Below are 230,686 nucleotides of genomic sequence, written 5' to 3'. Positions count from 1 at the left end.
TCTTAACGTTGACCCAAAGCGACCGAGACCATGACAGCGGACAACGCTATTTTCATTCCGCCTTACAAGGCTGACGACCAGGATGTGGTCGTCGAACTGAACAACCGTTTTGGCGCCGAAGCATTTGTCGCCCAGGAAACCCGCACCGGCATGCCCGTGCTGTGGGTCAAGCGCGCCCAGCTCAAAGAGGTGCTCAGCTTCCTGCGTGGCGTGGCCAAGCCGTATAGCATGCTGTACGACCTGCACGGCGTCGACGAACGCCTGCGCACCCAGCGCCGTGGCCTGCCAGCCGCCGACTTCAGCGTGTTCTACCACCTGCTGTCGGTCGAGCGTAACAGCGACGTGATGATCAAGGTGTCGCTCAGCGAAGGCGACCTGAACCTGCCGACCGTGACCGGTATCTGGCCAAACGCCAACTGGTACGAGCGTGAAGTCTGGGACATGTTCGGCATCGACTTTGCCGGCCACCCGCACCTGAGCCGCATCATGATGCCGCCCACCTGGGAAGGCCACCCGCTGCGCAAGGACTACCCGGCCCGTGCCACCGAGTTCGACCCCTACAGCCTGACCCTCGCCAAGCAGCAGCTTGAAGAGGAATCGGCGCGCTTCAACCCGGAAGCCTGGGGCATGAAGCGTCAGGGCGCCAACGAGGACTACATGTTCCTCAACCTCGGCCCCAACCACCCTTCGGCGCACGGTGCCTTCCGTATCGTCCTGCAGCTGGACGGTGAAGAGATCGTCGACTGCGTACCGGACATCGGCTACCACCACCGTGGTGCCGAAAAAATGGCCGAGCGCCAGTCCTGGCACAGCTTCATCCCCTACACCGACCGTATCGACTACCTCGGCGGGGTGATGAACAACCTGCCGTACGTGCTCGCCGTAGAGAAGCTGGCCGGTATCAAGGTGCCGCAGAAAGTCGACGTGATTCGCATCATGCTCGCCGAGTTCTTCCGCATCACCAGCCACCTGCTGTTCCTGGGTACCTACATCCAGGACGTGGGCGCCATGACCCCGGTGTTCTTCACCTTCACCGACCGCCAGCGCGCCTACACCGTGATCGAAGCGATCACCGGCTTCCGCCTGCACCCGGCCTGGTACCGCATCGGTGGCGTCGCCCACGACCTGCCGCGCGGCTGGGACAAGCTGGTCAAGGACTTCGTCGAATGGCTGCCCAAGCGCCTCGACGAATACACCAAGGCTGCCCTGCAGAACAGCATCCTCAAGGGCCGTACCATTGGCGTTGCCGCGTACAACACCAAGGAAGCCCTGGAGTGGGGTACCACCGGTGCCGGCCTGCGTTCCACCGGTTGCGACTTCGACCTGCGGAAAGCCCGCCCTTACTCCGGCTACGAGAACTTCGAGTTCGAAGTACCGCTGGCCCACAACGGCGATGCCTACGATCGCTGCATGGTCCGTGTCGAGGAGATGCGCCAGAGTATCCGCATCATCGACCAGTGCCTGCGCAACATGCCGGAAGGCCCGTACAAGGCGGATCACCCGCTGACCACGCCGCCGCCGAAAGAGCGCACCCTGCAGCACATCGAAACCCTCATCACGCACTTCCTGCAAGTCTCGTGGGGCCCGGTCATGCCGGCCAACGAGTCGTTCCAGATGATCGAGGCGACCAAGGGCATCAACAGTTACTACCTGACGAGCGATGGCGGCACCATGAGCTACCGCACCCGGATTCGTACGCCGAGCTACCCGCACCTGCAGCAGATCCCTTCGGTGATCAAAGGCAGCATGGTCGCCGACCTCATTGCGTACCTGGGCAGTATCGACTTCGTTATGGCTGACGTGGACCGCTAAGCATGAACAGCACGCTTATCCAGACAGACCGTTTCGCCCTGAGCGAAACCGAGCGCTCGGCCATCGAGCACGAAATGCATCACTACGAGGACCCGCGCGCGGCGTCCATCGAAGCCCTGAAGATCGTCCAGAAGGAACGTGGCTGGGTGCCGGACGGCGCCATCCACGCCATCGGCGAAGTGCTGGGCATCCCTGCCAGCGACGTCGAGGGTGTCGCCACCTTCTACAGCCAGATCTTCCGCCAGCCGGTCGGCCGCCACATCATCCGCGTGTGCGACAGCATGGTCTGCTACATCGGCGGCCATGAATCGGTCGTCAGCCAGATCCAGAGCGAGCTGGGCATCGGCCTTGGCCAGACCACCGCCGACGGCCGCTTCACCCTGCTGCCGGTGTGCTGCCTGGGCAACTGCGACAAGGCCCCGGCGCTGATGATCGACGACGACACCTTTGGCGACGTACAGCCTGCTGGCGTCTCCAAACTGCTGGAGGGTTACGTATGACCATTACTTCCTTCGGCCCGGCCAACCGCATTGCGCGTACCGCCGAAACCCACCCGCTGACCTGGCGCCTGCGTGACGACGGCGAGCCGGTATGGCTGGCCGAGTACGAGTCCAAGAACGGCTACGCTGCGGCGCGCAAGGCGCTGGCGCAGATGTCGGCTGACGACATCGTGCAAAGCGTCAAGGACTCCGGCCTCAAGGGCCGTGGTGGTGCAGGCTTCCCCACTGGCGTGAAGTGGGGCCTGATGCCCAAAGACGAATCCATGAACATCCGCTACCTGCTGTGCAACGCGGACGAAATGGAGCCGAACACCTGGAAGGACCGCATGCTGATGGAGCAACAGCCCCATCTGCTGGTCGAGGGCATGCTGATCAGCGCCCGCGCCCTGAAGGCCTACCGTGGCTACATCTTCCTGCGTGGCGAATACACCACCGCAGCGAAAAACCTCAACCGCGCCATCGATGAAGCCAAGGCCGCAGGCCTGCTGGGCAAGAACATCCTGGGCAGCGGCTTCGACTTCGAGCTGTTCGTGCACACCGGTGCCGGCCGCTACATCTGCGGCGAAGAAACCGCGCTGATCAACTCGCTGGAAGGCCGCCGCGCCAACCCGCGCTCCAAGCCGCCCTTCCCTGCCGCCGTGGGCGTGTGGGGCAAGCCGACTTGTGTGAACAACGTCGAAACCCTGTGCAACGTGCCGGCCATCGTCGCCAACGGCAACGACTGGTACAAGTCGCTGGCCCGTGAAGGCAGCGAAGACCACGGCACCAAGCTGATGGGCTTCTCCGGCAAGGTGAAAAACCCGGGCCTGTGGGAACTGCCGTTCGGCGTCACCGCCCGCGAGCTGTTCGAAGACTACGCCGGCGGCATGCGTGACGGCTTCAAGCTCAAGTGCTGGCAGCCAGGCGGCGCCGGTACTGGCTTCCTGCTGCCCGAGCACCTCGATGCGCAGATGTACGCCGGCGGCATCGCCAAGGTCGGCACCCGTATGGGTACCGGCCTGGCCATGGCGGTGGACGACAGCATCAACATGGTGTCGCTGCTGCGCAACATGGAAGAGTTCTTCGCCCGCGAATCGTGCGGCTGGTGCACCCCCTGCCGTGACGGCCTGCCGTGGAGCGTGAAGATGCTGCGCGCACTGGAGAAAGGCCAGGGCCGCGCCGAAGACATCGAGACGCTGCTGGGGCTGGTCAACTTCCTCGGCCCAGGCCGCACCTTCTGTGCTCACGCACCCGGTGCCGTCGAGCCGCTGGGCAGTGCCATCAAGTACTTCCGCTCGGAGTTCGAGGCCGGTGTGGCGCCTGAAAGCGCTGGCACCCTGCGCCCGAACCTGGCGAAGCCGATCGTGGTCGGCGCATAACAAGACGATTAAGGCGGGTGGTCCGTGCCACTCGCCAGCTTGCCGACAGGCCCGAGTCCATCGAGGCGTGCCGCAAGCTCACCGATTTCCATTAGCCACGCCCGCTCACGCGGGCCAACGAAGAACTTTGAACAATGGCCACTATCCACGTAGACGGCAAAGCGCTCGAAGTCAACGGTGCAGACAACCTGTTACAGGCGTGTCTGTCACTCGGCCTCGACATCCCTTATTTCTGCTGGCACCCGGCGCTTGGTAGCGTTGGCGCCTGCCGGCAGTGCGCGGTCAAGCAGTACACCGACGAGAACGACACCCGTGGTCGTATCGTAATGTCCTGCATGACCCCTGCCTCCGACGGCACCTGGATCTCCATCGACGATGACGAGTCCAAGGCGTTTCGCGCCAGCGTCGTCGAATGGCTGATGACCAACCACCCGCACGACTGCCCGGTGTGCGAGGAAGGCGGTCACTGCCACCTGCAGGACATGACGGTAATGACCGGCCACAACGAGCGCCGCTACCGTTTCACCAAGCGTACTCACCAGAACCAGGACCTCGGCCCGTTCATCGCCCATGAGATGAACCGCTGCATCGCCTGCTACCGCTGCGTGCGCTACTACAAAGACTACGCCGGTGGTACCGACCTGGGCGTATACGGCGCCCACGACAACGTGTACTTCGGCCGCGTCGAAGACGGCGTGCTGGAAAGCGAGTTCTCCGGCAACCTGACCGAGGTCTGCCCGACCGGCGTGTTCACCGACAAGACCCACTCCGAGCGCTACAACCGCAAGTGGGACATGCAGTTCGCCCCGAGCATCTGCCACGGCTGCTCCAGCGGCTGCAACATCAGCCCGGGTGAGCGCTACGGCGAACTGCGCCGTATCGAGAACCGCTTCAACGGTTCGGTCAACCAGTACTTCCTGTGCGACCGTGGCCGCTTCGGCTATGGCTACGTCAACCGCAAGGACCGCCCACGCCAGCCACATCTGGCCGATGGCACCAAGTTGGGCCTGGACGCCGCCCTGGACAAGGCCGCCGACCTGCTGCGCGGGCGCACCATCGTCGGTATCGGCTCGCCACGCGCCAGCCTGGAAAGCAACTACGGCCTGCGTGAACTGGTCGGCGCCGACTACTTCTACGCCGGTATGGAAGCAGGCGAACTGGCCCGTGTGCGCCTGGCCCTGAACGTGCTGAACAACAGCCCGCTGCCAGTGCCGACCCTGCGCGACATCGAAGACCACGACGCTGTGTTCGTGCTCGGCGAAGACCTGACCCAGACCGCTGCCCGCGTTGCCCTGGCCGTGCGCCAGGCCACCAAAGGCAAGGCAGAGGCCATGGCCGAAGCCATGAAGGTGCAGCCGTGGCTCGACGCCGCCGTGAAGAACATTGGCCAGCACGCGCTGTACCCGCTGTTCATCGCCTCCCTGGCTGAAACCAAGCTGGACGACGTTGCCGAAGAGTGCGTACACGCCGCCCCGGCCGACCTGGCCCGCATCGGTTTCGCCGTGGCCCACGCCATCGACCCTAGCGCACCTGCCGTTGCCGGCCTGGACGACGAAGCCAAGGCCCTGGCCCAGCGCATCGCCGACGCCCTGGTCGCTGCCAAGCGCCCACTGGTGGTCGCCGGTACGTCCCTGGCCGACCCGGCGCTGATCGAAGCGGCCGCCAACATCGCCAAGGCCCTGAAGCTGCGCGAGAAGAACGGCTCGCTGAGCCTGGTGGTGCCTGAAGCCAACAGCATCGGCCTGGCCATGCTCGGTGGCGAGTCCATCGATGCTGCGCTGGACGCCGTCATCAGCGGCAAGGCCGACGCCATTGTCGTGCTGGAAAACGACCTGTACGCCCGCGTACCGGCCGCCAAGGTCGATGCAGCCCTGGCTGCGGCCAAGGTGGTGATCGTTGCCGACCACTCGAAAACCCCGACGGTCGACCGCGCCCACCTGGTGCTGCCGGCTGCCTCGTTCGCCGAAGGCGACGGCACCCTGGTCAGCCAGGAAGGCCGTGCCCAGCGCTTCTTCCAGGTGTTCGACCCGCAATACCTGGACAGCAGCATCCAGATCCACGAAGGCTGGCGCTGGATGCACGCCCTGCGTGCCACCCTGCTGAACAAGCCGGTCGACTGGACCCAGCTGGACCACGTCACCAGCGCCTGCGCCGAAGCTGCCCCGCAACTGGCCGGCATCGTCAACGCCGCCCCAAGCGCCGCGTTCCGCATCAAGGGCATGAAGCTGGCCCGTGAGCCGCTGCGCTACTCTGGCCGCACCGCCATGCGCGCCAACATCAGCGTGCACGAACCGCGCACCCCGCAAGACAAGGACACCGCGTTCGCCTTCTCCATGGAAGGCTACTCGGGCTCCGCCGAACCGCGCCAGCAGGTGCCGTTCGCCTGGTCGCCGGGCTGGAACTCGCCACAAGCCTGGAACAAGTTTCAGGATGAGGTCGGTGGCCACCTGCGTGCCGGTGACCCGGGCGTGCGCCTGATCGAGTCGCAAGGCGACCGCCTGAACTGGTTCAACGCCATTCCGGGTGCCTTCAACCCGGCCCGTGGCACCTGGACCGCCGTGCCGTTCTTCCACCTGTTCGGCAGCGAAGAAAGCTCCTCGCGCGCCGCCCCGGTACAAGAACGCATCCCGGCTGCCTACGTGGCCCTGGCCAAGTCCGAAGCCGACCGCCTGGGCGTCAACGACGGTGCCCTGCTGAGCCTGAACGTGGCCGGTGTGGCCCTGCGCCTGCCGCTGCGCATCAATGAAGAGCTGGGCGCAGGCCTGGTCGCGTTGCCGAAAGGCCTGGCTGGCATTCCGCCTGCCATCTTCGGTGCATCCGTCGAAGGTCTGCAGGAGGCAGCACAATGAGCTGGTTCACCCCCGAAGTAATCGACGTGATCCTCACCGTGCTGCGGGCCATCGTGGTCCTGCTGGCGGTGGTGGTCTGCGGCGCGCTGCTCAGCTTCGTCGAGCGCCGCCTGCTGGGCTGGTGGCAGGACCGTTACGGCCCGAACCGCGTAGGCCCGTTCGGTATGTTCCAGATCGCAGCCGACATGCTGAAGATGTTCTTCAAGGAAGACTGGAACCCACCTTTCGTCGACCGCGTCATCTTCACCCTGGCACCGGTCGTGGCCATGAGCGCCCTGCTCATTGCCTTCGTGGTCATCCCGATCACCCCGACCTGGGGCGTTGCCGACCTGAACATCGGCCTGCTGTTCTTCTTCGCCATGGCCGGCCTGTCGGTCTACGCGGTGCTGTTCGCCGGCTGGTCGTCGAACAACAAGTACGCCCTGCTGGGCAGCTTGCGTGCTTCGGCACAGACCGTGTCGTACGAAGTGTTCCTGGGCCTGGCGCTGATGGGCGTGGTGGTGCAGGTGGGCTCGTTCAACATGCGCGACATCGTTGAATACCAGGCCCAGAACCTGTGGTTCATCATTCCGCAGTTCTTCGGCTTCTGCACCTTCTTCATCGCTGGCGTCGCCGTGACCCACCGTCACCCGTTCGACCAGCCAGAAGCGGAACAGGAACTGGCCGACGGCTACCACATCGAGTATGCCGGCATGAAATGGGGCATGTTCTTCGTCGGTGAGTACATCGGCATCATCCTCATCTCGGCGCTGCTGGTAACCCTGTTCTTCGGCGGCTGGCACGGCCCGTTCGGCATCCTGCCGCAACTGTCGTTCCTGTGGTTCGCGCTGAAGACCGCGTTCTTCATCATGCTGTTCATCCTGCTGCGCGCCTCGATCCCGCGCCCACGCTATGACCAGGTGATGGACTTCAGCTGGAAGTTCTGCCTGCCGCTGACCCTGATCAATTTGCTGGTGACCGCTGCGATCGTGCTCTACAACACGCCAGCCGTCGCGGCCCAGTGAGGATTTGACCCATGTTCAAGTATATCGGCGACATCGTTAAGGGCACCGGCACACAGCTGCGCAGCCTGGCCATGGTGTTCTCCCACGGGTTCCGCAAGCGCGACACCCTGCAATACCCCGAAGAACCCGTGTACCTGCCGCCGCGCTACCGCGGCCGCATCGTCCTCACCCGCGACCCCGATGGCGAGGAGCGCTGCGTAGCGTGCAACCTCTGCGCGGTGGCCTGCCCGGTTGGCTGCATCTCGCTGCAGAAAGCCGAGACCGAGGACGGCCGTTGGTACCCGGAATTCTTCCGCATCAACTTCTCGCGTTGCATTTTCTGCGGCCTGTGTGAAGAAGCGTGCCCGACCACCGCGATCCAGCTGACGCCGGATTTCGAAATGGCCGAGTTCAAGCGTCAGGACCTGGTGTACGAGAAAGAAGATCTGCTGATCTCCGGCCCCGGCAAGAACCCTGACTACAACTTCTACCGTGTTGCGGGTATGGCCATCGCTGGCAAGCCGAAAGGCTCTGCGCAGAACGAAGCCGAGCCGATCAACGTGAAGAGCTTGCTCCCATAAGGACAGAAAGATGGAATTCGCTTTCTACTTCGCATCCGGGATCGCCGTGGTCTCCACCCTTCGGGTGGTGACCGGTACCAACCCCGTGCACGCCTTGCTTTACCTGATCATTTCGCTGATTTCCGTGGCCATGATCTTCTTCTCCCTGGGTGCGCCGTTCGCCGGCGCCCTGGAAGTGATCGCCTACGCCGGCGCCATCATGGTGCTGTTCGTGTTCGTGGTGATGATGCTCAACCTGGGGCCGGCTTCGGTCGCCCAGGAACGGGGCTGGCTCAAGCCCGGCATCTGGGTCGGGCCAGTGATCCTCGGCGCCCTGCTGCTGGCAGAACTGCTGTACGTGCTGTTCGTCACCCCGAGCGGTGCTGGCATCAGCGGTACCACCGTGGGCCCGAAAGCAGTGGGTATCAGCCTGTTCGGCCCTTACCTGCTGGTGGTCGAACTGGCGTCGATGCTGCTGCTGGCTGCAGCCGTCACCGCCTTCCACCTGGGCCGCAACGAGGCGAAGGAGTAAATCATGGGTGCTATCCCTCTCGAGCACGGTCTGGCAGTCGCCGGCATCCTGTTCTGCTTAGGTCTGGTTGGCCTGATGGTCCGCCGCAACATCCTCTTCGTACTCATGAGCCTGGAAGTCATGATGAACGCCTCTGCCCTGGCGTTCGTCGTCGCCGGTGCCCGTTGGGTCCAGCCCGACGGCCAGGTGATGTTCATTCTGGTGATCAGCCTGGCAGCCGCCGAGGCCAGTATTGGCCTGGCCATCCTGCTGCAGCTGTATCGCCGCTTCCACACTCTCGACATCGATGCTGCCAGTGAGATGCGCGGATGAACCTTCTCTTCCTGACTTTCGTCTTCCCCCTCGTCGGCTTCCTGCTGCTGTCGTTCTCGCGCGGGCGGTTCTCGGAGAACCTGTCCGCCCTGATCGGCGTCGGCTCGGTGGGCCTTTCGGCCGCCACCGCCGCCTATGTCATCTGGCAATTCAACGTCGCCCCGCCTGAAGGCGGCGCGTACAGCCAGCTGCTGTGGCAGTGGATGTCGGTAGACGGCTTTGCGCCGAACTTCACCCTGTACCTGGACGGCCTGTCGGTCACCATGCTGGGCGTGGTCACTGGCGTGGGCTTCCTGATCCACCTGTTCGCGTCCTGGTACATGCGTGGCGAAGCCGGCTACTCGCGCTTCTTCTCGTACACCAACCTGTTCATCGCCAGCATGCTGTTCCTGATCCTGGGCGATAACCTGCTGTTCATCTACTTCGGCTGGGAAGGCGTGGGCCTGTGCTCGTACCTGTTGATCGGTTTCTACTACAGCAACCGCAACAACGGTAACGCGGCACTCAAGGCCTTCATCGTCACCCGTATCGGCGACGTGTTCATGGCCATCGGCCTGTTCATCCTGTTCGCCCAGCTGGGTACCCTGAACGTGCAGGAACTGCTGGTGCTGGCACCGCAGAAGTTCCAGGCGGGCGACACCTGGATGGTGCTGGCAACCCTGATGCTGCTGGGCGGTGCGGTCGGTAAATCGGCCCAGCTGCCACTGCAGACCTGGCTGGCCGACGCGATGGCAGGCCCGACCCCGGTTTCGGCACTGATCCACGCCGCGACCATGGTAACCGCGGGTGTGTACCTGATCGCCCGTACCAACGGCCTGTTCCTGCTGGCGCCGGACATCCTGCACCTGGTAGGCGTTGTCGGCGGTGTGACCCTGGTACTGGCCGGCTTCGCCGCGCTGGTACAAACCGACATCAAGCGTATCCTCGCCTACTCGACCATGAGCCAGATCGGTTACATGTTCCTGGCCCTGGGCGTCGGTGCCTGGGACGCGGCGATCTTCCACCTGATGACCCACGCCTTCTTCAAGGCCCTGCTGTTCCTTGCCTCCGGTGCGGTGATCGTTGCCTGCCACCACGAGCAGAACATCTTCAAGATGGGCGGTCTGTGGAAGAAACTGCCGCTGGCCTACGCCAGCTTCGTGGTCGGTGGCGCTGCCCTGGCTGCACTGCCAATCGTGACCGTGGGCTTCTACTCCAAGGACGAGATCCTCTGGGAAGCCTTCGCCAGCGGCAACACCGGCCTGCTGTACGCCGGCCTGGTGGGTGCGTTCATGACCTCGCTGTACACCTTCCGCCTGATCTTCATCGCCTTCCATGGCGAAGCCAAGACCGAAGCCCACGCCGGCCACGGCATCAGCCACTGGCTGCCACTGGGCGTGCTGATCGTGCTGTCGACCGCCGTCGGCGCCTGGATTCACCCGCCGCTGGCAGGCGTGCTGCCTCAAAGCGCCGGCCATGCCGGTGGCGAAGCCAAGCACGCGCTGGAGATCACCTCCGGTGCCATCGCCATCGCCGGTATCCTGCTGTCCGCCCTGCTGTTCCTGGGCAAGCGCACCTTCGTCAGCGCAGTTGCCAACAGCGGCATCGGCCGCGTCCTGTCGGCCTGGTGGTTCGCCGCCTGGGGCTTCGACTGGATCTACGACAAGCTCTTCGTCAAACCGTACCTGCTGATCAGCCACATCCTGCGCAAGGACCCGGTTGACCGCAGCATCGGCCTGATCCCTCGCATGGCGCGTGGCGGCCACGTCGCCATGAGCAAGACCGAGACAGGCCAACTGCGCTGGTACACCGCCTCTATCGCCGTGGGTGCCGTGCTGGTGCTCGGCGCTGTGGTAGTGGCTGCGGTATGACTATGAATCTTGCGACTTTGCCAAAGGAAACCAACCCGTCATGATTTTGCCTTGGCTGATCCTGATCCCCTTCATCGGCGGCTTCCTGTGCTGGCTGGGCGAGCGCTTCGGCGCCACCCTGCCGCGCTGGATCGCGCTGCTGACCATGTCCCTGCTGCTCGGCATCGGCCTGTGGCTGTGGGGCACCGGCGACTACACCCTGGCCCCCGCTCCGGGCGCCGAACCTGCGTGGGCCGTGGAATACAAAATCCAGTGGATCCAGCGCTTCGGCATCAGCATCCACCTGGCCCTCGACGGCCTGTCGCTGCTGATGATCCTGCTCACCGGCCTGCTCGGTGTGCTGTCGGTACTGTGTTCCTGGAAAGAAATCCAGCGCCACGTCGGCTTCTTCCACCTCAACCTGATGTGGATTCTCGGCGGCGTGGTCGGTGTGTTCCTGGCCCTGGACCTGTTCCTGTTCTTCTTCTTCTGGGAAATGATGCTGGTGCCGATGTACTTCCTCATCGCGCTCTGGGGTCACAGCTCGGCAGACGGCAAGAAAACCCGGATCTACGCGGCGACCAAGTTCTTCATCTTCACCCAGGCCAGCGGCCTGATCATGCTGGTGGCGATCCTGGGCCTGGTGCTGGTCAACTACAATACCACCGGCGTGCTCACCTTCAACTACAGCGACCTGCTCAAGGCCGAGCTGCCAGCCGGTGTCGAGTACGTATTGATGCTGGGCTTCTTCATCGCCTTCGCGGTGAAGCTGCCAGTGGTGCCGTTCCACTCCTGGCTGCCTGACGCTCACGCCCAGGCACCGACCGCAGGCTCCGTGGACCTGGCGGGTATCTTGCTGAAGACTGCGGCCTACGGCCTGCTGCGCTTTGCACTGCCGCTGTTCCCGAACGCCTCGGCAGAGTTCGCGCCCATCGCCATGACCCTGGGCCTGATCGGTATCTTCTACGGTGCCTTCCTGGCCTTCGCACAAACCGACATCAAGCGCCTGATCGCCTTCTCCAGCGTCTCGCACATGGGCTTCGTGCTGATCGGCATCTACTCCGGCAGCCAGCAGGCCCTGCAAGGCGCGGTGATCCAGATGCTGGCCCACGGCCTGTCGGCCGCCGCACTGTTCATCCTGTCCGGCCAGCTGTACGAGCGCCTGCACACCCGTGACATGCGCCAGATGGGCGGCCTGTGGCACCGCATCGCCTACCTGCCGGCCATCAGCCTGTTCTTCGCGGCGGCATCGCTGGGCCTGCCAGGTACCGGCAACTTCGTCGGCGAGTTCCTGATCCTGATCGGCAGCTTCGTGCATGTGCCGTGGATCACCGTGATCGCCACCACCGGCCTGGTCTTCGGTTCGGTGTACTCGCTGATCATGATCCACCGCGCTTACTTCGGCCCAGCCAAGTCCGACACCGTGCTGGCCGGCATGGACGGTCGCGAGCTGGTCATGGTGCTGGGCCTGGCGGTGTTGCTGATCCTGCTGGGCGTGTATCCGCAGCCGTTCCTCGACACCTCTGCCGCCACCATGAGTGGTGTGCAGCAGTGGCTCGGTTCCGCTTTCACTCAACTCGCTTCGGCCCGGTAAGAGCGCTATGGAATTCACCACTCAACACTTCATCGCATTGGCGCCGATGCTGATCACCACCATCACCACGGTGGTGGTGATGCTGGCGATCGCCTGGAAGCGCAACCACTCGCAGACCTTCCTGCTGTCCACCGTGGGCCTGAACCTGGCCCTGCTGTCGATCCTGCCGGCGCTGAAGGTCGCGCCGCTGGCGGTCACCCCGCTGATCACCATCGACAAGTTCGCCTGCCTCTACATGGCGATCATCCTGGTGGCGACGCTGGCTTGCGTCACCCTGGCCCACGCCTACCTGGGCGAAGGGTCCAAGGGCTTCCCGGGCAACCGTGAAGAACTGTACCTGCTGCTGCTGATGTCGGCCCTGGGTGGCCTGGTGCTGGTCAGCGCCAACCACCTGGCCGGCCTGTTCATCGGCCTGGAGCTGCTGTCGGTACCGGTCTACGGCCTGGTGGCGTATGCCTTCTTCAACAAGCGATCACTGGAAGCCGGCATCAAGTACATGGTGCTGTCGGCTGCCGGTTCCGCCTTCCTGCTGTTCGGCATGGCCCTGCTGTACGCCGATGCCGGTAGCCTGAGCTTCGACCAGATCGGCAAGGCACTGGCAACCACCAGCATGCCAAGCCTGGTGGCCCAGCTGGGCCTGGGCATGATGCTGGTCGGCCTGGCCTTCAAGCTGTCGCTGGTGCCGTTCCACCTGTGGACTCCGGACGTGTACGAAGGCGCCCCGGCACCGGTCGCCGCGTTCCTGGCCACCGCCAGCAAGGTAGCGGTATTCGCCGTGGTCGTGCGCCTGTTCATGCTCTCCCCTGCTGCCAGCAGCGGCGTGCTGAGCACCGTACTGGCAGTGATCGCCGTCGCTTCGATCCTGATCGGTAACCTGCTGGCGCTGACCCAGAGCAACCTCAAGCGCCTGCTCGGTTACTCGTCCATCGCCCACTTCGGTTACCTGGTCATTGCCTTGGTCGCCAGCAAGGGCCTGGCCCTGGAGGCCATGGGCGTGTACCTGGTCACCTACGTGATCACCAGCCTGGGCGCATTCGGTGTCATCACCCTGATGTCCTCGCCATACGGCGGCCGTGACGCCGATGCGCTGTACGAGTACCGCGGCCTGTTCTGGCGCCGTCCGTACCTGACCGCAGTACTGACCGTGATGATGCTGTCGCTGGCGGGTATCCCGCTGACCGCTGGCTTCATCGGCAAGTTCTACATCATCGCCACCGGCGTCGAGTCGCACCTGTGGTGGCTGGTCGGTGCGCTGGTGATCGGTAGCGCCATCGGCGTGTACTACTACCTGCGCGTCATGGTCACCCTGTACCTGGTCGAGCCGAACCTGCGTCGCCACGACGCCCCGCTGAAGTGGGAACAGCGCACCGGTGGCGTCATGCTGCTGGCCATTGCCATTCTCGCCTTCGTGCTGGGTGTGTACCCGCAGCCACTGCTGGAACTGGTTCAGCAAGCCGGCCTGCAACTGATCGGCTGATTACCCCGGCAGTTTCGGCAAAACAAAACACCCCGCCTAGGCGGGGTGTTTTTTTATCTGCACGTTTTATTGCCTGTACCCGACGGTGCCTCACCCAAGCGGGCTACCCTGGCCTGTACCCGGCAAGGCGGCCTTGCGCAAATCACCATTGGCTGAAGGCAGGTAGACTTCCGGGTTGGGCATACCGCTCGGGGAGAGTTCGTGGGTCATTTCGAATTCGGCCCGCACTGACCAGCCACACGCCTCGGTGGTGCATTGCAAATAAGCGATCCGCAGGAAAATATGGCGCCCTTCGCTAGTGCGTATGCGCATACGGCTGTGGCAATGCGGACAAACCAGCTTGTAAGTACTCACGGCAAGTACCTGCTAGCATTGACCAGGCAGGCCTGTGTGTAAGTATTGGCTGCAACTATGGGTGTATTCTTCAATTTGGTGGTTCTCATTGCAGAAATGCTCCTTAAAACGCAGGGCTGTATTCATAACGAGTAGTTTAAGCCCATGGAATATCATTAAACCAGTCATGGATATTTGTTATGAGTACTCACGTACTTGCCGAGGTGCTCACGCGCCTCAAGCTTCTTACCCGCTCCCAGTCCGACGCCGACCTGTCCCGTGCACTTTCCATCAGCCCGCAAACACTCAGTAGCTGGAAGGTGCGCGACAGCATCCCGTACGCACTTTGCGTGGAGATTTCCAGGCAGCATGCATGCTCCCTGGACTGGCTACTGCTGGGTGAAACGGCACAGCGGCCCGGGCACGAATGTGAAGCCGGCTGGGAGGGCGACGTGCTCGAACGCCTGCGCGCACTCTCACCGGACGATCGCCACACCATCCTGTTGCTCATCAAGGACAAGCAACGTATCCAGCAGCTGGAACAACAATTGAGCGAACTGCGCAGCCAGCTACCCCAGGCCACCGGCAGCTAACCCCGGCGGCGCCAACGCTGTATGAGCTCGCGTGGGTCGAGCGTATCCAGCCAGACCATGACCTTGAGGCTGATGGGGATGACCACCACGGCGGCCACGAATGCCGCCATGCCTCGGGTCAGCAAGGGTGCCAGCGATGAAACCAGCGGCTCGAACAGGTGCCCCACCCCCACGGTCACGAACACCAGCAGCAATTTCTTGCCCAGCGTCAGGCGTCTGGTTGCATTGGTGATCAACCGGTCACGCGCAGCACTCACCAACAAGGCCCCTAGCAAAGCAGCGAACAACACACTGCCATCAACGCCCAACAGTTCGAGCAGCGACGAGGCAAAGCGGTCGATAAAGGACTCCTCAGGCATGGGCAGCACTCCGGCGGGAAGTCGGCAGGTACGCGCTCGAGCCAAGGCTGTACATGACCGCAGCTTCGACAAAACGGATGTAGCACACCCGCAAAGCGCGCCCCTGGTCGTGCCCGGCCACATCCTCAAGGCGCTTGTAACCGCGCTCCCGCAGCACTGCGCGCCAACGCGCGAACTCCCGTGCAGCATCAATGGCGGCGCAACGTGCAGCCACCTCCAGCACGGCCTCACTGACGGGCCGCTGCAAGTTCAGGCGTTCGCGTAGCCTGCCCAGGTCTACCCGGGGCCAGAACGGGTCATGGCTATCGGCATAGCGTGGCAGTACAGGTTCGTTGCTCATGCCCTACCCCTCACTGTTCGGCCAGCATGCCGTAACGAATGGCCTTGATTACCGCAGCCACCCGGGTAGGCACGTCGAATTTGCGCAGGATGTTGGACACATGGAAGTTCACCGTCGACTCCTTGCAGTCAAGGATCCGGCCAATCTCCCACGAGCTTTTGCCGTAGGCGCACCACAACAGCACTTGCCGTTCACGAGGCGTCAGGCGAACCGGGGCGTCCGCCGGGGGTTGCTGCAGGTGTCGTGCGTTGTCAGTCATGCTTGTACTCCACGGGTGATTGAGCGAGGCATCGCTGCCGATCTGCAGTCACCTTACGAAGCGCATGCTGCCTCCCTCCACCGCTGTGGCTTGTAAAGAACTTTCGTACAAAACCGTCTGACGAAGGTTACGCAAGATTTGCTGACTTTCTTCGTGCTCCGGGCAGCATTTCGCTCGTCTCAACGCCGTTGTCCATTCGCCTTTCGCCTGGAGTCGTACAATGCGTTCCGATTTACCCCTCTCGTCCTGCCTCGGTCTGCTGGCTGCCTTGGCTGCCAGCCAGCCCGCCTTGGGGGCATCCTCGGTCGAACTGGGCCAGGTGCTGATCACCGATGAGGAGCAGAACGACTTGACGGCAGCCAGCGAACGCCTGCGCGAAGTACCAGGCGCCAGCAACCTGGTGGACATGCAGCGCGTGGGACAAGGCCGTGTCGCCAGCAACCAGGACGTGCTCGCCTACCAGCCAGGGGTGTTCGCCCAATCTGCGGGCAACGACGGCATCAAGCTGTCGATCCGCGGCTCGGGCATCAACCGCGCGCCAGGTGCGCACGGCTCCGGGGTGTATACGATGTTCGACGGCCTGCCCTTGACCGGCCCGGGCGGCACGCCCTATGAGCTGTTCGAGCCGCTATGGCTCAGCCGCGCCGAAGTGCTGCGCGGCGCCAATGGCTTCGACCAGGGCGCCCTGGCGCTCGGCGGCGCCATCAACTACGTCACCCACACCGGCTACGACGCCGCGCCGTTGCAAGTGCGCTATGAGGTCGGCAGCCGTGGCTACCAGCACCGGCATATCAGCTCCGGCCAGGTGCTGGGCAACCTCGACTACTACGTGGCCCTGACCAATTCCGAATATGACGGCTACCAGGCACACAGCAGCGGCAGCGCCAAAGGCATTGCCGCCAACATCGGCTATCGCTTCAACCCCAACCTGGAAACCCGCTTTTACCTGCGCTACCGGGAAACCGAAAACGAACTGGCCGGGCGCCTGACCAAGGACCAGATCAAGCACCACCCACGCGCGGCCAACCCGGCCTACCTGGCCCGTGACGACAGCCGCCCGCAACCGGGCAGCACCTGGGTCGGCAACAAGACCACCTTCTACCTCGACGACGATGCGCGCCTGGAAGCCGGGCTGGTCTACCACGACTACCCGATGGACCTGCGTGAAGGCCCGATGCGCCTGAAGGTGGCCTACACCGATGTCAGCGGTACGCTGAACTACTCGCGCCGCGACACCCTGTTCGGCCACGAGAGCAAGACCACCGTCGGCTGGCGTACTACCAAGCACCTGCCCAACAGTGGCGCGTCACAGTTCGCGCGCAGTGGTGACGTGTTCGGTCCACGCACCCGCGACTTCACCTATCAGGGCTCGGACACCGTGCTGCATGTCGGCAACGACCTGGAACTGGTCCCCAACCTGTGGCTGACCACTGGCCTGGCGATGATCTACACCCGTCGCGAGAGTGACGTGACCTACCCTGCCGAAGGCGGCAAGGTGAGCATGCATGACTGGGACTACGCGCCACGCCTGGGCCTGCGCTACGACATCCGCCCGGACCTGCAGGTGTACGGCAACCTCAGCCGCTCGGTCGAACCGCCGCATCCGTGGTCGCTGATCTGGAGCGCACCCAGCACGGGTGGCAAGCAGATCCAGCCGATCGAGATGCAGAACCAGACGGCAACCACTCTGGAGCTGGGCGCGCGTGGCGATTCGGCGCTAGGCCGCTGGGACCTCGCCTGGTACTACTCGCAGGTGCGTCACGAACTGCTGGCCGTGGAAGTGGTGCCAAACTTCACCTCGGAGTTCAATGCCAGCGCCACCGTGCACCAAGGCGTGGAAGCGGGCCTGGACAGCACCCTGTGGGAACGCAGCGGCACCGGCAGGCTCAGCCTGCGCCAGGCCTACACCTTCAGTGACTTCCACTACCGCGATGACGACACGTTCGGTGACAACCGCCTGCCGGGCATCCCCATGCACTACTACCAGGCCGAGTTGCGCTATGACTGGCCGAGCGGGTTCTATGCAGGGGTGAATACTCAGATGGCGTCCAAGGTGCAGGTGGACTACGCCAACAGCTACCACGCCGATGAATATGCCTTGCTGGGTGCACGGGTGGGCTGGGATTCACCGAAACAGGACTGGCAGACCTGGCTGGACCTGCGCAACCTCACCAACAAACGCTATGCCGCCACGGTGACGCCGACCTACAACGATGCCGGCAAGGACAATGCCCGTTCGACGCCGGGTGAAGGATTTGGCGTGTATGCGGGCGTTTCCTACAGCTTCCGCTAAACAGCTGGGGCCGCTGCGCGGCCCATCGCCGGCAAGCCAGCTCCCACACCGACCGCAACAACTTCAGGCCCTGTGCAGTACCTGTGGGAGCTGGCTTGCCGGCGATGGGCTGCGCAGCAGCCCCAATGAAATTAGCCCCGGATGAGCAGGTATCAAACCGCCCTGTTCAACTTCACCCACGAAGCAAACTTGTCGACAAACGCCTGCAAGAACGGCCGGGTCTTGTCGTTGAGCTTGCCCGAGTCCTCGAACAGGCTTGCTGCGCCGCCGATATAGGCCTCAGGCATCTGCATGCACGGCATGTCCAGAAACACCAACGACTGACGCACAGCATGGTTGGCACCAAAGCCGCCAATGGCCCCCGGCGACACACTCACCACCGCCGTCGGCTTTCCGCTCCAGGCACTTTGCCCGTAGGGCCGCGAGCCCACATCAATGGCATTTTTCAGACAGCCCGGCACCGAGCGGTTGTATTCCGGCGTGACGAACAGCACGGCATCACTGTCGCGGATCTCTTTGCGAAAACGCTCCCACGCCTTGGGCACCGCTTCGGCCTCGACGTCCTCGTTGTACAACGGCAAATCGCCAATCTCGACAATCTTCAGGGCTAGGCTGGACGGCGCCAGCTCCGAAAGTGCGCGGGCGACCTTGCGGTTGTAGGACTCCTTGCGCAAGCTGCCGACGACAACCGCTACCGAATACACCTGGCTCATGGCAATTTCCATCCTGTGCTGGGTAAAGGGAAGTTCTAGTTATAGATGACCGTTCCTCGGTACTTTGGTTTTTTTTCCTCATGGCGAAAACTTCCGAGGCTGTTGTACGGTCTATGCCTTCAGACATTTTCTACGTAATTCAGAGGTTTCCACCCAAATGGCAGCAGTAATGGTCGGCCAATTCCACGCCCGTGACGCCGAAGGCCGTATCTACCCCGTGCACGAGTTCCAGGAGTCCACCCTGCAAATCGACGGCAGCACGCTGGGCGCCCCCATCACCACTTACCGCCTTGCCATCGGCGACAAGGTCAACCACCTGGGTGAAAACCGTTTCGAACTGGCACGTTCCGGCGTCGAGATCATTCGCATTCCTTGATGCAATCCACGGTGTAGCCACCACTCTCGTTCTGCAGGCCATGCACGTCGGCGACAAAACCGGGAAACCCTTGGTTGAACGCCCGGGCAAAGGCCAGGTAGTCGAGTATCGAGCGGGTCGCCTCGGTGAACCGCTCCCCCGGCATGATCAACGGAATGCCGGGCGGGTACGGCACCAGCATCACTGCCGCCACACGCCCCAGCAGTGCCTCGATCGGCACCGCCTCCACCTCGCCACGCACCATCTGGTCATAGGCCTGGGCCGGGCTCACGGCCACCTCCGGCAAGCGCGTGAACAGGCGCTTGAGTTGCTTGGCCGTGGCGTTGCTGCGGTAGCAGCCATGCAACTGGTCGCACAGGTCGCGCAGGCCCATCCCCCGGTAGCGTGAGGCATCGGCGGCCACCACACTCGGCAAACAGCTGCTCAGGGCAGTATTGCCATCGTAGTGGCGCTTGAACTCCAGCAACTCGGTCAGCAACGTGCTCCACTTGCCCTTGGTGATGCCCATGGAGAACAGCACCAGAAAGCTGTACAGGCCGGTTTTTTCCACCACCAGCCCCCGCTCCCAGAGAAACTTGCTGACCACCGCCGCCGGGATACCGTGCTCGTCCAGTACACCACCCGCACTAAGGCCCGGCATCACCAGGGTTACCTTCAGCGGGTCGAGCAGCACGTAGTCGTCCACCACCTCGCCAAAGCCATGCCACTCTGCGCCCGGTTGCAACAACCAGTCCTGCGCTTGCAGATGGTGAATACCTTCAGCGCTCGGCGGCTGCCAGATACTGAACCACCAATCATCCGCGGCAATGTGTTCGCGCAGATTGGCCAGGGCACGGCGAAAGCTCAGTGCCTCGTCGAACATTTCTTGCAGCAGCGAGCGCCCGGACGGCCCCTCCATCATGGTCGAGGCCACGTCCAGCGAAGCGAGGATGCTGTACTGCGGCGAGGTCGATATGTGCATCATGAACGCTTCGTTGAAGCGATCGCGGTCCAGTTGGCGCCTGGCCCCGTCTTGCACATGAATCATGGAAGCCTGGCTGAACGCCGCCAGCAGCTTGTGGGTGGAATGGGTACTGAACACCAGCGGGCTATCGTCCGCGCAGGCAGTGCCCATGGCATAACGCCCGGTGAAGAAGTCATGAAACGCCGCATAGGCAAACCAGGCCTCGTCGAAGTGCAGCACCTCGACACTGCTGCCCAAGGTCTGCTTGATCAGCCCTGCGTGGTAACACAAGCCGTCATACGTGGAGTTGGTCACCACCGCCAGCTTGATGCGCGGCACCCGGCCACGGGCGAGCGGGTTGGCCTGGATCTTCGCCTGGATCGCCTCAGGGCTGAACTCGCTGAGCGGGATCGGGCCGATGATGCCCAGTTCGTTACGCTCCGGGCACAGGTACAACGGAATGGCGCCGGTCATGATGATCGCGTGGACCACCGACTTGTGGCAGTTGCGGTCCACCAGCACCAGATCGTCACGGCCGACCATGGCGTGCCAGACGATCTTGTTGGCCGTAGAGGTGCCATTGATGACGAAGAAGGTATGGTCGGCGCCAAAGTTGCGGGCAGCCCTGGCCTCGGCTTCAGCCAAGGGGCCGGTGTGGTCGAGCAGCGAACCCAGTTCCGGCACGGAAACGGACAGATCGGAGCGCAGGGTGTTTTCGCCGAAAAACTGGTGAAAGGCCTGGCCTACCGGGCTTTTATGGTAGGCCACGCCACCACCATGGCCCGGGGTGTGCCAGGAATAGTTGGATTGCGCGGTGTGCTGCACCAGCGCCTTGAAGAAAGGCGGCAACAGGCCATCGAGGTAGGTGTGTGCGGCACGCGCCACCTGGCGGGCAAGAAACGGTACGGTGTCTTCGAACAGATACAGGATGCCGCGTAGCTGGTTGAGCTCGCTCATGGCCTCGGCAGGGGCGTTTTCCAGGGTGACCTGCTCACCCAGGGCGAAGATCGGCAGGTTGGGTGCACGCAGGCGAGCCAGGCGGATCAGCTCGGCCATGTTCTGCAACAGGTGGGTATTTTCGCCGGCGCCTTCAGCGGCAATCAGCATGCAGGCCAGGCCGTGGTGGGTGGCGGCGACCAGCCGCGCTTCGGCGTGGTCGGCGGCGGCGAGGATGGCGAAGCCGTCCTGGCGCAGTTCCTCGGCAATGCCCCTCACGCGCTCGCCGGCGACACTGTCAGCCTTGATGGCGCGATGAACGATGAGGATCGGGAACTTGAGGTCCTTGTACATCAGGTGGCTACCTCCGAAGGACATGGCGTCCATTTCAGGGTAGTTGAACCTGTGTTTTCAGGGCCGACCTCTTCGCGGGCACGCCCGCTCCCACAGGAACCCCACTTGCTCAGGCTTTGTGAGATCCCTGTGGGAGCGGGCGTGCCCGCGAAGAGGCCGGTACAGGCTAAGAATCAGCCAGCAGGTGTCTCGGTCAAGGCTTGCCACATGGAAGGCCCACCCGCCGACTTGGCAACAGCCGCCAACCGCTCGGCATGCGCCTCCAGCTCCTCGGCACTGGCCATGATCACCCGCCCCGGTGCACGCCCGGTAATCCGCCGGATCTCGCTGCCCCCTGCCCCCTGCCCGTCACCTTCAGCATCCGCCCCATGCCCAGCCAGCGAAAGGCTGGTCTGGCCACCGGTCATCGCCAGGTAGACGTCTGCCAGCAGTTCCGAGTCGAGCAGTGCGCCGTGCAGTTCACGGCCCGAGTTGTCGATGTCGTAGCGTTTGCACAACGCATCGAGGCTGTTGCGCTGCCCCGGGTGACGCGAACGTGCCAACAACAGGGTATCGAGGATGGTGCAATACTGCGAAGCGTCCGCACGGTCGTGCTGACCGAGCAGGGCGAATTCGTTGTTGATGAAGCCAACGTCGAACGCCGCGTTGTGGATGACCAGGGTAGCGCCCTGGATGAACTCGAAGAACTCTTCGGCCACATCACCAAAGCGCGGTTTGCCGACCAGGAAGGCATCGGTGATGCCGTGGACGTTGATCGCGCCCTCGTCACTCTCGCGGTCCGGCTGCAGGTAAACGTGGAAGTGCCGCCCGGTCAGGCGCCGGCCGATGACTTCGACACAGCCGATCTCGATGATCCGGTGGCCTTCGCTGACCGGCATGCCCGTGGTTTCGGTATCGAGAATGACGAACCGCTTATCTTGCTGCTGCTCCACGCGGGGCGCTCCAACTTGCATCAGTTACAAAGGCGGCAATTGTACCCCAGCTCAACGCTGGGCGCGCACTTCGTCCACGCCACGGTTGGCCAGCTGGTCGGCGCGTTCGTTGCCGGGGTGGCCGATATGGCCGCGCACCCACTTCCAGGTCACTTTGTGACGGTTGACCTGCTCATCCAGTTGCTGCCACAGGTCGGCATTCTTCACCGGCTCCTTGGCCGCCGTCTTCCAGCCGCGCTTCTTCCAGTTGACCATCCACTCGTTGATGCCCTTCATCACGTACTGCGAGTCGGTGGTCAACACCACTTCGCATTCACGCTTCAGCGCCATCAACCCCTGGATCGCGGCCATCAGCTCCATGCGATTGTTGGTGGTTTCGCGTTCACCGCCCCACAGTTCCTTCTCGACGCCCTTGTAGATCATCAGGACGCCCCAACCACCCGGGCCGGGGTTGCCCTTGCAGGCACCATCGGTAAACATCTCGACGCTTTCGCTCATGTACCACTCATGTTCAGTGCTTTTCAGTATCAGGGTTCACCGCCGTGCGGTTGACCTTGGCCAGCGGCAGCGGCAGCAACTTGCCCATCGGTTCGCGGCGCTCCGGGCGCAGCGGCCGCAGGCCGACCACCATCTTGCGCGCCACCAACAGGTACACGCCGCCACCCGAGCTTTGCCAGCCACCTGCCAGCCGTTCCCAGCCCTCCAGGCGTTGCTGCCAGGCCGGTGAGGCAAGCGGCGGACGATAGCACCCGAAGCGGCGTTTCTCCAGCGCGAAGCCCAGCAGGTTGAGCCAGTCCCCCACCCGCGACGGCGAGATGCAGCGGGCCTTGCGCAACGCCCCGTGGCTGAAGAAATGGCGCATGCCCCAGCTGCTCCACGGGTTGATCCCGACAATCAGCAGATGCCCGCCCGGGCGCACGGCGCTGGCGGCCTCGCGCAGCAGGCCATGGGGCGACAGGCAGAAATCCAGGCCATGTTGCAGCACCACCACGTCGGCAGCATGCTCGCTCAGCGGCCAGGCCTGTTCCTCGCACACAATCTCCACCCCTGGCAGCGGCGCGCCGAGGCGCACGTTGCGCTGCACCTGGGGCGCGCTTGGTGGCGGCTCGGCACAAGGCCCGTAATGCACAAGGTACCCGCCGAAGAAGCGCCCCAACTCTTCTTCCAGCAGTTTTTCCTCCTCCTTGAGCATCAGCTGGCCGAGTGGGCCGTTGAACCACTCACGGGCCAGGCTGATCAGCTTGACCCAGTCCGGGTCGGCCTGGGCAAAGGCTTGGTCGGTCATTGCGCTCTCCCTCGAAGGTTCTCGCACCGCGCCATCGCGGCTAAGATGCCCTCATGTGCCACGCTAGGCGAATCGGATCCGCACCATGATACAGATCGATGCTCTCCCCGCTTTCTCCGACAACTACATCTGGTTGTTACAGGATACTGCCAAACGCCGCTGCGCGGTGGTCGACCCAGGTGACGCCGGCCCGGTGGAGCGCTGGCTGGCGGCCAATCCCGAGTGGGTGCTCAGCGATATCCTGATTACCCACCACCACAACGACCATGTCGGTGGCGTGGAACGGCTCAAGCAACTGACCAACGCACAGGTTTATGGCCCAACCCACGAGCGTATTCCCTGCCGCGACCACGCGCTGGACGAAGGCGACCAGGTGACCGTGCTGGGCGTAACCTTCCGGGTGCTGGCAGTGCCTGGCCACACCCTGGGGCATATCGCGTTCTTCAGCGACCAGCCGGCAACACCCGTACTGTTCAGCGGCGACACCCTGTTCGCCGCCGGATGCGGTCGCATGTTCGAGGGTACACCCGAACAGATGCAACCCGCCCTCGCCCGGCTGGCGGCGCTGCCGGCACAAACAGAAGTGTACTGCGCCCACGAATACACCCTCAGCAACCTGCGTTTTGCCAAGGCGGTGGAACCTACCAACCAACACGTTCTACAGCGGTTCGAGGACGTTACCCGTTTGCGCGCCGACAATCGCATCACCTTGCCATCAACCATTGGCCTGGAACGCCTGACCAACCCCTTCCTGCGTACCTCTGAAACATTAGTTAAACAAAAAGCAGACGAATGGAAGGGACATCCAAACGACTCGCAGGTCACTGTTTTTGCTGCCTTGAGGTCTTGGAAGGACACCTTCTGATAACCGCAAGATATATCGCAAGTGATGGTCAAAGGTTGACCAGGCCCGGAGCGGTTTCTAGAATCGCCGAAATTTTTCGCCCGGATACCTGTGTCAGCCGATGTCTTCCCGTAGCCGCAGAACCTCTCATTCCGTCGCCCTGACGCGCCTGGCCCAAATCAGTGCGCTGGCCCTGGCCGCCACCTTGGTGGGCTGCCAGAGCACCCGTCAGCTCGACGAATCCGAAAGCGTTCGCGCGCACAACTACCAGGCGCGGATCAAGCACAAACCTTCACCGCTGCTGGTCAAGCCAGCCGAGCAGGCACCGCAGGATGTCTGGGAGCGCATGCGCCAGGGCTTCGCCCTGCAGGATGGCATCGACGTCAACCCGCGTATCGAGCAGCAACGCCTGTGGTTCGCCAGCAACCCGAGCTTCATCGAAAGCGCCGGCGAGCGTGGCAGCCTCTACCTGCATTACATTGTCGAACGCCTTGAAGAGCGCGACATGCCGCTGGAACTGGCGCTGCTGCCAGCCATCGAAAGCGCCTACAACCCGATGGCCTACTCGCGCGCCCACGCGGCGGGCATGTGGCAGTTCATCCCGTCCACCGGCCGCCACTTCAACCTGCGCCAGACCAACTTCTACGACGGTCGTCGCGACGTCACCGCCTCGACCAACGCTGCACTGGACTACCTGTCCCGCCTGCACGACATGTTCAACGGCGACTGGCTGCTGGCCCTGGCCGCCTACAATGCCGGTGAAGGCACGGTCAGCCGCGCCATGGAGCGCAACGAAAAACTCGGCCTGCCAACCGACTACTGGAACCTGCCGCTGCCACAGGAAACCCGCGACTACGTGCCCAAGCTGCTGGCCCTGTCGCAGGTGGTGCTCACCCCTGAAGCCTACGGCGTGAACCTGAACCCGATCGCCAACGAACCCTACTTCGAGGCGGTAGCGATCAACGACCGCCTCGACCTGTCGCGGGTGGCAGCCTTTGCCAACATCGACGAAGACGAGCTGATCCAGCTCAACCCGGCCTTCAAGAAGCGCATGACCGTGGACGGCCCGCAGCAGCTGCTGGTACCGACCGCCAAGGCACAACTGCTGAGCGACAGCCTGTCCAACCTCAAGCCCGAGCAACTGGTGAGCCTGCAGCCGAACAAGGCGGTGTTTGCCCGCGCCGTGGCCGAGGCCAAGGCGCCGGTTGCAGCGCGTAGCTACCGGGTGAAGCGCGGCGACAACCTGGGCGCCATCGCCAAGGCCAACCGCGTGTCGGTCAAGGACATCAAACGCTGGAACCGCCTGTCCGGCAACAGCGTGCGCGCCGGCCAGGTACTGGCCCTGCGCGGTGGCAGTACACCAAGCGCCGCCGGCAACCGGGTGGCGGCATCCGGGAAGCGCTCCACGCAATACAAGGTACGCAAGGGCGACTCGCTGTACCTGGTGGCCAAGCGCTTCAACGTGGAAATGCAGCACCTCAAGCGCTGGAACCCGCGCAGCGGCCATGCCCTCAAGCCAGGCCAGACCCTGACCGTCTACCTCTCGCATTGATCTAATACCCTGGGGCCGCTTCGCGCCCCATCGCCGGCAAGCCAGCTCCCACAGGTACGGCGCATGGCTTGAGTTGATGCGATCGGTGTGGGAGCTGGCTTGCCGGCGATGGGGCGCGAAGCGGCCCCTTGCAATCCTCTGGGCTGTACTCTTTTTCCAACCCCACCAAGCTGTTACTGTACCCCGATCAAAGCCCAACGCCTCTGGATCGGATGCCGACTTGATACGTCCCCTCCTGCTGTCACTCAGCCTGGCCTTGAGCTTTCCCGCAGCCGCGATGGTGAGCGAAAGCCACGGATACGCGCAGTTCGGCACGCTCAAGTACCCAGCCACCTTCACCCATTTCGACTGGGTCAACCCGCAAGCGCCCAAGGGCGGCACCTTGCGGGCCATGGCTTTTGGTACGTTCGATACCCTCAACCCCTACACCTTCAAGGGGTCGAGCCCGATTACCACGCCCAATTTCCAGCAATACGGCATCAGCGAGCTGAACGAGCCACTGATGGTCGGCACCGGCCAGTACGACCCGTCCGGCGACGAACCGACCTCCAGCTACGGCCTGATCGCCCGCTCGGTGGAGTACAGCGAAGACCGCAGCTGGGTGGTGTTCAACCTGCGCCCGGAAGCCCGCTGGCATGACGGCCAGCCGATCACCTCGGCAGACGTGGCCTTTTCCTACCGCACCCTGCTCAAGGACGGCCACCCGATCTACCGCACCAACCTGCAGGAAGTGCAACGGGTGGACATCCTCGGCCCGCTGCGTATCCGCTTCGTGTTCAAGCGCGCCGGCAACCCGCTGCTGATCCTGCGCCTGGGCGAGATGCCGGTGCTGCCCAAGCACTACTGGCAAAAGCGCGATTTCAAGGCCACCACCTTCGAGCCACCGCTGGGCAGCGGCCCCTACCGCATCACCGAGGTTCAGCCCGGTCGCCGGCTGGTGTTCGAACGGGTGAAGAACTACTGGGGCAAGGACCTGGCGGTCAACCGGGGCAAGTACAACTTCAAGCGCGTGGAGTACGAGTTCTACCGCGACGCCACCGTGGCCTTCGAAGCCTTCAAGGCCGGCGAATTCGACATCTATATCGAGCACCAGGCCAAGAACTGGGCCAACGGCTACAACTTCCCGGCCGTGCGCCGTGGCGAGGTCATCAAGGCCCAGATCCCGCACCAGATCCCGACGCAAACCCAGGGCCTGTTCATGAACAGCCGCCGCGCCACCTTCAGCGACCCGCGGGTACGCCAGGCGCTGGGGCTGATGCTCGACTTCGAGTGGACCAACCGCGCCCTGTTCAGCAGCGCCTACCGCCGCTCGACCAGCTATTACCCCAACAGCGAGTTCGCCGCCAGCGGCCTGCCCACCGGCAAGGAATGGCTGCTGCTGGCGCCGTTCCGCGACCAGCTGCCGGCCAAGCTGTTCAGCGAACCCTACAAGGTCAGCCAGACCGATGGCCGCGGCATCAGCCGCCAGACCCTGCGCCAGGCCCTGGGCCTGCTTGCCGAGGCCGGCTGGAAGCTCAATGGCCAGCGCCTGGTCGACAGCAAGGGCCAGCAGCTGCGTATGGAACTGCTGCTGGTAAACCCCAACCTTGAACGCATCCTGCAACCTTATGTCGAAAATCTGTCCAGCATCGGCATCGATGCGCGCTTGCGCACCGTGGACCGCGCCCAGTACAAACAACGCCTGGACCAGTTCGATTTCGACATGATTCTGATGACCCTGAACCAGACCCTTAGCCCCGGCCTCGAACAGTGGCTGTACTTCCATTCCAGCCAGGCCGCCACCAAGGGCAGCAAGAACTATGCTGGGGTCAAGGACCCGGTGGTCGACCACCTGCTCGACACCCTGCTGGCTGCGCGTACCCGCGACGACCAGATCGCCGCCGCCCGCGCCCTGGACCGTGTGCTTTCATGGCAGTACTACATGATCCCCAACTGGTACCTCGACAATCATCGCCTGGCCTACCGCAACCGGTTCGCCTTCGTCACCACGCCGCCCTACACCCTGGGGCTGAACAGCTGGTGGATCAAGACTTCGGAGAAAGCCCAATGACGCCAACGCACCCACTGCGCCGGCTGGCAGGCAGCCTGTTGCTCGCCTGCCTGAGCCTTCCCGCCCTGGCCGCACCGCAACACGCACTCACCCTGTACGACGAGCCCCCCAAGTACCCCGCCACCTTCAAGCACTTCGACTACGTCAACCCGGATGCGCCCAAGGGCGGTACCTTCCGCCAGTCCAGCTTCGGCGGCTTCGACAGCCTCAACCCGTTCATCAACAAAGGCGTGTCGGCCGAGAACATCAGCATCATCTACGACACCCTGATGCGCCAGAGCCAGGACGAGCCGTTCACCGAGTACGGCCTGGTGGCCGCCAGGATCGAGAAGGCACCTGACAACAGCTGGGTGCGCTTCTACCTGCGCCCCGAGGCGCGCTTCCACGACGGCCACCCGATGCGTGCCGAAGACGTGGTATTCACCTTCAATGCCCTGATCAAGGACGGTGCGCCGCTGTACCGCCAGTACTACGCCGACGTCGCCGAGGTGGTCGCCGAAGACCCGCTCAAGGTGCTGTTCACGTTCAAGCACAAGGGTAACCGTGAGCTGCCGCTGATTCTCGGCCAGCTGCCAGTGCTGCCCAAGCACTGGTACGCAAACCGCGACTTCAACCGCGGCAACCTGGAAATCCCGCTGGGCAGCGGCCCGTACAAGGTCGCCGAGGTGAAGGCCGGGCGCTCGGTGCGTTACGAGCGGGTCAAGGATTACTGGGGCAAGGACCTGCCGATCAACCGCGGGTTCTATAACTTCGATGCCATGACGTTCGACTCCTACCGCGACACCACCGTCGCGCTGGAAGCACTCAAGGCCGGCGCGTTCGACTATGCGCTGGAGGTCAGCGCAAAGAACTGGGCCACCGCCTACAACGTGCCCGCCGTGCGCGACGGCCGCCTGATCAAGGAAGAGCTGCCCAACGGCAACCCCACCGGCATGCAGGGTTTCATTTTCAACATCCGCCGCCCGGTGTTCCAGGACATACGCGTGCGCCAGGCCCTGAGCCTGCTGCTGGACTACGAGTGGACCAACAAACAGCTGTTCAACGGCGCCTACACCCGCACCGGCAGCTACTTCGACAACTCGGAGATGGCCGCCCACGGCCTGCCCAGCGCCAGCGAGCTGAAAATCCTCGAACCGCTGCGTGGCAAAGTCCCCGAACAGGTCTTCACCGAGGCCTTCAAGAACCCGGTCAGCGATGGCAGCGGCATGATCCGCGAGCAACAGCGCCAGGCCTACAAGCTGCTTCAGGAAGCCGGTTGGAAAATCGTCGACGACAAGATGGTCGACGCGCAGGGTAAACCGGTCAGCATCGAGTTCCTGCTGGCACAAACCGAGTTCGAACGCATCCTGCTGCCGTTCAAGCGTAACCTTGCCGACCTCGGCATCGACCTGAACATCCGTCGGGTCGACGTTTCCCAGTACATCACCCGCCTGCGCTCGCGTGACTACGACATGATCGTTGGCGGCTACCCGCAGTCCAACTCGCCGGGCAACGAGCAGCGCGAGTTCTGGTCCAGCGCCGCCGCCGACAACCCCGGCAGCCGCAACTTCATCGGCCTGCGCGACCCGGCCATCGACCAACTGGTGGAAGAGCTGATCAACGCCGATTCGCGCCAGAGCCTGGTCGACCACTGCCGCGCCCTCGACCGGGTGCTGCTGTGGGGCTACTACGTGATCCCCAACTGGCACATCAAGACCTGGCGCGTGGCCTACTGGAACCACATCGGCCACCCGGATGTTTCGCCCAAGTACGACATCGGCATCGATACCTGGTGGATCAAGCCCGGGGTAACCCCGGCGGTCAGCGAAGCCCCTGCGGACGAGGCCAACTAAGATGCTGGCCTACATCCTGCGCCGCCTGCTGCTGATCATCCCGACCCTGTTCGGCATCCTGATCATCAACTTCATCATCGTCCAGGCCGCCCCCGGCGGCCCGGTCGAGCAGATGATCGCCAAGCTCGAAGGTTTCGAAGGCGCCACCAGCCGCATTGCCGGTGGCGGTGCCGAGGTCTCCGTGGCCGGCTCCAACTACCGCGGCGCCCAGGGCCTGGACCCGGCGCTGATCGCCGAAATCGAGCGCATGTACGGCTTCGACAAGTCGCCGCCCGAACGCTTGTGGATCATGATCAAGAACTACGCCCGGCTGGACTTCGGCGACAGCTTCTTCCGCGATGCCAAGGTCGTCGACCTGATTATCGAGAAAATGCCCGTGTCGATCTCGCTGGGGCTGTGGAGCACGCTGATCATGTACCTGATCTCGATCCCGCTGGGCATCGCCAAGGCGGTGCGCCACGGCAGCCACTTCGACGTGTGGACCAGTTCGGCGATCATCGTCGGCTACGCAATCCCCGCGTTCCTGTTCGCCATCCTGCTGATCGTGCTGTTCGCGGGCGGCAGCTATTTTGACTGGTTCCCGCTGCGCGGCCTCACCTCCAACAATTTCGACGAGCTGAGCACCACCGGCAAGGTGCTGGACTACTTCTGGCACCTGGTGCTGCCGATCACCGCACTGGTCATCGGCAACTTCGCCACCATGACCCTGCTGACCAAGAACAGCTTCCTCGACGAGATCAACAAACAATACGTGGTCACCGCCAAGGCCAAAGGCCTGAGCCGGCCACGGGTGCTGTATGGCCACGTGTTCCGCAATGCCATGCTGTTGGTGATCGCCGGCTTCCCTTCGGCGTTCATCGGCATCTTCTTTACCGGCTCCTTGCTGATCGAGGTGATCTTCAGCCTCGACGGCCTGGGGCTTATGAGTTTCGAGGCGGCCATCAACCGCGACTACCCGGTGGTCTTCGGCACCCTGTTCATCTTCACCCTGCTGGGGCTGGTGGTGAAACTGATCGGCGACCTGACCTACACCCTGGTCGATCCACGCATCGACTTCGCCAGCCGGGAGCACTGACATGGCCTTGTCCCCCCTCAACCGCCGGCGCTTCGAGCGCTTCAAGGCCAACCGCCGTGGCTGGTGGTCGCTGTGGCTGTTCCTGATCCTATTCGGCCTGAGCCTGGGCGCCGAGCTGATCGCCAACGACAAGCCAATTGCCGTGCGCTACGACGGCGAGTGGTACTTCCCGGCGTTCAAGCGCTACCCGGAGACCACCTTCGGCGGCGAGTTCCCGCTGGAAGCCAACTACAAGAGCCCCTACATCCGCGAACTGCTGGAAAAGAAAGACAGCTTCGTGCTGTGGGCGCCTATCCCGTTCAGCTACCAGAGCATCAACTACGACCTGCGCGTGCCCGCCCCGGCACCGCCCTCGGCGGACAACTGGCTGGGCACCGACGACCAGGGCCGCGACGTACTGGCGCGGGTGATCTACGGCTTCCGCATTTCGGTGCTGTTTGCCCTCACCCTGACCGTGGCCAGTTCTATCGTCGGCGTCATTGCCGGCGCCTTGCAGGGCTTTTATGGCGGCTGGGTCGACCTGGCCGGGCAACGTTTTCTGGAGATCTGGTCCGGCCTGCCGGTGCTGTACCTGCTAATCATCCTGGCGAGCTTCGTGCAGCCCAACTTCTGGTGGCTGCTGGGCATCATGCTGCTGTTCTCGTGGATGAGCCTGGTGGACGTGGTACGCGCCGAGTTCCTGCGCGGGCGCAACCTGGAATACGTGCGCGCCGCCCGCGCCTTGGGCATGCGCAACGGCGCGATCATGTACCGGCACATCCTGCCCAACGCCATGATCTCGACCATGACCTTCATGCCGTTCATCCTCACCGGGGCCATCGGCACCCTCACCGCCCTGGACTTCCTGGGCTTCGGCCTGCCCGCCGGTTCGCCATCACTGGGCGAACTGGTGGCCCAGGGCAAGTCCAACCTGCAGGCGCCGTGGCTGGGCATCAGCGCCTTTGCCGTGCTGGCGCTGATGCTGAGCCTGCTGGTGTTCATCGGCGAATCCGCCCGCGATGCCTTCGACCCGAGGAAGTGACATGAGTGAACAGAACCTGATCGAAGTGCGCGACCTGGCCGTTGAGTTTGTGACCGGGGACCAGGTCAACCGCGTGGTCGACGGCATCAGCTTCGACATCCGCAAGGGCGAGACCTTGGCCCTGGTGGGCGAAAGTGGCTCGGGCAAGTCCGTCACCGCGCACTCGATCCTGCGCCTGCTGCCCTACCCCCTGGCCCGCCACCCCAGCGGCAGCATCCGCTACGAAGGCAAAGACCTGCTGCAGCAGAACGAGAAGACCCTGCAACGCATTCGCGGCAACCGCATTGCGATGATCTTCCAGGAGCCGATGACCTCGCTCAACCCGCTGCACTGTATCGAAAAACAGATCAACGAAATCCTTCTGCTACACAAGGGCCTGACCGGCAAGGAAGCGACGGCGCGCACGTTGGAGTTGCTGGAACTGGTCGGCATACCCGAACCGCAAAAGCGCTTGAAGGCCCTGCCCCACGAGCTGTCGGGCGGGCAACGCCAGCGGGTGATGATTGCCATGGCGCTGGCCAACGAGCCGGAGTTGCTGATTGCCGACGAACCCACCACGGCGCTGGACGTGACCGTGCAGTTGAAGATCCTCGACCTGCTCAAGGAACTGCAGGCGCGCCTGGGCATGGCACTGCTGCTGATCAGCCACGACCTGAACCTGGTGCGCCGCATCGCCCACCGCGTCTGCGTGATGCAGCGCGGGCAGATTGTCGAGCAGGCCGAATGCGCCACGCTGTTCAGTGCCCCGCAGCACCACTACACGCAGATGCTGATCAACGCCGAGCCCAGCGGGTTGCCGGCGCATAACCCGGTGGGCGCGCCGTTGCTTGAGGTGGATGACCTGAAGGTGTGGTTCCCGATCAAGAAGGGGTTGCTGCGGCGCACGGTTGACCATGTGAAGGCCGTGGACGGCGTCAACTTCAGCCTGCCGCAAGGGCAGACGCTAGGCATTGTTGGCGAGTCCGGGTCGGGCAAGTCGACGCTCGGCTTGGCGATCCTGCGGTTGATTTCCAGCCAGGGCGGCATTCACTTCCATGGGCAGAATTTGCAAGGGCTGAACCAGAAGGCCGTGCGGCCGCTACGCCGGGAAATGCAGGTGGTGTTTCAGGACCCGTTCGGCAGCCTGAGCCCGCGCATGTGCGTGGCGGACATTGTGGGTGAAGGGTTGCGCATTCACGGCATTGGTACGGCGCAAGAGCAGGAGACGGCGATCATTGCAGCGCTGGAGGAAGTGGGGCTGGACCCGCGTACGCGGCATCGCTATCCGCACGAGTTTTCCGGTGGGCAGCGCCAGCGCATAGCCATTGCCCGTGCGTTGGTGTTGAAGCCCGCGCTGATACTGCTGGATGAGCCCACCTCCGCGCTGGACCGCACCGTGCAACGGCAGGTGGTGGAGTTGCTGCGCAATTTGCAGCAGAAGTACAACCTCACCTACCTGTTCATCAGCCATGACCTGGCGGTGGTGAAGGCGTTGAGTCACCAGTTGATGGTAATCAAGCATGGGCATGTGGTGGAGCAAGGGGACGCGCAGGCGATCTTCCATGCGCCGCAGCATCCGTATACGCGGCAGTTGCTGGAGGCGGCGTTTTTAGAGGTGGATACCGTTAGCTAGCTTTTGGGGCTGCTGCGCAGCCCATCGCCGGCAAGCCAGCTCCCACCTCGACCGCGCAGTCTTCAAGACGTGCGCTATCCCTGTGGGAGCCCAAGCACAGGAGCTAAGGATGGGGTACGAATAAAGCTCTCGCCCCTCACAATTATCTTGGACGCGCACGTTCTGACTGCGCAAAAGCCAGGTAGTAACCATTACAGTCACGCACTCCAAACTCCCGCATCCCGTACGGCATGTCCTGTAGCGGCCAGGCGATCTCAGCCAGCCCTTTCACCTGCTCGAAATACTGCGATACATCAGCAACGTGAAAGTAGAACGTGGCCGAAGACCCGGTTGATACCGCCCACAAGTCTTGTTCGGTAAAGACCAGATAGCTGTCTTCGTAGCTCACTCTGATACTCCCCGCGGCGGTCTCAGCCACGTGGAAACCCAGGATTTCCCGATAGTATTCCTGAGTAACATTCAAGTCATTGCAACGAAGCAAGGCTGTGAGCGACATGCGGCCTCCGGCATTGGGCTGTTTGGACCTATCATGGTCCGCTTACAGCTGCTCGTCGACATTGGCCCTTCAGGACCGCACAGCATTGGAGGCTTTCTTGTGACTATCTCACCGTCCCCCATCGGCCCGATGCTCAGGCATTGGCGCATGCTGAACCGGGTCAAGCAGCTGCACGCCGCGCAGATGTTCGGGGTGTGCCAGTCCACCATTTCCCGCTGGGAATCTGGCATTCAGGACGCCGAGCCCGAACAGCGCGCCCGTATCGAAGCCTTGCTCAAGGCCCGCCTCAGCAGCGCTGCCGACCATGCACTGGCGCGGCTTGTATCAGGAAGCTCGCAACCAGTGCACCTGGTATGCGATCTCACCCACCGCCTGTTGGCCTGCTCAGCTCCCCGAGAAGCCGAGTTCCACGTCCCGGTCAGCGAGCTGCTTGGCGTTTCGCTGTGGCCGTTCGCAACAGCGGAAATCGCCAATCAGGAACAGCGCCTAGCCGAGCTGGGCTGGCGAGATAACCTGGCCTCTCCGGCACTGGAGTTCGCCACTGGCACGAACGGTTCTGCGGTGGTGCCCATCCAGCACAGCCTGTGCCGTTGGACGCGGCTTACCCTGTCCGATGGCTCCACCGCCCGACTGGTCGAAACCCTCGCGCATATTTAATGCGTGGACGCAGGCAGGCAGCGAGCCGACTATCTACCTCTGCGATAGCAAGAGGTCACCTGCCGTGCACAATCACAACCTACATGGAAAACTCGAGTTCCTGCGCCAGGCCGAAAAGCTCAAGAGCGTGACCCGCAGTGCCCACACCTCCACGGGCCGGCGTGAAAGTACCGCAGAGCACAGTTGGCGGCTGGCATTGCTGGCACTGGTGTTTGAAGAGGACCTGGGTGATGTCGATATCTGCAAGGTGCTGAAGCTTTGCCTTGTCCATGACCTTGGGGAGGCCTTGAATGGCGATGTCCCCGCCCCCGAGGCTCAGGCCATGCCCGACAAGGGAATGGGTGAACGGCAGGACCTGCTAGCCATCACATCAACGCTGGAACCATCGCTGCAGGACAACATCGTTGCCTTGTTCGACGAGTACGAAGCGGCCACCTCACCCGAAGCCAAAGTGGTCAAGGCGCTCGACAAGATCGAAACCATCTTGCAGCACACCCAGGGCGATAACCCGCCTGGCTTCGACTACGCGTTCAACCTGGAATATGGCCGCCGTTACACGGATGCCATTCCATTCCTGGCCTCCCTAAGGCGTGCGCTCGACGAGGAAACACGCAATTGCATGGCCCGCTAGCACGGTCTTTGTGGGAGCGGGCATGCCCGCGAACACCGGCACAGCCGGTGCCATCCATTGCGTCGCCTGATTCGCGGGCTTGCCCGTTGCGCCCCGGACTGGAATGAAAGCTTGCAGCGGTTTATCCAGTTTTATGAATGGCCAATAATTATTGGCTGCCAATACTTTCCATAATTTGGCGCCATTATCAGAATTACTGACAACAATCGTCTTTCATCATCAGCCAGAAGCGGCATAAATTCTCCACCGTCAACTCCCCGCAGCAACGGTAGAGCCTCATGTCCAGCCCACAGCACCCGTCCGCCTCCCCTGCCCTGACCACGCTGATCAGCCGTTCCGGCCTGCCCAGCCCCTCACTCAGCGAAACGCAGGCACGCGCCGTATTGCAGAGGCACTATGGCCTCGACGGTGACCTGACGGCGCTGGGTAGCCAGCAGGACCTCAACTTCCGTGTGGAGGCACTACAAGGCCGCTATGTGCTGAAGGCCTGCCACGGCAGCTATGCCCAGCTTGAACTGGAAGCACAGCACGCCGCACTGGCCTACCTGCACGAACAGGGCTTGCCGGTACCGGCAGTGCGCCCAGCCCGCAATGGCGAAGGCTTGCTGGCGCTGGACATCGACGGGCAACCCCTGCGCCTGCGCCTGCTCGACTACATCGAAGGCCAACCGTTGACCCGCCTCAAGCACATGCCGCCACGCCTGGTGGCTGAACTGGGCGGGCTTTGTGCGAAGCTGAACAAGGCCCTGGCCAACTTCGACCACCCAGGCCTTGTACGCACCCTGCAATGGGACCCGCAACATGCCGAAGCGCTGATCGATCACCTGCTGCCAGTGCTGCAAGACAGTGCCCAGCGCGCCCGCATCGAGCAGGCCACCCGCCAGGCCAGCGAGCGCCTGCTGCCGCTGGTTGATCGACTGCCGAGCCAGGCCGTGCACCTGGACCTCACCGATGACAACACCGTGTGGGCGCGCGACAGTGAGCGCCAGTGGCAACTGCAAGGGGTGATCGACTTCGGTGACCTGATGCGCACCTGGCGTATCGCCGACTTGTCTGTGACGTGCGCGGCGCTGCTGCACCACGCCGAGGGCGACCCGCTGCGCATCCTGCCGGCGATCAGCGCCTATCAGGTGCTCAACCCGCTGACCGAGGCCGAACTGCGAGCCCTGTGGCCACTGGTGATCAACCGGGCAGCTGTACTGGTATTGAGCAGTGCGCAGCAACTGGCCGTGGACCCCGGCAACCAGTACACCCGCGACAACGTGGCCCATGAGTGGGAAATCTTCGACACCGCCACTGCCGTGCCTTTCGCGCTGATGGAGGCCGCCATCCTGCAAGCGGCAGGCGTGCAGGTCGACGTTCCGGACTTGAACCGTTGCGCCCCCCTGCTCCCCGAACTGGCCGGGCAGGAAGTCACGCGGGTCGACCTGGGTGTACTCAGCCCCCATTGTGAAGCGGGTAACTGGGAGCAACCCGGTTTCGACCAGCACCTGCTGAGCGCGCAAACGGCCCCGGCCTGCACCCTGCACGGGCAGTATCGCCTGTCGCAAACCCATATCGACCGGCCCGAAGAGCCCGCCACCTGCGCCCTCGGCGTTGAGCTGCATGTGCCCAACGGCAGCCAGGTGCAGGCACCCGAAGCCGGCACCTGGCAACGCCATGGCGACGGCCGCGGCTGCCTGCAAACCGCGCACTGGAGCCTGTGGTTGCAGGGCCTGGAAGATGCACCCGCCGATGGGCAGGCGCTGGAAAAAGGCCAGTCGCTGGGCCATAGCTGCGGTTTCCTCAGCGTACAGCTGTGCCTGCCCCCCAACATCCAGCCACCCTTCTTCGCCACCCCGTCCCAAGCCGACGCCTGGCTGGCCCTGTGCCCGTCGCCAGCCGCACTGCTGGACCTGGACTGCGATGCCGAGCCGCTGCCCGACCCACAGGCCCTGCTGGCCCGCCGCGACGCCAGCTTTGCCCGCTCGCAGAAGCACTACTACGCGCAACCGCCACACATCGAACGCGGCTGGCGCAACTACCTGATCGACATGCAGGGCCGCTCGTACCTGGACATGCTCAACAACGTCGCGGTACTGGGCCACGGCCACCCGCGCATGGTCGCCGAGTCGGCGCGGCAGTGGTCGCTGCTGAACACCAACTCACGCTTCCACTACGCGGCCATCACCGAGTTCTCCGAACGCCTGCTCGACCTGGCACCCGAGGGCTTCGACCGGGTGTTCATGGTCAACAGCGGCACCGAGGCCAATGACCTGGCCATTCGCCTGGCCTGGGCCTACAGCGGCGGGCGTGACTTGCTGAGCGTGCTGGAGGCCTACCACGGCTGGTCGGTGGCCACCGACGCCATCTCCACCTCCATCGCCGACAACCCGCAAGCCCTGGAAACCCGCCCGGACTGGGTACACCCGGTCGAAGCGCCGAACACCTTCCGCGGCCGTTTCCGCGGTGCCGACAGCGCCGCCGACTACCTGCAAGACGTCGACGCCAAGCTGGCCGACCTCGATGCCCGTGGCCGCCAACTGGCGGGCATCATCTGCGAGCCCGTGTACGGCAATGCTGGCGGCATTTCGTTGCCGGCCGGTTATCTGCGCGACGCTTACGCCAAAGTCCGCGCCCGTGGCGGCGTGTGCATCGCCGACGAGGTGCAGGTGGGTTATGGCCGCTTGGGCGAATACTTCTGGGGCTTCGAGGAGCAAGGCGTGGTACCCGACATCATCACCATGGCCAAAGGCATGGGCAACGGCCAGCCACTGGGCGTGGTCATCACCCGACGCGAGATTGCCGAAGCGCTGGAAGCCGAGGGCTACTTCTTCTCTTCGGCAGGCGGCAGCCCGGTCAGTTGCCGCATTGGCATGGCAGTGCTGGACGTGATGCAGGAAGAAGGCCTGTGGGACAACGCCCGCGACACCGGACGCTACTTCAAGGCACGCCTGCAGGCACTGGTCGACAAGCATCCGCTGGCGGGTGCGGCGCATGGCTCGGGCTTTTACCTGGGGCTGGAGCTGGTGCGTAACCGCGAAACGCTGGAGCCGGCCACCGAAGAAACCATGGCCCTGTGCGACCGCCTGCGTGAGCTCGGTATCTTCATGCAACCCACCGGCGACTACCTGAACATCCTCAAGATCAAGCCGCCAATGTGCACCACCCGGGCGAGCGTGGACTACTTTGTCGACAGCATTGACCGGGTGCTGGCCGAAGGCTTGTAAGTTTCAAGGCGTGGGCCCGATGGCTGCGGCCCACGCCTCCAGTGCCTCACACGCGGCCATCGCGATCTGTTCATCTGTGCGCCCGCTGAACTGACGCTCAATTGCATCGGCGGCAATCAGCCCGGCGACGGTGGGCTTGCCCACGGCATCGGTCAGGTCCAGCCACTCACCCCAACTGGCAGGCACGTCATACCAGCGCAGGTAGCCGGAGGATGAACTTGGCCACCAGCGCTCATCGAACTGCAAAATCACCTTTTCCAGCTTGCCCATGCCCAAATGCGCCAGCGCTCGTTGTTGGGTTTCAGGTAACTCAGGGGTGAAGTGCATCGTTTTCAACACACCTACGGGGACTGTGCAAATGCAGAAGTCGCAGGTTTCATCATTCACCCTGACGCCTGCGCGTGACCAGTCGATATGGGTTACCGGTGTGTTCAATCGAATGTCCAGGTTTTGCGCCAACACATCGACCAGCTCGCTGTAGCCGCCAGGCAGCATGCGATCGCCATGCCCGACGCCCTCTTCGTCCAACGCGCTGACCGACAGCTGCGTCACCGGCAAACACGCTTCCAGCACAAGGTTGGCATCAATGGCGAACTGCGTGGCCCGCACGCCAGCAGGGTCCAGTGTGGCCATATAGCCGCTGATCGCCTCAGACAAAGGCAACTGCCGGTCAACGCGCTCGATGAAGGCAGCCCAGGCGCCTTCGACATCTGGCAACACTCCGTCACTTGCAGCTGCTAGCGGGCGGCTGAAGTCGGTCTCTATGCAAGCCAAACCTTGGCGCTGCGCAATGGCCGCCAATGGGTTTTCAGCAAAATGTTGAAGCCACGCCGCACCTTCATCGGCCTTCACACTCCCCAGCTCGACTGTATGCGTGCGCCCGCCTGTACGCCCTCGTGCTTCCAGCACAATGCAATCGATACCCTGGCCCCGCAAACGCTGTGCCGCAGCCAGGCCCGCACAACCGGCACCGATCACGATCACCTTGCGCGCCCCGGCCGCCATTGCAGCCTTTGCGGCGCGCTGCCCATCATTCCATGCACCATGAGTCATTGCCGGGGCGCGGGTGTCACAAGCTTCTCCGGCGATGACCAAGCGTTCATGCAGCACTTGGCCCAGGTCATTTCGATGCTGCCGCGTCCCGCCCGGCAACAACGCACTGTAGGCTCCCAGGCTGAACGGGTCTGCACTCCAGCGAGTGACATGCCACGCGGTTGGTCTATGCACGCTCTTCTCCATTGAGGGAACTGTCCTGTACGTGCATTAATGTTCATAATTTCTATCAATAAAAGATGATCATCATCAGGTTTACTGACAATGGCCTTTTCCAGCGATTCCCTGGCAATATTCCTCGCCGTGGTCGATGCCGGCTCGTTCTCCGCCGCTGCGCGCAAGCTGGGCCGCGTACCTTCAGCCGTGAGCATGGCAGTCGCCCAGCTGGAAGCAGAACTGGACCTGGTGCTGTTCGACCGGGCCACACGCAAGGCCTTGCCCACCAGCGCCGCCCTGGCGCTGGAGCCGCAAGCCAGGCAGGTGATCTGCCAGCTCAACCTGCTCGACGCCCAGGCCCTGCAACTGCACAAAGGCCTGGAAAAGCGCCTGACCATCGCCATGGCCCCCGAACTGCAAACCGGCCGCTGGAGCCAACCACTGGAAATTTTGGCCCAGGAGTTCCCCAGCCTGGAAATCGAGGTGCGCTCGGCGACGCAGACCGAAGCCGTTCGCTTGCTGCATGAAGGCAGCGTGCAACTGGCGCTGGTGTTCGAGCGACCCGGTATCGACGAGCGTGAGTCATTCCTGGAAGCCGGCAGCCAATTGCTGGTGGCCGTTGCATCCCCCCGCCACCCCGCCGGGCAGAACAGCGGCACACCGTTGCCCGAAGAGGCCTTTGCCGAACAACGGCAGATCATCGTGGCCTCGGGCAAGGCCACCGGGTCAGACCCGCGCATGGTGCTGTCGCGGCGCATCTGGCTGACCGACAGCTACCTGGCCACGCTGGACCTGGTGCAGTCCGGCCTGGGCTGGGCCTACCTGCCGCAGCCGCTGGTTGAGCCGCTGATTGCTTCAGGTGCGCTGGCCGAGGTGCGCTTCGACAACATGGCCAGCCGCTTGCGCTTGTGGGTAGACATCATCTGGATCAAGTCACGGCCACTCGGGCTGGGCGCAAGGCGCTATCTGGACGCCATGCGCCAATGCTTTGAAACAGAATCCCCGAGGTCCTGACGCAGGCGCAGCTACGCTTCGAACACCACCATGGTTAACCAGTAAGGACACTGACATGACCATCACCCGACGCGACTTTCTCAATGGCGTAGCCCTCACTATCGGTGCAGGCCTCACCCCGCTGCAACTGCTCCAGGCCGCGCCCTCCGGCCGCTACTACCCCCCTGCCCTCAGCGGCCTGCGCGGCAGCCACCCGGGTGCCTTCGAAGTCGGGCACCAGATGGGCTGGGAGAAGAAGGTATTCGACACCGACAACCTGGCGGTGGAGGAGCAATACGATCTGGTCGTAGTAGGAGGCGGCATCAGCGGCCTGTCCGCTGCCTGGTTCTACCGCCAGCAGCACCCGAAGGCCCGCGTGCTGATCATCGAGAACCACGACGACTTCGGCGGCCATGCCAAGCGCAACGAGTTCCAGGCGGGCGGCCAGATGATCCTCGGTTACGGCGGCAGCGAAGCCTTCCAGTCACCCAAGCATCTCTACAGCGCCACAGTGAACGGCTTGCTCAAACAACTGAACGTCGATGTGGACCGTTTCCAGACCGCCTTCGACCGGGACTTCTACCCCAACCTCGGCCTGTCCCGTGGCGTGTTCTTCGACAAAGCCGGCTTCGGCGAAGCCAGGATGGTCAGCGGTGACCCCACGCCGATGGTCGCCGACGACATTGCCCCGGACAAACTCAATGCCCGCAGCTGGCGCGCCTTCATTGGCGACTTCCCATTGCCCGAGGCCGACCGCCAGGCATTGATCGACCTGCACGAAGCACCGAGGGACTACCTGAAGGGTAAGGGCATCGAAGAGAAAGAGGCCTACCTGGCCAAGACCAGCTATCAGGATTTCCTGCGCAAGGATGTGGGCCTGAGCGAAGCTGCCACTCGCTACTTCCTCAGCCGCACCAATGATTTTTCAGCCCTGAGCATCGACGCCGTGGCCGCCGCCGACGCATACGGCGTGGGCTTCCCCGGCTTTGCCGCCATGGGCCTGCCGCCCGTCAGCGAAGAACTGAAAGCGGAGATGGAAGAACCCTACATCTACCATTTCCCCGACGGCAATGCCTCGCTGGCGCGGCTGCTGGTGCGCAGCCTGATACCAGGTGTGGCACCCGGCACCGACATGAATGACATTGTCCTGGCTCCCTTCGACTATGCCAGGCTGGACCTTGCGCAAAACCCGGTCCGCCTGCGCCTGAACAGCACAGTGGTCAGCGTGAAGAACCGCGACGGCGGCGTCGATACAGGCTACAGCCGGGCCGGCCAGTTGCACCGCGTACGTAGCAAGCACTGCGTGCTGGCCTGCTACAACATGATGATCCCCTACCTGCTACGCGACCTCTCCAAGGAACAGGCCCACGCGCTGGCGCAGAACGTGAAGTTTCCGCTGGTGTACACCAAAGTGCTCATTCGCAACTGGCAGAGCTTCATGAAGCTGGGCGTGCATGAAATCTATGCGCCGAACCAACCGTACAGCCGCGTGAAACTGGACTACCCCGTGGACATCGGCGGCTACCGCCATCCGCGTGATCCAGCCCAACCCATTGGCCTGCACATGGTCCATGTACCCACTACCCCCAACGCGGGCCTGGATGCCCGCAGCCAGGCCCGCGTTGGCCGCAGCAAGCTCTACGCCATGAGTTTCGAAGACATGGAGGGCATGGTGCGTGATCAGCTGCAGGCCATGCTGGGCCCGGCCGGCTTCGACTACAACAAGGATGTGCAGGCCATCACCATCAACCGTTGGCCGCACGGTTACTCGTACTTTGCCAACAGCCTGTTCGATGACCAGGAAGCGAGTGAGAAACTGATGAACCTGGCCCGCCAGAAGGTCGGCAATGTTGCCATCGCCAACTCCGATGCTGCCTGGGAGGCCTATGCGCATGCGGCCATTGATGAGGCTTCGCGGGCGGTGAATGAGCTGCGCTGAAATACCGGCCAGTTAATCGACTGGCGCCACCAACCTGTACCCCACGCCCGCCTCGGTAATGATAAAGCGAGGTGCCGTGGGGTCGTCCCCCAGTTTCTGGCGCAGATGCCCGACCACGATCCGCAAGTAATGTGTGTCTTCCACATGGGTAGGCCCCCAGATGTCCTTGAGCAACTGCTGCTGGGTAATCACCCGCCCCGGATGCCCGGCCAACAGCGCCAGCAAGGCATACTCCTTGCGCGTCAGCGCCACCTCGACGCCCTCCAGCGTCACCCGGCGGAAGGCAAAATCCACGGTCAATGGCCCGAAGCTGGCTGCCACCTCCGAACCACCGGTCTGCGGTACCTGACGCAGCAGGGCACGCACCCGCGCCAAGAACTCCTGGATGCCGAACGGCTTGGTCACATAGTCGTTCGCCCCACCATCCAGCGCATCCACCTTCTGCACTTCACTGGCGCGCACCGACAACACCATCACCGGCACCGCACTCCACTCGCGCAGCTCACGCAGCACCTGCTGGCCGTCCATGTCCGGCAGGCCCAGGTCGAGCACCACCAGGTCCGGCTTGCCCAATGCGGCCTGAGTGAGCCCTTCCTCACCGGTTGCGGCTTCGATCACCTTGTAGCCCTGGGAGGCCAGGCTGATGCGCAGGAACTTGCGGATCTGCGGTTCATCGTCGATGACCAACAGGGTGGCGGACTGGCTCATGGGGTTTCGCTTTCGGCTTCAGGTTGAGGGGGCAGTGGCAAGCATAGAGTGATGCCGGTGCCCTGGCCATCGATGCCTTCGCCTACCAGAATCTGCCCGCCATGGGCACCGATCATGCCCTGGCAGATGGCCAGGCCCAGGCCGGTACCCTGCCCGCCACGGTCACCACGGGCGGCGGTGTAGAACATGTCGAAGATCTTCTCGCGGTCGGCCACCGGAATGCCGGGGCCTTGGTCAAGGACGGCAAAACGCAACTGCATGTCCTGCACCGATACGTGGAGTTCAAGCCGACCGTTGGCCGGCGAGAACCGTGCCGCGTTTTCCAGCACGTTGACCAGCGCCTGCTCGATCAGCGCTGCATGCACGAACAGCAGCGGCAGCTCGGCCGGCACGTCAGTGTGCACACGCAACGGGGCGAGCACTACGCGCAGGCGGTTGAGCGCACTGCCAGCGATGTCGCCCGGAGCCACCCAGTCGCGTGCCAGCTTGAGACCGCCGTGGCCCAGGCGGGTCATGTCCAACAGGTTCTGGATGTAGCGGTCGAGGCGCTCGGCCTCGTTGCGGGTGCCTTCCAACAGCTCACGGCGGTCTTCAGGCGGGATGGCCTCGCCCAACGCCAGCAGGCTGTCGATGCTGCCACGCATGGCAGTCAACGGCGTGCGCAAGTCGTGGGAAACGGACGCCAGCAAGGCACTGCGCAACTGCTCGGTTTCGCCATGCAGGCGTGCGGCCTCCAGTTGCTCGGCCAGGCGGGCGCGGGCCAATGCCTGTGCCAGCGGCTGGCCAAGGGCGGTGAGCAGGCGCCGGCGCGGGTCGCTGAGCGGCTGGCCGGAACGCGGGCGTACACCGAGCAGCGCCAGGGGTTGTTCGTCTACCGCCAGCGGCCACCACCACCAGCGGCCATTGGGCAGGGTGTCACTGCCATGGCCGGCGGCCTGGCCATGCTGCCAGGCCCATTGCGCGGCGGCGCGTTCGTTGTCGCTAAAGGCGTGGGCTTCACCACTGGCCACTTGCAGCTGGCCTTCGGCGTTGCGCTCCAGCAGACACACCTGCATATCCTGCCAGCCATCCAGATGCTGGCCGGCGGCATTGAAGACGGCCTGGCGGTCGGTGGCCACCGTCAGCCGGCGCGACAGGTCGAGCAACTGGCTGGTCTGTGCCTGGGTCTCGCGCAGCGCCTGCAGCTGTCGACGCTGGCGGGCGGCCAGGTTGCCGGTTAGTGCGGCCATCAGCAGGAAGAACACCAGGGTCAGCACATCTTCTTCACGCTGGATGCTGAACGAGAAATTGGGCGGAATGAACAGAAAATCGTAAGTCAGGAACGACAACGCAGCACAGGCCAGCGCAGGCCCCAGGCTGCTGCGTACCGCCACCAGCAACACCGCCGCCAGGAACACCAGCGAAATGTTTGGCAACGCCAGCACACTCGAGACCGCCCAGGACAGGCCTGCTGCCATGACGGTGGCCAGTAGCGCCAGCAGGTAATGCCGCCACACCCACACCCGCCGCACCGCCGAACGCGGCGCTTGCGGCTGCACATCGCGGTCCAGCACGTTGATTTCCAGGCCATGGCTCTCACGCAGCAGCCGCGCAGCCACCCCGGCACCGAACAGGCGCCGGCGCAGTCGGTCGCGGGACTGCCCGACCAGCACCAGGCTGGCCCGTCGTTCGGCAGCATGCTGGATCAACGTGCGCGCCACTTCGCCGGCACGCAGCAGCACCACCTCCCCGCCCAGGCGCTCGGCCAGTTGCTGCGCGGCCTGCAGGCGATGGCGGGCGGTTTCGTCACGCAGGCGGCCGTTGTCCACATGCACCATGCTCCAGGGCAGGTGGCGGCGCTGGGCCACACGGCTGGCATGACGCACCAGGCGCTCGGCCTGGTCGTCGCCATCCACGCCCACCAGCAGCCGGCCACGCAAGGCCGGGGCCTCCTGGCCGCGCTGGCGATAGCCATGGGCCAGGTCGGCATCGACCTGCGCGGCGGCAGTCTGCATGGCCAGTTCGCGCAGCGCGGTCAGGTTGGTTTGCGAGAAGTACGCGTCGATCGCGGCCCGCGCCTGCTCCGGTACGTACACCTTGCCTTCGCGCAAGCGTTCGAGCAGCTCACGCGGTGGCAGGTCGATCAGCACCAGTTCGAAGGCTTCCTGCAACACCCAGTCCGGCAGGGTTTCGCGTACGAGCACGCCGGTAATGTCGCGCACCTTGTCGTTGAGGCTTTCCAGGTGCTGGACGTTGACCGTGGTGTACACGTCGATGCCGGCGGCCAGCAATTCCTGCACATCCTGCCAGCGCTTGGCGTGCCGGCTGCCGGGGGCATTGGTATGGGCCAGTTCGTCGACCAGGGCCAGTGTTGGTGCGACCTTGAGCAGGCCGTCGAGGTCCATTTCTTCAAGCGTAACCCCACGGTACTGGCTGCGCAGCAGGGGTTGCTGCTGAAGGCCGGCGAGCAACGCCTCGGTTTCGGCGCGGCCGTGGGTTTCGACAACCCCCGCCAGCACCTGAACACCCTGGCGTTGCTGGGCGTGGGCGGCCTGGAGCATGGCAAAGGTTTTGCCGACGCCGGGGGCGGCGCCGAGGAAGACCTTGAGCCGGCCCCGGCCTGTACGAGGGAGGTTAGCCAGCAGCGCATCGGCGCGGGCGGAATCACTCATGTCTCATCCTTCAGAATCTGCGACGGTCGACCAAAGGGCCTGCTTCGCAGGCCATCGCCGGCAAGCCAGCTCCCACCTCGACCGCAGCAACCTAAAGTCATGTGCAGTACCTGTGGGAGCTGGCTTGCCGGCGATGGGCCGCAGAGCGGCCCCAACATCAGTGGCTCAATTGCTCCAGTGCCTGGTTCAGCGCCAGCACATTGACCACCGGCGGGCCGATCAATGGGTGGAGGGTGGCCTCTTCCACCAAGGCTTGCAAGCGCTCCACCGGCATTTGCCGCGCTGCTGCCACCCGCGGAACCTGATAAGCCACGGCCTCTGGCGGCAGGTGCGGGTCGAGGCCGCTGCCCGAGGTGGTCAGCAACGCCTGCGGCACCGGCCCCTGCTGCGCCAGGTACAGCGTTGCCGCGTCCCCCTTGACCCGCTCGGCCAGCGCCGGGTTACTCGGCGACAGGTTGCTGGCACCGCTGGCCACCGTGGCGTAAGCGCCCGCCGAAGGCCGCGCATGGAACCAGCCATCACCCTTGAATTCCTGGGCGATCAGCGCCGAACCACGCACCTGGCCCTGGTCGTCGCGCACCAGGCTGCCATTGGCCTGTTCCGGGAAGGCGACCTGGGCAATGCCCGTCACCGCCAGCGGATACAGCGCACCCGTCACCAGCGTCATCAACAAAGCCAGGCTCAACGCCGGGCGTACATAAGCATTCATGGCGGCCTCCTCAGACCAGGTTCAGGGCATTGAGCAGCAGGTCGATCAGCTTGATCCCGGCAAACGGCACCACAATGCCGCCCAGCCCGTAGATCAGCAGGTTGCGCCGCAACAGATGCGCCGCACTGGCCGCCTGCACCCGCACGCCACGCAGCGCCAGCGGGATCAGCGCGATGATGATCAGCGCGTTGAACACGATGGCCGACAGGATCGCGCTCTGCGGGCTGGCCAGGTGCATCAGGTTGAGCACGCCCAGCTGTGGGTAGATGGCGGCGAACAGCGCCGGCAGGATGGCGAAGTACTTGGCCACGTCGTTGGCGATGGAGAAGGTGGTCAGTGCGCCACGGGTGACCAGCAGCTCTTTGCCTACCTGCACCACGTCCAGCAGCTTGGTCGGGTCGCTGTCCAGATCGACCATGTTGGCCGCCTCACGCGCGGCCTGGGTGCCGTCGTTCATGGCCATGCCCACATCGGCCTGCGCCAGTGCCGGGGCGTCGTTGGCACCGTCGCCGCACATGGCCACCAGGCGGCCGTCGTTCTGCTCCTGGCGAATACGCGCCAGTTTCTTCTCAGGGGTGGCCTCGGCCAGTACGTCATCCACCCCCGCTTCGGCTGCGATGGCGGCGGCAGTAAGCGGGTTGTCGCCGGTCACCATCACCGTGCGAATGCCCAGTTTGCGCAACTCGGCGAAGCGCTCGCGGATACCCGGCTTGACCACGTCCTTGAGGTGGATCACGCCAAGCAGGCGCTTGTCGATACATACCAGCAGCGGTGTGCCGCCGCTCTGGGCGATGCGCTCCACTTCGCGGGCCAGCGCCGGGGGCATTTCCAGGCGCTGCATGCCGACGAACGCCAGTACCGCATCGACGGCGCCCTTGCGGTAGCGGTGCTGCTGGAAGTCGATACCCGACAGACGTGTTTCGGCACTGAAGGCCACTGCCTCGAACTGCCCCGCAGCCGGTTCGATAAAGTCGTGCAGTTGGCGCAGGTACTCGACAATCGACTTGCCTTCGGCGGTGTCATCGGCCAACGAGGCCAGCAGTGCGCCCTCGCCCAATTCCTTGGCGGTGATGCCTGGTGCAGCATGCAGCGCGCTGCAGCGGCGGTTGCCAAAGGTGATGGTGCCGGTCTTGTCGAGCATCAGCGTATGCACATCACCGGCCGCTTCCACCGCCCGGCCGGAGCGGGCGATGACGTTCAAGCGCACCAGGCGGTCCATGCCGGCGATGCCGATGGCCGACAGCAGGCCGCCGATGGTGGTAGGGATCAGCGTCACCAGCAGCGCGGCCAGGAAGATCAGCGGCAGGCTGCCACCCGCGAAGTGGGCGAACGGCTGCAAGGTCACCACCACGATCAGGAAGATCAGCGTCAGGCCGATCAACAGGATGTCGAGGGCAATCTCGTTCGGCGTTTTCTGGCGCTTGGCGCCTTCGACCAAGGCAATCATGCGGTCGAGGGTCGATTCGCCCGGGTTGCTGGTGATACGGATCAACAGCCAGTCGGAGACCAGCCGGGTATTGCCGGTCACGGCCGAGCGGTCGCCGCCGGACTCGCGGATCACGGGGGCAGACTCACCGGTAATGGCGGCCTCGTTGACCGCCGCGATACCTTCCAGCACCTCGCCGTCGCCGGGGATCATTTCGCCAGCGACTACGCGCACTACGTCATCTTTGCGCAACGCGCTGGCTGCAATGGTTTCGTAGCTGCCATCACGCTTGCGACGCTGGGCGGTCAAGCCTTGGCTACCCGCCTTGAGGCTGTCGGCGCGGGCCTTGCCACGGCCTTCGGCCAGCGCCTCGGCAAAGTTGGCGAACAGCACGGTAAACCACAGCCACAGGGCGATTTGCACGGCAACGCCGGTACTCACGCCACTGCCGGGGGCGAAGCACAGCACAGTGGTCAGCACCGCGGTCAGGGCCACCACCAGCATCACCGGCGAACGTTTGAGCTGGCGCGGGTCGAGCTTGACGAACGCCTGCACCAGCGCCGGACGCCACAGCGCGGCGAAGCGAGTCTGGTCCTTGGCGGTGTGCCGCGCTTTAACTTCAGGAATGGGCATGTTCATGGTCAGTCCTCAGAAACCCAGGCTCAGGTGTTCGGCGATTGGCCCCAGGGCCAGGGTCGGCAGGAAGGTAAGGCCACCCACCAGCAGGATGGTCACCAGCAGCAGGCCGGTGAACAGCGGGCCATGGGTGGGGAAGCTGTTCTGCCCCTGCGGTGCGCTTTTCTTCGCTGCCAGGCTGCCAGCCAAGGCCAGGATCGGCAGGATGTAGCCGAAGCGGCCGATGAGCATGGCCAGGCCGATCATCAGGTTGTGGTACACCGTGTTGGCACCGAAGCCGGCGAAGGCCGAGCCATTGTTGGCCGTGCCCGAGGTGTAGGCGTACAGCAGCTGGCTGAAACCATGCGCCCCCGGGTTGCTGACCGCACCCGCCGGGCCAGGCAGGCTGGCGGCGATAGCGCCCAGCACCAGCACGCCGACCGGCATCACCAGCAGGGTTGCCACCAGCAACTGCACCTCACGGGCTTGCAGCTTCTTGCCCAGGTATTCCGGGGTGCGGCCAATCATCAGCCCGGCCAGGAACACCGCGATCAGCACGAACAGCAGCATCCCGTACAGCCCGGCGCCGACGCCGCCGAAAATCACCTCGCCCACCATCATGTTGACCATCGCCACCATGCCGGTCAGCGGGTTGAGGCTATCGTGCATGGCATTGACCGAGCCGTTGGAGGCTGCAGTGGTGGTGACCGTCCACAACACCGAACCGGTGGTGCCAAACCGGCTTTCCTTGCCTTCCAAGGGGGCCGCCTGTTGCACCTGGGTGCTTTCCAGCGCCGGGTTGGGCTGGTACTCGGACCACAGCGCGGTGCTGCCGCCAATCAGGAACAGGGCAAGCATGCAGGCGAGGATCGCGCGGCTCTGACGCAGGTCCTTCACGTAGTGGCCGAACGTGAACACCAACGCCACCGGAATGAGGATGATCGACGCCACCTCGAACAGGTTGCTCCAGGCCGTGGGGTTTTCGAACGGGTGCGCCGAGTTGACGCCGAAGAAGCCACCGCCGTTGGTACCCAGTTGCTTGATGGCGATCTGGCTGGCGGCCGGCCCCAGCGGAATGGTCTGGTCAGTTCCTTGCAGGGTCAGCGCATGAGCGTAGTCGGCAAAGGTCTGCGGCACGCCCTGCCACACCAGCAGCAGCGCCAGCAGCAGGCACAGCGGCAGCAAGCCATAGAGGGTGGCGCGGGTCATGTCGACCCAGAAATTGCCCAGCGTCGTTGCACTGCGCCGGGCAATGCCGCGACACAACGCGACCAGCACGGCCAGGCCGGTGGCGGCACTGACAAAGTTCTGTACGGTCAGGCCAAGCATCTGGCTGAGGTAGCTGACCGATGCCTCACCACTGTAGGCCTGCCAGTTGGTGTTGGTGACGAAGCTGACGGCGGTGTTGAACGCCAGCGACCACTCTTGGCCGGGCAGATGCTGCGGATTGAGCGGCAGGTAGCCCTGCAACAGCAACACGGCGAACAGCAGCAGGAATCCGGCCAGGTTGAAGGCCAGTAGCGCCAGGGTGTATTGCCGCCAGTTCTGCTCCTGGCTGACGTTCACGCCCGCTAGCCGGTAGCACACCTGCTCGACCGGGCTCAGCAGCGGCGACAGCCAGGTGCGCTGGCCTTCCATGACCCTGTAGTAGAACCGCCCGAGCCAGGGTGCCGGTAGCAGCACGATGGCAAAGAACGCCAGCAGCAAGGCGAAATCGTAACTGTGCATGGCCGCTCCTTAGCTGCGATCGGCGCGCAGCAGCGCCACCAGCAGATAAAACGCCAAGGCCACTGCCAGCAGCAGTGACAGCCCGTCGAGCATGTTCATGAGTGGTTCTCCCCGTGGTGCGGCTTGTGCCGCTATGGGGAAATTGTCTGAGGGAGGGGCGTAAAGGGGCGAGATCGGGGGATGGGGGTGGGTATAAAGAAAGCGTAAAAATCAGGGTTAAGCGTTGCCTGTACCGGCCTCTTCGCGGGCACGCCCGCTCCCACAGGAACAACACAGGCCTGGAAGAATGTGCATTACCTGTGGGAGCGGGCGTGCCCGCGAAGAGGCCCTTACAGGCTTACTGTTGGGGCGGTTGCTGCGCAGCGTTACGGCTCCAGTCCAGCAGCAGGCTGTACCCGACCGCCAGCAAGGTCGGCCCGATGAACAGGCCAATGAAGCCAAAGGCAAGCAATCCACCGAACACACCCAACAGCACGATCACCAGTGGCAGGTTACCGCCACGGCTGATCAGGTACGGCTTGAGCACGTTGTCCACGCCGCTGATGACAAAGGTGCCCCAGATGCCCAGGAACACCGCCATGCCGTACTCGCCCTTCCACACCAGCCAGGCCGTGGCCGGGATCCAGGCCAGTGGTGGGCCCATGGGGATCAGGCTGAGCATGAAGGTCACCAGGCCCAGCACGATGGCACCCGGCACACCGGCAATCAGGAAGCCGATCAGTGCCAGCAAACCCTGCGCAGCCGCTGTGCCAATCACCCCGTTCACCACCCGCTGAACGGTGCCCGCCACCAACTCCAGGTAGTACTCGGCGCGGTCACCCATCAGGCGGTGCAGCAAGCGCAGTACGAACGCCGACAGGCGCGGGCCGTCGCGGTAGAAGAAGAACACGAACACCAGGCTAAGGGTCAGTTCCAGCACACCGCTGCCGATCTGCGCACTGCGCGCCAGCAACCAGTTGCCCACCTGCCCGAAGTAAGGCTTGGCCGATGCCAGCAAGGCCGCGCCCTGCTGGTCCAGCGATTGCCACCAGTTGACCAGGCGCTCGCCAACGAACGGTATGCCCCCCAACCAGGCCGGTGCATCGGGCAAACCGTCCACCTGCACGTCGCGCACGAACGCCGTGGCATCGCGAATATGATCGGCCAGGTTGAACCCCAGCCACACCAGCGGCAATGCCACAATCAGGATCCAGGCGGTGGTCAACAGGCTGGCCGCCAAGGTTTCGCGCCCGCCCAGCACACGCGTGAGCAAGCGCATCAACGGCCAGCTGGCAAACGCCAGGATGGCCCCCCACAGCAACGCCGAGATGAACGGTGCCATCACCCACAGGCCGGCCCCCAGCAACGCCAACAGCAGAATCTGGACCAGCAGGCGATCATTGTTAACCATGGCGGCGCTCGTTCAACGGATCAGTTCAAGGTGCAGGCCGTCGGTGGGCGCGCTACCGACTTCAAGGCGGCCATTGCGCACCCCTGCCTTGACCAGCGCCTCACGCCAGGCTTCGGCCTGAGCGCCACTGAGGCTGGCACGCAGGGTGCTGTCCAGGTTCAGGCTGCGGGCCAGCAAATTCACCCAGGTGTCTTGCGGCGCAGCCAGGTCAGGGTAGTCGAGCTTGCCGGTGTCGCGCATTTCGCGCAGCACCGTGGCAGCGGTCGGCAGCAGTTCGCCCAACGGGTTGCCGGCGACGAACTCTTCCACATGCAGGTAGGCGCGGCGGTTGCCCCGGGTAACGCTGTACAGCGCGACCAGGGTGTCGGCCTCTTCCGCCGAGCGACGCAGCAAGATGAAGGCCTGCTGCTCGTCACCACCGTTCAGGCGGGCATTGGCAAACACATCATTGGCCCACAGGCTGGCCTCGCCGCAATCGCGGCCCTGGCACCAGAACAACGGGTAACCACCGTCGCGCTGCAGTTCTTCACGGGCAGTGGTGAAGGCTTCGCGGGCGGTGCGTTCGACCGGCAGTTCGTAAGTGACCGAGCTGACCTGGCCACGGCTTTCGACCTTGTCTTCGACCCGCAGGCGGCCGCTGATCTTGCGCAGCGGGCCCATCGGGTAGACGCGTTCCTGCTCCACGGCCGGACGCTGGTCGACGACCTTGGCGTCCACCGGCACCGGTAAACTGCCGGCCCACATCACGGGGCTGGCGAGCATCAGGCAAGCGGCCAGGGCAGTACGAATGGAAACGGGCGCGCTCATTGGCGACCCAGGCGGCGCCGTGCGCCGAAATGAAGCTCCAGGATGTCTGGCAGTTGCATGGTTGTCTCCCTGTTCAACCCGCCAAGCCTCGACAGTTGTCCGGTGCAAGTCAAGCAAAGCCAAAGAAGCGATTGAAACAGTCTGCGACAAGGGCCGCGCCCTGCTCATCGTTCAGGTGCAGGTGATGGCCACCGGGCAGCGTCACCTGCTCAAAGGGTAGCTGCTCCAGCAACGCGGTGTGGCGCACCAGCATGCCATCGGCGGCGACCACTAGCTGCGCCGGGCAATTCACCCTGCGCACATAGGCCATGGCCTGCGCTTCGCTCAGGCGGACTGGCGATGGCAAGGTCAGGCGGCTGTCACTGCGCCAGCTGTAACCGCCCGGCACCGGCATGAGGCCACGCTGGGCCAGCAGTTCGGCAGCCTCGCGGCTGACCGCGACCATGCCTTTCATCCGGGCATGCACACCGTCTTCCAGCGTGGCGTACACCGACTTGCGCTTGCCGTCCAGCCGCAGCTGGGCCTGCAGTGCCATCCCCAAACGTTCGCCTGCATCCTGCTCGGCACCGGTCGGCGGGATGACGCCGTCGATCAACGCCAGACGGCTGACCCGGTCGGGCAAGGCGCCAGCCAGCTGCACCGAAATGATTGCCCCAAGCGAATGCCCCAACAGTGCAAAACGCTGCCAACCGAGCTGCTCGGCCACCCGCAGCACATCATGGGCATAGTCGGCCAAGGCATAACCGGCGCCAGGCGGGCGGTGTTCGGAGTAACCGTGCCCGGCCAGGTCCAGGGCGACGATGCGCAGGCCTTTGAGTTGCGGCGCCAGGAGGGCGAAGCTGTTGGCGTTGTCCAGCCAGCCATGCAAGGCAATCACCGGCAGCCCGTCCTCGGGGCCAAACAGGTGCGCGGCCAGCTCGATATGGCCCAGGCTCAGGCGGATTTCTTCGACGTGTGCGCTCATGCCTGACTCCAGCGGTCGAACAGGCCCTTGATCAGGCTGGCGGTGTCTGCAGGGCGCTCCAGCGGGAACATGTGCCCGCCCGGCACGCTGTGGTATTCACCCTGGGGCATACCCCGTACGGCCAGGGTGTGGTGGCGGCGAATGACATTGCTACGGTCGCCGCGCACCATGGCCAGCGGCACCTGCAACTGCCGCGCGGGCGCCGGGCTGGTATGCGGGATGCTGCGGTAGATGCTGATTTCGGTAGCCGGGTCGAAGCGTAGCTGCAGGCCCTGCTCTGCCGCCTGCAAGCCGTGTTCGACATAAGCGTCGAGGCAGTCGGGATCGAAATGGCGGAACAGTGACTTGCCGGCGAAATAGTCCCGGGCGCTGTCGCGGTCATTGAACGTTTCGCGGCGCCCCAACGTGCGCCCGGCCGGGGTGATACGGTCGATGAAGCCAAAGCGCTTGGCGGTGCGCAGCAGCCATTGATCGGCGCGGGTGAGTACCGGCGAGTCGAGCATCACCACGCCACGGTAGTACTCGGGGCAGCGCAAGGCAGCATGCAGGTGCAATACGCCACCCAGCGAGTGGCCGACACCCCAGACCGGCTGGTCCTGTTGCGCCAGGTGGTGCAACAGTTCATCGACCAGGCTCTGCCAGTTGTCATTCACCGGAAAGCGTGGATCGTGCCCATGCTGGGCCAGGTGCTGCACCTGGTAGTCCGGCGCCAGGGCAGCGAACAGCTTGCCATAGGTAGCCGAGGGGAAACCGTTGGCATGGGCGAAGAAGATCTGCTGCGGCATGGCGCCTGGTCCGGACGGAGGATGATGGCTCATTGTCGGCATCGGCGCGCCGTTCGGCAACGTCCGGAAAGGTCATCGGCGAGGGCTATCAGGTCACGCCGACCGGTCGAAACTGGCCAGTGAACGGCGCAGGCAGGCTTGCATGTAGGCCAGCTGGCTTTCCAGCGCTTCGCGGGCCAGGCGCTGGTCCTTATAGTCAAGCTGAAGGCGACGCAGAGCCAGGCAACTGGTTTGCAGCAAATGAGACACCCGCTGGCAGGTATCTTGAAGGATAAGAAAGTCCTGCAGACTGTTCTCTCTATCAGCAGCATTCAGCACGCTGCTGGCGTTGACCGTTTTCATCAGGCCATAGAGCTTGGCATCGGCCGAATCGCGTAGCAGGCTGTATCGGGCGAAGTCCAGAGCGACACCTTGCTCAACCATGTCCAGGGTAGGTTGCAAATCCACGGAGCTCAACAACGCCCCCCTCTCACCCTTCATTCGCTGCTCCCTGCCTGTTTGCTTTCAGGCAACGCTAGCAAGGGGCCACTCACCGCGGCAACTGACAAAAATGCCAGTTGCCTTACCGGTTTCAGGGTTTCAAGCCGGATAACTGATCCCTTTGAGGGTCATCAGCCCAGCCAGCGGCCAATCCCCTTCCAGTTCCGCCAGGCTGGCGGTGCTCATGGCTGCAGGATGTTGCTGATGGCCATGCTCCAGCGCCCCGACCAAGGTCCCCACCAGCGGCTGGTGGCTGACCAGCAGTACATGCTCCAGGCCCAGCCGCTCGATTTCACCGATCACCTGCTGCACGTCACTTTCCGGGGTCAGCCAGGGCACGGTACGCACCGGCTCGCCGAAGCCCAGCGTGTCATGCACCAGCGCCGCCGTTTGCTGGGCGCGCATGTAGGGGCTGGCAATAATTGCCTGCAACGGCTGCCCGAGCAGGCGAGCAGCGCTGTGCAGCACCTGCTCGCGGCCATGGGCAGTCAAACGGCGTTCGGCATCTGTGTTGGCCCGTGGCTCCGCCTCGCCGTGGCGCAGTACCCACAGCTTCACAGCTTGGGCTCCTCGTCACGTACCGGATGCGGGGCCGGCGCCACGGCATGCGCGGCTTCACCTTCCGGCGCGCGCGGCGCAGGCCAGTCAGAGAACGGCCATGGCTTCTGGTCGCTGTGGAAGCTGCCAAAGCGGCCGATCTGCGCCAGGAACTGGCTCAGGCTGTCGCCGAAGTTCATCAGGCTGGCGCTGGGTGCGCCGTACACCAGACGGTAGATCAGCTGCACCAGCACCAGCCCGCCCAACAACAGTTCGGCCAGTTGCCAGACCACCAGGAACACCAGCATCCACAGCACCCGCAGGATGATCGACTCGCGCTGGGCGCGTTCGGGCGTATCGTTCATGTGTCGCTCCTTGCTCGTGTCAGAGCCGCCAAAGGCTCAGTTGAAACCGCTGATGGAAATGAAATCGACATCGGTCTTGGGTTCGGCGCGCATCAGGTGCTCGATCACCTGGTTCAGCGTGCGGCCTTCGAACAGGATGGCATGCAGGCCCGCCACCAGCGGCATGTAGACCTGCACTTCCTGGGCTTTGGCCTTGAGCACCTTGATGGTATTGACGCCTTCGGCCACCTCGCCCAGGCGGTTGACCGCCTCTTCCAGGCTTTGGCCCTGCCCCAGCGCGTAGCCAACCTGATAGTTGCGGCTCTTGGGCGAGGAACAGGTGACGATCAGGTCACCGACACCGGCCAGGCCGAGGAAGGTCATGGGGTTGGCCCCCTGGCTGACGGCAAAGCGGGTCATTTCGGCCAAGGCACGGGTAATCAGCATGCTCTTGGTGTTCTCGCCCATGCCCAGCGCAACGGCCATGCCGGCGATGATGGCGTAGACGTTTTTCAACGCGCCACCCAGCTCGACACCAAAGCGGTCAGCGCTGGCATAGACACGGAACGTGCGCCCATGCAGCACAGCCTGCACCTGCTTGCAGAGTTTTTCGTCCTCGCTGGCAACCACCGTTGCAGTCAGCGCATGCTCGGCGATTTCGCGGGCAAGGTTAGGGCCCGATAACACGCCAATACGCGCTTCGGGGGCAATTTCTTCAAGGATCTGGCTCATCAGCTTGAAGCTTTGCGCTTCGATGCCCTTGGTCAGGCTGACCAGGCCCTTGCCGCGCAGCAGCTCGGCATGGGGCGCCAGCACGCTGCGCAGGGCGCTCGACGGCAGGGCAACGAAAATCAGCTCGCTGGCCTGCAGGGTCGCCAGCAGGTCATTGACCGGCTCGACGCCATCGTGCAGCCGGATGCCCTTGAGGTAGCGCGGATTCTCTCGATTGACGCGCATGGCCTCGGCTTGCGCCGGGTCGCGCATCCATTGACGCACCGGCACACCGTTTTCCGCCAGCAGGTTCGCCACGGCGGTGCCAAAGCTGCCGCCTCCCAGAACTGCAACAGGTTGCTGTTCAGTCATATCCAATCCGTTAAAGCCAAAAATTAAGTGGCGACCCCGCCATTATACGGCTCGCCTGCCATGCGCCAAGGCTTGCAACGCAGATGACACTGTCATGGCCACGTTGCAACAAATGTAGGAGCGAGCTTGCTCGCGATGCGCCGCGCGGGCGGCGCTCGATTTTCGCCCCCATGAAAGCGTCAAGTCAGACACATTGCAAAACCACTCCAGGTCACTGGCAAATGCGCCACGGTCAGTTACCATGCCTGTTTCAATCCTGATACAAGGCCGCCCCGTGTTCCCTGGCACGCCCCCGTACCCGCGCCTGCTCATACTGACCGCTCTGCTCGGCAGCCCGGCTGTGGCCGACGACCTGTTCATCGACAACACCGACCTGCCCCAGGTTCTGACTGCCACACGCCTGAAACAATCCCCGGCGGCAGTCCCGGGTAGCATGACCGTGCTCGACAGCGAGCTGATCCGTGCCAGTGGCGCCCGCGACATCCCCGAATTGCTGCGCCTGGTGCCGGGCATGATGATTGGCTACGGTGCCGGTAACCAACCCACGGTCAACTACCACGGCAGCAACGTCAACGACGCACGCCGCATGCAGGTACTGATCGATGGCCGCTCGGTGTACCGTGCGGGCCTGGCCACCGTGGACTGGAGCGACATCCCTCTGGCCATGGAGGATATCGAGCGCATCGAAGTGTTCCGCGGCCCGAACACCGTCAGCTACGGCGCCAACGCGCTGATGGCGGTGGTCAACATCCTCACCCGCAACCCTGCCGACAGCCATGGCACGCGGCTGAAGGTGACCCGCGGCCAGGATGGCATCAACGACTTCTACGCCAGCCACGGCTTTGGCTGGGACGGCGGCGACATGCGCCTGTCGCTGTCCGGCCAGCAGGACGATGGTTTCGACGAAAACCAGTTTGGCCAGGACTACCGCGACAGCCGCCGGCTTACCCGCTTCAACCTCAGCGCCAGCCACAACCTGGCAGTGGACCAGACCCTGGAGTGGCAACTGGCAGCGAAGGAAGGCAGCAACCAGCGGCCCTATACCTATCAGCCAGTATTCGCCAGGTACGAGGCCGGCGACAACGCAGACGTCAATGCCAAGGACTATGCCGGCTCATTGCGCTGGACCAAGGATTTCAGCGCCGAGCACAGCCTCTATATCCAGGGTTCGGCGCAACACTTTGACCGCCAGCAGGTGTGGCGCGCCTGTGATGCATTGCAGTCGTTCAGCCCCGAACTGACCCAGCTCTGGCAAATGAACCCTGACTTCGCCGAAAAAGTGGCACGCGGCATCGCCACTGGTGCCCCCCTTTCCACCGACGACCCCACCCTGAAAGGGCTTTTGCAGAAAGTGCAGCAGCAGTGGGAGAACGGTGGCATGCAGCAAGTGTGCGGCGACGTCGACCAGAGCACCCGCGAAACCCGCTACGACCTGGAAATCCAGGACACCCTGAGCCTGACCGACAGCCTGCGCCTGCTCAGCGGCATGAACTACCGTTATGACCGGGCCGACTCGCAGACTTACTTCAACGGCAGCCTCGACGACCAGACCTGGCGCCTGTTCGGCCAGCTGGAATGGCGCGCCGACGAACACTGGATCCTGCAGGGCGGGGCCATGTTCGAAGACTCCCGCCTGTCTGGCAGCTCGCTGACCCCGCGTGTGGCGGTCAACTACCTGATTGCCCCGCGCCATGGCCTGCGCGCCGTGTACTCCGAGGCCGTACGCTCGCCCGACATGTTCGAGAACAACGTCAACTGGAGCTACACGGTCAAGAACCTCACCCCCAATGCATTTGGCCTGCAAAACGGCGAGTATTTCGTCAAGACCCGTGGCCCCGGCGACCTCGAACAGGAGCGCATGCGCTCGCGCGAGCTGGGCTACAACGGCTCCTTCAGCGACATCGACCTGAGCATGGATGTAAAGCTGTTCTACGACGAGATCACGGGAATGATCAGCGAGCCCTTGAAGAACAACCAGTACATCGCCAGCAACGCCAACAAGGCCCGTTTCAGTGGCAGCGAAGCACAACTGGACTGGCGCCCCACCCTGCGCGATCGCCTGCGCCTGACCTACGCCTACGTCGATGCCTGGGCCAGCAACCCCGACGACCGCCGCCTCAGCGCCCACAACAGCGGCTCGGCCGGATGGATGCGCGAATGGGGGGCTGGCTGGTCGAGCGCGCTGTTCTACTACGGTGACGATGCACTCAACCAGTACCGCTACGAGCGCCTGGACCTACGCCTGGCCAAGCGTTTTCGGGTGCATGGCAGTAACCTGGAGTTGGCGGCGCTGTGGCAGCAGCGGCTGGACGATGAACCCACCACGGCAATCCAGAACCGCTACGACAGCCGCCACCGCCTGAGCGTCAGCGCGGAGCTGGAGTTCTGATGGCCGTGTTGCTGCGCCTGTTGCTGCTGTGCCTGTGGCCGCTCGGGCCATTGTCGGCCAGTGAGATCCTGCTGGTAGGGGCTGAGGACCAGCCCGGCATCCGCAGTTTTGTCGCGGCGCTGGAAAGCCGCCGACCGCATGACCATGTGCATTTTCTGACCACTGCCGAGCTGCCGCGCCCGAGCAAGCTCAAAGCGGACCAGCGCCTGATTCTGCTCGACAGCGCCGCGCTGGAGTGGCGCCTGGGTGAAAACGCCGGCCCACCGGCCCTGGCCATGCGGGTCAGCCGGGTACAGGCTGAACAGCGCCTGGGAAAGTCGCGCCCTGCGTTCCTTACCTTGTTGTGGAGCGACGCGCCGCTGGGCCGGCAATTGCGCCTGACGCGCTACTTGTTGCCGCAGGCCCAGCGCATTGGCGTGCTGTACGGTGAACACAGCAGTTTCTTGCTCGACGAGCTGCGCCATGCTGCCCGCCCGATGGGCCTGGAGATCATTGCCCAGGACTGGTCCGACCCACGGGACAGTCGGCCGTTGCAGCACCTGCTGGGCAACAGCGATGTGCTGCTGGGCCTGGACGACCCCAACCTGTACAACTCCAAGACGGCGAAAAACCTGCTGCTGAGCAGCTATGGCCGGCAAATGGCACTGATCGGCCCGAACGCCGGGTTTGTGCGGGCCGGCGCCCTGGCCAGCACCTACAGCGACCAGGACGACTGGCTGGCGGAGCTCGACCAGCTGCTCGACCAGCCGCCAGCGCGCTGGCCACGCAGCCTGTACCCGGCGCGCTACGGCGTCAGTGGCAACCAGCAGGTGGCCCGCGCCCTGGGCCTTGAACCGATCGATCCGAACGCCGCTGCCAAAACCCTGGCCGCAGGAGAGCCCACCCCATGAGCAAGCGCCTGAGCTGGGACATCCACACCCGCACCCAGATCATCAGCCTGGGCCCTGCCCTGCTGCTGACCTTGCTGTTGATCAGCTTCTTTACCTTCGTGCGCATCCAGGACTTGCGCCAGGAGCTCAACCACACCGGGCAACTGATCGCCAATCAGTTGGCACCGGCATCGGAGTACGGGGTGATTTCGGGCAACAACGAAGTGCTCGAAGGGCTGATGCGTGCCACCCTCAGTATCCCGCACGTACGCTTTCTGGAAGTGCAGGACAGCCGCAACCACATTCTGGTGTACGTCGAGCAGTCCGACGAAAGCGCCAACCGCGCGCAACAGGTTGAAGTGTTCCAGGCCCCCATCCGCCTGCAGCAAATCCGCCTGGACACCGACTTCCTGCAACAGGGCAAAGCCACCACCCCCGCCATCGGTGACGACTACCTGGGGCGGGTCATCGTTGGCATGTCCGATGACGCCTTCAGCCAGCGCCAGCAGGAAATCGTGATCAAAGCCGGCATCCTGGCGCTGTTCGCGCTGCTGTTCACCTTTTTGCTGGCACGCCGCCTGGCCCTGAGCCTGGCCAAGCCTATCAGCGACATGGGCCATGCGGTAAAGGCCATTCAGCAAGGTGAGTACAACACCCCCTTGCCGGTGGTCGATGACAGCGAACTGGGCCACCTGGCACGCCACATCAACAACCTGGCCAGCGCCCTGGAACAGGCCAGCGATGAACAGAAGCAGGCCATTGCCGAGCTGATTCAGGCCCGTGAGGAGGCCGAGCAGGCCAACCGCGCCAAATCCGACTTCCTGGCGATGATGAGCCACGAGCTGCGCACGCCGATGAATGGCGTGCTGGGCATGCTGCAGCTGCTGGAGACCACATCGCTAAGCACCGAACAGGCCGATTACACGGCGGTCGCCAGCGAGTCCACCGGGCATTTGTTGAAGGTCATCAACGACATCCTCGATTTCTCGCGCATCGAACGCGCCGCGCTGCAACTGGAACACATCGACTTCAACCTGGGTGAACTGATCACCAGCAGTGTCCAGTCGTTCCAGCACAGCGCCCAACAGCGCGGCCTGGGCCTGCACCTGCAACTGCCTGCCGGTATCAAGCAACTGCAGGTGAACGGTGACCCCACACGCATCCGCCAGATCCTGCTGAACCTGGTGGGCAACGCCCTGAAGTTCACCGAGCGGGGCCAGGTGCAGGTCGAAGCACGCTGGCAGGTGCTTGACCGGCAATTGATCTGGCTGACCTGTAGCGTGCGCGACACGGGCATCGGCATTGACAGTGCCCGGCTGGAAATGATGTTCGTCGCCTTCCAGCAGGCCGACAGCTCGATTTCCCGCCGTTATGGCGGCACCGGGTTGGGGCTGTCGATCGCCCGTACCCTGGCCGAGCGCATGGGCGGCAAGCTGCGCGGTGAAAGCCGCGAAGGCCTGGGTTCGACCTTTACCCTGGAGATGCCGCTGGCACTTGCCAGCCCTGCCCCCGTCCCGCTCGCGCCGCCAATGGCTGCACCAGCGCCGGTTACCGACAATGACCAGGTACTGCTGGTAGAGGACAATCCGGTCAACCAGAGTGTCATCGAGGCCATGTTGCGCAGCCTGGGGATGGCCGTATGCACCGCCGAGGATGGCCTGGAGGCGGTCGACCTGGTCGGCCGGCAACGCTTTGCCGCCGTGCTGATGGATTGCCGCCTGCCGCACCTGGACGGCTATGAAGCCACCCGGCGCATCCGGCAGTTGCCCAACGGCGCCGGGCTACCGATCATCGCCTTGACCGCCAACGCCTTGCAGGGCGACCGGGAGCGTTGCATGGCCGCCGGCATGGACGACTACCTGAGCAAACCCTTGCGCCGCACCGAACTGCAACGGGTGTTGCAGCGCTGGTTACCCGGTCGGACAACCGCGACTGGCGATAAATGCTAAAGTGCGGCAGTCTTAAACACTGGACAGGACCTTCATCGGACCTGAAAATAGACGTTTCAGTGCACACCTGTACTTCTTTCACCAGGTGCGCTGTGACTTTCACCACAACGCAATAGTCTACCTGTAGGCTGCCGCCCCGAACGCGTTGCGTATCGGGCCGGCCGGGAAGGTTCATCCCCTGCCACAGGGGGTTATTGAGGAGCTCGCATGACCAAACAACACGCCTTTACTCGGGAAGACCTGCTGCGCTGCAGTCGCGGTGAGCTGTTCGGCCCAGGTAATGCGCAACTGCCCGCGCCGAACATGCTGATGGTCGATCGCATCACCCATATCAGCGAAGAAGGCGGCAAGTACGGCAAAGGTGAATTGGTCGCCGAGCTGGATATCAACCCGGACCTGTGGTTCTTCGCCTGCCACTTCGAAGGCGACCCGGTCATGCCGGGCTGCCTGGGCCTCGACGCCATGTGGCAGCTGGTGGGCTTCTTCCTCGGCTGGCAGGGCCTGCCGGGCCGCGGCCGCGCCCTGGGTTCGGGCGAGGTGAAGTTCTTTGGCCAGGTACTGCCTGAAGCCAAGAAAGTCACGTACAACATTCACATCAAGCGCGTCCTGAAGGGCAAGCTGAACATGGCCATCGCCGATGGCTCGGTCAGCGTCGACGGCCGCGAGATCTACACTGCCGAAGGCCTGCGGGTCGGCGTGTTCACCTCCACTGACAATTTCTAAGGGTTATTCGCATGCGCCGCGTCGTTATCACTGGTCTGGGCATCGTGTCGTGCCTGGGCAATGACAAAGCTACCGTCACCGAAAACCTGCGCAACAGCCGTCCGGGTATCCGTTACAACCCGGAATACAAGGAAATGGGGCTGCGTAGCCAGGTTTCCGGGTCCATCGACCTCAACCTCGAAGAACTGATCGACCGCAAGGTCTACCGTTTCGTCGGCCACGCTGCTGCCTACGCCTACCTGGCCATGCAAGACGCGATCAAGGACGCCGGCCTGACCGAAGAGCAGGTTTCCAGCCCGCGTACCGGCCTGGTAGCCGGCTCTGGCGGCGCCTCGACCCTGAACCAGATGGAAGCGCTGGACACCCTGCGCGAGAAAGGCGTCAAGCGCGTCGGCCCATACCGCGTTACCCGCACCATGGGCAGCACCGTTTCGGCGTGCCTGGCCACCCCGTTCAAGATCAAGGGCATCAACTACTCGATCTCGTCGGCCTGCGCCACTTCGGCTCACTGCATCGGTACCGCGCTGGAGCAGATCCAGTGGGGCAAGCAAGACATCGTCTTCGCCGGTGGCGGTGAAGAAGAGCACTGGAGCCAGTCGTTCCTGTTCGATGCCATGGGCGCTCTGTCGACCAAGCGCAACGAAACCCCGGAACTGGCCTCGCGTGCCTACGACGCCGACCGTGATGGTTTCGTCATCGCTGGCGGTGGCGGCATGGTGGTGGTCGAGGAGCTGGAACACGCCCTGGCCCGTGGCGCCAAGATCTACGCCGAAATCGTTGGCTACGGCGCCACGTCCGACGGCTATGACATGGTTGCCCCGAGCGGCGAAGGTGCCATCCGCTGCATGCAGCAGGCACTGTCCACCGTCGACACCCCGATCGACTACCTGAACACCCACGGCACCTCGACCCCGGTCGGTGACGTTGCCGAAATCAAGGGCGTTCGCGCCGTGTTCGGCGACAAGGCACCGAAGATCAGCTCGACCAAGAGCCTGTCGGGCCACTCGCTGGGCGCTGCTGGCGTGCACGAGGCGATCTACTGCCTGCTGATGATGGAAAACAACTTCATCGCCGGCTCCGCCAACATCGACGAACTGGACCCGGAGGTCGCCGACCTGCCGATCCTGCGCAAAACCGAAGAAAACGCCAAGATCGACACGGTCATGAGCAACAGCTTCGGCTTCGGCGGCACCAACGCCACCCTGGTGCTCAAGCGCTGGGAAGGCAAGTAAGACGCTGCTGCGGTAATCGAAAACGCCCCGACTGGTTCGGGGCGTTTTTATTTGTGTTGCCTAGGTAAAACAGCCAGAAAATTATCCCGCGCCACCTTTTTGGCCACCTCTTCCGGCAAGGCATCCAGAAACGGCCTGAACCCGTGCATCTGCTCCCCCAGGCTGCCAAATCGCCCCACCACGTCCGACCCCAGCATGAAACGCTCCGGGTACTGTTCGACCAACGCCACCCACTCCTTGCGCGGCACGCCTTTGTCGTCCAGCAGATACGGCTCCAGCACACTCCACGACAGGTCCACATACAGGTTCGGGTAGTCCTCCAGCAGCCGCGTCAGCACCGGCAGCAGAAAGTCCATCTGCGTCTGGTGCCGGTGTATCTCCATGCTGCTGCCGGCGTGCGCCCAGATAAACCGCGTGTGCGGGTGATTACGCAGCGGCTCTTCGATTTCCGCCAGGTACAACGGGTTGCGCTCGCGCTTGGAGGTGATGTTGGAATGCAGCAACACCGGCAGGTCACGCTCGGCCGCCAGGTGGTAGATACGCGTCATGGCTTCGTTGTTAGCGCGCGGCGTGTCGCCACTGGTCAGCGCTGTCAGGTCGTCGTGCCGGGTGAACACCTCGCCAATGCCCTGCCACAACCCCGGATACAGGTCGAGCATCCGCTCGATGTGGCTGACTGCGTTCTTGTCTACCGGGTTGAAGCCCGTCAGAAACGGATGAAAGCGCTTACGCTGCTCTTCCGGCAATGGCTGCAGGGCTGCGGCCACATAGGTATCGGTCGCGCTGTACCAATAGGCATCGGCATCGTCACCGGCGTAATAGCGTGGGCGTTTGGGCTCGTCCTCATGCCACTTCTTGGCCACCGGTATGCCGGAAATCATCGACTGCTCGATACCGGCAGCATCCATGGCCTTGATCAATGCCGCCATGCCTTCGCTTTCCTGGAAGAAGTCGACGTAGTGCAAGTGGGCATCGCTGTAGCGGTAGTCGCGCGCCTGCGCCGACTGGCACAGCCAGCCAGTCAACAACACGCAGGCCAGCGCTTTGGCAATCATGGGCAGCTTCCTTCCAAGGGGGCGAAAACAGTAGACCGGCCGTTAAGCGAGACGGTTCAGCCGAAGCGGGCAAACCGCTATGCTGGAGGCATTTCCACTTCGCCTGGAGCCCACCCCATGAGCAGCCCCCTGATCATCCGCCCGCGCGCCGAATCGGTCGAGGGCCAGCCGATCCTGCGCCCGCTGCCAGCGGCCCAGTGCCGCAGCGTCGGACCGTTCGTGTTTTTTGACCACATGCTGGAAACCGACTATGCCCCAGGGCATGGCATGGACATCCGCCAGCACCCGCATATCGGCCTGTCGACCCTGACCTACCTGTTCGAGGGCGCGATCCTGCACAAGGACAGCCTCGGCTCAGCACAGCGGGTATTGCCCGGCGATGTCAGCTGGATGACGGCTGGCAGCGGCGTGGCCCATGTGGAGCGTACGCCCGACGACGCCTTGGCTCATGGCTCGCGCCTGCATGGCTTGCAGGTATGGCTGGCCTCGCCGCGTGAACATGAACAAGGCGCGGCAAGCTACAGCCATCACCCGGCGGCAAGCCTGCCAGTCAGTGAAAACCTGGGGGTGCGCATTTGCATGATTGCCGGTAGCGGGTTCTGCCTGGAATCACCGGTGCCGGTGCTGTCCCCTACCCTTTATGCGCATGTGCGGATGCAGCCGGCAACCACCTTGCAGGTACCGACCGAGCATGCGCAACGAGCGCTGTATCTGCTGGATGGTGAGCTGCTGTTGAACGATGAAGACGTGGAGCCGTGCAGCCTGGTGGTGCTGCCGGAAGGTGAAGAGGTGCTGCTCTATGCAGAGGAAGAGTGCCAGCTGGTGCTGATTGGCGGCGAGCCTTTGGATGGACCGCGGCGAATGAACTGGAATTTCGTGGCCAGTGACCCGGAGCTGATCGAGCGGGCCAGGGCAAGGTGGGCGGCGGGGGATTGGCCGACGGTGCCGGGGGAAACCTCCAGGATCGAGTTGCCGAGGTAATTGGGGCCGCTTTGCGGCCCCAAATCACAGTCAGCGCTGGAACACTTCAGTCAGCAGGTTATGCATCGAGCGGAACGCCCGCTCCGAGGTGCGCCGGTCATACTGCATCTTGCCCGGCACATTGGCACTCGGGTCGGTAAACGAGTGCACCGCCCCGCCATAGCTCAGCAACTGCCAATCCACCTTGGCCGCGTTCATCTCGTCTTCAAACGCCGGCAACTGCTCCTTCGGCACCAGCGGGTCGGAAGCCCCATGCAACACCAGCACCGAGCCCTTGATGCGCTTGGCATCCTCCGGGTTTGGCGTATCCAGCGTGCCATGGAACGACACCGCGGCACGCAGATCGGCACCGGTACGGGCCAGCTCCAGAGCACAGCAGCCACCAAAGCAGAAGCCAAACGTGCCGACCTTGCCTGGCTCCAGCAGCGCCTTGGACTGCCCCAACAGCTGCGCCAGGGCTTCCTGCATGCGCTTGCGCAGTTCGCCCCGGTCGTTCTTCAGCGGCATCATCGCCGCGCCAGCCTCGTCGGCGTTAGACGGGCGCACCGACTGCCCGTACAGGTCGGCAATCAGCACCACATAGCCCTTCTCGGCCACTTCCTTGGCAATGCGCTCAGCCCCTTCGCCAATGCCCATCCAGTTCGGCGCCATCACCAGGCCTGGACGGCCCAGCGCCCCTGGCTCATAGACCAGGCGGCTTTCGTAGGTTTTGCCGGACAGGTGATAAACCAGCGATTCGACGATTACCTTGCTCATCAAGCACTCCTTAGGCACTTATTCTAAAAAGCCCGCCATGAAAAAAGCCCGCCGAAGCGGGCTTTCCCAAGCATCAACTCAAGCAGACAGCTCGACCAGCAGCTTGTTCAGGCGACGAACGTAGGCCGCCGGGTCCTTCAGGCTATCGCCGGCCGCCAGGGCAGCCTGATCGAACAGGATGTGCGACAGCTCGGCGAAGCGGTCTTCGCTCTGCTCGTTGTCCAGCTTTTCGATCAGCGGGTGGGTCGGGTTGAACTCGAAGATCGGCTTGGATTCCGGCACCTTCTGCCCGCTGGCCTCCAGAATCTGACGCATCTGCAGGCCCAGGTCCTGCTCGCCAATGGCCAGAATCGCTGGGGAGTCGGTCAGGCGGTGCGATACGCGCACTTCAGCCACGCTGTCACCCAGCGCGCCTTTCAGGCGCTCGACCAGGCCTTCCTTGTCCTTGGCCACTTCTTCCTGGGCTTTCTTGTCTTCTTCCGAATCCAGCTTGCCCAGGTCCAGGTCGCCACGGGCGACGTCGACAAAGGCCTTGCCGTCGAACTCGTTGAGGTAGCTCATCAGCCACTCGTCAATGCGGTCGGTCAGCAGCAGCACTTCGATGCCTTTCTTGCGGAAGACTTCCAGGTGCGGGCTGTTCTTGACCTGCGCATACGACTCGCCGGTGAGGTAATAGATCTTGTCCTGACCTTCCTTGGCACGGGCCAGGTAATCGGCCAGGGCGACGCTCTGCTCGCCACTGTCGTCCTGGGTGGAGGCAAAGCGCAGCAGGCTGGCGATTTTCTCCTTGTTGGCGAAGTCTTCGGCCGGGCCTTCCTTCAGCACCTGGCCGAAGTTTTTCCAGAAGCCTTTGTACTGCTCGGGCTCGTTCTTCGCCAGTTTTTCCAGCATGTCGAGCACGCGCTTGGTCAGCGCGGTCTTCATCGAGTCGATGATCGGGTCTTTCTGCAGGATTTCACGCGACACGTTCAGCGACAGGTCGTTGGAGTCGACCACGCCCTTGATGAAGCGCAGGTACAGCGGCAGGAACGACTCGGCCTGGTCCATGATGAACACACGCTGCACGTACAGCTTCAGGCCACGCGGTGCTTCGCGCTGGTACAGGTCGAACGGCGCGCGGGCCGGCACATACAGCAGCGAATTGTATTCGAGCTTGCCTTCGACCTTGTTGTGGCTCCAGGCCAGCGGGTTTTCGAAGTCATGACCGATGTGCTTGTAGAACTCCTGGTACTCCTCGTCCTTCACCTCGGTGCGAGAACGGGTCCACAGGGCGCTGGCACGGTTGACGGTTTCCCACTCTTCGGCCGGCTGTTCTTCGCCTTCGGCGGCTGCTTGTTCTTTCGGCAGCTGGATAGGCAGGGCGATGTGGTCGGAGTACTTCTTGACCACGTTGCGCAGGCGCCAGCCATCGGCAAACTCTTTTTCTTCCTGCTTCAGGTGCAGGACGATACGGGTACCGCGCTGAGGCTTGTCGACAGTGGCGACTTCAAACTCACCCTCGCCTTTCGACGACCAGTGCACGCCTTCGGCGGCTGGCTGGCCGGCACGGCGGCTGTACACGTCGACCTTGTCGGCCACGATGAACGCGGAGTAGAAGCCCACGCCGAACTGACCGATCAGGTGCGAGTCCTTCTTCTGGTCACCGGTGAGGTTCTTCATGAAGTCGGCAGTGCCGGACTTGGCAATGGTACCCAGGTGGGCGATGACGTCTTCACGGCTCATGCCGATGCCGTTGTCTTCGAGGGTGACGGTACCGGCGTCCTTGTCGAAGCTCAGGCGAATCTTCAGGTCGGCGTCGCCCTCAAGCAGTTCTGGCTTGGCCAGGGCTTCGAAGCGCAGCTTGTCGGCCGCGTCGGAGGCGTTGGAAATCAGCTCCCGCAGGAAGATTTCCTTGTTCGAGTACAGCGAGTGAATCATGAGGTGCAGCAGTTGCTTTACCTCGGTCTGGAAGCCCAACGTTTCCTTTTGTGTTTCCACAGTCATGGTCTTCGAAACTCCGATCTGATGGCAGTGGGCGCCTGGCGGCCGGTTCGGCCTGCGTTAGCGGCGGATGTCATTCAGATGGGGGCTGCCCGGATGATTTCAAGGGCTTTTCCGGTTCGATCTTGAAATGCGCGCGGGCCGTGGCAATGGGCGATTGCCTGTCGCCCTGCCAGGCGGTAATGGCGACATTCGTCACCCGTCGCCCTTGGCGCCATAGCTGGCACTGGGCGTAGGTATCGCGAAAATGCCCGGCTCGCAGGTAGTCGATGGAGAAATCGATGATTTTCGGGATGCTCGCACTTTCGCTGTAGATCAACAGGTACAAGGCCGCAGACAGCTCCATGAACCCCGCAATCACACCACCGTGGATGGCGGGCAGCAACGGGTTGCCGATGTTGTCCGGGCTGGCCGGCAGGCGGAACAGCAGGTCGTCGCCCTGACGCTCGCATTCGATACCAATCAGCCCGGCGTAAGGGATCAGCGCCAGCAATGGGCCGTAGTCGCCCACCGCGTGGGCGGCGTTGAGCTGTTGACGAACCGCATGTGGAATCATGCCCCGCCCTCCTTCAGGCTATTGCCGAAACGGATACCGCCCTTGATCTCCTGCCCCAGGCGCATGAACGTGCCCACCACCTGGCAAATCGGCTGTTCGGGATCGTCCTGGTAGGCGGTACCCCGGGTGAAGATCACGTCGCGGGTCACCCGGTAGCACTGGGCATGGCCGTAGATGTCCTTGCCGGCTTCGGCCGGGTGCATGTAGTCGATGCGCAGGTCCAGTGTCGGGCACACCTCGAAGCGCGGCAGCACGCACAGCGTGGCCATGCCGCAGGTGGTGTCCATCAGCGTGGTCAGGGCACCGCCATGCACAGCCCCGGTCTGCGGGTTGCCGACAATAGCTGCCGACCAGGGCATGACCAGGGTCATGCCATCGGCATCGGCTTTCGCCACACGCATCTGCAGTAACTGACAATGTTTAAGCGCCGAGAGAAAACGCTCGGCCATGGCCATCAAGGTTGAATCGCTCATTCGCTGTTTCCACCCGTACTGCCTCAGCGGCATAAAATCGTTAAAAAGTCTATATAGAACGGGGCGTTATATATCTGTAACCTTCGCGGAACTTATTCCGCGTAGTTGCACTCGAAGGAACAAGTCACTTATTCCACCAAGGAGAAACACCCCCATGCGTAAACCTTTTGCTTTTGCTCTGATGCTGGCCGCTGCCATGGGCCTGGCCGCTTGCGATAAAGCGAGCGAAGACAAAGCCCAGGACGCACAGCAACACGCCGAGCAAGCCCAGGAAAAAATGGGTGAAGCTCAGGATAAAATGAACGAGGCCGCCAAGGAAAACGCCGAAGCCGCCAAAGATCAGGCTGAAGCCGAGCAGAAGGCTGCTGAAGAAGCCGCTCCGGCTACTCCGGCTCCAGAAGCCGCCCCAGCCGCTCCGGCGACTGAAGCTGCCCCTGCTGCTCCGGCAGAACCAGCCAAGCAGTAATTGGCTAAAACAAAAAAACCCGACGCTGTCGGGTTTTTTTGTGCCTGCAACTTAAAGATTAAACGTTTCAGTTGCCCGCCACGGTACTTTCCCTGCCCGGTTCATTAGGCACACTTTCCGTGGGTGTGAACACCATCACATCCAGCACATCCGAATGGAACTCGCGGCGATACAAAATAAAGACTACGCCGACACTCATGACCATGAACAACCACGGGCTGATGAACCAGCTCAACATGGCCATGCCGAAGTAGTACGAGCGCAACCCCAGGTTGAACTGGTTGGCCGCCAGCGACAGCACACGCGCCGCCCGCGAGGCGAAGGCCTTGCGCTCCAGTTCATTGACCAACCGTTCACCGATCATCGGTGCCGAACCCACCAGCACGGCGGCAAAGTTGTACTGGCGCATGCACCAGCTAAAGGTGAAGAAGGCGTAGACGAAAACCGTGGCCAGGCACAGCAACTTGATCTCCGACATGCCTTGGGAGGTCTGTTGCACCAACGGCAGGTCGGCCAGCAGCGACAGCGCCCGGTCAGAGGCACCGAGCACGGTAAGGATGCCGGCAAGAATGATCAGCGTGCTGGACGCAAAAAACGATGCGTTGCGCTCAAGGTTGCCGATTACGCTGGCATCGGCGATTCGGTTGTCGCGCAACAGCATGCGGCGCATCCAGTCTTCACGGTACAAGTGCAGCACGCTGGCCAGGCACGCGGTATCACGCCCCTTCCAGATGGCATAACGGGTATAACCGCCCCAGCACAGGGCAAACCAGGCGATAGCCAGCAGGTTGTTGAAGTTGCTTTGGATGAAGTTCATGCAGGGTTCCCGAATGGGCCAGATGCCTAGAGGATAGGGACCGGGTTTCGACGCTGGCAAGCGGCAAAAGGCACACATCCACCCTGAAAATCGCACTGATCATGCCGCTAATAAAAAACCCCGCATCCTTCCGGATACGGGGCTTTCGAGTCTGGGCCGTTGGCGGGCACCCTTCTGGCTTGTGGCCGGTGCCGCCCTCGGGCTTCGACTATCAGGCCAGCGCTTCGCGCGGCTTGCCGAGCATGCGGTCGCAGGCCACGGCACCCACCAGGGTCACCACCGAAGGCACCAGCCAGGCCAGGCCTTGGTCGCTCAGTGGCAGGTGCGCCATGAAGTCCGGCAGCACATGGGCAATGCTGCTGCCCTTGATCGCATCAACCATGCCGAACACCAGCGACACCAGCATCACCGGCGCCAGAATGCGGGTCGGCGAGTTCCACAGGTCCTTCACGAAGCTCAGGCCAACCACCACGATGCAAGGTGGGTAGATGGCGGTAAGCACCGGGATCGAGAACATGATCAGCTTGGTCAGGCCCAGGTTGGAGATCAACAGCGAGAAGCCCGCCAGGATCACCACCAGTGCCCGGTACGACAGCGGCAGAATCTGGCTGAAGTACTCGGCGCAGGCGCAGGTCAGGCCGACAGCGGTCACCAGGCAGGCCAGCGCAATCAGCACGGCCAGGAAGCCGCTACCCAACGAACCGAAGGTGTGCTGCACATAGGCATGCAGAACCGCCGCACCGTTGGTGGCGTCAGCCGCGATGTCGTGGCTTGTGGCACCCAGGCGGAACAGGCTGATGTACACCAACGCCAGGCCGACACCGGCGATCAGGCCTGCGATGATGGCGTAGCGGGTAATCAGCTTCGGCGACTCGACACCGCGCGAACGGATGGCGTTGACGATGACGATACCGAACACCAGGGCACCCAGGGTGTCCATGGTCAGGTAGCCATCGGAGAAGCCCTTGGAGAACGCAGCGGCGGCATAGGCAGGCTGTGCCTCGCCAATGGTACCGGCTGGCAGCGCGAAGGCAGCAATGCCCAGCACGGCCAAGGCAATGATCTTCAACGGTGCCAGGAAGCGACCCACGGTGTCGAGCAGTTTGCCCGGGTACATGGACACTGCCAGCACCACGATGAAGTAGACCAGGCTGTAGATAAACAGCGCCAACGGGCTTTCACCGGTCAGCGGCGCCACGCCCACTTCGAACGACACGGTCGCCGTGCGCGGAGTCGCGAACAGCGGGCCGACCGACAGGTAGCACACAGCCGCCAGGAGGCCGCCGAAGAACTTGCCGATCGGGCTGCTCAACGCATCCATACCGCCGCCGACCTTGGCCAGGGCGACCACGGTAATGACCGGCAGGCCCACGGCGGTCACCAGGAAGCCCAGTGCAGCCATCCATACGTGCGGGCCAGACTGCAGACCGACGATAGGCGGGAAGATGATATTGCCTGCACCTACGAAAAGCGCAAACGTCATAAAGCCAAGCGCCAGGATGTCCTGGCCTTTGAGAACTTTCATTTAAGGTAGTACCACACTGCTGAAATCGGGATTCGAGAGGGGATTTCCCTATGGGTGAGGGAAATGCTGCCCGGCTTTATAGGCCAGACCCGTTTAGCGTGTCGTTCCCTTTTGGGGAGCGGGCACAGAGTGAACGCGTAGACTAACTGTTTTACCCGACAAACGCACTGTTACAGTGCTGCTTGTCCGATGTGCGTACATGTTTGTCGTCTGGATATCTGTGTCGGGCGATAATTTATTGCCAATTAGTGCGAATGTCTGGTGGAAAAACCTGATGAGGGCTATCGAATTTTCCACCTTTACAAAAATGCCCAACGCTAAAACGACAAAGGCCACCCGAAGGTGGCCTCTGTGCGCGTGGGGGGTGTAGCAGTATTACTTCTTGGCTTCCCAGCCAGTCAGCTCGGCCAGGGCCTTGCCGATGTCAGCCAGGGAGCGCACGGTCTTCACACCCGCGTCCTGCAGGGCGGCGAACTTCTCGTCCGCAGTACCCTTGCCGCCGGAGATGATGGCGCCAGCGTGGCCCATGCGCTTGCCCGCAGGTGCAGTAACACCGGCGATGTAGGAAACGACTGGCTTGGTCACGTGGGCCTTGATGTAGGCCGCAGCTTCTTCTTCAGCCGAACCGCCGATCTCACCGATCATGACGATCGCTTCGGTCTTCGGGTCTTCCTGGAACAACTTCAGGATGTCGATGAAGTTGGAGCCCGGGATCGGGTCACCGCCGATGCCGACGCAGGTCGACTGGCCGAAGCCGGCGTCGGTGGTCTGCTTCACAGCTTCGTAGGTCAGGGTGCCGGAGCGCGAAACGATACCGACCTTGCCTGGCAGGTGGATGTGGCCTGGCATGATGCCGATCTTGCACTCGCCCGGGGTGATGACACCTGGGCAGTTAGGGCCGATCAGGGTAACGCCCAGCTCGTCGCACTTGACCTTGGCATCCAGCATGTCCAGGGTAGGAATGCCTTCGGTGATGCACACGATCAGCTTGATGCCGCCGAAGGCCGCTTCCAGGATCGAGTCTTTGCAGAACGGAGCCGGTACGTAGATGACCGAAGCGTCAGCGCCGGTAGCTTCCACGGCTTCCTTGACGGTGTTGAACACCGGCAGGCCCAGGTGGGTGGTGCCACCCTTGCCTGGGGTTACGCCGCCGACCATCTTGGTGCCGTAGGCGATGGCTTGTTCGGAGTGGAAAGTACCCTGCGAGCCGGTGAAGCCCTGGCAGATGACTTTGGTGTCTTTATTGATCAGGACGCTCATTACTTGCCCTCCGCAGCTTTGACAACTTGTTGAGCAGCGTCGGTCAGGCTGGTTGCCGCAATGATGTTCAAACCGCTTTCTGCCAGTACTTTAGCGCCCAGTTCGGCGTTGTTACCTTCAAGGCGAACAACAACCGGAACTTTAACGCCGACTTCTTTCACTGCACCGATGATGCCTTCGGCAATCATGTCGCAGCGAACGATGCCGCCGAAGATGTTGACCAGAACGGCCGCGACATTGCTGTCGGACAGAATGATCTTGAACGCTTCGGTAACGCGCTCTTTGGTAGCACCGCCGCCAACGTCGAGGAAGTTGGCCGGCTTGCCGCCGTGCAGGTTGACGATGTCCATGGTACCCATGGCCAGGCCGGCACCGTTGACCATGCAGCCGATGTTGCCTTCAAGGGCAACGTAGTTCAGTTCGAACTTGGCAGCGTGGGCTTCACGGGCGTCGTCCTGCGACGGGTCGTGGAAGGTTTTCAGCTTAGGCTGACGGTACATGGCGTTGGCGTCGATGTTGATCTTGGCATCGAGGCAGTGCAGGTCGCCGTCGGCCTTGATCACCAGCGGGTTCACTTCCAGCAGCGCCAGGTCGTGATCCTTGAACAGCTTGGCCAGGCCCACGAAGATCTTGGCGAACTGTTGAACTTGCTTGCCTTCCAGGCCCAGCTGGAATGCCAGCTCGCGACCCTGGAACGGCTGAGCGCCGACCAGTGGGTCGATGGTGGCCTTGAGGATTTTCTCAGGCGTTTCGTGAGCGACTTTCTCGATGTCCACGCCACCTTCGGTGGAAGCCATGAACACGATACGGCGGCTCGAACGATCGACTACAGCGCCCAGGTACAGCTCTTTGGCGATGTCAGTGCAGGATTCGACCAGAATCTTGGAGACGGGTTGACCGTTGGCATCAGTCTGGTAGGTAACCAGGTTCTTGCCCAACCACTGTGCAGCGAACGCCTTGGCGTCTTCCTTGCTGCGAACCAGCTTTACGCCGCCCGCTTTGCCGCGACCACCTGCGTGAACCTGGGCTTTTACCACCCACTCGTTCCCGCCGATCTTGTCGCAGGCTTCTGCAGCTTGCTCAGGGGTATCGACTGCGAAACCCTTGGAAACTGGCAGGCCGTATTCAGCGAACAGCTGCTTACCCTGATACTCGTGAAGATTCATGCTTTTTACCGTCTTCGTTAGGTACTGCGCTTCGGCGCTGCGCCATTACTGGCGCCGCACCACCTGTGACCGTTGACCCCGGGTTTTCCCGTGTGATCCGGTCCGGCGGACGTTCCGCGGTGAGTCATGCACGCAAGACTCACGACGGGCTGCCCGCCGTGGTTTCTTATAATTAACGCTTCTTACGGTTGGCCACGTGAATGGCGCCGCCATTCACTGCCAGCGCTGCTTCATGCAACGCTTCGGACAGGGTTGGATGGCTGAAGACCATCATGCCCAGATCCTCGGCACTGGTGCCGAATTCCATTGCGATTGCGCCCTGCTGCACCAGTTCGGCAGCCGATGGGCCAATCACGTGTACACCCAGGACGCGATCGGTCTTGGCATCGGCGATGACCTTGACGAAACCACCGGTGTCGTTGGCTGCCATCGCACGGCCGCTGGCCGCGAACGGGAAGGTGCCCACGTTAACCTCAACGCCTTCGGCCTTCAAGGCCTGTTCGGTCTTGCCGACCCACGCAATTTCCGGGTGGGTGTAGATAACCGAAGGGATCAGGTCGTAGTTCATCTGGGCCTTGTGGCCTTTGATGCGCTCGACAACCATGATGCCCTCTTCCGAGGCCTTGTGGGCCAGCATCATGCCGCGTACCACGTCACCGATGGCGTATACGCCCGGCACGCTGGTAGCGCAGTAGTCGTCGACGAAGATGTAGCCACGCTCGTCGATGGTCACGCCGCTGTCGGCCGCCAGCAGGTCGGTGGTTACAGGGCGACGGCCGACCGCAACGATCAGCTTGTCGAAGGTGATCTTCTGCTCGCCTTCGGCGTTGGTGTAGGTCACTTCAACTTCGTTGCCGTTGACTTTCGAGCCGGTGACGCGAGCGCCCAGCTTGATGTCCAGGCCTTGCTTGGTCAGGGTCTTCTGGGCTTCTTTCGACACGGCGGTGTCGGCAGCCATCAGGAAGGTGTCCAGGGCTTCCAGAACGGTGACTTCAGCACCCAGGCGAGCCCAGACCGAGCCCAGCTCCAGGCCGATCACGCCGGCACCGATAACGCCCAGGCGCTTCGGTACGGCCTGGAATTCCAGGGCGCCGGTGGAGTCGACGATGACGTTCTGGTCGACCGGAGCCGGCGGAATGTCGATCGGGCGCGAGCCGGAAGCCAGGATCACGTTCTCGGCTTCGATGACTTCGGTGGTGCCGTCAGCCTTGGTAACTTCGACTTTCTTGCCAGCCAGCAGCTTGCCGTGGCCCTGGATCGAAGTAACGCCGTTGGCCTTGAACAGGGTGGCAACGCCACCGGTCAGGTTCTTGACGATGCCAGCCTTGCGGCCAACCATCGCGGCGACGTCCATCTTCACTTCGCCAGTGGAGATACCGTGGACGTTGAAGCTCTCTTTGGCTTCCTTGTATTTCCAGGAGCTGTCCAGCAGCGCCTTGGAAGGAATGCAACCTACGTTCAGGCAGGTACCGCCCAGGGCCAGCTTGCCCTCGGCGTCGGTGTACTTCTCGATACAGGCAGTCTTCAGACCAAGTTGGGCAGCCTTGATGGCAGCCACATAGCCGCCAGGACCTGCACCAATCACCACTACGTCGAATTTCTGGGTCATAAAAGATTCCTTATCAGCTACAAGCTACAAGCCGCGAACCGCGCGGCATGGCTTCTTGCGAAGCCAGGGCCGGCACGGTACGCAGCCAGAGGGTTAGATGTCCAGCAGCAGGCGAGACGGATCTTCCAGCAGGTTCTTGATGGTGACCAGGAAGGTTACCGCTTCCTTGCCGTCGATCAGGCGGTGATCGTACGACAGCGCCAGGTACATCATCGGGCGAATCACGACCTGGCCATTGATGGCCATCGGGCGCTGGATGATGTTGTGCATGCCGAGGATGGCGGCCTGCGGCGGGTTGACGATCGGGGTCGACATCATCGAACCGAAGGTACCACCGTTGGTGATGGTGAAGGTGCCGCCGGTCATCTCTTCGATCGACAGTTTGCCATCACGGGCCTTCTTGCCGAAGGTGGCGATGCCGTTCTCGATTTCAGCCAGGCTCATCGACTCGGCGTTACGCAGTACCGGTACCACCAGGCCACGGTCGCTGGACACGGCAACACCGACGTCGGCGTAGCCGTGGTAGACGATGTCGTTGCCGTCGATCGAGGCGTTGACAGCCGGGAAGCGCTTCAGGGCTTCGGTGGCGGCCTTGACGAAGAACGACATGAAGCCCAGGCGTACGCCGTTGTGGGTCTTCTCGAACAGGTCCTTGTACTTCGAACGCAGGGCCATGACTTCGGTCATGTCCACTTCGTTGAAGGTGGTCAGCATGGCCATGCTCGACTGGGCTTCGACCAGACGCTCGGCGATCTTGGCACGCAGACGGGTCATCGGCACGCGCTTCTCGGTGCGGTCGCCAGCAGCGACGACAACCGGGGCAGCAGCGGCGGCAGCAGGCTTGGCAGCCGGGGCAGCGGCAGGCGCCGACTTCTTGTTGGCGACGGCAGCTACGACGTCTTCCTTGGTGATGCGGCCACCTTTGCCAGTGCCTGCAACGGCAGCCAGGTCGATGCCGTTTTCTTCAGCCAGCTTGCGCGCGGCCGGGGCAGCGATCGGGTCGTCTTCGCCAGCATCGGCAGCAGCGGCAGCCGGAGCAGCAGCGGCCGGGGCAGCAGCAGGTGCAGCGGCGGCAGCGCCGCCTTCAACGATCGAACCCAGCACTTCGTCGGACAGGACGGTGTCGCCCTCGCCCTTGACGATGGCGCCCAGCACGCCGTCGGCGGTGGCCAGTACTTCCAGGACGACCTTGTCGGTCTCGATGTCGACGATCAGCTCGTCACGCTTGACGGCTTCGCCCGGCTGCTTGTGCCAGGTGGCAACGGTGCCATCGGCAACCGATTCCGGGAAGGTTGGGGCTTTGATCTCGATAGCCATTATCAGTGTTTCCTTAAATTCGGTTTCAGGTGCGCGAAGGCGTTAGACAGTGAAGGCGTCTTGCAGCAGTTTTTCCTGCTGTTCGGCGTGCTTCGAAGCGTAACCACAGGCTGGCGCGGCAGAAGCGTCGCGGCCGGCGTATTCCAGGACCAACGCCTTGTTGTGGCGGCCCAGGATACGGCGCATGTGGTGCTGGCTGCTGTACCAGGCGCCCTGGTTCATCGGCTCTTCCTGACACCAGACCGCATGCTTGAGGTTGGTGTACGGTGCCAGGATTTCGACCAGGTCGTCCTCCGGGAACGGATACAGCTGCTCGATACGCACGATGGCGATGTCTTCGCGGCCTTCGGCACGGCGTTTTTCCAGCAGGTCGTAGTAAACCTTGCCACCGCACAGGACCAGGCGTTCGACCTTGGCCGGATCGAGGGTGTCGATTTCCGGGATCACGGTCTGGAACGAGCCTTCGGCCAGGTCTTCCAGGGTCGAGATGGCCAGCTTGTGGCGCAGCAGCGACTTTGGCGTCAGCACGATCAGCGGCTTGCGCAGCGGACGGATGACCTGACGACGCAGCAGGTGGTAGATCTGAGCCGGGGTGGTCGGTACGCACACCTGGATGTTGTGCTCGGCGCACAGCTGCAGGTAACGCTCCAGACGCGCGGAGGAGTGCTCCGGGCCCTGCCCTTCATAACCGTGTGGCAGCAGCATGGTCAGGCCACACAGACGGCCCCACTTGTGCTCGCCGCTGGTGATGAACTGGTCGATCACCACTTGCGCACCGTTGGCGAAGTCGCCGAACTGGGCTTCCCAGATCACCAGCGCGTTCGGCGTGGTGGTCGAGTAGCCGTATTCGAAGGCCAGTACGGCTTCTTCCGACAGGAAGGAGTCGTACAGATCGAAGCGCGGCTGCTCCGGGAACAGGTTCTTCAGCGGTACGTAGGTGCTGGCGTCCTTCTGGTTGTGCAGCACCGCGTGACGGTGCGAGAAGGTGCCACGGCCGATGTCCTGGCCGGTCATGCGGATTGGGTGACCTTCGAACTGCAGGGTGGCGTAAGCCATGGTCTCTGCATAACCCCAGTTGATCGGCAAGCCACCGGCCTGCATCTTCTGGCGGTCTTCGTAGATCTTCGCGACCTGGCGCTGAACGACGAAGCCTTCCGGAATTTCCAGCAGCTTGGCCGACAGGTCTTGCAGGGTCTTGAGGTCGAAACGGGTGTCGTGACGTGCGGTCCAGGCATGGCCCAGGTACGGGCGCCAGTCGACGAACAGCTCGCGGTTCGGCTCCTTGACCAGGCTCTTCACAACGTGCAGGCCGTTGTCCAGCGCGTTGCGGTACTCGTCGATCTTGGCCTGGGCGCGCTCGGCATCGATGCGGCCGGCCTGGATCAGTGCATCGGCGTACAGCTCACGGGTAGTGCGCTGCTTGCTGATTTGCTGATACATCAGCGGCTGGGTACCGTTTGGCTCGTCGGCCTCGTTGTGGCCGCGACGACGGTAGCAGACCAGGTCGATCACCACGTCACGCTTGAACTGCATGCGGTAGTCGATGGCCAACTGGGTGACGAACAGCACCGCTTCCGGGTCATCGCCGTTCACGTGCAGGATCGGCGCCTGGATCATCTTGGCAACGTCGGTGGCGTACTCGGTAGAGCGCGCGTCCAGCGGGTTGCTGATGGTGAAACCAACCTGGTTGTTGATCACGATGTGCACGGTGCCGCCGGTCTTGAAACCGCGGGTCTGCGACATCTGGAAGGTTTCCATGACCACGCCCTGGCCGGCGAACGCTGCGTCGCCGTGGATCGAGATCGGCAGTACCTTGTCGCCAACGGTGTCGTTGCGGCGGTCCTGACGGGCGCGCACCGAACCTTCGACCACTGGCGATACGATTTCCAGGTGGGACGGGTTGAACGCCATGGCCAGGTGCACTTCGCCACCGGCGGTCATCACGTTCGAGGAGAAGCCCTGGTGATACTTCACGTCACCGGAGCCCAGCTCGTTCATCTTCTTGCCTTCGAACTCGTCGAACAGCTCGCGCGGGTTCTTGCCGAAGGTGTTCACCAGGACGTTCAGACGGCCACGGTGGGCCATGCCGATCACGACTTCCTTGGTGCCGTAGGAGCCGGAACGCTGGATCATCTCGTCCAGCATCGGGATCAGGCTTTCGCCGCCCTCAAGGCCGAAACGTTTGGTGCCCGGGTACTTGGTGCCCAGGTATTTCTCAAGGCCTTCACCGGCAGTCACGCGCTCGAGCAGGTGAGCCTGCACGTCAGCGGAAAACTCCGGACGGCCGCGCACGCTTTCCAGGCGCTGCTGGAACCAGCTGCGCTGCTCGGAATCGACGATGTGGGTGAACTCGGCGCCAATGGTGCGACAATATGTCTTCTGGAGCGCCTCGAAGATCTCGCGTAGGCTCGCCTCCTCTTTGCCGATGAACAGGTCGCCGGCACGGAAGGTCGTATCAAGATCGGCATTGGTCAAGCCGTAGTGATTGATCGACAGGTCTACGGGCGCAGGACGCTGCCACAACCCCAACGGGTCGAGCTTGGCAGCCTGATGGCCGCGCATACGATAGGCCTGGATCAGTCGCAGAACTTCAACCTGCTTCTTCTCGTGTTCACTGCTCACGCTCCCGGCGGATACCGGTTGGGCGCGGCGCTGGTTCTTTGCCAGCAGTACGAAATGGTCGCGGATTGTCGAGTGCGATACATCGGTAGCGGTGCTGCCGTCGGCGGGCAACTTCTGGAAGTAGGTGCGCCACTCTTCTGGCACAGCGTTAGGGTCGTGCAGGTAGAGCTCGTAGAGTTCTTCCACATATGCAGCGTTACCACCTGAAAGGTGGGCGCTTTCCCACATGCGCTGCATCACGCTTTCTTGCATGCTTGGTCACCCTCGATTAGGGGACTGATCGGCGAGAGCCACAGCAAACCTGGAAAAGTCCGAATACAGCGACTGAACCACGCCACTTGGATCCTGCTGATTTTCCGGGTACCAGCCCGGAAAGCCCCTGCTGGTCTCATATCTTCATAGGTAATGAACGCAGGCTTTGTGGGCCCTTGTTCGGGTTTTACCTCAGTGCGGGCTCACCACCCGCACCTCGGCTTACTGCAGGTACAACACTTTGTATCAGGTGCCGCTTTGCAGCAGCATGTTACGTACGTGACCGATTGCCTTGGTCGGGTTCAGACCTTTCGGGCAAACGTTTACGCAGTTCATGATCCCGCGGCAGCGGAATACGCTGAACGGGTCATCCAGGGACGCCAGGCGCTCCTGAGTCTTGGTGTCGCGGCTGTCCGCCAGGAAGCGGTAGGCTTGCAGCAGTGCAGCCGGGCCCAGGAACTTGTCCGGGTTCCACCAGAACGACGGGCAGGACGTCGAGCAGCACGCGCACAGGATGCACTCGTACAGGCCGTCCAGCTTGTCACGGTCTTCCGGCGACTGCAGGCGCTCGATGGCCGGTGCCGGGGTATCGTTCTGCAGGAACGGCTTCACCTTCTCGTACTGCTTGTAGAAGATGCTCATGTCGACCACCAGGTCACGAATGACCGGCAGGCCTGGCAGCGGGCGCAGAACCAGCTTGTTGCCCTTGACCACACCCGACAGCGGGGTGATGCAGGCCAGGCCGTTCTTGCCGTTCATGTTCATGCCGTCAGAACCGCACACGCCTTCACGGCAGGAGCGACGGTACGAGAAACCTTCGTCCTTTTCCTTGATCAGCGCCAATACATCGAGAACCATCAGGTCCTTGCCGCCGGTATCGACGTCGAACGACTCCATCTTGGGCGCCGAGTCGGTGTCCGGGTTGTAACGATAAACTTCGACTTTCAACATAGCAGCCACCCTTAGTAAGTCCGGACTTTTGGTTCGAAGGCTGGAACAGTCTTCGGCGCAAAGTTGACGCCGCGCTTGGCAACGCGCTTCTCACCCGGGTAGTACAGGGTGTGGCACAGCCAGTTTTCGTCGTCACGGTCTTCGAAGTCTTCACGGGCGTGAGCGCCGCGGGACTCTTTACGGGCTTCGGCCGCGATGGCAGTAGCTTCGGCGACTTCCAGCAGGTTCTGCAGCTCCAGCGCTTCGATACGCGCGGTGTTGAAGGCCTGGGACTTGTCGTTGATCTTGACGTTGGCGATACGCTCGCGCAGGCCAGCCAGCTGCTCGATACCCTTCAGCATGTATTCGCCAGTACGGAATACACCGAAGTAGTTCTGCATGCAGCTCTGCAGCTCGCGCTTCAGGCTCGCAACGTCTTCACCGGTGGTACGCCCGTTGAGGTTGTTCAGGCGGCTCAGGGCAACATCGATGTCGGTGTCGCTGGCGTCGAGATGCTCGATGCCGTCGCTCAGTGCCTTCTCCAGGTGCAGGCCGGCAGCACGGCCGAATACCACCAGGTCGAGCAGCGAGTTGCCGCCCAGGCGGTTGGCACCGTGAACCGATACGCACGCCACTTCACCTACGGCGAACAGGCCCGGGATGATGTGATCCTGGCCTTCGGCGTCCATGGTGATGGCCTGGCCATGAATGTTGGTGGCAACGCCGCCCATCATGTAGTGGCAGGTCGGCACGACCGGAACCGGCGCGACCACAGGGTCGACGTGGGCAAAGGTCTTGGACAGTTCGCAGATACCTGGCAGGCGGCTGTGCAGCACTTCCTCGCCCAGGTGGTCCAGCTTCAGCAGTACGTGATCCTTGTTCGGGCCCACGCCGTTGCCGGCGATGATTTCCTTGACCATGGAACGGGCAACCACGTCGCGGCCGGCCAGGTCTTTCGCGTTCGGCGCGTAACGCTCCATGAAGCGCTCGCCGTGGGCGTTGATCAGGTAGCCACCTTCACCACGGCAACCTTCGGTTACCAGTACACCGGCGCCGGCGATACCGGTCGGGTGGAACTGCCACATCTCGATGTCCTGCACCGGTACGCCTGCACGCAGGGCCATACCGATACCGTCACCGGTGTTGATCAGGGCGTTGGTGGTGGAGGCGTAGATACGACCGGCACCGCCAGTGGCCAGAACAGTGGCCTTGGACTTGATGTACATGGTTTCGCCGGTTTCGATGCAGATTGCGATCACACCGACGAACGCACCTTCCTGGTTCTTCACCAGGTCAACCGCGTAGTACTCGTTGAGGAAGGTAGTGCCTGCCTTCAGGTTGCCCTGGTACAGGGTGTGCAGCAGCGCGTGACCGGTACGGTCGGAAGCGGCACAGGTACGGGCGGCCTGGCCACCTTTACCGAAGTCCTTGGACTGGCCACCGAACGGACGCTGGTAGATACGACCGGTTTCGGTACGCGAGAACGGCAGGCCCATGTGGTCCAGCTCGAAGACCGCAGCCGGGCCTTCCTGACACATGTACTCGATAGCGTCCTGGTCACCGATGTAGTCGGAACCCTTGACGGTATCGTACATGTGCCAGCGCCAGTCGTCGTTCGGGTCGGCCGAAGCGATGGCGCAGGTGATGCCGCCCTGGGCGGATACAGTGTGCGAACGGGTCGGGAAGACCTTGGTGACTACGGCAGTCTTGTGGCCGCCTTGAGCCAGTTGCAGCGCGGCGCGCATGCCGGCGCCGCCGCCACCGATGATGATGGCGTCGAAGGAAATGGTTGGAATGCTAGCCATGGATCAGATACCCCAGAGAATCTGCACACCCCAGACGAAGTAAGCGAACATCGCAACGCCGCATACCGCCTGGAACAGGAAACGAATCGCAGTTGCCGACTTGCCGAACGACATAGGCGTCAGGTAGTCGGTTGCAATGGTCCACATGCCGACCCAGGCGTGAGCGCCCAGGGCAACGAGGGCCAGCAGACTGAAGATCCGCATCGCGTTGTTGGAGAACAGACCATGCCACTGGGTGTAGTCGATGCCTGGGTGGGCGACCACGTAGCCGATCAGGAAGAGGAAGTAAGCCGCGAGAACGACCGCAGAAACGCGCTGCGCCATCCAGTCATAGAGGCCCGAACGCGACAGGTTCGTGACATTGGTTACCATACCCAAACTCCCACCAGAACGATCAGCACCACGGAGATGACGATCACGATTTTCGAGCCCAGCTTGCCGCCTTCCAGCGTCTCACCGATACCCATGTCCATGATCAGGTGACGAACACCTGCCACGAGGTGATAAAGCAGGGCAGACAGCAGGCCCCAGGTCACGAATTTGGCCAGAGGGCTGGTCAGACACGCCTTCACCTCACCGAAGCCTTCCTCGGAACCCAGCGACTTGCCCAGTGCATAAAGCATGATGGCAAGGCCGAGGAACAGGATGACGCCGGAGATACGGTGCAGGATGGACGTGTACGCAGTGACGGGGAGCTTGATGGTCCTTAGGTCTAGGTTTACAGGTCGTTGGCTTTTCACGGCTTTTTTCACACTGAAGAGCCCCTAGCGAATCAGGGCAAAGTTGTTGGTAAGTGTACTGGTCAGGTACCCACCACCCAGGGAACGGCGACCCCCAGCAGTTCGGGCTTGCAAGCCCCTGGCGGTCGGGTGCCGAGTATAGACAGTTAGGCTGCTTATGACAACGTGACGGGGTAGCCCAAATAGCGCATTGCCTTTAGCGAACAAAAGGCGTAAATGGGCGAGAATTTCGGGAAAAACCAGGCTTGAATGCTTGATTCAACAAGCCTTTAGGCAAATTGACATCTGAATTTATCCCTCTATAGTGGTGCGGGCCCTGCGTGGGGGGTCTGTCTGATGATTTCTAGCATTAATAGGAGGCCACATGGCTGACAAAAAAGCGCAGTTGGTCATCGAGGGCGCTGCCCCCGTCGAGCTGCCCATTTTAACCGGCACCGTTGGTCCTGATGTAATCGACGTCCGCGGGTTGGGGGCCACTGGTCACTTCACCTTCGACCCTGGTTTCATGGCGACTGCCTCGTGCGAGTCGAAGATCACCTACATTGACGGCGACAAAGGGATCCTGCTGCACCGCGGCTACCCGATCGAACAACTCGCCGAACAATCCGACTACCTCGAAACCTGCTACCTGCTGCTCAACGGCGAACTGCCGAATGCCGAGCAGAAGGCCCAGTTCGTCAGCACCGTCAAGAACCACACCATGGTTCACGAGCAGCTGAAGTCCTTCTTCAACGGTTTCCGCCGCGACGCTCACCCGATGGCGGTGATGTGCGGCGTGGTCGGCGCCCTGTCGGCGTTCTATCACGACTCCCTGGACATCAATAACCCGCAACATCGCGAAATTTCCGCGGTGCGCCTGGTCGCCAAGATGCCGACCCTGGCCGCGATGGTTTACAAGTACTCCATGGGCCAGCCGATGATGTACCCGCGCAACGACCTGTCGTACGCGGAAAACTTCCTGCACATGATGTTCAACACCCCGTGCGAGATCAAACCGATCAGCCCGGTACTGGCCAAGGCAATGGACCGGATTTTCATCCTCCATGCCGACCACGAGCAGAACGCCTCCACCTCCACCGTTCGTCTGGCCGGCTCGTCGGGTGCCAACCCGTTCGCCTGTATCGCCGCCGGTATCGCCGCACTGTGGGGCCCGGCCCACGGCGGTGCGAACGAAGCCGTACTGACCATGCTCGATGAAATCGGCGATGTTTCGAACATCGACAAGTTCATCGCCAAGGCCAAGGACAAGAACGACCCGTTCAAGCTGATGGGCTTCGGTCACCGCGTGTACAAGAACCGCGACCCGCGCGCCACCGTGATGAAGCAGACCTGCGACGAAGTCCTGCGCGAGCTGGGCATCAAGAACGACCCGCAGCTGGAACTGGCCATGCGCCTGGAAGAGATCGCCCTCACCGATCCTTACTTCATCGAGCGCTCGCTGTACCCGAACGTCGACTTCTACTCGGGGATCATCCTCAAGGCGATCGGCATTCCGACCAGCATGTTCACCGTGATCTTCGCCCTGGCACGTACCGTGGGCTGGATCTCGCACTGGAAAGAAATGCTCTCCAGCCCGTACAAGATCGGCCGCCCGCGCCAGCTGTACACCGGCGAGCAGAAGCGCGACATCGTTGCACTGCAGGACCGCAAGTAAGCTTTACTGGCCGAACGCAAAAAGGCTGCCCTTGGGCAGCCTTTTTTATTGGCTTTTCCTGTGCCCGCGAAGAGGCCGGCACAGGCAGCACAAAACCTCAGTTCTTCTCAGCCCGCTCCCGCAGCCCTTTCAGGGTATTGAACGGCGCATCCACCACGAACTTGTTGGCCACCATCGCCGGCACGCTACCACCCGGCTCGGTGTGCACCTGGTAGGTCACTTCGGTGCTGTCACCCTTGGGCACCAGCTTCCAGAAGCCTTCGACCTTGGCCACCCGCACAAAGCCCTTCTCTTCCGGAACATAGGTCGGCTCTTCGACCAGATTACGGGTCAAGCTGCCATCAGCCCCCTTGACCGTGGTGATGTGCAGCACCGAATCACGCGGCGTCACCGGCCACGGCGTGTTGAACTGGGTGTAGGTCCAGCTCTGATCGCCTTCATGCTTGAGCAGCTTTTGCGACTTGCACTCGTGAATCCATGCACAGGCGCCGACCACGTCTTCCTGCAACGCCTGCACCTTGGCCAGCGGCGCCTTGATCACGGTCACGCCTTGATAGGCCTTGTACTTGGAACCGGCTACTTCGCTGAGGGAAACCTTGATCCCCTCCTCGTCCTTGGCCACTTGCCAGTTTTCGGCCCAGGCCACCGGCGACAGCAAAACACCCATGCCACACAGCAGTGCAATACGCTTGAACGATCTCATCATGTTTATCCTTGTTGTCGAAGATCCAGCTTGTCACGCCGCCGTCATCTGCTCCCACCAACCCAGAATCCTGATTGCCTCGTCACGGTCACTGCCGCACACCTCGACATCCGCCTTGAAGCCACCACACACCGCCGGCCGCTCGGGCTTGCCAAACAGGTCGCAGAGGTTGGCAGCCGTCAGGTGCAGGCAGCGCTCGCCCGCCGGCTTGCCATTGGGCATGCGCGGCATCGCAGAAGTGATGGACGGGGCGATGCAGCAGGCACCGCAGCCCTCACGGCAATTCATGGCTATTCACCAAAATCAGGACTCCCTGGAACAAAACGGGACGAACGTCCCTGGATAGTAACCGCTCAAACAGGCGTTTGAAATTGCTGGCACGATGAAATGTGCAGTGACCCGGCAGTCAGTTTGCCTGCTACTGACGGTACTCGAAATCGATGGCCGCCCCTTCAACGTCATGACGGCTGTCGTTGCGCAATTGCAACTGCATTTCGTTGTTGATCAGCCGGCCATTGAGCTGGAACGGGCTGTCGTTGGTTTCTGGTTTCTCGGTGAACATGGGCGGCAGCAAGGGCTTGCGTCGCTGAATCGGCGACGGGGTGCCAACGTTCGGCTCAAGTGAGTTGACCATATCGACCGGCAGGCTGAGGTCAAGCTTTGCCTTGGGCAGTGGCTTGGCCACCGCCTTGCTGACCGGCTTGTGCGCCTTGGCCTTGCTGTTGGCGGCTTTTTTTACCGCCTGCTTCTGCGCAGGCTTGGCTGTCGCCTTCTTCTGCACTGGCTTGCCCTGGGTTACCGGAGCCTGGCCGGCCGGCTGCGCAGCCATGGCTGGCACACAACAGAACGGTGCAAGGCACAAGATCAGGGCAAAACGGCGTAGAGCATTCATGGCAAATGGACAGACTGGCAGGAAAGGTGCGTATGCTCCCTGTTCCACAGGCAGCTGGCAAGCCTTACAAAAGTGTGAGCGCAGGCTCCCGGCACAACTGCTGAGCCAGCAAGCCGAGGGTAATCACGGCACGCTCGGCCTCCTTGTTCCACGGAATACCGCAATTAAGGCGGATGCAGTGGTTGAACTGCTCTGTATTACTGAATATCAGCCCCGGCGCAATGCTGATGCCCTGCTCCAGCGCCCGCACATGCAGCTCCTGGGTGTTGACCCGCCCGGGCAGGCTCACCCACAGAATGAAACCGCCCGTGGGCCGGGTCATCTGGGTGCCTTCGGGGAAGTGCTGCTGCACTGCCAACTGGTAGGCGCTGAGGTTCTTGCGATACTCCTGGCGGATGTAGCGCAGGTGCCGGTCGTAGCCGCCATTCTCCAGGTAGGCCGCCACCCCCATCTGCGTCACGCTGCACGCCGAGTGGGTAGTGAAGGTTTGCAGACGCTGGATCTCGTCCTGGTAGCGCCCGGCAATCATCCAGCCAACACGTACGCCGGGGGACAGCGTCTTGGAGAAGCTTGAGCAATAGATTACCCGGTCCAGCCGGTCGAACGCCTTCAGCGCCTTGGTCTTGCCCTGCTCGAACATCAGCTCGCCATAGATATCGTCTTCGATGATCTGGATATCGAAGTCCGATGCCAGGCGCAGCAGTTGTTTCTGCCGCTCTTCCGGGACGGTGCCACCCAGCGGGTTGCTCAGCCGCGCGGTGAGTACCAGGGCCTTGATCGACCACTGGTTGGCCGCCAGCTGCAAAGCTTCAAGGCTGATGCCTGTGGACGGGTCGCTGGGGATCTCGATCACCTTCAGGCCCAGCAGGTCCGCCAGCTGCAGCAAGCCGTAATACGTCGGCGACTCGGCAGCGATCAAGTCCCCCGGACGCGTCAGCACACGCAATGACATTTGCAGCGCATCGACGCAACCGTGGGTCACGATCACTTCACGCGGGTCGACCAGTACACCGGCATCGCGCATGCGAATGGCAATCTGCCGGCGCAGCGGCTCGAAGCCTGGGCTGAACATGTAGCTGAAGGCGCGCGGGCTGTGAAAGCGGGTGACCTTGGCAATTTGCTGGTGCAGGGCACGCACCGGCAAGTAATCGACATGAGGCACCGCAGCACCGAACGGGAACACACCATCACGGCGCGCCTCGGTGAGCACTTGCTGGATGATGCTGGCACGGGTCACCAGACCAGGGCGCTCCACCCGGGCGATGTCGGGGGTTTGCGCAGTCAAGGCGGGCGTCTGGTGCACATAGTAGCCAGATTGCGGCCGCGCACGGATCAGCCCTTGATCTTCGAGGTTGGCGTAGGCCTGCAGCACCGTGGCATGGCTGACATTGAGCTGGGCGCTCATCTTGCGCACGGAGGGTACCCGCTCGCCTGGCTGGTAGACACCACGGCGGATGTCATCGGCCAGTTGCTGGGCGATACGCTGGTACAGCAGCAGGTTGGTCATGGCGGCAGGCTCGTTGTTCTTGTGCGGCTCGATGACGGTAAAGGATACCGTAACAGTTGCAAAGTGTACTGGGACAGAATGCAACATAGTCGACAATACAACAGCGTGATAACTATCGAAACGATCAGGCCGACAAAAAACGGGACTGCGTTGCAGCCCATCGCCGGCAAGCCAGCTCCCACAGGGACAGCACAATACTTAAGACCTGCGCAGTCCCTGTGGGAGCTGGCTTGCCGGCGATGGGCCGCAAAGCGGCCCCTTTTCACAAGATTCAGCGCGCTGGCGCGAGCCGCCCCTTGTCATCCGAAAACACGATCTCCACCCGACGGTTCTGCGCCCTGCCCCGCTCAGAGGCATTGGCCTCGATCGGGTACTGGTCGCCATAGCCCTCGACCTGCAAACGCTTTTCGTCGATGCCCAGGTCCACCAGCATGTCAGCCACGGCCTGCGCCCGGTCGCGAGACAGTTTCAGGTTGTCCTCGGCCGCGCCGGTGCTGTCGGTATAGCCTTCGATGCGTACCACCCGACGCGGGTTAAGCTGAAGGAACTGCACCAGCTTGAGTACGGTGCGGCTGGCCGAGTTCTTCAGGTCGGCACGGCCGGTATCGAACAGCACGTCGCCCAAGGTCATCACCAGGCCACGGTCGGTCTGCTCCGAGGCCAGTGCCGCGATTTGCGACTCGACCCATTTGCCCTGTTGCTGCACGCTGGCCAGCTTGGCCTCGCGCAAGGCCAGCTGCAGGCGCTGGCGCTCCAGGTCGAGCTTGGTCTGGCGCTCCTGGTTCAGCGCCAGCTTGGCATGCTCACGGGCAATTTCGCTGTAGCGCTGGCTGAGGTAAGCGTAATGGCGCACATCGGAACCGGTGCCGATGTAGCTGGACAAACGCTCGGCACGGGCCAGCGACTCGCCCGCGCGGATCACATCACGCGGCGCACTGCGCAGCACATCGGAATCATCCTTGACCTTCGCGAAGGCGGCACTGGCTTCATCCAGCGCTGCAGAACTGCGCTGGCTGGCACAGCCTTGCAAGCCTGCGGCCAGCGCCAGCACTACCAGCGCGGCCAACGGCGTACGGCGGATCATGGCTGCACCTCCAGTTGCTTGCGCAGGCGCTTGACCCGCGACTGCAGCAGCTGCAGCTGCTCTTCGCTCTTCTGGTTCAGCACCTGGGCCTCGGCCAGGCGTGCATCCAGCTCGGCCTGCTCGGCACGCATACGCGCATCGCGGTAGTCTTCGGTCAGCATGTTGGCCTTGGCCCGGGCCAGCTTGTCTTCAGCCAGCTTCAGCGTTTCGACCTGCTCGGTGGCACCTACGGCCTTGGCCTGCTCCAGGGCCTGTTCGGAAATGCGCATCTGCTCGTCAGGGGCCGGATCATTGGCGCAGCCAGCCAGGCCAAGCATGGCCAAGGCAAGGATTAGTGGTTGGGTTCTCACGCAATCTTCCTAGTGTTTGGGGGCGTCCGCCGGCACCTGCAACTGCGCTTTCCAGCGCTCGACATTTCGTTGCAGGACCGCCTCGGACGCACCGGAGATCGGCAATTCTGTCAGTTTTTTCGCCAATTGCCCACGCAACCAGCTGTCATTGCAGGCCGAGTTGTGCGAAAGGGCCAGGTACAGGCCTGGCCGGTCCACCGGCAGGCCACGGGCGATCAGGTCATTGCTCATACCCAGGCTCTGGACCATGGCCATGCCTGAATAGCGGCCAGCCAGCACGTAGTCCACTTGGCCGAGCACCAGTTTCTGGAAGGCCTGGGTAAGGTTCTGCGCCGGCACCAGCTTGAGCTGGGCCTTGGCGAAGGCGGTGAAGGCCGGGGTTAGCCGTGCGCGCTCGGACAAGCTGCCCTGATACCTGGCCAGGTCCGCCGGGCCATCGAAGGTCAGCTGGGCATCATGACGCGTCCACACCAGGTACTCGTTGAGCTGCAACGGCGGGTGGATGTAGTCCAGCGCGGTCAATTGCTCCACCTGCATGAGGGTGTCGAGCAACAGATCCATGCGCCCACTGCGCACTTCCTCCAGTGCCTGGTCGCGGCGACCTGCGCTCAGTACTTCGACTTTTACACCCAGCTCGCCAGCCACCTGACGCAACAGGTCGACGTTGGCGCCGATCAGGTGTTTAGGGTCTTGTGGGTCTTGCCACGAATAGGGCGGTGCATCAGGGCTGCCGGTTGCCACCAGGCGTTCGCATTTGCCAGCCGCCATGGCCAGCGGCGAAACCAACACCACCACGCATGCCAGTACCCTGCCTGCTTTACGCAGCACCATTGCTCACTCCTTGTATTGCTTGGCCCGGCCCTATCGCCGGCAAGCCAGCTCCCACAGGTAGCGCACAAGCCCTGAGAACAGTGCAGTGCCTGTGGGAGCTGGCTTGCCGGCGATAGGGCCGGAACAGACCACAAAAAAACCCGGCCCCCTGTACGAGGGCCGGGTTCTTTATAAGTGAAGCAGGCGGATCAGACCAGCTTTTCCAGCTCCGGTACCGCTTCGAACAGGTCAGCGACCAGGCCGTAGTCGGCCACCTGGAAGATCGGCGCTTCTTCGTCCTTGTTGATCGCAACGATCACTTTGGAGTCTTTCATGCCGGCCAGGTGCTGGATCGCGCCAGAGATACCGACGGCGATGTACAGCTGTGGCGCAACGATCTTGCCGGTCTGGCCGACCTGCATGTCGTTCGGCACGAAGCCGGCGTCAACCGCAGCGCGCGAAGCACCAACGGCAGCACCGAGCTTGTCGGCCAGGCTGTACAGGTGCTTGAAGTTGTCACCGTTGCCCATGCCACGGCCGCCGGACACGACGATCTTGGCAGCGGTCAGCTCTGGGCGGTCGGACTTGGCCAGCTCTTCGCCAACGAAGGCCGAAATGCCAGCGTCGTGCGCAGCACCAACAGCTTCAACAGCGGCCGAGCCACCTTCGGCGGCGACAGGGTCGAAGCCGGTGGTACGCACAGTGATGACCTTGACCGAAGCGCTCGACTGCACGGTGGCAATGGCGTTACCGGCGTAGATCGGGCGCTTGAAGGTGTCGGCAGACTCGACCGAGATGATCTCGGAAATCTGGTCCACGTCCAGCAGCGCGGCAACGCGCGGCAGGATGTTCTTGCCGTTGGTGGTGGCCGGGGCCAGCACGTGGCTGTAGCCGCTCGCCAGCTCTTTGATCAGCGGCGCGACGTTCTCTGGCAGCACGTGGGCGTAGGCAGCGTTATCGGCAACCAGCACCTTGGCCACACCAGCGATCTTGGCAGCAGATTCGGCAACGCCACCGACGTTCTGGCCAGCGACCAGCACGTGCACATCCCCACCGATCTTGGCGGCGGCAGCAACAGTGTTCAGGGTAGCCGGGGCTACGGCACCGTTTTCGTATTCAGCGACAACCAGGATAGTCATTTAGATTACCTTCGCTTCGTTCTTCAGCTTCTCGACCAGTTCGGCCACCGATTTGACCTTGATGCCAGCGCTGCGGGCAGCCGGGGCTTCAACCTTCAGGGTCTTGTTGGTGGAGGCGAGGGAAACGCCCAGCGCGTCCGGAGTAACGGTCTCCAGCGGCTTCTTCTTGGCCTTCATGATGTTCGGCAGCGACGCGTAGCGCGGCTCGTTCAGGCGCAGGTCGGTGGTGACGATGGCTGGCAGGTTCAGCGATACGGTCTGCAGACCGCCATCGATTTCACGGGTGACGTTCAGCTTGTCGCCAGCCACTTCCACCTTGGAGGCGAAGGTGCCTTGCGCGTAGCCGGTCAGCGCAGCCAGCATCTGGCCGGTCTGGTTGTTGTCGCTGTCGATGGCCTGCTTGCCGAGGATGACCAGCTGTGGCTGCTCCTTGTCGACAACGGCTTTCAGCGCCTTGGCCACAGCCAGGGAGTTCAGTTCGTCAGCGGCTTCTACCAGGATGGCGCGATCGGCACCCAGGGCCAGGGCGGTACGCAGTTGCTCCTGGGCAGTGGTCGGGCCGACGGAAACGACGACGATCTCGGTCGCAACGCCCTTTTCCTTCAAGCGGACAGCCTCTTCCACGGCGATTTCGCAGAAGGGGTTCATGGACATCTTGACGTTAGCAAGGTCGACGCCGGAGTTGTCCGCCTTTACGCGAACCTTGACGTTGTAGTCGACCACTCGTTTGACAGCTACAAGAACCTTCATGGATTCCTCGTTACTCTCCGGTGAATAGATAGTCGCCTGGGACTGAGCCCTGCGATGCGCGTGGGTACAAGGGCACCTCTAAAAACGTATCGGGAGGCAATAACTTCACAGTGACCGAACAGTCTTGTTCGGACCATTGCGACAAATACTCACGGGTCATTTTCTGTCGTGGCGTGTAAACTCCACTACAAACCGGCCAAAGGCCGCAAAACCCTGCTCCACACCTGGTCTTTAGAGGTGTACCTGCGCCCGGCTGCAAGCCTACGGCGAACGTAAAACCGCTCGTATCTTGACCGTAACACCCCATCCGGTCAATACGGCAAATCGGTCACCCTCCAGCCGCGCTCCTGTGATTTTACTGGCCTGCGGCAAATTCAAACAAACGTTTGTATTGGACCCGCCAAGTGGTGTAGATATAATGCGCGGCCAAGACAAAACGGTGTAGTCCGTCATTTGCGCAGCTACAGTTCCGCTCCCGTGATGAGCCACTGCGCGCAAGCACCCATAAGACAAAGCAACAGCACGAGCCTTGATGAGTAGGAGAGAACCAGTGGAACGCGAATACATGGAATTCGACGTGGTCATCGTCGGCGCCGGCCCGGCGGGCCTGTCCGCCGCCTGCCGCCTGAAGCAGAAGGCCGCCGAAGCCGGTAGCGAAATCAGCGTCTGCGTGGTGGAAAAAGGCTCTGAAGTGGGCGCCCACATCCTCTCCGGCGCAGTGTTCGAACCCCGCGCCCTGAACGAGCTGTTCCCCGACTGGAAGGAACTCGGCGCGCCGCTGAACACCGAAGTGAAGCGTGACGACATCTACGTGCTCAAGGATGCCGGCAGCGCCACCAAGGTGCCTGACCTGTTCGTGCCCAAGACCATGCACAACGAAGGCAACTACATCATCTCGCTGGGCAACCTGTGCCGCTGGCTGGCCCAGCAGGCCGAGAACCTGGGCGTGGAAGTCTACCCAGGCTTCGCCGCCCAGGAAGCGCTGTTCGATGAAAACGGCGTGGTGCGCGGCATTGTCACCGGTGACATGGGTGTGGACCGTGAAGGCAACCCGAAAGACGGCATGTACACCCCGGGCATGGAGCTGCGTGGCAAGTACACCCTGTTCGCCGAAGGTTGCCGTGGCCACATCGGCAAACAGCTGATCAAGCGCTTCAACCTGGACAGCGAGTCCGATGTGCAGCACTACGGCATCGGCCTGAAGGAAATCTGGGAAATCGACCCGGCCAAGCACGAGCAGGGCCTGGTGGTGCACACCGCTGGCTGGCCGCTGGACGTGATGGCCAAGGACAACACCGGTGGTTCGTTCCTTTATCACCTGGAAAACAACCAGGTGGTGGTCGGCCTGATTGTCGACCTGTCCTACGCCAACCCTTACCTGTCGCCATTCGATGAGTTCCAGCGCCTGAAGCACCATCCGGTGATCAGCCAGTACCTCGAAGGCGGCAAACGCATCAGCTACGGCGCCCGCGCCCTGGCCAAGGGCGGCATCAACTCGCTGCCGAAAATGGTCTTCAATGGTGGCGCACTGATCGGTTGTGACCTGGGCACCATGAACGTGGCCAAGATCAAAGGCAGCCACACGGCGATGAAGTCCGGCATGCTCGCCGCCGAGGCGGTGGCCGACGCACTGCTCGCCGGCAGCGAGGGCGGCGATCAGCTGAACAGCTACGTCAGCGCCTTCAAGGCGAGCTGGCTGTACGAAGAACTGTTCGCCAGCCGTAACTTCGGCCCGGCCATGCACAAGTTCGGCCCGCTGCTGGGCGCCGCGTTCAACTATGTGGACCAGAACTGGTTCGGCGGCAAGCTGCCGTTCACCCTGCACGACACCAAGCCGGACTACGCCTGCCTCAAGCTCGCGGCCGACTCGAAAAAGATCGACTACCCGAAACCGGACGGCAAGCTCAGCTTCGACAAGCTCAGCTCGGTATTCCTCTCCAGCACCAACCACGAAGAGGAACAACCCTGCCACCTGAAGCTGACCGACCCGAACGTGCCGATCGCCAGCAACCTGCCGCTGTACGACGAACCGGCACAACGCTACTGCCCGGCAGGCGTGTACGAAGTGGTCACCCAGGAAGACGGCAACAAGCGCTTCCAGATCAACGCGCAGAACTGCGTGCACTGCAAGACCTGCGACATCAAGGACCCGGCCCAGAACATCACCTGGGTTACCCCTGAGGGCGCGGGTGGGCCAAACTACCCGAACATGTAAGGCCCCTGCCCTTGCGGCAACAAAAAGCCCCCGGTTCTCACGAGCCGGGGGCTTTTTGCTTCAACTGATTGGGCAGCACCGCCCACGATATAAGCAGTCTCGAGCAAACTGCATTACACACCTACATCATCGACTTGGCGTTCGAATGCCGACATCAGAGCGCTAATGCGCGTAGCTTCGTCATGAGTCAAAATTACCTCACCACAAGCAGAACAGTAATCGCCAATCACATCGGGAATGACAGTCGACTCACCTTTATATTGATAAGGCATGCCTTGAGACTGCGCTTCTAGCTCCGCACCTCCACATAGGGGACATTTCATTTCAAGCTCCTTGAAAGATTCAATGCCCTTGAAGTCTGCCTCAATACACCAAGACCGTTACCGGCTCATTTGTCACCACACATGATCGGCATCGGCTCCGCCGCGAACGCCAATGGCTCCCGACGCCCGAAATACAAGGCTGTCAGCAGCCCCACCGTGCCCATGATCAGACAAAACCCGACACACACCCACGGGCTCCACGGCATCAGCGCAATCAGCGCCAGCGGCGTGGTACTGGCCCACAGCGCGTAGGCCACGTTGTAGGTGAAGGAAATGCCCGACACGCGAATCTCGGCCGGGAACAATCCAACCATCACCGACGGCACCACACCGACCACGCCGCAGGACAGCCCCGCCAGCGCATAAGCCAGCCAGGTCATCTCCCACTGCCCCACCAGGCTGGCGTACAGCGCACCGATCCCCAGCGGCAGCAACACGCTGTAGAGCATCAGCGCACGCCAAGCCCCTACACGGTCGACCAGCAACCCGGCCAGCACGCAGCCGATGTTGAGGAAAACAATACCCACGCTGCTCAGGGCGAAGGTGTGCCCGGCGCTCATGCCAAAGCGTTGCTGCATTACCGTGGGGGTGATCACCACCAGCACCACCACGGCCGAGGTCAGCACACAGGTCAGCAATGCCGCCGGAATCAACGCCCGGCGGTGCTCGCCCAGCACCCGCCGCAACGGGAATTTCACCGGCTGTTCCTGGCGCGCACGCAGGGCAAGGAACACCGGTGTTTCGCTAAGCCAGCGGCGCAGCCACACGCCAATCACACCAAACACGCCACCCAGCAGGAACGGGTAGCGCCAGGCGTAGTCGAGGATTTCCTGCGGCGTGAACACCTGCGCCAGCAACGTCGCGGTCAGTGCCCCCAGCAGGTAGCCGAAGGTCAGCCCGGCCTGCAAGAAGCCCAAGGCATACCCGCGTCGCCCGGCAGGCGCGTGCTCGGCGACGAAGGTCCAGGCACTCGGCACCTCGCCCCCCACTGCCGCGCCCTGGAGAATGCGCAGCGCCAGCAGGATCAACGGCGCGGCATAGCCGATGTCGGCATAGGTCGGCATCACCCCGATCAACAGGCACGGCAGGGCCATCATCAGGATGCTCAGGCTGAACACCCGCTTGCGCCCCAGGTGGTCGGCGAAGTGCGCCATCAGGATGCCGCCCAACGGCCGCGCCAGGTAGCCGGTGACAAAGATCCCGAAGCTTTGCAGCAGGCGCAGCCACTCTGGCATCTCGGGCGGGAAGAACAGCTGGCTGAGGGTCAGCGCAAAAAATACGAAAATGATGAAGTCGTAGATTTCCAGCGCGCCACCCAGTGCCGCCAGGCCCAGGGTCCGATGGTCGCCGCGGCTGAACCGGGGCGGGCGAGCGGTATCGATGGCAGTCATGGCAGGGTCCGCAAATCGGCAAAGGGCAAGAGGATAGCAAATAGCTGCCCCGTTGCCCCACCTGCTGCACCGCTAGCGGTTGAACACCGTGTGCGCGAAGTTGGCCCGCGGCCGTGGCCGCGCGGTAGCCGCCGGCATGGCGCCCGGCAGCGGCAACTTGCCGACCAGCATCGGCCCGTCGATGATCGCCATGAATGACTCCAGCGCCTCGTTATCGGGCACCTGCGGCAGGCTCAGGCTGACCGCCTGGCGCTCGGCCTGCGGCACCGCAGGCACTTTCAACTGGCTGGAATGGTAAAGCAGGGCGTGCTGGATCTGTGTACTGACGCGACAAAAACGCTCCAGGTCTACCCCGGCATGGCTGGCCAGTTCGATATTGCCCAGCAGCAAGTGAAAAGGCTGCAAGGCGCACTGCACCAAACGCTGCAGCTCCTCGAAGCTGTCAACGGGGGCGATCCGGTAGTAGCCCAGGCCATTGAGCAGCCGCTCCAGCTGCAACCGCTGGCAGGGGTGGGTATCGGCAATGAGAATGCGCAGGGTCTTGTTTGCCATGGTCGGGCCTGGGCAGCTGGGTAATGGGTACATTCCATGACCTTACTGCGCCCGTTAAGGCTACTGTCAGGGCCATGCCTGGCAGCGGTCTACTTTGATAGAAGTCGGGAACGCCGCATAAATCAAGTGATTGACTGACGGAATTTGCATTTGCCTTTAGCCCGGTACTCCGGTTTGCCACTTGCGCTCACCCCGTCAAGCCGTGCAGGTAACCGCGCGCCTAAACCCAGACGCTCGCACTTCGTTTAAAGGAGGCTCATGCCCCAAGGCATCGCCTCTTACATTCGCGGAGAACCCAGATGTTTCGCCCGGCCCTAGCCTTTTTCGCCCTGACCCTGTCCAGCGTCGCATGGTCCGCCGAGCCCTGTTCGGTAGACATTCACAGTACCGACCAGATGACCTACGACCTGAAAACGATCACCGTACCGCAGACCTGCCAACGCTTTACCGTTAACTTGCTGCACACCGGCACACTGCCCAGGAATATCATGGGCCACAACTGGGTGCTGGCCAAAAAGGACGACATCAAAGGCGTGACCACCGATGGCGCTGCGGCAGGTGAGGCCGATAACTACCTCCAGCCGGGCGACAAGCGCGTGCTCGCCCATACCCGACTGATCGGGGGCGGCGAAAAAGATTCGGTCACTTTCGACACCGGCATGCTGCAGGCAGGCCAGGCGTACGCGTTCTTCTGCTCCTACCCTTTCCACTCCACCATGATGAAGGGCACCCTCACATTCGGTACCTCGTCAGGCAGCTGACGCTATCGAAAAGTGGGCCGACAAGCCGAACGTACGCTCAGGCCTCGGCCCACTCACGCATACGCAGCCGGCAATGCTTCATGGCGTTGACGATGTGCTTCTCCACCATGGCCTTGGACAGGCCCAGACGCGTGGCAATCTCCCCATGTGACAGGCCTTCGAGCTTGCGCAGCAAGAAGCACGCCCGGCAGGTTTCGCTCAGCTCCGCCACTGCACGCTGCAGCAACTCCAGGCGCTCTTCCTGGCGACAGGCGCCGTGCACGGGGGCGACGAAGAATCGCTCATCGGTTTCCAGAACCTCCAGAGGCTCGGCGCGACGAAGCTGGTTGCGCCGATGTCCATCGGTGACCAGGTTGAGGGCGGTGCGGTAAAGGAAAGCGCGGGGATGGGAGATCTGCGTGTCGTCACACCGCTCGAGTACCCGCAGATACGCCTCCTGCGCGATATCTTCAGCAGCATGATGGCTACCCAGACGCGAACGAAGGAACCCGACCAGTTCACGGTAGTAATGCTCGAGCAGTACACCCGAAGACGGCATCGAAGCGCTTTCCCTGTTGTCCGATGATGATAGAAGACCGCTGCAGGCCAAGTAATGGCACCGCTGGCGCATAAAATATAATAATTCTCATCAAGCTTAAAGACGTTGTTACATTTCCACGCCCGCAACGCGCGTTCCCCGCTAAATCCGCCCTGATCGCTTTCGTTTAATCGGCAGCCTCCCTAGCTGATCCTTGGTGACAGCGGCCCTCTCATGGTCGGAAATCCTGCATGATCCCTCAACGCCTTACCCGTCGTGCCGTAACGCTCGCGCTGTGCCTTATTCCGGTGGCCGCATTCGCCACCTGGCAACTGTTGCCCGGCGAGGCCGAGCAGCGGCCGTTCGTCAGCGTCAGCCGTGGCAACATCGAATCCAGTGTCACCGCGCTGGGCACCCTACAGCCCCGTCAGTACGTCGACGTGGGCGCGCAGGCCTCCGGGCAGATCCGCACGTTGCACGTAGAAGTCGGTGACACCGTCAAGCAGGGGCAACTGCTGGTGGAAATCGACCCTGCCACGCAACAGGCCCAGCTGGATGCCGAGCGCTATGCCATCCAGACCCTGAAAGCGCAGGTCAAGGAGCAACGTGCCGAGCATCTCCTGGCCGAACAGCAGTTGCGTCGCCAGCAGCGGATGGCCAGCGACGGCGCCACGCGTGAAGAGGATGTGCAGACGGCCCAGGCCAAGGTGCTGACAACCCAGGCGCGCATCGACATGTATGAGGCGCAGATTCTCCAGGCGCAGGCCACGTTGCGCAGCGCGCAGGCTCAGCTCGGCTACACCCGCATCTACGCCCCGATCGGCGGTACCGTGGTGGCTGTCGATGCACGAGAAGGGCAAACCCTGAACGCGCAGCAACGCACCCCGCTGATCCTGCGGATCGCCAAGCTGTCGCCGATGACGGTATGGGCCGAGGTCTCTGAAGCCGACATCGGCCAGGTCAAGACCGGCATGCAAGCCTACTTCACCACCCTGGGCAGCGGCGGCAGGCGCTGGACCAGCACTGTCAGGCAGATTCTGCCGATCCCGCCCAAACCGCTGGATCAGCTCAGCCAGGGCGGCGGCAGCCCGGTTGCCGCCGGTACGGCAAGCGGCAGCGGGACCGGCCGCGTGGTGCTCTACACCGTGCTGCTGGATGTCGACAACGATGACAACGCGCTGATGGCCGACATGACTGCCCAAGTGTTCTTCGTCGCCGGATCTGCCAAGGATGTATTGACCGTGCCCATCGCGGCGCTTCAGGGACGCGGCCAGGGCGAGGGGCTGCAGACTGCCCATGTTCTGACCGGCAAAGGCGACGTGCAGACGCGCCAGGTACGTACCGGGCTCAGCGACCGCCTGCGCGTGCAGATACTCGACGGGCTTGCGGAAGGTGACAAACTGCTGATCGGCCCTGTCGGCGGTGAGGGTTGACATGAGCACTCCGCTGATAGAGCTGGTCGGCATCCGCAAATCCTACGGCGGCGGCGACAGCCCCCAGGTCGATGTGTTGCGCGGCATCGACCTGAAAGTCCATGCCGGAGAGTTCATCGCCATCGTCGGCACCTCGGGCTCTGGCAAGTCGACCCTGATGAACATCCTGGGTTGCCTCGACCGCCCAAGCGCCGGGCACTATCGCTTCGCCGGCCAGGATGTTGCCGGCCTGAACAATGACGAACTGGCCTGGTTGCGCCGCGAAGCGTTCGGGTTCGTGTTTCAGGGTTATCACCTGATCCCCTCCGCCTCGGCGCAGGAAAACGTGGAGATGCCGGCGATCTACGCCGGAACCACGGCGGCCCGGCGCGCCGAAAGGGCCAAGGCCCTGCTGCAACGCCTGGGCCTGGGCGAGCGCACCGGCAATCGCCCGCGCCAGCTTTCAGGCGGCCAGCAACAACGGGTGTCCATCGCCCGGGCATTGATGAACGGCGGCCACATCATCCTGGCGGACGAGCCCACCGGTGCGCTGGACAGCCACAGTGGCACCGAGGTCATGCGCCTGCTGGATGAACTGGCCGAGCAAGGCCATGTGGTGATCCTGATCACCCACGACCGCGATGTGGCCGCCCGGGCGCAGCGCATCATCGAGATCCGCGACGGCGAAGTGATCAGTGACAGCGGCGCCGACCAGGCGCCGCCACCGCGTCGCCCAGGTGCGCTGCAAGCCGTCGATCTGGCCGGGCGCCTGGTGCGTGCCGACAGCCAGGGCAGCCCCTGGCTGGGCGAGACCCGGGACGCCCTGCAAGCCGCCTGGCGGGTCATGTGGAGCAACCGCACACGCACCGCGCTGACCCTGCTGGGGATCATCATCGGCGTCGCGTCGGTGGTCGTGATGCTGGCGGTGGGTGAAGGCAGCAAGCGCCAGGTCATGGCCCAGATGGGCGCGTTCGGCTCGAACATCATCTTCATGAACGGTGCCCCTCCAACACCGCGCGCTCCGCCCGGCAACGTTCGCCTCAGCGACGTGCAGGCGCTGGCCGAGCTACCTCAAGTGAAGTCCATCATGCCGGCCATGACAGTGGAAGCGCAGGTGCGCTTTGGCAATCGTGACCTGGAGTCGACCATCGGTGGCTATTCGCCTGTGTTCCCGACGCTGATGAGCTGGCCCGTCAGCGAAGGCAGCTTCTTTACCGACAACGACCTGGCCACGGCTGCGACCGTGGCGGTGATCGGCTCGGAGGTGCGCAAGAAGCTGTTCGTTGACGGCCAGGACCCGATCGGCCAGTACATCCTCATCGAGAACGTGCCCTTCCAGGTGATCGGCGTGCTCGCCAGCAAAGGCTCCAGTGGCGCCAACCAGCGAAACGACCTGCGCATCGCCGTGCCGTACTCAGCGGTTTCCATACGTCTTTCCGGCACGCAACACCCGGAATACGTGATCATCGGTGCCGCCGACAGCACCCAGGTGCATGACACCGAACGCGCAATACGCCAACTGATGCTGAGCCTGCACGGTGGCATCGAAGACTTCGAGATCGACAACAGCGCGGCGATGATCCAGGCCGAGGCGGCGACACGCAACGGGTTGTCCCTGATGCTTGGCGCCATTGCCGCCATTTCGCTGCTGGTCGGCGGGATCGGCGTCATGAACGTGATGCTCATGACCGTCCGCGAACGCACCCGCGAAATCGGCATCCGCATTGCCACCGGCGCCCGACAGCGCGACATCCTGCGCCAGTTCCTGACTGAAGCCGTGGTGCTTTCGCTGACCGGCGGCCTGATTGGCGTCTGCCTGGCGTTGCTGATCGGCGTGGTTCTCAGCCTGGCCAAGGTGGCCGTGGCGTTTTCTGCCCTGGCGATAGTGGGTGCCTTCGCCTGCTCGGTAGCCACGGGCGTCATCTTCGGTTTCATGCCTGCGCGCAAAGCCGCCGCCCTCGACCCTGTCGCCGCCCTGACCAGTGAATGACCATGACCAGAACCCCGTTTTTACTGCTACCGCTGCTGACCATCCTGAGTGCTTGCAGCCACACCCCTGCGCCACTGGACAGCGGTATCGCTGCACCTGCCAGCTGGCAAAGTCCGGCTGGCGGCACGGCGGCCTCCGCGCAGTGGTGGACGACTTTCAATAGCGCTCAACTGAGCCAACTGATCGAGCAGGCGCGCCAGGGCAGCCATGACCTGCGCGCCGCCATGGCCAGGGTCAGGCAGGCACAGGCCGACCTGCGTATTGCCGGCGGCCCCCTGCTACCGCGCCTCGACGCCAGCGCCGACGCCTATCACCAGCGCTTGCTACGAGGCCAAGGGTACAGCGAGCAGGACACGTCGAACCGCGAGCGGACCTACCGCTACTTCAACACGGCCCTGACGACCAGCTACGAGCTGGACTTCTGGGGTAAAAATGCCGCTGCGCGTGACAGTGCCCGCCTTGGCCTGCAAGCCACTGCACGTGACCGTGACACGCTCGAACTGAGCCTGACGAGCAGCGTTGCCGATACTTACCTGAGTGCCCTCGCCGCTCGCGAGCAGGCACGCATCGCCGCGCTTAACCTGGAAAACGCCGACAAGGTCCTGAGCCTTGTGCGCACGCGATTCCAGGCCGGGTCGTCGACTGCCCTGGAACTGGCCCAGCAAGAGAGCCTTGTGGCCAACCAGCGACAACAGTTGCCGCTCTACCAACAAGAGGCCCGCGATGCGCAGATCACCCTGGCAACCCTGCTTGGCGTGCCGGTCCAGGCGCTAGAACTGGCCGATCAGCCTTTCGATCAACTGAGTGGCCCGAGCATTGCCGCCGGTATTCCCAGCCAACTGCTGACGCGTCGCCCGGATATCGCTGGCGCAGAGGCGCGCCTGGCTGCGGCTCAGGCGGATGTCAGCGTTGCGCGGGCAGCACTGTTCCCCACGGTGAGCTTGACGGCCAGCCTGGCCACTGGCGACAGAAAAGCCATCGACCTGCTGCGCAATCCGGCGCTCAACCTCGGTGCCGGTCTGACGGCGCCCATTTTCAATAATGGCGCCTTGCGCGCCGAGCGTGATCGCGCCATCGCTCGCCAGGACGAGCTGCTCGAGGCCTATCGCAACGTGCTGATCACCAGTTTCGGCGAAGTCGAGAAGGCCTTGAACAGCGTCGACGGTCTGGACCGCCAGACACACTGGCAGCATGAAGCGCTCAACCAGGCGCAACGCGCCTTCGATCTGGCCGAGAACCGCTACCGGGCCGGGGCCGAAGACCTGCTCAGCGTGCTGGAAGCGCAACGCAGCCTGTTTACAGCACAGGCCGAACGGGTACGGCTGCGCAAAGCGCGTTTGCAGGCCAGTGTTGCGCTTTACAAGGCATTGGGCGGCGGCTGGACGGCGTCGGACACACTGATGACAGCGAGGTAGGCAAGCCCCCTGACGGGAGCCCTACCCGCTGCAACACCGGCCAAAAATTGTCAACGCTACAAACCGTCACGTCGCGGGCCGGGTGCCAGATGGCGGGCATACCAAGGCCGCTGAGGCACCCTGCCGGCCAGGCGATCGCCGTCTTCTTCAGGGCTGAAAATGACTTGCAAGGCCAGCTTCATGGTCTCGATGTCCAGTTTCCCGGTGCCGCCGCCATTGCCCAGCCCCCAGGCACCGCAACCTTCACGCGTAGGCCCCAGCCAAGGCTCGGCCACACGCACCCAGCGCCCTGGCGCAAACCACGGAATACCATCGATCATCTGCGGCTTCACTTCCCCCGGGTGCGCCTGCTGGTGGGCCAGGTACCAATCGTTCAGGCGGTCGTCGATCCAGCCATGAAAGGCCCAGAACACCGGGTTGACGTGGGAGGAAAACGGATCGCCGAGGAAGTCGTTCTCGGCGCGGAACCAGCGTTCGGAAAAATCGTAGTTGCGACGCCCGTAAGGCATCGGGTAATCCGAGTTCGGGTCACGCCCCAGGGATGCCCAACGCATGTGCAGCCAATCATGGATTCCCAATTCGATGCGTGAACCCAACTCTCCCAGACACAGGGTGCTGAGGTATTGCGGATCATGCAGCTGGGCTTCCCACAGCTGGAAGTTGGCGTGCAGCCCCTGGCTGCTTTTGACGTAGTACAGCCACTGGCTGAAGGCTTCATCGTCGGCCGCCTGCCAGTTGGGCGGGACGCTGTAGCCGTCGCGGTTGTCGAGGTAATCGAAAAACGCCTGAACGCCCTGCCCGATCGATGGGCGTGCCGCAGGCAGGCTTGCCCAGGAACGCAGGTCCTGGACCTCGCGCACGCCATGCAGCATGTGCCGATGCATGAACAGAAAATCCTCGCCGGAGCCGTTGCGATGGCGATCATGCCCGCGTGCGTTGCGCTCCTTGCCCAACGGGCCGACCTGCCAACCCAGCGCACGCACCATCTGCCGCCGGGATTCATCGATGCGGTGCCAGCGATCGCGGCTGGCGTGCCAGAGCTGGTGATAGTAGCGACGCTGCGGTGAAATCAGGTCCTCGTGCAGCGCCGCCACGTACGGCAGCCGCTCACGCGCCAGCACGAACGGTCGGCGGACGGCGACAAAGCTCGCTTGCGCCCCGGAATGCCCCGCCTGTGTCCCTGCCAGGCGTACGTGCCCACTCAGGGTCGCGCTGCCTCCCCCCTCGCTCCAGTCGCCCCATATCTCATCCAGCACGGCATCGCAGTCATAGGCCTCGCCAGAACCCGCCATCATCTTCAGTTGCACCTTCGGCAGCCGGTCGGCAGCCAACGGGCCGTATACCTGCAAACCCTGACCGCCATAGGGCGCAGTACCCAGGTAGCCGCGCACGGCACGGGCACCCTGCCCTACGTCGAGCAGCAGCTGCTGCGGTCGGGCCAGCCCGGCCAGCGCCGGGTGATCGCTCGTCATGCGCCAGTCCCAGATCCCGACCAGGCGTTCACCCAACAGCGCATTGGGCAGGTCGTCGACCGGCACCGCAGGCTCGTCACTGCTCAGCTCCACTTCCTCGGCCCGCTGCCACGCCTGCCGTGCGTAATAGCCGGCAGGCAGTGCTACACCGGCGGCCACCAGGCCCGCCAGGATCTTACGACGTGACACTTTCATCCACTGTACTCATGACGTGACTCCTGCTGCGAAAACGAATGGTTGAGGGAGCGATTTAGAGGGTTGCTAAATTCTCTTGGGCTCGGCTCGTTTCACCCAGCAAGTTCGAACGGCATGGGGCCGTCGTGCAGGCGGTCGAGTACGCAATGAAGAAACAGGCTTTTTTTTCGCGCAGATGGCCATGGGCTTTGGCCCTTCTGCTCTTGCTCCTGGCGGCCGCAGGCGCCTGGTGGTATTGGGTCTACCTTGCCAAACACCCCTACGGCCGGGAAATCGAACAGCGGGCCAACGCCCTGCAGGCGCGCATCCCGGCCCTGGATGCGCACCTTGACGTGCCGCTGAGCTATGGCACCGATGGCGAGGAAGCAAACCGTGACGGCCCGACCCAGTTCGACCTGGTGAAAGCCGCCAAAGGCCGCCTGAGCGGCGCCTCGATCGCAATCTGGTCATGGCCGGAGTTCTGGAGTGGGCCCAATTGGCCGCACCGCCCCACACCCGGGTTCGAGGCGGCGATGGCCAACGAACTGGAAGTTCGCTATCGGATCATCACCAGCATCGCCAAGGACTACCCTGCGCAGGCCGGCATCGCTTACACCCCTGCCGACTTCCGCCGACTGGTCAGTGAAGGCAAGTTCGCCATCATTATCAGCCTGCTCAACGCCGCCCCCCTTGGCGACGACATCGACAAGCTGGACCACTGGGCCGCACGCGGCATGCGGGTGTTCGGGCCAGGCTACGTCGGTAACAACAGCTGGGTCGACTCGGCGCGCCCCCTGCCCTTCCTGGGCGATTCGGTCGACCCGCTGGGCGGTCTTTCCGACACCGGTCGTCGCGCCATCACCCGGCTCAACGACCTTGGCGTGGTCATCGACGTCTCGCAGATGTCCAGCCAGGCCCTGACCCAGGTCACCCAGCTGAGCCGCGCACCGGTCATGGCCTCGCACACTGGGGTGCAAGGCATGATGGACATTCGCCGCAACCTCAGCGACGCGGACCTGGCACACATCAAGGCCACCGACGGGCTGGTCAACATCGTGGCCTACTCCCACTACCTCAAGCCGTTCTCGCGCCCGACCATCGAAAAGATGAACGCGTTACGCGCCAAGTATGGCCTGCCAGACGTACAGAACCAGACCCAGATGGGCACCACCACCGACCCGGTGTTCTCGATCTGGTCGGAGAAAAAGTTCGGTGAATACCTCACGCCGTTCTACGACATCCTCGGCGCCGAGCCCGAAGCGACCCTGGCCGACTACGTCGACTCGATCGACTACGCGGTGAAGAAGATCGGTATCGACCATGTCGGCATCAGTTCCGACTTCAACGACGGCGGCGGTGTGGTTGGCTGGGAAAATGTCAGCCAGAGCCGCAACGTCACTGCCGAACTGATGCAGCGTGGCTATTCCGACGAAGACATCGCCAAGCTCTGGGGCGCCAACTTCCTGCGTGTGTGGGAAGCCGCCCAGAAGGCCGCCAGGCCGGCCCCTCCTCCCGTTGCCCACTACCCGTAAGGAAACCCATGAAACGGCTGACCTCACTGATTGCCCTCGGTTGTCTCTCGCTGTCGCTCGAAGCCCTCGCTGCCGACCCGGCTGCACCGGGCAAGGTTTTCAAAGACTGCAAGGATTGCCCGGAAATGGTCGTGCTGCCTGCCGGCAGCTACGTGATGGGTACCCCCGATGACGAACTGGGCAAACAGGACGATGAAGGTCCGTTGCACACCGTGACCTTCGCCAAGGCCTTCGCCATGAGTCGCTTCCATGTGACTGCCGGGCAATGGCAGGCCTATGCCAAGGAAACCCACACGGTGCTGCCCGACGGCGACGACCGCCCGGGGCGGCTGTGCAAGAACGGCAAGCCCAGCTACCCGCAAGGCCCGACGCAGCCTGCGGTCTGCATGACCTGGGATGAGGCGCGCGGCTACATCGCCTGGCTCGCCAAGAAGACCGGCAAGCCCTACCGCATGGTCAGCGAGGCCGAACGCGAGTACGCCGGCCGCGCCGGCTCCACCGGCCCCTTCCCGTTCCCCTTCGACCAGGAAGGGGACTATCAGATCAGCAAGCATGCCAACACCTACGGGCCGCGTGATGGCTTCACCTACACGGCACCGGTCGGTAGCTTCCCTGCCAATGCATTCGGCATGTACGACATGCATGGCAACGTCTACGAGTGGGTCGAGGACTGCTGGCATACCGATTATGTCGGCGCGCCCACCGACGGCAGCGCCTGGACCACCGGTGGTACCTGCACACACCGGCAGATTCGCGGCAACGACTACCTGGAACCGCCCATCTTCTCCCGCTCGGGCAACCGCAACGAGCGCGAACCCGACGTGCGCGGCGACTGGCTGGGCTTTCGGGTAGCCCGCGCCCTTCAGGACGGTGAACCCAACTGACAATCCACAGGGAGAGTGACCATGCCCACCTTGAGCAGACGCCGTTTCGTCGCCGCCGCTACCTTGACCGGCCTCGCCCCCGCCATGCCCGCCTGGGCGGCGGGCGCCGCGAGCGACCCACCGGCGGACGACGCCATTATCCGCCTGGATTACAACGAGAGCCCGTATGGCCCCTGCCCTTCGGCACTCGAAGCAATGCACCAGGGCGCTCGCCAGAGCGGGCACTATTTTCCGGAACACGAATACCGCCTGGCTGAGCTGTTCGCCCGGCAAAACCAGGTCCCCGAAGACCATGTGGCCGTCTTCTGCGGCTCCCGCTCGCCGTTGCAGTACGCCTTGGCTCGCCACGCAGACAACCGCACCGTGGTCACCGCCGCGCCGACCTATGACTCGGTGGCCAATGGCGCCAGGGCTGTCGGCGCAACCGTGCATGAGGTGCCGCTCGATGCCCGTCACGCCCATGACGTACGCGGCATGCTTGCCGCCACCCGGCAACCCGGGGTGCTGTACCTGTGCAACCCGAACAATCCCACGGGCACGCTGACCCCACGCGCCGACATCGAGCACCTGGTCACCCACAAGCCGGCAGGCAGCCTGGCGATCATCGATGAGGCCTATATCCACTTTACCGACGCGCCCTCCTGCCTGGACCTGGCGGTCAGCCATGACAACGTCATGGTCCTGAGAACGTTCTCCAAGCTCTATGGCATGGCTGGTGCCCGCCTGGGGCTGGTGGTCGGCAAACCAGCATTGCTCGCCGACCTGCAACGCCTGAACGGCTACAACTTCGTACCACTTGCCGCTGCCATGGGCGGCATTGCCAGCCTGCAACAAGAAGACCTGGTCAGTGAACGAAAACACATCAATCGAGGCATTCTGCGGAACACGATCGACGCCTTGCAAAAGGCCGGCTACCGCTGCACCGACGCCCAGGCCAACTGCTTCATGGTGGCCCTCGGCCGCCCCGCCAAACCTGTGATCGAGGCACTCGCGCAACGCAACATCCGGGTCGGGCGGGTATTCGAGGCGTGGCCGCAGTGGATGCGTGTCAGTGTCGGCACACCGGCGCAGATGCAGGCCTTCCTGAAGGCGTTTCTTGACGTCATGCACGGCTGAGGTCAGCCGCCTAAATCCACCCTCCGCGGCTTCGTTTAACACCTACCCAACAGCAGCGCCCGCAAGGCGCTGCTCCCCCCGCCAGCGTCGGCTGATCTACTCAGGAGCACATCATGTCCCAGCCCACCCGCGGCGCCGTGCAGGACCTCTTCGCCCTGCTCAAGCCGTTTAAATACACCGTCGCGCTTTCCGTCATCCTGGGCATGGTCGGCGGCCTCAGCATCACCTTTCTGCTGGCCACCATCAACCGGGCCCTGCACGACGATTCCGGCCTGACCCAAGGCGTGGTCTGGGGCTTCGCCGGGCTTTGCCTGGTGGCCCTGGCCAGCTCGGTGTTTTCCGACATCGGTAGCAACCGGGTGGGCCAGCACATCATTGCCGCCTTGCGCAAATCGCTGGGCGAGAAGGTGCTGTCGGCCCCCATCGAACAAATCGAGCGCTATCGCAGCCATCGGCTGATCCCGGTGTTGACGCATGACGTGGACACCATCAGCGATTTCGCCTTCGCCTTCGCGCCCCTGGCGATCGCCCTGACCGTCACCCTGGGCTGCCTGGGCTACCTGGCCATGCTGTCCTTGCCCATGTTCCTGCTGATCCTGACCGCTATCGCCCTCGGCACCGTCGTCCAGTACATCGCACGGGCCCGGGGCATGCAGGGGTTCGTCGCGGCGCGTGATGCCGAGGATGAGCTGCAACGACACTACAATGCGATCGCCGGTGGCGCCAAGGAGCTGCGCATCCACCGCGCTCGCCGCCAACGTATGTTCAGCCGCAACATCCAGGGCACGGCCGACCTGATTCGCGATACCCAGATCCGCTCCATCAATACCTTCGTCATCGCCAAGACCTTCGGCTCGATGCTGTTCTTCGTGGTCATCGGCCTGGCGCTCGCCTTGCAATCGTTATGGCCCAACAGCGACAAAGCGGTCATGAGCGGTTTCGTCCTGGTGCTGCTGTACATGAAAGGCCCACTGGAATACCTGATAGGCACGCTGCCAATCATCAGCCGCGCCCAGATCGCCTTCCGCCGGGTTGCCGAGCTCTCCGAACGGTTCTCCTCGCCAGAGCCGCACCTGCTGCTCGAAGACAAGGCCAGCCAGCTGCCCGCCTTGCGCACCCTCGAGCTGCGTGATGTGCGCTTCGCCTTCCCTCCGGTCGACGGCAACGCACCGTTTACCCTGGGGCCGGTAAACCTGCAGATCCGCCAGGGCGATATCGTCTTCATCGTCGGCGAGAACGGCTGTGGCAAGACCACCCTGATCAAGCTGCTGCTAGGCCTGTACCCGCCGCAACAAGGCGAGATTCGCATCAACGACCAGCCCATCACCGCGCGGGATCGCGACGATTATCGCCAGCTCTTCACCACCATCTTTTCCGATTACTACCTGTTCGACGACCCCTTCCTGGGCGCCAAGCAGGTGCCAGAGAGCGCCGAGGTCTATCTCAAGAGGCTGGAAATCGCACACAAGGTCAGCATCCGCGACGGCAGCTTCACCACCACCGACCTCTCGACCGGGCAACGCAAGCGACTGGCGCTGATCAATGCCTGGCTCGAAGAGCGCCCGGTGCTGGTGTTCGATGAGTGGGCTGCAGACCAGGACCCGACCTTCCGGCGCATCTTCTACACCGAGCTGCTGCCCGAGCTGAAGCGCCTGGGCAAGACAATCATCGTCATCAGCCACGATGACCGCTATTTCGATGTCGCCGACCAGCTGGTGCGCATGGCGGCCGGCAAGGTGGTCGTCGAGGCGTGCGTCGCCTGATGCAATAAAAGCGAAACATTTGCATTCCGGTTTGTCATCAGCCGTGCGTCATACCCCTAGTCACCCTAAAAAAAGATCTGCCCAGCCTATCCACTCAACATCTACAACGAGCACCGAAATGCCCACCCACCTTCGATTGAATCACCTGACCCGGGCGCTTGGCCTTCGACGCGCATTCAACGCCCAACTGCCAGCACTGGCCCTGAGCCTGGCCCTGCCCTTGGCCGTCCAGGCGCAAGATCAGCAACTGACCTTGAATATCCCGGCACAGCCCTTGAGCTCGGCGCTGAAGGCATTTGCGGAGCAGACCGACGTGCAGGTGTTGTATGAGCCCGATGCCGTACAGAACCTGCGCTCAGGTGCGTTGAGCGGCCGCTACAATCTGGATGAGTCGGTACGCGTGCTGCTCAGGGAAAGTGGCTTGCGCTATCAGTTGCGCGACAACACCTTGACCTTGCAGGCGGCCTACGAAGGTGGCAGCGCGATGCTGCTCGATGCCACGAGTATCCAGTCCAGAACCCTGGGTGCCACAACCGAGGGAACAGGGTCTTACATCACCGGTTCCACCAATACCGCAACGAAGCTGGCCCTGTCGCCTCGCGAAACCCCACAGTCGGTCAGTGTGGTGACGCGTCGCCAGATGGACGACCAGAACATGCAGTCACTCGACGATGTCGCGCGCGCTGCCACCGGTATCAATACCGTGAAGGACTTCGGTACCGAGCGTTCGCGTTACTTCTCTCGGGGTTTCCAGGTCAACGACCTGCAGTACGACGGTGTGCCAAGCAGCATCTCGGAAAGCTTCTCCATGGACGTCACTTCGGTGAACAACATGGCGATCTATGATCGGGTCGAGTTCGTTCGCGGCGCGAACGGCCTGATGCAAGGCGCCGGCTCGCCCTCGGCAGCGATCAACCTGGTGCGCAAGCGCCCGGGCGATACCTACCAGATGAAGGCGGAGATCGGCGCAGGGTCGTGGGACAACTACCGCGGCCAGATCGACGTTGGTGGCCCGCTCAATGCCGAAGGCACCCTTCGCGGGCGCACGGTCATGCTCTACAGTGCCGGCAACAGTTTCGTGGACAGGGCCAACAAGGACAACCAGCTGTTCTATGCGATCGGCGAAGCCGACCTGAGCGACTGGACAACGGTCAGCCTGGGTACCGTGTTGCAGAAGGACAACAATGGCGGATATGACTGGGGCGGCCTGCCAACTCAGAAAAGCGGCAGCTTTTACCCCTTCTCCCGATCGACTTCCTTCGCGCCGGGCTGGGCACACCTGAACAAGATCAACCGCACCGTGTTCGGCGACGTTCGGCACGAATTCAACGAGGACTGGAAGCTGACTGTGAACGGCAGCATGACCTGGTCCAATGCTGACTTCCTTGCCTTGTATGGCACCAACGTGGGCAACGACCAGCTCCAACTGCGTACCAACGATACCAAGTACGACGACGAGCAGATCAGCCTCGATGCGGCGCTCAATGGTGCGTTTGACCTGTTCGGTCGCAAGCATGAGCTGGTCTTCGGTGCTACGGCACGCAAGGATCGCTTCATCAACGAATCGCGTTACAACGACAACCCCACGACCGTCGACATTCTCGATTTCGACCCTCACCTGGTCGCCACCCCTACCTACAGTGGCGAGCGCTTGCAGTACCGGGCGGTGCGCAAGGACAAGGGGGTTTATGCCGCGACGCGCCTGAACGCTACCGACGATCTGCATGTGATTTTGGGCAGCCGCCTGAGCTCGGTGAAGTACGAGTCTCCGGACGAGATGGAACCGTTCGAGGAAAAGAACAAGATCATCCCGTATGGCGGCATCGTCTACGATGTCACCGACAACACCTCGGTCTATGCCAGCTACACCGAAATCTACCAACTGCAAGCCAACTATGGCGTGGATAACCACTTGCTCAGCCCGATCACCGGCACCAACTACGAAGTCGGGATCAAGAACGAGTTTCTGGGTGGCCGCGTCAACACCGCCATCGCGCTCTTCCAGGTAGACCAGAGCCACATGCCCGAGAGGATCAACGGAGCAGCGAAATGTGGCCCAGGCGGTGCCTACAACTGCTATGAGGAAGGCGGCAAGGTACGCAACCGTGGTTTCGACATCGAGGTCGGGGGTGAGGTCCTGCCGCAGTGGAACGTGATGGCGGGGTACACCTACAGCCATCCCGAGTATGTCGCCGGCGCCAAGAAAGGTACTGACTACTCGACCGAAACGGCCCCGCAACGACTGTTCAAGGTCTCGACCAACTATCAGTTGCCTGGCCGCTTCCAGGACTGGAGAGTCGGTGGCAACGTCTACCATCAGAGCAAGATCTACCTGGGCGATGTGAAGCAGAGCGCCTACAACCTTGTCGATCTCAACACGCAGTACAAGATCAACAACAACTTGAGCGTGCAACTCAACCTGAACAACGTGTTCGACAAGAAGTACTATTCGTCTGTCTTTAACAGCAACCTGGGCAACTACTTCGGCGCACCGCGTAACTTCGGCCTTACCCTGCGCTACGAAAACTGAAGCCGCTGGGCTGACCTTGGCCCTGAATGCAAAAAATCCGATGCCCGGAAACGCGCATCGGATTTTTTTGCGTCCCGGCCAGCGTTATCGGCTGCCGGTACCTTCGGCCTGCAACCAACGGCGCACGCCGACGGCCAGCTGGTCGTAGACCTCCGTGACTTCCGGCACGATGGACAGTGTTCGCAGCAGATCGTGAGTCAGGCCCTCTGCCACGATACATTCAACGTTCACCCCGGCCTGCTCAAGCCGCGCCGCGTAGGCCTTGCCTTCATCCAGCAGCGGGTCCAGGCCTGCCAACAGAATGATCGCAGGTGCAAGCCCCGCAAGCTCATCCGCCAGCAACGGTGAGAAACGCCAATCCCGGCGGTCTTCGTCGGACTGCGCGTACTGCGCGTAGAACCAGTCGAGTGTCTCGTCTTCCAACAAATACCCTTCACCGAACACGGTGTGCGACGAACGCTTGCAGCTTGCATCCGTTATCGGGTAGCACAGCAGCTGGCCAACAGGCGTTATCGCCGCCTGCGGGCCCTGCCTTGCCGCTTCGATCGCCAGCGCAGCGGCCAAAGTGGCACCTGCGCTGTCGCCGGCGAACACGACCCGGGCCGGGTCGAGCCCCAGGCGGCGCCCCTGGGTCGCCAGCCACTGCACGGCGTCTGCGCAGTCCTCGTGGGCCGTCGGGAACCGGTGTTCCGGGGCAAGCCGGTAACCGACCGAAAGCACCGCGCAACGGGTACGCCCGGCAAGCTCTCGGCATACGCCGTCGTGCGAGTCCAGGCTGCCTACCACGTAGCCCCCACCGTGGAAATACAGCACCACTGGCAAGTTCTCGCCCGCGTCAACCGAGGGTCGGTAAAGCCGTAACGCAAGCGAACTGCCATCGCGCACGACAGCCGACAGGTCTTCGACCCGCAGATCCCAAGGCACGGGCCAGCGCAGTCGTTGCGAAGACGACTCGAAGGTTGCCCGTGCCTGGGCCGGAGAAAGCGTGTGCAGCGGTTTGATATCAAGGTTCAAGCCAGCCAGGTCGAGGAAGGCTTCCAAAGCGTTATTCAACATGAAACTCCCTAAATGTTCGGCGTTGCTGTCCTCGGCCGTCAGGCCGGGACAGTCACGTCCACACAATGTTCGATCAGTGCCACCAGCTCGCGCTGGAACTGTTCCATCAGCCGCTCTATCGTCTCGGCTCTGTAGCGGCGTTTGCTGTAGATGCAGCGGAACGAGAGCACCCCGTCGTAGACCTGCCCTACCGTCTGCAGCTGGTTCACCAGGTTGGCATCGGCGTGGTAGCAATCGCCCGGATCATCAGCGGCTGGCTCCAGCAACGCATGCTCGTCGAAGTGCTGATCGAACTGCCCGAAGTAGTTGAAGGTGACCTCGGCCTGGGCACCTTCAAGCAGTTGCCGACGCATCTCACCCGAACCGAACTGGCGCAAGACCGCGTAGCCGATACCCTTTTCGGGGATGGCTGCCAGCTGTCGCTGCGTACTGCGAATGGCTTGCGCTGCCGTGTCGTCCAGGCGTGATGTGAGGCGGACCGGGAACAGGCTGTTGAACCAGCCGAGGGTACGCGAGACATCGACGCCCTCGAACAGGTCCTCGCGGCCATGGCCTTCCAGTTGCACCATCACCGCCTCTTGGCCAGTCCAGCGGCCCAGTGCACGCCCGAGCGCCGTCAACAAGATGTCATTGACCTGCGTGCCATAGGCAGCCGGGGCCTGCTTCAGGAGCTGCGTCGTTTGTTGCGGCGTCAGCCGGAAATGGCTCACCGCCTGTTGGCTGGAGTGATTGCGACCGCGCGGGTTGTCGCAGGGCAGCTTCCCGGCGCAAGGACGAACCTGATCAAGCCACCAGTCGCCCTGCTGCGCTTCGATGGATGTTGCCTCGGCCTGCAGGCGCTCGACCCATGACCGGTAGCTGCTGGTCCGTGCAGGCAGCACAGGGTCTGTTCCAAGGCAGCACGCCGCATAGGCAGTCTGAAGGTCCTCGAGGAGAATGCGCCATGACACACCGTCCATGACCAAGTGGTGAAGGATCAACAGCAACCGCGCCTGCCCATCCGGCAGCTGGATGTGCAGGGTGCGCCAGAGTGGGCCTTGCGCCAGATCGAGGCTGCGTTGCGCCTGGTTGGCCAGTGCCGTCATCGCCTCCATGCTCTCGACACGGTGCAGGTTCAGCCTGGGCATCGTGCTACCGGAAGGCTCGCCATAGCACTGCATCCACTGCCCGTGCGGCTGGGAAAAACGCAGCCGCAGCGCGTCGTGATGCAGTTCGACATGCTGCAGCGCCTGCTCAAGGGCGACGAGGTCCAGGGCCGTCCGGGGCCTGAGCATCAATGCCTGGTTGAAATGGGCGGGATCTGGCAGGTGCTGCTCGAACATCCACTGCTGGATAGGCAGCAGGTTGAACAGGCGCTGGTCGACCTCTGTCGACAGCTGCGCCTCAACCACCGCAGGCGCGGCCTCCCAATTGGCAACAATCGCCTCGATCGTCTGATAACGCATCAAGTCACGCAGCTTGAGGTCCAGGTCGAGCTGCGGATGGTTTCTGACACGAGAGACGACTTGCAGGCTGAGGATGGAGTCCCCTCCCCGCTCGAAGAAATTATCGGTGATGCTCAAATCGTCGACCTGTAGAACCTGCTCCCAGATATCCACCAGGATCGATTCCCGCTGGTTTCTCGCTGCCTGGAACTGCGTCGAAATGAATTCGGGTTCAGGCAATCGCACGCGGTCGATCTTTCCATTGGGTGTGACAGGGAATTGCGCCAACTCGATCAGGTAGGCAGGCACCATGTAATCAGGCAAGTGGTCGGCCAGGCGCGCCTTCAGTTCGCCAGCGATACCCGCCTGCTCACTGACAACGTAGCCTACAAGCTGTTTGCCTACCGGGCTTTCCCTGACCACCACCAGGGCATTGCGGATGGCAGGCTGCGCCCGCAGGCACGCTTCGATTTCACCAAGCTCGACCCGGAAGCCACGCAGCTTGACCTGATGGTCGGCACGCCCCACGTAGTCGACCAATCCATCCAGGCGCTGTCGGACTACGTCGCCACTGCGGTACATGCGCCCGCCCTCGCCAGCCGGATCAGGCACGAATCGTTCCGCCGTCAGGCCCGCACGGCCATGGTAACCACGGGCGATGCCATCACCGCCGATCATCAGTTCACCGGCAAAGCCAACACCTGACGGATTGAGGTCATTGTCGAGGATGTGCAGCGTACGGCAGCCGACCGCATGGCCGATGGGTGCATAGGCAGCCTCGCAACGTGCGCCGCCGCCCACCTTCCAGAGCAACGGCGTGACCACAGTCTCGGTCGGGCCATAGCCATTGGTGAACAGCCGTGGCCTGAGTGCAGCCTTGACCTGCTCGAAGGTCTGCTCGGGCACGGCATCGCCACCAAAGCAGTAGATATCCACTGGCGGTGGCTCGTGCCCCGCGTCATGCACCGCTTCTGCCAGCTGTTTCAGGTAGGCGGGAGGGAAGCAGGCGATCGTGATTTCATGCTGCCAAAGTGCCTGAAGCGTCTGTTCGGCAGTCCACAACTCGCCATCGCGAATGACCAGAGCGCCTCCGCTCGCAAGCACGCTGAGCCAGCGCTCCTGGGCCCCGTCGAAGGCGAAGGACATGAAGTGCAGTTCTCGCGTCGCAGGCCCCATTTCATAGAGCCGCATGATCGCCTGGCAATGCCGGCTCAGAGGGCCTTGAGACACCGCCACGGCCTTGGGCCTGCCGGTCGATCCCGATGTATAGATCAGATAGGCCAGGCAACGCTCGTCCACGGCAATGTCGGCGAACGCCGGGCCTGCATCGGCAGGCTGCGCATCAGGCGCGAGAACGAGCAGGTGGCCATGCGCCGGCAGAGCGTCGCGGCACTCTGGCCGGGTGATCATCAACGACATGCCTGAATCCTGGATCATCCAGGCCAGGCGCTCCATCGGATACTCCAGGTCCAATGGCACATAGGCGGCGCCTGTGCGCATTACGGCGAGCAGCGCGACGACCAGCTCCGCCGAGCGTTGCAATGCCACTCCAACCACCGTTTCAGGTCCGGCACCGCTTGCCTGCAAGGCAAGCGCCAGGCGCCCCGAACGGCGGTCCAGCTCCGCATAACTGATGCGCTCATCGCCGCAGACCAGGGCGATGGCATCGGGGCGATCGTGGGCGTGCTCGATGATCAGCTCTGCCATCCGCTCCGGGCGGTAGCTTGCCAGCGCTGGCGTGGCAGTGTCCGCGACAGGGGCGCGCTGCGCAGCGGGCACAATGTCCAGGTTGCCAAGGCGTACCTGCGCATCCTGCAGCAGGGTTTCAAGCACCGACTCCATGGTCTGGCGAATACCGTCGACCGCCTGTTCGCTGAACGCATTGCGCAGGTAAAGGTACTCGATCATCAGCGTATCGTTGAGGTGAACCGCAAGGTCCATGGGGAAGTTGGTGACCCCCACGTCATTGGAATCACCGAACTCCAGACCTGCCTCGGGCGCCTCACGCAAACCTTCGTCGATAGGGTAGTTCTCGAAGACGATGATGCTGTCGAAGAGTTTCTGCCCCGGCACGGCCGACCAGCGTTGAACCTCGTTCAACGGCGTATGCGACCAGTTGCGCAGCTCGACGTTGTAGGCCTGCAAGGCCTGCAGCCAGTCCGCCAGGCGCATCAGAGGGTCCAGCGTCTGCGACACAGGCAAGGTATTGATGAACAGGCCCAAGGTGGTGTCGGCATCCTGCAGCGACTCTGGGCGCCCGGCCACGGTCGCGCCGAAAGTGACGTTGCGCTTGCCCGTGTAGCGCTGCAGCAGCAGAAGCCAGGCGCCCTGGATCAGGGTGTTAGGGGTAATACGCAACGTTCGGCAGTACTGCTGAAGACGTTTGGTCCATGCGGCGTCACGCCGGGTATACAGCGCGTGGTGGCCCGGTTCATCCGAAGTATGCCGTGGGTACACGGCCTGACTGAGCGACGTCACCTCGCTGTGCGCCAGGCTGCCGCGCCAGAACGCTTCCTGACGAGATTTGTCCTGCGCCTGCAACCAGGCGATGAAATCGCCGTAGCGGCCGCTGGTGCCAGTGACCGGTTGGCCGGCGTAATGCTGCATCAGTTCGGCAAACAGCCTGGACTTGCTCCAGCCATCCATCAACAGGTGATGGCTCGTCCATATCATCTGGTAACTCGACGACGTCAGTCGAACCAGAACCATGCGGTGCAACGGAGCCTGCGTCAGGTCAAAACCTGCCACCAGCTCCTCACGCGCGACCTCACCAGCCAACCTGTCCGGCGCTGCATCCGCCCGGGCGTCGATTTCGCGCATCGGCATGTGCGCCTGGGCGTGCACGATCTGTACCGGCTCATCCAGCCCGACCCAGTGGAAACTGGTGCGCAATACCTCGTGCCGTGCGATGACCGCTGCCCATGCGCCGACGAACGCCTCAACATCGAGCCCGCTGATTGGCAGGCTGACCTGGTTGATGTAGAGATCATTGCCGCTGTCTTCGATCGAATGGAACAGCATGCCCTTCTGTGCAGGCGACAGCGGGTACATGTCGGCGATCTCGGCGATCGGAACCGGCAGCTCGTCCAGTTGCGTCTGGCTGAGCGAACACAGCGGGAAGTCGGACGGGGTGGCCCCTGCGACGCCTGGCAGGGTGCAGTGCTCGATCAGCGCCACAAGCTCCAGATGAAACGCTTCAGCCAGGCCTTGAATGGTGGACTCGCTGAAACGCCGTGAGCTGAAGCGCCAGTCGATGCGCAACCCCTCCGGCCATACCCGAGCATCGACCGACAGACCGTTGCCGCACGACGATTCACGCCCTTCCCCGTTCTTCAATGGCTCGAACAGCACATTGGCCAGCGCCTTCCGGTAGCTGAAGGAGCACTGCGGCACCGGCAATGCGGCCAAGGTTTCCCTGCTGGCTTCGTCTCCCAGATAGCGTAACGCGGCGAACGACAGGCGCTTGTCGGCAGCCGTACGCAACTGTTGCTTGAGCCCCTTGATCGCGCCATCCAGCGTGGTCTTGTCAATGTCGAGAACGACAGGGAACGGATAATCCAGGCAGCCAACCGTGCGGCTCAGGTCGACACCCGAGCATGTCTGGCGACGGGTATCTGCCTGCACGCCAAGGAAGACCCTGTCCTGGCCTGTCCAGCGGGCCAAGACACGCGTCAGCGCGACCAGCAGCAGGTCGCCGGGCTCGGCGCGGTAGGCTGCGGCGGCCTGCTCTGTCAGGCGTCGGGTCAGGTCGAGGTCCAGCCAGGTACCCAACGTTGCACTGTCGGCGGGCGCCCCTACTTCTCGTGGGCTGCCAACCAGCTCGTCACTGATCCCGGCCAGTGCCTTCTGCCAATGGCTCAATACGCTCGGAGCATCCTCGAGCGAGTCATGCACGGAGTACGCCCAGCTCTGAACCGAGGTGGACTTGGCGGGAAGCGCCACAGGCTGCCCTGCGTCGAGCTGCTCGCAGACCAGGCGCAGATCCTGCAGGACGATGTCCCGGGATGCCTCGTCCATCGCCAGCGCATGGTTTACCAGCAGCAGCTGTTGGCTGCCATCTGCCAGCGTCGCCAGGACTGCCCGGACCAGGGTGCCTCTATGCACATCGAGGCTGGCACTCGCCTGCCTGGCCAACGCGCCCAACTGTGCCGGGTCCTGCACGGCTGCAAGCCACAGCACGGGCTCCTTCTGCCAAAGCGCCTGGTGTTCGGAAAGCGGCACCCCGTGCGCCTCCTGCGCGGCATTGAACGCCAACCGCAACCCGTCGTGGTGCGCCAATACGGCCTGCAAGGCCTTTTCCGTCGTGTCGGGGTCAAGCGCACGGGTAGGCCTGAGCGTCATCACCATGCTGTCAGGTGCATCACCATTGCCCTGCAGTTCGAAAAAGCGTGCCTGGGCGGGCAGCAAGGGCACCCTGCCGATGATCGGCCCCTGGTCGAGCGTCGAGGTGCCGCCGTCATCCTGCTCTGCCACGGACGCCAGCCCCTGGATGGTCTGGTGCTGGAACAATTGCTTGGGCGTGAAACGTATACCTTCCCGACGGGCCCGACTGACGACCTGGATCGACACGATCGAGTCGCCTCCAAGCTCGAAGAAGTTGTCGGTGATGCCCACTCTTTCAAGCTTCAGCACATCGGCCCAGATGCTCACGAGCTTCGCTTGCAGCGCGCTCTGCGGCGGCACGTAGGCTTTCTGCTGCTGGCTCACATCCGGTTTGGGCAGCGCTTTGCGATCCAGCTTGCCATTGGGGGTAAGCGGCAAGGCCTGCAGCGACACCAGGTAGCTCGGCACCATGTAGTCGGGCAATGCGGCCTTGAGATGTTGCAGGATTTCCTCATGACTGGCCGCCCCTTCATCAAGCACCAGGTACGCAGCCAGCTGCTTGGCATGGAGCCCGTCGATGTCGATCACTACCGCCTCGCGAACACCCGCATGCTCAAGCAGACTGGATTCGATCTCGCCCAGCTCGATGCGCAAGCCGCGGATCTTCACCTGATGATCGATACGCCCCGCGTACTCGATCACGCCCCCTGTTCGATAACGCGCCAGGTCGCCGGTGCGGTACAGCCGCCCCCCACCCTGCTGGCTGGCATCATGAGGGTCCGGGACGAACCGTTCGGCGGTGAGGCTCGGCCTGCGATGGTAGCCTCGCGCCAAGCCGACGCCGCCCAGGTAGAGCTCGCCGTTTGCGCCATGAGGAAGCGCAAGCAGATCGCGGCTGAGAATGTGCGTCTTGAGGTTGTCGATGGGCGTGCCGATCGGGACGCTGCCCGGGCACGATGGCCGGCAGGTCCAGTGGGTTACGTCGATCGCAGCTTCGGTAGGGCCATAAAGGTTGTACAGGCTGGCGTGTGGCAATCGGGCCAAGGTCTGCTCCGACAGATCGGCAGGCAACGCCTCGCCACTGCAGACGACACGTCGCAAGGTATCGCAGCGCTCGACATGCTCGCAGGTCATGAACGCCTGCAACATCGATGGCACGAAATGCAACGTCGTCACGCCGTGTCTCTGAATGGTGCTCACCAAGCGCTCAGGGTCGCGGTGGTCACCCGGTTCCGCAAGCGCCAGCCTGGCGCCGGTCAACAGGGGCCAGAAGAACTCCCACACCGAGACGTCGAAGCTGAAGGGAGTCTTTTGCAGGACCGTATCAGTGGCGCCCAGACCATAGGCCTTCTGCATCCAGACAAGGCGGTTGACCAATGCCTGGTGCGCGTTGGCTGCACCTTTCGGTCGCCCTGTCGAGCCCGAAGTGTAAATCACGTAGGCAAGGTGTTCGGGGTGGGTGAGGTGCACGGGATCGTCGGCGCTGAAAGCCGTCAGCCAACTGTCGTCGTCATCCAGCACAATGCTGCGCACACTGGAAGGGATCGGCAGGTGTTCGAGCAACGCACGCTGCGTCAGCAGTAACCCGATACCGCTGTCGTCCATCATGTAAGCAAGCCGATCCCTCGGATACTCAGGGTCGAAGGGAACGTAGGCGCCGCCGGCCTTGAGGATAGCCAGCAGGCCCACGACCATTTCCAGCGAGCGTTCGACCGCGATGCCGACCAGCACGTCGGGCCCTACCCCCTGCTCGCGCAATGCGTAAGCGAGGCGGTTGGCGCGCTGATTGAGCTGTCGATAGGTGAGCTGCTGTTCGCCGAACAGAACGGCCAAGGCATCAGGTGTTTCGCCTGCCTGCGCCTCGATCAACTGATGCACGCTCCGATCACCGGGATAAGGTGCCTGGGTGTGGTTCCAGTGTTCGAGAATTTCCTGCTGTTCATCGGCCGCGAGCAGGGGCAGCTCGCCGATCCGTTGCCGAGGATGCTCGACGATCGATTGCAGCAGGTTGATCCAGTGCCGCGCCATGCGTTGCACGGTTGGCTCATCGAACAGCGCCGTGGCGTAATTGAGCTCTGCCGAGACACCTTCGTCGTGCTCGACGGTGTTCAGGGTCAGGTCGAACTGCGCCGTCTTGCGTTGCCAGGCAATGTTCTCGACCAGCAGGCCAGGCAGGCTACGCCGCGTACCTGCGGCGACTTTCTGGTGGTTGTACATGACCTGGAAAAGCGGGCTGTGGCTCAGGCTGCGCTCTGGGTGCAGCGCCTCGACCAGTTGTTCGAAAGGCAGGTCCTGGTGGGCTTGGGCATCCTGCGTCATCTGGCGCGTCTGGGCCAGCAGGTCGCTGAAGTGCACAAGCGAACCGAACTCGGCCTTGAGCACCTGGGTGTTGACGAAAAAGCCGATCAGCCGCTCGGTTTCGACACGGTTGCGGTTCGCGACCGGGATGCCGATGCGGATGTCATCCTGCCCACAGTACCGATGCAGCAAGGTCTGGAAGCTGGCCAGCAGCAGCGTGAAGAGTGTCGTACCCTGCTGCTGCGCCAGTTGCTTGAGGGCATCGGCCAGACGGCGTTCGATCTCAAGGTGCACGCTGGCGCCCTCGAAACACTGGTTCGCTGGGCGCGGGCGGTCGCTGGGCAGCTCGAGAACCGGGTGCTCGGTCCCCAGGTGCTGCTTCCAGAACGCCAACTGTCGTTCCTGCTCCCCCGCTTCCATCCAGTGCCTTTGCCAGATGGCATAGTCGGCATACTGGATCGGCATCTCGGGAAGCGCGAGGGGCTGCCCCATGCAGTGATGCGCGTAGTGCTGGATCAGCTCTTCGACCATCAGGTGCATCGACGAGCCGTCAGTGGCGATATGGTGCAGCGTAATGATCAGCACATGATCATCTTCTGCTACCCGTAGCAGCCTGACTCGGACAGGCCGTTCGTGCTCAAGATCGAAAGGCGCGCGGGCCTCGGCCTCTACAAGCGCCTGCAGGCGCTGTTCGAGATCGATTGCCGGTTCGCGGTCAACCTGCTCGACATCGAGCGTGAACACGCTGTGTGGATGAATGATCTGCACCACCTGATCGTCGTTCAGACCAAACGTGGTTCGCAGGGTCTGGTGGCGTGCCTGCAGTGCCTCGAAGCTCGCGCGCAACGCCTCGCTATCCAGTTCGCCCTTGAGCCTCAAGGCGACTGGCAGGTTGTAGGCAGATCCCTGGGGGTCCATCTGCCAAAGGAACCACTGGCGCTGCTGGGCGAACGAAACCGGAATGACGTCGAACAGTGTTTGAACGCAAGGCACTGGCAAGTTGGCCGGAGAAATGTTCTCGGCGTGCATCTTCTGCAGATACAGCTTGCGCTTGGCCAACGGCAGCGTGACAAAACGCTTGGCGATATTCAGCGCGGCATCATTACTCATTCATTCACCTCGAACTCTTCAAAAAGCATATCCAGACGCTGCAGTTTTTCGTCGAAAGCCGACACGTCGCCGATGGATTCGATGTATCTGGCGAAATCGCCCAGGACCGGGTGCTGGAACAGCACGGCCGGTTCCACGGTCAATCCCAGGGAAAGTTGCAAGCGCGAGAGCACCGACAGCGCCAGCAGCGAATGCCCTCCCAGGTCGAAGAAGTTGTCATTGAGACCGACCTTCTCGACATTCAGCAGCTGTGCCCAGACGGCAGCGACCTGCTGCTCGACCTCGCTCTGCGGCGCGACATGGCCTTGCTGCGATACGCCAAGGTCGGGCTGGGGCAAGGCTTTGCGGTCGAGCTTGCCGTTGGGCGTCAGCGGCAGCGCATCGAGCCAGGTCAGGTACGCGGGGACCATGTAATCCGGCAAGGACGCGCGCAGCTGTTCGCGCAGGTGCCGACGCAAGGCGCTGCGCTGTTCCTCCGTCGCGACCGCTTCGCCGTTCGAGACCAGGTAGCCGGCCAGTTGCTTGCCGCCAGGCCCATCGATGTCGATGACCACCGCCTCGCGCACCGCAGGATCATCAATCAGCCTTGCCTCGATCTCGCCCAGTTCGATGCGATAGCCACGCACCTTCACCTGGTGGTCGATGCGGCCCACGTACTCGAGCAGGCCATCGTTGCGATAGCTGGCCAGGTCACCCGTACGGTAGAGCCTGCCACCGCCCTGCCCGCTACGATCGTAGGGGTCCGGGACGAAGCGCTCGGCGGTCAACGCGGCACGGCGCTGATACCCCCGGGCCAGGCCATCGCCACCGATCATCAGTTCCCCGGCCATGCCGGCCGCGGCTGTCGAGAGATCGTGCGCCATGACCTGCAAGGTGGTGTTGGCGATCGGCTTGCCCAGCAACGGCAAAGGGTGTTCGTTGTCCAAGCAGTACGCCGCCGACCAGATCGTCGTTTCGGTTGGCCCGTAAAGGTTCCAGATGCGCCCGCACAACGGCAGGAGCTGCTCGGCCAGGTCGACAGGCAGTGCCTCACCGCCACTGATGACCTTACAGCCACGCAAGGTCTGCGCCGGCAGCGCCTGCAGCAGCATGCGCCAGGTCGACGGTGTGGCCTGGATGGTGGTGATGGCGTGGCGCTCGATCACTGCCTGCAGCGCCGACGGGTCCTTGTTCTGGCGCTCGCCGAGCAATACCACCGAAGCCCCGGCCAACAGCGGCAGGTAAAGCTCCAGGCCGGCGATGTCGAACGACAGCGAAGTCAGCGCCAGGACCCGGTCGCTGGCGTCGATCCCAGGCTCGACAGCCATGCTGGCGAGGAAGTTGACCAGTGCCTGGTGGCGTACCTCGACCCCCTTGGGCCGACCGGTGGAACCGGAGGTGTAGATGCAATAGGCGAGATGCTCGGGGTGCTGCACGATGCCGAGATTCTCGCCATCGAAGGCCTCGACCTGATGCCAGTCGCTGTCCAGGCACCAGGCCTGCGCGCCGTGCGTGGGCAGTTGCGGCAGCAGATGACTGAGGGTCAGCAACAAGTGCGCCCCACTCTGCTCCATCATGTACGCCAGGCGCTCGCGGGGGTATTCCGGGTCCAGTGGCACATAGGCGCCGCCGGCCTTGAGAATCGCCAGCAGGCCCACGACCATTTCCACCGACCGTTCGACGGCAATCGCGACCAGCACATCTGGCCCGACGCCCAACGTGCGCAACTTGCTCGCCAGCCGGTTGGCTCGCTGGTTGAGCTCGCGGTAGCTCAAGGTCTGTTCGGCAAACCGCAATGCCGGGGCCTCAGGGGTACGCGCGACCTGCATTTCGAACAACTCGGGCAGGCAGTGCGCCTGCGGGTACTGCATCTGGGTACGGTTCCAGTCGTGGACGATGCGCTGTTGTTCCTGGTCATCGAGCATCTGCAGTTCACCGACAGGAGTATCGGCGTGTTGCACCAGCGCGTGCAGCAGATTGGCAAAGTGCCGGGCGATCTGTTCGACGCCGGTGTCACCGAGGTGGCTACGGTCGTAGTGGTAATGGATCGTCAGCGCATTGCCCGACTCGATCATCAGCGTCAACGGATAGTTGGTCCGCTCGCGATTCTGCGTGCCCGAAAACACCAGGCCTGCGCTGGAACCCTGCTGCAGGACTTCGCCGACCGGGTAGTTCTCGAACACCAGCAGCGTGTCGAACAACTGCTCACCGGCCGAGCCCGCCCAACGCTGAATGTCATAGAGCGGCGTGTGCTCATGTTCGCGCATGCTCAGGTTCTGCGCCTGCAGACGTTCGACCCACTCCCCCACCCGCAGGTCAGGCTGCAGCCTGCCAGCCACCGGCAAGGTGTTGATGAACAGGCCCAGTTGCTGCTCGACACCGCGCAGGTCTGCCGGCCGTCCGGCAACCGTGGCACCAAATGCCACGCCTTCCTGGCCGGTATAGCGGTGCAACAGCAGTAGCCAGGCAGCCTGCAGCAAGGTATTGACCGTCACCCGCCGTTGCCTGGCAAACGCGCTCAACGCCTGGAAGCACGCCGGGTCGAGCGTCTGATGATGTTCGCCATGGCCAGTGTCCGCGCGGCTGCGATCCTGACGCAGCGCCTGAGCCAGGCGCGTGGGCTCGGTGAGGTGCAGCAATTGCTGGCGCCAGAACGTCTCGCTCTGCCCCGCGTCCTGGCGCTGCAGCCACTCGATATAGTCGCGGTAGCGGCCTGCCGGGTGCTCCAGGGCAACGCCTGCGTAGTGTTGCAACACCTCGCCCAGCAGCTGCGCATTGCTCCAGCCATCCATCAGGATATGGTGGCTGGTAAAAATCAGGTGATGCCGGCCGCTGCCTGTCCGGATGGCCGTCAGTCGCAGCAACGGTGCGGCCTGCAAGTCGAAGCCACGCCGACGATCCGCCTCGGCCCAGGCATCCAGACGCCCCACGAGGTCATCCTGGTCGGCCCAGTCCAGCACGTCGAACGGCAGCTCGACGTGCTTGCGAATCACCTGCACCGGGCGTTCCAGATGGGCGACGAATGCGGCGCGCAATACGTCGTGTCGATCCAGCATTGCCTGCCAGGCACGCTTGAAACGCTCGATATCCAGCCCCGAGACGTTGACTCGCATCTGATTGACGTACTCACCCTGGCCCTGCTCGAAGACCGTGTGAAACAGCATGCCCTGCTGCATGGGCGAGAGCGGATAGATGTCATCGATTGCGCCCGCCGGGATCGGCAACGCATCCAGCTGGGCCTGGTCCAGCGCTGCCAGCGGCACATCGGACGGTGTCAGGCCGACCGCGCCCTGGCTGACGCAATGGTCGATCAACGTCTGGAGTTCGGTCATGTAGTCGTCGGCCAGGGCCTGGACCGTGGCGCGCTCGAACATGGCCTGGCTGAACGTCCAGGCCAGGCTCAACTCACCGGCATAGACCTGCCCGTTGATCGACAGCAGGTTTTCCAGCAGGGCCTCGGCAGACTGGCTGGCGCCGCTGCTTTCGCTGGCTGGCTGCAGGAATCGCTGGGTGCCCGGGCCCGCGCCTTCGGCAAAGGTACTGTCAAGCTGCCCCAGGTAATTGAAGGTGATGGGGGGCACTGGCAGGCCAGCCAGCACATTGTGCGCGTGCGAATCCCCCAGGTAGCGCAGCGCGCCATAGCCGATGCCCTTATCGGGGATGGCGCGAAGTTGCTCCTTGATCTGCTTGATGGAGGCGCCGAGGTCCGCCGCAGCGGTCAGCTTCACGGGGAAGAGGCTGGTCAGCCAGCCGACCGTCCGCGTCAGGTCGACCGCATCGAACAGGTCCTCACGGCCGTGTCCTTCCAGTTGCACCAGCACGTCTTCGCGTTGGGTCCAACGGGCAACCACTCGGGCCAGTGCGGTCAGCAGCAAGTCGTTGACCTGGGTGCGGTATGCCGTCGGCGCCTGTTGCAACAGCCGTGAGGTCTGCTGCCGGTCCAGGCGTGCGTGCACCGTCGCGCCGTGGCGGCCATGCAACGATCCATCCGCCCTGTCCAGAGGCAGTTGCGGGTCAACCCCTTGCAACTGCGACTGCCAATAGCCGAGCTCTGCCTGCAGCGCTTCGCTTTGCGCGTAGGCCTGCAGCCGTTCGGCCCAGGCTTTGGTCGAGGTGGTCTTGGCAGGCAACACGGCAGGCTGACCTGCCACGTGACGGTCATAGGCGCTTTGCAGGTCTTCCAGGAGAATGCGCCAGGACACGCCATCCACCGCCAGGTGATGAATCACCAGAAGCAGGCGCTGGCTGCCATCGGGCAGGGTCGCCAATACACCGCGCAACAGCGGCCCCTGCTGCAGGTTCAGGCTGCGCTGCGCGCGCTCGCACAGGGCGTGTAGCGCGTCAGGATCGGTCAGGGTCTCGGCCCACAGCAACCCGGCCTCGACGTCGCCCGGCGCGCAATGAGCGGCGTGCCAAGCGCCCGCGTCCTGGGGTGGCGTGAAGCGCAGGCGCAACGCATCGTGATGCTCAAGCAGCGTGTGCAAGGCCTTCTCCAGCGCGGTGCTATCGATGACTTTGGTCGAGGTCAGCAGAACCGCCTGGTTCCAGTGATGTGGCTCGGCGATCGACTGTTCGAGGAACGCTTGCTGGATCGGCAGCAAGCGTGTCTCGCCGATCACCGGCGCCTGGTCGATCTGCGGGCCGCTGCCTTCCATGCGCGTGGCCACCGAGGCCAGGTCTTGTACGGTCTGATGCTGGAACAGCGCCTTGGGCGTGAAGCGGATACAGGCCTGCCTTGCCCGGCTGACGACCTGGATCGAGATGATCGAGTCCCCTCCCAGTTCGAAGAAGTTGTCCGTCACACCGACCTGATCGAGCTTCAGCACCTCGGCCCAGATCGCCGCGATCTGTTGCTCCAGCGCGTTGCGCGGGGCCACGTAGCTGTCCTGCAGCACGCTGGCGTCGGGCTTGGGCAGGGCTTTGCGGTCCAGCTTGCCGTTGGCCGTTACCGGCAGGCGCTCGAGGAACAGCAAGTGGGTCGGGACCATGTAGTCGGCCAGGCCGAGCCTGAGGTGCTCGCGCAGTTCGCCGCGCAGCGCGTTCTGTTGCTGTGGGTCGCTCGGCGGGTCGCCGGCCATGACCAGGTACGCGGCCAGTTGCTTGCCACCCGGCCCGTCGATGTCCAGCACCACCGCCTCGCGCACGTTCGGCTGCTCGAGCAGGCGCGTCTCGATTTCGCCCAGCTCAATGCGCAGCCCGCGGATTTTCACCTGGTGATCGAGACGGCCCTTGTAGTCGATCACCCCGTCGGCCCGGTAGCGCGCCAGGTCGCCGGTACGGTACAGGCGGCCGCCGCCTTGTGCCGTGTTGTCGAAGGGGTCCGGGACGAAGCGTTCGGCGGTCAACGCCGGGCGACGGTGATAGCCACGGGCCAGGCCGATGCCGCCCAGGTACAGCTCGCCAGCCGCGCGTGGGGCGACACTCTGCAGCCCGGCACCGAGGATGTGGGTTTTCAGGTTGTCGATCGGGCGGCCAATCGGCACGCCGCTGTCGCCGCCCGGGCGGCAGGTCCAGTGGGTGACATCGATGGCCGCTTCGGTCGGGCCGTAAAGGTTGTACAACTGTGCGCCGGGCAGGCGTGCCAGGGTCTGTTGCGCCAGCTCTGCAGGCAAGGCTTCGCCGCTGCACACCACGCGCTTGAGACTGCTGCAGCGCTCGACCTCGGCGCTGCCCATGAACGCCTGCAGCATCGACGGGACAAAGTGCAGCGTGGTCACCGCGTGCTGCCTGATCACCTCCACCAGGCGCTCCGGATCACGGTGCTCGCCCGGTTGCGCAACGGCCAGGCGTGCGCCGGCCAGCAGCGGCCAGAAAAACTCCCAGACCGAGACATCGAAACTGAACGGGGTTTTCTGCAGCACCGTATCACTGGCATCCAGGCCGTAGGCCTGTTGCATCCAGCACAGGCGGTTGACCAGCGCGCGATGGCTGTTGCCCGCGCCCTTGGGCCGGCCGGTGGAGCCGGAGGTGTAGATCACGTAGGCCAGGTTGCCCGGGCGGGTTTGGTGCACCGGGTCGGCATCGCTGTAGCCCGGCAGCGGTTCGAGCAACAGTGGCTGCACACCCTCAGGTACCGGCAACTGCGCCAGCAGGTGGGCTTGCGTCAGCAGCAGGCCGATGCCGCTGTCCTGCATCATGTAGGCCAGGCGCTCGGCGGGGTATTCCGGGTCCAGCGGCACATAGGCGCCACCGGCCTTGAGGATGCCCAGCAGGCCGATGACCATGTCCACGCTGCGCTCGGCGGCAATACCCACCAGCACGTCCGGCCCCACGCCTTGTTCACGCAGCTTGTGCGCCAGCTGGTTGGCGCGCCGGTTCAGCTCACGGTAGCTCAGGGCCTGTTCGGCAAACACCAGCGCCGGCGCGTCCGGGGTGGCGGCGACTTGCGCCTCGATCAGTTGCTGCAGGCACTGCTCCAGCGGGTAGTCGGCGTGAGTGCGGTTCCAGTCGTAGACCACCTGTTGCTGCTGCGCGGCATTCAGCAGCGGCAGCTCGGCGATGCGCTGCTGCGGCTGGGCGACGATGGCGGCCAACAGGCCCTGCCAGTGCCCGGCGAGCTGGGCAATGGTGGCTTCGTCGAACAGCGCGGTTGCGTAGGTCAGGAACGCACCAATGCCGTGTTCATGCTCGACAGTGTTCAATGCAAGGTCGAACTGAGTGGTATGGATTTCCCAGTCGAGCGCCTCCAGGGTCAGGCCTGGCAGGCGCCGCGTCTGGCCCCTGCCCTCGCTGCCGTGGTTGTGCATCACCTGGAACAACGGACTATGGCTGAGGCTGCGCTCTGGCTGCAGGGCTTCGACCAGTTGCTCGAACGGCAGGTCCTGATGCGCCTGTGCGCCGAGCCCGGCCTGGTGAACTTGCGCGACCAGCGCGTCGAAGGTGGTGCTCAGGTCGAATTCGGCCTTGAGGACCTGGGTGTTGACGAAAAAGCCGATGAGCCCCTCGACTTCGCTGCGAGTGCGGTTGGCGATCGGGACGCCGACGCGGATGTCGTTCTGCCCGCTGTAGCGGTGCAACAACGCCTGGAAGCTTGCCAGCAGCAAGGTGAACAGCGTCACGCCCTGACGCTTGGCCAACTGCTTCAGCGAATCTGCCAGCGCATCGGCAATGGCGATGTCGAGGCGTGCCCCTGCATGGCTCTGCACTGCACCGCGCGGGCGGTCCAGCGGCAACTCCAGTACCGGCTGTTCGTCCCCCAGATGGGCCGTCCAATAGCCCAGTTGCTTCTCGCGTTCACCCGCTTCCATGAACTGCCGTTGCCACAGCGCGTAGTCGGCATACTGCACAGGGAGCGGCGGCAATTGCAGCGCCTGCCCGGACTTGCCGGCCTCGTAGAAACGCACCAGCTCGTCGACCATGATCGGTGTCGACCAGCCATCGGAGACGATGTGGTGCAGGGTCAGCACCAGTACATGGTCATCCGCCGCCAGACGCAGCAGCTTGACCCGCAGCAAGGGCCCCTGCTCAAGGTCGAATGGCTGCTGAACTTCCTGCTCGACCCATGCCTTCAATGCCGCGCTGGCATCGGCATCGGCTGCCTTGAGTGTATCGATGACCAGCTTGACGGGCACTTCTGGGTGAATCACCTGCACCGGCTGGTCGTTGTCGAGGTGAAAGGTGGTACGCAGGGTTTCGTGTCGCGCGATCAGGGCATCGAAGCTGGCCTGCAGCGCCTGAAGGTCAAGATCGCCCTTCAGACGCAGGGCGACCGGAATGTTGTATGCGCTGCCCTGGGGGTCCATTTGCCAGAGAAACCATTGCCGCTGCTGGGCGTAGGACAACGCCAGCGCCTCCCCCGGCGCTCTCGCAGGGATCGGCGCGACTCCGTACAAGTTGATTCCCTGACGCTTCAGGAGCATGGCCAGAGCGTGACGCTCTTTGGTGGACAACGATTTGACGGAGTCGAGCAACGCTTGCACTGATGTATCCCCTATGAAATCAGTTCATCAATTTCCTCCGTGGTTAGACGTTTGAGCGCCTCCAGCGATTTAGCCAGTTCTGCCTGAATCGGATCGATTTGCTGATTTTTCTCTTCGAGGCGACGCGAGAAATCCGCCAGCAGGGGATGCTCGAACAGCTCCTTCAAGGTGGCGTCGATGCCAGTCGCCTCGCGAACACGCACGATCACCTGGGTGGCCGACAGCGAATGGCCACCCAGGGCGAAGAAGCCATCGTTCAGGCCAACCCTTTCGAGCTTCAGCACGTCTGCCCAGATCGCCGCGATCTGTTGCTCCAGCGCGTTGCGCGGGGCCACGTAGCTGTCCTGCAGCACGCTGGCGTCGGGCTTGGGCAGGGCTTTGCGGTCCAGCTTGCCGTTGGCCGTTACCGGCAGGCGCTCGAGGAACAGCAAGTGGGTCGGGACCATGTAGTCGGCCAGGCCGAGCCTGAGGTGCTCGCGCAGTTCGCCGCGCAGCGCGTTCTGTTGCTGTGGGTCGCTCGGCAGGTCGCCGACCATGACCAGGTACGCGGCCAGTTGCTTGCCACCCGGCCCGTCGATGTCCAGCACCACCGCCTCGCGCACGCTCGGCTGCTCGAGCAGGCGCGTCTCGATCTCGCCCAGCTCGATGCGCAACCCGCGGATTTTCACCTGGTGATCGAGGCGGCCCTTGTAGTCGATCACCCCGTCGGCCCGGTAGCGCGCCAGGTCGCCGGTGCGGTACAGGCGACCGCCGCCTTGTGCCGAGTTGTCGAAGGGGTCCGGGACGAAGCGTTCGGCGGTCAACGCCGGGCGACGGTGATAGCCACGGGCCAGGCCGATGCCGCCCAGGTACAGCTCGCCAGCCGCGCGTGGGGCGACACTCTGCAGCCCGGCACCGAGGATGTGGGTTTTCAGGTTGTCGATCGGGCGGCCAATCGGCACGCCGCTGTCGCCGCCCGGGCGGCAGGTCCAGTGGGTGACATCGATGGCCGCTTCGGTCGGGCCGTAGAGGTTGTACAACTGTGCGCCGGGCAGGCGTGCCAAGGTCTGTTGCGCCAGCTCTGCAGGCAAGGCTTCGCCGCTGCACACCACGCGCTTGAGACTGCTGCAGCGCTCGACCTCGGCGCTGCCCATGAACGCCTGCAGCATCGACGGGACAAAGTGCAGCGTGGTCACCGCGTGCTGCCTGATCACCTCCACCAGGCGCTCCGGATCACGGTGCTCGCCCGGTTGCGCCACGGCCAGGCGTGCGCCGGCCAGCAGCGGCCAGAAAAACTCCCAGACCGAGACATCGAAACTGAACGGGGTTTTCTGCAGCACCGTATCACTGGCATCCAGGCCGTAGGCCTGTTGCATCCAGCACAGGCGGTTGACCAGCGCGCGATGGCTGTTGCCCGCGCCCTTGGGCCGGCCGGTGGAACCTGAGGTGTAGATCACGTAGGCCAGGTTGCCCGGGCGGGTGTGGTGCACCGGGTCGGCGTCGCTGTAGCCCGGCAGCGGTTCGAGCAACAGTGGCTGCACACCCTCAGGTACCGGCAACTGCGCCAGCAGGTGGGCTTGCGTCAGCAGCAGGCCGATGCCGCTGTCCTGCATCATGTAGGCCAGGCGCTCGGCGGGGTATTCCGGGTCCAGCGGCACATAGGCGCCACCGGCCTTGAGGATGCCCAGCAGGCCGATGACCATGTCCACGCTGCGCTCGGCGGCAATGCCCACCAGCACGTCCGGCCCCACGCCTTGTTGGCGCAGCTTGTGCGCCAGCTGGTTGGCGCGCCGGTTCAGCTCACGGTAGCTCAGGGCCTGTTCGGCAAACACCAGCGCCGGCGCGTCCGGAGTGGCGGCGACTTGCGCCTCGATCAGTTGCTGCAGGCACTGCTCCAGCGGATAGTCGGCGTGGGTGCGGTTCCAGTCGTAGACCACCTGTTGCTGCTGCGCGGCATTCAGCAGCGGCAGCTCGGCGATGCGCTGCTGCGGCTGGGCAACGATGGCGGCCAACAGGCCCTGCCAGTGCCCGGCGAGCTGGGCGATGGTGGCTTCGTCGAACAGCGCGGTTGCGTAGGTCAGCGACACCGCGATCCCTGCCTCGTGCTCCACGGTCTCCAGCGTCAGGTCGAACTGCGCGGTCCCGCGTTCCCAGTTCAGGGTCTCGACAGCCAAGCCAGGCAGCTGCCGACCCTGCCCGCGCGCTTCGGTCTGGTGATTGAACATGACCTGGAACAACGGGCTATGGCTGAGGCTGCGCTCTGGCTGCAAGGCTTCGACCAGCTGCTCGAACGGCAGGTCCTGATGGGCCTGGGCACCCGAGACGCGTCGCTGAGTCTGCTCAAGCAGTTCAGTGAAGGTCATCCCCAGGTCGAAGTCCGCCTTGAGTACCTGGGTGTTGACGAAAAAGCCGATCAGGCCTTCGGTCTCCATTCGATTGCGGTTGGCCGTGGGTATGCCGACACGGATATCGTTCTGCCCGCTGTAGCGGTGCAGCAAGGTCTGGTAGCTGGCCAGCAGGAGCATGAACACTGTCACGCCCCGATCACGCGCCAGCTGCTTGAGGCCGGCACACAGTGTGTCGTCCAGGCTGATATCCAGGCTTGCACCTGCCCGGCTCTGCACGGCCGGGCGAGGACGGTCGATCGGCAGTTCCAGCACCGGCTGCTCCCCCCCCAGCTCGGCCTCCCAGTACGCCAGCTGACGCGCCAGCTCGCCCGCTTCCATGCACCGGCGTTGCCAGATGGCATAGTCGGCATACTGGATCGGCAGTTCCGGCAACGACGCCGGCTGGCCAAGGCGATGCCCCTCGTAACTGCGGATCCATTCGTCCAGCAGTATCGGCATCGACCAGCCATCGGAGACGATATGGTGCATGACCAGGATCAGCACATGGTCGGCCTCGTTCACCTGCAGCAGCCTTACTCGCCACAGGGGCGCCTGCCCCAGGTCGAAAGGCTGGCCGGCCTCTTCTTCGATGCGACGTTCAAGGCGCTCGGCAAAATCAGCGTCTGGTGCCGCTGCAAAGGGCTCTCGCACAATGTCCACCCGCACACTCGGTTCAATGACCTGGACAGGCTGGTCGCCGTCCTGGGCAAAAGCGGTGCGCAGGCTTTCGTGGCGGTGCACCAGGTCTTCCAGGCTACGCTGCAGAAGCGCGGGGTCCAATGCGCCCCTGAAACGCAGGGCCATGCTGATGTTGTAGGCCGCGCTTTCGGGCTCGAACTGCCAAAGGAACCACTGGCGCTGCTGGGCATACGACAACCCGATGGGCCCCCATTCGTCCCGTATCCGCGGGATCGGCAGCCGAGCGAAGCTCATGCCCTTGGACTGCATCTTTTCAAAGAATTGCTTGCGCTGCTCCAGTGGCAGATGCAGGAACCGTTTAACCAGCTCGATGTTCTGGGCCGTCATTTCAAACACTCTCCAGTTCTGCCAGGAAATCACTCAACTCATCGACATCCGCTGCGCTGGCAGGCGCCAGCTCAGCCATCGTCGCCACGTAGTCCGCAAGTCGCCCGGCACCGAACAAGGCCGAAAGCGGCACCTCCAGCCCCAGCAGCAACTGCACGCGCTGGGTCGCCTGGACTGCCAGCAGCGAATGCCCGCCCAGCTCGAAGAAGTTGTCGTTCATACCGACCCTTTCAAGCTTCAGCACATCGGCCCAGATCGCTGCCACCTGCACTTCAAGTTCGCTGCAAGGCGCCACGAAACCTTGCTGAAGCGTGTTTGCATCCGGTGCAGGCAGGGCTTTGCGGTCCAACTTGCCATTGGGGGTCAGTGGCAGAGCGTCCAGCGCGACGAAGTGCGCCGGGACCATGTATTCCGGGAGCATGGCCTTCAGGTACTCACGCAGGGTGTCGCGAAGCGACTGCATGCACGCATCAGCCACAAGGTACGCGACCAGTTGCCGCCCACCCGGGCCTTCGCTATCGATCACCACCGCTTCGCGAATGGCGGGATGCGCAAGCAGCTTGAGTTCGATCTCGCCCAGCTCGATGCGGAAGCCACGGATCTTCACCTGATGATCGATACGCCCGATGTACTCGATCATGCCGTCGTTGCGATAGGACGCCAGATCACCTGTCCGGTACAGACGGCCTCCGCCATGCTCGGAAGTGTCGAAAGGATCGGGCAGGAATTTCTCCGCGGTCAGTGCCGGACGCCCCAGGTAGCCCCGGGCAAGACCGGCACCGGTAAGGCAGAGCTCGCCCGCAACACCGGACGGCATGGATTTACCATTGATGTCCAGCGTGTACGCTGTCGTGTTCGCGATAGGCCGGCCAATATTGGCTCGCCCACCGGACTCACGGCGGGTCCAGGTGGAATAGGTGGTGTCTTCGGACGGCCCGTACAGGTCGTAGACATGCTCCACGTGGCCCAGTGCATAGAGCCTGTCCACCACTGGCTGCCGCAAGGGTTCGCCTGCCAGGTTGACAATGCGCACGCTCGCAGGCAGCGAACCGGCGTCGAGCAGCGCCTTGATGGCCGAGGGCACGGTATTGACCAGGCGTACGCGTTCTCGCGCCGCCAGGTAGGGCAGTTCCAGCGCATTCTGCGCGAGCACCGCGTAGCCACCCGCAGCCAGCGTGACAAACAGCTCCCATACCGACAGGTCGAAACAGATGGACGTCGATGCCAGCACGCCTTGCAGGTCCTGCGTGGTGTAGACCGTACGCGCCCAGCCGATCAGCGCCGTGACATTGCGGTGCTCGATCAGCACACCTTTGGGCAGCCCCGTGGATCCCGAGGTGTAGATGCTCAGTGCCAGGCTGCCCGGCGCGGTGACATTGTCCAGATTCCCATCAGCGTCATCTCGCAGCTGCAACCGGTCAAGCAGCAAGACTTCGGCCGTCCCGCCCTGCGGCAAGCGATCCGCCAGCGAAGCCTGGGACAGCAACAGACGAGCCTGACTGTCCTGCATCATGTAGGCCAGGCGATCACGGGGGTAGAGAGGGTCCAGCGGCACATACGCACCGCCTGCCTTCAAGATGGCAAGCAGACCGATCACCATCTCCAGGCTGCGCTCGAGTGCGACCCCTACCAGCACATCCGGGCCCACCCCGCGTTCGCGAAGGTGGTGCGCCAACTGGTTGGCACGCCGGTTGAGCTGCTGATAGGTCAGGTGTTGGTCGCCGAATATCAGCGCGGTGGCATTCGGCGTGCGAGCGGCCTGCGCTTCGATCAACAGGTGTACACAAGGCGCGTCCGAAAGCGACAAGGCATCACCGTGTCGATGAGCGAGGTCCTGCAGGTCCTCGTCCTGGGTCGTCATTGCCAGGTCACCCAGCCTCTGATCTGCACCACTGACCAGCGCCTGCAACAGCGTGCCGAAGTGGCGGGCGATCTGCGCGATGCTTTCTTGCGTGAAACACTGGCGGTCGTAGCTGTAGTGCACCGACAGGTGCGTACCTGCGCCAATCGCCAAGGTCAGCGGCACGCTCGACTGTTCATGCCCGTGCACGTTGCCGAACACGAGCCCGGCGGGTGCGCTCTGCTGCAGAGCATCGCCGACCGGGTAGTTCTCGAACACCAGCAAGGTATCGAACAGCCCTTCCCCACCCGATCCGGCCCAGCGCTGGATGTCGTACAAGGGGCTGTGTTCGTATTCGCGCAGCGCCAGGTTCTGCGCCTGCAGTTGCTGCACCCATTCCGCCACCCGCTGCTGCGGACGCGGGTTGGCGACCACCGGCAGCGTGTTGATGAACAGCCCCAGCTGTTGCTCGACACCGCGCAGCTCCGCTGGGCGACCGGATACCGTCGCACCGAAGCTCACGCACGATTGCCCGGTGTAACGCTGCAAAAGCAGCAGCCACGCCGCTTGCACCAAGGTATTGACGGTCACCCGCTGCTGCCGGGCAAAAGCAGCCAGCGCCTGCGTCTGCTGCTCGCTCAAGCGCTGCTGGTGTTCACCGTAGCCGGTACCCAGGCGGGCCTTGTCCTGACGCATGGCCAGTGCCAGGCGCGTAGGCTCGTTCAGGTCATGCAACTGCTGCTGCCAGAAGGCCTGAGCTTGCAGGGCATCCTGGCGCTGCAGCCATTCGATGTAATCGCGATAGCGGCCCGTCAGCCCACCGTTCGGCACCCCGGCATAAGCCTGGAGCACCTCAGCGAGCAACTGCGCATTGCTCCAGCCATCCATCAGAATGTGATGGCTGGTGAAGACCAGATGGCACGATGCTTCGCTGGTGCGGATAACCGCCAGGCGCAGCAGGGGGTCATGCTGCAGGTCGAAGCCCTTGCGCAGATCCGCTTCGGCCCAGCTGTCCAGGGCCGCACCCTGCTCGGCGATGCCGGCCCAGTCCAGGTACGTGAACGGCAATTCGAGCTGCCTGCGAATGACCTGCAGCGGGTGCTGGAAGCAGGTCACGAAGTTGGCCCTGAGCACCTCATGGCGATCGACAGCAGCCTGCCAGGCGAGCCTGAAGCGTGGCACGTCGAGCCCTTTGACGTCGACGCGCATCTGGTTGATGTAATGCCCCCCGCCTTGCTCGAACAGGCTGTGGAACAGCATGCCCTGCTGCATGGGCGCAAGGGGATAGAGGTCTTCGATCTGCGCCGCCGGAACAGGCAGGCTGTCCAGTTGGACCTGGGTCAGCCCGGCCAGCGGAACATCCGAAGGCGTCAAACCTGCGTGGGTATCCGCCAGGCAATGCTCGACAATCGCCTTGAGCTCGGCAGCGAACTGGTCGGCCAGGCGCTGCACCGTGTCAACGTTGAACAGGTCGCGGCTGAAGGTCCACTCAAGGTTCAGCTCACCGGCATAGACCTGGCCATTGATCGACAACCAATTGTCCAGCGGCGCTTCGCTGCTCTGGCTGGCGCCGGCGCTTTCGCCAGCAGGCACCAGGAACGCCGACGCATCGGCGTCCGAGCCCGGCGCGAAGCTGCCGTCGAACTGCCCCAGGTAGTTGAAGGTGATGCGGGGGTTCGGCAACTGCGCAAGCGCTGCGCGGGCCTGCTCATCGCCCAGGTAGCGCAGGGCACCGTAGCCGATGCCTTTGTCCGGGATCGACCGTAGCTGTTCCTTGATCCGCTTGATCGACGCATCAAGCGTCTGCTCCGGGCTCAGTCGCACCGGGAACACGCTGGTGAACCAGCCCACGGTCCGCGTCAGGTCAATGGTATCGAACAACTCTTCGCGGCCATGCCCCTCCAGTTGCACGAGCACGTCGCTGCGCTGGGTCCAGCGTGCGATGACGCGGGCCAGTGCGGTCAGCAGCAAGTCGTTGACCTGCGTACGGTAGGCAGCAGGTGCTTGTTGCAGCAGTTGCCGGGTACTGGCCGAATCAAGACGGGTGCGGGCGGTGCCGACATGCATGCCATGCAACGAGCCACCCGGGTTGTCGCAAGGCAGGTCTGCATCAGCCTGGCCGAGTTGCGCCTGCCAGTAAGCCAGCTGCGCCTGCAGCGTTTCGCTGCGTGCGTAGCGCTGCAAGTGCGCAGCCCACGCCTGGGTCGCGCTGGTCTTGGCTGGCAGGTCGACTGGCTGGCCGGCGTGCAACTGGCGGTAGGCGGTTTGCAGGTCTTCCAGCAGCACGCGCCAGGACACCCCGTCCACCACCAGGTGATGGATCGCCAGCAACACGCGCTGGCTGCCATCCGCGAGGGTTGCCAGCAATGCCCGCAGCAACGGGCCACGCTGCAGGTCAAGGCTACCCTGGACGTCATTGCACAACGCTTCAAGCGCCTCGGCATCCGCCACAGTAGCCTGCCACAGCAGACCTTGCTGTGGCTCTGGCGAACCGTAACGAGCCGTCCATTCACCCTCTGCACAATCGAAGCGCAGGCGCAGCGCGTCATGGTGGATCACCAGGGCCTGAAGCGCTTGCTCCAGTGCCTGGCTGTCGAGCGCCTGACCTGCCTTGAGCAACAGCGCCTGGTTCCAGTGGTGGCGCTGGGCAATGTCCTGCTCGAAGAACGATTGCTGGATCGGCAGCAGCAGGGTCTGGCCAGTGGCAGCCTTCTGCTCGATCAGCAATCCGCCTTCGTCCCCTTGCCTGGCGACCGAGGCCAGCCCTTGGACGGTCTGGTGCTGGAACAGCTCTTTGGGGGTGAAGCGGATACCCGCCTGGCGCGCGCGGCTGACCACCTGGATCGAAATGATGGAATCGCCACCCAGTTCGAAGAAGTTGTCGGACAGCCCCACCTTGTCGACTTTCAGAACATCCGCCCAGATCCCGGCGATGGTCTGCTCCAGCGCATTTCGAGGTGCCACGTACACTTGCTGCAGCTGAGTGACGTCAGGCGCTGGCAGGCCCTTGCGGTCCAGCTTGCCATTGGGCGTGAGCGGCAACGTGTCGAGGAATACCAGGTGCGTGGGCACCATGTAGTCCGGCAAGGTCGCCTTGAGGTGATCGCGCAGTTCGCTGCGCAGCAGGCTTTGCCCCGGCAGGTCGTCGAGTTGCACATCCGCACTGACCAGATACGCGGCGAGCTGCTTGCCGCCTGGGCCCTGGATGTCGATGACCACACTTTCGCGCACCGCCGGGTGATCCTGCAACCGCGCCTCGATCTCGCCAAGCTCGATACGGAAACCGCGGATCTTGACCTGATGGTCGATGCGCCCCAGATAGTCAACCAGACCGTCGGCGCGGGTGCGGGTCAGGTCACCGCTGCGGTAGACCCGCTCGCCGTTCGCGGCGAACGGGTCGGGGACGAAGCGCTCGGCGGTCAGGCTTGGGCGGTCGAGATAGCCACGCGCCAGGCAGAGCCCGCCGAGGAACAGTTCGCCACTGTGCCCCAACGGCACCAGGTTGAGGCTGGCGTCGAGGACATAACTGCGGCGACGCCCGACCAGGCGGCCGATAGGCGCGTAGGCCGCGCCGCAGGTATCGCCTGGCGACGCGCTCCAGAGCAACGGTGTGACCACGGTTTCGGTCGGCCCGTAGCCGTTGAAGATGTATTGCGGGCGCAGGGCCTGCCAGGCCAGCTCGTATCCGGCTTGCGGTACGGCATCACCACCGAAGCAATAAATGCGCACCGGTGGCGGGTTGCCCACGCGCAGGGCATGCTCGGCCAGCTGTTGCAGATAGACCGGCGGGAACACGGCAATGGTCACGCCATGCCGGTGCATCTCGGCGTAGGCCTGCTCGGGCAGCCACAGGCTGTCGTCACGCACCAGCACACTGGCGCCGTTGATCAGCAGGTGCATCCAGGCCTCATGGGCGCCATCGAACGCGAAGGACATGAAGTGCAACTCGCAATCCTGCGGGCCGGTTTCATAGCGTTCACCGTTGGCCAGAATGTGCGAGGCCAGAGGCCCGTGCGCCACTGCGACACCCTTGGGCATGCCGGTCGAACCCGAGGTGTAGATCACATAGGCAAGGTTGTGCTTTGACAGCGCCACCTCGGGCGCCGTGTCCGGGCCTTGTTGCCAGGCGGCCGGCAGGTCCACCGCCAGCGTCGGCAACCCTTGCGGGATTGGCAGCGTGCCCAGCACATCGCTCTGCGTCAGCACCAAGGCCGCAGCGCAGTCCTGCATCATGTAGCGCAGGCGGTCCTGCGGATAGGCGATGTCCAGCGGCACATACACGCCACCTGCCTTGAGCACCGCCATGAACGCCACCATGATGTCGGTGGAGCGGCGCATGGCGATGACCACCCTGACCTCCGGGCCGACGCCTTGCTCGATCAAGCGGTGCGCCAGGCGATTGGCCTGCGCATCGAGTTGGCGGTAGCTCAGGCATTGATCGTCGAAGCGGATCGCGATGGCTTCGGGGGTGCGGGCAACCTGGTCTGCGAACAGTTGATGGACGAAACGGTCGTCCGGATGGTCGTCGCCAGTCTGGTCCCACCTTGCCAACAGTTGCTCACGCTCCTGGCTGCCCAGCATCGCCAGTTCGGCGACACGCTGATGGGGTTGACGCACGATGTCGGCCAGCAGGTTGCACCAATGCTGCGCCAGCGCCTCGATGCGCGGGCGGTCGAACAGCGACGTGGCGTAGACCAGCGAGGCCCCCAGCCCGTCGGCATGCTCGAAGGTATCAAGGGTCAGGTCGAACTGTGCGGTATAGCGCTCCCAGGCCATGCCTTGAACTTCCAGCCCGGGCAGGCTGCGCGCCTGCCCCCGCTGTTCGGTCTGGTGATTGTAGAGCGCCTGGAACAGCGGGCTGTGGCTCAGGCTGCGCTCAGGGTGCAGCGCCTCGACCAACTGCTCGAACGGCAGATCCTGATGAGCCTGGGCCGCCAGGGCCGTCTGACGCGTTTGCTCAAGCAGCTGGCTGAAGGTGGTGTGCAGGTCGAACTCGGCCTTGAGCACCTGGGTATTGACGAAGAAGCCGATCAGGCGCTCGGTTTCCAGGCGGTTACGGTTAGCGATCGGCACCCCGACGCGAATATCGTCCTGCCCCGAATAGCGGTGCAACAGGGTCTGGAAGCTGGCCAACAGCAGCATGAACAGGCTGACGCCCTGCTGCTGGGCCAATGCCTTGAGCGCGTGCACGAGGTCGCGGTCCAGGTCGATGGCGAAACTGGCGCCGGCGAAGTCCTGGTTAGCCGGGCGCGGGCGATCGCCGGGCAGTTCGAGCACCGGCTGCCGGTCGCCCAGCTGGGCCTTCCAGTAGGCCAGCTGGCGCTCACGCTCACCGGCCTCCATCCACTGCCGCTGCCATACGGCGTAGTCGGCGTACTGGACAGGCAGCGCAGGCAACTGCGCCGCCTGCCCGTTGCGCAGCCCTTGGTACAACTGCACCAGTTCATCGACCATCACCGGCATCGACCAGCCATCGGAGACGATATGGTGCAAGGTCAGTACGAGGACATGGTCATCCTCGGTCACGCGCAACAGTTTCACGCGCAACAACGGCCCGTGCTCCAAATCGAAGGGGCGTTGCGTCTCTGCCTCGACCAGGCGCTTGAGCAGCGCGGCCTGTTCGTCTCCCTCGCACGGTTCGACTCCTTCGCAGGCCAGGCTGAACGGCTGCGCCGGGTGGATCACCTGCAGGGCTTGGTCACCGGCCTGGCGGAAGGTGGTACGCAGGGTCTCGTGCCGCGCGATCAGCGCTTCGAAACTCAGGCGCAGTGCCTCGACATCCAGCTCGCCGCGCAGTCGCAAGACCGTGGCCATGTTGTAGGCGGTACTTTCAGGGGCCATCTGCCAGAAGAACCACTGCCGCTGCTGGGCATAAGACAAGGCCAACGGCTGCGTGCGGTCGACCGGCTGCAACGCCAGGGCAGGCGCGTGCGTGCCCTGCCCTGCCAAGGCGACGAAATCAGCCAGCACCGGGGCTTCGAAAAGCGTGCGCAGGGGTATTTCCAGGCCCAGGGCCTGGCGAATGCGCGAGGTGACCTGGGTAGCCAGCAACGAATGCCCGCCCAGTTCGAAGAAATGGTCGGTCAGGCCGATGCGTTCAACCTTGAGGACCTGAGCCCAGATGGCTGCAATCTGTTTTTCGCGTTCGCTGCGAGCGGGCACGTAGGCAGGCTGGTCGAGGCTCAGGTCGGGCCTTGGCAGCGCCTTGCGGTCCAGCTTGCCGTTCGGCGTCAGCGGCAATTGGCCGAGGAACATCAGGTGCGCCGGAACCATGTAGTCCGGCAATGCAGCCTTGAGGTGGCTTGACAGGTTTTCACGCAGCGCATCCTGCGGCTCAACACCGCCCTCGATCACCAGATAGGCGACCAGTTGCTTGCCGGTGGGCCCGTCGATGTCGATGACCTGCGCTTCACGCACCCTGGCATGCTCTTGCAGTCGCGCTTCGATCTCGCCCAGTTCGATGCGCAGGCCGCGAATCTTGACTTGATGGTCGATGCGACCGACATAGTCGAGAACACCCTCGACACGCGCGCTTGCCAGATCACCGGTACGGTACAGACGGCCGCCGCCGACCGGGTCGAACGGGTCGGGAATGAAACGCTCGGCGGTCAGCGCCGGGCGGTTGAAATAGCCACGGGCGAGGCAGCCGCGACCACCGATCAGCAGTTCGTTCACCCAACCGGCCGGGGCCAGGACAAGGCCATCGTCACAGACATAGGTCACCCTGCCGCCCACCGCCCGCCCGATCGGCACGATGGCCTTGCCACCGGCACCCGGCTGCAAGCCTGCACAGTCCTGAACAGTGGTTACCACGGTCGCTTCGGTAGGCCCATAGGTATTGAGCAGACGTGCCTGCTGCAATCCGCTGGCGTACCAGTCGCCAAGGCTTTCCATCGGCATGGCTTCACCGCCCACGTGCACCTGACGCAGCGACGCGCAGGCGCCGGCGGGCAGCTTTTCCGCCGCCAGCATGCGCCAGTAGGCGGTGGTCAGGTCCGCCACGGTGATGCCGTGGGTGACGATGGCCTGCTTGAGGGTTTCGATGTCCCACAGCTGCGAGCCGCGCATGACGACCCGGGCACCGCAACACAAGGCCGGGTAGAGCTGCTCGACAAAACCGTCGAAGTTGACCGTGGCGAACTGCAGCACCCGATCACTGGCATCGAGCCGCGAATAGTCAGCCGCCACACTGCAGAACACCGACAGCTCCCGATGAGCGATGGCCACACCTTTGGGCTTGCCGGTGGACCCGGAGGTGTAGATCACATAAGCCAGGTTGTCGGGGACGGTCAGGCTCACCGGGTTGGCCGCACTGTAGTTGCCCAGCCACTGCTCATCCGCCTGCATTTCAAGGCAGGTCACCGTTGTGGAAACCGGCAGCATCGGTGCCAGGTGGGGCTGGGTCAGGAGCAGGTGAACACCGCTGTCCTGCATCATGAAACGCAGGCGCTCGTGCGGGTACTGCGGGTCGAGCGGCACATAGGCACCACCGGCCTTGAGAATGCCAAGCAGGCCTACCACCATGTCCAGGCTGCGTTCCACGGCGATGCCAACACGCACCTCAGGCCCCACGCCAAGCTCGCGCAGCTTGTGGGCCAACTGGTTGGCGCGGCGGTTGAGTGCCTGATACGTCAGTGCCTGATCATCGAGGACCAGCGCCGTAGCCTCCGGTGCGCGCAGAACCTGCGCCTCGAACAGCTGATGCACGCCGAGGCCTTCGGCGAAACGCAAGGGGGCCGGGTCGACGGTTTCGAGTGCCAGCTTGTGCTGGGCAGCCGACAGCAAAGGCAGCTCGGCCACCGGCAATGCCGCGTCCTTGGCCAGGGCGCCCAGCAGGTTGACCCAGACCGATGCCAGGCGTTCGATACGCTCGACGTCGAACAGGTCCGATGCATAGCCAAAGGAAGCGATCACACCATCGCTGCGTTCGAGGGTGTCCAGCGACAGGTCGAACTGCGTGGTGTGTTCGACCAGGTCGACCTCCTCGACACGCAGCCCTTGCACGCTGTCGCCGGAGACCCGCTCGCCAAGGTCGCTCAGGTGGTTGTACATGACCTGGAACAGTGGGTTGTGGCCCAACCCCCGCTCGGGTTTGAGCGCTTCCACCAGCACATCGAAGGGGATGTCCTTGTTCGCCTGAGCCTGCAGGGTGGTCTCCTTGACCGCCAGCAACAAGTACCTGAAGGACTGCAACGGATCGACCGCCACGCGAGCGACCAGTGTGTTGACGAAGAAACCGATCAGCCCTTCCAGCTCAAGGCGATTGCGGTTGGTCACCGGCATGCCGATGTTGAGCGTTTCGCGCCCGCTGTAGCGCGACAGCAGCAGTGCGAACGAGGCCAGGAACACATGGAACAGCGTGGCATTGGCAGCAACCGCCAGGCGCTGCAGATCGGCGGTGAGCGCGGCAGGCAGGAGCACATCCACGCGCCCGCCGCGATAGCTCTGGACCTGAGGGCGAATACGGTCTGCAGGCAGTTCGAGGACTGAAAAATCGTCTTCCAGCGTGGTTTTCCAGAATGCCAGCTGGGCCTGCAGCTCGCCCGAGGCCAGGCGTTCGCGCTGCCAGGCAGCGTAATCGGCGTACTGCACCGCCAGCGCCTGGCGTTCGAGCGACTGCCCGGTGGTGTGGGCGTTGTAGACGGCAGCCAGCTCGCGGACCATGACGCTCATGGACCAGCCGTCCGAGACGATGTGGTGCAACAGCACGGTCAGCACCTGCTCCTGCGAGCCACCCTGGAACAGCTTGACCCGAATCAGCGGCCCCTGTTCGAGGTCGAAGGGCGTAAGCGCCTCGTCCTGTAGGCGCTGCTGCAGCGCCCGGCCGTCGGCAGTGCTGAGGTCATGGTACTCGATGCACGGCGACGCTGCGGGCAGTATGCGCTGCCGGGGGATGCCGTCATGCTCTTCGAAGATCGTGCGCAGGGATTCATGGCGCATCACCAGCGCATCGAACGCGGCCTGCAACGCGGCCCGGTCCACCTGGCCTTGCAAGCGGATGGCCAGGGGGGTGTTGTAGGCGGTGCTTTGCGGGTGCAGCTTCCAGAACATCCACTGGCGATACTGAGCGTGCGAAACCTGCAGCGGCACCGTCCGGTCCAGCACCTGGATCTCGCCCCCGGCGACCTGCTCCAGCCCCTGCAGCGCCTCGACGAAACCGGACAGGTCGGCAGTGTCGAACAGCACCCGCAAGGCCACGTCCAGGCGCAGTTGCTGCCTGATCCGCGAGACCACCTGAGTGGCCAGCAGCGAATGGCCACCCAAGGCGAAGAAATTGTCGTCGAGGCCGACCTGGGCCTGTTGCAACACGTCGGCCCAAATGGCCGCGACCTGCATCTGCAGTGCGGTCTCGGGAGCCCGGTAAAGGGCCGTGACAGCGACCGGCTCAGGCAATGCCTTGACGTCGACCTTGCCGTTGAGGGTTACCGGCAGATGCTCCAGCAGCATCAGGTAATGCGGCACCAGATGCTCAGGCAGGGCGAGCTTCAACGCGGCCCGGATACCGTCGACGACTGCTTGACGGGCTTCGTCCTGCGCAGCCCAGTGCTGCGGGACCAGGTAGGCGGCCAGCTGCCGATCGGCGTCTTCGCCAACCACGCGCACAACGGCGCTTTCGATTCCCGGCAACTGCCGCAGACAGGCATCGATCTCGGCCAGTTCGACGCGGTAACCGCGAATCTTCACCTGGCCATCGATGCGCCCGGCAAAAATGCATTCGCCGTCAGCGTTCAGGCGTACCCAGTCGCCGGTACGGTACATCCTCGCACCCTCGGTGCCGCAGGGGTCGGGCACGAAGCGTTCGGCGGTCAGCGCCGCCTGGCCCAGGTAGCCACGCGCAAGCCCTGCACCGGCGATATAGAGCTCCCCCCTGGCCTTGCCGGGCACGGGCTGAAGGCAGCTGTCCAGTGCATGGGCGCGCAGGTTTTCCAGCGGCTGGCCGAGCACCGGGCGATCCTGCAGGGCATGGGTAAGGACGCCGACCGTTGTCTCGGTGGGGCCATAGTGGTTGATCACCTCGAGGTCGGGCGCCAAGGCCTTGATGCGGCCCAGAAGCGCCGCAGTGCACGCTTCGCCTCCGACCACCAGGCAGCGCCGTGGCAAGGCCTCGGCACCTGCGGCGAGCATGGCCTGCAAGTGCGAGGGGACGATCTTCAGTGCATCGATGGCATGCGCCTGCAGGTAGGCGGCGAAGACCTGGGCATCGAGCACGGTCTCCTTGGGCAGCATGTGCAGGGTCTTGCCGTAGCACAGTGCACCGAACAGCATGGTGTGGCCAAGGTCGGCCGCCGGCGTGGTGACCATCGCCAGGTTGGCGATCTGGTCCATGGGCAGGCGTTGGCTGACGCCGCGCACGTAGTTGACCAAGGCGCCATGGCTGACCGCGACGCCCTTGGGCTTGCCGGTGGTGCCAGAGGTGTAGATGACATAGGCAAGGTTGTCGGCATGGACCGCCACCTTGGGCGCCGACGCTGACGGGTAGTCGCCCGCCACGTCAATCGCTGCGACGCCTTCAGGCAGGCTGATCTGCCCCGCTCGGCCCACTACCCACTTGACCTCGCTGTCGGCAAGCATGAAGTCGATGCGCGACTGGGGCTGGTCAGGGTCCAGCGGCAGGTAGGCGGCACCGGCCTTGAGCACGGCCAGGATGCCGATGAGCATCTCGCAGGACCGGTCGGCCACCACGCCGACCCGCTGATCCGGCTGTACGCCACGCGCCAGCAGTGCGTGGGCCAGGGCATCCGAGCGTGCCTGCACGGTGGCATAGCTGATTCGACCCGCGTCGCCGCTCGCTGCAAGGCCTTGCAGGTTGAGGTTGGCGGCCGTTTCGATCAGGTGATGAACGCACAGGCCGGGCGTTTGCGCCCCGGCAGCTTGCGGCTCCAGCGGCTGTACCGCCTGGGTCGCCAAGGGCAGCTCGCCGACCGCAGTGGCGGGCGATTGGGTCAGCCCGTCGAGCAGTCGCAACCAGTCCTCGCCGAAACCGATGATCGTGGCTTCTTCGAAGACATCCAGCGCATAGGTGAACACCGCGTGCAGACGCCCGGCGCTTTCATAGGTGTCCAGGGAAAGGTCGAAGCGAGCGCTGTGCTTGTCCAGGGCGACTTTTTCCAGCGTCAGCCCACTGCCAAGGCGGACCTGACCGGCGTCGGCGATGGCCGCCTGATGGTTGAACAGCACCTGGAACAACGGGCTTTGCGCGCTGCTGCGATCCAGTTCGAGCGCCTCGACCAGGCGCTCGAACGGCAGGTCCTGGTGCGCCTGGGCGCCCAGGGCGGTGTCTTTGACCCGGCCGAGTAGCTGGCTCACATCCATGAGCGGGTCGATATCGGTATGCAGCACCTGGGTGTTGATGAAGCAACCGATCAAGCCTTCTACTTCGGTACGGTGGCGGTTGGCGACCGGAACACCGACGCGGATGGCGCGCTGGCCACTGTAGCGTTGCAGCAGCAGCTTGAACGATGCCAGCAGCACCATGAACAGGGTAACCCCTTGGGCACTGGCCAACGCCCTGAGACGCTCGGCAAGCGCTGGGTCGACCTGCAACTCGCGCCGCGCGCCGCGATGGCTCGGTGCGCCGACACGGGAATGGTCGAGCGGCAGCTCAAGCACGGCATGATCATCGCCCAGCTTCTCGCGCCAGTAGCTCAGCTGTCGCTCCTGCTCACCGGCTTCCAGCCAGCTGCGTTGCCACAGCGCATAGTCGCGGTACTGGATGGGCAGCGCCGGCAGGGTCGCTTCGCTGCCCTGACAGGCAGCATCGTACAAGCGCACGAACTCGTCGATCAGCACGTTCAGCGACCAGCCATCGGCCACGATGTGGTGCAGGGTGAGCAGCAGCACGTGCTCGTCGGTAGCCAATTGCAGCAGGTTCACGCGCAACAGCGGCCCTTGCAGCAGGTTGAAAGGTGCCTGCGCCTGGGCTTCTGCCAGTGACGCGACACGGGCCTCGCGTTGCGCCGCTGCCAGGGCGGTGAGGTCGTGCTCGACGATGGCAACGGCCTCGGCAGCGAGGACCTCCTGGTACAGATGCTCACCCTGGGTACGCAGGCGCGTACGCAGGCTCTCGTGGCGCGCAACCAGGTGATCGAACGCTTGCTGCAGGGCCTGGCGGTCGAGCTTGCCCTTCAGGCGCACGGCCATGGGCAGGTTGTAGGCAGCGCCCTGGGGGTCCAGCTGCCAGAGAAACGACATACGCCGCTGGGCGTAGGACAACCCATCGCGGTCATCGCAGGCAACATCGGCAGGGATCGGAAACAAGGAAAAATCAACGCCCTCTGCCTTTAGCCCGGCCAGGAACAAACGGCGTTTCTCCGGCGGCAGTTCGATAAAGCGGCGAGCGAGTTTCAACGAGTTTTCGGCATTCATGCAATGCGTCCTTAGCGATAGGAAGCGGGACCACAGGGCCCAGTCATCCCTCAAAGACGAAACAGCCGCGAGCTGATTTAGCCAAAGCCCCGACCACCGCCGGCAGCCCAGGCTGCGCGATTAAATCACCGGGTGGGCGACTCGTCTGAACGTCATACCCATCCTCCAGAAGGCGGCCCTCGCGATGCTCTCCACCCTGGCCAACAACCTGCGCAAGCGGGTCACTCAAGCGCTCCCCGGCAAACGCCCCAGCTATCGAATCTTCAATGTCCAGCTGAAGCGGCGGATCGCGCTCAGCCCTTCGCTCACCCGACTGGTATTCACCGGACCAGAAGTTGTTGAAATGACCACCCTGGCCCCAGACCAACGGGTCAAGCTGCTGTTTCCCGCCCCGGACGGCTCACCGCCCAGCCTGAACAACGACCTGCACTGGAAGGCCGCGCACAGTGCCCTGCCACCGGCCCAGCGCCCGCCGATGCGCACCTACACCATCCGTGCCTTGCGCCGTGAGGCGCTGGAGGTGGATATCGACTTCGTGCTGCATGGTGTCAACGGCCCCGCCTCGGCCTGGGCCACCCACGCGCAGGTGGGTGACCGTTTGCAGATAGTCGCGCCCAACCTGGCCTATGAAGGCGACCCCGGCGGTTATGAATGGAAGCCACCGCAAGGTGTGCGCAATGTGCTGCTGGTAGGTGACGAAACCGCACTGCCGGCGATTGCCGGCATCCTGGAGCAACTGGCTGACACCCAGCCCGAGCTGGCGGTGCAAGCGTTCATCGAGGTGCCGCTGGAGGCGGATTGCCTGAGCCTGCGCCATGGCGATGCCACTGCACTGCACTGGCTGCCGCGCGAACTGCTGAGCTGCGCACATGGCCAAGCCATGCAGCACGCCGTGCGCGAGCTGGCCAGCCTGCCGCCTGGGCACGCCGCACCACGGGCGAAGCTGGAAGACGTGGATATTGATACTCGCATCCTGTGGGAACAGGCCAGTAGCGACAGCAGTGAGTTTCACGCCTGGGTGGCGGGGGAATCGGCGACGGTGATGGAGATTCGTCGGTACCTGATCAAGGAACGTGGATTGCAGCGAGAATGCCTGACGTTGATGGGGTATTGGCGGGCAGGGCGGACATTCGATTAACAAGCGCTAAACACTTGGGGCTGCTACGCAGCCCATCGCCGGCAAGCCAGGCTCCCACAGGTACAGCGCAATGCTTGAGCGTTGCGCTGTACCTGTGGGAGCCTGGCTTGCCGGCGATGGGCCGCGAAGCGGCCCTAGGGATGGATCAGACTGCCGCGATGAATGCCTCGGCAAAACGCTGCGCCACTTCATCGACCTGCTCGCCGCTGATGATCAACGGCGGCAGGAAACGCACCACGGCGCCATGCCGCCCACCCAGCTCCAGAATCAGCCCACGCTTCAGGCACTCTCGCTGCACCTTGGCCGCCAGATCGCGGTTGGCCAGCGGCTGGCCAAGCGCATCCCGCTTGCCTTGCGGGTCCACCAACTCCACGCCGAGCATCAACCCACGCCCGCGAATGTCGCCCAGCTGCGGGTAATCGCGCTGCAACTGCTGCAGGTGCCCGCGCAAGCGCAGCCCCATGGCCTCGGCGTGCTCGGCCAGGCGGTGTTCCACCAGGTAGTTGATTACCGCCGAACCCGCCGCCATGGCCATCTGGTTGCCCCGGAAGGTGCCGGCATGCGCGCCCGGCTTCCAGGTGTCCAGCCAGTCGCGGTACACCACCACCGCCAGCGGCAGGCTGCCGCCAATGGCCTTGGACAAGGTGACCACGTCCGGCACGATGCCGGCATGTTCGAAGGCGAACATGCGCCCGGTGCGGGCAAAACCGCTCTGGATCTCGTCGACGATCAGCGCCACACCGGCCTGCTCGGTGATGCGGCGCACGCCCTTGAGCCACTCGATATCGGCCGGGATGACCCCACCCTCGCCCTGCACCACCTCCAGGATGACTGCAGCCGGCAGCGGCACACCGCTTTCCGGATCAAGCAGCAGGTTTTCAAGGTAATGCAGGTTGGCCTTCACCCCGGCTTCGCCACCCAGGCCGAACGGGCAACGGTAGTCGTAAGGGTACGGCATGAACTGCGCGCCATTGCCGAGCAAGGCCCCCAGTGGCTCCTTCGGCCCATGGCTGCCCATCAGGCTCAACGCCCCCAGGCTCATGCCATGGTAAGCGCCCTGGAACGCCAGCACGGTGCTACGACCGGTGGCCGTGCGGACCAGCTTCAGCGCTGCTTCTACCGCATCGGTGCCGGTCGGGCCACAGAACTGCACCTTGGCCTCGCGGCGTAGCGCCTCGGGCAGGATGCCGAACAGGTCCTGGACGAAACGGTCCTTGACCGGCGTGGTCAGGTCCAGGGTATGCAGGGGCAACTCATCGGCCAGTACCCGCTGGATCGCCTCGACCACCACCGGGTGGTTATGGCCCAACGCCAACGTGCCGGCGCCGGCCAGGCAATCGATGAACTGGCGGCCTTCGACATCCTCCACGTAGATGCCACGGGCGCGCTTTAGCGCCAGCGGAATGCGCCGTGGGTAGCTTCGGGCATTGGATTCCTGTTGTTGCTGGCGTTGCAGCAGGGGCGATTCGGTAAATTCGTACAAAGGTTGCGACGCGCTGACCGGTGCAACCTGGGCAAGGCTGGAAGCGGTGGACATGGGTAAATCCTCGCAAACAAGCGAATGGGCAGTTATCGCTTGGAAAACGCTTGAGTGCCGGGAGGATTTAGCGGTTGTTGTGGGATTTTGCTTTACCTGTGCCGGCCCTTTCGCGGGCTCGCCCGCTCCCACAGGGACCGCACGGGTTCTGAAACTTGTGTAGTACCTGTGGGAGCGGGCGAGCCCGCGAAAGGGCCAGCACAGGCAATAATGATCAACTGGCCGAGCGCGCCGGCACCTGCAGCAACACCCGCAACCCATCGCTACGGCTGTCGAAGCGCAAACTGCCGGCACACCGCTGCACGATCGCCTGCACGATCGCCAACCCCAACCCGCAGCCACCACTCTGTCCGTTACGCCAAAAGCGCTCGGTCAGGTGCTCAAGGTCGGCGTCGGCAATCCCCGGCCCATGGTCGCGCACCATGAACCCCACCTGCCCGTCGGCCATCTGCACCTCCAGTTCCACCGCCGCATCGCCCCCATGGCGCAGGGCGTTGTCCAGCAGGTTGCGCAGCGCGGCCACCGCCAAGGGGGCCGGCATGCCCAGGTAGATCTGCGTCGCTTCTTCAGGCAAACGCAGCACGATGCGCCGGTTATCACCGCCACCGGCGTCCTGCACCGCCTGCCGGGCCACCTGTTCGGCGCTGCACTGCACGCCATCTTCGAACGACAGGCTGCCTTCCACCCGCGCCAGCATCAGCAACTGTTCCAGCGTGCGGTGCATGCGGTCGGCCCCTTGTTCGGCATGCTCCAGCGCCTGCTCGCGCACGGCACCGTCGGTCATGCGCGCCACTTGCAGGTGGGTCTTGATCGCGGTCAGCGGGCTGCGCAGCTCATGGGCGGCATCATCGGTCAGGCGCCGCTCGCGCTCGATGGTCTGGGCAATGCGCAGGAACAGCTGGTTCTGGGTTTCCAGCAAGGGCTGCAATTCGCTGGGCATGCCTGCCACCTGCAGTGGCTCGACGCTATCAGCACGCCTTCGCCGTAGCGCATCGCGCATGCGGTTGAGCGGCTCCAGGCCTTTGCCCAGGCCGATCCACAACAACCCCAGGCTGCCGAGCAGGGCCATCAGCACCGGTGCAGATGCCGCCAGCAGAATCGACTGGTTCAGCGCTTCACGCTCCATGTGCCGGTCAGCCGTGGTGATGCGCACATCACCATGGTTGTAGGTGAAGGTACGCCACAGTGCACCGTCGATCGTCTGGTCACGGAAGCCACTGCGCTCGTCGTCCATGGCGCCATCGTGCTTGTGGTTGCTGGCAAGGATCTCGCCACGCAGCGAGCTGACCTGGCAGGCCATGCCGTCCGGCACGCTGAACTGGTCGGCAGAAATGTGCGCCTCCCCGCCCTTGGCGGTGAGCGGCTGCGGCAACTGGTCGATCAGCCCGGCGACCATACGCGCCGACGCCACCAGGCGCTGATCGAGGGAAAACATCATCTGCTGGCGCAGGTCGCGCAGCATCCACGCAGCGGCCAGCACCCAGATGATCACGAAGGCGCTGCCCAGGATCAGGCTAAGGCGTACCCGCAGGCTCATGATGCGGCCTCTTCCGGCGCCTGCGCCGGGCCCAGGCGGTAACCCAGGCCACGTACGGTCTCGACGATGCCGTTGCCCAGCTTGCGCCGCAGGTGGTGGATATGCACGTTCAGGGCGTTGCTTTCGACTTCGTCGCTAAAGCCGTACACGCAGTCTTTCAGTTGTTCGCTGGACAACACCCGCCCGGGGTTCTGCAGCAATGCCTGGAGCAGGGCCTGCTCCCGGCGGGACAAGTCGACCGGCCGCCCGGCCAGGGTCGCCTCGCAGCTGCTGGGGTCGTAACGCAACGGGCCGTGTTCGATCACATTCACCGCCCGCCCCGCCACCCGCCGCAGCAGCGTGTGCAGACGAGCGGCCAGCTCGCGCAGGTCGAAGGGCTTGAGCAGGTAGTCGTCGGCACCGGCCTGCAGGCCATCGACGCGGTCGGTGACGGCATCACGGGCAGTGAGCACCAGTACCGGCAGTGTTTCGCCCTGCTGACGCAGGCGGCGCAGCAGTTTCAGGCCGTCTTCGTCGGGCAGGCCGAGGTCGAGAATCATCACATCGAACTGCGCGGCCTGCAGCATCGCCCGCGCACCGGCGGCGTTACCCACCCGGTCAACGGTCAGGCCCTGGGCGGTAAGGCCGGCGCAGATGCCGGCGGCGATCAGGTCGTCGTCCTCGCAGAGCAGAACGTGCATGGTGGAGCTCCCGGAGTGGTATGGCTGGCATTGCACCTTGGGCGGATTAAGGTGGGATTATGAACCAAGCGAGGCCCTGCGGCGTGTCGACATCCAGCAATACCCCTGCATCTTCCACCTCGACCACCACACAGCTACCCCGGTGGGCATGCACCACCGAGCGCGCCCCTTCATCGCCATGCAGTTGCCCCAGCGCCGGCCAGAAATCCCGCCCGAAGATCACCGGGTGCCCTTGCTGCCCTGCATGGCGTGGCAGCACGATACGGGACGCATTGGCGGCCTCGGCCAGGCGGCGCAGGGTTGCCGGCTCGATACATGGCATGTCACCCAGCAGAATTGCTACCGCCTTTGCCTGGCTGTCGTGAAGCGACCGTGCCCCGACAGCCAGGCTATGCCCCATACCGGACGCGGCATCAGGGCTGCCGATTACCCGGCAACCGGCAGGCAACCCGAAATCCTCCCCGCGCTCCCCCTCACGCAAGACCACACGCACCTCGTCGAACACCGCCCTGGCCCTCTCCACGCTGTGCGCCAACAGGCTGCGGCCATCGGCCAGGGTCGCCCGGCGCTTGTCGGAGCCGAAGCGCGTGCTGCTGCCAGCCGCCAACACCAGCGCCATCACGCTCACGGCGCAACCTTCTGGCGCTTGCCAAACCACTGCAACGCCCGGCATACCCCCTGTCGTTCACAATGCTGCACGTTTGCTCCGCCTTCAGCGCGACGAATCGCAGGGATTCAAGACCGACATACAGGGGGCCACAATTCGTATCCGTTGAAAAGGGGTTAACCTTGGGTTAATCGACTCCAGCCAGCATGGCCCCATTCCTGGATCTGCCAAGGCGAAGACATGCGCGTTTTCCTGCTCTTCCTGACACTGTTGCTGGCCGGCCCCTTGCAGGCCAACCCGTTCGACGTCAAACCTGACTTTCTACCGGTCAACCAGGCCTTCGTGCTCACCCACGACCGCCAGGCCGACGGCCAGATGCGCCTGTACTTCCAGATCAAGCCGGGCTACTACCTGTACCAGAAGCGCCTGAAGTTCGACGGCCTGCCCGCCGATCAGCACCCGCAGCTGCCGCCGGCGCTCAACCACCATGACGAGTTCTTTGGTGACAGCGCGGTGTACCGCGACCAGCTTGAGCTGCTGCTGCCCGCCAATGCCCAGGGGCAATTGCGCCTGGGCTGGCAGGGCTGTGCCGACGCCGGCCTGTGCTACCCGCCGCAAACCACGCAAATCGACCTGGGTGGCAGTGTGGCGCCTGCCGCCGAGCAAGCCGGCGACCAGGCGCTGGCCAGCGGCCTGCAACAGGGCCACCTGGCCTGGAGCCTGCTGGCGTTCTTCGGCCTTGGCCTGCTGCTGGCCTTTACCCCCTGCTCGCTGCCCATGCTGCCGATTCTTGCCGGGCTGGTGCTGGGCAACGGCGCCAGCGCCCGGCGCGGCTGGCTGCTGGCCGGGGTGTATGTGCTAAGCATGGCGCTGGTGTACGCCGCCCTGGGCGTGGTCGCCGCGCTGCTGGGGGCCAGCCTGCAAGCTTGGCTGCAGCAACCCTGGCTGCTGGGCAGCCTGGCGGGGCTGTTCGTGCTGCTGGCCCTGCCGATGTTCGGCGCCTTCGAACTGCAACTGCCCGCCGCCCTGCGGGACCGCCTGGACCGCGCCGGGCAAGGCGCCCGTGGCGGCAACCTGTATGGTGCGGCACTGCTGGGGGCGTTGTCCGGCCTGCTGCTTGGCCCGTGCATGACCGCGCCACTGGCCGGGGCGCTGCTGTACATCGCCCAAAGCGGCGACGTGTTGCAAGGCGCGCTGGTGCTGTTCAGCCTTGGCCTGGGCATGGGCGTACCGCTGCTGTTGCTGGTGACCCTGGGCAACCGCTACCTGCCGCGTCCGGGCGCCTGGATGGAGCGGGTCAAGGGCGTGTTCGGCTTCGTGTTCCTGGCCATGGCGCTGTACACCCTGCGCAGCCTGCTGCCCGCCACCCTGCTGCTGGCGCTGAGTGGCGCCTGGCTGATCGCCCTGGCCTGGGCCAGCTGGCCGGCCTTGCAGCGCCAGCCAGCATTGCGCGCCGTGCCACTGCTGGGCGCCCTGTGGGGCGGCCTGTTGCTGGTCGGCGCAGCAGCCGGTGGCGACGACCTCTGGCAACCCCTGCGCCCGTTCGCTGGGGGCGCCACGCCGGCCGCCGCCCAGCAGGCCGAAGACCGTTTCGTGACGGTGAGCCGCCCTGAAGACCTGCAACGTGAACTGGATGCGGCCAAGGCCCGTGGCCAGTGGGTGATGCTCGACTACTACGCCGACTGGTGCGTGTCGTGCAAGGTCATGGAAAAGCAGGTGTTCGCCCGCAGCGACGTGCAGGCCGGCCTGGCCGGCGTGCACCTGTTGCGCCTGGACGTGACCGCCGACACCCCGGCCAGCAAAGCCTTGCTGCAGCGCTACCAGGTACCCGGCCCGCCCAGCATCATCTGGATCGGCCCGGAAGGCGACGAACGCCGCGCGCGGCGCATCACGGGTGAAGTGGACGCCACCACGTTCCAGCAGCACTGGGCCCAGACCAGGAGCCAAGGCTGATGCTGACCGTAACCCTCGGGCCACTGACCATGGCCCTCAACCACCTGCTGATGCTCGCCGCCCTGGGGGTCGCCAGCGTGGTCGGCTGGTTCGTCGCCCGGCGTGGCGGCGAAAGCCCGGAGTCGGCACTGTTCAACCTGTTCCTGATCGGTGTGTTGGCTGCCCGCGCAGGCTTCGTGCTGGCCTACTGGCCGATGTACCGCGATGAGCCGTTGCAGATCATCGACATTCGCGACGGCGGCTTCCTGTTCTGGTCGGGCCTGGCCGGTATCGTCCTCGCAGCCCTGTGGCAAGGCTGGCGCCAACCGGGCCTGCGTCGCCCGCTGGGTTGGGCGCTGTTCAGTGGTGCGTTGTTCTGGGGCCTGGCCAGCCTGGGCGGGCACCTGTACAGCAAAGGCACCGAGCTGCCGGAACTGAGCCTGCGCAACGCTGGCGGCCAATCCGTCGCCTTGCACAGCTACCGTGGCAAGCCGCTGGTGATCAACATCTGGGCCACCTGGTGCCCGCCCTGCCGCCGGGAAATGCCGGTGCTGCAACAGGCGCAAAGCGACTATCCGCACGTGACCTTCCTGTTCGTCAACCAGGGCGAGACCCCGGAAAACGTCAGCACCTTCCTTGCCACCACCGGCCTGAGCCTGACCCACGTGCTGTTCGACGGCACCGGCCTGCTGGCCCAGCGCGTCGGTTCCATGGCCCTGCCCACCACCCTGTTCTACGACGCCGACGGGCGGCTGGTTGGCAGCCACCTGGGCGAACTGTCCCGGGCCAGCCTGCGCCACGCCCTGGAGCCTTTCGACCGGGCCACCGCGCCCGCCCCTGCCGCACAAGGAAACTGACATGCGACTGACTGCCCTGCTGCCCCTGTCCCTGGCCCTGCTGGCCGCCCCCGCCTTGCAGGCCGAAGAGCTGCCCAAGGCCGTTCAGCAACTGCAAGCCAAGGGCGCCGTGATCAAAGGCAGCTTCGATGCGCCCAACGGCCTGCGTGGTTACGCCGCCGAGTACCAGAACAACGCCCTGGCCCTGTACCTCACCCCCGACGGCAAGCATGTGCTGGTCGGCAGCCTGTTCGACGAACAAGGCAAGGACCTGAGCGCCGAGCCGCTGGAAAGGCTGGTGTATGCGCCGATGAGCAAGGAAATCTGGGCGAAGATGGAGAAAACCGCGTGGATTGCCGATGGCAAGGCCGATGCGCCACGCAAGGTTTACCTGTTCAGCGACCCGAACTGCCCGTACTGCAATATGTTCTGGGAACAGGCACGGCCATGGGTGGAGTCGGGCAAGGTGCAGTTGCGCCATATCATGGTCGGCATCATCCGCGAGGACAGCCCGGGCAAGTCGGCAGCCCTGCTGGCGGCGAAAGACCCGGCCAAGGCACTGCAGGAACATGAGAAGGCCGGCAAGGCCAGCAAGCTGAAGGCACTGGAGCAGGTGCCGGAGGCCGTGCAGCAGAAGCTGGCGGCGAACATGGCGTTGATGGAAGAGATGGGGTTGCAGGCGACGCCGGCGATTTTCTATCAGGATGAACAGGGCAACCTGCAGAGCCAGCAAGGCGCGCCGCGACCGGAGTTGCTTGGGAAGATTCTTGGCAAGCGCTGAATGTTAGATCGCCGGGGCAATTGTCCCATCTGTTCGGGCCGCTTCGCGGGTAAACCCTCAACCACAGGCTCATCGATGCAGGTCTACCGAAGAAATTCGCGAATATTCCTACAACCGTGGGCCGTTCAGTGCTTTGCGTACTCCGTCGGTAATGCGACGAAGTTCATCATCGGAGTCCGACTCCGATGATGTGTCGAACGAAGCTGATCTGGTTCGCTGAGCCGCCCGGAATTTTCTGCTGGCCTCGATATCACGGATAAGTTGGTCCCTCGCACCATCAGGACGTGATTGGGGAGGGAGCTTTATATCGGGTCGTTTCACCAAAAGCTCATTGGAGTGGCCAAGGGCGGGGCCGACGGTACCCTTAAGTGCGGCATCGAGTAGTTGCTCAGGATGACTCAGCGAACGCTCGATCTTTTGGAAGGCTGGCCTGGTCATACGGTAAAGGTGTTTATTGGCTATTGATAATGCGCGAGCGCTTTCCAGGTCTAGATGTCTGATGATTGTGGAGAATATGTCGGGTTCATGTATGGAAGTGATGGAAGTGGCCGATTGCGGCATCTGAGCGGAAGGACGTAGCGTGCGTTTCATCCGGCCGCTGGGGTCGACGTGGTTGACGGGATCGCAACTGCAATAGCAGTATGCATTTCTCCCCCCCTTTCCAAACGGGCTCAACCTGTCAGGCGAGATGAATCGCATCATGGCGGGGTTGAATGATCGATAGCCGTTGCCTAGCGCATAGCCACCCGGAACGAGAGAGAAAGCTTCGCCATTGAAACCAAGTAATGTGAGTGATGACGGTAGCTTCGGGTCGTGACCGTAAGCTGAGTATGCGTGATGTTCCCCTGTGTCAGTTTCCTGCACCGACAGTACCGAGGCCTTTTCATCTGTCGCGAACAAACCGTATGCCTCACCGCCAGCGACTCGTTGCTCGGCCAAGGGCAGATCAGGCGTGCGAAAAAGGGTGCGATGCTGGTCACCCTGCTTCACCGTTATGAGCGTATCACCTTGGTAGAAGACCAACACCCTGTTCGATGAACTGATCATGATTGAAACCCCTGATGTCCGGAGTGGATAGAGAACGCTGCTACCCACTGTGAACCCCTTGCAGAGATTGAGGAACTGGTAGAAATAGGAGGTATACCGCGATGGCTTTTTGTCCATCAGCCCATTAATGGTATATCCCATACGTACCCCATCAACTCGGGGGTGTGGTCACGGGCGTCCTGACAAGGAGGGCCAACACTGCATCGCGACAGGAATTACTTGGGAAGATTCTTGGCAAGCGCTGAGTTTTTGGCTGCCTGCACCGGCCTCTTCGCGGGCATGCCCGCGAAGAGGCCGGTGCAGGCTAGCCAATCACTTTAAAGCCCCTCAAGCTCCGCCATCAGGTCACTGAGCCGGTCGACCTTGTCGTCATCCAGCGCACTGCCCTGAAGCCCCTGCACATACTCGGCCAGCGCCTCCACGGTGCTGCACTCGAACATCGCCCGCAGCGGCACGTTCAACTGCAATTCTTTCTGCACCCGCGAGGCGATCTGCGTGGCCAGCAGCGAATGCCCGCCCAACTCGAAGAAGTTGTCGTGCACCCCCACCCGCTCGGCCTTGAGCACATCGGCCCAGATACCGGCCAACACTTCCTCCAGCTCGTTACGCGGCGCCTGATAGGCCTGGCTGTGCTGGCCGCCGATGTCGATGGCCGGCAACGCCTTGCGATCAAGCTTGCCATTGGCGTTGTGCGGCAGGTGGTCGAACCAGCCCCAGTGCAGCGGCACCATGTATTCCGGCAACTCGGCACGCAGGCGTTGCTTCACCTGCTCCAGCAACCCGGCGTCAGCGGCGATACCCTGGTGTGCCACGAGATAACCGACCAGGTGCTTGCCATTGACGCCTTCCTGCACGCCCACCGCAGCGTCGAGGATTTCCGCCTGTTCGTGCAGGCGCGCTTCGATCTCGCCCAGCTCGATGCGGTAACCGCGGATCTTCACCTGGTGGTCAATGCGCCCGACGTATTCCAGCACACCGTCCGGGCGCTGCCGCGCCAGATCGCCGGTGCGGTACAGGCGCTCGCCCGGCGCTCCGTAAGGATGAGGAATGAACGCCAAGGCCGTGCGCACCGGGTCGCCGACATAGCCACGGCCCACGCCAGTCCCTGCAACACACAGCTCGCCCACCGCACCCAGCGGCACCAGCGCCTGATCTTCGCCGAACAGGTACAGGCGGTTGTTGTCGGTCGGCGTGCCGATGGGCAGGTAGCTGCCTTGGGTCGACGCAGCATCGACACGGAAGAACGCCACGTCATCGGAGCATTCTGCCGGCCCGTAGGCATTGACCAGGCCGATGTGCGGGTAGCGTTGCAGCCACTGCGCCGCCAGCTCCGGTGGCATGGCTTCGCCGGTCGGCAGCATCCAGCGCAGGCCGTCGAGGGCCTGGTGATCGTTGGCCAGCATGCCTTGAATGAGCGATGGCACGCTTTCCAGCACGGTGATGCCGGTCGTCTGCACATGTGCCAGCAGGCCCTGCGGGTCATGGGCGATGGCGTTCGGCACAATCTCCACCTTGGCCCCGAACAATGGTGCAGCCAGGAACTGCCACACCGAAATGTCGAAGCTCTGCGAGGCAGTCTGGGCGATCACGTCCTGTTCGCTCAGCGCCAGATACGGTACCTTGCTCAGCTGGTTGTTGAGCATCCCGCGCTGCTCCACCACCACCCCTTTTGGCAGGCCGGTGGAGCCTGAGGTGTAGATCACATAGGCCAGGTTGTCCGGGCCACTGTGGATGCCAGGGTTATGGCTGGCAACCGGGCTTGCCTGGATGTCTTCCCACACCAGCAACCGTGGCCGTACCGCAGCCTCCAGTTCGCCCAGCAGTTGCCGACCTTGCTCGGCACAGGCCGCGCTGCACACCAGCACCGGGGTACGGCTGAGCTGGATGATGCTTTGCAGACGCGCCGCCGGCAGGCCCGGGTCCAGTGGCAGGTAGCCGGCACCGGCCTTGAAGCTGCCGACGATCATGCCCAGCAACGGCAGACCGCGCTCGGCCAGCAGTGCCACCGGCTGATCCACCTGCACACCAGCCTCGATCAGGGCGTGGCCCAGGCGGTTGGCCGCCAGGTTCAGCCCGGCGTAGTCGTACGACGCCTCCAGGCAGCGGGCCACGGTACGTTCCGGGTGCGCGGCCACCTGCGCTTCGAACAGCGCAATGTAACTGTGCTCCAACGGGTAGTCGCGGTCGGTGCGGTTGCAGTCTTCCAGCAGGAAGCGCTGTTCTTCTGCACCCAGCAGCGGCAGTTCACTTACCTCACCCTCGAAGCCTTGCACCAGCGCCAGCAGCAGGCGCTTGAACTCGGCCAGCAAGCGCTCGACGGTCGGGAAGTCGAAGTAGCGCTGGTCGAACGACAGGTGCAGGCCAAGGTCGTCGCCCGGGTAGCACACTGCCGTCAGCGGGAAGTTGGTGTGGGTACGGCCCGAATCGGAACTGGCATTCAGGTGCTGGGCATGATCGAGCACGGCGGTTTCCACCGGGGCGTTCTCGAACACGAACAGGCTGTCGAACAGCGGCTGGCCTTTGGGCAGCTCGCTGCACTCCTGAATCGCCACCAGCGGCAGGTATTCGTACTCGCGCAGCTCCATGTTGCTTTGCAGCAGGCCTTGCAGCCACTGGCGCACACTGCGGCGCTCACCGGCTACCGGCAACTGCACGCGCAAGGCAACGCTGTTGATGAACAGGCCGACGGTGCGCTGCATCTGCGGCATGCTCACCGGGCGCCCGGCCACGGTCACGCCAAAGGCCACATCGCGGTCGCCGCTGTAACGCGCCAGCACCAAGGCCCAGGCCGCCTGGGCGAAGGTGTTGACGGTGAGCTGGTGGGCCTGGGCCAGTTCGCGCAGGCGCACGCCATCACTGACTTCAAGGCGGGTGTAGCAATCACCCACCACCATGCCGCTGCCGGCGTGGTCATGGCGCAGCGGGCGGTCACTCGGGATGGCAGTGGCGCGCTCGAAACCGGCGAGGTTGGCCTGCCACCAGGCGCGTGCATCGTCCAGGCCCTGGCGTTGCAGCCAGCCGATGTAGTCGCGGTAGCGCGGCGGCACCGGCAGTTTGGCCTGACGGCCTTCGCCAAGGGCCTGGTACACCTCGAAGAAGTCGTTCATCAACAGCGAGCGGCACCAGGCATCGATCAGGATGTGGTGGTTGCTCATCATGAACCAGTAGCGCTCGTCGGCCACGCGCACCAGGCGCAAGTGGAACGGCGCCTCGCTGAGCAGGGCGAACCCGGCCTCACGCTCCTGCTTGTGCAGGGCTTGCAGGCGCTGTTCCTGGGCATCGTCCGCGAGGCCGCGCCAGTCCTGATAGTCCACCGCCAGGTTGCCCGGCTTGTGAATGATCTGCAGCATCGCCTCGCCACTGTTCCAGCTGAACGATGCGCGCAACGCTTCATGGCGCGCCACCACGGCCTGCCAGGCCTGGGCGAAACGCTCGGGGTCCAGGGCGCTGTTGATGCGGTAGCGGTCCTGCATGTAGTACAGGCCCGTGCCCGGCTCCAGCAGGGTGTGCAGCAGCATGCCTTCCTGCATCGGCGTCAGCGGGTAGACGTCTTCGATCTGTGCAGCCGGTACAGGCAGCGCGTCGATCTGCTCCTGAGTCAGATGCGCCAGCGGGAAGTCCGACGGGGTGAAGCTGCCGTTGCCATCGGCCAGGCAGTGGGCGACCAGCGCCAGCAGTTCCTGGCGGTAGGCTTCGGCCAAGGCAGCGATGGTGTGCTCGTCGTAGCGTTCGGCACTGAACGTCCAGCGCAGTTGCAAGGCACCGCCATACACTTGGCCATCGACGCTCAGCCAGTTGGGCAGCGGTGCGTCGAGGTCATGCGCCAAGCCGGCCGGGGCTTCCAGCGGCTGGAACAGCGCCGCGCTGTCGAACTGCTGGTCGAACTGGCCCAGGTAGTTGAAGGTAATGCGCGCCTGCGGCAAGGCCGCCATCTGCTCGCGCCCTTGCGGGTCGGCCAGGTAGCGCAGCACGCCGTAGCCCAAGCCTTTGTGCGGCACTTGGCGCAGTTGTTCCTTGATGCGTTTGATCGAGCCGGCCCGCGCCGCGTCGTCCTCGCCTGGCTGTGGGCGCAGGCTGAGCGGATACGCGTTGGTAAACCAGCCGACGCTGCGGGTCAGGTCCATGTCTTCGAACAGCCCGTCACGGCCATGGCCTTCAAGCTGCACCAGCACTTCCTCATCGCCGCTCCAGCGGCACAAGGCTCGCGCCAGCGCCGTCAGCAGCAGGTCGTTGACCTGGGTGTGGTAGGCCGCCGGGGCCTGTTGCAGCAGTTGCCGGGTCTGCTCCACATCCAGCCCGATGGCCAGGGTGTGGGCGTGGCGGTGCAGGTTGCCACCTTGCGGGTGATCGCACGGCAACTCGCGGCGCACGCCACCCAGCTGGCCTTGCCACCAGCCCAGCTCGTCGCGCAGAGAATCGCTGCCCGCGTAGCTGGCCAGGCGCGCGGCCCAGTCGCCCATGGCGTGGGTCTTGGCCGGCAGCGGCTGGCCACGGTACAACGTCTGCAGGTCTTCCAGCAGTACCCGCCAGGACACGCCATCGACCACCAGGTGATGAATCGCCAGCAACAGACGCTGACTGCCCTGCCCGTCACACACCAGCAAGGCACGCAGCAGCGGCCCCTGTTGCAGGTCGAGGCTGCGCTGCAAGTCGGTGTACAGCGCCTGGCAATCGGCGAAGTCGGCGACGGTGGCTGTCCACAGCAGTTGCTCGGCGGCTGGCTGGGCGTACTCGGCCTGCCAACGGCCACGGGCCTCGCTGAAGCGCAGGCGCAAGCTGTCGTGGTGCTGGACCAGTGCGGCCAAGGCCTGCGCCAGCGCAGCCTCATCCAGCGGCTGACGCGCTTCCAGCAACACCGCCTGGTTCCAGTGCTGCGGCTGCGGCACCTCGCTGTCGAAGAACCAGTGCTGGATCGGCGTCAGGCCGGCCTGGCCCTGGCGCTCGCCCTGTTCGATGGTGCTGGCAGCTTCGCTGCGCTGAACCACCGCTGCCAAGGTCTGGATGGTCTGGTGCTGGAACAGGTCGCGCGGGGTGAATTGCAAGCCGGCCTGACGGGCCCGGCTGACCACCTGAATCGACAGGATCGAGTCGCCGCCCAGTTCGAAGAAGTTGTCTTGCACGCCAACCTGGGCAACATTGAGCACATCGCGCCAGATCTGCGCGAGTTGCGCCTCCACTTCGTTGCCGGGGGCTTGGTATTGCTGGCGGGCCTGCTCCAGATCGGGCAGCGGCAAGGCACGGCGGTCGAGCTTGCCGTTACCCATCAGCGGCAGGCTTTCGAGCAGCACCAGGTGCGCAGGCACCATGTAGTCCGGCAGGTGCTGGCGGGCATCAGCCTTTACTGCTTCGCGCAACAGGCTTTGCGCCTCGCTACCGGCAGCGGCCTGCTTGCACACCAGGTAACCCACCAGCTGCTTGCCACCGGGCAGGTCGAGGGCCAGCACCACAGCCTCTTCGACGTCGGCATGCGCCTGCAGGCGGCTTTCGATTTCGCCCAACTCGATGCGGAAGCCGCGAATCTTCACCTGCTGGTCGGCACGGCCGACGTATTCCACCAGGCCATCCGTGCCCAGGCGCACCAGGTCGCCGGTGCGGTACAGGCGCCCGCCTTCCGTGCTGAACGGGTCGGCAACGAAGCGCTCGGCGCTGAGGCCCGGGCGGTCGTGGTAGCCCTGGGCCAGGCCGGCACCGCCGACATACAGTTCGCCAATGCCGCCCTGTGGCAGCAAGGCCAGATCTTCGTCAAGGATGTAGGCGGTGCGGCTACCGATGACGCGTCCGATCGGCACGCTGCCCAGCTCTGCCGGCAGCGTTTCTGGCGCCAGGCAGGCCAACGGCATGACCACGGTTTCGGTCGGGCCATAAGCGTTGAAGAACTGCTGCGGCGCAAAGGCCTGGCGAATACGCTGCAGGTGCTCGCCAGTCAGTGCTTCGCCACCGGTAATCACCAGGCGCACCGGCAGTTGTTCGCCTTGCCCGCCCAGGTACTGGGCCAACTGGCTGCCATAGCTGGGGGTGAAGCCCAGAATGCTTACCTGCTGATCACGTACCAGCTGGCAGATCTCTTCGGCACCCCACTGCCCCTGGGCGCGCAGCACCACGCGGGCACCGCACAGCAGCGGCACCCACAGGCGCTCGCTGGCCGCGTCGAAGTTGATCGAATAGAAATGCAGCTCGCAGTCATCGCTGCGCATGCCGAATGCGGCGATCACCGCCTGGCAATGCATGGCGAATTCGCCGTGGCTGACCACCACGCCCTTGGGCTTGCCGGTGGAGCCGGAGGTGTAGATCAGGTAGGCCTGGTGCTGCGGCAGGCTGAGGTTGTCCAGCGGTGCATCGCTGTAGGCCGACAGGCTGCTGGCATCGTCTTCCAGGCTCCAGCGGGCCATGCCTTCGGGCAGCTCGCCCAGGGTTTGCAGCAGCTCGCGCTGGCTGATCAGCAAGCCAATGCGGCTGTCCTCGATCATGTAGCGCAGGCGGTCGAGCGGGTACTCTGGGTCCAGCGGCACATAGGCGCCCCCCGCCTTGAGGATGGCCAGCAGGCCGACGACCATTTCCAGCGAGCGTTCCAGCGCCAGGCCCACGCGTACCTGCGGACCAACACCTCGCTCACGCAAGGCGCGGGCCAGGCGGTTGGCCTGCTGGTCGAGTTCGGCGTAGGTCATGTGCTGGCCGGCGAAGGTCAGCGCACCTGCCTGCGGCGTGCGGGCCGCCTGGGCGGCGAACAGGCCATGCAGCGTGTGGTCAAGGTCGAAGTCCTGCTCACCCTGCAACTGGCCCACCAACACCTGCTGCTCGGCGCTGCTCAGCATCGGCAGCTCGCACAGGCGCTGTTGCGGGTTGTCCAGCAGACCGACCAGCAGTTGTTGCCAGTGCTCGGCCATCCGCGCGATGCGTGGCTCTTCGAACAGGTCGCGGCTGTAGGTCAGGCAGCAGCCCAGGCGGCCGTCGAGGTCGGTCACTTCCAGGTACAGGTCGAACTTGGTGGCGCTGGCGTCGTTGACCAGGTAATCCACCTGCATGCCGGCCAGCGTGCGGCTTTGCTGGAAGGCCCAGCGCTGCACGTTGCACATCACCTGGAACAGCGGGTTGTAGGCACTGCTGCGCGGCGGCTGCAAGGCTTCGACCAACTGGTCGAACGGCAGGTCCTGGTGCGACTGGCCTTCGATGGCGGCCTGGCGCATCTGCTCCAGCAGGTCGCTGGCGGTCATCTGGCCGTCCAGCTCGCAACGCAGCACCTGGGTGTTGAGGAAGGCGCCAATCAGGCCTTCGCTTTCCGGGCGAATACGGTTGGCCACCGGCGCGCCGATGCGCAGGTCTCGCTGGCCACTGTAGCGGTGCAGCAAGGCGGCCAGGGTGGCGGTCATGGTCATGAACAGGGTCAGGCCGCGTTGGCTGTTGAAGGCATGCACGCGAGCGACCAGTGCCGGGTCGAGCTCGAAGCGGTACAGCTCGCCACGGTGGCTCTGCACGGCCGGGCGCGGGCGGTCGGCGGGCAATGCCAGCACCGGGTGTTCGTCGCCCAGACGGGCCTTCCAGTAATCCAGCTGGCGGGCACCCTCGCCGCTTTCCAGCCACTGCCGTTGCCACACGCTGTAGTCCAGGTATTGCACCGGCAGCGGCGCCAGCGGCGATTCGCGGTCATCGACAAAGGCCTCGTACAGTTCGCCCAGTTCGCGGGCGAAGATGTCCATGGCCCAGCCTTCGGTGACGATGTGGTGCAGGGTCAGCACGAAGAAGTGCTCACGCTCCTCGGCCTTGACCAGGCAGGCGCGCAGCAGCGGGCCATGCTCCAGGTCGAACGGCTGATGCGCCTGGTCGTCGGCCAGTTGTTGCAGGCGTTGCTGGCGGGCATCGGCGGGCAAGGTGCTGAAGTCTTGCCAGTCCAGCTGCAGGCCGCTGTCTTCGGCCACGCACTGGTACGGCACACCGTCGATGCTGGGGAAGGTGGTGCGCAGGGTTTCGTGGCGCACGATCAGCGCCTGCAGTGCACGCTCGAAGGCGTCTACATGCAGGGTGCCGCGCAGGCGCGCCATGCCGCCGACGTTGTAGGCCGGGCTGTCCGGCTCCATTTGCCAGAGGAACCACATGCGCTGCTGCGAATACGACAACGGAACAGCCTGGCGGCGGTCGACACGGGCGATTTCGCCTTGCAGGTTGCGCTCGCCGGCAGCGCGGATGCGTGCGATCTCGGCACAGAACGCGCCCAGCTCGCTGGCTTCGAACAAGGCCTTGAGCGGCAGTTCGACGTCACAAGCCTGGCGGCTGCGCGAGACGATCTGGGTGGCCAGCAGCGAATGCCCGCCCAGGGCGAAGAAGTCGTCCTGCAGGCCGACACGCGGCAGGTTCAGCACCTCACGCCAAATGGCAGCGACCTGCTGTTGCAGCTCGGTTTTTGGCTCGACGTGTTCGCGTTGCTGCCACACCGGGGCCGGCAGCGCCTTGCGGTCGACTTTGCCGCTGGGGCCCAGTGGCATCTGTGCCAGCGGGATGAGTTGCGCCGGCACCATATAGGCGGGCAGTTGTTCAGCCAGCACCGCTAGCAACCCGGCGGGTTGGGCACTGCCGCTGTAATAGCCGACCAGTTGCGCGCCGACGGCATCCTTGTGAATCAGTACCAGTGCCTGATCGACACCGGCCTGGGCCAGCAGGCAGGCCTGTACTTCGTCCGGCTCGACACGGAAGCCGCGCACCTTCACCTGCTGGTCGAGGCGACCGAGGTACTCCAGGGCCTCAAGCTGAACCTGCCAGCGGGCGCGGTCGCCGCTGCGGTACAGGCGTTCGCCATTGCCGTCGGCCTGGGGCACGAAGCGTTCGGCGGTAAGGCCGGGGCGGCCCAGATAGCCACGGGCCAGGCCTGCGCCACCGAGGTACAGCTCGCCCGGTACGCCGGGGGCCGTCAGTTCCAGCTCATCGTCCAGCACGCGGCACAGCACATTGCCCAACGGGCGGCCGATGGGCGAGCGCTCGCCATCCGCCACCTGGCAGTGCCAGTGGGTGACGTTGATGGCGGTTTCGGTCGGGCCATAGCGGTTGTGCAGTTGCACCTGCGGCAGCACTTGCAATACGCGGTCGCGCAAGGCGGCAGACAGCGCTTCGCCGCCCGAGAACACGCGGCGCAGGCTGTTGCAGGCGGCCACCTGCGGCTCCTGGACGAACACTTGCAACAGCGGCGGTACGAAGTGCAGCGTGGTCACACCATGGGCCTGCACCAGCGCAGCGATGCGCTGCGGGTCGCGATGCTCGCCCGGGCCGGCCAGTACCAGCTTGCAACCGGTGACCAGCGGCCAGAAGCATTCCCATACCGATACATCGAAGCTGATCGGCGCCTTCTGCATCAGCACGTCGCTGTCATTCAGCGCATAGGTGGCCTGCATCCACTGCAAGCGTTCGGCCAGTGCCGCATGGGTGTTGCCCACGCCTTTGGGCTGACCGGTGGAGCCGGAGGTGTAGATCACGTAGGCCAGGTTGTCGCCGTGCAGGTGCAGGCCCGGCGCGTGGCTGGGCCAGCTGTCCAGGTGCAACTGGTCGAGGGCGATGGCGCTGACGCCGTCGACCTGCGGCAGCTTGCCCAGCAGGCTGCTGTGGCTCAGCAACAGGCCGGCGTTGCAGTCGGTGAGCATGTAGGCCAGGCGTTCGGCCGGGTAATCGACATCCAGCGGCACGTAGGCGCCGCCGGCCTTGAGGATGGCCAGCAGGCCAACCAGCAACTGTGGCGAACGCTCGATGGCAATCGCTACGCAGGTGTCAGGGCCTACGCCTTTGTCACGCAGGTAATGGGCCAGGCGGTTGGCCTGCTGGTGCAGTTCGGCGTAGTCGAGGCTGCCGCCGTCCCAGGCCAGCGCTGTGCGCTGCGGGGTCTGGCGGGCCTGTTCGTTAAGCTGCTCGACCAGCAGCCGTTGCGGCGCAGCAGCCGGCGCCTGGCCCCAGCCCAGCAGTTGCGCTCGGCCAGCCTCGTCCAGCAATTGCACCTCGCCCAAGGCCCGCTGTGGCGCGGCACTCACTTGCTCCAGCAGCGCCAGCAAGTGATGGGCCAGGCGTTTGACGGTGCTGGCTTCGAACAGCTCGGCGGCATAGTCGAAGGCCAGGCTCAGGCGGCCCTGGTGGTCTTCTTCACTGTGCAGCTGCAAATCGAACTTGGCTTCGCGGCTGTGCCACGGCAGCTCCTCGGCCAGCAGGCCCGGCAGGCGGCGCAAGGCCGACAGGTCGCGCTGCTGGTGGTTGAACATGACCTGGAACAGGCCCTGCTCGCGTGCGTCGGGCAGGGCTTCGACCAGCTGTTCGAACGGCAAGTCCTGGTTGGCCTGGGCATCCAGGGTGGATTGGCGCACCTGGGCCAGCAACTGCGTGAACGGCAGGCGGCCATCGAGCTGTGCGCGCAGCACCTGGGTGTTGATGAAGAAGCCGACCAGGCCTTGGGTTTCCAGGCGCGGGCGGTTGGCGTTGGGCACGCCGACGCGGATGTCGGCCTGGCCGCTGTAGCGGTGCAGCAGCGCCTGCCAGCCGGTCAGCAGGACCATGAACAGGCTGGCCTGCTGTTCGCGGGCCAGGCCTTTGAGTGCTTCGGTGAGCTTGGCCGGCACCTTCAGATTGAAACGTGAAGCACTGTGCTCGCGCTGGCTGGCGCGGGGGTGGTCGGTGCACAGGTCAAGCGCCGGCAGGTCATCGCCCAACTGTGCCTTCCAGTGCTGCAATTGGCGTTCGGCTTCACCGTCGGCCAGCCATTGCCGCTGCCAGGTGCCATAGTCGGCGTAACCCAGGGTCAGCGGCGCCAGGTTGGCCTCCAGGCCTTGGCAGCGGGCGGCGTACAGCTTGGCGAATTCATCCAGCAGGATGTTCAGCGACCAGCCGTCGGCGACGATGTGGTGCAAGGTCACCCACAGCTGGTGGTCTTCGTCGTCCAGGCGGGCCAGGGTCACACGCAGCAGCGGGCCCTGGGTCAGGTCGAACGGCTGGCGGGCTTCGGCTTCACGCTGGGCGCAGACCTGCTCGGCGGCCTGGCCTTCGAGGTCCAGGCGGCGCAGGCTGAACGGCTGTTGCGCCAGGATGCGCTGTAGGGCCTGGCCGTCTTCTTCACTGAAGACGGTGCGCAGGGATTCGTGGCGCGCCACCAGCGCCTGGAAGGCAGCCTCCAGCGCGCTTTCGTCCAGCTCGCCACGCAGCTGCAGGCCGGCCGGAATGTTGTAGGCCGCCGATTGTGGCTCCAACTGCCACATCAGCCACAAGCGGTTTTGCGCCAGCGACTGGGGCAAGGCCTGGCCGCGCTCCAGCGTTGCGATAGTGGCGGTTTCGGCAGCGCCCTGCGCGATGACCGACGCCACAGCGCTACTGTAATCGGCCAGCACCGGCGCTTCGAACAGGGTGCGCAGGCTCAGGTTGATACCCAGCTCATCGGCCAGCCGGGCGGTGGCCTGGGTGGCGGCGATGGAGTTGCCGCCCAGCAGCAGGAAGTGGTCGTCCGCTGCAATCGCCTCGACCTTGAGGATGTCGCGCCACACCGCAGCGATGCGTGCCTGCAGTTCATCGGCCGCTCCCGCGCCCGTAACGGCTTCGCTCACATCCGGGAAGCGGGCATAGCAGTCCAGGCTGCCATCGTTCATGCGCAGGCGGCAGGCCGAGCGCTGCAGCTTGCCACTGGAGGTCTTGGGCAGCGCGCCGGGGTTCAGCAGCAGGACCACGGCCGGGGCCTGGCGGCAGGCATCGGCGATTACCTGGCGCAGGGTCTTGATCAGGTCCTGGGGCTTGATTGCCTTTTGCACGTTGCGGCTGATCTCCACCGCCACGCCGATGCCCTCCTCGCCCTGATGCTCGACGGCGAACACGGCCACCCGCCCTTTGCGCAGTACTTCGACTTCACGCTCGAGGGTTTTCTCCAGGTCCTGCGGGTAGAGGTTCTGCCCACGCACGATCAGCATGTCTTTCAGGCGCCCGGTGACGAACACCTCGCCCTCGCGCATGAAGCCCAGGTCGCCGGTGCGCAGCCAGGTCTGGCCGTCCATTTCAACGAAGGTGCGGGCGCTGGCTTCGGGGTTGCGCCAGTAACCCAAGGCGATGCTTGGGCCACCCGCCCAGATTTCACCCACCTGGTTGTCGCCCAGTACCTGCAGCTGCTGCGGCTCGACAATGCGCACGGCATGCCCGGGTTGCGGGTAGCCGCAGCTCATCAGCACGCTGCCCTGGCCCGGCTGGGCACGGTTGGCGGCGAAGGCTTCGGCGTCCAGCTCCAGCGCGGCGATACCCTGGCCGCGGCGGCTGCCGCTGACGAACAGGGTGGCTTCGGCCAGGCCGTAGCTGGCGAAGAAACTGGACGATTCGAAACCGCAGGCCTGGAACTTCTCGGCGAAGGTGGCCAGGCTGTCCTGGCGGATCGGTTCGGAGCCGGAATAGGCCACGCGCCAACGGCTGAGGTCGAGCCCGGCCAACGAGGCCTCGCTGACCCGCTCGCTGCACAGGCGGTAGGCAAAGTCAGGGCCGCCGCTGATGGTGCCGCCGTACTCGCTGATGGCCTGCAACCAGCGCAGTGGACGGGCCAGGAAGTAGCCCGGCGACATCAGCACACAGGGCACTCCGCTGAAGATGGGCTGCAACAGGCCGCCGATCAGGCCCATGTCGTGGTACAGCGGCAACCAGCTGACGATCACGTCGTCGGGGTTGAGGTCGATGCCAAAGCCTTGGCGAATCAACTGCTCGTTGGCCACCAGGTTGCCATGGCTGACTTGCACGCCCTTGGGCAGTGCGGTGGAGCCGGAGGTGTACTGCAGGAAGGCGATGTCATCGCCTTTCAGCGCGGGCTCGCGCCAGTTCGCGGCCAACGCCGGGTCCAGACTGTCCACTGCCAGCAGCTCAGGGCCGTTGTCCGCTGCCAGGGCTTCCAGGCCCTGCAGGGTGCCGTGCAGTGCCGCCACGGTCAGCAACAGGCGCGGCTCGGCGTCATCGATGATCGACAGCAAACGCTCCTGGTGGTGCTGGCGCGCGGACTCCGGCGGATACGCCGGTACCGCGATCACGCCGGCATACAGGCAGCCGAAGAACGCTGCCACGTAATCCGGGCCGCTGGGGAACAACAGCACCGCACGGTCGCCGAAGCCGGCACGGGCCTGCAAGGCGGCGGCGATGGTGCGGGCGCGCTGGTCGAGGTCCCGATAGCTGAGCACGGCCTGCTCGCCGGGGGCGTCGGCCAGAAAGCGCAAGGCGACCTTGTCCGGGGTCTGGGCGGCGCGTTGCGCCAGGGCCTGGACCAGCGAGAGCGGGAGTTCGAAGGCGTCCGTCATGGGGTGTTCCTGCCAGTGTCTGGTTGGGGCGGGCCGGCTGCGGCGCGAACGTGGGCGGGCAGCGAATGGCGACCAAGGATGTACACAGGGGAACGGATGGGCAGGGGCAGAAATTAACGGGTCATGTCTTGAGAGGTGTGGCGCCTGGGAGATCGAGCGCCGCCCGCGCGGCGCATCGCCGGCAAGCCGGCTCCCACATTTGTTTCGGGCCAGTTATTCCTGGGACAGAGACGCGCGCCCTTAGAACTGAAAGATACAGATACTAATTACGTTTCGTATTTGACAATCATTATCATTCTGAATAGCTTGTCGCACGTCGTAGGAAGCTTCCCAGCCTTGGGTGCCTCCTTTCCCCTCTGTGACAAGGTGATTTCCATGGCGGAACAACTATCCACAAGTAAGTGCGATTCACCATTACTGCAGGCCTTCGTCGACAACCGCAGCATCCTGGTCAAGATCGCTGCGCGCATTACCGGCTGCCGCTCGCGCGCCGAAGATGTGGTGCAGGACGCCTTCTTCCGACTCAGCGCCGCCCCGCAGATCACATCGTCGTTCAAGGCGCAGCTCAGCTACCTGTTCCAGATCGTGCGCAACCTGGCGATCGACCATTACCGCAAGCAGGCGATGGAGCTGAAATACTCCGGCAGCGAGGAGGAAGGCCTGAATGTGGTCATCCAGAACGCCTCGCCCGAAGCCACGCACATCAACCTCGCTGCGCTGGACGACATTGCCGAGGCACTGAACGAACTGCCGCAGCGCACCCGCTATGCCTTCGAGATGTACCGCCTGCACGGCGTGCCGCAGAAAGACATCGCCAAGGAGCTGGGCGTGTCGCCGACACTGGTCAACTTCATGATCCGTGATGCACTGGTGCATTGCCGCAAGACGGCCAACCGGCAGGTCTGAGTCTTCAGGATCGCGCCCATTGGGGCTGCTACGCAGCCCATCGCCGGCAAGCCAGCTCCCACCTCGACCGCATCAACCTCAAGCAATGCGCTACCCCTGTGGGAGCTGGCTTGCCGGCGATGGGCCGCAAAGCGGCCCCATGGCCCTCAAGCCAACTTACATCTGTCGAAAAACCGCTCCCGCCCCAGAATCATCAACGCCGCCCGCTTGTGCGGGAAGTCGAACTCCTTGTCGCAATGGAAGCACTGGTCCTGCATGTAGCCGATCATCTTGCCGTTGTCGGCGCGGGGCTCGGCCACCACCCGCTGGGTACGCGGGTCATCCAGGAACAGGTAGTGCACCAGCGCCGACAGCCAGCTGGCGACCTTGTGTGGCCCGCGATGGCTCTCTTCCCCTACCAGCATGTGGATGCCACGGTCGTAGTCATCGGCCGGGTAGAACGGTGCAATGCGGTCTTCCTTGGCCCAGTACGCCTCGAAGTAGGCAAACGGCTCATCATCAAAGCAGCCGATCAGCGTCAGGGTGTGCGGGTCGGCTTCGAGTTTGTCCAGGTACTCGCGGTGCTGCGCCAGCGTACCGCCCTCCTGCCAGAACGCCTCTACCCGTGGGTTGTTCTGCCAGCGGTTGAAACGCTCCAGGTCGTGCTCGATCTCCAGGGTGCGCAACGACACCCAGCTTCCCAGGCGCGCATCGAAGCGCCGGTACACCTCACCACGCGGTTTGGGTGCGCGGCGCGGGTGGCGCTTGCCGTTGCTGATCTGCATCTGCTGCGGGTACACCGCCGCCACTGACTCCCCCAGCCAAGGCTGTGGCAACTGCCAGAACAACGCCCGCTCGCACAGGTATTGGCCAGGCTGCTCGCCCACCCGCAGCAAACCACAGGCCAGCGCCTGAGGCTGTGGCTCGGGCAAGTGCCAGACCAGGCGCTGGCAGGCCGTGTCGCGAGACAGCAACCAGTAGCAGGCAGCCCACAACGCCTGGTACGGGCGCTCGGGGCAAAGACGGTCCAGGTGAACATGCAAGGCGGCACCGGCCTCCAGGCGCACCTGGATCAGCGGTCGGCCTTCAAGGGTAAGGCTCAGCCTGCCGCCCCCCTCCTCGGCACTGAGGTGGCGCCAGCGTGGCGGTGACGGGGGCTGCGAAGCGGCATCGAACGGCATGGGCTTGACTCACGAAAATGAAGAAAAGGCTCACTGCTGAGAACGTTGCCGTGGCGCGTGAATTTAGTCTTTCGGGGCCGAGACGGTGATGCGGTAAGGCTCGAAGATCCGGGCCAGCTCACCGCTGTCACGCAGGTCTCGCAGCAGGCCGGCGAACGACTGCTCGCCGATAGGCGCCCCCGGGCGCAGCAAGGCGTAGTGGTGATACACCTGGTCAATGCGCTGCGAAGGCACCAGCTGCGCCTTGCTGGCCGGGTTGCGCGCCATGAAGTCACTGAGGTAGGAGCGTGTGACCAGGGCGATGTCGGCGCGGCCGGCCTGCACCATCAGCAGGTTGCTGTCATGGGAGTAGGTCAGGGTCGCGTTGTACGCCTTGCGCAGGTAGTCCGGGTCGGGGTTGAAGCGGGCGAACGCGTAATGGTAGCCGTTGAACAAGGCCAGGCGTTTGCCGCGCAGGTCGTCGAAGTAATGCGGGTCACGGCCATTGGCCTGGCGGGCGACGAACACTTCGGCATCTTCCAGGCCCATGTCCACGGTCTGGTGGGCAATCTGCTCCCAGCCCCATTGCGGGTTCTCGAAAATGGCCATGTCGGTGCGGCCCTGCTGGAAGTCTCCAAAACGCCGCTGGATGGACGTGGGCACCAGGACAAAGTGGTAGCCCTGTTGCAAGCGGTTGAGCGCATCGACCAATTGCGGCAGCAGGCCGGTGTCGGCCCCCTGTTCGGGGCGCACCGTGTAAGGCGGGAAGTGCGCAGCGCCGATCTTCACCTCGACGGCATCTGCGGCCCATGCCGGCACCGCCAGCCAGTACACGGCCAGCAGCATCAGGGAGGACAGGGCCTTGAGGCCGGGCGCTGGAGTCAAGACGGACACTCATCACGGTTCATGCCTGGGTCCGTCTAAGCTAGGCGTTTTCCCTTGACGGCACAACTGCCGGTTCCCAGTCTTTGTGCCAAAGCAGGCGGCAAAATGCCATAGGGTGCCGTATGCCCCGACATTGGCTACGCTCTAGCAGGATCTGCAAGGGAGCCTGGTATGGGCCATTGGTTGGTGATCGACCTGGAAGCCACCACCGACGATGGTGGGTGGCCGGTCACAGAGATGGAAATCATTGAAATCGGCGCAAGCCTGGTCACCCGCGAAGGCCGTGAGGTTGACCACTTCCAGCGTTTTGTGCGGCCACGGCGGCGTCCGCAGCTTACCCCGTTCTGCCGTGAGCTGACGCACATCAGCCAGGCCAGCGTGGACGGCGCCGCACCGTTTCACGAGGTGTGGGCAAGCTTCGAGCGCTGGCTCGGACACCACCGTGGGCAGCTTCAGGCCTGGGTCAGCTGGGGCGACTACGACCGCCAGCAACTGCACCAGGAATGGCAGCAGCACGGGCTCGACAGCCTGCTGCGCACCCTGCCGCACATCAACCTCAAACAGCGCTTTGCCAAAGCCCGCCACCTGCAACGCCCCACCGGTTTGAACGGGGCCTTGCAACTGGCTGGCATGCACTTTTGCGGGCAGCAGCACAGGGCGCTGGAAGACGCGCGCAATACGGCGCGGTTGCTGCCGCTGACGCTCCCCGCCAATGGCCCCTGAAAGCAGATGACGGAGGCAGTGGGCTTGGGCATACTGGCCAGCCCTTTTTCATCACCCTGTTCAGGAGTCGCCCATGTTCCAGGTCAACGAGTACTTCAACGGCACCGTCAAGTCGATCGCATTCGCGGGCGAAGAAGGCCCGGCCACTGTCGGCGTGATGGCCCCGGGCGAATACGAGTTCGGTACCGCCAAACGCGAGATCATGCATGTGGTGTCGGGTGCGCTGACCGTGAAGCTGCCAGGCAGCGACAACTGGGAAACCTTCAAGGCGGGCGACAAGTTCAATGTACCGGCTGACAGCAAGTTCCAGCTGCAGGTGAAAGTGGATACCGCTTACCTGTGCGAGTACCGCGACTAAGCGGTAGCCCGTTCCGGCCTCTTCGCGGGCTCGCCCGCGAAGAATCCAGCACTAACCCTTCAGGAATGCCGCAACCTTTTCAGCCGCCGCCTGCAAATGCTGCTCATGGCTGAACCCCGAAGCCTTCAACGGCTTCAGGTCATGGTCCCCCGCCACTAGCCAGCTCACCTCGATCGCCGGCGACAACGCATACCCTGCCACCGCTTCACGGTTACCTAGCGCATCGCGCTCGCCCTGCACGATCAACGTCGGTGTTTTCAACCCGGCCAGGTGCTCCACGCGTGGCTTCTCAGGTTTACCCACCGCGTAAAACGGATAGCCCAGGCACACCAGCGCATCCGCACCCAGTTCGTCGGCCAGCAGGCTGGCCATGCGCCCGCCCATGGACTTGCCACCCACCGCCAACCTGCCCGCGACCAAAGGTCGCACCTGCCGGTACACCTCGCGCCAGCATTCCAGTAGCACCTTCTGCGGGTTTGGCGGCCGCTTGCCGCCGGTAACCCTGCGCTCGGCCATGTACGGGAACTCGAAGCGCACGACCGCCACCCCAAGCACCGCAAGCCTTTGCGCCATTTCGTCCATGAACCCGCTGTCCATCGGCGCACCTGCGCCGTGGGCCAGGATCAGGCAGCCCTTGTAGCCATCCTTACCCTGAGCCTGTGGAGGATCGCAGCGCAAGCCTGGGACATTTCCGACCTTCGCCCATTGATCCCCGTCAATACCGGCACTTTGCCCATTAATCATGCTTGCCTCGCTGTAAAGCCTGCCAAATAACCGTGGATGGGAACCCATACATGAACACAACCAGCAGTACCGCCTATAACTACAAGGTGGTCCGCCAATTCGCCATCATGACGGTGGTGTGGGGAATCGTCGGGATGGGGCTCGGCGTCTTCATCGCCGCCCAGCTCGCCTGGCCTTCCCTCAACTTCGACCTCCCCTGGACCAGCTTCGGCCGCCTGCGCCCCCTGCATACCAATGCGGTGATCTTCGCTTTCGGCGGCTGCGCGCTGTTCGCCACCTCCTATTATTCGGTGCAACGCACCTGCCAGACCACCCTGTTCGCACCGGGCCTGGCCGCGTTCACCTTCTGGGGCTGGCAACTGGTGATCCTGCTGGCGGCCATCAGCCTGCCGCTGGGCTACACCAGCTCCAAGGAATACGCCGAACTGGAATGGCCGATCGACATCCTGATCACCATCGTCTGGGTGGCCTACGCCATCGTGTTCTTCGGCACGCTGATGAAGCGCAACACCAAGCACATCTACGTGGGTAACTGGTTCTTCGGGGCCTTCATCCTGACCGTGGCGCTGCTGCACATCGTCAACAACCTGGAACTGCCGGTCAGCCTGACCAAGTCGTATTCGGTGTACGCCGGCGCCACCGACGCCATGGTGCAGTGGTGGTACGGCCACAACGCGGTAGGCTTCTTCCTGACTGCGGGCTTCCTGGGGATGATGTACTACTACGTGCCCAAGCAGGCCGAACGCCCGGTGTATTCCTATCGCCTGTCGATCGTGCACTTCTGGGCACTGATCACCCTGTACATCTGGGCCGGTCCGCACCACCTGCACTACACCGCGCTGCCCGACTGGGCGCAATCGCTGGGCATGGTGATGTCGCTGATCCTGCTGGCACCGAGCTGGGGCGGCATGATCAACGGCATGATGACCCTGTCGGGCGCCTGGCACAAACTGCGCAGCGACCCGATCCTGCGCTTTTTGGTGGTGTCCCTGGCGTTCTACGGTATGTCCACCTTCGAAGGCCCGATGATGGCCATCAAGACGGTCAACGCCCTGTCCCACTACACCGACTGGACCATCGGCCACGTGCACGCCGGCGCCCTCGGCTGGGTAGCCATGATCTCGATCGGCGCGCTGTACCACACCATCCCGAAAGTGTTCGGCAAAGAGCGCATGTACAGCCTCGGCCTGATCAACGCGCACTTCTGGCTGGCCACCATCGGCACCGTGCTGTACATCGCCTCGATGTGGGTCAACGGCATCGCCCAGGGCCTGATGTGGCGCGCGGTCAACAGCGACGGCACGCTCACCTACTCGTTCGTGGAAACCCTGGTGGCCAGCCACCCAGGCTTTGTCGTGCGCTTCGTTGGCGGCGCGATCTTCCTCAGCGGCATGTTCCTGATGGCCTGGAACACCTGGCGCACCGTGCGTTCGCCAGCGCTTGACGTCGCCCCTGCGAACGCCCAGTTGGCTTGAGGAGAAACGCCTTATGAAACATGAAGTCATCGAGAAAAACGTCGGCCTGATGGCCCTGCTGATGGTGTTCGCCGTCAGCATCGGCGGCCTGACCCAGATCGTCCCGCTGTTCTTCCAGGACGTCACCAACAAGCCGGTGGAAGGCATGAAGCCCTACACCGCGCTGCAGCTGGAAGGCCGCGATATCTACATCCGCGAAGGCTGCGTGGGCTGCCACTCGCAGATGATCCGCCCGTTCCGCGCCGAAACCGAGCGCTACGGCCACTACTCGGTAGCCGGCGAAAGCGTATGGGACCACCCGTTCCTGTGGGGCTCCAAGCGCACCGGGCCAGACCTGGCCCGCGTGGGTGGCCGCTACTCCGATGACTGGCACCGCGCGCACCTGTACAACCCGCGCAACGTGGTACCGGAGTCGAAGATGCCGTCGTACCCGTGGCTGGTCGCCCAGCAGGTCGACAACAGCCACACCGACACCAAGATGCGCACCCTGCGCACCCTGGGCGTGCCGTACTCCGACGACGACATTGCCGGCGCCCGCGACGCGGTCAAGGGCAAGACCGAGATGGACGCGCTGGTCGCCTACCTGCAGGTGCTCGGCACCGCGATCAAGAACAAGAGGTGAGTGCGATGGAACTGGACATCGGCATGATCCGCGGCCTGGGCACCCTGGTGGTGATGATCGCCTTCATCGGCCTCTCGCTGTGGGTATTCAACCGCCGCCGCGACCGTGATTTCGCCGAAGCGCGCCTGCTGCCCTTCGTCGACGACCGCCTGCCCCCTGCCGGGCAGGAACCTGCTGCAAAAAGGAGTAACGGGCAATGACCACCTTCTGGAGTACGTACATCAGCGTACTGACCATCGGTAGCCTGATTGGCCTGACCTGGCTGCTGCTCGCCACCCGCAAGGGCGAGAGCAAGAACACCACCGACCAGACCATGGGCCATAGCTTCGACGGCATCGAGGAGTACGACAACCCGCTGCCCAAGTGGTGGTTCTGGCTGTTCGTCGGCACCTTGGTGTTCTCGGTCGGCTACCTGATCCTCTACCCGGGCCTGGGCAACTGGAAAGGCATCTTGCCGGGTTATGAAAATGGTTGGACCGGCGCCAACGAGTGGCAGAAGGAAATGGACAGGGCCGATGCCAAATTCGGCCCGATCTTCGCCAAGTACGCTGCCATGCCCGTGGAAGAAGTCGCCAAGGATCCGCAAGCGCTGAAAATGGGCGGCCGCCTGTTTGCCTCCAACTGCTCGGTGTGCCACGGCTCGGACGCCAAGGGTGCCTTCGGCTTCCCCAACCTCACCGACAAGGACTGGCGCTGGGGCGGTGAAGCGGAAACCATCAAGGCGTCGATCATGAACGGTCGCCATGGTGTGATGCCGGCCTGGGCCGAGGTGATCGGCGAGCAGGGTGTGGCCGATGTGGCCGCGTTCGTGCTGACCAGCATGGACGGCCGCACCCTGCCGGAAGGCGCCAAGGCCGACCCGGCCAAGGGCAAGGAGATCTTCGCCGGCAACTGCGTGGCCTGCCACGGACCGGAAGGCAAAGGCACTCCCGCCATGGGCGCGCCAGACCTGACCCACCCGCAGGCGTTCATCTATGGGTCGAGCTTTGCCCAGCTGCAACAGACCATTCGCTATGGTCGCCAAGGGCAGATGCCGGCGCAGGCCGAGATCCAGGGGAATGACAAAGTGCACCTGCTGGCGGCTTATGTGTATAGCCTGTCGCAAGATGGCGCTGCTGAAACTGTAACTGCCAAGTAATACCTCGGGGCCGCTTTGCGGCCCCAGCTCTCCCCCGCCGTACTCCCTCCCTTGCACCCCCTCCGAACAGAACTAAGCTTGTTGCCTCAGTGGGCTTCGCTCCGAAAGGACCGATGCAGACGCGGCGCATAGCCTGTCGCCGTCCCGATAAAAAGCCTGACCGATCGATCAGAAAAAGATGGAAAACGGTACACATTACAAATATTTATTTGTGTACAATCGTCCGGACCCGATCGCTGCGGGACATCAGCGAACGGGCTCGGACACGGGTCGGCGTACCAAAGTTGCGTTGCGGTAACCCTGATGGTTATCAATACTGGCGCCGATTTTTCGACCAACAAGAACATCAAAACCGTGGAACCTTAGCATGAGCACAGCAATCAGTCCGACTGCTTATAACTATAAGGTCGTCCGCCAGTTCGCCATCATGACGGTGGTCTGGGGGATCCTTGGCATGGGCCTCGGCGTCTTCATCGCCTCGCAGCTGGTATGGCCGCAACTGAACCTGGACCTGCCCTGGACCAGCTTCGGCCGCCTGCGCCCGCTGCACACCAACCTGGTGATCTTCGCCTTCGGGGGCTGTGCGCTGTTCGGCACCAGCTACTACGTGGTGCAGCGCACCTGCCAGACCCGGCTGATCTCCGACAGCATGGCGGCCTTCACCTTCTGGGGTTGGCAGGCGGTGATCGTCGGCGCGCTGATCACCCTGCCGATGGGCTATACCACCACCAAGGAGTACGCCGAGCTCGAATGGCCGCTGGCGATCCTGCTGGCCATCGTCTGGGTGACCTACGGGTTGGTGTTCTTCGGCACCATCGTCAAGCGCAAGACCAAGCACATCTATGTCGGCAACTGGTTCTACGGCGCCTTCATCGTGGTGACCGCGATGCTGCATATCGTCAACCACATCTCGCTGCCGGTGAGCCTGTTCAAGTCGTACTCGGCCTACTCCGGTGCCACCGACGCGATGATCCAGTGGTGGTACGGCCACAACGCCGTGGGCTTCTTCCTCACCACCGGTTTCCTGGGGATGATGTACTACTTCGTGCCCAAGCAGGCCGAGCGGCCGATCTACTCGTATCGCCTGTCGATCGTGCACTTCTGGGCGCTGATCACCCTGTACATCTGGGCCGGCCCGCACCACCTGCACTACACCGCCCTGCCTGACTGGGCACAGTCGCTGGGCATGGTGATGTCGATCATCCTGCTGGCGCCAAGCTGGGGCGGCATGATCAACGGCATGATGACCCTGTCGGGCGCCTGGCACAAACTGCGCACCGACCCGATCCTGCGCTTTTTGGTCGTTTCGCTGGCGTTCTACGGCATGTCCACCTTCGAAGGCCCGATGATGGCCATCAAGACCGTGAACTCGCTGTCGCACTACACCGACTGGACCATCGGCCACGTCCACGCCGGCGCCCTCGGCTGGGTGGCCATGATCTCGATCGGTGCCGTGTACCACATGATCCCGAAACTCTACGGCCGCGAGCAGATGCACAGCATCGGCCTGATCAACGCGCACTTCTGGCTCGCCACCATCGGTACCGTGCTGTACATCGCCTCGATGTGGGTCAACGGCATCACCCAAGGCCTGATGTGGCGCGCCATCAACGATGACGGCACCCTCACCTACTCCTTCGTCGAAGCCCTGCAGGCCAGCCACCCTGGCTATATCGTCCGCGCCCTGGGCGGTGCGTTCTTCGCCAGCGGCATGCTGCTGATGGCCTACAACGTGTTCCGTACCGTACGTGCCGCCAACCCGGCACAGGCTGAAGAAGCCGCCAAGATCGTCGTTGTGGGAGCGCACTGATGAAGCATGAAGCCGTCGAGAAGAACATAGGCCTGCTGGCCTTCTTCATGGTCATCGCCGTGAGCGTCGGTGGCCTGACCCAGATCGTCCCGCTGTTTTTCCAGGACGTCACCAACAAACCCGTTGAAGGCATGAAGCCGCGCACCGCGCTGGAAGTGGAAGGCCGCGACATCTACATCCGCGAAGGTTGCGTGGGCTGCCACTCGCAGATGATCCGCCCGTTCCGCGCCGAAACCGAGCGCTACGGCCACTACTCGGTAGCCGGCGAAAGCGTGTGGGACCACCCGTTCCTGTGGGGCTCCAAGCGTACCGGGCCGGACCTGGCCCGCGTGGGTGGCCGCTACTCCGATGACTGGCACCGCGCGCACCTGTACAACCCGCGCAACGTGGTACCGGAGTCGAAGATGCCGTCCTACCCGTGGCTGGTCGAGAACAAGCTCGACGGCAAGGACACCGCGAAAAAACTGGAAGTGCTGCGCACACTCGGCACCCCGTACACCGACGCCGACATTGCCGGCGCGCGTGACGCGGTCAAGGGCAAGACCGAAATGGACGCCATCGTCGCGTACCTGCAGGGTCTTGGCACCATCATCAAAAGCAAACGGTGACGCTGATGGATATCGGGATGATTCGCGGCCTGGGCACCGTCGTGGTGATGGTGGCCTTCGTGGGCCTGGCGCTGTGGGTGTTCAACCCACGGCGTAAAAAGGACTTCGACGAAGCGACCCAACTGCCCTTCGCGGATGACCCCGAGGCCACCCGGCACGTCGAGCAAGCAAAAGCTTCTGGGAGCAAACAACAATGACAACCTTCTGGAGTCTGTACGTTACCGTCCTGACCCTGGGCACCATCTTCTCGTTGACCTGGCTGCTGCTGTCCACCCGCAAGGGGCAGCGCGAAGAAGTGACCGACGAAACCGTCGGGCATGCCTTCGACGGCATCGAGGAATACGACAACCCGCTGCCGAAATGGTGGTTCTGGCTGTTCGTCGGCACCATCATCTTCGCCCTTGGCTACCTGGTGCTGTACCCGGGCCTGGGCAACTGGAAAGGCGTACTGCCGGGCTACTCGTACCTGGACAACGACAAGCAGACCGAGTTTTCCAACGGCCAGCCGGGCTGGACCGGTGTGCACGAGTGGGAAAAGGAAATGGCCAAGGCCGACGCCCGCTTCGGGCCGATCTTCGCCAAATTCGCCGCCATGCCCATCGAGGACGTGGCCAAGGACCCGCAGGCACTGAAAATGGGCGCGCGGCTGTTCGCCTCCAACTGCTCGGTGTGCCACGGTTCCGACGCCAAGGGTGCCTTCGGCTTCCCTAACCTCACCGACAACGACTGGCGCTGGGGCGGCGAGCCCGACACCATCAAGACCACCATCATGGGCGGCCGCCACGGCGTGATGCCGGCCTGGGCCGAGGTGATCGGTGACCAGGGCGTGGCCGACGTGGCGGCGTTCGTGGTCAGCAAGCTGGATGGCCGCACCCTGCCGGAAGGCGTCAAGGCCGATGCCGAGAACGGTCAGAAGATCTTCGCCGCCAACTGCGTGGCCTGCCACGGGCCGGAAGGCAAAGGCACACCGGCCATGGGTGCGCCGAACCTGACCCACCCGCAGGCGTTCATCTACGGGTCCAGCTTTGCCCAGCTGCAGCAGACCATCCGTTATGGTCGCCAGGGGCAGATGCCGGCGCAGGAACAGTTGCAGGGTAATGACAAGGTGCACTTGCTGGCGGCTTATGTGTACAGCCTGTCGCACCAGGCTGAACCGGCCAAGGCTGAGTAAGCAGGCCCGGCCCTATCGCCGGCAAGCCAGCTCCCACAAGTACAGCACAGGTCCAGAACCCTGTGGCGGACCTGTGGGAGCTGGCTTGCCGGCGATGAGGCCAGTAAATGCAACACCTGATGACCTGGATCAATTGACACCCGCCATAACACGATTCACACCGCAAACCCAACGCGACTAAAGGTCGCAGTGCGACCCCATACCGCCATCAGCGGCGTATCATGGGCCGTAGAGCGCTAGCAGATTGCGCGAGACTGCGGCCGGCACGCACTGGCCGCGGCGTTTCTCCACTGCCGTGGGACTTGATGATGAGCAAGCAAATTCCGGTACATGACGTCACCCCGCCTGCCAGCAAAGGGAAGGATTCCGTCGACCTCTACGCCTCCCGGGAAAAGATCTACACCCGCGCCTTCACCGGCCTGTTCCGCCGCCTGCGCATGGTCGGTGGTGCCGTGTTGTTCCTGCTGTACTTCGGCACCGTATGGCTGAACTGGGGTGGTCACCAGGCCGTGTGGTGGAACCTGCCCGAGCGCAAGTTCTACATTTTCGGCGCCACCATCTGGCCACAGGACTTCATCCTGCTGTCGGGCATCCTGATCGTCGCCGCCTTCGGCCTGTTCTTCATCACCGTGTTCGCCGGCCGGGTGTGGTGCGGCTACACCTGCCCGCAAAGCGTGTGGACATGGATTTTCATGTGGTGCGAGAAAGTCACCGAAGGCGACCGCAACCAACGCATGAAGCTCGACAAAGCCCCCATGAGCGGCAACAAGTTTCTGCGCAAATTCGCCAAGCACAGCCTGTGGCTGCTGATCGGCTTCGTCACCGGCATGACCTTTGTCGGCTATTTCTCGCCCATCCGCGAACTGGTCATCGAGTTCTTCACCGGCCAGGCCGATGGCTGGGCCTACTTCTGGGTCGGGTTCTTTACCCTCGCCACCTACGGCAACGCCGGCTGGCTGCGCGAACAGGTGTGCGTTTACATGTGCCCCTACGCCCGCTTCCAGAGCGTGATGTTCGACAAGGACACGCTGATTGTTTCCTACGACCCGCGCCGTGGTGAAACCCGCGGCCCGCGTAAAAAGGATGCCGACTACAAGGCACAGGGGCTGGGCGACTGCATCGACTGCACCATGTGCGTCCAGGTCTGCCCTACCGGCATCGACATCCGTGACGGCCTGCAGATCGAGTGCATTGGCTGCGCCGCGTGCATCGACGCCTGTGACAGCATCATGGACAAGATGAACTACCCCAAAGGGCTCATCAGCTACACCACCGAACACAACCTGTCCGGGCAAAAGACCCACATGCTGCGCCCGCGCCTGATCGGCTATGCCGTGGTGCTGCTGGTGATGATCATCGGCCTGGCCACCGCCTTCGCCACCCGCTCGCTGGTCGGCTTCGACGTCAGCAAGGACCGCGTGCTGTACCGCGAGAACGCCCAGGGCAGGATCGAGAACGTGTACAGCCTGAAGGTGATGAACAAGGACCAGCGCGACCACGTCTACGTACTGGACGCCGCCGGCCTGCCAGACCTCAAGCTTGAGGGCCAGCGCGAGATCCGCGTGGCTGCCGGTGATATCGTCAGCCTGCCGGTGCAGCTGTCGGTCGCCCCCGAGAAGCTGCCCTCGACCACCAACGAAATCACCTTCATCCTCAAAAGCGCCGACGACAGTGACGCCCAGGTTGAAGCCAAGAGCCGTTTCATCGGCCCACAGATCCGCTAAGAGAGATAACGCACAATGCCTGTCGCCACCGCCGCCAGCCCCTGGTACAAGCACCTCTGGCCCTGGATCATCATCGGCATCCTCACCACCTCGGTGTGCCTGAGCCTGACCATGGTCAGTATCGCCGTGAACAACCCGGACAACCTGGTGAACGACAACTACTACGAGGCCGGCAAGGGCATCAACCGCTCGCTGGACCGTGAACTGCTGGCGCAGCAGCTGGGGCTGAAGGCCAGCGTGCACCTGGACGAGCTCACAGGCGAAGTGGACCTGCGCCTGACCGGCAACAGCGGCCCGCAAAGCCTGGAGCTGAACCTGATTTCGCCTACCCAGCCGGAGAAAGACCGCAGGGTGCTGCTGAGCCGGGTTGAAGCAGGGCGTTATGTGGGGCAACTGGAGGACAAGGTGGACGGGCGGCGCTTTGTTGAGCTGCTGGGGAGCAAAGGTGGCCAGGTGTGGCGCTTGTTCGAAGAGGAAAAAGTGGAGCATGGGGTGACCTTGCAATTGGGTGACGAAGCCCTGCAAGGTGCCGAGCACCAACAGTAGCAACACCGCAAATCCCTGTGGGAGCGGGCATGCCCGCGAATGCAATAGCCCAGGCAACGGTGTTTTCAGGCCTGACGCTTTCGCGGGCACGCCCGCTCCCACAGGGTTTCATATATGCCTGACCAGTCGTGCTTGCTTTTATGACCCAACCCACCCCCTGCTACCACTGCGCCCTGCCCGTCCCCGCCGGCAGCCGCTTCACCGCCGTGGTCCTTGGCCAGCCTCGGCAGTTCTGCTGCCCCGGTTGCCAGGCGGTGGCCGAGTCGATCGTCGCCGGTGGCCTGGAGCACTACTATCAGCACCGCAGCGACAACAGCGCCAACCCCGAAGCCTTGCCCAAACAGCTGCAAGACGAGCTGGCCCTGTACGACCGTAGCGACGTGCAGCAAAGCTTCGTGCGTCACCAGGGCGAGCTGGCCGAAACCACCCTGCTGGTCGAAGGCATCAGCTGCGCCGCCTGCGGCTGGCTGATCGAAAAGCACCTGCGCAACCTGCCCGGCGTCGCCGAAGCCCGCCTGAACCTGTCCAACCACCGCCTGCTGCTGAACTGGGACGACAAGCAACAGCCGCTCTCGCGCCTGCTGGCCGAGCTGCGCCAGATCGGCTACGCCGCCCACCCCTACCAACCCGACCAGGCCGCCGAACAGCTGGCCCGCGAAAACCGCAGCGCCCTGCGCCGCCTGGGCGTGGCCGGGCTGCTGTGGTTCCAGGCGATGATGGCAACCATGGCCACCTGGCCGGAATTCAACATCGACCTGTCGCCTGAGCTGCACACCATCCTGCGCTGGGTGGCGTTGTTCCTCACCATCCCCATCGTGTTCTACAGCTGCGCGCCGTTCTTCAAAGGCGCAGCACGCGACCTGCGCACCCGCCACCTGACCATGGACGTTTCGGTGTCGCTGGCCATTGGCCTGGCCTTCGGCGCCGGCATCTGGACCGCCATCACCGGCAGTGGCGAGCTGTATTTCGACACCGTTGGCATGTTCGCCCTGTTCCTGCTCACGGGCCGCTACCTGGAGCGCCGCGCCCGGGAACGCACTGCCGCCGCCACCGCGCAACTGGTCAACCTGCTGCCGGCCTCGTGCCTGCGCCTGGACGCCATCGGCCGCAGCGAACGCATCCTGCTCAGCGAACTGCAGTGTGGTGACACGGTGCAAGTCCTGCCGGGCGCCGTGATCCCCGCCGACGGGCGGATTGTCGAAGGCCGCTCCAGTGTGGATGAGTCGCTGCTGACCGGCGAATACCTGCCACAACCGCGCCGGGTGGGCGAGCGGGTCACCGGCGGCACGCTGAACGTCGAAAGCACGCTGAACGTGGAGGTTGAAGCACTGGGCCACGATTCGCGGCTGTCGGCCATCGTGCGCCTGCTGGAACGCGCGCAAACCGAAAAACCACGCCTGGCGGAAATCGCCGACCGGGCCTCGCAGTGGTTCCTGCTGTTCTCGCTGCTGGCCGCAGTGGCCATCGGCCTGTGGTGGTGGTATCTGGACCCTGCGCGGGCGTTCTGGATCGTGCTGGCGATGCTGGTAGCCACCTGCCCCTGCGCGCTGTCCCTGGCCACGCCAACGGCGCTAACCGCAGCCACCGGCACCCTGCACAAGCTCGGCCTGCTGGTCACCCGTGGCCATGTGCTGGAAGGCCTGAACCAGATCGACACGGTGATTTTCGACAAAACCGGCACACTGACCGAAGGCCGCCTTACCCTGCGCAGCATCCGCCCACTCGGCAGCCTGCCCGCCGACCGCTGCCTGGCCTTGGCAGCCGCGCTGGAAAACCGCTCCGAACACCCCATCGCCCGCGCCTTTGGCCGCACCGCCACGCCCGCGGATGATGTGCAGACCGTACCCGGCCTGGGCCTGGAAGGCTTGGTGGACGGCCAGCGCCTGCGCATTGGCCAGGCCACCTTCGTCTGTGCCCTGAGCGGCGCGGAGATCCCCGGCGTGCCGGAACCGCGCGGCCAGTGGTTGCTGCTGGGTGACCGCCAGGGGCCGCTGGCCTGGTTCGGCCTGGACGACCGCCTGCGCGACGATGCCCCTGCCCTGCTCGCCGCCTGCAAGGCCCGTGGCTGGCGTACGCTGCTGCTGTCGGGCGACAGCTCGCCCATGGTCGCCGAAGTGGCCGCGCAGTTGGGTATCGACCAGGCCATTGGCGGCCTGCGCCCGGACGACAAGCTGGACCGGCTGAAAGCGTTGCAGGCCGCCGGAAACAAGGTGCTGATGCTGGGTGACGGGGTCAACGACGTGCCAGTGCTGGCCGCCGCCGATATCAGCATCGCCATGGGCAGCGCCACGGATCTTGCCAAGACCAGCGCAGATGCCGTGCTGCTGTCCAACCGCCTTCAGGCACTGGTGCAGGCCTTCGACCTGGCCCGCCGCACCCGCCGCAACATCCTCGAAAACCTGCTGTGGGCATCGCTGTATAATGGCCTGATGTTGCCGTTTGCCGCGCTCGGTTGGATTACCCCGGTGTGGGCCGCCATCGGCATGTCGGTCAGCTCGCTGATCGTGGTGCTCAATGCCCTGCGCCTGACCCGCATGCCCCCGGCAGCGGCCTTCCCGAAAACCGAAACATCCCTGCCCGGGAGGAAGTCGCCATGCCCGCCCTCTATGTCATGATCCCCGCCGCCTTGCTGCTGGTCGGCGTGGCCGTGTACATCTTCTTCTGGGCGGTGGACAGCGGCCAGTACGACGACCTTGAAGGCCCCGCCCATAGCATCCTCTTCGACGACCAGGACCCGCGCCACCAGGCGGCCGTCAAACCCGAAGAGCCCGCAGCGTCAGACGACAAGGAAGCACCACCCCGTGCCTGACCTGCTTCCCCTGCTCGGCTCGGCACTGGTCCTCGGCCTGCTCGGTGGCGGTCACTGCCTAGGCATGTGCGGCGGCCTGATGGGCGCGCTGACCCTGGCCATCCCCCCCGAACAACGCGGCCGGCGCCTGCGCCTGCTGGTGGCCTACAACCTGGGACGCATCCTCAGTTATGCCTGCGCCGGCCTGCTGTTGGGCCTGGCTGGCTGGGCAGTCGCCAGCAGCCCGGCAGCCATGGCCTTACGCGTGGTGGCTGCGCTGCTGCTGATTAGCATGGGCCTGTACCTGGCCGGCTGGTGGAGCGGACTGACCCGTATCGAAGCGCTGGGCCGAGGGCTGTGGCGGTATATCCAGCCGTTCGCCTCGCGCCTGATGCCAGTGTCCAGTATGCCCCGCGCACTGTTGTTGGGGGCGTTGTGGGGCTGGCTGCCATGCGGCCTGGTGTACAGCACTCTGCTGTGGGCGGCCAGCCAGGGCAACGCCGGCTACAGCGCGGCGTTGATGCTGGCATTCGGGCTGGGCACCTGGCCCGTCTTGCTGGCCACGGGGCTGGCGGCGGAGCGGGTAAACGCCTTGTTGAGACGGCGCAGTGTGCGGGTGGCTGGCGGAGTGTTGGTGATGCTGTTTGGGGTGTGGACTCTGCCCGGGCCGCACCAGCATTGGTTGATGGGGCATTGATAGGCGGCCGCTTTGACGCCCCAATGCCCTTGATACAAATCAACACAGTTTCCTACAGACGGCCATAGACTCCGGTGCACTGCTGCTCTTTCCGGGGACCGCCCTCATGCTCGACGACCTACGTTGGGATACCGACCTGATCCGCCGCTACGATCTGGCCGGGCCACGCTACACCTCTTACCCGACCGCCGTGCAACTGCACAGCGAGGTGGGCTCGTTCGACCTGCTCCATGCCCTGCGCGAGAGCCGTCGAGCCGTGCGCCCGCTGTCGCTGTACGTGCATGTGCCGTTCTGCGCGAACATCTGCTACTACTGCGCCTGCAACAAGGTCATCACCAAGGACCGCGCCCGCGCTGCACCCTATTTGCAGCGCCTGGAGCAGGAAATCCAGCTGATCGCCTGCCACCTGGCCCCTAAACAACGTGTTGAACAGCTGCATTTCGGCGGCGGCACGCCGACCTTTCTCAGCCATGTGGAACTGCGCCAGCTGATGGCCACCCTGCGCCAGCACTTCCACCTGCTGGACGACGATTCTGGCGACTACGGCATCGAAATCGACCCCCGCGAAGCCGACTGGTCGACCATGGGCCTGCTGCGCGAGCTGGGTTTCAACCGCGTCAGCCTGGGCGTGCAGGACCTTGACCCGGCCGTGCAGCGTGCGGTCAACCGCCTGCAAAGCCTTGAGCAAACCCGTACCTTGATCGAAGCCGCACGCACGTTGCAGTTCCGCTCGATCAACCTCGACCTGATCTACGGCCTGCCCAAGCAAACCCCGGAAGGCTTTGCCCGCACCGTCGAAGAGGTGATCCGCCTGCAACCCGACCGGCTGTCGGTGTTCAACTACGCCCACCTGCCCGAGCGCTTCATGCCGCAGCGGCGTATCGACAACAACGACCTGCCCAGCGCGGCGGCCAAGCTGGAGATGCTGCACGCCACCATCGACCAACTGACCGCCGCCGGTTACCGCTACATCGGCATGGACCACTTCGCCCTGCCCGACGACGAGCTGGCCATTGCCCAGGAAGAAGGCACCCTGCAGCGCAACTTCCAGGGCTACACCACCCACGGGCACTGCGACCTGATTGGCCTGGGCGTGTCGGCCATCAGCCAGATCGGCGACCTGTACTGCCAGAACAGCAGCGACCTCAACACCTACCAGGACAGCCTGTCCAACGCCCAGCTGGCCACCCAGCGCGGCCTGCTGTGCAACCACGACGACCGTATCCGCCGGGCCGTGATCCAGCAGCTGATCTGCCATTTCGAGCTAGACTTCGAGCCGATCGAACAGGCCTTCACACTCGATTTTCGCGGCTACTTCAACGACCTCTGGCCCGAGTTGCTGACCTTGCAGCGCGACGGCCTGATCAGCCTGGACGACAAAGGCATCCGCATCTTGCCGGCGGGCCGCTTGCTGGCACGTTCGGTATGCATGGTGTTCGACGCCTACCTGGCCATGCAAAACCGCCAGCGCTTCTCGCGGGTGATCTGAAAACCGAGGCGTTCAACCGCATGGACAAGTTTCCTTGCCGGGCACACTATGGGCACACAAGGACTCCCGGCAGGGCACCTGCCGGGGTTTCGCCAGTGCGCACCAAAAACGCGCACACTGGCCTACACCCTGTGTCGTAGGTTACCCTTACGACTTATGTGTGCTTTCCCACAAGGATCGATTCAAATGTCCGAGCCAGTCAAACTGCGCCCACACAACCAGGCCCACTGCAAGGACTGCAGCCTGGCCCCCCTGTGCCTGCCTCTTTCGCTGAACCTGGAAGACATGGATGCACTGGATGAAATCGTCAAACGCGGCCGCCCGCTGAAAAAAGGCGAGTTCCTGTTCCGCCAGGGTGACAATTTCGGCTCGGTCTACGCGGTACGTTCCGGCGCCCTGAAAACCTTCAGCCTCAGCGACAGCGGCGAAGAGCAGATTACCGGCTTCCACCTGCCCAGCGAGCTGGTCGGGCTGTCGGGCATGGACACCGAGGCCTACCCGGTATCGGCGCAGGCTCAGGAAACCACTTCCGTGTGCGAGATTCCCTTCGAGCGCCTCGACGAGCTGTCGGTACAGCTGCCGCAGCTACGCCGCCAGCTGATGCGGGTGATGAGCCGGGAAATCCGCGACGACCAGCAAATGATGCTGCTGCTGTCGAAAAAGACCGCCGACGAGCGCATTGCCACCTTCCTGGTCAACCTGTCGGCACGCTTCCGCGCCCGCGGCTATTCGGCCAACCAGTTCCGCCTGAGCATGTCGCGCAACGAAATCGGTAATTATCTGGGCCTGGCGGTGGAAACCGTTTCGCGGGTGTTCACCCGGTTCCAGCAGAATGGCCTGATCCGCGCCGAAGGCAAGGAAGTGCACATTCTCGACCCGATCCAGCTGTGTGCGCTGGCCGGTGGTGCAATCGAGGCCTGAGGCCAGCGTTTAGCGGGTATACTTGGGCATTCGTTTTCCCAGGATACCCGCAACAATGCACAGCGACACCTTCGACCTCAAAGCCCTCATCCGCCCGGTAGTGGACTTCCCCAAGCCAGGCGTGATCTTCCGCGACATTACCCCGCTGTTCCAGTCGCCGCGCGGGCTGCGCTATGTGGCCGACCAGTTCATCGAGCGCTATGTCGAGGCCGAGTTCAGCCACATTGGTGCCATGGATGCGCGGGGCTTTCTGATTGGTTCGATCATCGCCCACCAGTTGAACAAGCCGCTGATCCTGTTCCGCAAGCAAGGCAAACTGCCGGCTGACGTGCTGAGCGAGGGCTACCAGACCGAGTACGGCGAGGCCTTCCTGGAAGTGCACGCCGACAGCCTGTGCGAAGGTGATTCGGTGTTGATCTTCGATGACCTGATTGCCACGGGCGGTACGCTGCTGGCGGCGGCCAACCTGATACGTCGTACCGGGGCGCAGGTGTTCGAGGCGGCGGCGATCATTGACCTGCCAGAGCTGGACGGGTCGCGTCGGTTGCAGGCGGCAGGTGTGCCTACCTTCTGCCTGACCGAGTTTTCTCTCAGCGAATACTGAGTCGGTTCTTGGGGCTGCTTTGCAGCCCCGGCAATATTAAATCAGAACGAAATCGGCCGACGTCCCGCAAAAGCATGGGCCAAGGTACCACCATCTACCATCTCCAGCTCGCCACCCAGCGGCACGCCATGGGCAATCCGCGAAGCCACCAACCCCTTCTCAGCCAGCAACTGCGCAATGTAATGCGCTGTCGCCTCCCCTTCCACCGTCGGGTTGGTCGCCAGGATCACCTCGGTAAAGGTGCCCTGCTCCTCGATACGCGCCATCAGTTGCGGAATGCCAATCGCCTCCGGCCCCAGGCCGTCCAGCGGCGACAGGTGGCCCTTGAGCACGAAGTAACGGCCCCGATAGCCCGTCTGCTCCACTGCATACACATCCGTCGGCCCCTCGACCACGCACAGCTGGGTGTCATCACGGCGCGTGTCGGCGCATTGCGGGCACAGCTCCTGCTCGGTCAGGGTACGGCACTGACGGCAATGGCCTACACCTTCCATGGCCTGGGTCAACGCTTGGGCCAGGCGCAGCCCGCCACTGCGGTCGCGCTCGAGCAGTTGCAGGGCCATGCGCTGGGCGGTTTTCTGGCCGACACCGGGCAGAATACGCAGGCCGTCGATCAGTTGGCGGATGAGGGGGCTGAAGCTCATGAGAAAGGCCTGACAATTCAATAAGAGGCGGTTTATACCCAGCGGGGGCAGTGGCGTCAAATCAGTAGACCGCGCCCTGGCTGAAATCTTTGCAAAAAAAACCGCCGCTGGATTCAGCGGCGGTTTTCGGTATCGCAATGCCCTTAGAACGGCATCTTGAAGCCCGGCGGCAGCTGCATGCCAGCCGTCATGCCGCCCATCTTTTCCTGGCTGCTCTGCTCAACCTTGCGCACCGCATCGTTCAGCGCGGCGGCGATCAGGTCTTCCAGCACTTCTTTGTCGTCCTCGTCAGTCGACATCAGGCTCTGGTCGATGCTGACACGCTTGACGTCGTGACGACCGGTCATCACCACGCTCACCAGGCCACCACCGGACTGGCCGGTGACTTCAGCGTTGGCCAGCTCTTCCTGCATCTTCTGCATCTTTTCCTGCATCTGCTGGGCCTGCTTCATCAGGCCGGCCATGCCACCTTTCATCATGGGGGTATACCTCGATTGGGTCATGTGATGCGGCCCGGCGCAGGGCCGGCCGCATGGTTATCCGTTACTGGCCCTGATTGGCCAGGGCCTCTACAGGCTCAATAGTATCCTGCCGCACCTTGGCACCGAACAACTTGATCATCTGCTGGATCAACGGATCCTGCTCGATCGAGGTGACCGCGTCCTGCTGGCGTTCGGCGCGCTTGCGCGCGGCGGCCTGGGCCGGGGTTTCCTGCTCGGGCAGAATCAGCTCGATGCGCAGGTTCAGCGTGCGCCCCAGGTGCTGGTTGAGCGCTTCGTTCAGGCGTCGCTGCTGGGTAGTGTTGAACAACGCACCTTGGCCAGGGTCCAGGTGCAACAGCCAGTCGTCGCCATCGGCGGCAATCAGCGTACAGTTTGCCGCGATGTTGCCTGTCATCCCGGACACAGGCAACTGCGGGAATAATTCGAGCCATTGCAGGGCCAGGCCGGTGGCCGGCTTGGCCGCTGGCAGCGGCTGGGCTACCGGCTTGGGCGCTTCCTCCTGGATGTGCTCGGCCAGTTCGTCCAGATAACTGAAACCGACCGGGTCGCTTTCACCGCCGTAATAGTCTTCGTCCAGGGGTGGCTCATCGTCCCGATCCATGCCTACGGCGGAGTAGGCGGACGGGTCGAAAGGCGGTTCATCATCATGGGCCGGGGCGGCCTGCTGGACTGGAACTGCGGGCGCAGGTGCGGGCACTGGCTCAGGCTCAGGTTGCGCCACCACCGCTGCCGGCGGTGCTGCGGGCTCTTCCCATGGCAGGTCGATCACCTCTACCGCTGGCTCGGGTTCGGGCTCAACCGCAGGAACAGGCTCAGGCTCAACGGCCGCAGCAGGTTCGGCCGCCGGCTGAGGCGGCGGCTCGACTGGCGCGGGGGCCTGAACGGGTGGCGCAGCAGGTTCTACCACAACCGTTGGCGGCGCCACGGCAACCACCGGCGCTGCCACTGGTTTTGCAGAATCAGCTGTGGCCTGGCTGATCCCCGCTGGCTTTAGCACCGGTTTCGGCGCGTCATCGGTATCGGCCGGGCGGAACGCCAGCATGCGCAGCAGCACCATTTCGAAGCCGCCGCGCGGGTCCGGGGCCAACGGCAGGTCTCGGCGGCCGATCAGGCCCATCTGGTAGTAGAACTGCACATCCTCGGCCGGCAGCGCCTGAGCCAGCGCCAGCACCCGCTCGCGATCGCCCTGGCCGTTGTCCACGGCCTCGGGCAGCGCCTGGGCAATGGCCACGCGGTGCAGCACATTGAGCATTTCAGCCAGCACGCCGGCCCAGTCCGGGCCCTGTTCGGCGAGGTTGCGCACGGCCTCCAGCAAGGCCCGGGCATCGCCTTCCAGCAAGGCCTGCAGCACGCCATAGACCTGACCATGATCCAGGCTGCCAAGCATCGCCCGCACATCAGCGGCCAGCACTTTGCCTTCGCCAAAGGCGATGGCCTGGTCGGTCAGGCTCATGGCGTCACGCATCGAACCATCGGCCGCGCGGCCCAGCAGCCACAGGGCATCCGGTTCGAACGGCACGTTTTCAGCAGCCAGTACGTGGCTGAGGTGCTCCACCACACGCTCCGGGCTCATGTTCTTCAGCGAGAACTGCAGGCAGCGCGACAGGATGGTGGCCGGCAGTTTCTGCGGGTCGGTGGTGGCGAGAATGAACTTGACGTAGGGCGGCGGCTCTTCCAGCGTCTTGAGCAAGGCGTTGAAGGAGTGCGTCGAGAGCATGTGCACTTCGTCGATCAGGTAGACCTTGAAGCGCCCACGGCTCGGGGCGTACTGCACGTTGTCGAGCAGTTCGCGGGTGTCTTCGACCTTGGTACGGCTGGCGGCGTCGATTTCGATCAGGTCGACGAAACGGCCTTCGTCGATCTCCCGGCACACCGAACAGGTGCCGCACGGCGTGGAGGTGATGCCGGTTTCGCAGTTAAGGCACTTGGCGATGATACGGGCGATGGTCGTCTTGCCCACACCGCGGGTACCGGTGAACAGGTAGGCGTGGTGCAGGCGCTGGTTGTCCAAGGCATTGATCAAGGCCTTGAGCACATGGGCCTGGCCGACCATTTCGCGGAACGAGCGCGGACGCCATTTACGTGCAAGAACCTGATAACTCATCGAAAAACCATCGTAGCCTGATAGAGCGGAAGAGCGCTAATGCTAGCGGAGCGGGGGCAAAATTGCACCCTGCGCGAGTCGTCTAAGCTTTGAGGCAGGCGCGTTGTTCAGGGAGGATACGCCTTTGCGAAGTTTGCTGGCCCTGCTACTGCTCTGGCCCATGCACAGCCTGGCTGAACAGCCCGTGCTGCGCTTCTCCGTTGCAGAGAGCTGGAGCATGCCGCTGGTCCGCATCGAAGGCGACCAGCCGGTGGAAGGCCTGGTGTATGACCTGATACAAGCGCTGGCCAGGGAAGTGGGCGTACGCCCCCAGTATCACGTCATGGCCCGCCTTCGCCTGCAGGAGGCCATGAACAACGGCGATATCGATGTACGCTGCTATGTCAGCACCCAGTGGTTCAATGACCGCCCCGGGGATTTTGTCTGGAGTATCCCGCTGATACACCAGCGTGACCTGCTGGTAGGCCGCGTGGGCGACAGCAGCCCCATGCCCCCGGAACAACTGCCGCCCCAGGCCATTGGCACAGTGCTGGGCTACACCTACTCGACCCTGCAACCGCTGCTGGATCAGGGCCAGTTGCGCCGTGAAGACAGCCGCAGCCAGTTGCTGGTGCTGCAGAAGTTACAGGCTGGGCGCTATCGGCATGCGGTCAGTAACCAGCTGTCGTTGCAGTGGTTCAACCAAGGCTTGCCGGCGGAACAGCAACTGCAGGGCTTGGCAGTGCTGGAGGAACAGGACCTGGGGTGCATGGTGCGCAATGACCCGGCGATACCGACCCAGGGAGTGCTGCGGGCGCTGGTGCGACTGAAGCAATCGGGGGAGATCGAGCGGATTGTGCAGCGGTATGGGGGAGCAAACGACCCGGGCAATATGTCTGTGGCCCGCCCCTGAAATGCCCAGCAAAATGTCGGCACACAGACAGCGCAACTAACTGCCCGGCTCAATTTTTGAAGGCCTGCGCAAACTCTGTGGGAGCGGGCATGCCCGCGAACACCGGCATAGCCGGTGCCATCCACCGAGTAAAGTTCTTCGCGGGCACGCCCGTTCCCACAGAGTTGTGCGGCACACCCGAAATCTCTACTACAAGCCCAACATCACTGGCCTTTGCGTTCAAACGCCAAGCTGACAGCATCCAACAATCAGACGGGACTCGACGGAGGTCGTAGGATAATTCGCTGCACTTATCTGGCCCGTAAGAGTTTTCTCAGACTGATGTCAGATCCATCTAAAAACGCATCATGCATGCGATTACCAAGGTTGTTGCAGGCATCATGCCCCGACTCTTCGACCCACAAGGAATCGCAAATGCGCCGTACCACCCAAGTTCCCTCAGAGAATATGCAGAGCCACGCCGAAACACTCGACGAGGAATTGCGAAAGCTCAGTGCATATTCACCCTGGACGGATGTGCTCCTATTCTGCCTCGGCGCAGTTTCTACAGCGGGAATGCTGATTGCGGGGATATTCATTGCACGCTGGCTCTGACCGAATTGAACGCCCTCACACCAAAGCCAGCAAACCCGCACTCAAGTACAACCCCACGCCAAATACAAAATGCGTAGCCAAGCTCTTCAGGCAGTTACGCGCAGGCGTCGGTGTCCTCGACGCAAAGAACCCCGCCCCCAACGCCGGCTGCATGAAGCACAACGGCGCCACGACCGTGCACACACCAACAACCACCGCAAGCCACAAGGTGGGCGCCTGTAACCAGCCCTCCCCCGCAATCACAACCAACAGCATCGCGAACAGCACGCCAATCGCATAGTGAATCCCCCACCCCAACGCAAGCTCATGCCGCACCGGCTCCGCCTTGGCAATTGCCTGATGCCGTAAACGCCCGCCCAGCAAATGCCCCGCCCAACGCCCGACCATGGCGAAATTCAGCGTGGCAACACCCAAGCGCCGCAGCAGCAGCCCCCACAGGTCCATGACCACCGTGGCACCAATACCAATCGGCAAGGCAGCAGAAAACATCGCAGTAATCGTCATAGAACAAGCCCTCGAAGATTGACGGTCATCACCATGACGCGCAGCATAGAAGTTGAAGTCAACTTCAAGTCAAGGGCCTTAAATGGACATTGCCGACGTCGCCAAACGCACAGGCGTACCCGCCTCGACACTGCGTTACTACGAGAAGAAAGGTTTGCTCAAGTCACTCGCCGGACGCGGCCAGCGGCGGCAGTTTGCAGCCGATGTGGCAGACCGGTTGGCGCTGATCGCCCTGGGGCAGGCTGCGGGCTTTTCGCTGGATGAAGTGGGGGGGATGCTGGTGGACCTGCAAGTCGACCGGCAGATGCTTATCTCCAAGGCGGACGAGCTGGATGCGCGGATCAAGCGATTGCAGGCGATGAGCAAGGGATTACGGCATGCGGCGCAGTGCCCTGAAGAGGATCACCTGTGCTGCCCGAAATTTCAGCGCTTGATGAAGCTATCGGCAGCTGGCGTGCTGGGTGAAAAACCGGCTTTGGCACCTAGACCAGGGAAGGCTTGAAAAAACGCGAAGCCAGCCACCGCCCCGTACTCAGGCAAACGACCAGCACGGCAACACCCTCAACGCTTAGCAGCATTGCATCAATCCCTAGCTGCGAGATCAAACGGCTGACGACAAAAGGAAAGCCGAATACACCAATGAAATACGACAAGCTGAACAGCAGCAGCGCCTGCGCCGTAAGCCCGGCTGGTGCCTCGTTGGCGGCCAGCCCGTTTATCACCGAGTAATTCAAGCCGTAACCGACCCCCAGGAGCATGGCCGTGGCCAGGTAGCTTTCTGCGCTGTGCACCCATTGATGAAACCCCAGCACGGCCGTTGCCATGATCACGGTTAACACCCAAGAGCTCGCCAACGGTGGCTGCTTCACAACCCAGCCGGCCAGTAGCAGCCTGCAAACAATTGCAGCGCCCATGAACCCGATGAAGAAAATGGAGTAGTCGAGTCCGAGGCGGGCGGCATAGCTGGTCTGAAAACTGCCCATGGTGCCGAAAATAGCCCCACCCAGCCCTACCATCAGGATTGAGAGACCTGAGCGCGAGCTCAACACTTCAAGCGAGGAAGCCATACCTACTTGAACCCTTTCCGTAGGGCGCTGGCCTGCATGCGTCGAACCGAGCCAGGCGAAATAAACACCGGCCAACGCGGCAGCGCATGCGGCCACCCAAAAAGCGAGCGTGGAAGGCAGGGCAACGAAAGCAGCGAGCTTGCCCAATAATGGCCCGGTCCCGATGCCAGTCAGCATGCTGCCGGACAGCAGCGCAAAACTATGTGTGCGCCGTGATGGCTCGACCATCTGGGCAACCATGATGGGGCCTACTGTGTAGAACAGCCCCCAACCGATCCCGAGCATCAGGCCACACGCCAGCAACGCGACCCCCACGCTGGAGGCCAACGCGAAGCCGAGCGACGCAACGACCAGGCAGAGTGCCCCGACAGCAATCGCGCGAGCAGCACCGAGGCGCTGCAACAAATGCCCCGACCCCACGACGGACAGCAACGTGCTCACCATCGCGACCGCGAACACCTGCCCTGCATCACGCTCACCGCCTCCTAACGCCTCCACCCGCACCAGCAACAGGAATGTGGTGCCGTAGCTTATGGACAGCAGAAAGCAGGCAATGCAGAAAACAGTGAACCGCTGCAACCGAGGCAGGGCGTTGGACGATTTCATGGACGCAGTCCTTGCTGACAGGTCTTGCTTTCTATCACGGCAAGGCAAAAGCAAAGGCAAGCATTCGCTTGAGTTGAGATCGTCAAATAAGTAACTGAACGCCAGGCAGCACTGGCTGGAGGTGAAGGAAAACGCGACAGGCGAGGAGGCTTTGAGAATTCAAGGGCCTGAAATGGAGGCGGCCCCACCAGCCACACCCCGGCACTCGATGTTCCCGCTATGGCTGCTCCCTTCCGGGCCTGACCAGGTTAACGGGTAATCAATGCGGGGGGACCGATGGGGCCACCACTACATGCCTCGCTGAGCAGCGAGTGGCGCCATTGTACCGGTCTTGGGGGCAGATACAACCTCTAGCGGGAGAAAAAGTCATCATTTCTCAATGACTTGACGGGAGTGGGTGGCGGGCCCGGCCTCTTCACGGATAAACCCGCCCCCACAAGAAACGCGCGCCGGTCTTTAAACCGTGATCCCCTGCCCGGCCAGGAAGGTGACAAAGGCATCTTCGTCCAACACCTTCACACCCAGCTCGGCAGCCTTGGCCAGCTTGGACCCCGCCCCTGGCCCGGCCACCACGCAGTGGGTCTTGCCAGACACCGAACCCGCCACCTTGGCCCCCAGGCTTTCCAGCTTGTCCTTGGCGATGTCGCGGCTCATGCGCTGCAGGGTCCCGGTGAGCACCCAGGTCTGGCCTGCCAGCGGCAAACCTTCAGCCACTTTCTTCTCGCTGGTCCAGTGCATGCCGAACGCCAGCAACTGCGCTTCGATGTCCCGCGCCAGCTTCTGGTTCGCTTCATCCTTGAAGAACTCACGCACGGCATCCGCCTGCTTGGCCGCAAGGGCCTGGCGCAGGTCGATGCCGTCGGCGGCGATGATCTTGTCCAGGGTGTCGAGCTTGGCCACCAGCTTTTCGGCACCGGTGGGGCCGACCGAGGCGATGTCGAGCTTGGCAATCATGCCCGCCAGGGTGGTACTGGCGGCGAATTCGGCAGCCAGTTCGCCTTCGTCCTGAAGTTGCATGCCGCTGGCCAGAAGCTGCTCAATCACCTTCTGGTTGTGCTCGTCTTCAAAGAAGTTGTGGATCTCGTAGGCAACCTCCAGGCCGATGTCCGGCAGGTAGGTGAGCACCTGCGGCAATGCCTGCTGCACGCGCGCCAGGCTGCCCAGCGAGCGGGCCAGCACCTTGGCAGTCTCTTCGCCTACATCCGGAATGCCCAAGGCGTAGATGAAGCGCGCCAAGGCCGGGCGCTTGCTGGCCGCGATGGCATCCAGCAGCTTCTTGCTGGACACTTCGGCGAAACCTTCCAGGCCAACGATCTGGTCGAATTCCAGCTTGTACAGGTCTGCCGGCGAGCCGATCAGGCCTTCGTCCACCAGTTGCTCGACGCTCTTCTCGCCAAGCCCATCGATGTCCATGGCACGGCGCGACACATAGTGGATGATCGCCTGCTTGAGCTGGGCGCCACAGGCCAGGCGGCCAACGCAGCGATACACCGCGCCTTCGCTGGTGGTTTCCTTGCCCTTGCTGCGTTTGACCAGTTGAGTACGCTCGACCTGCGAGCCACACACCGGGCACGCGCTCGGCACTTCGACCGGGCGGGCATCTTCCGGGCGACGTTCCAGCACCACCTGCATCACCTGCGGGATCACGTCACCGGCACGGCGGATGATTACCGTGTCACCGATGCGCAGGCCCAGGCGGGCAATTTCGTCCATGTTGTGCAAGGTGGCGTTGGACACGGTCACACCCGCAACCTTGACCGGCTTCAGGCGCGCTACAGGCGTTACCGCCCCCGTGCGGCCAACCTGGAACTCGACGTCCAGCACCTCGGTCAGCTCTTCCATGGCCGGGAACTTGTGGGCAATCGCCCAGCGTGGCTCACGCGCACGGAAGCCCAACTCGCGCTGGGCGGCCAGGCTGTTGACCTTGAACACGACACCATCGATTTCATACGGCAGGCTGTTACGTCGCTCGCCGATGTCGCGGTAGTAGGCCAGGCATTCTTCGATGCCTGCCGCATGCTTGAGCTCGCGACTGATCGGCATCCCCCAGGCTTTGAGCTGCTCAAGGATGCCGATATGGCTGTCGCCGATGCTTTCAGACACCTGACCAACGCCATAGCAGCAGAACTCCAGCGGGCGGCTGGCGGTGATTTTCGAATCCAGCTGGCGCAGGCTACCGGCGGCGGCGTTGCGCGGGTTGGCGAACGTCTTGCCACCGGCTTCGGCCTGGGCTGCATTGAGCCGGTCGAAACCGGCCTTGCTCATGTACACCTCGCCGCGCACCTCCAGCACCGACGGCCAGCCCTCACCCTGCAGCTTGAGCGGGATGTTGCGCACTGTGCGCACGTTGGCGCTGATGTCTTCGCCGGTGGTGCCATCGCCACGGGTAGCGCCCTGCACCAGCTGGCCATCGCGGTACAGCAGGCTCACGGCCAGGCCGTCGAGCTTGGGTTCACAGCTGAAGTCGACCGCGCCGGGCTGATCGAGGCCTTCTACAACGCGGCGGCCGAACTCACGCAGGTCGGTTTCTTCGAAGGCGTTACCCAGGCTGAGCATAGGGACTTCATGGCGCACCTGGCTAAAGGCGGCCAAGGCAGCGCCGCCGACGCGCTGGGTGGGCGAGTCGGGGGTTACCAGGTGCGGGTGTTCAGCCTCAAGCGCCTTGAGCTCATTGAACAGGCGGTCGTATTCGGCATCCGGCACGCTGGGCTCATCGAGCACGTAGTAGCGGTAGTTGTGCTGGTCGAGCTCGGCACGAAGTTCGTGGATACGGGTTTCGGCGGTCATTTTCAGGTTCTCTTGCATAGCAAAAGAGCAGCCCTTGGCTGCTCTTGCGCTTGAAACAGGGTGGACAGAGGTCTGCCCACTTGGGCACATCAGCGCTTCTGGGTCAGCGCGCGGCGCTCGAACTCGACGATACGCTGACGGTAGTGCTCAATCGTCTGGGCGGTCAGCACGCTGCGCTGGTCGTCCTTGAGTTCACCGTTCAGTTCATGGGCCAGCTTGCGTGCAGCAGCCACCATCACGTCGAAGGCTTGCTTCGGATGACGCGGGCCCGGCAGGCCGAGGAAGAAGCTGACGGCACGGGTGCTGAAGTGGTCGATGTCGTCCAGGTCGAACACGCCAGGCTTGACCGCGTTGGCCATGGAGAACAGCACTTCACCGTGGCCGGCCATGCTCTCGTGGCGGTGGAAGATGTCCATTTCGCCGAAGCGCAGGCCGCTTTCCAGAATGTTCTGCAGCAGTGCCGGGCCCTTGAAGCCGCCCTCGTCGCGGGAGATCACGCTGATAACCAGCACTTCCTCGGCCGGCGGCAGGTCCTTCACGCTGCTGCTGGCAGGCGCGGCACCGCTATTGCGGGTGTTGTCGGCGGCAAAGTCGTCGTCGCTTTCGGCGAACAGATCCGGCTCACGCGGCTCGGCGCTGAGGTTCAGGTCGCCCTGCTGTACGTCGGCGGCCGCACGCTTGCCGCGCTTGCCGGCCTTGACCGGCTTGGGCTCGCGCTCGCGATCCCGCGCAGAAGCGCTGAGCGACGGCAGGTCGCTTTCGTCCAGCTCAGGCTCCTTGTGGGTATCCAGCACCCGCGACGGGCCGAGCACTTCGGCACTGCCGCCCTCTTCGTCCGGCAGGTTGGAGTAACTGCGATCCAGACGGAATTTCAACTTGCCTTTTCCGCCGCGCATGCGGCGCCAGCCGTCGAAAAGAATCCCGGCAATGACAATGATGCCGATGACGATCAGCCACTCGCGCAGACCGATTTCCATGTAATCCCGTGCCTCTATAAAAATATGCTTGAAAACAAAGGGTTCAAAGCCCTTTAACACGTGGCGCCAACTCTATGTTCTGACAGGCGTTTTACCCACGCAAAAAACGAGTGACATTAAGCTAGCACGACCAAAGACAACTTTACACCGTCTGTCGCACATGGCGGGGGCATTTCGCTACAGAATGTGCCCCCATCGTCGCGTATCACGCATCGACCATGGCCATGGCCGCCTCCACATCAACTGCAACAAGACGTGAACAACCGGGTTCATGCATGGTCACCCCCATCAATTGATCCGCCATCTCCATGGCAATCTTGTTATGGGTGATGTAGATGAACTGCACGCTTTCACTCATTTCCTTGACCAGACGGGCGTAGCGCCCGACGTTGGCATCGTCCAGCGGCGCGTCGACTTCGTCGAGCATGCAGAACGGTGCGGGGTTCAACTTGAAAATGGCAAACACCAGCGCCAAAGCGGTCAGTGCCTTCTCGCCGCCGGACAGCAGATGGATGGTGCTGTTCTTCTTGCCCGGTGGCCGTGCCATGATCGTCACCCCTGTATCGAGTAGATCTTCGCCCGTCAGTTCCAGATAAGCGCTGCCGCCCCCGAAAACTTTTGGGAAAAGTGCCTGTAATCCGGCATTTATCTGATCAAAGGTATCCTTGAAGCGGTTGCGGGTTTCCTTGTCGATCTTGCGGATGACGTTTTCCAGGGTCTCCAGGGCTTCGACCAGGTCGGCGTCTTGCGCGTCCAGGTAGCGCTTGCGCTCGGACTGCTGCTCGTATTCTTCGATGGCCGCCAGGTTGATCGCACCCAAGCGCTGGATGCGCGCTTCCAGCTGTTCCAGCTCCTGCTCGGTACCCTGCTCGCTGGCCTCGGCCTCAAGGGTGGCAAGCACGCCTTGCAGGTCATAGCCATCGGCCAGCAGCTGCTCCTGCAAGGTTTTGCGCCGCACATCCAAACCTTGGCATTCAAGGCGCAACTGTTCCAGTTGGCCACGCAACACCAGCGCTTGTTGCTCGGCCTGGGTGCGGCGTTTTTCGGCATCGCGCAGTTCGCGGTCGGCTTCGTCCATGTGCAGGCGGGCCTTGCGCATTTCCTCGTCGACGCTCATGCGCCGCTCCAGCAGCTCTTCCAGCTTCAGGCGCAGCTCTTCCTGCGGGGCCTCGCCCTCCTCCAGGTTCAGGCTCAGTTGCTCCTGGCGCTCGGTCAGGCGCGCGGCCTGCTGTTCCAGGCGTTCCAGAGCCTGACGTGTGGAGTCGTGCTGGGCACGCAGCGAGCCCAGGCGCACGGCCAGCTGGTGGGCGTGGTCCTTGTGCTGACGGGCTTCCTGGCGCACCCGATCGAGGCTTTCACGCAGCGTGTCGCGGCGCGCCATCAACTGCTCGCGCTGCTCGGTGTCCTGGGCCATCAGCTCCAAGGCTTCTTGCAGCAGCAGGCGTGATTCGCCCAGTTGCTCATGTTCCAGGGCACGCTGCTCTTCCAGCTCAGCCAACTCCTCCTGCAGCCGCCGACGCCGCAGCTCGACCTGTTCGGCACGAGCACGGCTGGCAGACAGGCTGGCATTCAGTTCGCCATGCAGGCGGTTTTCTTCCTGGCTGCGGCGGCGCAGTTGTTCGCGCTGCTCTTCCAGGTCCAGCTGCTGCTCGCGCAGGGTTTGCAGCTGCTGTTCCAGTTGCTCCAGCGCCGCCGCCTGCTCCAGCTGCTCCTGACCTAACCGTTCGATTTCCTGGCCGCGTGCCAAAACCCCGCCTTCGGCCTCACCACCACGACGAACCCGCAGGAAATGCCGGCCAACCCAATAACCATCACGACTGACCAGGCTTTGCCCTTCAGCAAGGGATGCGCGCCGGGCAAGCGCCTCGGCCAGGTTTTCTACCGGTTTGACCTGGCCAAGCCAAGGCGCCAGGTCGATAGGGCCTTCAACTTTTTCCAGCAGGCTGCCGGGCAAGGATGCGTTGTCAGCGCTGGCCAGAAGCAAGCGCAACTCGCCTTGCTCCAGGCCGGCAAAATCGAGCTTGCCGAAGTCGTCCACCAGTACGGCTTGCAGATCGGCGCCAAGCACCGTCTCCACAGCCAGCTCCCAACCCGGCTCCACTCGCAGGCCTTCTGCAAGGCGCGGCTGCTGCTCCAGGCCTTGGCCTTGCAGCCAGTCAGCAGCACCTGCACCCGGCTCCAGCGCGGCCTGCTGCAAAGCCTCCAGCGAAGCCAAACGGCCGCCCAGGCGCTGCAGGTCACCTTGCGCCTGTTGCTGCGCCTGGGTGGCCTGTTGCAGCTGCTCGCGCACACCTTCCAGTCGCTCGACCACCTGCTCTTCGGACAGTTGCAGTTCTTCCAGCAGCATTTCGCTGCTGGCCAACTGCTCAGCCAGTTCGAGCATGGCGGCATCCTGCGGGTCGCTACCCAGTTGCTCACGCTCCTCGCCCAGCTTGCGCTGGCGTTCGGCCAGACGTTCCAGGCTGGCTTCCAGCTGCTGCAGACGCGCCTGTTGCACCTCGGCCTGGCGGCGCGGCTCGGCGGAGCGGCTGTTGAAGCTGTCCCACTGCTCCTGCCAGCCGTGCATGCCCAACTCGGCTTCTTCCAGCGTGGCGGCGGCTTCTTCGGCAGCGGCCAAGGTCAACTCCTGCTCGGGTTCGAGCATGGCCAGCTCTTCGCCAAGGGTGGCCAGCAAGGTGCGGTCGTGGCCCAGGTGCGACTCGGTTTCCAGGCGCGTGCGCTCGGCCTCCTTGAAGTCGTCCTGCAACTGGCGCAGGCGCTGCTGGCCATGCTGGATGCTCTGCTCGACCCGGGCAATATCACCGGCCACCGAATAGAAGCGGCCCTGCACCTGATTGAAGCGCTCGGACAGTTCGTGATGGCCGTCGCGCAAGCGCTCGATGCTGGCATCGGCGTTGCGCTGCTCGGCCACCAGCGCCTCATGGGACACGTCCTGGTCGCCAATCACCGACTCGCGCTGGCGCACCCGCTCATCCAGATCACGCCAGCGCAAGGCCGACAGGCGTGCCTTCATCTGCCGTTCCTGGGCCTTGTACTCACGGTACTTCTCAGCTGCCTGGGCCTGGCGGTGCAGGCGCTCCAGCTGGCGTTCCAGCTCTTCGCGCAGGTCGGTCAGCCGGGCCAGGTTTTCCTGGGTGCGGCGGATGCGGTTTTCGGTTTCGCGGCGGCGTTCCTTGTACTTGGAAATGCCGGCAGCTTCCTCAATGAAGTTGCGCAGTTCCTCGGGCTTGGCCTCGATCAGCTTGGAGATCATGCCCTGCTCGATGATCGAGTAGCTGCGCGGCCCCAGGCCGGTACCCAGAAAGATATCGGTAATGTCGCGCCGGCGGCACTTGGTGCCGTTGAGGTAATAGCTGTTCTGCCCGTCGCGGGTGACCTTGCGGCGGATCGAAATCTCGGCGTAGGCGGCGTACTCGCCGACCAGGGTGGTTTCGCTGTTGTCGAACACCAGCTCGATGCTGGCCTGGCTGACCGGTTTGCGGCCACTGGAGCCGTTGAAGATGACGTCGGTCATCGACTCGCCGCGCAGGTTCTTCGCCGAACTCTCGCCCATCACCCAGCGCACTGCGTCGATGATGTTGGACTTGCCGCAGCCGTTGGGGCCGACCACCGCCGCCATGTTGCTGGGGAAGTTGACCGTGGTCGGGTCGACGAACGACTTGAACCCGGCCAGGCGAATGCACTTCAGGCGCATCGGTCAGCCTCGGGCCAGCGCCGCCAGCACCAGTTCGCAGCTGCGCTGGCCGTAGGCGGTGAGCACCTCGCGAATGCGCGGCAGGTCGCGGGCGACCACGGCTTCGAGCAGGCGGGCGAACAGGTCGAGGTAGTCGATCATGTTGGCCTGGCGCTGGTCCAGCGACAGGTAGTAGGCACGGCTCATGGCGGGCTGGAGGTTTTCCACGGTTTCCTGCAGGAACGGGTTGTCGGCGAACGGATAAGCCGCACGCATGACCGCAAAGCTGTCGGCGACGAAGGCCTTGATGTCGAGCTGGTCATGGGCACGCTGCAGGCGCTGCTGGATCTCCAGAAACGGGCGCAGGTCGGCTTCGGTGCGCCATTTTTGCGCAACCGCGTTGCCCAGCAGGATGTAGAACTCGCCCATCAACGAACACAGGCTGCGCACGCTGCGCTCGTCCAGCTCGGTTACGTGGGCCCCTCGGCGCGGCAAAATCGCCACCAGGTGGCGGCGTTCGAGGATCAGCAGCGCTTCGCGCACCGAGCCACGGCTGACATTGAGCGCCTGGGTAACCTTCTGCTCCTGGATACGCTCGCCTGGCGCCAGCTCGCCGCGGATGATGCGTTCGGCCAGGTAATCGGCAATCTGCTCGGAGAGGCTGTCCGGGGCCTTGAACGTCATGGTTTTCCTTCAAAATCATTGAACTGGGCACAAGGGGCGGATTGTAGCGTACTTGGGCGGTAATCGCGCAGAGGGGCCAGGCGGTTTATTTGACCTGCCAGACAGCCGCGCGCCCGGCGCGATCTATGCTTGTTCCATAGGCAATGTGTTCGGCCGGACGTAGACATGAGCAATTTCTTGACCTTTGAGTCAGAAAAATATTGACCTGCTAGACAGGTCTTGCTTAGAGTCCGCCCAACAACAATAAAACCATTGCGAGGCCATCCCCGTGATCCAGTTTCTCGTCAACCAGGAGTTGCGCAGCGAGCACGCCCTGGACCCGAACATGACGGTGCTGCAGTACCTGCGCGAGCACTTGGGCAAACCCGGCACCAAGGAGGGCTGCGCCAGTGGTGACTGCGGTGCCTGCACCGTGGTGGTCGGCGAACTGACCCAGGACGACCAGGGCAACGACAGCCTGCGTTATCGCAGCCTCAACTCGTGCCTGACGTTTGTCTCGTCGCTGCACGGCAAGCAACTGATCAGCGTTGAAGGCCTCAAGCATCAGGGCCAGCTGCACAGCGTGCAGCAAGCCATGGCCGATTGCCATGGTTCGCAATGCGGCTTCTGCACCCCCGGCTTCGTGATGTCGCTGTTCGCCCTGCAAAAGAACAGCAGCGGCCCCGACCTGCACCAGGCCCAGGAAGCCCTGGCCGGCAACCTGTGCCGCTGCACCGGCTATCGGCCGATTCTCGACGCTGCCGAGCAGAGCTGCCGCCAGCCCTGCCGCGACCAGTTCGATGCCCAGCAGGCGCAAACCATCAGCCGCCTCAAGGCCATTGCACCCACCCAGACCGGCGAACTGAACAGTGGCGACAAACGCTGCCTGGTGCCGCTGACCGTGGCCGATCTGGCCGACCTTTACAGCTCGCACCCCGAAGCCCGCCTGCTGGCCGGCGGTACCGACCTGGCGCTTGAAGTGACCCAGTTCCACAAGACACTGCCGGTGATGATCTACGTCGGCCACGTGGCCGAGCTCAAGCGCATCGAGAAAACCGCCAGCCACCTGGAAATCGGCGCTGCCACCCCGCTCACCGACTGCTACGGCGCGCTGAACGAGGAGTACCCGGACTTCGGTGCCTTGCTGCACCGTTTTGCCTCGCTGCAGATCCGCAACCAGGGCACCCTCGGAGGCAACATCGGCAACGCCTCGCCGATCGGCGACTCGCCACCCCTGTTGATCGCCCTGGATGCGCAGGTCGTGCTGCGCCAAGGCGAGCGTCAGCGGGTAATGCCACTGGAAGACTACTTCATCGATTACCGCATTACCGCCCGCCAGGACAGCGAGTTCATCGAGAAGATCATCGTGCCGCGTGCCACCCGCGACTGGGCGTTCCGCGCCTACAAGGTGTCCAAACGCCTGGACGATGACATCTCCGCCGTGTGCGGGGCGTTCAACCTGAGCATCGAAGACGGCGTGGTCAGCGGTGTGCGCATCGCCTTCGGCGGCATGGCGGCCATCCCCAAGCGCGCCCGTGCCTGCGAAGCGGCGCTGCGTGGCAAGCCGTGGGACCAGGCTGCCATCGAGCGCGCCTGCCAGGCCCTGGCCGAGGACTTCACCCCGCTCAGCGACTTCCGCGCCAGCAAGGAATACCGCCTGCTGACCGCACAGAACCTGCTGCGCAAGTACTTCATCGAACAGCAAACGCCGTACATCGAAACCCGGGTGACCGCTTATGTCTAACCATCACGTAGCCAAAAGCCAGACCGAGATGGCCGAGCTGTTCAGCCAGGACCTGACCACCGGGGTTGGCCGCAGCGTCAAGCACGACAGCGCCGACAAGCATGTGTCCGGCGAGGCGCTGTACATCGACGACCGCCTGGAGTTCCCCAACCAGTTGCACGTCTATGCACGCACCGCTGACCGTGCCCATGCGCGTATCCTGCGCATCGACACCACGCCGTGCTATGCCTTCGAAGGCGTGCGCATCGCCATCACCCACGAAGACATCCCCGGCCTGAAAGACATCGGGCCGGTGGTGGCCGGCGACCCGCTGCTGGCCATCGACAAGGTCGAGTTCTTCGGCCAGCCAGTGCTCGCCGTCGCAGCCCGCGACCTGGAAACCGCGCGCCGTGCAGCCATGGCCGCCATTGTCGAATATGAAGACCTGGAGCCGGTGCTGGACGTGGTCGATGCACTGCGCAAGAAGCATTTCGTGCTCGACAGCCACACCCACCAACGCGGCGATTCCGCTGCCGCGCTGGCCAGCGCCCCGCACCGCATTCAGGGCACCCTGCACATCGGTGGCCAGGAACACTTCTACCTGGAAACGCAGATTTCCTCGGTGATGCCCACCGAAGATGGCGGCATGATCGTCTACTGCTCCACGCAAAACCCCACCGAAGTGCAGAAGCTGGTGGCCGAAGTGCTCGACGTGCCGATGAACAAAGTGGTGCTGGACATGCGCCGCATGGGTGGCGGTTTTGGCGGCAAGGAAACCCAGGCTGCCAGCCCCGCGTGCCTGTGCGCGGTAGTGGCCCGCCTGACCGGCCAGCCCACCAAGATGCGCCTGCCGCGTGTCGAAGACATGACCATGACCGGCAAGCGCCACCCGTTCTATGTCGAATATGACGTGGGCTTTGACGACACGGGTCGCCTGCACGGCATCAACTTCGACCTGGCCGGCAACTGCGGTTACTCGCCCGACCTGTCCGGTTCGATCGTCGACCGCGCCATGTTCCACTCCGACAACGCCTACTACCTGGGCGATGCCACCGTGCATGGTCACCGCTGCAAGACCAACACTGCCTCCAACACCGCCTACCGCGGCTTCGGCGGCCCGCAGGGCATGGTTGCCATCGAACAGGTGATGGACCACATCGCCCGTCACCTGGGCCGCGACCCGCTGGCGGTGCGCAAGGCCAACTACTACGGCAAAACCGAGCGCAACGTCACCCACTACTACCAGACCGTCGAGCACAACATGCTCGATGAGATGACCGCCGACCTGGAAGCCAGCAGCGACTACGCCGAGCGCCGCGAGTCGATCCGCCGCTTCAACGCCAACAGCCCAGTGTTGAAGAAAGGTCTGGCACTGACGCCAGTCAAGTTCGGCATCTCGTTCACCGCAACCTTCCTCAACCAGGCCGGGGCGCTGATCCACATTTATACCGACGGCAGCATTCACCTGAACCACGGTGGCACCGAGATGGGCCAAGGCCTGAATACCAAGGTGGCGCAGGTAGTCGCCGAGATTTTCCAGGTCGATTTCAGCCGCATCCAGATCACCGCCACCAACACCGACAAGGTGCCCAACACCTCGCCGACCGCAGCCTCCAGTGGCGCCGACCTGAACGGCAAGGCGGCGCAGAACGCTGCCGAAATCCTCAAGAAGCGCCTGACCGAGTTCGCGGCGCGGCATTACAACGTGACCGAGGAAGACGTCGAGTTCCGCAATGGCCATGTGCGTGTACGCGACCAGATCGTCAGCTTCGAGCAGCTTGTGCAACAGGCTTACTTTGCCCAGGTGTCGCTGTCCAGCACCGGTTTCTACCGCACGCCGAAGATCTTCTACGACCGCAGCCAGGCGCGCGGCCGGCCGTTCTACTACTTCGCTTTCGGCGCCGCCTGCGTGGAAGTGATCGTCGATACCCTGACCGGCGAATACAAGATGCTGCGCGCCGACATCCTGCACGACGTGGGCGATTCGCTGAACCCGGCCATCGACATCGGCCAGGTGGAAGGCGGCTTCATCCAGGGCATGGGCTGGCTGACCACCGAAGAACTGGTGTGGAATGCCAAGGGCAAGCTGATGACCAATGGCCCGGCCAGCTACAAGATCCCGGCGGTGGCCGACATGCCGCTGGACCTGCGGGTGAAGCTGGTGGAAAACCGCAAGAACCCGGAAGACACCGTGTTCCATTCCAAGGCCGTGGGCGAGCCGCCGTTCATGCTCGGCATCGCCGCCTGGTGTGCGATCAAGGATGCCGTGGCGAGCCTTGCCGATTACCGGGTACAGCCGAACATTGACGCGCCGGCGACACCGGAGCGGGTGTTGTGGGGGTGTGAGCAGATGCGAAAGGCGGTGGCTCAGCAACAGACTGCCGAACAAGAACTGGAAACCGTCACCCACTGACAGCGAGGAACCTTGTGGGAGCGGGCGCGCCCGCGAAGAAGGCAACACCGTGAATGGCACCGGCTCTGCCGGTGTTCGCGGGCACGCCCACTCCCACAGAGTCTGCGGCGCAACATAGAGAGGTTGCATCATGCACCAATGGATCAACGCCCTCGCCGACCACCAATCCCGTGGCGAAGCCTGCGTACTGGTGACCATCATCGAAGAACGCGGCTCCACCCCGCGTAACGCCGGCTCGAAAATGGTCGTCAGCGCCAATGGCCTGTTCGACACCATCGGTGGCGGCCACCTGGAATACAAGGCCCTGCACATCGCCCGGCAGATGCTCGAAGAACAGCGCACCACCCCACACCTGGAGCGCTTCAGCCTCGGCGCCAGCCTGGGCCAGTGCTGCGGCGGCGCTACCGTGCTGTTGTTCGAGCCCATGGCCGCCGTGCAAGCGCACATCGCCGTGTTCGGCGCGGGCCATGTCGGCCGTGCTCTGGTACCCTTGCTCGCCGCGCTGCCCTGCCGGGTGCGCTGGATCGACTCGCGCGAGCAGGAATTCCCTGAACTCATCCCCAACGGGGTGACCAAGGTCGTCAGTGAAGAACCGGTAGACGAAGTCGCAGACCTGCCGCCAGGCTGCTACTGCATCGTCATGACCCACAACCACCAGCTCGACCTGGAACTGACCGCCGCCATTCTCAAGCGCAACGACTTCACCTGGTTCGGCCTGATCGGCTCGAAGACCAAGCGGGTCAAGTTCGAGCATCGCCTGCGCGAACGCGGCTACGACGATGCCGTGCTGGCACGCATGCGCTGCCCGATGGGCCTGCCCGACGTGAAGGGCAAGCTGCCCATCGAGATTGCCGTGTCCATCGCCGGTGAAATCATCGCCACCTACAACGCCTGCTTCGGCCAGCACGATGCTGCCGCCAATGCCGGCCCCATTGCCCAGTTGCTGCCGCCCTCCCGGCGCAGCCAAGCCATTTGACGAGTGTGTTATGACCGTTACCCGCAAAGCCTACCGTGCCGCCATCCTGCACAGCATCGCCGACCCGGCCGAGGTGGGTCTGGAGGCTTCCCATGAGTACTTCGAGGACGGCCTGCTGGTGGTCGACGATGGCCGCATCAGTGCCGTTGGCCACGCCAGCGACCTGCTGCCGACGCTGGATGCCGGCATCCCGGTCGAGCATTATCAGGATGCGCTGATTACCCCAGGCTTCATCGATACCCACATCCACTTCCCGCAAACCGGCATGATCGGCTCCTACGGCGAGCAGCTGCTGGACTGGCTGAACACCTACACCTTCCCGTGCGAAAAGCAGTTCGCCGACAAGGACCACGCCGACCAGGTGGCGAAGATTTTCCTCAAGGAACTGCTGCGAAACGGCACCACCAGCGCGCTGGTGTTCGGCAGCGTGCACCCGGAATCGGTCAATGCCTTGTTCGAAGAAGCCGAGCGCCTGGACCTGCGCCTGATCGCCGGCAAGGTGATGATGGACCGCAACGCCCCGGACTACCTGACCGACACCGCCGAGTCCGGCTACACCGAAAGCAAGGCACTGATCGAGCGTTGGCACGGCAAGGGCCGCCTGCACTACGCGGTCACCCCTCGCTTTGCTCCGACCAGTACGCCAGAGCAGCTGGCCCTCGCCGGTCAGTTACTCAAGGAGCACCCAGGCGTATACATGCACACGCACCTGTCGGAAAACCTCAAGGAAATCGATTGGGTGAAGTCGCTGTTCCCCGAGCAGAAGGGTTACCTGGACGTCTACGACCACTTCGAGCTGTTGGGCGAGCGCTCGGTGTTCGCCCACGGCGTGCACCTGTGCGATGAGGAATGCCAGCGCCTGGCCGAAACCGGCTCGGCCGTGGCCTTCTGCCCCACCTCCAACCTGTTCCTGGGCAGCGGCCTGTTCAACCTGCCGCAAGCAGAGCGCTTCAAGGTCAACGTAGGCCTGGGTACCGACGTGGGCGCTGGTACCAGCTTCTCGCTGCTCAACACCCTGAACGAAGCGTACAAGGTGATGCAGCTGCAAGGCGCGCGCCTGCACCCTTACAAGTCACTGTACCTGGCCACCCTTGGCGGCGCCCGTGCGCTGCGCCTGGACGACCGCGTCGGCAGCCTGCGCCCGGGCAACGATGCCGACTTCGTGGTGCTGGACTACAAGGCCACGCCGCTGCTGGACTACCGTATTCAGCAGTCCAACAGCATCGAAGAGACCCTGTTCGTGCTCACCACCCTGGGCGACGACCGCACCGTGCGTGAAACGTACGCTGCCGGGCGTTGCGTGCACCAGCGCTAAGGCTCTTTCGCCAGGCCCCGGTACAGCGCGCCGCCGATTGCAGCCCCGATCAGCGGCGCCACCCAGAACAGCCACAGCTGTTGCAGGGCCCAACCGCCGACGAACAAGGCCGGCCCCGTGCTACGCGCGGGGTTGACCGAGGTGTTCGTCACGGGAATGGAAATCAGGTGGATCAGGGTGAGGGCCAGGCCGATGGCAATCGGTGCGAACCCTGCCGGTGCCCGGGAGTCGGTCGCCCCCATGATCACCACCAGGAACATGGCGGTCATCACCACTTCACTGATAAAGCCCGCCCCCAGCGTGTAGCCGCCGGGCGAGTGGTCGGCGTAGCCGTTGGACGCCAGCCCCGAGGACAGCTCGAAACCGGCCTTGCCGCTGGCGATGAGATAGATCACACCTGCAGCCAGGATGGCGCCGATCACTTGTGCGATGACGTAGGGCAACAGCTCCTTGGCCGGGAAACGCCCACCCACAACCAACCCGAATGAGACGGCAGGGTTGAGGTGACAGCCGGAGATATGACCGATGGCGAAGGCCATGGTCAGCACAGTGAGGCCGAAGGCGAAAGCAACACCGAGAACGCCGATACCGACAGGGGAACTGGCTGCGAGTACCGCACTGCCACAGCCGCCGAGGACCAGCCAGAAGGTGCCGACCAGTTCGGCCCCCATCCGTTTACCGAGGGACATGCTCATGAATCCATTCCTCAAGAAGTTGAACGCAACGAATGCGCAAGCCCAACTGCTTGATGAAGGTTTGCTCACAAGAATTTAGCAGACCTTTGGCTGATGGCCAGTAACGACCGAGGGCCGCAAAGCGGCCCCCTCTCAATCACCCAGGCAAACGATCAACCCTTGGCGGAAGCCTTGGGTTTTTTCAGCAGGTGCGAGAACACTGCATGCAGATCGTCCGAGGCACTTTCCTCGTCCAGGTTCAGCTTGCTGTCGATGTGGTCCATGTGGTGCATCATCAGGCTCACGGCCTGTTCGGCATCGCGCGCCTCGATGGCATCGATCAGCTGCATGTGTTCGTCATACGAGCAATGCGAGCGGTTGCCGCTTTCGTACTGGGCGATGATCAGCGACGTCTGCGACACCAGGCTGCGCTGGAAGCTTACCAGCGGCGCATTGCCCGCCGCCTCGGCCAGCTTGAGGTGGAACTCGCCGGAAAGACGAATACCGGCACCACGATCACCACGCGAGAAACTGTCGCGCTCTTCACGCACCATCTGCCGCAGCTCGTTGAGCTGGTCCAGGGTGGCGTGCTGCACGGCCAGTTCGGTAATGGCCCGCTCCACCATGCGCCGCGAGAAGAACACCTGGCGCGCTTCTTCCACCGTCGGGCTGGCCACCACCGCACCGCGGTTTGGCCGCAACAGCACCACGCTTTCGTGGGCCAGGCGCGACAGCGCGCGGCGGATGATGGTACGGCTGACGCCAAAGATTTCGCCCAGCGCTTCCTCGCTCAACTTGGTGCCCGGCGCCAGGCGCTGTTCGAGGATGGCCTCGAAAATGTGCGCATAGACGATGTCGTCCTGGGTACCGCTGCGGCCGGCCTTGCCGACACGTGCAGGTTTTTTCAGAGGTTGCAGCTGTTCGTTCATGGGCTCTCGAGGCACGAAGAGAAAGTATGGCGCCATTGTACACAGGCTGAGGCGATTCCGCAGGGGGCGTTTTACCTATATAGCCGTTGTACGACGCATTGCGCACACAAAAGATAAAACATTATTTGCATTCTTTGTACACAAAAGCATAATCCACCAAGCGACTTCTTGACCCATTAGTCAACAAAACGGTCAGATGTCTGCCTTCCCTCGCGGAGCCGCCAAGTGCATTGCGCAGGACAATGGCTCCATAACAACAAGAAAGACTTGAGGAGTACTCGCTGTGGAAAGCCGCAAATCCGAAGCCCCTACGCTGGATCTCGCCCCACCGCTCGAAACGAGCTGGCTGGAGCGGATTTTCAAACTCAAGCAACACGGCAGCACCGTAAAAACCGAAATGATCGCCGGGGTGACCACCTTCATCACCATGGCCTACATCATCTTCGTCAACCCCAACATCATGGCTGACGCCGGCATCGACCATGGTGCCGCCTTCGTCGCCACCTGCATCGCCGCCGCGCTGGGCTGCCTGCTGATGGGCCTGTACGCCAACTGGCCGGTGGGCCTGGCGCCGGGCATGGGGCTTAACGCGTTCTTTACCTACACCGTGGTCGGCACCATGGGCTACAACTGGGAAACGGCGCTGGGGGCGGTATTCGTCTCGGGCGTGCTGTTCATGTTCCTGACCTTGTCGAAAGTGCGCGAATGGCTGCTGAACAGCATCCCGGTCAGCCTGCGCCATGCCATGGGGGCCGGCGTCGGATTGTTTCTCGGGCTGATCGGCCTGAAGACGGCAGGCATCATCGTCGACAGCCCCGCCACCCTGATCAAGCTGGGTTCGCTGCATGAGCCAGGGCCACTGCTGGCAGCCGTGTGCTTCCTGCTGATCGCCATCCTCAGCTACAAGCGGGTGTTTGGCGCGATCCTGATCAGCATCATCGGCGTCACCCTTGCCGGTTGGGGCCTGGGGCTGGTCAAGTTCGGCGGGGTGATGTCGATGCCGCCGAGCCTGGCTCCGACCTGGATGGCCATGGACGTGGCGGGCGTGTTCAACGTCAGCATGATCAGCGTGGTGCTGGCGTTTCTGTTCGTGCACATGTTCGACACTGCCGGTACGTTGATGGGCGTGGCGCAGCGGGCCAACCTGGTGGCGCCGGACGGGCGTATCGAGAACCTGTCCAAGGCGTTGAAAGCAGACAGTGCTTCGAGCGTGTTCGGCGCAGTGGTCGGTGTGCCGCCGGTGACCAGCTATGTGGAGAGTGCAGCGGGCGTCGCGGCGGGTGGCCGTACTGGCTTGACGGCTGTAGTGGTCGGCCTGCTGTTCATCGCCGCAATGTTCTTCGCCCCGCTGGCGGGGATGATCCCAGCCTATGCAACTGCCGGCGCGCTGATCTACGTAGCAATGCTGATGATGGGCAGTATGGCGCATATCCACTGGGACGAAGCCACCGACAGCATTCCGGCGATTGTCACGGTCATCATGATGCCGCTGACTTTCTCGGTAGCCGATGGTATTGCCCTGGGCTTCATCAGCTATGTGGCATTGAAGGCGGGTACTGGCAAATACAAGGAAATCTCGGCCAGCCTGTGGGTCCTATGCGCAATCTTCATTGCGAAGTTCGTCTTCCTCTGACGCCTAGCCTGCGCAATGGGTGCTTAGACGCCCATTGCCAAAACTCAGTTTGCACCGCTCATTACGCGGACAAGGCGCTCGAAGCGCAGCCGGCTGCCTAATGAAGTTTCAAGAGCCAAAGGCTCGGATGAAATTCGCATCAACATTGAGCTTTTCCAAGACATCATTCAATTCATACAGGTTCTCGAAGCGGGGCTGAAAGTGGCCAGAATGATTACTGAAAGAAATTTGACCACCGTCACCCACGACGATGTACCCTGCGCTTCTCACGCTCTCGCCAAGACCCTTCGTGCCAAAACCCCGCCCAGAAAATTCGGCGAGGCTGCCGTGACTTGGCATCGTGAGGTCATCCTTGCTGCTGAATACGACCAACCTATTCTCTTTGGTGAGTGCAAATTTGTGGTTCCACCCCGGCTCGAGCTGCTCGAAGCCGTTTTTGCTGGTTATCTCCCTGAATAAGGTCGTGCTCTGTTTTACTTGCTTATTCGCATAGTTCATCTCTTCGCCCATATTCCAGTATTGATTGTTCGTGAGCCCAGCCTCCACGGTAAGCGCTTTAAAGCGGCTGGCTGCCTGCTCAACAACACCCCAAAACTTTCTAGCGACTTGCCGGAACAAGGGATTTTTTCCACTGGGATCCTGCCCGTTGACAGGATCATTCAGGCAGTACGCATAGGCGTTGATTCCGCCTTTGTTAAAAGGGCTCAAGCCATCCGGGCTGATAAATCGCATGAGGCGAGGGCTGTATACCCGGTGACCATTTCCGAGCGCATAGCCTTCCAGTGCAGCCTGAAAAAACTGACCATTGAAGCCTAATGCGTCGGTCGACGCCGCTTTAGCGCTTCGGTAACCATAAGGCGAATACACGTTGCTTGTGTTCATCGGACGAACCCTCAGGCGCCACACGAAGTCCGATCTTTTCAACTGAGCCCATGAATGGCTACTGGCAAAAATGTCAGTCGAAGGGCCGATTTCAAATGAAAATACAAAAACAGCAGACGAAAAAAAGCCCGCCAGTGTGAGAGCGGGCCAAAGGACCTACGAAGATTCTTCTAGCGACCAACTAGCTTCCACGATAGGTCGAATAGCTGTACGGCGAGATCAGCAGCGGCACGTGGTAGTGCTCCTGTTGCTCATCGATACCAAAGCGCAGCACTACAACATCCAGAAACGCCTGTGCCGGCAGTTGCACGCCACGGGCGCGGTAGTAATCACCCGCGCTGAACTGCAACTGGTAAACGCCAGAACGGTAATCGTCACCCTGCAGCAACGGCGCGTCGACGCGGCCATCGCTGTTGGTCAGGGCAGTGTTCACCAGCTCCAGCTGCTGGCCTTCGACACGGTACAGCTCGACCTTGATCGAGCTGCCCGGGCAGCCATGCGCGGCATCCAGTACGTGTGTGGTCAAACGTCCCATTGCGTGTCGCCTCTTGTTCACTGTGGGCAAGAAATACTCAGCCTATGCACCCAAACAGGGCCTGCGGTAGGCGGGAATGACGCCATTAAGACATTCCATCGCAAAATTGTACACAATTTTTTGTACCCATCCGTCGCACCCGACGTTTCCTGCCTATAAACGACCCATCGGTCGCAAATACAGGCGCTGTAACGACCCCAATGTCATTAGCTGACCAATCAGGCAGGTTTCTTGCACTGTATTTCCAGGTCGCTGCGAAGCGACAAAAGGGAAGAAATGCGGAAAAACAGGCTTACAAAAGATTTCAGAAGTTGTATACAATCAGCCCATCCGGTGGTGCGACATCCCGACGCGGCCCGCCCACCCCCCGCACAAACGCACAAAAAGGAAGACTGCAGTGAGCGCTGACTACCCTCGCGACCTGATCGGTTACGGCAACAACCCTCCTCACCCGCAATGGCCGGGCAACGCTCGCATCGCGCTGTCTTTCGTCCTCAACTACGAAGAAGGCGGCGAACGCAACATCCTGCACGGTGACAAGGAGTCCGAAGCCTTCCTGTCCGAAATGGTAGCCGCCCAGCCACTGCAGGGCGCGCGCAACATGAGCATGGAGTCGCTGTACGAATACGGCAGCCGTGCCGGCGTGTGGCGCCTGCTGAAGCTGTTCAAGGACAGCGGCGTCCCGCTCACCATCTTCGCCGTGGCCATGGCCGCCCAGCGCCACCCCGACGTGATCCGCGCCATGGCCGAGGCTGGCCACGAGATCTGCAGCCACGGCTACCGCTGGATCGACTACCAGAACATGGACGAGGCCCAGGAGCGCGAGCACATGCTCGAAGCCATCCGCATCCTCACCGAACTCACCGGCGAACGCCCGCTGGGCTGGTACACCGGCCGCACCGGCCCGAACACCCGTCGCCTGGTGATGGAGGAAGGTGGCTTCCTGTACGACAGCGACACCTACGACGACGACCTGCCCTACTGGGAGCCGAACAACCCTACCGGCAAGCCGCACCTGGTGATCCCCTACACCCTGGACACCAACGACATGCGCTTCACCCAGGTACAGGGCTTCAACTGCGGCGAGCAGTTCTTCCAGTACCTGAAAGACGCCTTCGATGTGCTGTACGCCGAAGGCGCCGAAGCACCGAAGATGTTGTCCATCGGCCTGCACTGCCGCCTGGTCGGCCGCCCGGCGCGCCTGGCCGCCCTGAAGCGCTTCGTCGATTACGCCAAAAGCCATGACCAGGTCTGGTTCGCCCGTCGCGTGGACATCGCCCGCCACTGGCACACCACCCACCCGTACAAGAAAGAGAACGCCTGATGACCGCCTTCAACACCCTCAAGCCATCCGCCCTGGGCCGTGACGCCTTCGTCAGCGCCTTCGCCGACATCTACGAGCATTCGCCGTGGGTGGCCGAAAAGGCCTATGACCTGGGCCAACTGGGCGAGCTGGACGAAATCGAAGCCCTGCACCAACGCATGAGCGACATCCTGCTCAGCGCCAACCACGCCGACCAGCTGGCACTGATCAACGCTCACCCGGACCTGGCCGGCAAGGCCGCCATCCAGGGCGAACTGACCGAATCGAGCACCAACGAACAGGCCGGTGCCGGCATTCACCAGTGCACCGCCGAAGAGTTCGCCCGCTTCACCGAGCTGAACGACGCCTACAAGGCCAAGTTCCAGTTCCCGTTCATCATGGCGGTAAAGGGCAGCAACCGGCACCAGATCCTCGCCTCCTTCGAGAAGCGCATCCACAACGATGCCGATGCCGAGTTCAAGGAAGCCCTGGCGCAGATCAACCTGATCGCCCTGTTCCGCCTGCTGCAGCTGTAAGCAACAGCCGAACCTTTTTCAGTACAACGAATAGATAAGAGAGACCCGCATGCGCACCCTGATGATCGAGCCCCTGACCAAAGAAGCCTTCGCCCCCTTCGGTGACGTGATCGAAACCGACGGCAGCGACCACTTCATGATCAACAACGGCTCGACCATGCGCTTTCACAAGCTCGCCACGGTCGAAACCGCCGAGCCTGAAGACAAGGCGATCATCAGCATCTTCCGCGCCGACGCGCTGGACATGCCGCTGACCGTACGCATGCTGGAACGCCATCCGCTGGGCAGCCAGGCTTTCATTCCGCTGCTCGGCAACCCCTTTCTGATCGTGGTCGCGCCCGTTGGCGATGCACCTGTATCAGGCTTGGTCCGGGCCTTCCGCAGTAATGGCAGGCAGGGCGTTAATTACCATCGCGGCGTCTGGCACCACCCGGTGCTGACGATCGAAAAGCGGGATGACTTCCTGGTGGTTGATCGCAGCGGTTCTGGCAACAACTGCGATGAGCATTACTTCACCGAGGAACAGATGCTGATCCTCAATCCCCACCAATAAGAAAAGGTCGGTCATCGTTCACGGTGATCGGCAGAGGTACATACTGTGGAAGCACACCTTCACGAATGGCTGAACCTGAGCATTCGCTGGGTTCACATGATCACCGGTGTCGCCTGGATCGGTGCATCGTTCTACTTCGTCTGGCTGGAGAACCACCTGAACCGAAGCAACCCGCGCGATGGGTTGTCGGGTGATCTCTGGGCGATTCACGGCGGTGGTATCTACCACCTGGAGAAATACAAGCTCGCACCCCCGAAAATGCCCGAGAACCTGCACTGGTTCAAGTGGGAAGCCTACTTCACCTGGATGTCCGGTATCGCCCTGCTGTGCGTGGTGTTCTACTGGAACCCGACCCTGTACCTGCTGGCCCCTGGCAGCACCCTGAGCGGTGCCGAAGGCGTGGCCATCGGGATCGGTTCGCTGGTGGCCGGCTGGTTCATCTACGACTTCCTGTGCGATTCGCCACTGGGTAAAAAACCTGCCCTGCTCGGTGCCGTACTGTTCGTCCTGATCATTGCCGCCTGCTTCGGCTTCAGCCTGGTGTTCAGTGGCCGTGGCGCCTACCTGCACACCGGCGCGATCATCGGCACCATCATGGTGGGTAACGTGTTCCGCATCATCATGCCGGCCCAGCGCCAGCTGGTGGCGGCGATCGAGAACAACCAGACGCCCGACCCGGTACTGCCGGCCAAAGGCCTGCTGCGTTCGCGTCACAACAACTACTTCACCCTGCCGGTGCTGTTCATCATGATCAGCAACCACTTCCCGAGCACCTACGGTAGCCAGTACAACTGGCTGATCCTGGCCGGCATTGCAGTAGCCGCGGTTCTGATCCGCCACTACTTCAACACCCGCCACGACAGCAACAAGTACGCCTGGACCCTGCCGGTCGGTGCCCTGGCAATGATCTGCCTGGCCTACGTCACCGGCCCTAAGCCGATGGCTGTTTCGCCTGAGCAAGCCGCAGCGAAAGTGGAGTACCAGCCACTGCCGGCCACTGCCGTAGGTGGCAAGACCGCCGCCGAACTGCGTGCCGAAGAAGCAGCCAAGCCTGCCGAAGCACCGGCTGAAGCACCTGCCCAGGCGACGGCCCAGGCTGGCGGCGACAGCTTCGACAAGATCCACAACGTCATCCAGGAACGCTGCACCGTGTGCCACTCGTCCAAGCCGACCAGCCCACTGTTCAGCGCCGCCCCTGCCGGCGTGATGTTCGACACCCCGCAGCAGATCCAGGCCCAGGCCGCGCGCATTCAGGCGCAAGCGGTCGCCAGCCAGATCATGCCGCTGGGCAACATCACCCAGATGACCACCGAAGAGCGCAAGCTCGTCGGCGACTGGATCGCCAAAGGTGCCCCGGTCAACTGAAACACCGCAATCGGGTCAACACAGCTCCCCTGTAGGAGCGGGTTTACCCGCGAAGAGGCCGGCAACCCCGGCCTCTGTTTCAAGCCATACGCAACAAGCAAGCATCGAGCGTTCAGCCTAAAGCGGGAACCCCAGCCTCTCTTCACCGAGAGCCTGCCGCTTGAAGCCGACGCTTGGATCCGAGAATAAAAACAAAACTCGAGGTGCTGCATGTCCGAGTCACGCAAGGCGTATATCCCCATTGCGCCGCCGCGCGAGCCCTTGCCCCTGTTCCAACTGATCCTGGTTGGCCTGCAACACGTTCTGCTGATGTACGGTGGCGCCATCGCCGTGCCGCTGATCATCGGCCAGGCCGCCGGGTTGTCCCGTGAAGAAGTCGCTTTCCTGATCAACGCCGACCTGCTGGTCGCAGGCGTCGCCACCATCATCCAGTCGTTCGGTATCGGCCCGGTGGGCATCCGCATGCCGGTGATGATGGGGGCCAGCTTCGCTGCCGTCGGCAGCATGGTGGCCATGGCCGGCATGCCCGGTGTGGGCCTGCAGGGGATCTTCGGCGCGACCATCGCCGCCGGGTTCTTCGGCATGCTGATCGCGCCGTTCATGTCCAAGGTCGTGCGCTTCTTCCCGCCGCTGGTCACCGGCACGGTGATTACCTCGATTGGCCTGTCGCTGTTCCCGGTGGCGGTCAACTGGGCCGGTGGCGGCCATGAAGCAGAAACCTTCGGCTCGCCGATCTACCTGCTGGTAGCCGGCCTGGTGCTGGCGGTCATCCTGCTGATCAACCGCTTCATGCGCGGGTTCTGGGTCAACGTGTCGGTACTGGTGGGCATGGGCCTTGGCTACATCCTGGCCGGTTCCATCGGCATGGTCGACCTGTCGGGCCTGAAAGACGCACCGTGGTTGCAAGTGGTCACCCCACTGCACTTCGGCATGCCGACCTTCAGCCTGGCGCCGATCCTGTCCATGTGCCTGGTGGTGGTGATCATCTTCGTCGAGTCCACGGGCATGTTCCTGGCCCTGGGCAAGGTGACCGATCGCGAAGTCACCCCAGGGATGCTGCGGCGCGGCCTGCTGTGCGATGCCGGTGCATCGTTCATCGCCGGCTTCTTCAACACCTTCACCCACTCCTCGTTCGCCCAGAACATCGGCCTGGTGCAGATGACCGGGGTGCGCTGCCGCTTTGTCACCATCGTGGCCGGTGCACTGCTGATTGTGCTCAGCCTGCTGCCGAAGGCGGCCTTCCTGATTGCCTCGATCCCGCCTGCGGTACTGGGCGGCGCGTCCATTGCCATGTTCGGCATGGTGACCGCCACCGGGATCAAGATTCTTCAGGAAGCGGACATCGGCGACCGCCGCAACCAGCTGCTGGTGGCGGTGAGCGTCGGCTTCGGGCTGATCCCCGTGGTGCGCCCGGAGTTCTTCGCCCAGATGCCACAGTGGATGGAACCCATCACCCACAGTGGTATCGCCATGGCCACGGTCAGTGCCCTGGTGTTGAACGTACTGTTCAACATCCTCGGTGGCGCCGAACGCGCGGTGCACAACGACGCTTGTCACCAGCATTGAGCCAGACGGGGCGGCGCATGGCCGCCCCGCATTCACATAAGCAGTAAACGCAACACCGTCGGCCCGCCGGAATGGGCCGCCCGGGGCGCCTGCGCGCCAAAAAAACCGCCAACAAAAACAATAAGTCCGGGAATCACAACATGAAGCGCATCACCACGTCCCTGTTGCTGGGCAGCAGCCTGCTGGCCACCCTCCCCTCGCATGCAGGCGAATGGCTGCAATGGCATGGCGAAAGCCTGACCTACCTGTACGGCAAGGACTTCAAGGTCAACCCTGATATCCAGCAGACCATCACCTTCGAGCACGCCAACAAATGGAAGTACGGCGACACCTTCATGTTCGTCGACAAAATCTTCTACAACGGCAAGGCCGACCCCGGCAAAGGCGTCACCACCTACTACGGCGAGTTCAGCCCACGCCTGTCATTCGGCAAGATCTTTGACAAGAAGCTGGCCTTCGGCCCGATCAAGGACGTACTCCTGGCCATGACCTACGAGCGCGGCGAAGGCGACAACGAGGCCTACCTGATCGGCCCCGGTTTCGACCTGAACGTCCCCGGCTTCAACTATTTCACCCTGAATTTCTACGTGCGCAACACCGAGGGCAGCCGCCCCGGTGACAACGTCTGGCAGATTACCCCCGGCTGGTCCTACACCATCCCCGTAGGCAGGTCCGACATTCTGATCGACGGCTACATGGACTGGGTCACCGACAACGACCAGACCCGCCGTGGCACTTACCACGCCAACCTGCACTTCAACCCGCAGGTGAAGTACGACCTGGGCAAAGCGCTGAACCTGGGCGCCAAGCAGCTGTACGTGGGCTTTGAGTACAGCTACTGGAAGGACAAGTACGGCATCGACAGCCGCGGCAATCTGGACAGCAACCAGAGTGTCGCCAGTGCGCTGATCAAAGTGCACTTCTAGAAAACTGACCAAACGCACAAGTTTGTACCACCCCGCTCCAGGACGGAGCACTTGAGGCCCGGCGCGCAAGCCAGTAATCTGCGCGCCCCCTCGATCAGGGCAGAACGGATTCTGCCTGCGTTTACTGACCGCTCAGTCAATGAATACGGGCGGTTGGCCAACGTGTTGCCAGCCTGAAAGACCCTTTTCATCCGTTCAGAACGAAGTCGAGCAGGAAGGTTTTGCCAACCCGGAAAAGTTGGCCCAACCCTTGCCAAACAGCTGTGGCCTATCGAAAAAAGCTGACTCAAAAGACAAAAAAGCGCCAACAACGAGCGCTGACAACAGATCAATCAAGGGAGCGACACTTTCAATGCGTACCATCAACAGCCTGATCCTCGCCGGCGGCCTGCTGGCCTGTGGCACCACCTTCGGCGGCGACCTGCTGCAATGGCAGAACAACAGCCTGACCTACCTGTGGGGCAAGAACTTCAAGGTCAACCCCGAGACCCAGCAAACCTTCACCTTCGAGCATGCCGATGCGTGGAAGTACGGCGACAACTTCTTCTTCATCGACAAGATTTTCTACCAGGGCAAGAAGGACGCCAGCAACGGCCCCAACACCTACTACGGCGAGTTCAGCCCACGCCTGTCGTTCGGCAAGATCTTCGACCAGAAGCTGGAGTTCGGCCCGGTCAAGGACGTGCTGCTGGCCATGACCTACGAGTTTGGCGAGGGTGACACCGAGTCGTACCTGATCGGCCCGGGCTTCGACCTGGCCATCCCGGGCTTCGACTACTTCCAGCTGAACTTCTACAACCGCACCACCGACGGCAGCCGCGCCGGCGACAACGTATGGCAGATTACTCCGGTGTGGTCGTACACCATCCCGGTCGGCGATTCCGACGTGCTGATCGACGGCTTCATGGACTGGGTGGTGGACAACGACGAGAACCGTCGCGGCACCTACCAGGCCAACCTGCACTTCAACCCGCAGATCAAGTACGACCTGGGCAAGGCATTGCACCTGGGTGAGAAGCAGTTGTACGTGGGTGTGGAGTACGACTACTGGAAGAACAAGTACGGCATCAAGGACAGCGATGCGTTCACCACGGACCAGAACACCATGAGTTTCCTGGTGAAAGTGCACTTCTGATGCGCTGAAACGTGACAGCGCGTTGCATTAACAACGCGCTGTCATGTGCAATAGGCTGCGCAGCATGTAAGTAATTTCCTACAACTTATTCAGATCAATCCTATTCGCATTTAAAGTTGCCTTGAAAGTCAGGGCAAGCAGGCAAGGCAACAACCCACCAAACAGCAACAGCCCCGCTTCTACCTGCCAGTGTTCTATCACTCGAAAGATGTCCAGCACCAGCATGATGCTGCTGATTGTCAATGCCAGGCCGAACATGGCACAGCACTTGTACAACGCCTCGACGCCCGCCCCGCGCAGCAGCAGCCACAGGCCCAACGCCCCCCAGGCCATGACCGTACCCAGGTAGAGCGCCAGGTGGTACACATCGTAAGTTAATACTTTACCAAACATGGTTTTCCCCCCCTGAGCTGTAGGAAAAAGCAAAGTACTGACTATAGGCCCAGGCTTTCCACTTTAACACCGCAAATTTTTGACAAAATTTTTGCACTTTGCCCTTTAGCATGCTTGGATTCTCGCATTCAAAAAAGAAAACAGGCCTACTTAATGCGCACGTCCCTCGCCGCCCCGTGGCGGTATCTTCTGTTAGTTTGTTCACTGTGGTTCGGCATCTTCCTGCTGACCCGCCTGGTATTACTGGTCACCCATCTGGATGAAGTACATGGCGACTACGTCTCATTGTTCTTCAGTGGTGCCCTGTACGACCTGAGCTTCCTCACCTACGCCGCCCTGCCGCTGGGGCTGTACCTGGCCGTGTGCCCGGCAGGCTTATGGCGCACGCGCTTGCATCGCCGGCTGATGGGCGGCGTACTGGTCGTCAGCCTGTTCGTGATGCTGTTCGTCGCGGTGGCCGAGTGGCTGTTCTGGGACGAGTTCGGGGTACGCTTCAACTTTATCGCGGTCGATTACCTGGTGTATTCCAAGGAAGTGCTGGACAACATCCGCGAATCGTACCCACTGCCCACCCTGCTGGGCAGCATCGCTGTGGTCGCCGTGTTGCTTGCAGTGGTCTTGCGCAAGCCCCTCGGCCAGGCGCTCGCAGCCCCCGGTGCCAATCTGCGCCAACGCCTGGGCGGCATTGCGCTGTTGGCTGTACTGGGTGGGCTGAGCGGTTTGCTGGTCGACCAGCAATTCCCCCGCGGCCAGGGTGGTAACGCCTACCAACGCGAACTGGCCAGCAACGGCCCGTACCAGTTCTTTGCCGCATTCCGTAACAACGAACTGGACTACAGCCAGTTCTACGCCACCCTCGATGCCAGTGAAGCCGGCGCGCAGATGCACCAGGAGCTGGCTGAGCCCAATGCCCGGTTCCAGGCCAGCGAGCCCGAGGATATCCGCCGCCATATCAACGCCAGCGGCGAGCCACGCACGCCCAACATCATCCTGGTCACCATCGAGAGCTTCAGCGCCAAGTACATGGGCAGCAACGGCGACCCGCGCAACCTCACGCCCAACCTGGACGCCCTGCGCCGCGAAAGCCTGTACTTCAACAATTTTTACGCCACCGGCACCCGCACCGACCGTGGCCTGGAGGCCATCACCCTGTCGATCCCGCCAACACCGGGCCGCTCCATCGTCAAACGCATCGGCCGCGAAAGCGGCTACGGCAGCCTCGGCCAGCAACTGGCTGCTGTCGGCTATGACCCCGTGTTTGTCTATGGCGGGCGTGGCTACTTCGACAACATGAACGCCTTCTTCAGCGGCAACGGCTACCGTATCGTCGACCAGAGCAGCGTGGACGAAAGCGAAATCGGCTTCAAGAACGCCTGGGGCATGGCCGATGAAGACCTGTACAAGCAGGCCCTGAAACTGGCCGATGCCGACCATGCCAAGCAGCAGCCATTCCTGCTGCAACTGATGACCACCTCCAACCACCGCCCATACACCTATCCGGACGGCCGCATCGACATCCCCTCGGGTGAAGGCCGTGAAGGTGCGGTGAAGTACACCGACCATGCCATCGCCCAGTTCCTGCGCGAAGCGAAGCGCAAACCGTGGTTCGACAATACCTTGTTTGTCTTCGTGGCCGACCACACTGCGGGCAGTGCCGGTGTGGAAGACCTGCCGGTGAACAACTACCAGATCCCGCTGTGGATCTACGCCCCCAAGCTGATCGCCCCGCGCGAAGACGCGCAACTGGCCAGCCAGATCGACCTTGCACCGACCTTGCTCGGCCTGCTGAATCTCAGCTACACCTCGACCTTCTTCGGCCGCGACCTGCTGCGTGAAGCCACCCTGCCGCCGCGGGTACTGATCGGCAACTACCAGCACCTGGGCCTGTTCGACGGTAAGGACCTGGCGATCCTCAGCCCGCGCGGCGGCATGCGTGTGCATCAGGATGCACTGGGTAACAGCCGGGAATTGAGCGTGGGTAGCGATAACCCGCTGGTACGTCGGGCGATTGCCTACTACCAGAGTGCGGCCAACGATTTCAGCAAAGGCCTACTCGCCTGGAAACCGGCAGCCAGCGATGAGGAAAAAGGCGTGGCGGTCAGCCCCTGACGGCACGCCAAACCTTAGAGACCGCGCTGACCACCGCGAGCACCACGGCACCGGCCACCACCCCGGCCACGCCGTTGAGCAGCGCACCGGTCAGCGCCCCACCGCGCCCTTCGCTGAACGCCTCGATGGCATGATGCAAGGGCGCGATGCCATGTACCAGAATGCCGCCACCCACCAGAAACATCGCCGCCGTGCCAATCACCGACAGGCTCTTCATCATGTACGGCGCTGTCTGCAGGATGCCGTTACCCAACACCTGAGCCAGACGCGAAGCCTTCTGGGTCATCCACAACCCCAGGTCATCCAGCTTGACGATACCCGCCACCAACCCGTAAACGCCGATGGTCATGACAATGGCAATGCCCGACAGCACGATGATCTGCTGGGTCAGCGGCGCATCGGCCACGGTGCCCAGGGTGATGGCGATGATCTCCGCCGAGAGAATGAAGTCGGTGCGCACCGCGCCCTTGATCTTGGTTTTCTCGAACGCCACCAGGTCGACATTGGCATCGGCCACCGCCTCCTTACGGGCTTCGTGCTCAGCCTCATCCTCTTCTTTGCTGTGCAAGAACTTGTGTGCCAGCTTCTCGAAACCCTCGAAGCACAGGTAGGCACCGCCCACCATCAGCAGCGGCGTCACCGCCCAAGGGATGAACGCGCTGATCAACAGCGCCGCCGGCACCAGGATGGCCTTGTTCACCATCGACCCTTTGGCCACCGCCCACACCACCGGGATTTCGCGTTCGGCACGCACACCGGTGACCTGCTGGGCATTCAGCGCCAGGTCGTCGCCCAGCACGCCTGCGGTCTTTTTCGCTGCCACTTTGGTCATCACCGAGACGTCATCGAGCACCGTGGCGATGTCGTCGATCAGTACCAGTAGACTGCTTCCTGCCATGTTTGCCTGTATCCAGATGTGTATGTGCCATCGATTCTAGCCCAAAGCCGCTGCCTTGAGCCCCCGTCGAGCCCGGTGCTACCATGCCCGATCCCTCTTAGAGGTGGCCAGACACGAGGAAGATCCCTGACCATGAGCACCATTCGCGAGCGCAACAAGGAACTGATCCTGCGCGCGGCCAGCGAGGAATTCGCCGACAAGGGCTTCGCCGCCACCAAGACCAGCGATATCGCGGCCAAGGCCGGCCTGCCCAAGCCGAACGTGTATTACTACTTCAAGTCCAAGGACAACCTCTACCGCGAGGTCCTGGAAAGCATCATCGCGCCAATCATGCAGGCGTCGACGCCGTTCAATGCCGACGGCGATCCGAAGGAAGTGCTCAGTTCATACATTCGTTCGAAGATCCGCATTTCGCGTGACCTGCCGCACGCCTCCAAGGTGTTCGCCAGCGAGATCATGCACGGTGCCCCGCACCTGTCGCCGAACCAGGTTGAGCAGCTGAACGAGCAGGCCCGGCACAACATCGAGTGCATCCAGCGCTGGATCGACCGCGGGCAGATCGCCCATGTGGATGCGCACCACCTGATGTTCAGCATCTGGGCGGCGACACAGACGTATGCGGATTTCGATTGGCAGATTTCTGCGGTGACCGGCAAGGCCAAGCTGGCCGACAGCGATTACGACGCGGCGGCCGAGACCATTATTCGCATGGTGCTCAAGGGCTGTGAGCCTGAGGTGGCCTGATAGGGCCAGTGGGGCTGCTATGCAGCCCATCGCCGGCAAGCCAGCTCCCACAAGGTTGGACTGCCCCCCAAAAGTTGGACAGTTTTAGCCAGTGGTCTGAGTCCTGTAGCTCACAGGGCTCAGGCCATTGAGTTTCAGCCTGATGCGGTCATGGTTGTAGTAGTGAATGTACTCATCCAGTCCCGCTTTTAGTTCCTCGACACTCTCAAAGCGATTCAGGTAGAAAAACTCCGACTTGAGCGTGCCGAAGAAGCTTTCCATCGCCGCATTATCCAGGCAATTGCCTTTGCGGGACATGCTCTGCTTCACACCTCGTGCGGCAAGTTTGTGACGGTATTGAGCCTGCTGATAATGCCACCCTTGATC

At 63.3% G+C, this 230,686-nt stretch carries 169 protein-coding genes and 1 other RNA gene; 84 read left to right on the top strand and 86 right to left on the bottom strand.

Annotation, left to right across the window (positions count from 1 at the left end):
- The first annotated feature begins 30 nt into the window (after positions 1 to 30).
- The 11 genes from nuoC (at position 31) to nuoN (ending at position 13,806) form a co-directional block, all read left to right on the top strand.
- Complete coding sequence (gene nuoC, locus N436_RS07075; protein ID WP_012273293.1) at positions 31 to 1,812, top strand: NADH-quinone oxidoreductase subunit C/D; 1,782 nt, start codon at positions 31 to 33, stop codon at positions 1,810 to 1,812.
- A gap of 2 nt (positions 1,813 to 1,814) precedes the next feature.
- A complete protein-coding gene (gene nuoE, locus N436_RS07070; RefSeq protein WP_003251433.1) occupies positions 1,815 to 2,312 on the top strand; it encodes an NADH-quinone oxidoreductase subunit NuoE in 498 nt (165 codons plus the stop codon).
- On the top strand, positions 2,309 to 3,670 hold the full coding sequence (nuoF, locus tag N436_RS07065) for an NADH-quinone oxidoreductase subunit NuoF (protein WP_105946544.1): 1,362 nt from the start codon (positions 2,309 to 2,311) through the stop codon (positions 3,668 to 3,670). Before nuoE ends, nuoF begins: the two co-directional genes overlap by 4 nt.
- 134 nt (positions 3,671 to 3,804) lie before the next feature.
- A complete protein-coding gene (gene nuoG / locus N436_RS07060; RefSeq protein WP_110740683.1) occupies positions 3,805 to 6,519 on the top strand; it encodes an NADH-quinone oxidoreductase subunit NuoG in 2,715 nt (904 codons plus the stop codon).
- Positions 6,516 to 7,523, top strand: a complete 1,008-nt coding sequence (gene nuoH, locus N436_RS07055; protein ID WP_003251440.1) for an NADH-quinone oxidoreductase subunit NuoH — start codon at positions 6,516 to 6,518, stop codon at positions 7,521 to 7,523. Before nuoG ends, nuoH begins: the two co-directional genes overlap by 4 nt.
- An 11-nt stretch (positions 7,524 to 7,534) precedes the next feature.
- Positions 7,535 to 8,083 (top strand): NADH-quinone oxidoreductase subunit NuoI, encoded by a 549-nt coding sequence (nuoI, locus tag N436_RS07050; protein ID WP_003251442.1) that lies wholly within the window; start codon positions 7,535 to 7,537, stop codon positions 8,081 to 8,083.
- A gap of 10 nt (positions 8,084 to 8,093) precedes the next feature.
- Positions 8,094 to 8,594, top strand: coding sequence for an NADH-quinone oxidoreductase subunit J (gene nuoJ, locus N436_RS07045; RefSeq protein WP_016711598.1), 501 nt, complete (start codon positions 8,094 to 8,096; stop codon positions 8,592 to 8,594).
- Between the two features lie 3 nt (positions 8,595 to 8,597).
- Positions 8,598 to 8,906: an NADH-quinone oxidoreductase subunit NuoK gene (gene nuoK / locus N436_RS07040; RefSeq protein ID WP_003251446.1), complete on the top strand. Its 309-nt coding sequence runs from the start codon at positions 8,598 to 8,600 to the stop codon at positions 8,904 to 8,906.
- On the top strand, positions 8,903 to 10,756 hold the full coding sequence (gene nuoL, locus N436_RS07035) for an NADH-quinone oxidoreductase subunit L (protein WP_110740682.1): 1,854 nt from the start codon (positions 8,903 to 8,905) through the stop codon (positions 10,754 to 10,756). The genes nuoK and nuoL overlap by 4 nt, the downstream gene beginning before the upstream one ends.
- 40 nt (positions 10,757 to 10,796) lie before the next feature.
- Positions 10,797 to 12,329 carry an NADH-quinone oxidoreductase subunit M gene (nuoM, locus tag N436_RS07030; protein ID WP_060497816.1) on the top strand — a complete coding sequence of 511 codons (1,533 nt, stop codon included), beginning with the start codon at positions 10,797 to 10,799 and terminating at the stop codon, positions 12,327 to 12,329.
- A gap of 7 nt (positions 12,330 to 12,336) precedes the next feature.
- Positions 12,337 to 13,806, top strand: coding sequence for an NADH-quinone oxidoreductase subunit NuoN (gene nuoN / locus N436_RS07025; protein WP_012273301.1), 1,470 nt, complete (start codon positions 12,337 to 12,339; stop codon positions 13,804 to 13,806).
- Positions 13,807 to 13,896: 90 nt separating this feature from the next.
- Here nuoN and N436_RS07020 read toward each other — a convergent pair whose 3' ends face one another.
- Positions 13,897 to 14,160, bottom strand: coding sequence for an ogr/Delta-like zinc finger family protein (locus N436_RS07020; RefSeq protein WP_028699011.1), 264 nt, complete (start codon positions 14,158 to 14,160; stop codon positions 13,897 to 13,899).
- A 179-nt stretch (positions 14,161 to 14,339) separates the two neighbouring features.
- Here N436_RS07020 and N436_RS07015 point away from each other — a divergent pair, with 179 nt between their 5' ends.
- Positions 14,340 to 14,732, top strand: coding sequence for a helix-turn-helix domain-containing protein (locus tag N436_RS07015; RefSeq protein WP_105946541.1), 393 nt, complete (start codon positions 14,340 to 14,342; stop codon positions 14,730 to 14,732).
- On the opposite strand, the gene N436_RS07010 is transcribed toward N436_RS07015, so the two are convergent.
- Genes N436_RS07010 through N436_RS07000 form a run of 3 tightly spaced genes read right to left on the bottom strand, consistent with a single transcriptional unit; the run spans position 14,729 to position 15,690 of the window.
- Positions 14,729 to 15,091: a hypothetical protein gene (locus N436_RS07010; RefSeq protein WP_110740681.1), complete on the bottom strand. Its 363-nt coding sequence runs from the start codon at positions 15,089 to 15,091 to the stop codon at positions 14,729 to 14,731. The two genes, N436_RS07015 and N436_RS07010, sit on opposite strands and share 4 nt — an antisense overlap.
- The gene (locus N436_RS07005) at positions 15,084 to 15,431 is read right to left on the bottom strand and encodes a head completion/stabilization protein (RefSeq protein WP_105946539.1); all 348 of its coding nucleotides are present in this window, start codon (positions 15,429 to 15,431) and stop codon (positions 15,084 to 15,086) included. Before N436_RS07005 ends, N436_RS07010 begins: the two co-directional genes overlap by 8 nt.
- Before the next feature lie 10 nt (positions 15,432 to 15,441).
- On the bottom strand, positions 15,442 to 15,690 hold the full coding sequence (locus tag N436_RS07000; protein WP_105946538.1) for a helix-turn-helix domain-containing protein: 249 nt from the start codon (positions 15,688 to 15,690) through the stop codon (positions 15,442 to 15,444).
- 220 nt (positions 15,691 to 15,910) lie between these two features.
- Here N436_RS07000 and N436_RS06995 point away from each other — a divergent pair, with 220 nt between their 5' ends.
- Entirely contained in the window at positions 15,911 to 17,983 is a 2,073-nt protein-coding gene (locus N436_RS06995; RefSeq protein ID WP_110740680.1) for a TonB-dependent receptor domain-containing protein, read from the top strand.
- Positions 17,984 to 18,135: 152 nt separating this feature from the next.
- On the opposite strand, the gene chrR is transcribed toward N436_RS06995, so the two are convergent.
- On the bottom strand, positions 18,136 to 18,696 hold the full coding sequence (gene chrR / locus N436_RS06990; RefSeq protein ID WP_104834297.1) for a class I chromate reductase ChrR: 561 nt from the start codon (positions 18,694 to 18,696) through the stop codon (positions 18,136 to 18,138).
- Between the two features lie 157 nt (positions 18,697 to 18,853).
- On the opposite strand from chrR, the gene N436_RS06985 reads away from it, so the two are divergent.
- Positions 18,854 to 19,072, top strand: a complete 219-nt coding sequence (locus N436_RS06985; protein ID WP_110740679.1) for a hypothetical protein — start codon at positions 18,854 to 18,856, stop codon at positions 19,070 to 19,072.
- Here N436_RS06985 and N436_RS06980 read toward each other — a convergent pair.
- The 4 genes from N436_RS06980 to N436_RS06965 all read right to left on the bottom strand — a co-directional run bounded on the left by N436_RS06980 (position 19,056) and on the right by N436_RS06965 (position 23,522).
- Positions 19,056 to 21,305 (bottom strand): Orn/Lys/Arg decarboxylase N-terminal domain-containing protein, encoded by a 2,250-nt coding sequence (locus tag N436_RS06980; RefSeq protein ID WP_110740678.1) that lies wholly within the window; start codon positions 21,303 to 21,305, stop codon positions 19,056 to 19,058. The genes N436_RS06985 and N436_RS06980 overlap by 17 nt on opposite strands.
- A gap of 173 nt (positions 21,306 to 21,478) precedes the next feature.
- Positions 21,479 to 22,237 carry a DNA polymerase III subunit epsilon gene (dnaQ, locus tag N436_RS06975; RefSeq protein ID WP_105946535.1) on the bottom strand — a complete coding sequence of 253 codons (759 nt, stop codon included), beginning with the start codon at positions 22,235 to 22,237 and terminating at the stop codon, positions 21,479 to 21,481.
- A 51-nt stretch (positions 22,238 to 22,288) separates the two neighbouring features.
- The gene (gene rnhA / locus N436_RS06970) at positions 22,289 to 22,735 is read right to left on the bottom strand and encodes a ribonuclease HI (RefSeq protein ID WP_016711609.1); all 447 of its coding nucleotides are present in this window, start codon (positions 22,733 to 22,735) and stop codon (positions 22,289 to 22,291) included.
- A 13-nt stretch (positions 22,736 to 22,748) separates the two neighbouring features.
- Positions 22,749 to 23,522 (bottom strand): class I SAM-dependent methyltransferase, encoded by a 774-nt coding sequence (locus N436_RS06965; protein ID WP_016711610.1) that lies wholly within the window; start codon positions 23,520 to 23,522, stop codon positions 22,749 to 22,751.
- 85 nt (positions 23,523 to 23,607) lie between these two features.
- Here N436_RS06965 and gloB point away from each other — a divergent pair, with 85 nt between their 5' ends.
- From gloB to N436_RS06930, 7 genes are all read left to right on the top strand, one after another.
- Positions 23,608 to 24,387 carry a hydroxyacylglutathione hydrolase gene (gene gloB / locus N436_RS06960; RefSeq protein WP_105946532.1) on the top strand — a complete coding sequence of 260 codons (780 nt, stop codon included), beginning with the start codon at positions 23,608 to 23,610 and terminating at the stop codon, positions 24,385 to 24,387.
- 100 nt (positions 24,388 to 24,487) lie between these two features.
- Positions 24,488 to 25,918, top strand: a complete 1,431-nt coding sequence (locus N436_RS06955) for a lytic transglycosylase domain-containing protein (protein WP_110740677.1) — start codon at positions 24,488 to 24,490, stop codon at positions 25,916 to 25,918.
- A 220-nt stretch (positions 25,919 to 26,138) separates the two neighbouring features.
- Positions 26,139 to 27,968, top strand: a complete 1,830-nt coding sequence (locus N436_RS06950) for an extracellular solute-binding protein (RefSeq protein WP_218277646.1) — start codon at positions 26,139 to 26,141, stop codon at positions 27,966 to 27,968.
- Entirely contained in the window at positions 27,965 to 29,800 is a 1,836-nt protein-coding gene (locus N436_RS06945) for an extracellular solute-binding protein (RefSeq protein WP_110740675.1), read from the top strand. Before N436_RS06950 ends, N436_RS06945 begins: the two co-directional genes overlap by 4 nt.
- A 1-nt stretch (position 29,801) precedes the next feature.
- A complete protein-coding gene (locus N436_RS06940; protein ID WP_027608722.1) occupies positions 29,802 to 30,875 on the top strand; it encodes a microcin C ABC transporter permease YejB in 1,074 nt (357 codons plus the stop codon).
- Position 30,876: 1 nt separating this feature from the next.
- A complete protein-coding gene (locus N436_RS06935; protein WP_016711616.1) occupies positions 30,877 to 31,896 on the top strand; it encodes an ABC transporter permease in 1,020 nt (339 codons plus the stop codon).
- 1 nt (position 31,897) lies between these two features.
- Positions 31,898 to 33,508, top strand: coding sequence for an ABC transporter ATP-binding protein (locus N436_RS06930; protein ID WP_105946527.1), 1,611 nt, complete (start codon positions 31,898 to 31,900; stop codon positions 33,506 to 33,508).
- Positions 33,509 to 33,650: 142 nt separating this feature from the next.
- Here N436_RS06930 and N436_RS06925 read toward each other — a convergent pair whose 3' ends face one another.
- A complete protein-coding gene (locus tag N436_RS06925) occupies positions 33,651 to 34,004 on the bottom strand; it encodes a VOC family protein (RefSeq protein ID WP_105946526.1) in 354 nt (117 codons plus the stop codon).
- Between the two features lie 129 nt (positions 34,005 to 34,133).
- On the opposite strand from N436_RS06925, the gene N436_RS06920 reads away from it, so the two are divergent.
- The 3 genes from N436_RS06920 (at position 34,134) to N436_RS06905 (ending at position 38,501) form a co-directional block, all read left to right on the top strand.
- Positions 34,134 to 34,661, top strand: coding sequence for a helix-turn-helix transcriptional regulator (locus N436_RS06920; RefSeq protein WP_105946525.1), 528 nt, complete (start codon positions 34,134 to 34,136; stop codon positions 34,659 to 34,661).
- 64 nt (positions 34,662 to 34,725) lie between these two features.
- On the top strand, positions 34,726 to 35,292 hold the full coding sequence (locus N436_RS06915) for an HD domain-containing protein (RefSeq protein ID WP_218277648.1): 567 nt from the start codon (positions 34,726 to 34,728) through the stop codon (positions 35,290 to 35,292).
- Positions 35,293 to 35,570: 278 nt separating this feature from the next.
- The gene (locus N436_RS06905) at positions 35,571 to 38,501 is read left to right on the top strand and encodes an aminotransferase (RefSeq protein WP_110740673.1); all 2,931 of its coding nucleotides are present in this window, start codon (positions 35,571 to 35,573) and stop codon (positions 38,499 to 38,501) included.
- Positions 38,502 to 38,504: 3 nt separating this feature from the next.
- Here N436_RS06905 and N436_RS06900 read toward each other — a convergent pair whose 3' ends face one another.
- Positions 38,505 to 39,740 (bottom strand): NAD(P)/FAD-dependent oxidoreductase, encoded by a 1,236-nt coding sequence (locus N436_RS06900; RefSeq protein WP_110740672.1) that lies wholly within the window; start codon positions 39,738 to 39,740, stop codon positions 38,505 to 38,507.
- A 78-nt stretch (positions 39,741 to 39,818) separates the two neighbouring features.
- Here N436_RS06900 and N436_RS06895 point away from each other — a divergent pair, with 78 nt between their 5' ends.
- On the top strand, positions 39,819 to 40,724 hold the full coding sequence (locus tag N436_RS06895) for a LysR family transcriptional regulator (protein WP_110740671.1): 906 nt from the start codon (positions 39,819 to 39,821) through the stop codon (positions 40,722 to 40,724).
- A gap of 55 nt (positions 40,725 to 40,779) precedes the next feature.
- Positions 40,780 to 42,642: an FAD/NAD(P)-binding protein gene (locus tag N436_RS06890; RefSeq protein ID WP_110740670.1), complete on the top strand. Its 1,863-nt coding sequence runs from the start codon at positions 40,780 to 40,782 to the stop codon at positions 42,640 to 42,642.
- A gap of 12 nt (positions 42,643 to 42,654) precedes the next feature.
- Here N436_RS06890 and N436_RS06885 read toward each other — a convergent pair whose 3' ends face one another.
- The 14 genes from N436_RS06885 to N436_RS06820 all read right to left on the bottom strand — a co-directional run bounded on the left by N436_RS06885 (position 42,655) and on the right by N436_RS06820 (position 56,869).
- A complete protein-coding gene (locus N436_RS06885) occupies positions 42,655 to 43,350 on the bottom strand; it encodes a response regulator (protein ID WP_110740669.1) in 696 nt (231 codons plus the stop codon).
- Complete coding sequence (locus N436_RS06880) at positions 43,347 to 46,001, bottom strand: sensor histidine kinase KdpD (protein WP_110740668.1); 2,655 nt, start codon at positions 45,999 to 46,001, stop codon at positions 43,347 to 43,349. The genes N436_RS06885 and N436_RS06880 overlap by 4 nt, the downstream gene beginning before the upstream one ends.
- A gap of 157 nt (positions 46,002 to 46,158) precedes the next feature.
- On the bottom strand, positions 46,159 to 46,710 hold the full coding sequence (kdpC, locus tag N436_RS06875; protein ID WP_110740667.1) for a potassium-transporting ATPase subunit KdpC: 552 nt from the start codon (positions 46,708 to 46,710) through the stop codon (positions 46,159 to 46,161).
- 10 nt (positions 46,711 to 46,720) lie between these two features.
- Positions 46,721 to 48,775, bottom strand: a complete 2,055-nt coding sequence (kdpB, locus tag N436_RS06870) for a potassium-transporting ATPase subunit KdpB (RefSeq protein WP_016711623.1) — start codon at positions 48,773 to 48,775, stop codon at positions 46,721 to 46,723.
- Between the two features lie 9 nt (positions 48,776 to 48,784).
- Positions 48,785 to 50,479, bottom strand: coding sequence for a potassium-transporting ATPase subunit KdpA (kdpA, locus tag N436_RS06865; protein WP_110740666.1), 1,695 nt, complete (start codon positions 50,477 to 50,479; stop codon positions 48,785 to 48,787).
- A gap of 9 nt (positions 50,480 to 50,488) precedes the next feature.
- Entirely contained in the window at positions 50,489 to 50,578 is a 90-nt protein-coding gene (gene kdpF, locus N436_RS06860; RefSeq protein ID WP_003251485.1) for a K(+)-transporting ATPase subunit F, read from the bottom strand.
- Positions 50,579 to 50,816: 238 nt separating this feature from the next.
- Complete coding sequence (locus tag N436_RS06855; protein ID WP_105946514.1) at positions 50,817 to 51,869, bottom strand: AI-2E family transporter; 1,053 nt, start codon at positions 51,867 to 51,869, stop codon at positions 50,817 to 50,819.
- A 12-nt stretch (positions 51,870 to 51,881) separates the two neighbouring features.
- Positions 51,882 to 52,676, bottom strand: coding sequence for a DUF4892 domain-containing protein (locus N436_RS06850; protein WP_105946513.1), 795 nt, complete (start codon positions 52,674 to 52,676; stop codon positions 51,882 to 51,884).
- Positions 52,677 to 52,785: 109 nt separating this feature from the next.
- A complete protein-coding gene (locus tag N436_RS06845; protein ID WP_110740665.1) occupies positions 52,786 to 53,640 on the bottom strand; it encodes an alpha/beta hydrolase in 855 nt (284 codons plus the stop codon).
- Complete coding sequence (locus N436_RS06840) at positions 53,637 to 54,425, bottom strand: alpha/beta fold hydrolase (RefSeq protein WP_019099705.1); 789 nt, start codon at positions 54,423 to 54,425, stop codon at positions 53,637 to 53,639. The genes N436_RS06845 and N436_RS06840 overlap by 4 nt, the downstream gene beginning before the upstream one ends.
- A gap of 93 nt (positions 54,426 to 54,518) precedes the next feature.
- Positions 54,519 to 54,905 carry a hypothetical protein gene (locus tag N436_RS06835; RefSeq protein ID WP_105946510.1) on the bottom strand — a complete coding sequence of 129 codons (387 nt, stop codon included), beginning with the start codon at positions 54,903 to 54,905 and terminating at the stop codon, positions 54,519 to 54,521.
- A gap of 99 nt (positions 54,906 to 55,004) precedes the next feature.
- Positions 55,005 to 55,463 (bottom strand): phosphohistidine phosphatase SixA, encoded by a 459-nt coding sequence (gene sixA / locus N436_RS06830; RefSeq protein WP_110740664.1) that lies wholly within the window; start codon positions 55,461 to 55,463, stop codon positions 55,005 to 55,007.
- Positions 55,460 to 55,807 (bottom strand): DUF4389 domain-containing protein, encoded by a 348-nt coding sequence (locus tag N436_RS06825; RefSeq protein WP_016711631.1) that lies wholly within the window; start codon positions 55,805 to 55,807, stop codon positions 55,460 to 55,462. Before N436_RS06825 ends, sixA begins: the two co-directional genes overlap by 4 nt.
- Positions 55,808 to 55,843: 36 nt before the next feature.
- Positions 55,844 to 56,869 (bottom strand): NAD(P)H-dependent glycerol-3-phosphate dehydrogenase, encoded by a 1,026-nt coding sequence (locus N436_RS06820; RefSeq protein ID WP_105946508.1) that lies wholly within the window; start codon positions 56,867 to 56,869, stop codon positions 55,844 to 55,846.
- Positions 56,870 to 57,110: 241 nt separating this feature from the next.
- Between N436_RS06820 and N436_RS06815 the strand changes: the two genes are divergently transcribed.
- The 5 genes from N436_RS06815 to fabB all read left to right on the top strand — a co-directional run bounded on the left by N436_RS06815 (position 57,111) and on the right by fabB (position 64,031).
- Positions 57,111 to 59,258 carry a TonB-dependent siderophore receptor gene (locus N436_RS06815; protein ID WP_177410872.1) on the top strand — a complete coding sequence of 716 codons (2,148 nt, stop codon included), beginning with the start codon at positions 57,111 to 57,113 and terminating at the stop codon, positions 59,256 to 59,258.
- Positions 59,258 to 60,148, top strand: coding sequence for an ABC transporter substrate-binding protein (locus N436_RS06810; RefSeq protein ID WP_105946506.1), 891 nt, complete (start codon positions 59,258 to 59,260; stop codon positions 60,146 to 60,148). Before N436_RS06815 ends, N436_RS06810 begins: the two co-directional genes overlap by 1 nt.
- Entirely contained in the window at positions 60,145 to 62,076 is a 1,932-nt protein-coding gene (locus N436_RS06805) for an ATP-binding protein (protein ID WP_105946505.1), read from the top strand. The genes N436_RS06810 and N436_RS06805 overlap by 4 nt, the downstream gene beginning before the upstream one ends.
- 207 nt (positions 62,077 to 62,283) lie before the next feature.
- Entirely contained in the window at positions 62,284 to 62,799 is a 516-nt protein-coding gene (fabA, locus tag N436_RS06800) for a 3-hydroxyacyl-[acyl-carrier-protein] dehydratase FabA (protein ID WP_003251509.1), read from the top strand.
- A gap of 11 nt (positions 62,800 to 62,810) precedes the next feature.
- Entirely contained in the window at positions 62,811 to 64,031 is a 1,221-nt protein-coding gene (gene fabB / locus N436_RS06795; RefSeq protein WP_019099700.1) for a beta-ketoacyl-ACP synthase I, read from the top strand.
- Positions 64,032 to 64,078: 47 nt separating this feature from the next.
- On the opposite strand, the gene N436_RS06790 is transcribed toward fabB, so the two are convergent.
- Complete coding sequence (locus tag N436_RS06790; protein ID WP_110740662.1) at positions 64,079 to 65,086, bottom strand: amidohydrolase family protein; 1,008 nt, start codon at positions 65,084 to 65,086, stop codon at positions 64,079 to 64,081.
- A gap of 117 nt (positions 65,087 to 65,203) precedes the next feature.
- On the opposite strand from N436_RS06790, the gene N436_RS06785 reads away from it, so the two are divergent.
- Complete coding sequence (locus N436_RS06785; protein ID WP_105946503.1) at positions 65,204 to 66,067, top strand: pirin family protein; 864 nt, start codon at positions 65,204 to 65,206, stop codon at positions 66,065 to 66,067.
- A gap of 30 nt (positions 66,068 to 66,097) precedes the next feature.
- Here N436_RS06785 and N436_RS06780 read toward each other — a convergent pair whose 3' ends face one another.
- The 4 genes from N436_RS06780 to N436_RS06765 form a co-directional block, all read right to left on the bottom strand.
- On the bottom strand, positions 66,098 to 66,823 hold the full coding sequence (locus N436_RS06780) for a dienelactone hydrolase family protein (RefSeq protein ID WP_105946502.1): 726 nt from the start codon (positions 66,821 to 66,823) through the stop codon (positions 66,098 to 66,100).
- A gap of 78 nt (positions 66,824 to 66,901) precedes the next feature.
- Positions 66,902 to 68,806 carry a molecular chaperone HtpG gene (gene htpG / locus N436_RS06775; RefSeq protein ID WP_110740661.1) on the bottom strand — a complete coding sequence of 635 codons (1,905 nt, stop codon included), beginning with the start codon at positions 68,804 to 68,806 and terminating at the stop codon, positions 66,902 to 66,904.
- A gap of 70 nt (positions 68,807 to 68,876) precedes the next feature.
- A complete protein-coding gene (locus tag N436_RS06770; protein WP_016711641.1) occupies positions 68,877 to 69,359 on the bottom strand; it encodes a PaaI family thioesterase in 483 nt (160 codons plus the stop codon).
- Positions 69,356 to 69,832, bottom strand: a complete 477-nt coding sequence (locus tag N436_RS06765; RefSeq protein WP_105946500.1) for a PaaI family thioesterase — start codon at positions 69,830 to 69,832, stop codon at positions 69,356 to 69,358. Before N436_RS06765 ends, N436_RS06770 begins: the two co-directional genes overlap by 4 nt.
- 154 nt (positions 69,833 to 69,986) lie before the next feature.
- Between N436_RS06765 and N436_RS06760 the strand changes: the two genes are divergently transcribed.
- On the top strand, positions 69,987 to 70,298 hold the full coding sequence (locus tag N436_RS06760; RefSeq protein ID WP_016711643.1) for a hypothetical protein: 312 nt from the start codon (positions 69,987 to 69,989) through the stop codon (positions 70,296 to 70,298).
- 67 nt (positions 70,299 to 70,365) lie between these two features.
- Here N436_RS06760 and N436_RS06755 read toward each other — a convergent pair whose 3' ends face one another.
- From N436_RS06755 to sdhC, 11 genes are all read right to left on the bottom strand, one after another.
- Positions 70,366 to 71,115 carry a DUF599 domain-containing protein gene (locus tag N436_RS06755; RefSeq protein ID WP_016711644.1) on the bottom strand — a complete coding sequence of 250 codons (750 nt, stop codon included), beginning with the start codon at positions 71,113 to 71,115 and terminating at the stop codon, positions 70,366 to 70,368.
- A gap of 211 nt (positions 71,116 to 71,326) precedes the next feature.
- Positions 71,327 to 72,640: a branched-chain amino acid transport system II carrier protein gene (gene brnQ / locus N436_RS06750; protein ID WP_016711645.1), complete on the bottom strand. Its 1,314-nt coding sequence runs from the start codon at positions 72,638 to 72,640 to the stop codon at positions 71,327 to 71,329.
- Positions 72,641 to 73,015: 375 nt separating this feature from the next.
- The gene (sucD, locus tag N436_RS06745) at positions 73,016 to 73,900 is read right to left on the bottom strand and encodes a succinate--CoA ligase subunit alpha (protein ID WP_003254203.1); all 885 of its coding nucleotides are present in this window, start codon (positions 73,898 to 73,900) and stop codon (positions 73,016 to 73,018) included.
- Complete coding sequence (gene sucC, locus N436_RS06740) at positions 73,900 to 75,066, bottom strand: ADP-forming succinate--CoA ligase subunit beta (protein WP_003254205.1); 1,167 nt, start codon at positions 75,064 to 75,066, stop codon at positions 73,900 to 73,902. Before sucC ends, sucD begins: the two co-directional genes overlap by 1 nt.
- 172 nt (positions 75,067 to 75,238) lie before the next feature.
- The gene (gene lpdA / locus N436_RS06735) at positions 75,239 to 76,675 is read right to left on the bottom strand and encodes a dihydrolipoyl dehydrogenase (RefSeq protein WP_003254207.1); all 1,437 of its coding nucleotides are present in this window, start codon (positions 76,673 to 76,675) and stop codon (positions 75,239 to 75,241) included.
- 93 nt (positions 76,676 to 76,768) lie between these two features.
- Positions 76,769 to 77,992, bottom strand: a complete 1,224-nt coding sequence (gene odhB, locus N436_RS06730; protein WP_105946498.1) for a 2-oxoglutarate dehydrogenase complex dihydrolipoyllysine-residue succinyltransferase — start codon at positions 77,990 to 77,992, stop codon at positions 76,769 to 76,771.
- 42 nt (positions 77,993 to 78,034) lie between these two features.
- Positions 78,035 to 80,866 carry a 2-oxoglutarate dehydrogenase E1 component gene (locus N436_RS06725; RefSeq protein ID WP_105946497.1) on the bottom strand — a complete coding sequence of 944 codons (2,832 nt, stop codon included), beginning with the start codon at positions 80,864 to 80,866 and terminating at the stop codon, positions 78,035 to 78,037.
- A 246-nt stretch (positions 80,867 to 81,112) separates the two neighbouring features.
- Complete coding sequence (locus tag N436_RS06720; protein WP_012315348.1) at positions 81,113 to 81,817, bottom strand: succinate dehydrogenase iron-sulfur subunit; 705 nt, start codon at positions 81,815 to 81,817, stop codon at positions 81,113 to 81,115.
- Between the two features lie 11 nt (positions 81,818 to 81,828).
- Complete coding sequence (gene sdhA / locus N436_RS06715) at positions 81,829 to 83,601, bottom strand: succinate dehydrogenase flavoprotein subunit (RefSeq protein ID WP_060500822.1); 1,773 nt, start codon at positions 83,599 to 83,601, stop codon at positions 81,829 to 81,831.
- A 3-nt stretch (positions 83,602 to 83,604) separates the two neighbouring features.
- The gene (gene sdhD, locus N436_RS06710) at positions 83,605 to 83,973 is read right to left on the bottom strand and encodes a succinate dehydrogenase, hydrophobic membrane anchor protein (RefSeq protein ID WP_003254214.1); all 369 of its coding nucleotides are present in this window, start codon (positions 83,971 to 83,973) and stop codon (positions 83,605 to 83,607) included.
- On the bottom strand, positions 83,967 to 84,353 hold the full coding sequence (gene sdhC, locus N436_RS06705) for a succinate dehydrogenase, cytochrome b556 subunit (RefSeq protein ID WP_012315350.1): 387 nt from the start codon (positions 84,351 to 84,353) through the stop codon (positions 83,967 to 83,969). Before sdhC ends, sdhD begins: the two co-directional genes overlap by 7 nt.
- A gap of 352 nt (positions 84,354 to 84,705) precedes the next feature.
- Here sdhC and gltA point away from each other — a divergent pair, with 352 nt between their 5' ends.
- Positions 84,706 to 85,995, top strand: a complete 1,290-nt coding sequence (gltA, locus tag N436_RS06700) for a citrate synthase (RefSeq protein ID WP_016711651.1) — start codon at positions 84,706 to 84,708, stop codon at positions 85,993 to 85,995.
- A 97-nt stretch (positions 85,996 to 86,092) separates the two neighbouring features.
- Here the strand turns inward: gltA and N436_RS06695 are convergent, their stop codons facing one another.
- The 9 genes from N436_RS06695 to N436_RS06650 form a co-directional block, all read right to left on the bottom strand.
- On the bottom strand, positions 86,093 to 86,698 hold the full coding sequence (locus N436_RS06695) for an START domain-containing protein (protein ID WP_025753288.1): 606 nt from the start codon (positions 86,696 to 86,698) through the stop codon (positions 86,093 to 86,095).
- Between the two features lie 33 nt (positions 86,699 to 86,731).
- Positions 86,732 to 86,986 carry a YkgJ family cysteine cluster protein gene (locus N436_RS06690; RefSeq protein WP_009684718.1) on the bottom strand — a complete coding sequence of 85 codons (255 nt, stop codon included), beginning with the start codon at positions 86,984 to 86,986 and terminating at the stop codon, positions 86,732 to 86,734.
- Positions 86,987 to 87,116: 130 nt separating this feature from the next.
- On the bottom strand, positions 87,117 to 87,590 hold the full coding sequence (locus tag N436_RS06685) for a hypothetical protein (RefSeq protein ID WP_105946495.1): 474 nt from the start codon (positions 87,588 to 87,590) through the stop codon (positions 87,117 to 87,119).
- Positions 87,591 to 87,654: 64 nt separating this feature from the next.
- Positions 87,655 to 89,097 (bottom strand): PLP-dependent aminotransferase family protein, encoded by a 1,443-nt coding sequence (locus N436_RS06680; RefSeq protein ID WP_012273358.1) that lies wholly within the window; start codon positions 89,095 to 89,097, stop codon positions 87,655 to 87,657.
- A gap of 271 nt (positions 89,098 to 89,368) precedes the next feature.
- Positions 89,369 to 90,181 (bottom strand): OmpA family protein, encoded by an 813-nt coding sequence (locus tag N436_RS06675; protein ID WP_019096319.1) that lies wholly within the window; start codon positions 90,179 to 90,181, stop codon positions 89,369 to 89,371.
- Complete coding sequence (locus N436_RS06670) at positions 90,178 to 90,531, bottom strand: DUF4398 domain-containing protein (protein WP_060500813.1); 354 nt, start codon at positions 90,529 to 90,531, stop codon at positions 90,178 to 90,180. Before N436_RS06670 ends, N436_RS06675 begins: the two co-directional genes overlap by 4 nt.
- A gap of 9 nt (positions 90,532 to 90,540) precedes the next feature.
- Positions 90,541 to 91,362, bottom strand: a complete 822-nt coding sequence (locus N436_RS06665) for an ABC transporter substrate-binding protein (protein WP_110740660.1) — start codon at positions 91,360 to 91,362, stop codon at positions 90,541 to 90,543.
- Positions 91,363 to 91,550: 188 nt separating this feature from the next.
- Positions 91,551 to 92,480, bottom strand: coding sequence for an electron transfer flavoprotein subunit alpha/FixB family protein (locus tag N436_RS06655; RefSeq protein WP_110740659.1), 930 nt, complete (start codon positions 92,478 to 92,480; stop codon positions 91,551 to 91,553).
- Positions 92,481 to 93,230 carry an electron transfer flavoprotein subunit beta/FixA family protein gene (locus N436_RS06650; protein WP_016498683.1) on the bottom strand — a complete coding sequence of 250 codons (750 nt, stop codon included), beginning with the start codon at positions 93,228 to 93,230 and terminating at the stop codon, positions 92,481 to 92,483.
- Between the two features lie 532 nt (positions 93,231 to 93,762).
- On the opposite strand from N436_RS06650, the gene N436_RS06645 reads away from it, so the two are divergent.
- Positions 93,763 to 95,445, top strand: a complete 1,683-nt coding sequence (locus N436_RS06645; protein WP_110740658.1) for an electron transfer flavoprotein-ubiquinone oxidoreductase — start codon at positions 93,763 to 93,765, stop codon at positions 95,443 to 95,445.
- Between the two features lie 113 nt (positions 95,446 to 95,558).
- Here N436_RS06645 and N436_RS06640 read toward each other — a convergent pair whose 3' ends face one another.
- The 3 genes from N436_RS06640 to N436_RS06630 form a co-directional block, all read right to left on the bottom strand.
- Positions 95,559 to 95,768 carry a type II toxin-antitoxin system MqsA family antitoxin gene (locus N436_RS06640; protein WP_105946489.1) on the bottom strand — a complete coding sequence of 70 codons (210 nt, stop codon included), beginning with the start codon at positions 95,766 to 95,768 and terminating at the stop codon, positions 95,559 to 95,561.
- A gap of 65 nt (positions 95,769 to 95,833) precedes the next feature.
- A complete protein-coding gene (locus N436_RS06635; RefSeq protein ID WP_105946488.1) occupies positions 95,834 to 97,159 on the bottom strand; it encodes an MFS transporter in 1,326 nt (441 codons plus the stop codon).
- A gap of 72 nt (positions 97,160 to 97,231) precedes the next feature.
- Entirely contained in the window at positions 97,232 to 97,711 is a 480-nt protein-coding gene (locus N436_RS06630; RefSeq protein WP_105946487.1) for a histidine kinase, read from the bottom strand.
- 299 nt (positions 97,712 to 98,010) lie between these two features.
- Between N436_RS06630 and azu the strand changes: the two genes are divergently transcribed.
- Complete coding sequence (gene azu / locus N436_RS06625) at positions 98,011 to 98,472, top strand: azurin (protein WP_016711661.1); 462 nt, start codon at positions 98,011 to 98,013, stop codon at positions 98,470 to 98,472.
- A 37-nt stretch (positions 98,473 to 98,509) separates the two neighbouring features.
- Here the strand turns inward: azu and N436_RS06620 are convergent, their stop codons facing one another.
- The gene (locus tag N436_RS06620) at positions 98,510 to 99,010 is read right to left on the bottom strand and encodes a sigma-70 family RNA polymerase sigma factor (protein WP_105946486.1); all 501 of its coding nucleotides are present in this window, start codon (positions 99,008 to 99,010) and stop codon (positions 98,510 to 98,512) included.
- A 230-nt stretch (positions 99,011 to 99,240) separates the two neighbouring features.
- On the opposite strand from N436_RS06620, the gene N436_RS06615 reads away from it, so the two are divergent.
- Genes N436_RS06615 through N436_RS06605 form a run of 3 tightly spaced genes read left to right on the top strand, consistent with a single transcriptional unit; the run spans position 99,241 to position 103,806 of the window.
- Complete coding sequence (locus N436_RS06615; protein WP_060500796.1) at positions 99,241 to 100,422, top strand: efflux RND transporter periplasmic adaptor subunit; 1,182 nt, start codon at positions 99,241 to 99,243, stop codon at positions 100,420 to 100,422.
- A gap of 1 nt (position 100,423) precedes the next feature.
- Complete coding sequence (locus N436_RS06610; RefSeq protein ID WP_105946485.1) at positions 100,424 to 102,391, top strand: MacB family efflux pump subunit; 1,968 nt, start codon at positions 100,424 to 100,426, stop codon at positions 102,389 to 102,391.
- Positions 102,388 to 103,806, top strand: coding sequence for an efflux transporter outer membrane subunit (locus N436_RS06605; RefSeq protein WP_105946484.1), 1,419 nt, complete (start codon positions 102,388 to 102,390; stop codon positions 103,804 to 103,806). Before N436_RS06610 ends, N436_RS06605 begins: the two co-directional genes overlap by 4 nt.
- Before the next feature lie 56 nt (positions 103,807 to 103,862).
- On the opposite strand, the gene N436_RS06600 is transcribed toward N436_RS06605, so the two are convergent.
- Positions 103,863 to 105,473: a PvdJ/PvdD/PvdP-like protein gene (locus N436_RS06600; protein ID WP_110740657.1), complete on the bottom strand. Its 1,611-nt coding sequence runs from the start codon at positions 105,471 to 105,473 to the stop codon at positions 103,863 to 103,865.
- Between the two features lie 146 nt (positions 105,474 to 105,619).
- Here N436_RS06600 and N436_RS06595 point away from each other — a divergent pair, with 146 nt between their 5' ends.
- From N436_RS06595 to N436_RS06575, 5 genes are all read left to right on the top strand, one after another.
- Positions 105,620 to 106,984, top strand: a complete 1,365-nt coding sequence (locus N436_RS06595; protein WP_177410270.1) for a dipeptidase — start codon at positions 105,620 to 105,622, stop codon at positions 106,982 to 106,984.
- Positions 106,985 to 106,992: 8 nt separating this feature from the next.
- The gene (locus N436_RS06590; RefSeq protein ID WP_105946482.1) at positions 106,993 to 107,868 is read left to right on the top strand and encodes a formylglycine-generating enzyme family protein; all 876 of its coding nucleotides are present in this window, start codon (positions 106,993 to 106,995) and stop codon (positions 107,866 to 107,868) included.
- A gap of 21 nt (positions 107,869 to 107,889) precedes the next feature.
- On the top strand, positions 107,890 to 108,984 hold the full coding sequence (locus N436_RS06585; RefSeq protein ID WP_110740656.1) for an aminotransferase class I/II-fold pyridoxal phosphate-dependent enzyme: 1,095 nt from the start codon (positions 107,890 to 107,892) through the stop codon (positions 108,982 to 108,984).
- A gap of 113 nt (positions 108,985 to 109,097) precedes the next feature.
- Positions 109,098 to 110,747, top strand: coding sequence for a cyclic peptide export ABC transporter (locus tag N436_RS06580; RefSeq protein ID WP_105946480.1), 1,650 nt, complete (start codon positions 109,098 to 109,100; stop codon positions 110,745 to 110,747).
- A 118-nt stretch (positions 110,748 to 110,865) separates the two neighbouring features.
- Positions 110,866 to 113,277, top strand: coding sequence for a TonB-dependent receptor (locus N436_RS06575; protein WP_110740655.1), 2,412 nt, complete (start codon positions 110,866 to 110,868; stop codon positions 113,275 to 113,277).
- Between the two features lie 84 nt (positions 113,278 to 113,361).
- On the opposite strand, the gene N436_RS06570 is transcribed toward N436_RS06575, so the two are convergent.
- Genes N436_RS06570 through N436_RS06550 form a run of 5 tightly spaced genes read right to left on the bottom strand, consistent with a single transcriptional unit; the run spans position 113,362 to position 148,984 of the window.
- Positions 113,362 to 114,333 (bottom strand): alpha/beta hydrolase, encoded by a 972-nt coding sequence (locus N436_RS06570; protein ID WP_104834268.1) that lies wholly within the window; start codon positions 114,331 to 114,333, stop codon positions 113,362 to 113,364.
- Positions 114,334 to 114,371: 38 nt separating this feature from the next.
- On the bottom strand, positions 114,372 to 123,488 hold the full coding sequence (locus N436_RS06565) for a non-ribosomal peptide synthetase (protein WP_110740654.1): 9,117 nt from the start codon (positions 123,486 to 123,488) through the stop codon (positions 114,372 to 114,374).
- Positions 123,485 to 131,386 carry a non-ribosomal peptide synthetase gene (locus tag N436_RS06560; RefSeq protein ID WP_256589888.1) on the bottom strand — a complete coding sequence of 2,634 codons (7,902 nt, stop codon included), beginning with the start codon at positions 131,384 to 131,386 and terminating at the stop codon, positions 123,485 to 123,487. The genes N436_RS06565 and N436_RS06560 overlap by 4 nt, the downstream gene beginning before the upstream one ends.
- A gap of 11 nt (positions 131,387 to 131,397) precedes the next feature.
- Entirely contained in the window at positions 131,398 to 134,778 is a 3,381-nt protein-coding gene (locus N436_RS06555; RefSeq protein WP_110740652.1) for a non-ribosomal peptide synthetase, read from the bottom strand.
- A gap of 1 nt (position 134,779) precedes the next feature.
- A complete protein-coding gene (locus N436_RS06550; RefSeq protein WP_110740651.1) occupies positions 134,780 to 148,984 on the bottom strand; it encodes a non-ribosomal peptide synthase/polyketide synthase in 14,205 nt (4,734 codons plus the stop codon).
- Positions 148,985 to 149,168: 184 nt separating this feature from the next.
- On the opposite strand from N436_RS06550, the gene N436_RS06545 reads away from it, so the two are divergent.
- Entirely contained in the window at positions 149,169 to 150,122 is a 954-nt protein-coding gene (locus N436_RS06545; RefSeq protein WP_110740650.1) for a siderophore-interacting protein, read from the top strand.
- A 145-nt stretch (positions 150,123 to 150,267) separates the two neighbouring features.
- Here N436_RS06545 and N436_RS06540 read toward each other — a convergent pair whose 3' ends face one another.
- From N436_RS06540 to N436_RS06520, 4 genes are all read right to left on the bottom strand, one after another.
- Complete coding sequence (locus N436_RS06540) at positions 150,268 to 151,659, bottom strand: aspartate aminotransferase family protein (protein ID WP_105946177.1); 1,392 nt, start codon at positions 151,657 to 151,659, stop codon at positions 150,268 to 150,270.
- A gap of 214 nt (positions 151,660 to 151,873) precedes the next feature.
- Positions 151,874 to 153,196 (bottom strand): ATP-binding protein, encoded by a 1,323-nt coding sequence (locus N436_RS06530; RefSeq protein ID WP_110740649.1) that lies wholly within the window; start codon positions 153,194 to 153,196, stop codon positions 151,874 to 151,876.
- On the bottom strand, positions 153,193 to 153,876 hold the full coding sequence (locus N436_RS06525; RefSeq protein WP_016711682.1) for a response regulator transcription factor: 684 nt from the start codon (positions 153,874 to 153,876) through the stop codon (positions 153,193 to 153,195). The genes N436_RS06530 and N436_RS06525 overlap by 4 nt, the downstream gene beginning before the upstream one ends.
- 46 nt (positions 153,877 to 153,922) lie before the next feature.
- Entirely contained in the window at positions 153,923 to 154,504 is a 582-nt protein-coding gene (locus tag N436_RS06520; RefSeq protein WP_177410264.1) for an NTP transferase domain-containing protein, read from the bottom strand.
- Positions 154,505 to 154,723: 219 nt separating this feature from the next.
- On the opposite strand from N436_RS06520, the gene dsbD reads away from it, so the two are divergent.
- Genes dsbD through dsbG form a run of 3 tightly spaced genes read left to right on the top strand, consistent with a single transcriptional unit; the run spans position 154,724 to position 158,032 of the window.
- The gene (gene dsbD, locus N436_RS06515; RefSeq protein ID WP_105946174.1) at positions 154,724 to 156,436 is read left to right on the top strand and encodes a protein-disulfide reductase DsbD; all 1,713 of its coding nucleotides are present in this window, start codon (positions 154,724 to 154,726) and stop codon (positions 156,434 to 156,436) included.
- Positions 156,436 to 157,272: a TlpA disulfide reductase family protein gene (locus tag N436_RS06510; RefSeq protein WP_105946173.1), complete on the top strand. Its 837-nt coding sequence runs from the start codon at positions 156,436 to 156,438 to the stop codon at positions 157,270 to 157,272. Before dsbD ends, N436_RS06510 begins: the two co-directional genes overlap by 1 nt.
- Before the next feature lies 1 nt (position 157,273).
- Positions 157,274 to 158,032: a thiol:disulfide interchange protein DsbG gene (gene dsbG / locus N436_RS06505; protein ID WP_110740648.1), complete on the top strand. Its 759-nt coding sequence runs from the start codon at positions 157,274 to 157,276 to the stop codon at positions 158,030 to 158,032.
- Between the two features lie 108 nt (positions 158,033 to 158,140).
- Here the strand turns inward: dsbG and N436_RS06500 are convergent, their stop codons facing one another.
- Both N436_RS06500 and N436_RS06495 read right to left on the bottom strand, forming a co-directional pair.
- Positions 158,141 to 159,079, bottom strand: coding sequence for an RHS repeat-associated core domain-containing protein (locus tag N436_RS06500; protein ID WP_105946183.1), 939 nt, complete (start codon positions 159,077 to 159,079; stop codon positions 158,141 to 158,143).
- 317 nt (positions 159,080 to 159,396) lie between these two features.
- On the bottom strand, positions 159,397 to 172,350 hold the full coding sequence (locus tag N436_RS06495; RefSeq protein WP_110740647.1) for a non-ribosomal peptide synthetase: 12,954 nt from the start codon (positions 172,348 to 172,350) through the stop codon (positions 159,397 to 159,399).
- A 375-nt stretch (positions 172,351 to 172,725) separates the two neighbouring features.
- Here N436_RS06495 and N436_RS06490 point away from each other — a divergent pair, with 375 nt between their 5' ends.
- Positions 172,726 to 173,256 (top strand): RNA polymerase factor sigma-70, encoded by a 531-nt coding sequence (locus N436_RS06490; protein WP_033699331.1) that lies wholly within the window; start codon positions 172,726 to 172,728, stop codon positions 173,254 to 173,256.
- Between the two features lie 146 nt (positions 173,257 to 173,402).
- Here N436_RS06490 and N436_RS06485 read toward each other — a convergent pair whose 3' ends face one another.
- Together N436_RS06485 and N436_RS06480 are read right to left on the bottom strand one after the other, a co-directional pair.
- Positions 173,403 to 174,416 (bottom strand): GNAT family N-acetyltransferase, encoded by a 1,014-nt coding sequence (locus tag N436_RS06485; RefSeq protein WP_105946170.1) that lies wholly within the window; start codon positions 174,414 to 174,416, stop codon positions 173,403 to 173,405.
- 63 nt (positions 174,417 to 174,479) lie between these two features.
- Complete coding sequence (locus N436_RS06480) at positions 174,480 to 175,280, bottom strand: ABC transporter substrate-binding protein (protein ID WP_105946169.1); 801 nt, start codon at positions 175,278 to 175,280, stop codon at positions 174,480 to 174,482.
- A 171-nt stretch (positions 175,281 to 175,451) separates the two neighbouring features.
- On the opposite strand from N436_RS06480, the gene N436_RS06475 reads away from it, so the two are divergent.
- Both N436_RS06475 and N436_RS06470 read left to right on the top strand, forming a co-directional pair.
- Complete coding sequence (locus N436_RS06475) at positions 175,452 to 176,003, top strand: exonuclease domain-containing protein (protein ID WP_060501198.1); 552 nt, start codon at positions 175,452 to 175,454, stop codon at positions 176,001 to 176,003.
- 73 nt (positions 176,004 to 176,076) lie between these two features.
- The gene (locus N436_RS06470) at positions 176,077 to 176,361 is read left to right on the top strand and encodes a pyrimidine/purine nucleoside phosphorylase (RefSeq protein ID WP_003259920.1); all 285 of its coding nucleotides are present in this window, start codon (positions 176,077 to 176,079) and stop codon (positions 176,359 to 176,361) included.
- A gap of 51 nt (positions 176,362 to 176,412) precedes the next feature.
- Here N436_RS06470 and N436_RS06465 read toward each other — a convergent pair whose 3' ends face one another.
- The gene (locus tag N436_RS06465) at positions 176,413 to 177,105 is read right to left on the bottom strand and encodes an alpha/beta family hydrolase (RefSeq protein ID WP_110740646.1); all 693 of its coding nucleotides are present in this window, start codon (positions 177,103 to 177,105) and stop codon (positions 176,413 to 176,415) included.
- A 50-nt stretch (positions 177,106 to 177,155) separates the two neighbouring features.
- Between N436_RS06465 and ccoN (N436_RS06460) the strand changes: the two genes are divergently transcribed.
- From ccoN (N436_RS06460) to N436_RS06375, 16 genes are all read left to right on the top strand, one after another.
- Positions 177,156 to 178,580: a cytochrome-c oxidase, cbb3-type subunit I gene (gene ccoN / locus N436_RS06460; RefSeq protein WP_016488335.1), complete on the top strand. Its 1,425-nt coding sequence runs from the start codon at positions 177,156 to 177,158 to the stop codon at positions 178,578 to 178,580.
- 13 nt (positions 178,581 to 178,593) lie between these two features.
- Positions 178,594 to 179,202 carry a cytochrome-c oxidase, cbb3-type subunit II gene (gene ccoO / locus N436_RS06455; protein WP_060501205.1) on the top strand — a complete coding sequence of 203 codons (609 nt, stop codon included), beginning with the start codon at positions 178,594 to 178,596 and terminating at the stop codon, positions 179,200 to 179,202.
- 5 nt (positions 179,203 to 179,207) lie between these two features.
- A complete protein-coding gene (locus N436_RS06450; RefSeq protein WP_016711696.1) occupies positions 179,208 to 179,402 on the top strand; it encodes a cbb3-type cytochrome c oxidase subunit 3 in 195 nt (64 codons plus the stop codon).
- Positions 179,399 to 180,340, top strand: a complete 942-nt coding sequence (gene ccoP / locus N436_RS06445; RefSeq protein ID WP_110740645.1) for a cytochrome-c oxidase, cbb3-type subunit III — start codon at positions 179,399 to 179,401, stop codon at positions 180,338 to 180,340. Before N436_RS06450 ends, ccoP (N436_RS06445) begins: the two co-directional genes overlap by 4 nt.
- 367 nt (positions 180,341 to 180,707) lie before the next feature.
- The gene (gene ccoN / locus N436_RS06435) at positions 180,708 to 182,150 is read left to right on the top strand and encodes a cytochrome-c oxidase, cbb3-type subunit I (protein ID WP_003254284.1); all 1,443 of its coding nucleotides are present in this window, start codon (positions 180,708 to 180,710) and stop codon (positions 182,148 to 182,150) included.
- Positions 182,150 to 182,758 (top strand): cytochrome-c oxidase, cbb3-type subunit II, encoded by a 609-nt coding sequence (ccoO, locus tag N436_RS06430; RefSeq protein WP_016488340.1) that lies wholly within the window; start codon positions 182,150 to 182,152, stop codon positions 182,756 to 182,758. Before ccoN (N436_RS06435) ends, ccoO (N436_RS06430) begins: the two co-directional genes overlap by 1 nt.
- A 5-nt stretch (positions 182,759 to 182,763) precedes the next feature.
- On the top strand, positions 182,764 to 182,955 hold the full coding sequence (locus N436_RS06425) for a CcoQ/FixQ family Cbb3-type cytochrome c oxidase assembly chaperone (RefSeq protein WP_003254287.1): 192 nt from the start codon (positions 182,764 to 182,766) through the stop codon (positions 182,953 to 182,955).
- On the top strand, positions 182,952 to 183,929 hold the full coding sequence (ccoP, locus tag N436_RS06420; protein ID WP_016711702.1) for a cytochrome-c oxidase, cbb3-type subunit III: 978 nt from the start codon (positions 182,952 to 182,954) through the stop codon (positions 183,927 to 183,929). The genes N436_RS06425 and ccoP (N436_RS06420) overlap by 4 nt, the downstream gene beginning before the upstream one ends.
- Before the next feature lie 308 nt (positions 183,930 to 184,237).
- Positions 184,238 to 185,653 carry a cytochrome c oxidase accessory protein CcoG gene (ccoG, locus tag N436_RS06410; RefSeq protein ID WP_105946165.1) on the top strand — a complete coding sequence of 472 codons (1,416 nt, stop codon included), beginning with the start codon at positions 184,238 to 184,240 and terminating at the stop codon, positions 185,651 to 185,653.
- Between the two features lie 15 nt (positions 185,654 to 185,668).
- Positions 185,669 to 186,199, top strand: a complete 531-nt coding sequence (locus N436_RS06405; RefSeq protein ID WP_110740644.1) for a FixH family protein — start codon at positions 185,669 to 185,671, stop codon at positions 186,197 to 186,199.
- Positions 186,200 to 186,339: 140 nt separating this feature from the next.
- Positions 186,340 to 188,814 carry a heavy metal translocating P-type ATPase gene (locus N436_RS06400; protein WP_110740643.1) on the top strand — a complete coding sequence of 825 codons (2,475 nt, stop codon included), beginning with the start codon at positions 186,340 to 186,342 and terminating at the stop codon, positions 188,812 to 188,814.
- On the top strand, positions 188,793 to 189,008 hold the full coding sequence (gene ccoS / locus N436_RS06395; RefSeq protein ID WP_105946162.1) for a cbb3-type cytochrome oxidase assembly protein CcoS: 216 nt from the start codon (positions 188,793 to 188,795) through the stop codon (positions 189,006 to 189,008). The genes N436_RS06400 and ccoS overlap by 22 nt, the downstream gene beginning before the upstream one ends.
- Positions 189,001 to 189,684 (top strand): sulfite exporter TauE/SafE family protein, encoded by a 684-nt coding sequence (locus N436_RS06390; RefSeq protein ID WP_105946161.1) that lies wholly within the window; start codon positions 189,001 to 189,003, stop codon positions 189,682 to 189,684. The genes ccoS and N436_RS06390 overlap by 8 nt, the downstream gene beginning before the upstream one ends.
- Positions 189,685 to 189,790: 106 nt before the next feature.
- Positions 189,791 to 191,173, top strand: a complete 1,383-nt coding sequence (gene hemN, locus N436_RS06385; RefSeq protein WP_110740642.1) for an oxygen-independent coproporphyrinogen III oxidase — start codon at positions 189,791 to 189,793, stop codon at positions 191,171 to 191,173.
- 186 nt (positions 191,174 to 191,359) lie between these two features.
- Positions 191,360 to 192,094, top strand: a complete 735-nt coding sequence (gene fnrA / locus N436_RS06380) for a Crp/Fnr family transcriptional regulator FnrA (RefSeq protein WP_016711709.1) — start codon at positions 191,360 to 191,362, stop codon at positions 192,092 to 192,094.
- Positions 192,095 to 192,149: 55 nt separating this feature from the next.
- On the top strand, positions 192,150 to 192,698 hold the full coding sequence (locus N436_RS06375; protein WP_110740641.1) for an adenine phosphoribosyltransferase: 549 nt from the start codon (positions 192,150 to 192,152) through the stop codon (positions 192,696 to 192,698).
- Between the two features lie 41 nt (positions 192,699 to 192,739).
- On the opposite strand, the gene recR is transcribed toward N436_RS06375, so the two are convergent.
- The 3 genes from recR to dnaX form a co-directional block, all read right to left on the bottom strand.
- A complete protein-coding gene (recR, locus tag N436_RS06370; protein ID WP_110740640.1) occupies positions 192,740 to 193,342 on the bottom strand; it encodes a recombination mediator RecR in 603 nt (200 codons plus the stop codon).
- A 143-nt stretch (positions 193,343 to 193,485) separates the two neighbouring features.
- A complete protein-coding gene (locus tag N436_RS06365) occupies positions 193,486 to 193,821 on the bottom strand; it encodes a YbaB/EbfC family nucleoid-associated protein (RefSeq protein WP_003254305.1) in 336 nt (111 codons plus the stop codon).
- Positions 193,822 to 193,885: 64 nt separating this feature from the next.
- Positions 193,886 to 195,949, bottom strand: a complete 2,064-nt coding sequence (gene dnaX / locus N436_RS06360; RefSeq protein WP_110740639.1) for a DNA polymerase III subunit gamma/tau — start codon at positions 195,947 to 195,949, stop codon at positions 193,886 to 193,888.
- A 124-nt stretch (positions 195,950 to 196,073) separates the two neighbouring features.
- Here dnaX and N436_RS06355 point away from each other — a divergent pair, with 124 nt between their 5' ends.
- On the top strand, positions 196,074 to 196,841 hold the full coding sequence (locus N436_RS06355) for an ABC transporter substrate-binding protein (RefSeq protein WP_110740638.1): 768 nt from the start codon (positions 196,074 to 196,076) through the stop codon (positions 196,839 to 196,841).
- 414 nt (positions 196,842 to 197,255) lie between these two features.
- Positions 197,256 to 197,435, top strand: coding sequence for a hypothetical protein (locus N436_RS06345; protein WP_105946156.1), 180 nt, complete (start codon positions 197,256 to 197,258; stop codon positions 197,433 to 197,435).
- Positions 197,436 to 197,450: 15 nt separating this feature from the next.
- Here N436_RS06345 and N436_RS06340 read toward each other — a convergent pair whose 3' ends face one another.
- On the bottom strand, positions 197,451 to 197,939 hold the full coding sequence (locus N436_RS06340; protein WP_110740637.1) for a DUF2938 domain-containing protein: 489 nt from the start codon (positions 197,937 to 197,939) through the stop codon (positions 197,451 to 197,453).
- Between the two features lie 82 nt (positions 197,940 to 198,021).
- Between N436_RS06340 and N436_RS06335 the strand changes: the two genes are divergently transcribed.
- The gene (locus N436_RS06335; RefSeq protein WP_110740636.1) at positions 198,022 to 198,441 is read left to right on the top strand and encodes a helix-turn-helix domain-containing protein; all 420 of its coding nucleotides are present in this window, start codon (positions 198,022 to 198,024) and stop codon (positions 198,439 to 198,441) included.
- Here the strand turns inward: N436_RS06335 and N436_RS06330 are convergent.
- From N436_RS06330 to N436_RS06305, 6 genes are all read right to left on the bottom strand, one after another.
- Complete coding sequence (locus N436_RS06330; RefSeq protein ID WP_110740635.1) at positions 198,422 to 199,612, bottom strand: MFS transporter; 1,191 nt, start codon at positions 199,610 to 199,612, stop codon at positions 198,422 to 198,424. The two genes, N436_RS06335 and N436_RS06330, sit on opposite strands and share 20 nt — an antisense overlap.
- Before the next feature lie 182 nt (positions 199,613 to 199,794).
- Positions 199,795 to 199,891, bottom strand: an RNA gene (gene ffs, locus N436_RS06325) — signal recognition particle sRNA small type.
- 177 nt (positions 199,892 to 200,068) lie between these two features.
- Complete coding sequence (gene ligA, locus N436_RS06320) at positions 200,069 to 202,399, bottom strand: NAD-dependent DNA ligase LigA (RefSeq protein WP_105946182.1); 2,331 nt, start codon at positions 202,397 to 202,399, stop codon at positions 200,069 to 200,071.
- An 89-nt stretch (positions 202,400 to 202,488) separates the two neighbouring features.
- A complete protein-coding gene (gene zipA / locus N436_RS06315) occupies positions 202,489 to 203,376 on the bottom strand; it encodes a cell division protein ZipA (RefSeq protein WP_105946152.1) in 888 nt (295 codons plus the stop codon).
- A gap of 205 nt (positions 203,377 to 203,581) precedes the next feature.
- A complete protein-coding gene (gene smc / locus N436_RS06310; RefSeq protein ID WP_105946151.1) occupies positions 203,582 to 207,070 on the bottom strand; it encodes a chromosome segregation protein SMC in 3,489 nt (1,162 codons plus the stop codon).
- Positions 207,071 to 207,073: 3 nt separating this feature from the next.
- Entirely contained in the window at positions 207,074 to 207,733 is a 660-nt protein-coding gene (locus N436_RS06305) for a GntR family transcriptional regulator (RefSeq protein ID WP_105946150.1), read from the bottom strand.
- Between the two features lie 268 nt (positions 207,734 to 208,001).
- Here N436_RS06305 and xdhA point away from each other — a divergent pair, with 268 nt between their 5' ends.
- From xdhA to guaD, 4 genes are all read left to right on the top strand, one after another.
- Positions 208,002 to 209,456: a xanthine dehydrogenase small subunit gene (gene xdhA, locus N436_RS06300; protein WP_019099545.1), complete on the top strand. Its 1,455-nt coding sequence runs from the start codon at positions 208,002 to 208,004 to the stop codon at positions 209,454 to 209,456.
- Positions 209,449 to 211,848 carry a xanthine dehydrogenase molybdopterin binding subunit gene (xdhB, locus tag N436_RS06295; RefSeq protein ID WP_110740634.1) on the top strand — a complete coding sequence of 800 codons (2,400 nt, stop codon included), beginning with the start codon at positions 209,449 to 209,451 and terminating at the stop codon, positions 211,846 to 211,848. The genes xdhA and xdhB overlap by 8 nt, the downstream gene beginning before the upstream one ends.
- Positions 211,849 to 211,978: 130 nt before the next feature.
- On the top strand, positions 211,979 to 212,824 hold the full coding sequence (gene xdhC, locus N436_RS06290) for a xanthine dehydrogenase accessory protein XdhC (RefSeq protein ID WP_105946148.1): 846 nt from the start codon (positions 211,979 to 211,981) through the stop codon (positions 212,822 to 212,824).
- Between the two features lie 10 nt (positions 212,825 to 212,834).
- A complete protein-coding gene (gene guaD / locus N436_RS06285) occupies positions 212,835 to 214,139 on the top strand; it encodes a guanine deaminase (protein ID WP_110740633.1) in 1,305 nt (434 codons plus the stop codon).
- Here the strand turns inward: guaD and aqpZ are convergent.
- A complete protein-coding gene (gene aqpZ, locus N436_RS06280; protein ID WP_016711724.1) occupies positions 214,136 to 214,834 on the bottom strand; it encodes an aquaporin Z in 699 nt (232 codons plus the stop codon). The two genes, guaD and aqpZ, sit on opposite strands and share 4 nt — an antisense overlap.
- A gap of 152 nt (positions 214,835 to 214,986) precedes the next feature.
- A complete protein-coding gene (locus tag N436_RS06275) occupies positions 214,987 to 215,742 on the bottom strand; it encodes a GntR family transcriptional regulator (RefSeq protein ID WP_060499641.1) in 756 nt (251 codons plus the stop codon).
- A gap of 283 nt (positions 215,743 to 216,025) precedes the next feature.
- Here N436_RS06275 and N436_RS06270 point away from each other — a divergent pair, with 283 nt between their 5' ends.
- The gene (locus tag N436_RS06270) at positions 216,026 to 217,375 is read left to right on the top strand and encodes an NCS2 family permease (protein WP_003254327.1); all 1,350 of its coding nucleotides are present in this window, start codon (positions 216,026 to 216,028) and stop codon (positions 217,373 to 217,375) included.
- 108 nt (positions 217,376 to 217,483) lie between these two features.
- On the opposite strand, the gene N436_RS06265 is transcribed toward N436_RS06270, so the two are convergent.
- Positions 217,484 to 218,257, bottom strand: a complete 774-nt coding sequence (locus tag N436_RS06265; RefSeq protein ID WP_110740632.1) for an RHS repeat-associated core domain-containing protein — start codon at positions 218,255 to 218,257, stop codon at positions 217,484 to 217,486.
- A 181-nt stretch (positions 218,258 to 218,438) separates the two neighbouring features.
- The gene (gene uraH / locus N436_RS06260) at positions 218,439 to 218,792 is read right to left on the bottom strand and encodes a hydroxyisourate hydrolase (RefSeq protein ID WP_016711727.1); all 354 of its coding nucleotides are present in this window, start codon (positions 218,790 to 218,792) and stop codon (positions 218,439 to 218,441) included.
- 397 nt (positions 218,793 to 219,189) lie between these two features.
- Here uraH and puuE point away from each other — a divergent pair, with 397 nt between their 5' ends.
- The 7 genes from puuE (at position 219,190) to N436_RS06225 (ending at position 226,176) form a co-directional block, all read left to right on the top strand.
- Positions 219,190 to 220,116, top strand: a complete 927-nt coding sequence (gene puuE / locus N436_RS06255) for an allantoinase PuuE (RefSeq protein WP_105946145.1) — start codon at positions 219,190 to 219,192, stop codon at positions 220,114 to 220,116.
- Positions 220,116 to 220,631 (top strand): 2-oxo-4-hydroxy-4-carboxy-5-ureidoimidazoline decarboxylase, encoded by a 516-nt coding sequence (uraD, locus tag N436_RS06250; protein WP_105946144.1) that lies wholly within the window; start codon positions 220,116 to 220,118, stop codon positions 220,629 to 220,631. The genes puuE and uraD overlap by 1 nt, the downstream gene beginning before the upstream one ends.
- Positions 220,632 to 220,680: 49 nt before the next feature.
- A complete protein-coding gene (locus N436_RS06245) occupies positions 220,681 to 221,184 on the top strand; it encodes an ureidoglycolate lyase (protein WP_012315446.1) in 504 nt (167 codons plus the stop codon).
- 45 nt (positions 221,185 to 221,229) lie between these two features.
- Positions 221,230 to 222,549 (top strand): urate hydroxylase PuuD, encoded by a 1,320-nt coding sequence (locus N436_RS06240; RefSeq protein WP_060499636.1) that lies wholly within the window; start codon positions 221,230 to 221,232, stop codon positions 222,547 to 222,549.
- 210 nt (positions 222,550 to 222,759) lie between these two features.
- The gene (locus tag N436_RS06235; RefSeq protein WP_016711731.1) at positions 222,760 to 224,115 is read left to right on the top strand and encodes a nucleobase:cation symporter-2 family protein; all 1,356 of its coding nucleotides are present in this window, start codon (positions 222,760 to 222,762) and stop codon (positions 224,113 to 224,115) included.
- Between the two features lie 140 nt (positions 224,116 to 224,255).
- A complete protein-coding gene (locus N436_RS06230; protein WP_110740783.1) occupies positions 224,256 to 225,041 on the top strand; it encodes an outer membrane protein OmpK in 786 nt (261 codons plus the stop codon).
- 352 nt (positions 225,042 to 225,393) lie between these two features.
- Positions 225,394 to 226,176, top strand: a complete 783-nt coding sequence (locus N436_RS06225) for an outer membrane protein OmpK (RefSeq protein ID WP_105946142.1) — start codon at positions 225,394 to 225,396, stop codon at positions 226,174 to 226,176.
- Between the two features lie 78 nt (positions 226,177 to 226,254).
- Here N436_RS06225 and N436_RS06220 read toward each other — a convergent pair whose 3' ends face one another.
- Positions 226,255 to 226,569, bottom strand: a complete 315-nt coding sequence (locus N436_RS06220) for a hypothetical protein (protein WP_023381453.1) — start codon at positions 226,567 to 226,569, stop codon at positions 226,255 to 226,257.
- A gap of 153 nt (positions 226,570 to 226,722) precedes the next feature.
- Here N436_RS06220 and N436_RS06215 point away from each other — a divergent pair, with 153 nt between their 5' ends.
- Positions 226,723 to 228,678, top strand: coding sequence for an LTA synthase family protein (locus tag N436_RS06215; RefSeq protein WP_110740631.1), 1,956 nt, complete (start codon positions 226,723 to 226,725; stop codon positions 228,676 to 228,678).
- Here the strand turns inward: N436_RS06215 and N436_RS06210 are convergent.
- A complete protein-coding gene (locus tag N436_RS06210) occupies positions 228,668 to 229,576 on the bottom strand; it encodes a DUF808 domain-containing protein (protein ID WP_105946140.1) in 909 nt (302 codons plus the stop codon). The genes N436_RS06215 and N436_RS06210 overlap by 11 nt on opposite strands.
- A gap of 132 nt (positions 229,577 to 229,708) precedes the next feature.
- Here N436_RS06210 and N436_RS06205 point away from each other — a divergent pair, with 132 nt between their 5' ends.
- The gene (locus tag N436_RS06205; RefSeq protein ID WP_060499633.1) at positions 229,709 to 230,320 is read left to right on the top strand and encodes a TetR/AcrR family transcriptional regulator; all 612 of its coding nucleotides are present in this window, start codon (positions 229,709 to 229,711) and stop codon (positions 230,318 to 230,320) included.
- Positions 230,321 to 230,404: 84 nt separating this feature from the next.
- Here N436_RS06205 and N436_RS06200 read toward each other — a convergent pair.
- Positions 230,405 to 230,686 (bottom strand): IS3 family transposase (locus tag N436_RS06200; protein WP_146232420.1); only part of this gene is annotated, 282 nt, incomplete at its 5' end.

Source organism: Pseudomonas sp. RV120224-01b (assembly GCF_003208145.1).
GTDB lineage: Bacteria > Pseudomonadota > Gammaproteobacteria > Pseudomonadales > Pseudomonadaceae > Aquipseudomonas > Aquipseudomonas monteilii.
Note: the sequence above shows the minus strand (reverse complement) of the source record. Positions and strands in the feature narration are given on the sequence as shown.

Coding starts and splice junctions, on each gene's coding strand:
- N436_RS06810 (WP_105946506.1), top strand. CDS start 59,258: ATGGCCGTGTTGCTGCGCCTGTTGCTGCTGTGCCTGTGGCCGCTCGGG.
- N436_RS06725 (WP_105946497.1), bottom strand. CDS start 80,866: ATGCAAGAAAGCGTGATGCAGCGCATGTGGGAAAGCGCCCACCTTTCA.
- N436_RS06620 (WP_105946486.1), bottom strand. CDS start 99,010: ATGCCGTCTTCGGGTGTACTGCTCGAGCATTACTACCGTGAACTGGTC.
- N436_RS06465 (WP_110740646.1), bottom strand. CDS start 177,105: ATGATTAATGGGCAAAGTGCCGGTATTGACGGGGATCAATGGGCGAAG.
- N436_RS06890 (WP_110740670.1), top strand. CDS start 40,780: ATGACCATCACCCGACGCGACTTTCTCAATGGCGTAGCCCTCACTATC.
- nuoE (WP_003251433.1), top strand. CDS start 1,815: ATGAACAGCACGCTTATCCAGACAGACCGTTTCGCCCTGAGCGAAACC.
- ccoP (WP_016711702.1), top strand. CDS start 182,952: ATGACAACCTTCTGGAGTCTGTACGTTACCGTCCTGACCCTGGGCACC.
- N436_RS06805 (WP_105946505.1), top strand. CDS start 60,145: ATGAGCAAGCGCCTGAGCTGGGACATCCACACCCGCACCCAGATCATC.
- N436_RS06230 (WP_110740783.1), top strand. CDS start 224,256: ATGAAGCGCATCACCACGTCCCTGTTGCTGGGCAGCAGCCTGCTGGCC.
- N436_RS06645 (WP_110740658.1), top strand. CDS start 93,763: ATGAGTAGGAGAGAACCAGTGGAACGCGAATACATGGAATTCGACGTG.
- N436_RS06575 (WP_110740655.1), top strand. CDS start 110,866: ATGCCCACCCACCTTCGATTGAATCACCTGACCCGGGCGCTTGGCCTT.
- N436_RS06585 (WP_110740656.1), top strand. CDS start 107,890: ATGCCCACCTTGAGCAGACGCCGTTTCGTCGCCGCCGCTACCTTGACC.
- N436_RS06555 (WP_110740652.1), bottom strand. CDS start 134,778: ATGACGGCCCAGAACATCGAGCTGGTTAAACGGTTCCTGCATCTGCCA.
- gltA (WP_016711651.1), top strand. CDS start 84,706: ATGGCTGACAAAAAAGCGCAGTTGGTCATCGAGGGCGCTGCCCCCGTC.
- N436_RS06935 (WP_016711616.1), top strand. CDS start 30,877: ATGGCCTTGTCCCCCCTCAACCGCCGGCGCTTCGAGCGCTTCAAGGCC.
- N436_RS06225 (WP_105946142.1), top strand. CDS start 225,394: ATGCGTACCATCAACAGCCTGATCCTCGCCGGCGGCCTGCTGGCCTGT.
- odhB (WP_105946498.1), bottom strand. CDS start 77,992: ATGGCTATCGAGATCAAAGCCCCAACCTTCCCGGAATCGGTTGCCGAT.
- kdpC (WP_110740667.1), bottom strand. CDS start 46,710: ATGAATGCTTATGTACGCCCGGCGTTGAGCCTGGCTTTGTTGATGACG.
- N436_RS06530 (WP_110740649.1), bottom strand. CDS start 153,196: ATGAGCCTGCGGGTACGCCTTAGCCTGATCCTGGGCAGCGCCTTCGTG.
- N436_RS06570 (WP_104834268.1), bottom strand. CDS start 114,333: ATGTTGAATAACGCTTTGGAAGCCTTCCTCGACCTGGCTGGCTTGAAC.
- N436_RS06880 (WP_110740668.1), bottom strand. CDS start 46,001: ATGAGTGATTCCGCCCGCGCCGATGCGCTGCTGGCTAACCTCCCTCGT.
- dsbD (WP_105946174.1), top strand. CDS start 154,724: ATGCGCGTTTTCCTGCTCTTCCTGACACTGTTGCTGGCCGGCCCCTTG.
- rnhA (WP_016711609.1), bottom strand. CDS start 22,735: ATGAGCGAAAGCGTCGAGATGTTTACCGATGGTGCCTGCAAGGGCAAC.
- ccoN (WP_003254284.1), top strand. CDS start 180,708: ATGAGCACAGCAATCAGTCCGACTGCTTATAACTATAAGGTCGTCCGC.
- N436_RS06930 (WP_105946527.1), top strand. CDS start 31,898: ATGAGTGAACAGAACCTGATCGAAGTGCGCGACCTGGCCGTTGAGTTT.
- N436_RS06580 (WP_105946480.1), top strand. CDS start 109,098: ATGTCCCAGCCCACCCGCGGCGCCGTGCAGGACCTCTTCGCCCTGCTC.
- guaD (WP_110740633.1), top strand. CDS start 212,835: ATGACCGTTACCCGCAAAGCCTACCGTGCCGCCATCCTGCACAGCATC.
- N436_RS06610 (WP_105946485.1), top strand. CDS start 100,424: ATGAGCACTCCGCTGATAGAGCTGGTCGGCATCCGCAAATCCTACGGC.
- N436_RS06760 (WP_016711643.1), top strand. CDS start 69,987: ATGCGTAAACCTTTTGCTTTTGCTCTGATGCTGGCCGCTGCCATGGGC.
- nuoF (WP_105946544.1), top strand. CDS start 2,309: ATGACCATTACTTCCTTCGGCCCGGCCAACCGCATTGCGCGTACCGCC.
- nuoM (WP_060497816.1), top strand. CDS start 10,797: ATGATTTTGCCTTGGCTGATCCTGATCCCCTTCATCGGCGGCTTCCTG.
- N436_RS07010 (WP_110740681.1), bottom strand. CDS start 15,091: ATGCCTGAGGAGTCCTTTATCGACCGCTTTGCCTCGTCGCTGCTCGAA.
- N436_RS06615 (WP_060500796.1), top strand. CDS start 99,241: ATGATCCCTCAACGCCTTACCCGTCGTGCCGTAACGCTCGCGCTGTGC.
- N436_RS06630 (WP_105946487.1), bottom strand. CDS start 97,711: ATGGCAAACAAGACCCTGCGCATTCTCATTGCCGATACCCACCCCTGC.
- N436_RS06525 (WP_016711682.1), bottom strand. CDS start 153,876: ATGCACGTTCTGCTCTGCGAGGACGACGACCTGATCGCCGCCGGCATC.
- N436_RS06835 (WP_105946510.1), bottom strand. CDS start 54,905: ATGAAGGGTGAGAGGGGGGCGTTGTTGAGCTCCGTGGATTTGCAACCT.
- nuoN (WP_012273301.1), top strand. CDS start 12,337: ATGGAATTCACCACTCAACACTTCATCGCATTGGCGCCGATGCTGATC.
- fabB (WP_019099700.1), top strand. CDS start 62,811: ATGCGCCGCGTCGTTATCACTGGTCTGGGCATCGTGTCGTGCCTGGGC.
- N436_RS06780 (WP_105946502.1), bottom strand. CDS start 66,823: ATGAGCAAGGTAATCGTCGAATCGCTGGTTTATCACCTGTCCGGCAAA.
- N436_RS06755 (WP_016711644.1), bottom strand. CDS start 71,115: ATGAACTTCATCCAAAGCAACTTCAACAACCTGCTGGCTATCGCCTGG.
- N436_RS06220 (WP_023381453.1), bottom strand. CDS start 226,569: ATGTTTGGTAAAGTATTAACTTACGATGTGTACCACCTGGCGCTCTAC.
- N436_RS06335 (WP_110740636.1), top strand. CDS start 198,022: ATGGACATTGCCGACGTCGCCAAACGCACAGGCGTACCCGCCTCGACA.
- N436_RS06275 (WP_060499641.1), bottom strand. CDS start 215,742: ATGAACGAACAGCTGCAACCTCTGAAAAAACCTGCACGTGTCGGCAAG.
- N436_RS06905 (WP_110740673.1), top strand. CDS start 35,571: ATGTCCAGCCCACAGCACCCGTCCGCCTCCCCTGCCCTGACCACGCTG.
- N436_RS06945 (WP_110740675.1), top strand. CDS start 27,965: ATGACGCCAACGCACCCACTGCGCCGGCTGGCAGGCAGCCTGTTGCTC.
- sucC (WP_003254205.1), bottom strand. CDS start 75,066: ATGAATCTTCACGAGTATCAGGGTAAGCAGCTGTTCGCTGAATACGGC.
- ccoP (WP_110740645.1), top strand. CDS start 179,399: ATGACCACCTTCTGGAGTACGTACATCAGCGTACTGACCATCGGTAGC.
- N436_RS07015 (WP_105946541.1), top strand. CDS start 14,340: ATGAGTACTCACGTACTTGCCGAGGTGCTCACGCGCCTCAAGCTTCTT.
- fabA (WP_003251509.1), top strand. CDS start 62,284: ATGACCAAACAACACGCCTTTACTCGGGAAGACCTGCTGCGCTGCAGT.
- sucD (WP_003254203.1), bottom strand. CDS start 73,900: ATGAGCGTCCTGATCAATAAAGACACCAAAGTCATCTGCCAGGGCTTC.
- N436_RS06600 (WP_110740657.1), bottom strand. CDS start 105,473: ATGAAAGTGTCACGTCGTAAGATCCTGGCGGGCCTGGTGGCCGCCGGT.
- N436_RS06825 (WP_016711631.1), bottom strand. CDS start 55,807: ATGAACGATACGCCCGAACGCGCCCAGCGCGAGTCGATCATCCTGCGG.
- N436_RS06655 (WP_110740659.1), bottom strand. CDS start 92,480: ATGACTATCCTGGTTGTCGCTGAATACGAAAACGGTGCCGTAGCCCCG.
- N436_RS06330 (WP_110740635.1), bottom strand. CDS start 199,612: ATGAAATCGTCCAACGCCCTGCCTCGGTTGCAGCGGTTCACTGTTTTC.
- N436_RS06965 (WP_016711610.1), bottom strand. CDS start 23,522: ATGACCGACCAAGCCTTTGCCCAGGCCGACCCGGACTGGGTCAAGCTG.
- N436_RS06490 (WP_033699331.1), top strand. CDS start 172,726: ATGGCGGAACAACTATCCACAAGTAAGTGCGATTCACCATTACTGCAG.
- N436_RS06305 (WP_105946150.1), bottom strand. CDS start 207,733: ATGACGTTCAAGGCCCCGGACAGCCTCTCCGAGCAGATTGCCGATTAC.
- N436_RS06405 (WP_110740644.1), top strand. CDS start 185,669: ATGCCTGTCGCCACCGCCGCCAGCCCCTGGTACAAGCACCTCTGGCCC.
- N436_RS06345 (WP_105946156.1), top strand. CDS start 197,256: ATGCGCCGTACCACCCAAGTTCCCTCAGAGAATATGCAGAGCCACGCC.
- lpdA (WP_003254207.1), bottom strand. CDS start 76,675: ATGACCCAGAAATTCGACGTAGTGGTGATTGGTGCAGGTCCTGGCGGC.
- N436_RS06450 (WP_016711696.1), top strand. CDS start 179,208: ATGGAACTGGACATCGGCATGATCCGCGGCCTGGGCACCCTGGTGGTG.
- brnQ (WP_016711645.1), bottom strand. CDS start 72,640: ATGAAAGTTCTCAAAGGCCAGGACATCCTGGCGCTTGGCTTTATGACG.
- azu (WP_016711661.1), top strand. CDS start 98,011: ATGTTTCGCCCGGCCCTAGCCTTTTTCGCCCTGACCCTGTCCAGCGTC.
- N436_RS06820 (WP_105946508.1), bottom strand. CDS start 56,869: ATGACTGAACAGCAACCTGTTGCAGTTCTGGGAGGCGGCAGCTTTGGC.
- nuoK (WP_003251446.1), top strand. CDS start 8,598: ATGGGTGCTATCCCTCTCGAGCACGGTCTGGCAGTCGCCGGCATCCTG.
- nuoJ (WP_016711598.1), top strand. CDS start 8,094: ATGGAATTCGCTTTCTACTTCGCATCCGGGATCGCCGTGGTCTCCACC.
- ligA (WP_105946182.1), bottom strand. CDS start 202,399: ATGACCGCCGAAACCCGTATCCACGAACTTCGTGCCGAGCTCGACCAG.
- N436_RS06785 (WP_105946503.1), top strand. CDS start 65,204: ATGAGCAGCCCCCTGATCATCCGCCCGCGCGCCGAATCGGTCGAGGGC.
- N436_RS06690 (WP_009684718.1), bottom strand. CDS start 86,986: ATGAATTGCCGTGAGGGCTGCGGTGCCTGCTGCATCGCCCCGTCCATC.
- N436_RS06205 (WP_060499633.1), top strand. CDS start 229,709: ATGAGCACCATTCGCGAGCGCAACAAGGAACTGATCCTGCGCGCGGCC.
- gloB (WP_105946532.1), top strand. CDS start 23,608: ATGATACAGATCGATGCTCTCCCCGCTTTCTCCGACAACTACATCTGG.
- nuoG (WP_110740683.1), top strand. CDS start 3,805: ATGGCCACTATCCACGTAGACGGCAAAGCGCTCGAAGTCAACGGTGCA.
- dnaX (WP_110740639.1), bottom strand. CDS start 195,949: ATGAGTTATCAGGTTCTTGCACGTAAATGGCGTCCGCGCTCGTTCCGC.
- dsbG (WP_110740648.1), top strand. CDS start 157,274: ATGCGACTGACTGCCCTGCTGCCCCTGTCCCTGGCCCTGCTGGCCGCC.
- htpG (WP_110740661.1), bottom strand. CDS start 68,806: ATGACTGTGGAAACACAAAAGGAAACGTTGGGCTTCCAGACCGAGGTA.
- smc (WP_105946151.1), bottom strand. CDS start 207,070: ATGCGCCTGAAGTGCATTCGCCTGGCCGGGTTCAAGTCGTTCGTCGAC.
- N436_RS06365 (WP_003254305.1), bottom strand. CDS start 193,821: ATGATGAAAGGTGGCATGGCCGGCCTGATGAAGCAGGCCCAGCAGATG.
- N436_RS06635 (WP_105946488.1), bottom strand. CDS start 97,159: ATGACTGCCATCGATACCGCTCGCCCGCCCCGGTTCAGCCGCGGCGAC.
- N436_RS06475 (WP_060501198.1), top strand. CDS start 175,452: ATGGGCCATTGGTTGGTGATCGACCTGGAAGCCACCACCGACGATGGT.
- N436_RS06565 (WP_110740654.1), bottom strand. CDS start 123,488: ATGAGTAATGATGCCGCGCTGAATATCGCCAAGCGTTTTGTCACGCTG.
- N436_RS06900 (WP_110740672.1), bottom strand. CDS start 39,740: ATGGAGAAGAGCGTGCATAGACCAACCGCGTGGCATGTCACTCGCTGG.
- ccoG (WP_105946165.1), top strand. CDS start 184,238: ATGAGCAAGCAAATTCCGGTACATGACGTCACCCCGCCTGCCAGCAAA.
- xdhC (WP_105946148.1), top strand. CDS start 211,979: ATGCACCAATGGATCAACGCCCTCGCCGACCACCAATCCCGTGGCGAA.
- N436_RS06605 (WP_105946484.1), top strand. CDS start 102,388: ATGACCATGACCAGAACCCCGTTTTTACTGCTACCGCTGCTGACCATC.
- N436_RS06855 (WP_105946514.1), bottom strand. CDS start 51,869: ATGGTTAACAATGATCGCCTGCTGGTCCAGATTCTGCTGTTGGCGTTG.
- N436_RS06545 (WP_110740650.1), top strand. CDS start 149,169: ATGCTCTCCACCCTGGCCAACAACCTGCGCAAGCGGGTCACTCAAGCG.
- ccoO (WP_016488340.1), top strand. CDS start 182,150: ATGAAGCATGAAGCCGTCGAGAAGAACATAGGCCTGCTGGCCTTCTTC.
- N436_RS06940 (WP_027608722.1), top strand. CDS start 29,802: ATGCTGGCCTACATCCTGCGCCGCCTGCTGCTGATCATCCCGACCCTG.
- N436_RS06925 (WP_105946526.1), bottom strand. CDS start 34,004: ATGTCGCTCACAGCCTTGCTTCGTTGCAATGACTTGAATGTTACTCAG.
- hemN (WP_110740642.1), top strand. CDS start 189,791: ATGCTCGACGACCTACGTTGGGATACCGACCTGATCCGCCGCTACGAT.
- ccoS (WP_105946162.1), top strand. CDS start 188,793: ATGCCCGCCCTCTATGTCATGATCCCCGCCGCCTTGCTGCTGGTCGGC.
- N436_RS06845 (WP_110740665.1), bottom strand. CDS start 53,640: ATGAGCGCACACGTCGAAGAAATCCGCCTGAGCCTGGGCCATATCGAG.
- N436_RS06245 (WP_012315446.1), top strand. CDS start 220,681: ATGCGCACCCTGATGATCGAGCCCCTGACCAAAGAAGCCTTCGCCCCC.
- N436_RS06595 (WP_177410270.1), top strand. CDS start 105,620: ATGAAGAAACAGGCTTTTTTTTCGCGCAGATGGCCATGGGCTTTGGCC.
- N436_RS06495 (WP_110740647.1), bottom strand. CDS start 172,350: ATGACGGACGCCTTCGAACTCCCGCTCTCGCTGGTCCAGGCCCTGGCG.
- kdpF (WP_003251485.1), bottom strand. CDS start 50,578: ATGAACATGCTCGACGGGCTGTCACTGCTGCTGGCAGTGGCCTTGGCG.
- nuoI (WP_003251442.1), top strand. CDS start 7,535: ATGTTCAAGTATATCGGCGACATCGTTAAGGGCACCGGCACACAGCTG.
- N436_RS06675 (WP_019096319.1), bottom strand. CDS start 90,181: ATGATCCGCCGTACGCCGTTGGCCGCGCTGGTAGTGCTGGCGCTGGCC.
- N436_RS06485 (WP_105946170.1), bottom strand. CDS start 174,416: ATGCCGTTCGATGCCGCTTCGCAGCCCCCGTCACCGCCACGCTGGCGC.
- N436_RS06425 (WP_003254287.1), top strand. CDS start 182,764: ATGGATATCGGGATGATTCGCGGCCTGGGCACCGTCGTGGTGATGGTG.
- nuoC (WP_012273293.1), top strand. CDS start 31: ATGACAGCGGACAACGCTATTTTCATTCCGCCTTACAAGGCTGACGAC.
- N436_RS06920 (WP_105946525.1), top strand. CDS start 34,134: ATGCTCAGGCATTGGCGCATGCTGAACCGGGTCAAGCAGCTGCACGCC.
- N436_RS06985 (WP_110740679.1), top strand. CDS start 18,854: ATGGCAGCAGTAATGGTCGGCCAATTCCACGCCCGTGACGCCGAAGGC.
- N436_RS06790 (WP_110740662.1), bottom strand. CDS start 65,086: ATGATTGCCAAAGCGCTGGCCTGCGTGTTGTTGACTGGCTGGCTGTGC.
- xdhB (WP_110740634.1), top strand. CDS start 209,449: ATGTCTAACCATCACGTAGCCAAAAGCCAGACCGAGATGGCCGAGCTG.
- N436_RS06235 (WP_016711731.1), top strand. CDS start 222,760: ATGTCCGAGTCACGCAAGGCGTATATCCCCATTGCGCCGCCGCGCGAG.
- chrR (WP_104834297.1), bottom strand. CDS start 18,696: ATGAGCCAGGTGTATTCGGTAGCGGTTGTCGTCGGCAGCTTGCGCAAG.
- recR (WP_110740640.1), bottom strand. CDS start 193,342: ATGAGCTTCAGCCCCCTCATCCGCCAACTGATCGACGGCCTGCGTATT.
- kdpB (WP_016711623.1), bottom strand. CDS start 48,775: ATGAACATGCCCATTCCTGAAGTTAAAGCGCGGCACACCGCCAAGGAC.
- nuoL (WP_110740682.1), top strand. CDS start 8,903: ATGAACCTTCTCTTCCTGACTTTCGTCTTCCCCCTCGTCGGCTTCCTG.
- N436_RS06955 (WP_110740677.1), top strand. CDS start 24,488: ATGTCTTCCCGTAGCCGCAGAACCTCTCATTCCGTCGCCCTGACGCGC.
- N436_RS06550 (WP_110740651.1), bottom strand. CDS start 148,984: ATGAATGCCGAAAACTCGTTGAAACTCGCTCGCCGCTTTATCGAACTG.
- N436_RS06470 (WP_003259920.1), top strand. CDS start 176,077: ATGTTCCAGGTCAACGAGTACTTCAACGGCACCGTCAAGTCGATCGCA.
- N436_RS06375 (WP_110740641.1), top strand. CDS start 192,150: ATGCACAGCGACACCTTCGACCTCAAAGCCCTCATCCGCCCGGTAGTG.
- ccoN (WP_016488335.1), top strand. CDS start 177,156: ATGAACACAACCAGCAGTACCGCCTATAACTACAAGGTGGTCCGCCAA.
- N436_RS06850 (WP_105946513.1), bottom strand. CDS start 52,676: ATGAGCGCGCCCGTTTCCATTCGTACTGCCCTGGCCGCTTGCCTGATG.
- aqpZ (WP_016711724.1), bottom strand. CDS start 214,834: ATGAGCATGTCCCTCGGTAAACGGATGGGGGCCGAACTGGTCGGCACC.
- N436_RS06770 (WP_016711641.1), bottom strand. CDS start 69,359: ATGATTCCACATGCGGTTCGTCAACAGCTCAACGCCGCCCACGCGGTG.
- N436_RS07005 (WP_105946539.1), bottom strand. CDS start 15,431: ATGAGCAACGAACCTGTACTGCCACGCTATGCCGATAGCCATGACCCG.
- N436_RS06540 (WP_105946177.1), bottom strand. CDS start 151,659: ATGTCCACCGCTTCCAGCCTTGCCCAGGTTGCACCGGTCAGCGCGTCG.
- N436_RS06680 (WP_012273358.1), bottom strand. CDS start 89,097: ATGACCAACCTGCTGCTGTACCAGCGTATCGCCCAGCAACTGGCCGAT.
- N436_RS06720 (WP_012315348.1), bottom strand. CDS start 81,817: ATGTTGAAAGTCGAAGTTTATCGTTACAACCCGGACACCGACTCGGCG.
- sdhD (WP_003254214.1), bottom strand. CDS start 83,973: ATGGTAACCAATGTCACGAACCTGTCGCGTTCGGGCCTCTATGACTGG.
- N436_RS06885 (WP_110740669.1), bottom strand. CDS start 43,350: ATGAGCCAGTCCGCCACCCTGTTGGTCATCGACGATGAACCGCAGATC.
- N436_RS06510 (WP_105946173.1), top strand. CDS start 156,436: ATGCTGACCGTAACCCTCGGGCCACTGACCATGGCCCTCAACCACCTG.
- uraH (WP_016711727.1), bottom strand. CDS start 218,792: ATGGGACGTTTGACCACACACGTACTGGATGCCGCGCATGGCTGCCCG.
- N436_RS06640 (WP_105946489.1), bottom strand. CDS start 95,768: ATGAAATGTCCCCTATGTGGAGGTGCGGAGCTAGAAGCGCAGTCTCAA.
- N436_RS06650 (WP_016498683.1), bottom strand. CDS start 93,230: ATGAAGGTTCTTGTAGCTGTCAAACGAGTGGTCGACTACAACGTCAAG.
- nuoH (WP_003251440.1), top strand. CDS start 6,516: ATGAGCTGGTTCACCCCCGAAGTAATCGACGTGATCCTCACCGTGCTG.
- N436_RS06340 (WP_110740637.1), bottom strand. CDS start 197,939: ATGACGATTACTGCGATGTTTTCTGCTGCCTTGCCGATTGGTATTGGT.
- N436_RS06840 (WP_019099705.1), bottom strand. CDS start 54,425: ATGCCGCAGCAGATCTTCTTCGCCCATGCCAACGGTTTCCCCTCGGCT.
- N436_RS06980 (WP_110740678.1), bottom strand. CDS start 21,305: ATGTACAAGGACCTCAAGTTCCCGATCCTCATCGTTCATCGCGCCATC.
- N436_RS06665 (WP_110740660.1), bottom strand. CDS start 91,362: ATGGTGCTGCGTAAAGCAGGCAGGGTACTGGCATGCGTGGTGGTGTTG.
- N436_RS06695 (WP_025753288.1), bottom strand. CDS start 86,698: ATGAGATCGTTCAAGCGTATTGCACTGCTGTGTGGCATGGGTGTTTTG.
- N436_RS06685 (WP_105946495.1), bottom strand. CDS start 87,590: ATGAATGCTCTACGCCGTTTTGCCCTGATCTTGTGCCTTGCACCGTTC.
- N436_RS06210 (WP_105946140.1), bottom strand. CDS start 229,576: ATGGCAGGAAGCAGTCTACTGGTACTGATCGACGACATCGCCACGGTG.
- N436_RS06995 (WP_110740680.1), top strand. CDS start 15,911: ATGCGTTCCGATTTACCCCTCTCGTCCTGCCTCGGTCTGCTGGCTGCC.
- N436_RS06265 (WP_110740632.1), bottom strand. CDS start 218,257: ATGAACACAAGCAACGTGTATTCGCCTTATGGTTACCGAAGCGCTAAA.
- uraD (WP_105946144.1), top strand. CDS start 220,116: ATGACCGCCTTCAACACCCTCAAGCCATCCGCCCTGGGCCGTGACGCC.
- ccoO (WP_060501205.1), top strand. CDS start 178,594: ATGAAACATGAAGTCATCGAGAAAAACGTCGGCCTGATGGCCCTGCTG.
- kdpA (WP_110740666.1), bottom strand. CDS start 50,479: ATGCACAGTTACGATTTCGCCTTGCTGCTGGCGTTCTTTGCCATCGTG.
- N436_RS06400 (WP_110740643.1), top strand. CDS start 186,340: ATGACCCAACCCACCCCCTGCTACCACTGCGCCCTGCCCGTCCCCGCC.
- N436_RS06215 (WP_110740631.1), top strand. CDS start 226,723: ATGCGCACGTCCCTCGCCGCCCCGTGGCGGTATCTTCTGTTAGTTTGT.
- N436_RS06815 (WP_177410872.1), top strand. CDS start 57,111: ATGCCTGTTTCAATCCTGATACAAGGCCGCCCCGTGTTCCCTGGCACG.
- zipA (WP_105946152.1), bottom strand. CDS start 203,376: ATGGAAATCGGTCTGCGCGAGTGGCTGATCGTCATCGGCATCATTGTC.
- N436_RS06590 (WP_105946482.1), top strand. CDS start 106,993: ATGAAACGGCTGACCTCACTGATTGCCCTCGGTTGTCTCTCGCTGTCG.
- N436_RS06500 (WP_105946183.1), bottom strand. CDS start 159,079: ATGATCAGTTCATCGAACAGGGTGTTGGTCTTCTACCAAGGTGATACG.
- N436_RS07000 (WP_105946538.1), bottom strand. CDS start 15,690: ATGACTGACAACGCACGACACCTGCAGCAACCCCCGGCGGACGCCCCG.
- fnrA (WP_016711709.1), top strand. CDS start 191,360: ATGTCCGAGCCAGTCAAACTGCGCCCACACAACCAGGCCCACTGCAAG.
- N436_RS06895 (WP_110740671.1), top strand. CDS start 39,819: ATGGCCTTTTCCAGCGATTCCCTGGCAATATTCCTCGCCGTGGTCGAT.
- N436_RS06765 (WP_105946500.1), bottom strand. CDS start 69,832: ATGAGCGATTCAACCTTGATGGCCATGGCCGAGCGTTTTCTCTCGGCG.
- sdhA (WP_060500822.1), bottom strand. CDS start 83,601: ATGGCTAGCATTCCAACCATTTCCTTCGACGCCATCATCATCGGTGGC.